This is a genomic window from Vibrio sp. 1-Bac 57 (assembly GCF_037546855.1).
In the GTDB taxonomy this organism is placed as follows: Bacteria; Pseudomonadota; Gammaproteobacteria; order Enterobacterales; family Psychromonadaceae; genus Psychromonas.
Genome location: NZ_JALAAC010000001.1, coordinates 1 through 230,686 on the forward strand (window position 1 = coordinate 1; position 230,686 = coordinate 230,686).

166 protein-coding genes, 8 tRNA genes, 4 pseudogenes and 1 riboswitch (1 of these 179 cut by a window edge) are annotated in these 230,686 nt (G+C 36.4%); of the genes and pseudogenes, 108 read left to right on the plus strand and 70 right to left on the minus strand.

Annotation, left to right across the window (positions count from 1 at the left end; all coding sequences use genetic code 11):
• Positions 1 to 64 precede the first annotated feature (64 nt).
• From MT391_RS00005 to pdsR, 3 genes are read right to left on the minus strand one after another with little or no spacing between them, the layout of a single operon-like run.
• Complete coding sequence (locus tag MT391_RS00005; protein WP_499496523.1) at positions 65 to 1,018, minus strand: coproporphyrinogen III oxidase; 954 nt, start codon at positions 1,016 to 1,018, stop codon at positions 65 to 67.
• Positions 1,019 to 1,074: 56 nt separating this feature from the next.
• A complete protein-coding gene (gene pdsS, locus MT391_RS00010; RefSeq protein WP_499496525.1) occupies positions 1,075 to 3,303 on the minus strand; it encodes a proteobacterial dedicated sortase system histidine kinase in 2,229 nt (742 codons plus the stop codon).
• Positions 3,294 to 4,031: a proteobacterial dedicated sortase system response regulator gene (pdsR, locus tag MT391_RS00015; protein ID WP_499496527.1), complete on the minus strand. Its 738-nt coding sequence runs from the start codon at positions 4,029 to 4,031 to the stop codon at positions 3,294 to 3,296. Before pdsR ends, pdsS begins: the two co-directional genes overlap by 10 nt.
• Positions 4,032 to 4,445: 414 nt before the next feature.
• On the opposite strand from pdsR, the gene MT391_RS00020 reads away from it, so the two are divergent.
• The 4 genes from MT391_RS00020 to MT391_RS00035 all read left to right on the plus strand — a co-directional run bounded on the left by MT391_RS00020 (position 4,446) and on the right by MT391_RS00035 (position 10,213).
• Positions 4,446 to 5,702, plus strand: a complete 1,257-nt coding sequence (locus tag MT391_RS00020; protein WP_499496529.1) for an OmpA family protein — start codon at positions 4,446 to 4,448, stop codon at positions 5,700 to 5,702.
• A 436-nt stretch (positions 5,703 to 6,138) separates the two neighbouring features.
• Entirely contained in the window at positions 6,139 to 7,101 is a 963-nt protein-coding gene (locus MT391_RS00025) for an HAD-IIB family hydrolase (RefSeq protein WP_499496531.1), read from the plus strand.
• A 16-nt stretch (positions 7,102 to 7,117) separates the two neighbouring features.
• Complete coding sequence (locus MT391_RS00030) at positions 7,118 to 8,341, plus strand: glycosyltransferase family protein (protein ID WP_499496533.1); 1,224 nt, start codon at positions 7,118 to 7,120, stop codon at positions 8,339 to 8,341.
• A 99-nt stretch (positions 8,342 to 8,440) separates the two neighbouring features.
• The gene (locus MT391_RS00035) at positions 8,441 to 10,213 is read left to right on the plus strand and encodes a sugar phosphorylase (protein ID WP_499496534.1); all 1,773 of its coding nucleotides are present in this window, start codon (positions 8,441 to 8,443) and stop codon (positions 10,211 to 10,213) included.
• A gap of 208 nt (positions 10,214 to 10,421) precedes the next feature.
• On the opposite strand, the gene MT391_RS00040 is transcribed toward MT391_RS00035, so the two are convergent.
• Positions 10,422 to 11,432 (minus strand): DUF3014 domain-containing protein, encoded by a 1,011-nt coding sequence (locus MT391_RS00040; RefSeq protein WP_499496535.1) that lies wholly within the window; start codon positions 11,430 to 11,432, stop codon positions 10,422 to 10,424.
• 512 nt (positions 11,433 to 11,944) lie between these two features.
• Here MT391_RS00040 and MT391_RS00045 point away from each other — a divergent pair.
• From MT391_RS00045 to MT391_RS00070, 6 genes are all read left to right on the plus strand, one after another.
• Positions 11,945 to 12,021: transfer RNA gene (locus MT391_RS00045), tRNA-Pro, on the plus strand.
• Positions 12,022 to 12,069: 48 nt separating this feature from the next.
• Positions 12,070 to 12,146, plus strand: a tRNA-Arg gene (locus tag MT391_RS00050).
• A gap of 19 nt (positions 12,147 to 12,165) precedes the next feature.
• A tRNA-His gene (locus tag MT391_RS00055) sits at positions 12,166 to 12,241 on the plus strand.
• A gap of 37 nt (positions 12,242 to 12,278) precedes the next feature.
• Positions 12,279 to 12,363, plus strand: a tRNA-Leu gene (locus tag MT391_RS00060).
• Between the two features lie 60 nt (positions 12,364 to 12,423).
• A tRNA-Pro gene (locus MT391_RS00065) sits at positions 12,424 to 12,500 on the plus strand.
• 302 nt (positions 12,501 to 12,802) lie between these two features.
• Entirely contained in the window at positions 12,803 to 13,096 is a 294-nt protein-coding gene (locus MT391_RS00070; RefSeq protein WP_499496536.1) for a hypothetical protein, read from the plus strand.
• A 474-nt stretch (positions 13,097 to 13,570) separates the two neighbouring features.
• Here the strand turns inward: MT391_RS00070 and MT391_RS00075 are convergent, their stop codons facing one another.
• A complete protein-coding gene (locus MT391_RS00075) occupies positions 13,571 to 13,891 on the minus strand; it encodes a hypothetical protein (RefSeq protein WP_499496537.1) in 321 nt (106 codons plus the stop codon).
• Between the two features lie 451 nt (positions 13,892 to 14,342).
• On the opposite strand from MT391_RS00075, the gene MT391_RS00080 reads away from it, so the two are divergent.
• The 6 genes from MT391_RS00080 (at position 14,343) to MT391_RS00105 (ending at position 25,766) form a co-directional block, all read left to right on the plus strand.
• The gene (locus MT391_RS00080) at positions 14,343 to 16,829 is read left to right on the plus strand and encodes a type I restriction-modification system subunit M (RefSeq protein ID WP_499496538.1); all 2,487 of its coding nucleotides are present in this window, start codon (positions 14,343 to 14,345) and stop codon (positions 16,827 to 16,829) included.
• A complete protein-coding gene (locus MT391_RS00085; protein ID WP_499496539.1) occupies positions 16,826 to 18,214 on the plus strand; it encodes a restriction endonuclease subunit S in 1,389 nt (462 codons plus the stop codon). Before MT391_RS00080 ends, MT391_RS00085 begins: the two co-directional genes overlap by 4 nt.
• A complete protein-coding gene (locus tag MT391_RS00090; RefSeq protein WP_499496540.1) occupies positions 18,207 to 19,664 on the plus strand; it encodes a DUF262 domain-containing protein in 1,458 nt (485 codons plus the stop codon). The genes MT391_RS00085 and MT391_RS00090 overlap by 8 nt, the downstream gene beginning before the upstream one ends.
• Complete coding sequence (locus tag MT391_RS00095) at positions 19,657 to 21,705, plus strand: GmrSD restriction endonuclease domain-containing protein (protein ID WP_499496541.1); 2,049 nt, start codon at positions 19,657 to 19,659, stop codon at positions 21,703 to 21,705. Before MT391_RS00090 ends, MT391_RS00095 begins: the two co-directional genes overlap by 8 nt.
• Before the next feature lie 171 nt (positions 21,706 to 21,876).
• The gene (locus MT391_RS00100) at positions 21,877 to 25,032 is read left to right on the plus strand and encodes a type I restriction endonuclease subunit R (protein WP_499496542.1); all 3,156 of its coding nucleotides are present in this window, start codon (positions 21,877 to 21,879) and stop codon (positions 25,030 to 25,032) included.
• The gene (locus MT391_RS00105; protein ID WP_499496543.1) at positions 25,032 to 25,766 is read left to right on the plus strand and encodes a M48 family metallopeptidase; all 735 of its coding nucleotides are present in this window, start codon (positions 25,032 to 25,034) and stop codon (positions 25,764 to 25,766) included. Before MT391_RS00100 ends, MT391_RS00105 begins: the two co-directional genes overlap by 1 nt.
• Before the next feature lie 121 nt (positions 25,767 to 25,887).
• Here MT391_RS00105 and ftsZ read toward each other — a convergent pair whose 3' ends face one another.
• The gene (gene ftsZ, locus MT391_RS00110; RefSeq protein WP_499496544.1) at positions 25,888 to 27,060 is read right to left on the minus strand and encodes a cell division protein FtsZ; all 1,173 of its coding nucleotides are present in this window, start codon (positions 27,058 to 27,060) and stop codon (positions 25,888 to 25,890) included.
• 131 nt (positions 27,061 to 27,191) lie between these two features.
• Here ftsZ and MT391_RS00115 point away from each other — a divergent pair, with 131 nt between their 5' ends.
• Positions 27,192 to 28,199 (plus strand): helix-turn-helix transcriptional regulator, encoded by a 1,008-nt coding sequence (locus MT391_RS00115; protein WP_499496545.1) that lies wholly within the window; start codon positions 27,192 to 27,194, stop codon positions 28,197 to 28,199.
• A 569-nt stretch (positions 28,200 to 28,768) separates the two neighbouring features.
• On the opposite strand, the gene MT391_RS00120 is transcribed toward MT391_RS00115, so the two are convergent.
• Positions 28,769 to 29,041: a helix-turn-helix domain-containing protein gene (locus MT391_RS00120; protein WP_499496546.1), complete on the minus strand. Its 273-nt coding sequence runs from the start codon at positions 29,039 to 29,041 to the stop codon at positions 28,769 to 28,771.
• Between the two features lie 77 nt (positions 29,042 to 29,118).
• Here MT391_RS00120 and MT391_RS00125 point away from each other — a divergent pair, with 77 nt between their 5' ends.
• The 6 genes from MT391_RS00125 to MT391_RS00150 all read left to right on the plus strand — a co-directional run bounded on the left by MT391_RS00125 (position 29,119) and on the right by MT391_RS00150 (position 38,695).
• Positions 29,119 to 29,334, plus strand: a complete 216-nt coding sequence (locus tag MT391_RS00125; RefSeq protein WP_499496547.1) for a hypothetical protein — start codon at positions 29,119 to 29,121, stop codon at positions 29,332 to 29,334.
• 9 nt (positions 29,335 to 29,343) lie between these two features.
• A complete protein-coding gene (locus tag MT391_RS00130) occupies positions 29,344 to 30,552 on the plus strand; it encodes an Arm DNA-binding domain-containing protein (RefSeq protein WP_499496548.1) in 1,209 nt (402 codons plus the stop codon).
• A 107-nt stretch (positions 30,553 to 30,659) separates the two neighbouring features.
• Positions 30,660 to 31,895, plus strand: a complete 1,236-nt coding sequence (locus MT391_RS00135) for a hypothetical protein (RefSeq protein ID WP_499496549.1) — start codon at positions 30,660 to 30,662, stop codon at positions 31,893 to 31,895.
• Between the two features lie 1,010 nt (positions 31,896 to 32,905).
• A complete protein-coding gene (locus MT391_RS00140; protein ID WP_499496550.1) occupies positions 32,906 to 33,496 on the plus strand; it encodes a hypothetical protein in 591 nt (196 codons plus the stop codon).
• Complete coding sequence (locus MT391_RS00145; RefSeq protein WP_499496551.1) at positions 33,486 to 35,699, plus strand: site-specific integrase; 2,214 nt, start codon at positions 33,486 to 33,488, stop codon at positions 35,697 to 35,699. The genes MT391_RS00140 and MT391_RS00145 overlap by 11 nt, the downstream gene beginning before the upstream one ends.
• A 2-nt stretch (positions 35,700 to 35,701) precedes the next feature.
• On the plus strand, positions 35,702 to 38,695 hold the full coding sequence (locus tag MT391_RS00150) for a tyrosine-type recombinase/integrase (protein ID WP_499496552.1): 2,994 nt from the start codon (positions 35,702 to 35,704) through the stop codon (positions 38,693 to 38,695).
• A 430-nt stretch (positions 38,696 to 39,125) separates the two neighbouring features.
• Here the strand turns inward: MT391_RS00150 and MT391_RS00155 are convergent, their stop codons facing one another.
• From MT391_RS00155 to MT391_RS00170, 4 genes are all read right to left on the minus strand, one after another.
• Positions 39,126 to 39,254, minus strand: coding sequence for a hypothetical protein (locus tag MT391_RS00155; protein ID WP_499496553.1), 129 nt, complete (start codon positions 39,252 to 39,254; stop codon positions 39,126 to 39,128).
• A gap of 158 nt (positions 39,255 to 39,412) precedes the next feature.
• Positions 39,413 to 39,550, minus strand: a complete 138-nt coding sequence (locus MT391_RS00160) for a PEP-CTERM sorting domain-containing protein (protein ID WP_499496692.1) — start codon at positions 39,548 to 39,550, stop codon at positions 39,413 to 39,415.
• Positions 39,551 to 40,440: 890 nt separating this feature from the next.
• Positions 40,441 to 41,130, minus strand: a complete 690-nt coding sequence (locus MT391_RS00165; RefSeq protein ID WP_499496554.1) for a pirin family protein — start codon at positions 41,128 to 41,130, stop codon at positions 40,441 to 40,443.
• A gap of 133 nt (positions 41,131 to 41,263) precedes the next feature.
• Positions 41,264 to 42,157, minus strand: coding sequence for a LysR family transcriptional regulator (locus MT391_RS00170; protein ID WP_499496555.1), 894 nt, complete (start codon positions 42,155 to 42,157; stop codon positions 41,264 to 41,266).
• A gap of 355 nt (positions 42,158 to 42,512) precedes the next feature.
• Between MT391_RS00170 and MT391_RS00175 the strand changes: the two genes are divergently transcribed.
• A complete protein-coding gene (locus MT391_RS00175) occupies positions 42,513 to 43,106 on the plus strand; it encodes an FMN-dependent NADH-azoreductase (protein ID WP_499496556.1) in 594 nt (197 codons plus the stop codon).
• Between the two features lie 40 nt (positions 43,107 to 43,146).
• Positions 43,147 to 43,499 (plus strand): annotated as a pseudogene (locus MT391_RS00180) (DoxX family protein); the annotation flags it as partial.
• Between the two features lie 134 nt (positions 43,500 to 43,633).
• On the opposite strand, the gene rnk (MT391_RS00185) reads toward MT391_RS00180, so the two are convergent.
• A complete protein-coding gene (gene rnk, locus MT391_RS00185; RefSeq protein ID WP_028870294.1) occupies positions 43,634 to 44,047 on the minus strand; it encodes a nucleoside diphosphate kinase regulator in 414 nt (137 codons plus the stop codon).
• A gap of 1,834 nt (positions 44,048 to 45,881) precedes the next feature.
• On the opposite strand from rnk (MT391_RS00185), the gene rnk (MT391_RS00190) reads away from it, so the two are divergent.
• The 5 genes from rnk (MT391_RS00190) (at position 45,882) to MT391_RS00210 (ending at position 51,224) form a co-directional block, all read left to right on the plus strand.
• On the plus strand, positions 45,882 to 46,295 hold the full coding sequence (gene rnk, locus MT391_RS00190) for a nucleoside diphosphate kinase regulator (RefSeq protein WP_499496557.1): 414 nt from the start codon (positions 45,882 to 45,884) through the stop codon (positions 46,293 to 46,295).
• Positions 46,296 to 46,541: 246 nt separating this feature from the next.
• The gene (locus MT391_RS00195) at positions 46,542 to 47,417 is read left to right on the plus strand and encodes an EamA family transporter (RefSeq protein ID WP_299662444.1); all 876 of its coding nucleotides are present in this window, start codon (positions 46,542 to 46,544) and stop codon (positions 47,415 to 47,417) included.
• A 120-nt stretch (positions 47,418 to 47,537) separates the two neighbouring features.
• Positions 47,538 to 48,329, plus strand: a complete 792-nt coding sequence (locus MT391_RS00200) for an aspartate dehydrogenase domain-containing protein (protein ID WP_499496558.1) — start codon at positions 47,538 to 47,540, stop codon at positions 48,327 to 48,329.
• Positions 48,330 to 48,615: 286 nt separating this feature from the next.
• Complete coding sequence (locus MT391_RS00205; RefSeq protein WP_499496559.1) at positions 48,616 to 50,076, plus strand: hypothetical protein; 1,461 nt, start codon at positions 48,616 to 48,618, stop codon at positions 50,074 to 50,076.
• 218 nt (positions 50,077 to 50,294) lie between these two features.
• On the plus strand, positions 50,295 to 51,224 hold the full coding sequence (locus MT391_RS00210; protein WP_299662435.1) for a DMT family transporter: 930 nt from the start codon (positions 50,295 to 50,297) through the stop codon (positions 51,222 to 51,224).
• Between the two features lie 296 nt (positions 51,225 to 51,520).
• Here the strand turns inward: MT391_RS00210 and gdhA are convergent, their stop codons facing one another.
• Positions 51,521 to 52,858, minus strand: coding sequence for an NADP-specific glutamate dehydrogenase (gene gdhA / locus MT391_RS00215; protein ID WP_299662432.1), 1,338 nt, complete (start codon positions 52,856 to 52,858; stop codon positions 51,521 to 51,523).
• Between the two features lie 688 nt (positions 52,859 to 53,546).
• Between gdhA and MT391_RS00220 the strand changes: the two genes are divergently transcribed.
• The 6 genes and pseudogenes from MT391_RS00220 to MT391_RS00245 all read left to right on the plus strand — a co-directional run bounded on the left by MT391_RS00220 (position 53,547) and on the right by MT391_RS00245 (position 57,130).
• Positions 53,547 to 54,023, plus strand: a complete 477-nt coding sequence (locus MT391_RS00220; protein ID WP_499496560.1) for an META domain-containing protein — start codon at positions 53,547 to 53,549, stop codon at positions 54,021 to 54,023.
• 698 nt (positions 54,024 to 54,721) lie between these two features.
• The gene (locus MT391_RS00225) at positions 54,722 to 54,970 is read left to right on the plus strand and encodes a helix-turn-helix transcriptional regulator (RefSeq protein ID WP_028870072.1); all 249 of its coding nucleotides are present in this window, start codon (positions 54,722 to 54,724) and stop codon (positions 54,968 to 54,970) included.
• Positions 54,963 to 56,180, plus strand: a pseudogene (locus MT391_RS00230) (type II toxin-antitoxin system HipA family toxin). The gene MT391_RS00225 and the pseudogene MT391_RS00230 overlap by 8 nt, the downstream one beginning before the upstream one ends.
• A 518-nt stretch (positions 56,181 to 56,698) precedes the next feature.
• Positions 56,699 to 56,774: transfer RNA gene (locus tag MT391_RS00235), tRNA-His, on the plus strand.
• Between the two features lie 37 nt (positions 56,775 to 56,811).
• Positions 56,812 to 56,896 (plus strand) — tRNA-Leu (locus MT391_RS00240).
• 157 nt (positions 56,897 to 57,053) lie between these two features.
• Positions 57,054 to 57,130, plus strand: a tRNA-Pro gene (locus tag MT391_RS00245).
• A 976-nt stretch (positions 57,131 to 58,106) separates the two neighbouring features.
• Here MT391_RS00245 and MT391_RS00250 read toward each other — a convergent pair.
• The 3 genes from MT391_RS00250 to MT391_RS00260 all read right to left on the minus strand — a co-directional run bounded on the left by MT391_RS00250 (position 58,107) and on the right by MT391_RS00260 (position 60,931).
• Positions 58,107 to 58,634 (minus strand): glucose PTS transporter subunit EIIB, encoded by a 528-nt coding sequence (locus MT391_RS00250; RefSeq protein ID WP_299662421.1) that lies wholly within the window; start codon positions 58,632 to 58,634, stop codon positions 58,107 to 58,109.
• A gap of 245 nt (positions 58,635 to 58,879) precedes the next feature.
• Complete coding sequence (locus tag MT391_RS00255; protein ID WP_499496561.1) at positions 58,880 to 59,860, minus strand: aldo/keto reductase; 981 nt, start codon at positions 59,858 to 59,860, stop codon at positions 58,880 to 58,882.
• 90 nt (positions 59,861 to 59,950) lie between these two features.
• A complete protein-coding gene (locus MT391_RS00260; protein ID WP_499496562.1) occupies positions 59,951 to 60,931 on the minus strand; it encodes a Gfo/Idh/MocA family protein in 981 nt (326 codons plus the stop codon).
• A gap of 171 nt (positions 60,932 to 61,102) precedes the next feature.
• On the opposite strand from MT391_RS00260, the gene MT391_RS00265 reads away from it, so the two are divergent.
• The 6 genes from MT391_RS00265 (at position 61,103) to MT391_RS00290 (ending at position 67,249) form a co-directional block, all read left to right on the plus strand.
• On the plus strand, positions 61,103 to 62,014 hold the full coding sequence (locus tag MT391_RS00265) for a LysR family transcriptional regulator (protein ID WP_499496563.1): 912 nt from the start codon (positions 61,103 to 61,105) through the stop codon (positions 62,012 to 62,014).
• Positions 62,015 to 62,801: 787 nt separating this feature from the next.
• Positions 62,802 to 63,233 (plus strand): FKBP-type peptidyl-prolyl cis-trans isomerase, encoded by a 432-nt coding sequence (locus MT391_RS00270; RefSeq protein WP_166371195.1) that lies wholly within the window; start codon positions 62,802 to 62,804, stop codon positions 63,231 to 63,233.
• 370 nt (positions 63,234 to 63,603) lie between these two features.
• On the plus strand, positions 63,604 to 64,266 hold the full coding sequence (locus MT391_RS00275; RefSeq protein ID WP_499496564.1) for a hypothetical protein: 663 nt from the start codon (positions 63,604 to 63,606) through the stop codon (positions 64,264 to 64,266).
• 150 nt (positions 64,267 to 64,416) lie between these two features.
• Positions 64,417 to 66,030, plus strand: coding sequence for a glycoside hydrolase family 43 protein (locus MT391_RS00280; RefSeq protein ID WP_499496565.1), 1,614 nt, complete (start codon positions 64,417 to 64,419; stop codon positions 66,028 to 66,030).
• A gap of 72 nt (positions 66,031 to 66,102) precedes the next feature.
• Positions 66,103 to 66,963: an NAD(P)-dependent oxidoreductase gene (locus MT391_RS00285; RefSeq protein ID WP_166371201.1), complete on the plus strand. Its 861-nt coding sequence runs from the start codon at positions 66,103 to 66,105 to the stop codon at positions 66,961 to 66,963.
• Positions 66,964 to 67,012: 49 nt separating this feature from the next.
• Positions 67,013 to 67,249: a hypothetical protein gene (locus tag MT391_RS00290; protein WP_499496566.1), complete on the plus strand. Its 237-nt coding sequence runs from the start codon at positions 67,013 to 67,015 to the stop codon at positions 67,247 to 67,249.
• A gap of 499 nt (positions 67,250 to 67,748) precedes the next feature.
• Here the strand turns inward: MT391_RS00290 and MT391_RS00295 are convergent, their stop codons facing one another.
• The 3 genes from MT391_RS00295 to MT391_RS00305 all read right to left on the minus strand — a co-directional run bounded on the left by MT391_RS00295 (position 67,749) and on the right by MT391_RS00305 (position 73,012).
• Positions 67,749 to 68,645 (minus strand): SMP-30/gluconolactonase/LRE family protein, encoded by an 897-nt coding sequence (locus MT391_RS00295; RefSeq protein WP_166371203.1) that lies wholly within the window; start codon positions 68,643 to 68,645, stop codon positions 67,749 to 67,751.
• Positions 68,646 to 68,957: 312 nt separating this feature from the next.
• Positions 68,958 to 70,307: an MATE family efflux transporter gene (locus MT391_RS00300; protein ID WP_499496567.1), complete on the minus strand. Its 1,350-nt coding sequence runs from the start codon at positions 70,305 to 70,307 to the stop codon at positions 68,958 to 68,960.
• Positions 70,308 to 70,894: 587 nt separating this feature from the next.
• Positions 70,895 to 73,012: an endo-1,4-beta-xylanase gene (locus tag MT391_RS00305; protein WP_499496568.1), complete on the minus strand. Its 2,118-nt coding sequence runs from the start codon at positions 73,010 to 73,012 to the stop codon at positions 70,895 to 70,897.
• Positions 73,013 to 73,646: 634 nt separating this feature from the next.
• Here MT391_RS00305 and MT391_RS00310 point away from each other — a divergent pair.
• The 6 genes from MT391_RS00310 to pyk all read left to right on the plus strand — a co-directional run bounded on the left by MT391_RS00310 (position 73,647) and on the right by pyk (position 81,945).
• Complete coding sequence (locus tag MT391_RS00310; RefSeq protein ID WP_166371209.1) at positions 73,647 to 73,826, plus strand: hypothetical protein; 180 nt, start codon at positions 73,647 to 73,649, stop codon at positions 73,824 to 73,826.
• A gap of 350 nt (positions 73,827 to 74,176) precedes the next feature.
• A complete protein-coding gene (locus tag MT391_RS00315) occupies positions 74,177 to 75,787 on the plus strand; it encodes a glycoside hydrolase family 43 protein (RefSeq protein ID WP_499496569.1) in 1,611 nt (536 codons plus the stop codon).
• Positions 75,788 to 76,131: 344 nt separating this feature from the next.
• Positions 76,132 to 77,196, plus strand: coding sequence for a glycoside hydrolase family 43 protein (locus MT391_RS00320; RefSeq protein ID WP_499439720.1), 1,065 nt, complete (start codon positions 76,132 to 76,134; stop codon positions 77,194 to 77,196).
• A 392-nt stretch (positions 77,197 to 77,588) separates the two neighbouring features.
• Entirely contained in the window at positions 77,589 to 79,079 is a 1,491-nt protein-coding gene (locus tag MT391_RS00325) for an L-fucose/L-arabinose isomerase family protein (RefSeq protein WP_499496570.1), read from the plus strand.
• A gap of 77 nt (positions 79,080 to 79,156) precedes the next feature.
• A complete protein-coding gene (locus MT391_RS00330) occupies positions 79,157 to 80,179 on the plus strand; it encodes an aldose epimerase family protein (protein ID WP_166371218.1) in 1,023 nt (340 codons plus the stop codon).
• Between the two features lie 335 nt (positions 80,180 to 80,514).
• Positions 80,515 to 81,945, plus strand: coding sequence for a pyruvate kinase (gene pyk / locus MT391_RS00335; RefSeq protein WP_499439716.1), 1,431 nt, complete (start codon positions 80,515 to 80,517; stop codon positions 81,943 to 81,945).
• A gap of 105 nt (positions 81,946 to 82,050) precedes the next feature.
• Here the strand turns inward: pyk and MT391_RS00340 are convergent, their stop codons facing one another.
• The gene (locus MT391_RS00340; RefSeq protein WP_166371222.1) at positions 82,051 to 83,262 is read right to left on the minus strand and encodes a DNA-binding transcriptional regulator; all 1,212 of its coding nucleotides are present in this window, start codon (positions 83,260 to 83,262) and stop codon (positions 82,051 to 82,053) included.
• Between the two features lie 557 nt (positions 83,263 to 83,819).
• On the opposite strand from MT391_RS00340, the gene xylB reads away from it, so the two are divergent.
• The 14 genes and pseudogenes from xylB (at position 83,820) to xylA (ending at position 106,620) form a co-directional block, all read left to right on the plus strand.
• Positions 83,820 to 85,271: a xylulokinase gene (gene xylB, locus MT391_RS00345; RefSeq protein WP_499496571.1), complete on the plus strand. Its 1,452-nt coding sequence runs from the start codon at positions 83,820 to 83,822 to the stop codon at positions 85,269 to 85,271.
• Positions 85,272 to 85,348: 77 nt separating this feature from the next.
• The gene (gene tal / locus MT391_RS00350; RefSeq protein ID WP_166371226.1) at positions 85,349 to 86,302 is read left to right on the plus strand and encodes a transaldolase; all 954 of its coding nucleotides are present in this window, start codon (positions 85,349 to 85,351) and stop codon (positions 86,300 to 86,302) included.
• Between the two features lie 68 nt (positions 86,303 to 86,370).
• Positions 86,371 to 88,365, plus strand: coding sequence for a transketolase (gene tkt / locus MT391_RS00355; RefSeq protein WP_499496572.1), 1,995 nt, complete (start codon positions 86,371 to 86,373; stop codon positions 88,363 to 88,365).
• 485 nt (positions 88,366 to 88,850) lie between these two features.
• A pseudogene (locus MT391_RS00360) lies at positions 88,851 to 90,242 on the plus strand (glycoside-pentoside-hexuronide (GPH):cation symporter).
• 213 nt (positions 90,243 to 90,455) lie between these two features.
• Positions 90,456 to 91,544, plus strand: a complete 1,089-nt coding sequence (locus tag MT391_RS00365; RefSeq protein ID WP_166371232.1) for an ABC transporter ATP-binding protein — start codon at positions 90,456 to 90,458, stop codon at positions 91,542 to 91,544.
• Positions 91,545 to 91,742: 198 nt separating this feature from the next.
• Positions 91,743 to 92,840, plus strand: coding sequence for a helix-turn-helix domain-containing protein (locus MT391_RS00370; protein WP_499496573.1), 1,098 nt, complete (start codon positions 91,743 to 91,745; stop codon positions 92,838 to 92,840).
• A gap of 170 nt (positions 92,841 to 93,010) precedes the next feature.
• A complete protein-coding gene (locus MT391_RS00375; RefSeq protein WP_166371236.1) occupies positions 93,011 to 95,377 on the plus strand; it encodes a glycoside hydrolase family 3 N-terminal domain-containing protein in 2,367 nt (788 codons plus the stop codon).
• 511 nt (positions 95,378 to 95,888) lie between these two features.
• On the plus strand, positions 95,889 to 96,935 hold the full coding sequence (locus tag MT391_RS00380; RefSeq protein WP_499496574.1) for an ABC transporter ATP-binding protein: 1,047 nt from the start codon (positions 95,889 to 95,891) through the stop codon (positions 96,933 to 96,935).
• A gap of 9 nt (positions 96,936 to 96,944) precedes the next feature.
• Positions 96,945 to 98,201, plus strand: a complete 1,257-nt coding sequence (locus MT391_RS00385; RefSeq protein WP_166371240.1) for an ABC transporter substrate-binding protein — start codon at positions 96,945 to 96,947, stop codon at positions 98,199 to 98,201.
• 83 nt (positions 98,202 to 98,284) lie between these two features.
• Positions 98,285 to 99,283, plus strand: a complete 999-nt coding sequence (locus MT391_RS00390) for a carbohydrate ABC transporter permease (protein WP_166371242.1) — start codon at positions 98,285 to 98,287, stop codon at positions 99,281 to 99,283.
• Positions 99,280 to 100,113: a carbohydrate ABC transporter permease gene (locus tag MT391_RS00395; protein WP_166371244.1), complete on the plus strand. Its 834-nt coding sequence runs from the start codon at positions 99,280 to 99,282 to the stop codon at positions 100,111 to 100,113. The genes MT391_RS00390 and MT391_RS00395 overlap by 4 nt, the downstream gene beginning before the upstream one ends.
• Positions 100,114 to 100,508: 395 nt before the next feature.
• Positions 100,509 to 101,759, plus strand: coding sequence for a carbohydrate porin (locus MT391_RS00400; RefSeq protein WP_166371246.1), 1,251 nt, complete (start codon positions 100,509 to 100,511; stop codon positions 101,757 to 101,759).
• Positions 101,760 to 102,469: 710 nt separating this feature from the next.
• Positions 102,470 to 104,704, plus strand: coding sequence for an endo-1,4-beta-xylanase (locus MT391_RS00405; RefSeq protein ID WP_499496575.1), 2,235 nt, complete (start codon positions 102,470 to 102,472; stop codon positions 104,702 to 104,704).
• A 596-nt stretch (positions 104,705 to 105,300) separates the two neighbouring features.
• On the plus strand, positions 105,301 to 106,620 hold the full coding sequence (gene xylA / locus MT391_RS00410; protein WP_166371251.1) for a xylose isomerase: 1,320 nt from the start codon (positions 105,301 to 105,303) through the stop codon (positions 106,618 to 106,620).
• 294 nt (positions 106,621 to 106,914) lie between these two features.
• Here the strand turns inward: xylA and MT391_RS00415 are convergent, their stop codons facing one another.
• The gene (locus tag MT391_RS00415) at positions 106,915 to 107,634 is read right to left on the minus strand and encodes a PHP-associated domain-containing protein (RefSeq protein ID WP_499439708.1); all 720 of its coding nucleotides are present in this window, start codon (positions 107,632 to 107,634) and stop codon (positions 106,915 to 106,917) included.
• Between the two features lie 588 nt (positions 107,635 to 108,222).
• Between MT391_RS00415 and MT391_RS00420 the strand changes: the two genes are divergently transcribed.
• On the plus strand, positions 108,223 to 108,399 hold the full coding sequence (locus MT391_RS00420) for a hypothetical protein (protein WP_166371255.1): 177 nt from the start codon (positions 108,223 to 108,225) through the stop codon (positions 108,397 to 108,399).
• 193 nt (positions 108,400 to 108,592) lie between these two features.
• Here MT391_RS00420 and MT391_RS00425 read toward each other — a convergent pair whose 3' ends face one another.
• Positions 108,593 to 109,483, minus strand: a complete 891-nt coding sequence (locus MT391_RS00425; RefSeq protein WP_166371257.1) for a LysR family transcriptional regulator — start codon at positions 109,481 to 109,483, stop codon at positions 108,593 to 108,595.
• A gap of 84 nt (positions 109,484 to 109,567) precedes the next feature.
• Here MT391_RS00425 and MT391_RS00430 point away from each other — a divergent pair, with 84 nt between their 5' ends.
• The 3 genes from MT391_RS00430 (at position 109,568) to MT391_RS00440 (ending at position 111,674) form a co-directional block, all read left to right on the plus strand.
• Complete coding sequence (locus MT391_RS00430) at positions 109,568 to 110,494, plus strand: DMT family transporter (RefSeq protein WP_166371259.1); 927 nt, start codon at positions 109,568 to 109,570, stop codon at positions 110,492 to 110,494.
• A gap of 652 nt (positions 110,495 to 111,146) precedes the next feature.
• Complete coding sequence (locus tag MT391_RS00435) at positions 111,147 to 111,437, plus strand: helix-turn-helix transcriptional regulator (RefSeq protein WP_499439705.1); 291 nt, start codon at positions 111,147 to 111,149, stop codon at positions 111,435 to 111,437.
• A 9-nt stretch (positions 111,438 to 111,446) separates the two neighbouring features.
• Positions 111,447 to 111,674: a HipA N-terminal domain-containing protein gene (locus tag MT391_RS00440; protein ID WP_499439703.1), complete on the plus strand. Its 228-nt coding sequence runs from the start codon at positions 111,447 to 111,449 to the stop codon at positions 111,672 to 111,674.
• 180 nt (positions 111,675 to 111,854) lie between these two features.
• Here the strand turns inward: MT391_RS00440 and MT391_RS00445 are convergent, their stop codons facing one another.
• The 8 genes from MT391_RS00445 to iscR form a co-directional block, all read right to left on the minus strand.
• Positions 111,855 to 112,265 carry a SufE family protein gene (locus MT391_RS00445; RefSeq protein WP_166371261.1) on the minus strand — a complete coding sequence of 137 codons (411 nt, stop codon included), beginning with the start codon at positions 112,263 to 112,265 and terminating at the stop codon, positions 111,855 to 111,857.
• 127 nt (positions 112,266 to 112,392) lie between these two features.
• Positions 112,393 to 112,926: a putative Fe-S cluster assembly protein SufT gene (gene sufT / locus MT391_RS00450; protein WP_166371263.1), complete on the minus strand. Its 534-nt coding sequence runs from the start codon at positions 112,924 to 112,926 to the stop codon at positions 112,393 to 112,395.
• 3 nt (positions 112,927 to 112,929) lie between these two features.
• Complete coding sequence (locus MT391_RS00455) at positions 112,930 to 113,280, minus strand: HesB/IscA family protein (RefSeq protein WP_166371265.1); 351 nt, start codon at positions 113,278 to 113,280, stop codon at positions 112,930 to 112,932.
• Between the two features lie 9 nt (positions 113,281 to 113,289).
• Positions 113,290 to 114,507, minus strand: coding sequence for an aminotransferase class V-fold PLP-dependent enzyme (locus MT391_RS00460; RefSeq protein ID WP_299662403.1), 1,218 nt, complete (start codon positions 114,505 to 114,507; stop codon positions 113,290 to 113,292).
• Positions 114,507 to 115,769: a Fe-S cluster assembly protein SufD gene (sufD, locus tag MT391_RS00465; RefSeq protein ID WP_499439698.1), complete on the minus strand. Its 1,263-nt coding sequence runs from the start codon at positions 115,767 to 115,769 to the stop codon at positions 114,507 to 114,509. The genes MT391_RS00460 and sufD overlap by 1 nt, the downstream gene beginning before the upstream one ends.
• Before the next feature lie 3 nt (positions 115,770 to 115,772).
• The gene (gene sufC / locus MT391_RS00470) at positions 115,773 to 116,558 is read right to left on the minus strand and encodes a Fe-S cluster assembly ATPase SufC (RefSeq protein WP_499439697.1); all 786 of its coding nucleotides are present in this window, start codon (positions 116,556 to 116,558) and stop codon (positions 115,773 to 115,775) included.
• 12 nt (positions 116,559 to 116,570) lie between these two features.
• The gene (gene sufB / locus MT391_RS00475) at positions 116,571 to 118,013 is read right to left on the minus strand and encodes a Fe-S cluster assembly protein SufB (RefSeq protein WP_166371273.1); all 1,443 of its coding nucleotides are present in this window, start codon (positions 118,011 to 118,013) and stop codon (positions 116,571 to 116,573) included.
• A 71-nt stretch (positions 118,014 to 118,084) separates the two neighbouring features.
• Positions 118,085 to 118,534 carry a Fe-S cluster assembly transcriptional regulator IscR gene (gene iscR / locus MT391_RS00480; RefSeq protein ID WP_166371275.1) on the minus strand — a complete coding sequence of 150 codons (450 nt, stop codon included), beginning with the start codon at positions 118,532 to 118,534 and terminating at the stop codon, positions 118,085 to 118,087.
• 573 nt (positions 118,535 to 119,107) lie between these two features.
• Between iscR and MT391_RS00485 the strand changes: the two genes are divergently transcribed.
• Positions 119,108 to 120,067, plus strand: a complete 960-nt coding sequence (locus MT391_RS00485) for a TAXI family TRAP transporter solute-binding subunit (RefSeq protein ID WP_166371277.1) — start codon at positions 119,108 to 119,110, stop codon at positions 120,065 to 120,067.
• Positions 120,068 to 120,143: 76 nt separating this feature from the next.
• Positions 120,144 to 121,925, plus strand: a complete 1,782-nt coding sequence (locus MT391_RS00490; protein ID WP_499496693.1) for a TRAP transporter permease — start codon at positions 120,144 to 120,146, stop codon at positions 121,923 to 121,925.
• A gap of 381 nt (positions 121,926 to 122,306) precedes the next feature.
• Here the strand turns inward: MT391_RS00490 and MT391_RS00495 are convergent, their stop codons facing one another.
• From MT391_RS00495 to MT391_RS00510, 4 genes are all read right to left on the minus strand, one after another.
• Positions 122,307 to 122,915, minus strand: coding sequence for a copper homeostasis protein CutC (locus tag MT391_RS00495; protein ID WP_499496576.1), 609 nt, complete (start codon positions 122,913 to 122,915; stop codon positions 122,307 to 122,309).
• Between the two features lie 226 nt (positions 122,916 to 123,141).
• Positions 123,142 to 124,089: a LysR family transcriptional regulator gene (locus MT391_RS00500; RefSeq protein ID WP_299662385.1), complete on the minus strand. Its 948-nt coding sequence runs from the start codon at positions 124,087 to 124,089 to the stop codon at positions 123,142 to 123,144.
• Positions 124,090 to 124,184: 95 nt separating this feature from the next.
• The gene (locus tag MT391_RS00505) at positions 124,185 to 124,844 is read right to left on the minus strand and encodes a nitroreductase family protein (protein WP_499496577.1); all 660 of its coding nucleotides are present in this window, start codon (positions 124,842 to 124,844) and stop codon (positions 124,185 to 124,187) included.
• A gap of 43 nt (positions 124,845 to 124,887) precedes the next feature.
• Positions 124,888 to 125,865, minus strand: a complete 978-nt coding sequence (locus MT391_RS00510) for an alpha/beta fold hydrolase (protein ID WP_499496578.1) — start codon at positions 125,863 to 125,865, stop codon at positions 124,888 to 124,890.
• A 220-nt stretch (positions 125,866 to 126,085) separates the two neighbouring features.
• Here MT391_RS00510 and MT391_RS00515 point away from each other — a divergent pair, with 220 nt between their 5' ends.
• The 5 genes and pseudogenes from MT391_RS00515 to MT391_RS00535 all read left to right on the plus strand — a co-directional run bounded on the left by MT391_RS00515 (position 126,086) and on the right by MT391_RS00535 (position 129,920).
• On the plus strand, positions 126,086 to 126,943 hold the full coding sequence (locus MT391_RS00515) for an SMP-30/gluconolactonase/LRE family protein (RefSeq protein ID WP_499496579.1): 858 nt from the start codon (positions 126,086 to 126,088) through the stop codon (positions 126,941 to 126,943).
• Positions 126,944 to 127,088: 145 nt separating this feature from the next.
• Entirely contained in the window at positions 127,089 to 127,943 is an 855-nt protein-coding gene (locus tag MT391_RS00520; protein ID WP_499439687.1) for a hypothetical protein, read from the plus strand.
• Between the two features lie 113 nt (positions 127,944 to 128,056).
• Positions 128,057 to 128,692, plus strand: coding sequence for a DsbA family oxidoreductase (locus MT391_RS00525; RefSeq protein WP_499496580.1), 636 nt, complete (start codon positions 128,057 to 128,059; stop codon positions 128,690 to 128,692).
• Positions 128,693 to 129,204: 512 nt separating this feature from the next.
• Positions 129,205 to 129,333, plus strand: a pseudogene (locus MT391_RS00530) (IS982 family transposase); the annotation flags it as partial.
• 206 nt (positions 129,334 to 129,539) lie between these two features.
• Complete coding sequence (locus MT391_RS00535; RefSeq protein WP_166371296.1) at positions 129,540 to 129,920, plus strand: VOC family protein; 381 nt, start codon at positions 129,540 to 129,542, stop codon at positions 129,918 to 129,920.
• 221 nt (positions 129,921 to 130,141) lie between these two features.
• On the opposite strand, the gene MT391_RS00540 is transcribed toward MT391_RS00535, so the two are convergent.
• Complete coding sequence (locus tag MT391_RS00540; RefSeq protein WP_166371298.1) at positions 130,142 to 130,465, minus strand: hypothetical protein; 324 nt, start codon at positions 130,463 to 130,465, stop codon at positions 130,142 to 130,144.
• A 276-nt stretch (positions 130,466 to 130,741) separates the two neighbouring features.
• Here MT391_RS00540 and MT391_RS00545 point away from each other — a divergent pair, with 276 nt between their 5' ends.
• Together MT391_RS00545 and MT391_RS00550 are read left to right on the plus strand one after the other, a co-directional pair.
• On the plus strand, positions 130,742 to 131,329 hold the full coding sequence (locus MT391_RS00545; RefSeq protein WP_499496581.1) for a uracil-DNA glycosylase family protein: 588 nt from the start codon (positions 130,742 to 130,744) through the stop codon (positions 131,327 to 131,329).
• A 405-nt stretch (positions 131,330 to 131,734) separates the two neighbouring features.
• Positions 131,735 to 133,144, plus strand: coding sequence for an amidohydrolase (locus tag MT391_RS00550; protein ID WP_499496582.1), 1,410 nt, complete (start codon positions 131,735 to 131,737; stop codon positions 133,142 to 133,144).
• A 306-nt stretch (positions 133,145 to 133,450) separates the two neighbouring features.
• Here the strand turns inward: MT391_RS00550 and MT391_RS00555 are convergent, their stop codons facing one another.
• Positions 133,451 to 134,275, minus strand: coding sequence for a Cof-type HAD-IIB family hydrolase (locus tag MT391_RS00555; RefSeq protein ID WP_499496583.1), 825 nt, complete (start codon positions 134,273 to 134,275; stop codon positions 133,451 to 133,453).
• Positions 134,276 to 134,766: 491 nt separating this feature from the next.
• Between MT391_RS00555 and MT391_RS00560 the strand changes: the two genes are divergently transcribed.
• Together MT391_RS00560 and MT391_RS00565 are read left to right on the plus strand one after the other, a co-directional pair.
• A complete protein-coding gene (locus MT391_RS00560) occupies positions 134,767 to 135,531 on the plus strand; it encodes a glycoside hydrolase family protein (protein ID WP_205963011.1) in 765 nt (254 codons plus the stop codon).
• The gene (locus MT391_RS00565) at positions 135,525 to 135,986 is read left to right on the plus strand and encodes a lysozyme inhibitor LprI family protein (RefSeq protein ID WP_166371306.1); all 462 of its coding nucleotides are present in this window, start codon (positions 135,525 to 135,527) and stop codon (positions 135,984 to 135,986) included. Before MT391_RS00560 ends, MT391_RS00565 begins: the two co-directional genes overlap by 7 nt.
• A 204-nt stretch (positions 135,987 to 136,190) precedes the next feature.
• Here MT391_RS00565 and cdd read toward each other — a convergent pair whose 3' ends face one another.
• The 10 genes from cdd to torS form a co-directional block, all read right to left on the minus strand.
• Positions 136,191 to 137,078 carry a cytidine deaminase gene (gene cdd, locus MT391_RS00570; protein ID WP_499496584.1) on the minus strand — a complete coding sequence of 296 codons (888 nt, stop codon included), beginning with the start codon at positions 137,076 to 137,078 and terminating at the stop codon, positions 136,191 to 136,193.
• 27 nt (positions 137,079 to 137,105) lie between these two features.
• A complete protein-coding gene (locus tag MT391_RS00575; protein WP_499496585.1) occupies positions 137,106 to 137,636 on the minus strand; it encodes a DUF1097 domain-containing protein in 531 nt (176 codons plus the stop codon).
• Between the two features lie 319 nt (positions 137,637 to 137,955).
• Positions 137,956 to 139,287 carry a thymidine phosphorylase gene (deoA, locus tag MT391_RS00580; protein ID WP_499496586.1) on the minus strand — a complete coding sequence of 444 codons (1,332 nt, stop codon included), beginning with the start codon at positions 139,285 to 139,287 and terminating at the stop codon, positions 137,956 to 137,958.
• Positions 139,288 to 139,378: 91 nt separating this feature from the next.
• A complete protein-coding gene (gene deoC, locus MT391_RS00585; protein WP_499496587.1) occupies positions 139,379 to 140,155 on the minus strand; it encodes a deoxyribose-phosphate aldolase in 777 nt (258 codons plus the stop codon).
• Between the two features lie 356 nt (positions 140,156 to 140,511).
• Complete coding sequence (locus tag MT391_RS00590; protein WP_499496588.1) at positions 140,512 to 141,450, minus strand: LysR family transcriptional regulator; 939 nt, start codon at positions 141,448 to 141,450, stop codon at positions 140,512 to 140,514.
• Between the two features lie 300 nt (positions 141,451 to 141,750).
• A complete protein-coding gene (locus MT391_RS00595) occupies positions 141,751 to 143,067 on the minus strand; it encodes an FAD-binding oxidoreductase (protein WP_499496589.1) in 1,317 nt (438 codons plus the stop codon).
• Positions 143,064 to 143,552: a DUF4405 domain-containing protein gene (locus MT391_RS00600; protein ID WP_499496590.1), complete on the minus strand. Its 489-nt coding sequence runs from the start codon at positions 143,550 to 143,552 to the stop codon at positions 143,064 to 143,066. Before MT391_RS00600 ends, MT391_RS00595 begins: the two co-directional genes overlap by 4 nt.
• A gap of 68 nt (positions 143,553 to 143,620) precedes the next feature.
• Entirely contained in the window at positions 143,621 to 143,935 is a 315-nt protein-coding gene (locus MT391_RS00605; RefSeq protein WP_499496591.1) for a DUF3861 domain-containing protein, read from the minus strand.
• A gap of 119 nt (positions 143,936 to 144,054) precedes the next feature.
• Complete coding sequence (locus MT391_RS00610; protein WP_499496592.1) at positions 144,055 to 145,209, minus strand: BCCT family transporter; 1,155 nt, start codon at positions 145,207 to 145,209, stop codon at positions 144,055 to 144,057.
• 300 nt (positions 145,210 to 145,509) lie between these two features.
• On the minus strand, positions 145,510 to 148,440 hold the full coding sequence (torS, locus tag MT391_RS00615; RefSeq protein WP_499496593.1) for a TMAO reductase system sensor histidine kinase/response regulator TorS: 2,931 nt from the start codon (positions 148,438 to 148,440) through the stop codon (positions 145,510 to 145,512).
• A gap of 46 nt (positions 148,441 to 148,486) precedes the next feature.
• Here torS and torT point away from each other — a divergent pair, with 46 nt between their 5' ends.
• Complete coding sequence (torT, locus tag MT391_RS00620) at positions 148,487 to 149,506, plus strand: TMAO reductase system periplasmic protein TorT (RefSeq protein ID WP_499496594.1); 1,020 nt, start codon at positions 148,487 to 148,489, stop codon at positions 149,504 to 149,506.
• A 50-nt stretch (positions 149,507 to 149,556) separates the two neighbouring features.
• Here the strand turns inward: torT and torR are convergent, their stop codons facing one another.
• Positions 149,557 to 150,273 carry a two-component system response regulator TorR gene (gene torR / locus MT391_RS00625; RefSeq protein ID WP_499496595.1) on the minus strand — a complete coding sequence of 239 codons (717 nt, stop codon included), beginning with the start codon at positions 150,271 to 150,273 and terminating at the stop codon, positions 149,557 to 149,559.
• Positions 150,274 to 150,784: 511 nt separating this feature from the next.
• On the opposite strand from torR, the gene torE reads away from it, so the two are divergent.
• The 4 genes from torE to torD are packed head-to-tail and all read left to right on the plus strand — an operon-like array spanning position 150,785 to position 155,344.
• Positions 150,785 to 150,958, plus strand: a complete 174-nt coding sequence (torE, locus tag MT391_RS00630) for a trimethylamine N-oxide reductase system protein TorE (protein WP_028870298.1) — start codon at positions 150,785 to 150,787, stop codon at positions 150,956 to 150,958.
• 34 nt (positions 150,959 to 150,992) lie between these two features.
• Positions 150,993 to 152,171: a pentaheme c-type cytochrome TorC gene (torC, locus tag MT391_RS00635; protein ID WP_028870297.1), complete on the plus strand. Its 1,179-nt coding sequence runs from the start codon at positions 150,993 to 150,995 to the stop codon at positions 152,169 to 152,171.
• A 15-nt stretch (positions 152,172 to 152,186) separates the two neighbouring features.
• On the plus strand, positions 152,187 to 154,679 hold the full coding sequence (gene torA, locus MT391_RS00640; RefSeq protein ID WP_499496596.1) for a trimethylamine-N-oxide reductase TorA: 2,493 nt from the start codon (positions 152,187 to 152,189) through the stop codon (positions 154,677 to 154,679).
• On the plus strand, positions 154,676 to 155,344 hold the full coding sequence (gene torD / locus MT391_RS00645) for a molecular chaperone TorD (protein WP_499496597.1): 669 nt from the start codon (positions 154,676 to 154,678) through the stop codon (positions 155,342 to 155,344). Before torA ends, torD begins: the two co-directional genes overlap by 4 nt.
• 194 nt (positions 155,345 to 155,538) lie before the next feature.
• Here the strand turns inward: torD and malT are convergent, their stop codons facing one another.
• Positions 155,539 to 158,247 carry an HTH-type transcriptional regulator MalT gene (gene malT, locus MT391_RS00650; RefSeq protein WP_499496598.1) on the minus strand — a complete coding sequence of 903 codons (2,709 nt, stop codon included), beginning with the start codon at positions 158,245 to 158,247 and terminating at the stop codon, positions 155,539 to 155,541.
• 606 nt (positions 158,248 to 158,853) lie between these two features.
• Here malT and MT391_RS00655 point away from each other — a divergent pair.
• Both MT391_RS00655 and malQ read left to right on the plus strand, forming a co-directional pair.
• Entirely contained in the window at positions 158,854 to 161,307 is a 2,454-nt protein-coding gene (locus tag MT391_RS00655; protein ID WP_499496599.1) for a glycogen/starch/alpha-glucan phosphorylase, read from the plus strand.
• 390 nt (positions 161,308 to 161,697) lie between these two features.
• Positions 161,698 to 163,875 (plus strand): 4-alpha-glucanotransferase, encoded by a 2,178-nt coding sequence (malQ, locus tag MT391_RS00660; protein WP_499496600.1) that lies wholly within the window; start codon positions 161,698 to 161,700, stop codon positions 163,873 to 163,875.
• A 696-nt stretch (positions 163,876 to 164,571) separates the two neighbouring features.
• Here the strand turns inward: malQ and malK are convergent.
• Complete coding sequence (gene malK, locus MT391_RS00665; RefSeq protein WP_499496601.1) at positions 164,572 to 165,708, minus strand: maltose/maltodextrin ABC transporter ATP-binding protein MalK; 1,137 nt, start codon at positions 165,706 to 165,708, stop codon at positions 164,572 to 164,574.
• A gap of 681 nt (positions 165,709 to 166,389) precedes the next feature.
• Here malK and malE point away from each other — a divergent pair.
• The 3 genes from malE to malG all read left to right on the plus strand — a co-directional run bounded on the left by malE (position 166,390) and on the right by malG (position 170,206).
• Entirely contained in the window at positions 166,390 to 167,571 is a 1,182-nt protein-coding gene (gene malE / locus MT391_RS00670; protein WP_499439654.1) for a maltose/maltodextrin ABC transporter substrate-binding protein MalE, read from the plus strand.
• 164 nt (positions 167,572 to 167,735) lie between these two features.
• Positions 167,736 to 169,304, plus strand: a complete 1,569-nt coding sequence (gene malF, locus MT391_RS00675; protein WP_499496602.1) for a maltose ABC transporter permease MalF — start codon at positions 167,736 to 167,738, stop codon at positions 169,302 to 169,304.
• 11 nt (positions 169,305 to 169,315) lie between these two features.
• Entirely contained in the window at positions 169,316 to 170,206 is an 891-nt protein-coding gene (gene malG, locus MT391_RS00680) for a maltose ABC transporter permease MalG (RefSeq protein ID WP_166371348.1), read from the plus strand.
• A 994-nt stretch (positions 170,207 to 171,200) separates the two neighbouring features.
• Here malG and MT391_RS00685 read toward each other — a convergent pair.
• Positions 171,201 to 173,261, minus strand: a complete 2,061-nt coding sequence (locus MT391_RS00685; protein WP_499496603.1) for an alpha-amylase — start codon at positions 173,259 to 173,261, stop codon at positions 171,201 to 171,203.
• Between the two features lie 243 nt (positions 173,262 to 173,504).
• Between MT391_RS00685 and MT391_RS00690 the strand changes: the two genes are divergently transcribed.
• Positions 173,505 to 174,077 (plus strand): hypothetical protein, encoded by a 573-nt coding sequence (locus MT391_RS00690; RefSeq protein WP_499496604.1) that lies wholly within the window; start codon positions 173,505 to 173,507, stop codon positions 174,075 to 174,077.
• Positions 174,078 to 174,222: 145 nt separating this feature from the next.
• On the opposite strand, the gene MT391_RS00695 is transcribed toward MT391_RS00690, so the two are convergent.
• The 6 genes from MT391_RS00695 to MT391_RS00720 form a co-directional block, all read right to left on the minus strand.
• Positions 174,223 to 175,182, minus strand: a complete 960-nt coding sequence (locus tag MT391_RS00695; RefSeq protein WP_499496605.1) for a glucokinase — start codon at positions 175,180 to 175,182, stop codon at positions 174,223 to 174,225.
• Positions 175,183 to 175,246: 64 nt separating this feature from the next.
• Positions 175,247 to 176,059, minus strand: coding sequence for a MalM family protein (locus tag MT391_RS00700; RefSeq protein WP_499496606.1), 813 nt, complete (start codon positions 176,057 to 176,059; stop codon positions 175,247 to 175,249).
• 329 nt (positions 176,060 to 176,388) lie between these two features.
• Positions 176,389 to 177,669 carry a maltoporin gene (locus MT391_RS00705; protein ID WP_499496607.1) on the minus strand — a complete coding sequence of 427 codons (1,281 nt, stop codon included), beginning with the start codon at positions 177,667 to 177,669 and terminating at the stop codon, positions 176,389 to 176,391.
• 658 nt (positions 177,670 to 178,327) lie between these two features.
• Positions 178,328 to 179,752 carry an alpha-amylase family glycosyl hydrolase gene (locus tag MT391_RS00710; RefSeq protein WP_499496694.1) on the minus strand — a complete coding sequence of 475 codons (1,425 nt, stop codon included), beginning with the start codon at positions 179,750 to 179,752 and terminating at the stop codon, positions 178,328 to 178,330.
• 577 nt (positions 179,753 to 180,329) lie between these two features.
• Positions 180,330 to 183,539, minus strand: a complete 3,210-nt coding sequence (gene pulA / locus MT391_RS00715; RefSeq protein ID WP_499496608.1) for a pullulanase-type alpha-1,6-glucosidase — start codon at positions 183,537 to 183,539, stop codon at positions 180,330 to 180,332.
• Positions 183,540 to 184,233: 694 nt separating this feature from the next.
• Entirely contained in the window at positions 184,234 to 186,285 is a 2,052-nt protein-coding gene (locus MT391_RS00720) for a bifunctional 2',3'-cyclic-nucleotide 2'-phosphodiesterase/3'-nucleotidase (protein WP_499496609.1), read from the minus strand.
• A gap of 859 nt (positions 186,286 to 187,144) precedes the next feature.
• On the opposite strand from MT391_RS00720, the gene MT391_RS00725 reads away from it, so the two are divergent.
• Together MT391_RS00725 and MT391_RS00730 are read left to right on the plus strand one after the other, a co-directional pair.
• Positions 187,145 to 188,728 (plus strand): polysaccharide lyase family 7 protein, encoded by a 1,584-nt coding sequence (locus MT391_RS00725; protein ID WP_499496610.1) that lies wholly within the window; start codon positions 187,145 to 187,147, stop codon positions 188,726 to 188,728.
• Between the two features lie 547 nt (positions 188,729 to 189,275).
• A complete protein-coding gene (locus tag MT391_RS00730; RefSeq protein ID WP_499496695.1) occupies positions 189,276 to 190,769 on the plus strand; it encodes an MATE family efflux transporter in 1,494 nt (497 codons plus the stop codon).
• A 144-nt stretch (positions 190,770 to 190,913) separates the two neighbouring features.
• Here MT391_RS00730 and MT391_RS00735 read toward each other — a convergent pair whose 3' ends face one another.
• Positions 190,914 to 191,702 (minus strand): LEA/WHy family protein, encoded by a 789-nt coding sequence (locus tag MT391_RS00735; RefSeq protein WP_499496611.1) that lies wholly within the window; start codon positions 191,700 to 191,702, stop codon positions 190,914 to 190,916.
• A 547-nt stretch (positions 191,703 to 192,249) separates the two neighbouring features.
• Between MT391_RS00735 and MT391_RS00740 the strand changes: the two genes are divergently transcribed.
• A complete protein-coding gene (locus MT391_RS00740; RefSeq protein WP_166371369.1) occupies positions 192,250 to 192,717 on the plus strand; it encodes a hypothetical protein in 468 nt (155 codons plus the stop codon).
• Between the two features lie 258 nt (positions 192,718 to 192,975).
• Here MT391_RS00740 and MT391_RS00745 read toward each other — a convergent pair whose 3' ends face one another.
• Positions 192,976 to 193,560: a hypothetical protein gene (locus MT391_RS00745; protein WP_166371371.1), complete on the minus strand. Its 585-nt coding sequence runs from the start codon at positions 193,558 to 193,560 to the stop codon at positions 192,976 to 192,978.
• A gap of 379 nt (positions 193,561 to 193,939) precedes the next feature.
• On the opposite strand from MT391_RS00745, the gene MT391_RS00750 reads away from it, so the two are divergent.
• The 5 genes from MT391_RS00750 to MT391_RS00770 all read left to right on the plus strand — a co-directional run bounded on the left by MT391_RS00750 (position 193,940) and on the right by MT391_RS00770 (position 199,568).
• Positions 193,940 to 194,809: an MYG1 family protein gene (locus tag MT391_RS00750; RefSeq protein WP_499496612.1), complete on the plus strand. Its 870-nt coding sequence runs from the start codon at positions 193,940 to 193,942 to the stop codon at positions 194,807 to 194,809.
• Between the two features lie 405 nt (positions 194,810 to 195,214).
• Positions 195,215 to 195,303: riboswitch (cyclic di-GMP riboswitch) on the plus strand.
• An 83-nt stretch (positions 195,304 to 195,386) separates the two neighbouring features.
• Positions 195,387 to 196,856, plus strand: coding sequence for a fibronectin type III domain-containing protein (locus MT391_RS00755; protein ID WP_499496613.1), 1,470 nt, complete (start codon positions 195,387 to 195,389; stop codon positions 196,854 to 196,856).
• 619 nt (positions 196,857 to 197,475) lie between these two features.
• Positions 197,476 to 198,861, plus strand: coding sequence for a class II fumarate hydratase (locus MT391_RS00760; protein ID WP_499496614.1), 1,386 nt, complete (start codon positions 197,476 to 197,478; stop codon positions 198,859 to 198,861).
• 248 nt (positions 198,862 to 199,109) lie between these two features.
• Positions 199,110 to 199,376, plus strand: a complete 267-nt coding sequence (locus MT391_RS00765) for a hypothetical protein (protein WP_499496615.1) — start codon at positions 199,110 to 199,112, stop codon at positions 199,374 to 199,376.
• 36 nt (positions 199,377 to 199,412) lie between these two features.
• Positions 199,413 to 199,568 (plus strand): hypothetical protein, encoded by a 156-nt coding sequence (locus MT391_RS00770; RefSeq protein ID WP_499496616.1) that lies wholly within the window; start codon positions 199,413 to 199,415, stop codon positions 199,566 to 199,568.
• A 234-nt stretch (positions 199,569 to 199,802) separates the two neighbouring features.
• Here MT391_RS00770 and MT391_RS00775 read toward each other — a convergent pair whose 3' ends face one another.
• The 3 genes from MT391_RS00775 to MT391_RS00785 all read right to left on the minus strand — a co-directional run bounded on the left by MT391_RS00775 (position 199,803) and on the right by MT391_RS00785 (position 204,519).
• Positions 199,803 to 201,671, minus strand: coding sequence for a methyl-accepting chemotaxis protein (locus MT391_RS00775; RefSeq protein WP_499496617.1), 1,869 nt, complete (start codon positions 201,669 to 201,671; stop codon positions 199,803 to 199,805).
• Positions 201,672 to 202,443: 772 nt separating this feature from the next.
• A complete protein-coding gene (locus MT391_RS00780) occupies positions 202,444 to 203,787 on the minus strand; it encodes a DEAD/DEAH box helicase (RefSeq protein WP_499496618.1) in 1,344 nt (447 codons plus the stop codon).
• Positions 203,788 to 203,910: 123 nt separating this feature from the next.
• The gene (locus tag MT391_RS00785; RefSeq protein WP_499496619.1) at positions 203,911 to 204,519 is read right to left on the minus strand and encodes a 3'-5' exonuclease; all 609 of its coding nucleotides are present in this window, start codon (positions 204,517 to 204,519) and stop codon (positions 203,911 to 203,913) included.
• Positions 204,520 to 205,443: 924 nt separating this feature from the next.
• Between MT391_RS00785 and MT391_RS00790 the strand changes: the two genes are divergently transcribed.
• The gene (locus MT391_RS00790; protein ID WP_499496620.1) at positions 205,444 to 207,609 is read left to right on the plus strand and encodes a sensor domain-containing protein; all 2,166 of its coding nucleotides are present in this window, start codon (positions 205,444 to 205,446) and stop codon (positions 207,607 to 207,609) included.
• A 390-nt stretch (positions 207,610 to 207,999) separates the two neighbouring features.
• Here the strand turns inward: MT391_RS00790 and MT391_RS00795 are convergent, their stop codons facing one another.
• A complete protein-coding gene (locus tag MT391_RS00795; RefSeq protein WP_166371389.1) occupies positions 208,000 to 208,812 on the minus strand; it encodes a mechanosensitive ion channel family protein in 813 nt (270 codons plus the stop codon).
• Between the two features lie 516 nt (positions 208,813 to 209,328).
• Complete coding sequence (locus MT391_RS00800; protein ID WP_205963013.1) at positions 209,329 to 210,279, minus strand: DMT family transporter; 951 nt, start codon at positions 210,277 to 210,279, stop codon at positions 209,329 to 209,331.
• 854 nt (positions 210,280 to 211,133) lie between these two features.
• On the opposite strand from MT391_RS00800, the gene MT391_RS00805 reads away from it, so the two are divergent.
• From MT391_RS00805 to MT391_RS00815, 3 genes are all read left to right on the plus strand, one after another.
• A complete protein-coding gene (locus tag MT391_RS00805; protein ID WP_299662176.1) occupies positions 211,134 to 212,117 on the plus strand; it encodes a TRAP transporter substrate-binding protein in 984 nt (327 codons plus the stop codon).
• A 290-nt stretch (positions 212,118 to 212,407) separates the two neighbouring features.
• Complete coding sequence (locus MT391_RS00810; RefSeq protein ID WP_499496621.1) at positions 212,408 to 213,706, plus strand: TRAP transporter large permease; 1,299 nt, start codon at positions 212,408 to 212,410, stop codon at positions 213,704 to 213,706.
• On the plus strand, positions 213,706 to 214,278 hold the full coding sequence (locus MT391_RS00815) for a TRAP transporter small permease (RefSeq protein ID WP_299662173.1): 573 nt from the start codon (positions 213,706 to 213,708) through the stop codon (positions 214,276 to 214,278). The genes MT391_RS00810 and MT391_RS00815 overlap by 1 nt, the downstream gene beginning before the upstream one ends.
• A gap of 282 nt (positions 214,279 to 214,560) precedes the next feature.
• Here the strand turns inward: MT391_RS00815 and MT391_RS00820 are convergent, their stop codons facing one another.
• Positions 214,561 to 214,962 carry a hypothetical protein gene (locus tag MT391_RS00820; RefSeq protein WP_499496622.1) on the minus strand — a complete coding sequence of 134 codons (402 nt, stop codon included), beginning with the start codon at positions 214,960 to 214,962 and terminating at the stop codon, positions 214,561 to 214,563.
• A 461-nt stretch (positions 214,963 to 215,423) separates the two neighbouring features.
• On the opposite strand from MT391_RS00820, the gene MT391_RS00825 reads away from it, so the two are divergent.
• Positions 215,424 to 215,900 (plus strand): hypothetical protein, encoded by a 477-nt coding sequence (locus MT391_RS00825; protein ID WP_499496623.1) that lies wholly within the window; start codon positions 215,424 to 215,426, stop codon positions 215,898 to 215,900.
• A 138-nt stretch (positions 215,901 to 216,038) separates the two neighbouring features.
• Positions 216,039 to 216,317: a hypothetical protein gene (locus MT391_RS00830; RefSeq protein WP_499496624.1), complete on the plus strand. Its 279-nt coding sequence runs from the start codon at positions 216,039 to 216,041 to the stop codon at positions 216,315 to 216,317.
• Between the two features lie 535 nt (positions 216,318 to 216,852).
• Here MT391_RS00830 and MT391_RS00835 read toward each other — a convergent pair.
• The 3 genes from MT391_RS00835 to MT391_RS00845 form a co-directional block, all read right to left on the minus strand.
• Positions 216,853 to 217,044, minus strand: a complete 192-nt coding sequence (locus MT391_RS00835; RefSeq protein WP_499496625.1) for a hypothetical protein — start codon at positions 217,042 to 217,044, stop codon at positions 216,853 to 216,855.
• A gap of 428 nt (positions 217,045 to 217,472) precedes the next feature.
• The gene (locus MT391_RS00840; protein WP_166371400.1) at positions 217,473 to 218,117 is read right to left on the minus strand and encodes a pyrimidine 5'-nucleotidase; all 645 of its coding nucleotides are present in this window, start codon (positions 218,115 to 218,117) and stop codon (positions 217,473 to 217,475) included.
• A gap of 422 nt (positions 218,118 to 218,539) precedes the next feature.
• Positions 218,540 to 218,758 (minus strand): alternative ribosome-rescue factor A, encoded by a 219-nt coding sequence (locus tag MT391_RS00845; RefSeq protein ID WP_166371401.1) that lies wholly within the window; start codon positions 218,756 to 218,758, stop codon positions 218,540 to 218,542.
• A gap of 670 nt (positions 218,759 to 219,428) precedes the next feature.
• Here MT391_RS00845 and MT391_RS00850 point away from each other — a divergent pair.
• The 5 genes from MT391_RS00850 to MT391_RS00870 all read left to right on the plus strand — a co-directional run bounded on the left by MT391_RS00850 (position 219,429) and on the right by MT391_RS00870 (position 226,509).
• Positions 219,429 to 220,910: a carboxypeptidase M32 gene (locus MT391_RS00850; protein WP_499496626.1), complete on the plus strand. Its 1,482-nt coding sequence runs from the start codon at positions 219,429 to 219,431 to the stop codon at positions 220,908 to 220,910.
• A gap of 279 nt (positions 220,911 to 221,189) precedes the next feature.
• The gene (locus MT391_RS00855) at positions 221,190 to 221,642 is read left to right on the plus strand and encodes a FecR family protein (protein WP_499439624.1); all 453 of its coding nucleotides are present in this window, start codon (positions 221,190 to 221,192) and stop codon (positions 221,640 to 221,642) included.
• 4 nt (positions 221,643 to 221,646) lie between these two features.
• A complete protein-coding gene (locus MT391_RS00860) occupies positions 221,647 to 222,234 on the plus strand; it encodes an OmpA family protein (protein WP_499439623.1) in 588 nt (195 codons plus the stop codon).
• A gap of 13 nt (positions 222,235 to 222,247) precedes the next feature.
• Positions 222,248 to 224,254, plus strand: coding sequence for a CHASE2 domain-containing protein (locus MT391_RS00865; RefSeq protein WP_499496627.1), 2,007 nt, complete (start codon positions 222,248 to 222,250; stop codon positions 224,252 to 224,254).
• A gap of 353 nt (positions 224,255 to 224,607) precedes the next feature.
• Positions 224,608 to 226,509: an RCC1 domain-containing protein gene (locus tag MT391_RS00870; protein ID WP_499496628.1), complete on the plus strand. Its 1,902-nt coding sequence runs from the start codon at positions 224,608 to 224,610 to the stop codon at positions 226,507 to 226,509.
• A gap of 239 nt (positions 226,510 to 226,748) precedes the next feature.
• On the opposite strand, the gene MT391_RS00875 is transcribed toward MT391_RS00870, so the two are convergent.
• The 3 genes from MT391_RS00875 to dgcN form a co-directional block, all read right to left on the minus strand.
• On the minus strand, positions 226,749 to 227,606 hold the full coding sequence (locus MT391_RS00875; RefSeq protein ID WP_499496629.1) for a D-amino-acid transaminase: 858 nt from the start codon (positions 227,604 to 227,606) through the stop codon (positions 226,749 to 226,751).
• 124 nt (positions 227,607 to 227,730) lie between these two features.
• Positions 227,731 to 228,708 carry an N-acetyl-D-Glu racemase DgcA gene (dgcA, locus tag MT391_RS00880; RefSeq protein ID WP_499496630.1) on the minus strand — a complete coding sequence of 326 codons (978 nt, stop codon included), beginning with the start codon at positions 228,706 to 228,708 and terminating at the stop codon, positions 227,731 to 227,733.
• Positions 228,709 to 228,718: 10 nt separating this feature from the next.
• The gene (gene dgcN / locus MT391_RS00885) at positions 228,719 to 229,723 is read right to left on the minus strand and encodes an N-acetyltransferase DgcN (protein WP_499496631.1); all 1,005 of its coding nucleotides are present in this window, start codon (positions 229,721 to 229,723) and stop codon (positions 228,719 to 228,721) included.
• 668 nt (positions 229,724 to 230,391) lie between these two features.
• Between dgcN and MT391_RS00890 the strand changes: the two genes are divergently transcribed.
• Positions 230,392 to 230,686: the 5' portion of a paraquat-inducible protein A gene (locus tag MT391_RS00890; RefSeq protein ID WP_499496632.1), read on the plus strand. Its footprint extends 257 nt past the window's final position; only the first 295 of its 552 coding nucleotides appear in the window; it begins with the start codon at positions 230,392 to 230,394; the stop codon falls past the right edge of the window.

Here is a 230,686-nt window from a genome sequence, read left to right on the forward strand (position 1 = left end):
CTATACACAATGGCTATCAAAACATTTATAGATATCTGTTAGCTATTACTGTTAGTGTTCAAAATCAAGCTGTATAATGTTGTCGTATAGCCTGCGCAATATTCGCTTTAATATTAGCGTCAACGTGTACACTTTTTTGTGGCGGTAACAGATCCACCAAGGATTGTACTAAAGGCTGTTTTTCTGATGGCGAGTGAGCTACCCAGCTCGCTAACAAATCTCGATTAATAAAAGCAGGTAAAGAGCCTAATGTGCCGACATCATTTTGGCTATGAATTAACAGCCCTGCAGTTGTGCCTTTATCCAAGGTCAGTACTTGGTAAAAATAGAGCGTGTGATAATCTAATTGTTGCTGCAATTCTTGATCTGAAGGTGGCGGTAAGCGACTGAATTTATCGTTTAAGATAGCGATATAACAGTCGATAGCCTGAGTGGCAAAATCAATTCCAAAATGTTCAGATGTGTGCTCATTACCGGTAAAACCTTCTAAGTAAAAATGACTAACTCCACGGTGTTTATTTAATGCAGGAATGAAGAAATATGCTTCACCTTGTGCAATACCACTTTCAAAATACTCTCCACTGGCTTGTTGTAACATATTGTTAAAGAGTAAATTATCCGAAGCATCAGCAATGGCAGGATTCAAATCCGCCATTAAACGCCAGTATTGTTGTCCATTTTTAAGTTCCGTCCAGCTCACGTGAATATGGATTGAAGGAGCAAGCGGATGTTGAGGATGAATAATGGTAGATAAAGCGGTTGCCGATAAAAAAGCTTTATCAGGCTTATCCTCATATTGTACTTGCGATACGTTAACAGAAGCGCGATTAAATACCATATTAGTGGTTGCTTCGTAACGTTGACCTCCACCGTGGGTGCCATTATCTCTTAACCATTCAACACTTTTAAATTCAGTGCCAGTAGAAAGCTTCTGTAGTTTTTGTACAAAATATTGTTGAACTTGACTAAGTTCTGTTAAAGCAAACTGAGCTTTCTTTGAAGTGGCCAATACGCGCATAAAGATTCCTGTATTAATATAAGTGGTCAGTTTCAATTATTGTTGAGTGATAACAATTAAGAGTGAATAAGGGGCAAGGTAATGGTTACGGTGACGCCCGTCAAGTCGCTATTGTTTTTGATAGTTAAAGTCGCTTGATGGTGTTCACAAATCATTTTGGCAATATAAAGACCTAAACCTAGGTGAGTATCATGTTGTTGAGAAGCAGGGCGCACAGATACCATTGATTGAAATAAATCCTGATTATTGTCTGAACTTAACAATACACCTTGATTAGTAATGCTTAGACTGATGTGATCAGTTTGTTGTGTGCTACCTAATGTTTTACTACTCACTGTTTTACTGCCAACGTACGATAAATTACTCGTCACTTTCTCTAAGCTGATAACAATCGCTTGTTTAGAAATAGAAAATTCAACCGCATTACTAATGATTTTGTCTAACATCTGCACTAAAAAATCAGGATCTGCATTAATCAAGGCAGGGGCCTCACCAAGGTGTTTTTCAAATGTGGATTGTGGATACACCATTTCATATCCTTGCAAACAACTGTCTAATAATGTGCGCAGGTCTATTTGTTGTTTTTCCGCTTGTTGTAAACTTTGCTCAATGCGACTGGCTTCACTCATGCTAGTAAGTATTTTGCTGAGTCGTTGAATACCTTGTTGAGAACGTTCGATGTATTTTTGTTGTTGATCGTTGCAGGGTAATAAAGATAAGTTCTCCAATGAAGAGCGCACTACCGCGACAGGCGTTCTTAACTCATGAGATAATCGAGAAGATAGCTGCTCAACATAGTGATGATATTGACCCAAGCGTTCAACCATACCTGCCATGCTGCGTGATAGGTCGCCAATTTCATCGCTGTGTTTACTGGCAACGAATGTACCCTTCAGACGCCCATTTTTATCTAGTATTTGTTCACTTTGGTCACGCAAAGCACGAACTCGGTTGATAACAGTGGAGAGGAATAAAAATAGCAGAACACCTGCGACAAAAATAACAGCTAATAATACGCTGAACATCTTTTGTAAGGCTTGGTTACGTAATGTAATGATGCCGTTATTAGTTTCCTCTGCTATCACTACACCGACTACTTTATCATGAACAAATATTGGGTGAGTTGCACTGAGAATAGATACTTTTTTATCACTACTTAAACGCCATTGGGTGGCCGCTTTTCCTGCTAATGCTTGTTTTACGAGGTTATTATTAAGTTGTGTGGTGTGTTGGTTTTTATCTATAAAATGATTTTCTGGTTGTTCTAATAACAGTGAATAGAGTGGAGATAAAAATCTTGTTTCAATCTTGGTCCAGAAGCTGGCCTCTTGAACATTAGTTGATTCTGCAGGCCAAATCCCTGTTGCTTGATGAATATCTCCAGCTTGTGCGATAACACGTTGGTGCCTATCAACCACCCAAAGCCTTGCACGTGTATGACGCATTGCTAAGAGTATTTGCTCTATCTCTGGAGAAGGGATCAATACGCTGCCGAGTTTACTGATATCTAATAAATTAGATGTGCTGATTGCATTGTTTATCTGCTTTGAATTCAATGTCGAGGCTGTGTTGAGTTGAAAACCAAGCTTATCACCTAATAATGTAAGTGGTATGCGTAACTCAATATTGTAACCCTGTTTCGTAGATTGCCAGATACCTTGAATGGACTTTTCTCGCGTTAGGTTTGTTGCATAAATACTATGTTGCGGATACCGGTAAGCATTAAACCAGCCGTCATTCGCGACCGAAATAATATAACGTTGCAGCAAGCCTTCGGGCGAACTCATGGCAATAATTAAATGGTCATTATCGGTAACTTGAGTTGACCTTTTTCCTCGTGTAATTGGATGTTGATTAGAGACTTCAAAATGCGCGTATAAGAAACCGTCTCGCTTACCTAATAATTGATTAAAGTGTACATTATTTGTGTTCGTTTTTTCTTTTTGTACTTCAAGTTGATCATTTTGATAACTATTTATAAACCCTCGATTTACTCCCCAATCCTCATTATTCGCATCTAAGCGAATGGCTTGCTCAAGATTATGAACATATAAATCTTGGCCTTTAGTGACATTAGGCAAAAAACTGGCGTGCTCATTAAATAGACTCGGCCTTTCATGTAAAGCAGTAGCAATTGCGCTGCTGGTACCGAGTAGCGTTTGTTGTTGCCCTTCACGTAAAAAGTTCTCCATTTCAACCACAAACTGATAGGCAAATAATGGCAACAGCAATAATAAACTACTGAGTGCTAATACTTTGCCACGTAATCCCCACTTTAATTGCATAATGAAGGTTGCGCTGTATGTAGTGTTCCTGTTTCAGAGCTTACATCCCAACGATAACCCATGCCATAAATGGCGGTTATCTCGTCAAATAATGGGTCTATTTGCATGAATTTTTTACGGATCCTTTTAATATGAGAAGTAATAGTATTGTCATCGACCACCATGTTGGCATCGGTCATTAATTGTTGGCGACTTTTTACTACGCCTGATTTGTGGGCGAGCGCGTGAATAATCCAAAATTCTGTGATCGTGACTTCTAAATTATTGCCCTGCCAGCTAATCTGCATTTTGTCATTATCAATGGTTAATGCACCACGCTGTAAAATATTATGCTGCGATTGTGCATTGCTCTCACTTAATCCGATACGTCTAAATAAAGCGCTAATACGCACCATTAAATGCTCTAAACCAATTTCTTTACTTAAATAATCATCGGCCCCTAATCGTAATCCGGAAATGCTATCAAAATCATTATCACGGGCAGTTAAAAAGATAATCGGTAAACTCGCCGATAATTGTCTTAGCTGCTGACATAGCAAAAAACCACCATCGTATTCGTGCCCTAAACCCACATCAATCACTGCTAAGTCTGGCAAGCGGCTACTGAAGGCTTGCATCGCTTGCTCTCTACCTGAGTAACCCTCTACTTGATAACCATAGCGTTGCATTAGGTCCATATAGTTTTCACGAATAGCATGGTCATCTTCAATTATTGCAATACGTTTCATATTGAGTGTTATTCCTTTATTGCTGGTGGAAGGTTAAGTAACCTCAGTTCTGGATAAGCAAAGCGATACAATACCGTTATTTCCGCGGATTTCTTCGTTAAATTATCTCTCAATAACCCGTTATTGCTTCAATAATTCGCCTTGAACTACGCATAACTAACTGCACTGTATAGCTAAAAAATATAATTTTATGATTTTAACTAACCTAAATTCCGCTTTCATTAACCAGAATTGAGGTTAAGTATACAAAAATCTTATCAGTAGGTTTGGCTAAATATAGCATTGCCACTTTTTGAACATTATTGATCAGTAGTTTGCCACTTTTTGTCCCTAATCTTGCCATTTAAGTTTGTTGTAATACTGACATCTAAACAGCAACCTAAGTTGCAATATTTAATGTTAAAGGAGTCTGGCATGTCAAAACAAACATCAACGTCATTATCACACCTTAAAAAATCATTGTTAGGTGTGGCCGTACTTTCGGCTGTTACGGGAGGCCTAGTTTTGTTAGAAGAATATAGAAGCACTAAACAGGCTTCAGCTTATTCTACTTATTTAAGCAGTTATAAAGTACCTGCACATAATAACGATCAAGGATCACAACAAGTGATCTTTTTTAAACGAGCAACAGATAATAGTTTATTAACCACCGATGCCAATGAACTGGCTGCTATCGCCGAACAAAACTTGCTAGAAGAGGCATATACAGTAGCCCAACATAATGCTGCAGATAATTTTAAAGCGCAGAACCAATCAAAAGATCAGTTTCAAGCTAAAGCTAAATCAGAGCCAAGTCCAACAGCCATGGTTATTGAACCTACGACAGTAAAGACAGAAACCACTAACGTTTTATTTGCTTTATCATCATCGAAGATTGCGCCTGAGTATAAATTAGCCTTATTAGATACAGTGGACCTGATAAAGCAACAACCTAAATTGAAAAAGTGGCAGGTTATAGGCCATACAGATAAGTCTGGAAGGGCATCTTATAATTTAAGTCTTGCACATAAAAGAGCTGAAAATGTGGCTAATTATTTGATTGAGCATGGGGTCGAAAAACAACAGCTTGTTTTGGTGACATTAGGTGAGTATGAAGCCATGAAGTTAAAGGAAAGCACTTATAATAAAGGTTTGAGAAAAGTACAAGTCAGCCCCTATGCGCCTGGACTAGATAAATTAGCAGTCAACGTTAAAAGACAAACAGATAAAGTTGAACAACGCTTAGCATTAATAAAATTAGCCAAGATAAAAAAAGCACAGGCGAGAGAAACTCAACAGGCCATTATTCATGAAACTGAAGCAGCTGTTCCTGCTGTTAATTATGCTAACACTAAAGTGACTGCTCATTCCCAAGTGCTCATTCCTTCGAAAGTAAAACAGAATAACGAAGTCGTACAGGTAAATACTGAATTAGTATTAAATGATTTTGTATCATTTAACAATGATCCTAACGAGCAGCAAAATATTAACGTTAATGCAAATAAAGAAGGCAGTATTCCAGCTGAAAATGAGGCACTTAATAGTCAAAGTGAACTATCTCAGCAAGCTTCATTTAATGACGTCATGATACCTTCACAAAGGGATATTAAAAATGTCACAAAGGATCAGCAAAATACACAAATAAAGGCTATTGAAGAGCCGTTAATTACTATGTTGAGCTATCAATTATAAGGGGTATACCATGTATCAATCAGATTCGAAAATAAATGCGATCAACGGATTGTTAAAAAAACATGAACTGATCAATGCGACGGTTATTTCAAGTGCCAGTTTGTTTTTTTTAATCTATTTTGTCATGTAGAATGATTGTATATTTGATGACTTAGATTTAACAAGAAATTGTCACAATTTAAGTCATTGTTTATGAATGCTATTTATGGGAGGGGTGAAAGTGGCTTGTAATAACCTGGTGTTATAATTATCACCTTGCATGGCGAAATAGTGAGTATAAATCATAACAATAGTGTCTTAATTTTCACTGTTGGCCCCATCAAAAGCAGAGGTTATTTGATTTTTTTGTTAGTTGGCCCTACCCAAGGCTATATAATTATAGTTAATTAAGAAGTAAGTTTTAGCAATCAGGTGCTGCTCAACAAATGGGGAATTAATGCTTAAAAAAATATTGGTTTTTACCGATTTAGATGGAACATTATTAGATCATTACACCTATCAAACTGACGATGCCACAGAAATGATAGCAACGTTGAAGTTAAACGCGATAGACATCATCCCTAATAGTAGTAAAACGCTACCTGAAATCTCCTTAATACGGAAACAGCTGGATTTATTCTCTCCTTTTATTATTGAAAATGGTGCTGCCGTTTTTATCCCTATTAATTATTTCAAACAACAACCTGCCGATACACTCGAGCAGGGGAAGTACTGGGTTAAATCTTTTTCTAAAGAGAAGTCATATTGGCTGCAACTGTTGAATAGTGAAGCAAGTGCATACCAACACCTGTTTCAAGGTTTCTCTGAAATGAGTAATGAACAGCTTGCTGAATTGACAGGACTAAGTATTGAAAATGCAGCAATGGCTAAGCAGCGTCAATATGGAGAGCCTTTAAATTGGTTGGGAGATGACCTACAAAAAACAGAATTTAACAACCTTATGCGTCACTTAGGCGCCAACGTATTAGAAGGCGGGCGTTTTCTACATATCAGTGGACATTGCGATAAAGGTCTGGCACAACAATGGTTAACTGAGCTATATTTACAACAAGATTTACAGGAACAAGATGCTCAAATGACAGTGTCAGCACCTCCTTCCACTTCATCTTTAGATAATGCTTCAACTACACTTCCAAATACATCCTCTTTATTGCCATTACAACAGGCTCTATTGCAAAACAATGAATCGAATAAGCAAGTCATCAGTATTGCGATGGGCGATGGTAAAAATGATATTGCGATGCTAGAGCAAGCAACTATTGCTGTGCAGGTACGCTCACCAGTGCATGATTTCCCACCCTTATCGCGTACAGAACATGTTTACCAAAGTCATTTATATGGCCCTGCAGGTTGGACTGAATGTTTAAATAAAATTTTATCATCGACACAAATTTATTAAATTAAGGAACTGAATAATGGCTGATTTTTATCAAAATGGCATTGTTACTACAATGCACAATTTAAGACAACGTAGTAATGAAGATCTTGAAGCTGAGCTAAAAACCTTTTCTTCAACACGCCCGATGGGGTTAATCTTACCTTCACTTTTCTCTGAATTAGAAGGGGATGCATTCCCTGATATTGTGGATCACCTTTGTGAGGTGCCTTACTTATCTGAAATCGTTGTCGGCTTAGACCGTGCAAGTGAAGATCAATACCGTCATGCACTCAAATTCTTTAAAAAATTGCCTCAACATCACCGTGTATTATGGAACGAGGGACCAAGGTTAAAAGCGCTAGATGCTAAATTACAAGCACTGGGGGTCGCACCTAAGGAGTTAGGTAAAGGGCGTAATGTTTGGTATTGCATGGGTTATACCTTAGCTTCTGGTAAAGCCGAATCAGTTGCATTACATGACTGTGACATTGTCACCTATGATCGTTCATTATTAGCAAGGTTAATTTACCCTGTTGCTAATCCTGGTTTTAATTACGAGTTCTGCAAAGGTTTTTACTCACGAGTAGCAGACGGTAAAATTAACGGCCGAGTGTCACGTTTATTAGTTACGCCTTTGGTCAAAGCCTTGAAGAAAACCATTGGTCATAATGAGTACTTAGAGTTCATTGATAGTTTTCTTTATCCATTAGCGGGTGAGTTCTCTTTCCGCAAAGATGTATTAAGCGATTTACGTATTCCAAGTGATTGGGGATTAGAGATAGGCGTATTATCAGAAATGCACCGTAACTACGCAAGTAATCGTACTTGTCAGGTGGATATTTCAGATGCCTATGATCATAAGCATCAAGATCTTTCTTTAGAAAGTGTCGAAGGCGGTTTATCAAAAATGTCCATTGATATCAGCAAAGCATTCATCCGTAAATTAGCGACACAGGGTGAAACATTCAGCACTGAAAGTATTCGTACGCTTAAAGCAACTTACTATCGTATTGCATTAGATTATTTAGAGATGTATCGCGGTGACGCAATGATGAATGGTTTAAGTTTGGATATTCATAATGAAGAAAAAGCGATTGAAATGTTTGCTGAAAACGTCATGACCGCAGGTCAAATATTTTTAGATAAACCAATGGATACGCCTTTTATTCCTTCTTGGAGTCGAGTGATCAGCGCCATGCCCGATGTATTAGAACAATTAAAAGAAGCAGTAGAGTTAGATCACCAAGAATTTAGTGAATAAATAGGGATTATTACAGATAGAGTTAGTTTAGGTTGAAGTACTTCAAAATAAATATTGTTTTTAAAATAAACATTGGGTCGCGTGCACAAGGAGAAATGAATGGATGAAATAAACGACATGGAAGCGCCGCTAACCATGTTAAAAAATAAATTAGTGCAACAACTTAACATTATTTATAAAGAAGTTGAGCTGAACATTAGTTGTGAAGAACTTAGTGAACAATTGGTTAAATTAATGCGTTTAGATGAAGCTTGCTCAACGCCCGTTGCTTACAAAAGTCATTGGTCACAACAAGATGTTGTGATGATCACCTATGGAGATTCATTATTAAAGCCAGATGAAAAACCGTTAGTGACATTAAAACACTTTATGGATAATTATTTAGGTGACACTGTTAATAGCGTTCATATTTTGCCGTTCTTTCCCTATAGCTCGGACGACGGATTTTCAGTTATTGATTACTCCAGCGTTAATGAGTCCTTAGGCGGCTGGGATGAGATACAAGCAATAGCAAAAGATCGCCGTTTAATGTCTGACCTAGTGATTAATCATTGTTCCAGTCGAAGTGCATGGTTTGATAACTTCATCAAAGGGGAGGGGATAGGCCATGATTTTTTCTATACGGCATCGCCGGAAGATGATTTATCAGCGGTGGTGAGGCCACGAACTTCTGATTTATTAAGAAAAACTGAAACAGGTAAAGGCACACAGCATGTATGGTGTACCTTTAGTCACGATCAAGTAGATTTCGATTTTAGAAATCCTGAAGTGTTAAAAAGTTTTGTCGACATTATCCGCTTATACCTTGATAGAGGCGTTAAAATATTTAGGTTTGATGCCGTCGCATTTTTATGGAAAAAATTGAACAGTAGTTCAATTAATTTACCTGAGACCCATGAAGTCATCCGTTTATTAAGAACATTATTAGAGCATGCAGAAGCCGATGCCGTTATTATTACTGAAACGAATATTCCTAATACTCAAAACCTCACCTATTTTGGTAATGCCAATGAAGCACACGCTATTTATAACTTTTCATTACCGCCTTTACTAATTAATAGCTTAGTCACCGGTAACTGTTTATATCTAAAGCGTTGGTTGATGAGTATGCCTCCTTCCCAAAATGGCACCGCTTATTTTAATTTCATTGCATCTCATGATGGTATTGGCTTACGTCCAGCGGAAGGATTACTAAACGACTATGAGCTCACTACCTTAGTTGAAACCATGCAATCATTCGGTGGCAAAGTCTCGTGGCGTAGCACAGCGTTAGGGCAGCAAAAAGCCTATGAAATTAACATCGCATTGTTCGATGCACTACAAGGCACAACAAAAGGAGCTGATAGCTACGGTTTACAGCGATTTATTTGCGCACACGCTGTCATGTTCGCATTAGAAGGGATTCCTGGCGTGTACATCCACAGCTTGCTAGGCACGCAGAATGATTATGAAAAAGTCGCTAATACTCAGCAAAATCGCTCCATTAATCGTCATCGTTGGGACTACCAAGAGCTTGAAGAAAACCTAGCGGATAAGAGCGACCATCATGCGATTGTATTAGCATCACTTAAAGAGTTACTTGATATTCGTATTAAGCAACCTGCATTCCACCCTAATGCAACTCAATTTACGCTACATTTAGGTTTGCAATTATTTGGATTTTGGAGACAAAGCCTAGACAGAAAACAGAGTATTTTTTGTATTAGCAATATTACTGACCACGACATGGAGTTATCAATTCAAGAGTTAAATTTGATTATGACTGATAACTGGATTGAATTGATTTCGGGTGAACCGCTAGATATGCAACAAGAATTGATAGTGTTAAGTCCCTATCAAACAGTATGGATTACTAATATCCATTATAAGTAATTAGCAGTTAATAATAGCCGTGTTATGAATCTTGGGTTATTAACCGTGGCGTTTTGAATAGTAGTTTCATGAAAAATCTAGCTTAATAAGATGAATTCATGCTGAGTTAAATAATGTGAGGTAACGTCTCAAAAAAGAGCCCCTTTCAAAACTGGTTTGAAAGGGGCTCTTTTAGTTGGTTTGGTTGGTTTAGTTAAAGTAGTTTGCTTTAATCTATTTCATTAGCAGGTGTGTTGAGTATATTCAATTCAACGGGGTCCGTTGACTGTGACATTAACTGTGCCTGAATCTCAATTAATTTGGCTTGTATGATGGTCAGATTTTTTCCACCTAATCTCAGCAATAGTTTTTGAGCATGATTTAATGCTTCTAATGTTGGATTATTATATAAGTACATAACAGAAGGGGACTTTAATGAGATAGGGCCATTGATCACAGGTACACTTAACGCCATTTCAATCGCATCATTTAACACGTCATCAAAGTCTGCGCCTGGTAACGAAATCTCTGCATAAGTTTGATCAATGAGTGGCTTCAACATATGGTAGGTTGCCACAATTTTTTCGCTGTCAATTGAGTTTACATATTTTGTGTAGTTATCATAGCGATGATAATTAAGGACAGATACATAAGTTTTACCGTTACTCTCTTTTTTACGAAATGGTATGTCAGTCGCCATCAATGGACTAAAGCTAGCAAGAAACTCACCACGGCTAAAGTTATCGATAAATACCACCGTGCTGCGTAATAGATCTTGCTCTAATAAATTATCAACAATTAATGTCTGTTCACTAAACTCTTCAATCGCTTCTAATACCACGGGATCAGACTCGTCGATCAAAGGTAAATTAGGGTCAATAACAATTTCAGTAGATTGTGCCGACGAATTTGATAATTCACCTAAAGCCGAAGCCACTAACAGATCTTCCTCTTTTTGAACTATTTCTGCCTGTTCAACGTCGAGCGTTTCTTCAATTACAACCGTTTCTTGTTTTGGTTGGGCCATCGCCTCCTGTTGCTGAGTTTGTTTTAACGCCGCTAATTTCTCCATCTTATCGTTGAAATAAGGTGTCAGTCCTAAACGTTGAATCAATTGCGGTGCAGTATCTGGATAAGCGAAAAAATAGGTGCTTGCGCCAAACATTGTGAGGCAAGTTAATATAAGCACAATATTAAGCCATGAATAGGCTTTCTCTTTTTTTGTATCGGGGTAAGCCATGCTTAGTGCGCTCCGTTGATGATAGATAGACTGAAGTTATAATAATTGAACAATATTGTACCAAGTTTGATTAAAATGATATTTAATTCATGAACATATTTTATGTAGCTTATCAAATCAGCTTAAATTAAGTTTAAAAAAATGACGTTACAAACTATTAAATGCTAAAAATGATACTAAGAACGAATTAATTGTAGACAATGCGTTTAATTATTCGGCAAGCGGAAAAATATATGCAAATAAAGTTTGACGATCACAAACCAACTCAGTAATATCTCGCCTCGTTGACAGGCATTAAGTTCTTACAAAGATTGGTTGCTCCAACAGTTCATTTAATAAAATGTGATAAGATATGCATTGATTAATAATGAACAGAGCGGATAGTGTTATCTACAATATATCCAATGCTCAAATACTCGGTGGTAAGTGTAGTTTTTAGCACATCTCCGGTATTTTGGAAAAGAGTTGAGCCAGAGGGTTTGACCCTATATTACAAAATACGAATAAATACTCGGTGATTAGCGCAGCTTGGTAGCGCATCTGGTTTGGGACCAGAGGGTCAGAGGTTCGAATCCTCTATCACCGACCACATTTTGAAAACAATGAGAAATCGTTGTAAGATATAAGTCCTGCTTTTGCGCCCTTAGCTCAGCCGGATAGAGCAACGGCCTTCTAAGCCGTAGGCCACAGGTTCGAATCCTGTAGGGCGTACCATTTTTAAAAAAGTTTAGTGGCGGATGTAGCTCAGTTGGTAGAGCCCCGGATTGTGATTCCGGTTGTCGCGGGTTCAAACCCCGTCATTCGCCCCATTTTTTAAATCTTAAGTTTAAAAATGTTTAAGTCGTTGCGGAATTGGCGGAATTGGTAGACGCGCTAGATTTAGGTTCTAGTATCGTAAGATGTGAGAGTTCAAGTCTCTCATTCCGCACCATTTAAACAATAATATCAATTAGTTAATTACAATCCCTGACTAATTAGATATTAAAAATTTCGGTGATTAGCGCAGCTTGGTAGCGCATCTGGTTTGGGACCAGAGGGTCAGAGGTTCGAATCCTCTATCACCGACCACATTAAGAAAACCGCTTTATGCTTAAACGCAAAAGCGGTTTTTTTTCGTCTTTAATTTGACAATATCAACCCAGTTTTAACTCTGTACTCTTCAAATTGTTCTCTTTTAAACGCTACTTTTAGCTGCTTAGAATAACTAAAAAAACGCTAAAATTTAGCTTTGTGCCCAAACCGTGCCCAAATGGTGCCCAATAAGTTTTTATAAGTGAATTAATAGCTTTCTGATGTGCGGTATGAATATAATTATTTCTACCAGTATAATTAATCATAAATAATTTAATGAAACTAATTTGGGGAATGCGATGAATGAATTAAATAAGGAAGATATTTTAAGTAAAGCATTTCAAAATGCATGGGCTATTTTAGTTCAAGACCCATCACAAAAAGAAATCCCAACAATATTTGAGTCACAGTCTATGCGTTTATATTTTGTTGAAATATATAAACAACTATATGCAAAATCGGGTGGAGATAAGGAGCTTATGACCCACTGGTTTAATGTCCAAAATAAAGCATTTAACAATACGCCACTAAATGCTTGCAGGACTGAGAAAGGGGTACTGACAGTAAAGAAATACTTTGAATCAAATCGATAAAAAATAAACAGTACTACGTTGTCTAATTTGTTCATATAATTTGGCAGTGTTAACTATGTTTTCATTGATTTGAGCTATATCCAGGCTTTAATAAGTAGGTGTTGAGTGAATAATTGAAAATACAGCTTTGATAGCAATGTTGATAGTACAAAAATTAGATAAATAATGGATAGAATGGTTACTATTCATTCCTCTGTATCGTTAGAGATAAAAGTTAGCTTTATCAGGGCTGCAACCAGTATGAAGCTATCACCACAATTGCGGTGCAAATTTATCTAGGTTAGAAGGTTACTTGATATTCGTTTACTTAACCGTGCAACAAGTAAAGCAAGTCTTTCTAAGCTGGCACACCTTTCTTATTACAGCCTCAATTAGTTGGCTTACAGCAAAGTTATTTATTGCCTCAAAGGTAACGGTTTAAGGAACAATAGCAGTAGCCTCTATTTAGACTACTGCAACATTAATCAATTGAGACTACTCGGGAGCAAAAGCATACCAGCTCATGCCGTTCCATCCACCGTTGTATTCAATCATTAAAGCACCATCGAACTCTAATCGGTTGGCTAGTTCGACAGGTGTTAAATCTTCATAGTCTGTTACACCTAATTTCTCTAGTTGTTCTTCAACTCGTTCAGATACGCCAGACCATCCGAACTCTTCAAAATACACAAATAAACATGTTGGGTCAGTTTCATGATCATATGCTTCTTCAATTTGTTGTTCACCATGAATGCAAATTCCAGAATATGGAGCAAACAAGTCAATATTTTCTTTTGTTATGTAAACTATTTTCATAAGCACCTTTTTCAATAAAATTAAGGTACTGAAATCTAACAAGAAATATTATTCATGAAAATCTATTAACAATAAAAAAAACAACAAATTAAATCATCATTAAATTATGCAGTAGTGTAGTGGTTAATGTTAGTGACGCTCTATAGATATCTGAACTTTTAATTAAACAAAAATTTTTATCATCATTTTAAGTCATTCCCCCCCCCTTAGGTAAATGACGCCGTAACCTTTATTTTTACATCTGTCCTAATTAAATCCATTTACGTGTACAACCATTGGTATAATGTAGATTTGTAATTATTTAAGGTGAGATAACCATTACTTTGTTAAAAATAAATAGGTTACGTAGTTAAATCTAAAAAAAATCATATTGTTATATAGGTATTTAGACCTAATCTGCAGTATCATAAATCTCATTATCTGAAACAGACCAAATCTAAGGAATTGCCCAATGGCGATCAAAAAGACCGAATTATATTCAAGCCTTTGGGCAAGTTGTGACGAACTACGTGGCGGCATGGATGCCAGTCAATATAAAGATTACGTACTCACAATGTTATTTATGAAATACGTCTCTGACAAATATAAAGGTGACCCATACGGTATGATCGTGGTGCCAGAAGGGGCAAGTTTTGATGATTTAGTTCTACTTAAAGGTAAAAAAGATATCGGAGAAGGCATTGATAAAGTGATTGCCGCATTAGCCGAAGAGAACGATTTAAAAGGGGTAATTGATATTGCCTACTTTAATGATGAAGACAAGTTAGGCAAAGGCAAAGAGATGGTGGACCGACTCACTAAGCTGGTAGGTATATTCCAAAAATTAGACTTAGCCGATAACCGTGCCGATGGTGACGATTTACTCGGTGATGCTTACGAATATTTAATGCGTCACTTTGCAACGGAGTCAGGTAAATCGAAGGGGCAATTCTATACACCTTCTGAAGTCTCGCAAATTCTAGCTAAAGTAGTAGGTATTAAAAAACAAACACCACAGGATGCGACAGTTTACGATCCGACTTGTGGTTCAGGTTCATTATTATTAAAAGCCAGTGATGAAGCGCCACGCGGTTTGTCTATCTACGGTCAAGAAAACGAAGGCCCAACTGCTGCACTCGCTAAAATGAATATGATTTTACATAACAATGCTACGGCTAAAATTTGGAAAGGTAATACACTGTCATCGCCACAGTGGAAAGGTGCTTCAGACAAATTAAAAACCTTTGACTTTGCCGTTGCCAATCCGCCATTCTCAAATAAAAATTGGACTAGTGGTTTAAACCCTAATGACGATATCTTTAATCGTTTTACATGGGGTATTCCTCCTGAAAAGAACGGTGATTACACTTTTCTATTACACATTATCACTAGTCTTAAAAGCACAGGTAAAGGGGCGGTCATTTTACCGCACGGTGTACTGTTCCGTGGTAATGCAGAAGCCAATATACGTCAGAACCTCATTAAACAAGGTTACATTAAAGGCATTATCGGTTTACCTGCTAACTTGTTTTACGGAACTGGCATCCCAGCTTGTATTATCGTGATAGATAAAGAACATGCTCAAAGAGCAGAAGTCATTGAGAGTAACGATGATACTGACAATAAAGACGCTAAAATCAAAGGTCGTTCAATTTTTATGATTGATGCCAGTAAAGGTTTTATTAAAGACGGCAATAAAAACCGTTTACGCAGCCAAGATATTCACAAAATTGTTGATGTGTTTAACAAAGAACAAACCATCGAACGCTTTAGTCGTTTAGTGACGATTGATGAAATTGCAGCAAATGATTACAACCTTAATATTCCTCGTTATATTGATTCTAGTGAACCTGAAGATTTGCATGATTTAAGCGCGCATTTACAGGGGGGTATTCCTAATGCTGATATTGATGCGCTACAGCATTTTTGGCAGGTATTCCCGAATATTAGAGCAACCTTATTTAAACCAACGCGCACAGGTTATAGCCAGTGCTTGGTAGATGCGAGCCAAGTTAAAAATAACATTTTAGCTCACAGTGAATTTAAAGACTTTGCCAGCCGTAGCTTATTGCCCTTTACTGCATGGTCAACGCAAGCTGGATTTGCAGACTTAGCCCTAGGTGGTAACCCAAAAGAATTTATTCACCGTATTTCAGAAATGCTATTAACCACTTACGCCACCAGCGAACTATTAAGTAAATACGACATTTATCAAATACTGATGGATTACTGGTCAACAACATTACAAGACGATGTGTATGTATTGATTCAAGATGGCTGGCAAGCAGGTAATCGTTTACGTGAATTAGTAGTAGCAAAAGGTGAAACTTCTAGTAACAAGAGTAAAGAGACACCCGACCTCATCATTAATAAAAAGAAATACAAAGCTGAATTGATCCCACCAAGCTTAATTGTGAAGCGTTACTTTGCTACTCAGCAACGTGAACTTGATAAATTGCAAACGTTACAAGACACGGCAACACAAACCTTAGAAAGCTACCTTGAAGAGCAAGGCGCAGAAGAGGGTTTATTAGTCGAGGCAATCAATGATAAAGATAAAATCAACAAAGCCAGTATTGCAGCACGGACTAAATTAGCGACTGACAAAGAAGAGCTAAAAGCACTTAAACACGCCACTAAGTTATTTAATGCCGATGCGACTGCCAAAAAAACAGTCAAAACCGCACAGGAAGCGCTTGATGTCGCGGTGTTTAATCATTACCCAACACTGACTATTGAAGAAGTGAAAAGTTTAATTGTTGATGATAAATGGTTAGCGACATTACAAGCTAATATTATTGCGGAAATCGAACGTGTAACCCAACAAATGGCAAACCGTGTTAAGGAATTGAGCGAACGTTACGACTCGCCACTACCTGATTTAACCCAATCCGTAGACAGTTTGAGCGATAAAGTAGCAAACCACCTTAAAGCCATGGGTTTGGAGTGGACGTTATGACTCAAGCTGTAAATAGCACTGGAATAAATTCCGTTCCTAAAGGATATAAATGGACTGAAGTAGGAGTACTTCCTGACGATTGGGTTGCATCACCTATATCAAAAAACATGAAGTTAATTAATGGATTTGGTTTTAAACCTCATCAATGGTCCTTACATGGAATACCAATAATTCGAATTCAAAATCTAAATAGTGAAGAGGCTATGTTCAATTATTTTGAAGGGAAGGTTGACGATAAATTTCATGTACATAAAGGTGATTTACTATTTGCTTGGTCAGGAAGTAAAGGGAGTTCGTTTGGTGCTAGAATATGGAAAGGTGTTCCTGCGATACTGAATCAACATATTTTTCGTGTTGTCCCAAACGCAAATGCTTTAACCCCTCTCTTTAGCTTTTATATCCTGCGCCAAGTTCAAGAACAGATTGAAAAAATGGCCCATGGATTTAAGTCTTCTTTTGTACATGTCAAAAAAGAAGACTTGAGCTCAACAATTTTGCCAATACCACCAATCAAAGAACAAACCGCTATCGCGAATGCTTTATCGGAGGTGGATTTATTACTCAGTGAATTAGAAAAACTGATGACCAAAAAACAAGCGATTAAAACCGCAACGATGCAACAACTGCTTACAGGTAAAACCCGACTACCACAATTTGCCTATTTTAATTCAGACGAGTTGCAAGAAGGAGAACTAGAGAGTAAGGCAATTCATCAAACCTCAAGTCTAACAAGCAGCCAAACAACAGGCACAACGGCAAGCCAAGGCCAGAAAAAAGGCACAAAACCCTGCGAACTAGGTGAAATACCAGAAGATTGGGAAGTTGATAAAATTGGCTCAGTACTATCAATAACTACAGGTAGTCGAAATACTCAAGATAAACTATCTAATGGACAATATCCATTTTTTGTAAGGTCACAAACTATAGAACACATTAATACTTATTCATTTGATGGTGAAGCCGTTCTAACCGCAGGAGATGGTGTCGGAACAGGTAAAATATTCCATTATATAAATGGTAAGTTTGACTACCACCAAAGAGTTTATTTAATGCATAACTTTGGTGAACGAATTGATGGATATTATTTCTATATTTACTTTAGCAACTTTTTCTATGATCGAATAATGTCGATGACAGCAAAGTCTTCTGTTGACTCAGTACGCAGAGAAATGATTGCCGATATGCTGATTAGTTTACCTTCAAAAAAAGAGCAAACCGCCATCGCCACCATCCTCTCCGATATGGATGAAGAGATCCAAGCCTTAAGCAAGCGTTTATCCAAAACACGCCAAATCAAACAAGGCATGATGCAAGAATTGCTGACAGGTAAAACCCGTTTACCCTTTGAAAAATCAGAAGTGAAAGGGGAAGTGATAAATGGCTGAAGCACTCGGTAAAAACATTCTTAGTGTGAGTAAATTATTAGCACAATCTAATTTAACCATTCCAGGGTATCAACGGCCCTATAAATGGACTGAACGTAACATAAGTCAATTGTTTCAAGATTTAGATACACATCAAGAACAATCTGCCTATCGATTGGGCACGGTTGTTTTTCATAAACATACTAATGAAAGTAAAGTACCAAAACGCGAGCATCTAAATATTGTTGATGGTCAGCAGCGTACTTTAACTTTATTTCTGGCGGTTCATGCCATTATTGAGCAACGATTTAATTCTGATAAACCCAAAGAGCGACAAGCTTTAGTTGATCAGCTAACACAATTAAAAGGTGTTGTTGATGGATTTATAGGAAGCCAGCAATTTGATAGCGTTATTACCCAAAAGAACTTAAAACAAAACTACTTAGTATTAAAGCGTTTGGTCAGTCGTCATGAGTTTACGGAAAAGCATATCGATTTTTTACTGAACAAATGCGAAGTCGTTACTTTTACGCTACACGATGTCTCTGAAGCCTTTCAGTTCTTTGATTCTCAAAATGCCAGAGGCAAAGATTTAGATCCTCACGATTTATTGAAGGCTTATCACCTACGCGAGTTTAGTGACACTGAAAACGATCTTAAAGGCGCTACCGTTGCGACTTGGGAATCTTTAGAGAATCGAGAGCTTTCAACATTATTTTCCAAGTATTTATATCGAATTCGCCAATGGGCATTAGGTAATTCAGCGCGTTACTTTGGCAAAAATGAAGTGGGATTATTTAAAGGTGTCAATATAGATAAGGTTGATCACTTTCCCTATGTGGAGTCATTACGTATTTCACACCATTACGTTGATCACTTCAATCAGCAATACCAGCGCAAAATAGATGGGCAATATAAAGCGTTTCCTTTTCATCTTGACCAGATGATCATCAATGGTCGTCGTTTTTTTGAAATGGCAGAACATTATCAAAAAAAAGTGAATTTGATAATAGATAAAGACAGCGATATTGCCGTAAATAATAAGTTAAACAAAGAAGCCTCAAAAATATTAGCAACCTTAAATTGTAATGACTTATATCCTAAAAGAGTGCGAACTGGAGACCGATATGTTCGTTCTATATTTGATTGTGCTCTGATTTTTTATATTGATAAGTTCGGGGATGTTTTACTTTCTGAAGCCATAGAGAAGTTATTTATTTGGGCTTATTCATTACGAATTAAGCAGCAAGTATTACAGTTAGCAACCATGGATAATTATGTTCTATCAAAAAATGTATTCGGCTTGATTAAAGATGCCATAAAACCTTCTGAGGTGTTAAATATGACGATGGATACGTTAACTATTACAGACAACAAAAATAATAGAAGTAACAAAAATAATAGCGCCGAAGAAGTTGCGAATAAAGACCCTTTAGTGAATCTGTTTAAAGAGATGAATTACTATGAGTAATCGCGCGAATAAAAATAAGATTAAAGAATACTCAATTAAATGCTTACTTAGCGATAACTCAAACTATATCGTGCCCATGTATCAAAGAAATTATGCTTGGGGTGAAGGTGAAATTAATCAGTTAATTCAAGATGTTCTTGATTATCAAGATCCTAAAAAAAGTAACGAACGCTATTATATCGGTACTTTGGTGGTATTTAAACGCACAGATGGGCGCTATGAAGTTATTGATGGGCAGCAACGTTTTACAACATTATCTCTTATTGCAATGTGCCTAAAAAATAATTACTCATCAAATGAAAAAATTGATATGAGCTGGTTTGAACGCCTTAATGTTAATTTTGAAAGTAGACCAAAATCGGAAGAAACCTTTACTGCCCTTTGGGGGTGTAAAGACGATAAATTACCTCGTGGAGAGGCTTATAACGAAGGTATATTGAACGGTTATTCGTTAATTCAAAAGGCTTTAGCGAAGTTGAAACAATTATCGGCGAACAATTTAAACGACTTTGTTAAATATCTTTTTGAAAGCGTGCAAATCATTCGAGTTAATGTGCCCGAAGATACTGATTTGAATCATTATTTTGAAGTAATGAATAATCGAGGTGAACAACTTGAAAAGCATGAGATTTTAAAAGCCAAAATGATGTCGGTACTTAATAATATCGAGGACAGTGTTGATAAAGAAAATAGCATTAACGTACTGCAAAAGGTATGGGAAGGCTGTGAAAATATGGAACGTTATATTCAATACGGTTTTGTGCCCGATGAACGACACGCTTTATTTGGTAAAAATTATTGGGATAAATTTACGCCGTTAAAGTTTAGCGATATCGTTGATTGTTTATCACAGACTCATGCTGAATTACCGACAAAAACTGAGAATACGCTTTCTATATCTCAGATATTAGAAAAGCCTTTACCCAATACGGATAAAACTAAAGCAGCAACAGAAGAATCTCCCGATAGGTTTAAGAGTGTTATTAACTTTTCTAATTTCTTATTACATGTATTAAGAGTTTATACGCAAGACGATATTGCATTAGATGATAAGCGGCTTATTCAGCAGTTTGATACGCATTTATTGGATAGTAAATCGGAAAATAAAACACTCATTGATAATGTAAAAACATTTATTTATTCCTTACTAAAATGTAAGTTTTTATTCGATCAATACATTATTAAACGAGAAGATTATCAAGGGAAAGATGCTTGGAGTTTGAAACGTTTAAAATGGCATTCTAAAGATAGCCAAAGTTTTACTGGGAGTTTTAACGCTAAAGAGACAGGAAATCAGGAAGTTCGAGATAAAGGCGTTAATCGTCAGTGCTTGATGTTAATTGCTGCTTTCCATGTATCTACGCCAACATTGGTTTATAAACACTGGCTAAATGCTGCCTTATATTATCTTTACCAACAAGATGTTGTTAAAGGATCTGATTATTTAATGTATTTGCATAAAATAGCTAAACGATTTGTATTCGAGCGTTTCTTATCTACAGGCGAGGGTAGTAATTATTTTCAGATGACTTATGAAAGCGCTGATTGTGATTACCCTAAGAACATTAAGTCGAATAAAATATCAGCTGATAAATTAAAATACGGTGAAATTGAAAATAACTTTGTTTTTAATTATCTCGATTTTCTAATCTGGCGTTCAGATCGATATTCAGACTCGGTTGTTAACCAGTTTGAATTTACAGCGCGTAGTTCTGTCGAGCATTTTTACCCACAACATCCGATGGATGGCTTTGAACCGTTAAAAAGTGAAGCGTTACATGAATTTGGAAATTTATGCTTAATTAGTCATAGCAAAAACTCTCGTTTAAGTAATTTTCCACCTAAAACAAAAATCGATCATTTTGAGAAAGAAATCCAAAAATCAAAAATTGATAGTTTAAAACTTTATAAAATGATTAAACAAATTGAATCAAAAGCGTTAACTGATAAAAAAGACTATTGGAATGAAGATGATATAAATCAGCATGGTAGTGAAATGATAGCCCTATTATGTGATGCGACGAATGTAGATAATGAATAATAAAATTTAGGAACACTAAATACCGATTGAACGAACTTTAACGTAATTATAGGCGTAGGTGACTAAGAATATTTAATTTCAATATAATATAAATACATTCACAGTGTATTGTTTAGTGTTTATTTTCTTGAGTGTTGTTGATAGCGACGTTCATTTGAAAGGGTTTAATTCATGAGTAAAGTAGGTCAAAGAGAACGTGTCACTCAAGATCGCGTAGTTCAGCTTTTCGAAAAACAGCTTGGTTACGATTATTTAGGTAACTGGGAATACCGTGAAAACAATAGAAATATTGAAGTCGATTTACTCAGTCAATGGCTAACTAAACGCGGTATTTCCGAGGGCTTAATTTCTCGTACTTTACGAAAACTGGATGCTGCTTCTGCATTAGGTGAGGGTAAAAAGCTTTTTGATGCCAATAAAGAACTATATCGTTTACTACGCTATGGCGTCAAAGAGAAGGAAGGTGCGGGTGAAGCGGTAAAAACGGTTTGGGTAATTGATTGGGAGAACCCAGAAGCTAACCATTTTGCGATTGCCGAAGAAGTGACAATAAAAGGGGAGTTAAAAAAGCGCCCTGATATTGTACTTTATGTAAATGGCATCGCTTTAGGTGTGATTGAGTTAAAGCGGTCTTCGGTTTCCGTTAGTGAAGGTATTCGTCAAAACTTAGATAATCAGAAAAAATCATTTATCCGTAACTTTTTCACTACGATGCAGTTAGTGATGGCTGGTAACGATACACAAGGCCTACGGTACGGCACGATAGAAACCACTGAAAAATATTACCTCGAATGGAAAGAGCCTGAAGGCAACGCATCGCTTTTAGCTTCAGGCATAAAAGCTGACACAATGCTTGACCAACATATTGCTCAGTTTTGTAATAAGACGCGATTTCTGCAAATTATCCATAACTTTATCGTATTTGATGCGGGTATTAAAAAGACCTGCCGTCATAATCAATTCTTTGGTGTTCAAGCCGCTAAAAAGCATATTGAAGCAAAACAGGGCGGTATTATCTGGCATACACAAGGCTCTGGTAAAAGTTTAACCATGGTGTGGTTAGCTAAGTGGATTAGAGAAAACATTGCCGATGCGCGTGTTTTAATTGTGACTGACCGTACTGAATTAGACCAGCAAATTGAAGGTGTATTTTCAGGTGTTGATGAAGATATTTATCGTACGACAAGCGGCAAGGATTTAATAACCACTTTAAATGAACCTAACCCATGGTTAATTTGTTCATTGGTCCATAAGTTTGGTCGAAACGGAGAAGTCATCACTGATGAAGATGATGAGAGTGCTACTTCTGAGTATATTGACTCCTTAGTAAGCAGTATTCCCTCTGACTTTTCTCCTAAAGGTAATTTATTTGTGTTCGTAGATGAATGTCATCGTACACAATCGGGCAAGTTACATACCGCAATGAAAGCTCTGCTTAGTGGTAGAGAAGGTCCTGATGCCATGTTTATTGGCTTTACAGGTACACCGCTGATGAAGAAAGATAAGAAAAAATCTTTAGAGGTATTTGGTTCTTATATTCACACCTATAAATTCAATGAGGCGGTTAGTGATGGCGTTGTGCTTGATTTACGTTATGAAGCACGAGATATAGATCAGCACTTAACATCGACTAAAAAAGTAGACCAATGGTTTGAAGTTAAAACCAAGGGGATCTCTAATCTAGCACGCATGCAGTTGAAGCAAAAATGGGGAACGATGCAAAAGGTGCTATCGAGTAAATCTCGTTTAGAGCAGATTGTCAGCGATATATTAATGGATATGGAAATAAAACCTGCCTTAATGTCTAGACGAGGCAATGCAATGCTTGTGTGCGCAAGTGTTCATCAAGCCTGTGTTGTTTATGACCTGTTTAATAAAACAGATTTATCAGGAAAGTGTGCGATTGTGACGAGCTATAAGCCAGCGGTAAGCACTATTAAAGGAGAGGAGACTGGAGAGGGACAAACCGAAAAGTTATTCAAATATGATACCTATCGTAAAATGTTAGCTGATTACTTTGAACAAAGTGAAGATGAAGCAACTAAACGCGTAGAAGAGTTTGAAAAGTCAGTGAAGAAACGTTTTGTTGAAGAGCCTGGGCAAATGCGCTTATTAATTGTAGTAGATAAACTCTTAACGGGCTTTGATGCACCTTCAGCAACTTATTTATACATTGATAAAAATATGGCTGATCACAATCTATTTCAGGCGATTTGTCGTGTGAACCGCTTAGATGGTGAAGATAAAGAGTACGGTTATATTGTCGATTATAAAGATCTATTTCGTTCGTTAGATAAAGCGATAAAAGATTATACGGCGGAAGCTTTTGATGGGTACGATGAAGCTGATGTTGCTGGTTTATTAAAAGATAGATTGGTACAAGCAAGAGAAGATCTCGATACAGCATTAGAAACTGTTCGTGCACTGTGTGAACCTGTTAAAGCGCCTCGTCATACGACAGACTTTATTCATTATTTCTGTGGTAAATCAGGTGTAGAACTGACAGAAGAAGAAGGGCGATCAGAGAAAGAAGCTTTACGTCTTACGTTGTATAAAGCGGTTGCTAAATTATTAAGATCTTACGCAAACCTTGCAAATGAAATGGAACAAGCTGGTTATTCTGTGGCGGAAGCAGAAAAAGTTAAGCAAGCTGTTATTTACTTCGAGAAAGTTCGTGATGAAGTAAAAGTTGCAAGTGGTGATCTGCTAGAAATGAAACGCTTCGAACCCGCTATGCGCGGTCTGCTTGATATGTATATTCGAGCAGATGACACTGAAATACTCATGGACTTTGAGGAGTTAGGTTTAATTGACCTTGTCGTAAACAATAATGGTGAAGGTCTTGATTCTTTACCTGAAGGAGTGAAAGGTGATGAAGAAGCAATGGCCGAAGCTATTGAAAATAATGTACGTAAAACCATTGTAGATGAAAACCCTGTTAACCCTAAGTATTATGACCAGATGTCAACATTGCTAGACGACATCATTAAGCTTCGACGTGAAAAAGCACTGGATTATCAAACATACCTAGAAGAGATTAAAGCATTAGCTAGAAAAGTAGTAAACCCAACTGGTTACAGTAAAGCAAACTACCCCGATACGGTTGATTCCGCTGCAAAACAAGCTTTATACGATAACCTAGGCAGTGATGAAGTATTAACTACTAAAATTGATTCTGCAGTACGTTATACCAAAAAAGCAGATTGGTTAGGAGATCGCTTCAAAGAGCGTGAAATAGCAAATGCGATCAGAGAAGAAACAGCTAGCTATAACGTTGATATTGTAGAAGTAATGGATCTGGTTAAAGCACAAAAGGATTATCATTAATGCCATTGGCTGATCAAAACAGTGAGCTGCTTATTGCCGGTATTAAAGTTCACCTTAATCATAAAACTATAAAGAATATCCATTTAAGCGTGCTTCCGCCTGATGGGCGAGTACGTTTGTCTGTTCCTCATGGGACAGGTGAGCAAGCAATTCGTCTTGCTGTTATTAATAAGCTTACCTGGATAAAAAAACAACAAGCTGATTTTGCTAATCAACCTCGTCAAACTACCCGTGAAATGGTCAGCGGTGAAAGTCATTATTTATGGGGCAAGCAATATCGCCTTTCAATTATTGAAACAACGGGAAAATTTCAGCTAAAAGTAAAAGGCGATGAGAAGATAGAGCTTTCTGTCGCTGAAAATACTACTGCAGATAAGAAGTTAAAATTATTGAATGATTTGTACCGGAAGGAAATAAAAACATCTTTGATTAAGTTACTGCCATTTTGGCAAAAAAAGTTAGATGTTGAATCCGAAGTGGTGGGTATTAGAAAAATGAAAACTAAATGGGGGAGCTGTAACATTGAAGCTAAACGAATTTGGTTGAATTTAGAACTCGCTAAAAAGCCACCTGAATGCATAGAGTTTGTTCTAGTGCATGAACTAGTACATTTGATGGAACGCTATCATAATGACCGTTTTAAGCGCCTTATGGATAAAAATATGCCTGACTGGCGAGAACGTAGAAACTTGCTCAATAGCTTACCGCTTGCGTATGAGGATTGGAGTTATTGATTGTTTTGCTCTATTTAAAAACTTCCACTTCCCAAATTATTAGTTTGAGAAGTTGTTAATTCTTTTTATTTAATGCCTTGTAAAGTAATCGCTTGAAAATAACTTTACCTATATCGCTAGTTTACTTATCAGCATTTTCACTTAGAAATTTAGCAATATCCAAGTATTTTTCTTTTCTTAAGTAAGCTGGCTGGTCAAGATTTTTATTATCTAACTTGGTTTGTTCTCTTGTCGTAGTCGGTGAAACATTGGCTTGTACTGATAGCTCAAAATTATCTTGTGCATTCATAGTCTCAATAAAACCAGTAGCAATAACAGTAATGTGAACTCCTATATCACTCTTTTCTCTTGTTGTAACACCGATAATAATTTCTGAATCTTCTGCTGTATATTGCTTTAAACAATCACCAGTTTGATTAAATTCGTCAAAGCTAAAATCGTCACCCGCTACAATGTGGACAAGCATTCTGCCAATATTAGTTAGTTCAATATCTTCGATTAATGGGCAGGACATTGCCATATCAACTGCCTTTTCGATTCGATTTTCACCTTTAGCTTCTCCAATGCCCATAACACATTTAACGCCTTCTCCAGTATTAATTGTTTTCAAGTCGGCAAAATCTAAGTTTATTAATCCCTCTTCTTCATTGATAATCGCGGTGAAGCCAGATATAGCATTATATAAAACATTATTTGAGGCTTTTAATGCATCTAAAAATGTTGTTCTAGGGGGTAATGATTTTTGAAGTTTATCATTAGGCAGTACAATCAATGAATCGATATGCTTTGTTAATAAATTTATGCCTTCTTCTGCATACCTCATTCTTTTTTTTCCTTCGAATAAAGAGGGTTTAGTGACAACTGCAATAGTTAAGGCTCCTTGCTCTTTAGCTACTTGAGCGACAATAGGCGAAGCGCCGGTTCCCGTTCCTCCTCCCATACCCACGGCAATAAATACTACATCTGCTCCGATTAATGCATTACGAATTTCTTCTATGCTTTCCACTGCAGATTCATAGCCAACTTCAGGATTTGCGCCTGCGCCTAAGCCTTTGGTTAACTCGGCGCCTAGTTGTATTTTAGTTTGAGTTGGTGATGAATTATTGGCTTGAACGTCTGTGTTCATCACTATAAATTCTACTCCCTCTAATCCTTCTTCAATCATATGTTTAATCGCATTTCCACCACCTCCTCCTACGCCTACTACCTTTATCACTGCAGTTTGCTGGTGGGCATCATTATGTAATACGGTATAGATCATAGAATTTAGTTCGTTGTTTTCATGTTTTGTCATCAATAAATACCTAAATTAAAGTTATGAGTTGTGGCTATTGGTTTACGATGATTATATTCTTTGTAAACAAGTATTTGTCATTCAGAATCATTGCTTGCGACATTTTTCGTCGCCTGTTTAAGGAAGGTATTATGAGTCAGTCTTTCAATCGAAAAATGCAAACATTAAAATCTATTGGCTTTAATACAAACAAAAAGGGCGTTAAGCAAATACACTCTGAGTTAGTTGGAGAAGGGTTTAATATAGATATAAGAACGTTACAAAGGGATATTAACTCACTGTCTAAAAGTTTTGATATTGATAACGATGGAAATAAAGATCAACCAGGTTGGTTTTGGAAAAAGAATGCGGATACGTTATCTTTTCCAGGCATGCAGCCAAGTGTTGCTGTCACATTCAAATTAGTTGAAGCGTATTTAAAGCAAACATTCCCTCCTGAAACCCTTAAAAATTTAAAAAGATATTTTGTTGAAGCCGACAGCTATCTACAAAATAACCCATCAAATAAATTAGCAAATTGGGAGAATAAGGTAAGTATTGTTTCTCGCTCTCAACCTTTTATTAACCCTGTGGTAAATGAAGACATATTAATAACGGTCTACGAGTCGTTGTTAGAAGAAAAACAAATAATCGCTCATTATAATTCCAAAGATGGTGGCCCTAGTAATTATGATATTAACCCTTTAGGTATTGTCATCGTTGATGGTGTCATTTATTTGTTATGTACGCTCTGGAATTACACCGACATAAGACAACTTGCATTACATCGATTTGTTACCGCTGATAAAAGCAAAGTAGATGTAATACCTAGTCAACATTTCAATTTGAAAGAGTACTCAAATAAAGGTGGATTTTTATTCCCGCTTGAAGAGGAAGAAGAGTTAATCAAATTAGTATTACTTGTACCGGATTGGGTTGCTGACCATCTCGAAGAAAGGGCGTTATCTGAAGATCAAATAATCACGGAACATGAAAATAATACTAATCGGCAGTTTAAAGTGACAGCGACTGTTTTAAATACTGCACAGTTAAGATGGTGGATTTCACATTACCATGCATTGGTTGAAGTATTAGAACCGCAGAGCTTACGTGAGCAGTTTAAAAAGCAAGCAAAAGCATTACATAACTTATACTCATGAACTGAGTTTATAGTTCGCTAGACAACTATCTTGAGCCTAAACAGACTCAACTACGCGTAAAGAATTGTCGAGCAGTATGATCAAAATTAAACGCTTCTTCATTAATTAGTTTTGTTGAATATTTAGAGTGTATTACTCAAACATACCGATATTTCATTTCTTTTGTGGATAAGGCGATAGCTTTTTTACTTTTTTTTTATTCATTCGTAACAGGCTGATTTATTTTTACACTTTATAAGTGTGTTCATACATCGGAGGCAACAGTTGAATTAACTAGAATATGTGTTTTTTGTACACAGTTGTTGTGTAAGCTTTAAGTTATGCTCAAAACAGATGCTGCGCCTCGAAGAAAGTGACCTAGTTAATGAGTTAATGAGTTAATACAGATGCTACAGACTTAAAATCAACGGTATAAGTTTGTATTGACGTTTCACATTCATTTCGATAATGGATATCATTGTTCATAATTAAAAGGGATTTTCATATTGATACGCATTATGTTTTGTCGCGTACCAATTGATTAGCTTTATACTATCCATTTCAGAATCGGTAATTAAATTATTTTTAATTTATATTTCTGGATCTATAGGATCTTCAACCAATTCAAATAAATCTCCTATTTGTATATCCAAATATCTGCATAAAACATCTATAACCTCAATATCAATTCGAGTAACACTTTCATTGTATAACCGATGAATTGTGTTTTTATTTATACCTGTATCTCTAGCGACTTCAGCTACTTTTAGCCTTTTTTCACCTAATATTCGCGATAGGTTACATCTGATCAAAATACTTCCCCTGAAAAATAAATACCCACAGAAGGTATTTAATGGTTGCAATAGTGATTAAACGAGTTATTATACCTTCAGTGGGTACAAAAGCTCATTTTTAATTATAAAATACCTAAGGGATAATTATGTCACATATATACCTGACTACGGAAGAGCTTGCGTCACAAATTAAATATGACGTAAGAACCATACGAGAATCTTTAAAGGATTCAGTGCTATTTGAAGGCATTCATTATATTCGCCCATTTGGAGGAAGAAAGATTTTGTATATTTGGGATCGTATTGAAGACGAAATGTTAAATGGTCCAAGTATGGACAATATCATGAAACAAGTAATGTAAGGGGACGTTATGGGAAGCATCAGAGAAATACGCGGGAAATTAGCTTTTGATTTTCGTTTTAATGGTCTCCGTTGTCGAGAGCTGTCAAAGCTTGACGATACAAAAGTTAACCGTAAGCGTTTGGAACAAATTTTAAAGCGAATTGAGTCTGAAATAACGTTAGGTCAGTTTGTTTATAAAAATTATTTCCCTAATAGTAAAAGAGTTGAAAAATTTACTGAGATAGAGGCTAAAAAAGTAGAGGTGAGATTAATTGAAGGGCTTGAAGAAATTGACCAGGCTAGCCCTTATTTTTGTGAATTCGCTTTGCTGTGGTTATCAGAGAAAAAAATAGAGTGGCGCGAATCCAATTATGCAACTGTTGAGGATGTGCTTAATTTACACCTTCTCCCTGTTTTTGGTGATAAGAAGCTCAGCGACATCAAAAAGGCAGATATTCTCAATTTTCGTTCAACACTCGCCAAAGTAACCGGACGAACAAATGGGAAGCTATCTGCTAGTCGCATTAACCACATAATGACTCCGTTAAGAGTGATTATGAATGAAGCCGCTGAGCGTTTTGAGTTTACCTCTCCTTGGAAAAATATCAAGGCATTACCTGTTCCGCGTACTGATATTAAGCCATTTACACTTGATCAAGTTCAATTATTTCTTACGAATGTTAGGCCTGATTTTCGTTGCTATTTTTTAACCCGTTTTTTTACTGGATTAAGAACGAGTGAAGTTGATGGCCTGTTATGGACAAAAGTAGATTTTAAGACAAGGGAAATACACATTCATCAAGCACTAGTAAAAGGGAAGTTAATACCAACAAAAACGGATGGTTCATATAGAACTATTCAGATGAGTGAATTTGTTTATAACGCATTGCTGGCACATAAAAAAGCAGTAGGGCACAGAAGTCTGTATGTGTTTTCTACTACCAATGGAACATATCTACAAAACCGTTATATATCCAGGCATGTGTGGTATCCGACTTTGGCTAAATGCTATTTAGAAAAGCGTAATCCATATCAGACACGACACACTGCAGCGACATTATGGTTAGCTGCTGGCGAAAGCCCCGAGTGGATTGCTTATCAAATGGGCCATAGCTCAACAACGATGTTATTCCGTGTCTATAGCAGATTTGTTCCTAATTTAACGCGTCAGGATGGTTCTGCATTTGAGCGGCTATTAACTAGTAAATTTCCTGAACTACCCATGGAAAGTAATTAGCTCTTTAGTGTGACGTTGTTGATGCTAGATAAGGTGTCATTCATTCCGCTTATCATTTAGTGGAATAAATTTAGTTTGAAATGTTTGAATAATATAAGGTAAATATCATGGAATTAAACAAGAGAGAGGCGATTGTTGGTTTACTTAAAGAAACAATACGCTTAGTTAATGATAATAAAATATGTAGTGGATCGTTGTTATCAAAGAATCGTTTTTCATATCGCAAATTATGCCGCATGCAATTGTATAAGCAATATATGGATATAAGTGTATCACGCAGTAGTGTTATTTCAGATCCTGTTACTTATGAATTATTTCGTGAGTTAAAATTTATTGTTGAGGGTATCCAGAGACCATCGTTAAGTCTTGCTGAAGTTCAAATAAAATACTCTGAAGAGATTAATCAAATACAAAATCTAAGCATCGATTTGAAATCAACTACCGATTTCAGCCTTGAATACCCTGAGCTTTATGGTCAATTTAATAAGTTATCTCATTGGCCATTAATCAAATATTTACTGTTTAAAGATAGCACAGGTGATTATTTTTATTGGATAGATAATGATCTTATTATTAAAGCTGGAGGCTATGATAATTTTACCGATTTAAAATACAGTGAGTGTAACCTTCATCGCAATATAATGGGAAGAGGTCTAAAGTCGGCCGTTGAATTACGCTTCCCACAATATCTAACATCTGCACGAGTTGGGTTAGGCAAAAAAGTTTACCGCTCTCTGGGTGAATTAGTATTTGGAAACATGGTTCATATTGCACAATTACAAGATGATGTTATATGGCAATATGATACAGGGCTGTGCAGGGAAAATAGTAATAAATCGATGACAAGTGATTTCTATATTAAATCACTTAATTTGTTAATAGAAGTCTCAATGTTTATTGAAAATGGTCGTGGTAGTCGTGGTAAAAATTATGATTTAAGGCGTAAAGAAAAAGTCGACATTTATAATAAAATGGATATTAAGTGCTTATTTATAGACTCATCTGAGTTTTACCAGCAAGGTTGTTTTTTGGCCTTAAAGTTTGCACTAGCCATTGTTGAAGAACTTAACAAATTGAGTTATTTTGCGTTAAATAAAACAGTGGAAGTTGATGAATCTAAATTAGGTTTTTTTGAATCACTGGATGCTAAACCAGAGCTTACTGCAGAAGAGTATTTAGTCTTTTTAGAAGAGAAGTTTGATTTAACGCATACTGCTCAACTGAGTCAAGATAAGTCCTTCTTGCGTCAAGTCATTAAGCTACGTTTCGATGCGAATACGGTTTTTAAACTTTTAACGGAAAAAGGAAAGGAGCGCCGCAAAATGCGCTGCAAGAACCGATAGTCTAAAATATTAAATTTGCCACTTAATTGTGTGATTAAGTGGCGACACTTTGTTTTTCGTGTGAAATGTACAAAAGATAGCATTATTTGATACTTTAATTCACTGATTATTATTAATAAATTACAATTATAATCATAATTTATTCTGCTTTATAATTAACAATTCACCCTGTTAAACAATATTTAACTAACTAAAATCATCTATATTCGTTTTCATCATTCACTTTAAAGTTACCTCTCATAACACGTAGATAAATTCAAAATTCAGTAATCTTAATAAGAAAATACAGTTGAACTGTCAATTTAAGAAGTCCAGATATGCTTTGCCTTAGTCAATATGTATATAACCCTACAAAAGCTAATCTATGGGATTTAACACTCTTAAGCACCATAAAATGTCGTGGTAGTTTGCTTGTGTCCCTATAAACCACCTTAGCTAGCAATGTTTTTAATCTAAGTGGAGTGACTAAATAAAGAAAGGGGAGTGGTGTTTTTCAAGACAGTTATCCTTATCTTGAATTTAGTTTAAAAAATACATGCAAACCTCTGATACAACATGAATTAATCAATTATGTTGAGTTAATACATACAATTAGAAGGTTTAAATTAGGGTCTTTATAGAGATCCGATGTCATTTTTTATAAAGTATTTGTGATTTTCATGTTCGTGTGAAAAATCATTTGATTAAAAAGGCTTTATATTCAAAATCTATTTTTACTTTTTCTTTTATTTTCCTATTAATCAATCTATTAAGTTTAATTTATAATTTTTTCGTCGATTTGTTATTTCGTCCTGCCATTTTTTACCTTTAAATTCACCATTCCAATATACTTAAATTAGACTTTTTTGGTTGTTTTTTGTTCCTTGTGTTGATTTTTTATAGTGGGATTAGGAGGTTTTTATTCTGGAGTTTTGGGACTTCATGGGAGATTAGTAGAGCAATAAAATTATTTATAAAGAGTTAGTTTTTGAGCTACTAGCATTCTACCAATAATCCCTGGAGGGATGAATATGAAACATATCGTAACTAGATCCTTAAGCAATAAAGAAAAAGTAGGTATAAAAGTAAAAATACATCCATTGCTTTTAAGTGCTTATGAATTTATTAATGGCTTACCGAAAAAATTTAATAAAGCAGAATTATCACAATCATTAATAGCAGATATGACTTTATCTTTACCAATATTTGTATGTAAAGACAAAAGAAGCATGTACATAATCTCAGGCTTTGAGTGCATTTTTTTTGACCTTACCAATTTAGATTATAAAAATCGTACCGTAATATTAGTGTCCAATTTGACAGAAGATGGAATAATTCATTTTTGTTGGTCACATATTTTAGACAAAATTTTATTTACACTTGATACACAACGATTGGCGGAGCTTTATTCGATAATGAAAAGCAAAATGCCAGATTATATCGCTCAATTACTTGTAAAGAAAAATTGTTTGTCTAAAAAAGATTTTTCAAACATTTTTGGTATTTCAATTGATACTTTGCATAAACAATATTCTAAGTTGAATAATAAACCTTACCATAAAACGGCTTCAATCTTTGATATGAGTAAACGCTTAATTGAGGAAAGTCGAAATGAGCAATGATATTAGAGAAGCAGAAATAAAAATATTTTTTGATGATCTTTACTGTTTTTCTAAAAAGTTCAACTCAATTTTAGCTAGCGAAGTACTACGTCTAAATTCATTACTCGGACATGAACTAAGTGATGACTTTCCCGAAGTACTAATGAGTCAAAAAGTATCTGAGAAGTATATTATTCCGATGTTTCATGGTGACACCAGAAGTGTATTAAAACATATAGAAACCGAAAATTTACTTTTACAATGCCCTGTACAAACCCTCATTTGTAGTACGTTTGATCCTTCACTAGTAAATTATGAAAAATATACATTGTATAAAGCGCTTTCTTTACAGGTCGTGATACGGCAAATTATTAATAAAGATGTAGCAAGTAAATCGAACAAATTATGTAATGAAATTCGCCAATTATCATTAGGCAGAAGGCTAAGGCTTGAAAGCTACTTACCGCTTATTAAGGGAGAACCTTTATCGGTTTTAGTTAATAATTTTAATTCCCTAAAGTCTAATGATGCACTTTTAAAGGATGATAAAACGAGAGCACAATTAGCAAACTATTCAATTGCATACACTGCTGCATTCGAACATTCTACGACCAATAAGCGTGTACACACTAATCATGATTTAAGCAGACATCTAGAGTTTAAACCATTGATAAATTTAGATGATAGTGCTGACTTTGATGCTTGTGATATATCAGAAGTATCAGATGCAATTCTTCAGAGTAAACCTTATGAGAGTGAAGATCTTTCTTCTGAATCAGATAAGAAATTAATACTTATATCGAGCATAAATGATAATTCAAATGCAGTTAATTCATTTATTTCACGTGAAATTGTATCAAAAATTAAGCGAAGAGACATGATGTTACCTTGTGACATCTATGCTCCAACTCAATTTGAAATATCGAAATTAATAGACCATTGTTTTAAAAGTTTAGAGACACCATCAGGCCACTGCGCAAAATTACTATTGTTATCTTTAATATTAGGTACTTCTACTGATGGTGTTAAACAACTTCGTGTGGTTAGAGATACTGATAACAATATTGTTGGGATAAAAAGAACGCATAAATTGCCATCACAAAAAACGTCAAAAAGTACCGAGCATATTACTTCCAAAGTGACGAAGGATATTACAATTATTCTGCCTGAATATATTATTAGTAATTTAAGCAATTTACGTTTCACCAAAGTAGATAAATCAAAAGTTAAAGCATCCTTACTTAGTATAAACAAAGAATATGGTACCCATTTAACAGAAATAAAGATTGCTAGTTATCTACAACAGAAATTCCATAATGAGAGTAAAAGTCCGGTAATACCCGCTATTATTAAGGGAGAACACTTAGATCGTTTGCCCGCTCTTTATTATAACCAAATAGATATCAATGAATTTAATAAAGCTTATTTACGTTACCTTAACTATTTAAATCACCACGGTGATTATGGCCCTTTATTCCACATAAACGAGTCAATACTTGAAAGTGATAAAAAAATTGGATCACCTTTATTTATTGGGATTGATGAGCTGAAAGTTATATTTAATGAATTACAGTCTCGCGTGAAAAACATATTGCGTTTAAAGAAAAAAAAGTTCAGTAAAAATGCTCACAATTACATTGTCATTTACACACAACAAATCATTGCCATGTCATCTGGCTATCGTCCAGTTACAGGTTGGCTTGGTAAATTGTCTGATATAGACTTAGCCAATAAGCAATATTGGATTTCAGATAAAGAAACACAATCAGTAGATTCAAGCAGATTGATAGTGTTGCCAACTATTTGTATTGAAGTAATCAAACAATACCTTACATATGTAAAACAATGTATTCGTTTTTATAAGAGAAGCGACCCTACGTTAGCAGATCGTTACCATAAAATATTAACAGGTGAAGAGCACCTGACTTTTTTTATGAAATCGATTGGTAACAAGGGAAAGACAATAACAGAAGAAGCATCTCCTAAAACTATCCAATATCATTTGAAGGATATCTTTCCTTTGCAATTGAATTGGTACCGACACCACATGTGTTCATATTTAAATTTTGTAGAAGAAGACCCAAGCCTTATTCGAGCATGGATGGGGCATTCTGATTTTGGAGGTAATACCTTTACAGCCTCTAGTAGTTGTTCTTTTAGAAGCATGGAAAGTATAGCTAATGCCATTGATAGATATTTATCGAAAATAGGTATTGAGGTTTAAACATGACAAAATTAATAGGTGTTGAAGGTCGAGCAGAAGCTCGAAAAACTGAAAAATCAGTAGCAATCCAAAAAGGACTGGTTTGTTTTAAGCAATATTTTGATTGTGATGCACAACCGCCAAGTAGCAAGGAATTTAATGAGAAGTGGTTACGGGTAATCTCTATAATTGGTGAGTATTGTAAATCAAAAAAAGTGTATAGAGCCGTTTATAATACGCTTCAGAATTTAGTAAAAAAATTATGTTCAACTAAAAATTGGAAAGTAGAAATTCCGACTGTGCTGGCTACACACAAGCAAACCCCTCCTTTAAAAAATAAAGTATGGGTACAAAATGCTTGGTCAATAGATAAGTCCTATTCGAACTGGTTTAGGGAGATCGGTAAGTCAAACCTCTTATCCTCTGCTGCTGAGTTATATCAAGCGACCATGCTATCTTTTATTTTACATTCCGGACATGCTTCATTAAGTAAAGTGAATGCCTTTAATCTTTTTTTAAATGATCCCAAAGAGGTGCTTAAAGGACTGAATGATATTGTTTATATACCATTAAATATAGAGGATAAATCGTTAAGCAGTAATGTGTATGTGAATGGAGAGGCAATTACCTTACTCAATTGTTATTTATCTGAGTTAACATATGCATTATTACAAAAGTGGCTGAGAATAAATAAAGTTTCCTGGAAGCACCCTGATAGCGATAGTGAAATTTATAATAAAATCATGTATATGGATTTTATGAATAAAAATGAAATGCCTAAAAATTTGGATAAATTTTGTTTGTCAGCTGTTTTTGTTACGGAAAAAATCACAAAAAAACCTCTTACTTCAGCGATGCTAGAGTTTGCTATAGATCATAATAAATCTTATTCACTTCCTCAAGCTAACTTATCGCGTTTAATGACGCCTACAGTTAATAGCGTTTTACCTGCAAAATTACAGGAATACTCTCAAAAGCATATCATCTCAAAAGCAGACAACACTGCATTTGGTTTTATTCCAACAACTGGATTTTGGAATAAGCTTTTGTTAATCATACGTGAAAAATCTAATTCACAACAAAAGTTGAAACTTGAGGGGTTACTGGCAGAACATCTTGCACTACAAGAATTTATGCTTATTTCATGGTATTTATTGAAAATAAAGACCTGTAAGCCAAGTACAATTAAAAGATACCATAATGTAATTTCTAGATGTTGGTTGAAAATAGCAAGTACCAAACATTTCTTTGATATGGAAATCGATGAAATAGAAGATTTATACTTAGAAGAGCTGAATAAAAAAAGAACGATTAAAACTCAACAGTATTTTACTGACAGATTACTCGATCTACACAATTATGCAGTGAGCAAAAAGATATTACCTGCAATCGAGCAGAACTCAGTTTTTTTCCATTCAGTTAAAAACCATGTAAGAGCAGGGTTTGTGGATGAAGTACTTTTCAGTGCTTTATTAACACAATGCTTGTCGGTAACAGACATTAGTGAACAGGATAAGTTAGCACTTCAGGTGATATTAATCCTTAGTTATAGAGCTGGTCTAAGACTAACTGAATGCCTTAAGTTACAGAAGAAAGATTTAGAGCCATCTACTGATGGTTGGCTATCTGTAAGACCAAATAAGCATGCGGATAACAAAACCTTAAGTAGTTTAAGGAAAGTACCTTTAAATCGGCTTTTATTAAGCCATGAAATGGATTTAATTAAACAATATTTACAAATTTCTCGTCTACAAAACAATAATGAATCAAGCTTAATCTTTACGTTTGGGAGTCAATTGGGGTCAATGTTGCCTGGCTCTACCATTTCAAGCTTTGTTACAAGAAGGTTACGGGCACTTTCAGGATGTGATCACTTTGTTTTTCACCATTTAAGACACAGTGCACTAACAAGATTACAAATGATGATTGAACTACCCATTGTTCGATCTGAGTTGAAGCATATTGTTCCTTATAGCCAAAAACAACGCGACTTTATTATTCGTAAAGTGTGTGGGGAAAATATAGCCAATAAATATGAAGCATTAGCTGCCGCTGCTGGGCATAGTGCTGTGCAAGTTACTTTTCAATATTACTTCCACTTATCTGATTATATTTTGGCAGAACATTGCTCTGAATTAGATATACCACTTTCTTCTAAACAAGCGTTCACTCTTGGATTAGGGTCAAAATCAGTATGCCAGTCATACTTTAATCAGTTTGATGAACTTAATCCACACCATTTCAAGTCCTATCTAAATAGAAAACATCAACCAAAATCATTACCTTCAAGTGCGACTAGCAATGGGGAGGTAAGGGCAGTCGTTCGCTCTAAAAATACACCTAGTATTCCGTTATGCTATTCAATATTACAAAAAATAGAAGATGGTGCTGATGTCGAAAGTACTGCATTTCAATATGGTATTAGCCCCGAGTTAATTGATAGGTGGATATCTAGGGCAGAGATGATAAGGGATAATTTTTATACTACACATAAAAACACACCCAGACACGTGTCTAGTGTCAGAGCAAATAATCTATTGCCTGGCTCTATCAGAAGGCAATCGGAACAAGCCTATTGTGATAAATTAGCCAAGAAGATAAGCACGCATTTTAGTACTAATAAATTACTGTTAAGGGAGATTATGACTTATGTATTAAATAATCGTTATATTGCGCATTCTGGGATTACATTCAATTCACCTGACAAATTGAACTGGTTTATCAACTCATTAAAGTCTGTTATCTCAGTATCACATTGGAGAGCTGTCACTTACAGAGTAGAAAATAGTATCAATGCAGAGCATTGGAAAATTGGGCTACAAGGGATTGAGCAAATTATAGGAGAAGTAGGGACGCCTAGTGGCCGAAAAGCGAAGGGCGCCGTAAGGTTAGAATTTATCAGCCCAGATGAGAAAGCCCTTATTAACGGCAATAATTTAACAAAATATTCATCACATGTATTCTTATATTTGATGCATATGTTAGGGATTATGATGGGTGGGGTTGTTAATAAATAATCGAAATATGATGCTGTGGTAACTGTAATAGGACAAAGCTCTAATGATATTGGATAATATTCACAATTTCTTTTAATGGCTCGTTTTAAGTGCTTTCTAATTTTGAGTAGCCTAAAAGTAGCTGTATTGCTCAAAGGTTTTTTATTTTTGTATAATTAGAGATGCTTTAGTTCATATAAGCAACTCCCTTTCCTGTATTCCATACTTTCATAATGCTCTTCTATTGGATGGTGTAGTAGCGTTATGTAATTCTGTTTTGAAAGCAAAATAATCTATTAATAGATAGGGCATAAAGCGAGATAGAATTTATGTGTGTTTTTTAAGCATCTAATGTCGGCTGCTCTTACATTGTAATCCTTAGGTATTATTCAAGCCTTAGCGCAACTACTAGCCTTAAGCAGAAGTAAAGCAATTATCAACAAAGTTCAGGTCATGCCACTTTGTGGGCATCAATAATTGAAGATTTATACTGTACGTTTTGCATTTTTTCATCTGCAGCGGAGATGGGTGAACAGTCAATTAATGATGCTTTTGCTTTTTGCTCTTTGTGTAACAGCATACCTTACTTATCTCTTGTGTATATAAACACAAGCGCATGTCGAATGGTTCATTTGCACAACCGGTTAGGTTGCTGGGTCGCGAATTGCGAGTAATAATAAAGCACTAGATGAAAGGTGCTTTATTTAATAGTGAACAGTTGAATTACTGCTTCTTAAATCAACGTGATGCTAAACCAATCATTCCTAATGCAAAAATAGCAAGGGTTGACGGCTCTGGGATAGCGTTGATAGTGCTCGTATCTGCATCAATGAACGTGATTTTATAATCGTATGGTTGGCTTGTAGCATTGATAATTGTTGCCTAACGTGTAAAAGCCTGTCAAACCGGTAACATCTAATAGGTCTGTTTTGTTCGCAGTGTTTAGAGCGATGTTGTCTATCATACTACCAGAGCCTAACCCTAAATATACTTGCCAATCGTTTGTTTTTTTAATCAGTTAAGATGCAGGGGCGTCGAGTGATATTTCTCACTGTATAGATACCCGACACTTACCTTACGGTGAACATTGTTGTTTTTTGTGCATTAGCAGAACCTGTCTAAAGCAACATTTTGAAGTTAAAAAAATTGATGGTTTAATTGGTATGATAACATGATTAATAATTAGCATATCTACAGTTAAAGTTAACTAAAGTGATTGTTATGGTAGTGTAATTGATTGAAATATTAGTCATGTTAATTATCATTAATTACTAATAGTTAAAATCCATATACGCCAAATAATTGAGTGACTGTACGCCTCCTAGCGGGCTAACTTGGTATACCTAATAATCATCAGTTTTAGGAGTATAAAGCTGACATCGCTTAGTACTATTTTTAGCTTCTGCATTGTGCACAGAAAAATCACAAAAACGAAATAGTAAAACTCCCACTTTCGTATCAAATTGGCTATTGGACTGAATGGTTAATCGTGTCAATGTAAGACCGCTTTAGGCTCAAAGCGGATTATTCAAAATAAGGAGTCATGATATTAATCTTATCTCGCAAATGGGTACATGACGAGATAATAAATGTTGTTAATGCATTTTAAAATAGTGGCCCCAATAAATTATCTGCAGCACCATAATGATCAGGTTATATCCTTCATTGAAGTGTCCGGCTAATTCAACCACAACACTTGATGTAAATTCAAATAACCGCTTGAGCTCAATGGTTGTTATACTGAAAAAGAGGAGACAAGGTGACTGTTATCTTGGTAAATCAAACCAAAGAGCTTCAATAGCTGTATTTGCTTTAATATCTAATTTTTGTTCAGGCTCTACGGAAAAGCCGTCACCTTGCTCAAATAACTGACCATTGATTGTTATCTTTCCTTTAATAAGGTGTAAATAACCAGTCCGTAATTCTGTTTGTAAGCAAACTGTTTCACCTTTTTTCAATATTAAGCGTGAAATACTAGCATCTTGATTGATTGATAAAGTACCGTTGCTACCATTTGGAGTTACTAGCTCTGTCAGCGGTCCTTTTTGTTGAATATTTTTTTGTTCATAGCTAGGCTTAATTCCTTTTACATTAGGCTTTATCCAAATTTGAAGAAATTTTACATTGTCGACTTCAGACGCATTAAACTCTGAGTGCATAACTCCTCGTCCAGCACTCATTCGCTGAACATCACCCGCTGGTACAACATAGTCATTGCCTGTACTATCTTCATGCTTCAATGCTCCTTCAGTCACATATGAAATTATTTCCATATCACGATGTCCATGCTCCTCAAAGCCCTTGCCGGGCATTACCATGTCATCATTAATGACGCGTAATACTGACACCCCCATATGTTTAGAGTCGTAATAGCTACCGAATGAAAAAGTGTGTTTACTTTGTAACCAACCTAAATTAGCCTCGCCTCTGTCTTTTTCTTTTCTGATATATTTCATAAATTAGTTTCTCCAGTTGAGTGTATGGAGTAAATACTAATGCTTATTAACAATTGTTAAAATTAGTTAATTTAGTACTTGTTATTCTAAAAAATAGAATGTTGTTTATTGTTTCTACGATTTGCAGAGCGTTTTATTTGTTTTTACAGAGAGCTCTAACTGAATTTATAAAATATTGCGCTACTGGGCCTACGCTATCAATATCTTTAAATGCCAAGTAGAGAAGTACAGAGCGTTCACTGTTTCCATCAAGTTGAAGTGGTACCAGGCTCCCGTCACTAAGCTGATCTTTAATTAAGCTAAGCGGTAACCATGCAAACCCCAACCCTTTTGTTATCATATCAATAGAGCTTTGCATGTGACTGACTGTCCATCGTTGATTTGCTTTTAGCCAGCCTTCACTTACTCTCTCTTTATTACTTAATTTAGATGAATCTCTGACAACGATTTGTCTATAGCTTTTTAAATCTTCCAACGTTAACTTTCTGTTCTTCTTGTTAAGAGGGTGAGTTGGACTAACAACTGCTCCAAATTTAATATTACAAAGGCTTTCAATCACTCCTGCATCTAGTGAACTGGGAGAAATGGCGATTTCAACATCATCATTATCAAGCATCTCATTTGCTCCACTCAATATGGATTCAACTAACTCAATCTGTACTAATGGAAATTTTTCTGATACTTGCTCTAGTGCTTGGTAAAGTAGAGGTCGTGGGAATATTTCATCTACGGCAATTTTCAGATGACTCTCAATACCTTGACTCAATTTTATTCCAATATTTTCTACCTTTTTTGCTTCTTCAAGTAAATAACTAGATCTCCTCAGTATCATTTGCCCAGCTTCAGTCAGGACCGTTTTTCTCCCTTCTATCAAGAATAATTTTAAACCAAGTGATTCTTCTATTTTACTGACTGCATTGTGAATACTAGATTGGCTTTTATGTACACCGTGTGAGGCATGATTGAAGCCTCCAAATTCAACAACAGCATGAAACATTCTCCATTGTTCTAAAGAGATTTTTAGCATTATCTTTCTCACTTTTTGTGATTATATATTGAATGGTTTTTCAAATTGTCATCAAACTTTGAATATATATTCCAGACTTTATTCATTAGCTAATAGATTTGTCTGGACTATTAATTATCGATTATTGGTTATTATGAATATTGTGTTGCTTCTAATTTTCTTACTAAACCCTATTCGACTTAAAGGACGAAAGTAAAATTAAACTTGATCGAAAGAGATTTCTAGCACTTAGTTCATTCGCTTTAATAGAATGATTTGTACTAAATTAACCAATTTTATTCCTTTTATTTTTACTAAATAATACACCCATAGTTTGAAACAAAAGCGTTTAATCTTTAATTTTTGAGGAGTTATTATGAACAATATTTTATTTATTAAGTCATCTTTAAATGGCAATCAAGGGCAGTCAAATATTCTTGGAAAAATGTTAGTGTCAAACTTACAGGATAACGCAAATGTAAGCGTTGTTGAGCGTGATTTAGCTAACGATAGTCTGCCACATCTTACACAACATGAAATGTTAGCGTGGATGATAGATGAAAAAGATAGAACGAAAGAACAAGTTGAATTAGCAGCGACTTCGGGTCGTCTAATTGAAGAATTAAATAATAGCGATACGATTGTGATAGCAATGCCAATGTATAACTTTGGTATACCTTCTACATTTAAAGCATGGGTTGATAGGGTAGCAAGGGCTGGCGTTACGTTCCGCTACACTGAGAATGGGCCTGTTGGATTATTAAAAAATAAAAAGGTAATTGTTGTTGCTGCAAGAGGCGGCGTCTACTCTGGAACAGAGCATGATTCACAAACGCAGTATTTAAAAGATTTTTTAGCGTTTATTGGTATTGAAGATGTCACCTTTGTTTATGCAGAAGGTCTTAATATGCCAGGTAATGAAACTCGATTATTAACCGCGCAAAACGAATTAACGAGAATAACACTTTAGCTTAAACAGATAACATTTTATTGGTTAGTTTTAATTCAGAGCAGAAAAACTATTTGGTTAATTTTGTGGATATGGATTAGAAGGGACAGGCCAGTCTATGAAATCAATTGTTTTAACACCAGGTTTTTTTGATAGCCCTATTTGCAGGTAGTGCAGAGTTTTTTGGTGGTTTATTTATTTTACTTGGATTATTAACTCGTCCCGTGGCGATTGTACTTGTCGTGGCAATGGCCGTAGCTATAATTGACGGTACATATAGCAAATGGACTATTTATGACAAATAATGGGTATGAATTTGGTCTGTTTTTATTTGCCTTGAGCCTTTCATTAGCTTGCTCGGGTGCAGGGAAATTTACTTTAGATAGTTTTATAACAAAAAAAATGATTAAGTAAAATGTGAAAGGGGGGCTATTTAATGAAATATTTAAACAATTTGAGTTATATAATTTATTAGTCATTAAATAGCTGCTAACACCCTCTACTCTTGAATCCGCTCTCCTTTACCAATTTATTGAGGTATTAAAGGGCTAGAGATGTAAATCACCCGCTCTTTCAGGTTGGTATGTGATATTTGATATTTTTACTTTAAGTGTACCACCACCGGGTTTTGGCCTCTCTATTTGTTCACCAATAGCGAGGCCAAGTAATGCACTACCAATAGGAGCTAAAATAGAAATTTTCTTTCCACTCAAATCAATATCTTTTGGATAAACTAACGTTAATTCTAAGTCTTCTTTTGTCGAGTCGACGATAAAGCGGACAGTAGAGTTCATTGTTACAACGTTTGTAGGTATTAGTTGAGGCTTAACAATGTTTGCCCTAGCAAGTTCTTTTCCAAGGTAGATTTTCCCTGGCAGCCTCTTGTTGGGTAACCTTTCAATTAGAGACTCTAATCTTGATGCATCTAAAGAAGAAATTGTTATTTCTGGTTTTGTATTCATTGATTTCTCGATGTACTACTTAATTTTAAATGTAACAGTAAAAACTGCGTATTAAAACGCAGTTGTGCAAAGGTATTGACAGGCGGGTACTTATCTAACCTTCTTCTTTCTTGGTTTAGTAACGCCTTTATCGGCAGATTCTTTTTTTAATTTTCGTTTTTCTTTCAACGTTAAGGTTGGTTGTTTTTTTTCATTCTTAGCCATTTAATTACCCATTGATAAATAAAAAATAATAATAATTCGTTTAATTAAAAAATTAGAAATTTAAACATTCAATAGACATCTTCCTCCATATTAATTTTATTAATAACCAAAGTTAGAAAGTTATAGATATAAAATACAAAAAGCCGTAAACACACCTCAACTTGAGAATGTAATGTTTAAAAAGACTTAGTTTATGAAATTAGTATTTGTATCGGTGGAGATACATGGACGCGAAAGCGTCCCTTTAAGAGGGGAATTTTAGGGCGAAGCTCCCTAAGAATAAAATATAATTTGATACTGCTATAATTTTTTTCATAAGGCCAATATAGCAGTTTGAATTATAACTTCAAGTCGATAAGTAACTTTAAAAGAAATTTAAATAAAGGCTAAGCCCTTTGTATTTAGGGCATTGTTCTACTGTTTTTATGGAGTATTTTAGAAGGTCGAAAAGTAGTGTTAAGATTAATTTGAATTTAATCATGTAGCTGTATCGCTATATGATGTATTTGTAATGATGTTTTATTATTAAACATATTAGATTAGCTTTTGGCCGTCGAACCTTCTTACTTCAAAATAGCATGTTTTATTATCAATATTAATTTATGAATTTTGTTGTGACGGAATAACATTGACCATAAACTCGTATGTTGCTAAGTCCTAATCTCAACTAGGATGGTAAGCGGCAGTGAAATGTTGTTGAGGCACTCTCGCAGCTATATAAGTTTTGGAATAAAAGCTAAGTTTTGATTCAGTAAATACTACACCGCTTAATCAGGAACTCAGTTAAATGAAAGTACTCTAATTATAATCTGGCTATTTAAAGGTAAAGGACTAAGTGTTTATTTTGATATAAAAATTTAAAGTTAATAACTCTAAACATTAAAACACTTCTTTTCTAAAATATTACTAGTTAAGCTTGAAGATATTATTTAAGTTGCTATATTGTCCCGATGAAAACTTTTATATCAGTACCATATATCATTAACTTCTTAAGGAGCTTCGTCCTTAAATTCCCCTCTTAAGGGGCATATCTCTATGCCCGTCTGTATTTACAGGTAACTATCCAATTGACTTATAAATAAAATCATCGGTGTATTCAAACATACACATATTTGGGGTTATTTTATCTTTTTTCATATGCACTGAGCATATGTAATAAACCTTTGTATTAGTAGATTAGGAGGCTATGTGAGTTGATTCAAAGTAAATTTTAGTTTGTTACAAGAGTACGTAATTAATCTGTTATTTATTATTTAGGTGGACATATGTCGAAGAATGAAATGAAAAAACCAATTTTATCGTTGAAAGAAAAGCGAAGAATGAAGAAAGAACTTAATACGGATAAAGTTATAAAACCTAGAAAAAGAAAAAATTAAATAATAATGGGGTCATCAATGGCCCCATCTAAAACTAAATGACTAGGTTTCAAACGATAAAAATTACCAGTGCATAAGTATTGTGTGTAAATAGGAAATTTTTTATCAAAAGTTATTTTTATTTCTAGATAAAACCTACTCTACCAGCTTGAACAAAGTTAAATAACCTTTCTTATCGATCGAGTAATGTATCTTATTGCTGCGGGTCCTGAGTTATAAGAACGAATATTATGTCAATATTATTGAGAACATAAATGAATAAAAAACCAGAAATCACAATTTCATCTTTAGATTTAGAGCGCTTATACAAAATAATTGATTTGATACCTAAAAGCAGTGTGGCAGGAGTTAGTGGGCTTGAAGAAGAACTTGCTCGTGCAAATATAGTTGACCCTGAACAAATACATCCAGATCTAGTCACTATGAACTCTACTGTTAAATTTGCTGTTGAATCATCAATGAAGGAATTTACACTAACACTTGTATACCCGAAAGATATAGATTCAAAAGGTGAAAGAATATCAATTTTAGCTCCTGTCGGAAGTGCTCTTCTTGGATTAACGATAGGGGATAAAATTGAATGGCCAAAACCAGGTGGAGGATTCATTAAAGTTACGATACAAGAAATACTTTATCAGCCAGAGAGAGGCGGTGAGCTGCATAGGTAAAATAACCATTAAACTCGGTACCTTTATTTAGGATCTTTTAGCCTCATAATGTTTTATAAGAAACGTTCACTTTATTGAATATAATAGGACCATACGAGTATATATGGGTTAATTGAAGGTTAATATTTAAATACTATCTATGTTTTGAGCTAGAGATTAGATTGTTTGTTTTTTATGAGGCTATTTAGCTTCACTCTATATATTTATACAATTTGTATTATTAAATTTTTTAAGGGATATATTGCTATGTGGATATTTTATGCATTACTCGCTACATTTTTTTTTGGTGCTAGGGGAGTATTGTATCAATGGACATCACAAAAAAGGCTTGATCGTAATTTATTGTTATTCGGTGTTTTTTTTGTTGGGTTCATAATCAGTATTTGTGGAGTTCTATTGTTAGAACAGCAGTGGTATCAGTGGGCCGATGTTGCTGTTGGGTTAGCATTAGGTTTTGGTTCTTTTGCGGCAAATGCGTTCTTGCATAAAGGTTTTTCTGTTGGAAAAGCTTCTCTTATTAGCATTCTGTCAGGCCTAACGCCTTTATTTGTATTGCTATTTGCTTATTTATTATGGCAAGAAACTTTAACAACATTTCAGTTAGTTGGCTTTTTTATCATTTTTGGTGGGCTTTATATTATTCGCTATTCCAATGATATTTCTATAAGTAATCTGCAAGGGGCACAGTGGGGTTTACTTGCGGCATTATTCTTTTCATTTAACGACTTACTAGGTAAACAATCTACTCTACTTGAAGCTGATACTTTTGCGACATTAACGTCAATGTTTGGTTTTGGTAGTTTTCTTTTTGCCATGAGTTGGTTAGCAAATCGTAAAAAAATGTTAATTCATCAAAATGATATTCGTCCTAGTTGGTCTGGTATAAGAACTTTTTCATGTGGGTTGCTTATAGGTTTGACTAATGTCGCTGGCATGGTTGCAATAATATCGGCTTTTGCAACGGGTAATACAGGATTAGTCTCAGCTATTTCTGGAATGAATATTTTGATTATTCTGCTGTATTCTCGCGTTATTTTAAAAGATTCTTTTACCAAGCAAGAGGTTTTAGGGCTAACGACTGCATTTTTAGGGGTTATTGTACTGAGATTGAGTGCAGTTTAATTGTCTTTACAGTAAGTAATAAGCATTAAAGCTTTCATAGCCTGAAATGTGGTTCTCAATTTTAATTTTGTGTGGATACTTATTAGTGTCGCAAATAGCTTATAAATAGGAATAGTAAAAATGAAAAAAAAATTAGCATTAATTGGTTGTGGCTATTTAAGTCAAACTGTTGCTATGGCTCTAAAAGATGGAAATTTCCCTGAATACGAGCTAGTTGCTGTGTTAGGAAGAAACTCGCTTAGAACTAAGAAATTTGCTGATTATTTCAATTGTAAACCTTGTACTGATATTAAAGCGTTTATGGATTCAGAGCCTGAATTTGTCGTAGAAGCTGCATCAGCTAATTCTGTTGTCGATTATAGTGAAATAATTTTAGAAGGTGGCTCTCATTTAATTGTGTTGTCTACGGCTGCATTTGCAGATGTTGCGTTATATCAAAGAGCCATAAAAATAGCGGCGAAGAAAAATACTAAAATATACATAGCTGGTGGTGCTACTGGAGGTTTTAACCTTCTTCAAACAGCTGCCTTAATGAGTACTACGCCGATCGATGTAACTATCACATCTAAAAAGTCCCCTGGTTTTGTCGCGCGCACTCCATTTTACAAAGATGGTTTGATGGATATAACTGAGCCAGAAAGAGTATTTACAGGGACCGCTAAAAAGATCATCGATATTTTTCCTTATGTTTTTAATGTGGTTTACGCAACGTCATTAGCTAGTGCGGGTCCTGAAGCAACTAAGTTTAATATTGATGCTACACCTAATTTTACTGGAGATGATTATAGGATAGAAGTTAAAGGGGAGAACGTTGCTTTAGATTTAACTATTAAATCTGATGATTATGCTATCGCAGCTTGGAGCGTCGTTTCGATCCTAAAGAATGCTGTGTCTCCAGTTGTGTTTATGTAGAAATATATAATTAACAATACTAAATGAAACCTATTAGTTGAAACATTCCCTATTAGATAGTTTCAACTAATAATCATGCTAACGTATCTGCATCAGAATGATTTTTAATAACTAATGGTACCAAAATTAAGTTTATCCAGTCCTTTAGATAAATAAACCTTGATCAAATAATTAAGACGAATCTCTATGTGGCGATGGCTAAAAACACTCTTAACTATGTTTAATGTTTTGTTTTTTTATATGTATTTTGTAATGCATATACTTGTGGGTTACTAAGGAGTTAGTGTTGTTTAAATTTACCCTAAAGCAAAATGACAAATTATCAATTCAATTAACTCACCACATGAAGAAAGGAGAGAATAGACGCGTTGATTTATATTTTTCATTACCTAAAGAAATGGGGATCAATAAAGATACGCTATCAGAAACTGAATATTTTAATGCAGGAATTGACGGGCGGAGAACATACCATACTAAAGGTTTACATTTAGCGTTATTACTTCAACACTTTTCTAATAATATGAGAGATTCTGTAGCTGACTATAAAAATAATTTAAACCAATTTGCCTACCAATATATCACCGCACTTGATACTGGTTTAAATGAAGTATTAGCAATGAATGATAATGATGACTTAGCAGAGTATTACAGTGCGGCTGTTGAATTGACTGAAGATTGTTTAGATATATTAAAAAAACATCGCAGCCAGAAACCTACAGGGGTAAAACTTCTTTCTGTTTATGAAAGTATCGATAATTACTTATCATGGTATACAGAGCAAAGTATTTTGCGAATATTAGTTAAACAGTCACGAACTAGTGAATTTTCTGAAACTCGCTCTTCTTTATTAAGTATCTGCGAAAAAGAAAGCCAATATCGAAGTAAAAAAAACTATAATTTGGCAGCAACAATTAGAGACTCTAACCGTATTGCTAATAAGATGAGGTTATTACGTCGCTTGATTGAATATGGCGTTATATTTAAGAGTAAAACAATCACTTTAGGTAACAATACCCGAAAAATAGTTTCTGGTGTTGCAACTGCTTTATTAATGAGTGTTGTTTTAGTTTTAATTTTAATGACTCAAGGGGCATTTAGCCATTTAAGTTCCCTCATGATTCTTATTTTATCTGCAATTTATGGAGCGCGAGAGATATTTAAAGAAGAGTTTATAAATATCTTATGGCGATGGGTTAGTCATGGAAAGCCCAAATGGTCACGTTCTTTATATGATGCGACTAGCAGAAAGGAAATAGCAAAACAAAAGGTATGGCTTGATTATCTTAAAATCAAGAAATTACCGAAAAAAAGTAAGTCATTATTAGCGGAGCGTCGTTCTCAAAACCAACAAAGTGCTGAAATATTACATTACCGCATTGAAACCTCTGTAAATAAAAAAGGTTTTCAAAGTGGTTACGATACGATTGAAGAAAGTATCGTATTTAATCTACGTCCATTAACTCGTTTTATTGAGGGGGGAATAGATAAAGTGTATGAGCGTGTTAAAAATTTGAATAATAAAGAGAAAATTCAAACAATATCTATAGAGCGACGCTATCAGATTAATATTATTATTGCTTTTGATCAGTGTGGGGATAAAGAACATTTTGAGCGTTATCGTATTACTCTAAATCGTTCAGGCATTGTTGAAATTGTTAAAGCGGGTGAAGTAAAAATAAAAGACACAAGCAATAAAGGCTTTAAATCAAGGTTACACTCATTATTGCGACTGAAAAGATGTGTCTAAACTAAAGTCAATTTTGACCGTTATTTTTTACATGTACCTTGATAGTTATAGTTGACAACAGATTGATAAATAGCAATCCAGATATCTTTTATATCACCTTAAGCACAACATACTTCATTTAGAAGTTTAAATGTTTTTTATCAGTCGCTTATGCTTTCTATATAAGTAAATATATGTTGTTATGATGTGCTAAACCTTAAAATAAGTGGCTAATAAAAATGAATTCATATAAAAAAATTGACAGTAAAGCGACTATGATAATCACTTTAATTTGCTTTGTTTGGGGTGTACAACAGGTATTATTAAAAATGGTTTCATCTGATATGTCACCTGTATTACAAATATCGTTAAGATCTGGTATTGCTGCATTTCTACTTATAATGGTCATGTTTTGGAGAAAAGATAAATTAATTAGTAAAGAGACTTGGAAGCCTGGTGTAGTTGCAGGTTTACTATTCGCTTTAGAGTTCTTTTTAGTTGGAGAGGGATTACGGTATACGACAGTATCACATATGGTTATCTTTCTTTACAGTGCCCCAATATTTGTTGCTTTAATACTTCATTTTAAAATAGTATCTGAGCGTCTTAATAGACTGCAATGGATTGGAATTGGGTCTGCATTTTCGGGGATCGCTCTTTCTTTTCTTTGGAAGTCAGAGGTTGCAGATGCCAAGGTGATAAATGATATGTTGTGGGGAGATGTGCTTGCTGTTTTAGCTGCCTTATCTTGGGCTGTGACAACTGTATTGGTAAGAACTTCTAACTTATCAAGTGCACCTGCAACACAGACATTATTATACCAATTAATGATTGGTTTTATAGTTATCCTTATTGCCGCAATAATGACAAACCAAACTCATTTTACATTGACGACGTCAACTGTTAGTAATCTTATTTTCCAAGGTGTAATAGTTTCTTTTGGGAGCTTGTTATTATGGTTTTGGTTATTACGTAACTATGCTACTTCTGAATTGGGTGTTTTTACATTTATGACACCAATGTTTGGGATATGCCTTGGGGTTATGATATTAAATGAGCCTTTAGAATTGAGTTTTATATTTGGAGCTATACTCGTTATATTTGGGATATTTCTTGTAAATAATCATCAATTAATACAAAAAAAATTGGCAATTATTTTAAAAAATTAAAAATTAAATATTAAATTATTTTTTTGTATTTTGAAAAAAGTTTCGAACTAACTTAGGGCCATTCAAAAGGCTCTAATTTTTTAAGGATAAAATAATTTTCTTCTTAACCTGGTTAATAGCGTACTTCTAAGACTTTTAGAGGGAGATCTGATTTAATAGCTTAACCTTAGTGATGAAGTGACTGGTAAAAGTTAAAAATGACTTATAAAGCAGAGTTAGATAGGAGTTTCAGCATTAATTAAAGTACAACATAAAACCCAATTAATAACTCTAAATGGGTTTTATGTTGTTTAATTTTAAACTAAACCTTGATCCAACATCGCATCTGCAACTTTAACAAAGCCAGCAATATTTGAACCTAAGACGTAATTTCCTTTATCACCATACTCAATCGAAGCTTGATAAGCCGTATCATGGATATCTTTCATTATTTTCTTTAATCGAGTATCAATCTCTTCACTAGACCAAGATAAACGCATTGAATTTTGTCCCATTTCTAAACCCGATGTTGCAACACCTCCAGCATTTGCAGCTTTTCCCGGACCAAACAGTATTTTTGCATCAAGAAACTTATCAACTCCTTTTTTACTTGTTGGCATATTGGCTCCCTCTGAGACAAGGTAACATCCGTTATCAAGTAATAATTGAGCATCATTTTCGTTTAGTTCATTTTGTGTCGCGCTTGGGAACGCTGCATCACATTTTATAGACCAAGGCTTTCTACTCGGATAAAATACTGCACCAAATTTATCTGCATATTCTTTGATACGTCCTTTTCGTACATTTTTTAATTCAAATATAAATGCAAGTTTTTCGTTAGAGATCCCATCAGCATCATAAATAAAACCTGATGAGTCAGATAATGTTACAACTTTAGCACCTAATTCATTTAACTTTTCTACTGTATATTGAGCAACATTACCTGAGCCAGAAACAACACACACTTTATCCTTTAAGGTTTCGTTTCGTGTTGCAAGCATCTCTTGTGCAAAATATACTGAACCATATCCAGTAGCTTCTTTACGAATTAACGAACCACCCCAGCCAAGTCCTTTACCAGTTAAAATGCCTGTAAATTCATTTTTAATTCTTTTATATTGACCGAACAAATAGCCTATTTCTTTAGAGCCTACTCCGATGTCACCAGCTGGGATATCAGTATTTGGACCTATATGGCGATAGAGTTCTGTCATGAAAGATTGACAAAAATGCATAATTTCATTATCAGATTTACCTTTTGGATCGAAATCAGCCCCTCCTTTTCCTCCTCCCATAGCAAGCGTGGTTAAAGAATTTTTTAGTACTTGCTCGATACCTAAAAATTTTAATATTCCTAAATTAACGGTAGGGTGAAAACGTAAACCGCCTTTGTATGGGCCAATAGCACTATTAAATTCAACTCTAAATCCTCTATTTATTTGTGGTATACCTTTATCATCAAGCCAAGGAACTCGAAAAATTATTACACGCTCAGGCTCAACAAATCGTTCCAAAATTTTTGCTTTTTGATATTCGGGATGACGCTCCATAACAGGGGTTAGAGATGTTAAAATTTCATCCACAGCTTGATGAAATTCAGATTCGCCTGGATTTTTATCTTTAACTAATTTTAATATTTCATTGGTATATGACATTTATATTCTCATTGAATTAAAAGGAGCGTGTACTTAACTAGCTAATAAAAAAGTATATTTTATCAGAAAAATAACTTGTTCAATAACACTTGAAGTTATCAGAGCAACATATCATTTTATTGCGCTGTTATAAATACTATAGGGAAATAAACGCACTATAATAGTGCAGGACTGTATAGGACAAGCTTAATAGCCCTTTCATTTACTTGATATTATTCAGGATGCAAAAATCAGTAAGCTGAAGAGTAAACAAATTCTAGGCATAAATGCATTGAAGGTGGTATTAATATTGGTTATCTTTGTTTTAAAAAGTGTTGTTTCCTGCATTAATCCACGAATATAAGTGTGTAGCAACGTTCAACCTCTATTGATAACGCGTTTATCCCATTGCCTATACCTTCAATGAGTACACCTAACGAGATTTGAGTGGTGATTGCTACGGCAAGCAAGATCAATATGGCATAAACGTTATAAGATGAAATTTGTGTTCATATAGTGGTAATGTCCGGAATCGAAGCCTCAATGTTGGTATGTTTGATAGTGTTAAGCATTAATGTCGATATTGGTGTAAATAACATACGTTTGTTTATAGTTAGTAGAATAACGTCAGCCACATATATAATGAAAGTTTTCATCTAAATAGTTATTCGTTATTAATCACTTGAACATTTACAATGGAGAAATGAGAATGAAAAACCTTCCCTTTATCACAATTTTTTTTGTAGCTCTAAGCGTTTTACTAAGCGCTTGTGTACCTAAAGAACAGTACAATAATGTTAGTGAAAATAATCAAGCAAGCTCAAGCCTGACGGAAACGTATTGGAAATTGGTTCAGCTTAATGGTGTACTAGCCCAAATGATTGTTGGCCAAGAGAGAGAGCAGTACTTTGTATTAGAGTCGCAAAATAAGCAAGTTAGGGGGTTTGCTGGCTGTAACAGTTTCTTTGGCCAATTTGAAACAACGCAAAGTAAAAATTCAGATTCGCTTCAATTCAAAACTTTGGGGGCGACAAAAATGGCCTGTCCCGATGCAGAAATCGATGAACAGGCCTATCTAACTGTATTCGGAGATACAGCTCATTATAAAATAGTGGGTGAAACACTCACTTTACTCGATCATGATCGTGTAGAACTTGCGACGTTCAACTCTGTATACTTACACTAATAAGTTGAATAAGCATAGGATGAGCTTGGTTGAGCTGTATCATTTGAAATGAAAGTGTTTAGTATGTGGCGACTATGTCAGTTAGTTGCCCTTCATATTAAAACGAGTAGTTACGGTAGTCTTCTTCGCATATCTACTAGTCGCATTAACCCCCTGAGTGAGCGCCTATATTTCATCTAAAGCCGCGATAAACCATATGAACTGTAATCTAATATTTGGTTTCGATATCTCCGATATTTAAATGGAAGTATTCTGTTTATTAATGATGGTGAGGTACAAACTCCAAATTAAATAGTGTGCCGTGCAATTGTTCTGAATACTGACGGCTAATTAGTGTCTTTATCACACTACGTTAACTATATTGCTGGTAATAACACTCTAGATGAGGGGGAGCCTTGCTATTTTAGTCAGGTAAATACTCGTTCAATATATTATATTCGACGTGGATCACATCAGTACATATAACAGAAACTTACTAATAAAAATTATTTCAAGATTTTGTCTTCAGAGCTGATCCAAGCGCTTATTTACCCAACAGCTTTATCTTCTGACAGGTGCATTAATAATAACTGATTTTATCCAATAAATTCTTTAGGGTTTAGATAAATACAAAGTTGAAGTAATGGTGGTTTTAGTCATCATTATTGATTTATTTTTTCATTTAGGTGAGTATAGTGAACAAACAATAGGTGCGACAAATGAATTCATTACTTAAAATATCTGAAACTATTTTATCTGAAAGAAAAAAACGAAAATGGAGCCAACAGTTATTAGCTGATTATGCAGGGCTTAACAGGACAACTATTGGCAAAATTGAGCGTGGAGATTACGATGATGTAGGGTTAAGGAAAATAGAGCGTATCCTTAATCTATTTAATAAATCATTAATGGTAACAGATTCAGGCTTACCTACTTTAGACCAATTGAAAGAGACTAATAATGGCTAACGTTGATGTTTACACTCATGGAAAGAGAGTCGGAAGGCTACAGAAAGAAAATGTGGCACACCATTATTCGTATGACTTAAATGCAAAATATGCATTATCCCTTACTATGCCTATACGATTAGAAACCTATACATACGAAGGATTACATCCATTTTTTCAGATGAATATGCCAGAAGGGGGCTTACGTTTAGCTATTGAGAAAGCAACCGCAAAACAGTATGGCAGTAATGATTTAACAGTATTAGCATTGTTAGGAAATAATCAAATTGGCTCTGTACGATATGCACTGGAAGATCAAGTGCTAGTTGATGAGAGTGAATTGGATTTAAGCTTAGAACATCTTATTAAAAGCGAAGATATTGACCTTTTCTCTGAACTATTATCAAGGTTTGCTCTGCGCTCTGGTGTTGCTGGAGTACAACCAAAAGTCTTGCTAGAGGTTAAACAGTCTAATCATGATCAAATTGAGTCTAAAACTACCTACCCAATTGATTCATATATAGTCAAAAGCTGGGGAGAAGAATATCCAGAATTAGCATGTAATGAGTTTATCTGCTTAAGCATGGCAAAAGCCGCAGGATTAACTGTTTCTCCTTTTTATTTGAGTGATAATGGGCAGTTACTGATAACTAAACGCTTTGATATTAACGATTAAAACAAGCCAATAGGATTCGAAGATTTTTGTGTTTTACAAGGTCGTTCGACTAAACAAAAGTATGATGCAAGCTTAGAGTCTTGTGCGAATACTATCAGTCAGTTTGTTTCACCAGAGTATCGTAAAATTGCTTTATATGACTTTTTTAAACTTACTGTTTTGAATATTATTTTACGAAATGGTGATGCGCATTTAAAAAATTATGGTGTTCTCTATGAAAGTCTATCTGATTACAAGCTGGGGGAAATACCAAAGACTTCTGTCGTATTTTCACCTGTATTCGATATTGTTAGCACAACGCCTTATATCAAAAATGATACGATGGCACTAAGTTTAACTGGTTCCAAACGCTGGCCAAAATGGAAAGTGCTGGTTAAATTTGGCAAGCAACATTGTTCACTATCAAATAAAGAAATTACCCAAATTATAGATGAAATTGAACTAGCTAAATTACATGTTTTACCCATCATTAAAGAGCTTAGTTTGAAGCATCAAGGCTTTAGTGATATTGCAAAGAAAATGCTTGAATTGCTTTATGAAAAAATAGCAGAATAAATGCGCTATGCAGCTGATAGTAAAAATACTGTTAGCTGTTTAGGTAAAATATTCCGTAAAAAATATCAAGATTTAATAGATGGTTGTAGGCGGGAATTAAATAAAATTTAATAGTGATTCGGCTAAAATTATAACTATGTGCAAAAAAGACAGTGATAGATAATAGGTCAATTAAATTTGAATCTGTTACAATCTTATGTTGTTTGAATTCAAAATACTCTCTTCAGTTTTACCTCGAAAATCTAAGTTAAAAAATTATTATTTAAAATAAATATCTTTAATCGGTATAATAAACCTAGAATTTATACAGTTTTAGTCGTGACCAAAAATCTACAGTGACCATCAAAAAAGTGTTAAATGGGCTTTAATTGGTGTGTGCCGAAATTGTGTTAACATGCTGATTAAAAAGGAAAACTATGCTTTTCAATAGTTTAAGTTAAGTAGGGTCTTAAGCCTTCTAAGCCGTAGGCCACAGGTTCGAATCCTGTAGGGCGTACCATTTTTAAAAAAGTTTAGTGGCGGATGTAGCTCAGTTGGTAGAGCCCCGGATTGTGATTCCGGTTGTCGCGGGTTCAAACCCCGTCATTCGCCCCATTTTTTAAATCTTAAGTTTAAAAATGTTTAAGTCGTTGCGGAATTGGCGGAATTGGTAGACGCGCTAGATTTAGGTTCTAGTATCGTAAGATGTGAGAGTTCAAGTCTCTCATTCCGCACCATTTAAACAGTAATATCAATTAGTTAATTACAATTCCTGACTAATTAGATATTAACAATATCGGTGATTAGCGCAATTTGGTAGCGCATATCCAGTGTTTTGGAAAAGAGTTGGACCAGAGGGTTTAATCTTTTATTACAAAATACAAATAAAATACTCGGTGATTAGCGCAGCTTGGTAGCGCATCTGGTTTGGGACCAGAGGGTCAGAGGTTCGAATCCTCTATCACCGACCACATTTGAAACCCGTATTACTTTTTAAAAGTAATACGGGTTTTTTCGTCTTAATCTATTAAAAAATCTAAATTAGTCAAAAAGATAGCTCAGGCACTAAGCTGTCGCTTATTCGCTCCATCTATCACCGACCACATTAAGAAAACCGCTTTATGCTTAAACGCAAAAGCGGTTTTTTTTCGTCTTTAATTTGACAATATCAACCCAGTTTTAAACCAGTATTATTCAAATTTCCCTCTTTTTTAACACTACTTTTAGTCGCTTTGAATAACTAAAAAAACACTAAAATTTAGCTCGGTGACCAAATGGTGTCCATTTTGGTGACCAAGTTTATTTAAAGCGGATTGATTACTGTTTTTTTTAGCCATCTACCCTGTAAATAATTCTGTGTAATTACCATTTTTACCAGATGATTCTTCAAGCGGTCTTCAAACTCTATTATAAACCAGCTCATCGTAGCTCTCCGCTGTTGAACAGTTTTGACCATTTATTTGATGCCGCTCTAATTACTAAACAAAGGCACTTGTTGTGACAAAAGGAACGTTTGCTGAGTTATATAGTGTCCAACAGATTGATTATATCGTTCATTGGAAGGTGTCTAAGTATTACCTACCAACAATGCCCTACACCATCATTTCAAGTGGTAGCTTGTCTTTATCAAGGTAATAGCATCTTGTTCTTTAAGGCATTGGGCAATTCAAACAGGAGAAAGGACTTCAGATAATGAATTGTAATGTTCAGGAGTGAAGGCTTCAATAGGGTGAAAGTCGTAATCTAAAGTCACAAAAATACCGACGTTGTTTGAACATCGGATTTTGATTACATATACCTAAAAATCAATACTTTTTATTAACTGATCAGCATTACATCTTAGGTTGCTATTTTTGTTGATTTTAGATCGTCACAATCGATTTATGGAGTGTCTTTTACAAATTAAGCAAGCCATGTAAGGATCAACTTTGTCTATACTTTGTAACATCAGATATTAGTTTTACCTGCTTTGTTAGAAATCCATTCTTGCATGTCGATTTTTAGTTGCTCAGCTTTTTTGCCAAAAATAGCTTGTATTTCATTCTTGACGATAATTACTTTTAAAGCGCCAAGTTTTTCTATTGTTTTTTGGTCAACAATTTTTACCTTATCTACTTTTACACGTAGACGAGTAAAACAGGCGTCAATGTCAGTGATATTGTCTTTGCCACCAAAAGCCATAACAAGATCACTAGCTAGTTTTGCATCTGCTTTATTAGAAATCCATTCTTGCATGTCGGTCTTTAGTTGCTCTGCTTTATTGCCAAAAATAGCTTGTACTTCATTCTTGACGATAATTACTTTTAAAGCGCCAAGTTTTTCTATTGTTTTTTGGTCAACAATTTTTACTTTATCTACTTTTACACGTAGACGAGTAAAACAGGCGTCAATGTCAGTGATATTGTCTTTGCTGCCAAAGGCTAAAACAAGTCTTTCAGCAGTATCTTCATAATTCGTTAATGGGGTATTTGACATATTTACTGCTCCTAAAACACAATTAAAGTATTGACTATTAACTGTGCATTTAAATTAAATGAGTTGTGTTGATTGATGTAAGTACGAGCATTCCCTTATAAGAAGTTAAAATTTATATTACACCAATCTGACTATTTTTGACCTAATATCAGATAGAGGAAACAAGTTAATTCAAAACAGGCTTTTATATAAACATCTGTTTATATTGAATAAATTATAATTAGATAACAGGTTTTATCGTGAAATTATATACCACCACGAATATGTTGTTTTACTTGAGATTGATAAAACATTTTTAATTTTTTATCAAGTTCTTCATCAAGGGGAGCCAAGTTACTTACCTGTGCATTTTTTATTACCTGTTGCGGGCTACTTGCTCCAGCAATAATGGTGCTGACCTGTGGTTGATCTAATAACCAACGTAACGAGGTCTCTAATAAGTTTAAATGGCTAGGCAGCATTGCTTTAAGCTGATCGACCAATTCAACCCCTTTATTAAACGGTAATCCATTAAACGTTTCGCCGACGTGAAATGCTGCACCGTCTTTATTATAATTACGATGGTCTTGCTCTGAAAACTTCTGATCTTTAGCCATTTTCCCGCTCAACAACCCACTCGCTAATGGTAAACGAACAATAACGCCGATATTATTTTCCGCCGCCTTTGGTAATAATGTTTCGATCGCCTTTTGTCTAAAAATATTGAAAATAATTTGTACCGTGGCAAGTTTGGGTACTTGGCAGCAAAATATGGCATCGTCAATCATTTCAACACTGGCACCAAAGTTTTTAATTAGTCCTTGTTGTTGAAAGTCTTCTAACCAATTAAATATTTCACCATTTCGTAATACTTCAGGCGGAATACAATGTAACTGCACTAAATCTAAAGCCTCAAGGCCTAAGCGCGTTATCGACCCTTGTATATTTTCTCTTACTTTATTTTTTGTGTAACTCGCAGGGAACAACGTTTCCCCTCGGCCCACCTTAGTGATAACAAATGGCTTTTCTTTACTTTTTTTCAGCCATCTTCCGATACGTTCTTCGCTGATTCCGCCACCATATACATCAGCGGTATCTAATAAATTGATACCTTCATCTGATGCTACCGATAATATTTCTTGTGCTTGTTTGTCTTCAAGAGGGCCAAAATCATTTCCCAATTGCCAGCAACCAAGGCCAATTTCAGAAACGTCAAAGCCCGTACTACCTAATATTCTTTTTTTCATTATTATTTACCTTGTAAATGGGAGGTATCCAATCATTGCTGAACGATTATTCATCGAACATAAATTAATTATTCAGCGTACTCAAATTGATTATTCGAAATGGTATTTTTGCCCAACTTGTTGTCGAATAGTATCCATAACCGTCATAGTGGCGAGCGTATCTTGGTGAGTGATGCCTGGGCTTTCTAATAGACCCCCACGAATGCAGGACATTGCTTCTTCAATTTCGTATTCAAAACCTGTCGAACGGAAAGGTTTATCTATTGTCAATGTTTCACTTTCGGTCACTAATGTGGCTTTATTTGTACACCAAAACATATCATGTATTTTAATTTGGCCTTTAGTACCATAAATACAAAAATCGTTACGGTGTTTTGCCATAAAACTACAAGTAAACTGTGAAAATCGACCATTGCTGTACTGCATATTTACAGAGGTATGCTCATCAACCTCTGTTTCAGTTAATAATGACGTCGCTTGAATAGATTCAGGGGTTTCCCCGTAAACCCACTGTGAGACAGTTATGTTATATATACCCATGTCTAACAAGGTACCTCCCGCCAAATCATGGTTATATAGTCGGTCGTCTAGATCTTTTGGTATACAAAAACCAAAGTTTGACTGTAACGATTTCACTTCACCGATAACACCCGCATCTAACCAATTTCTAACTTGCTTATAAATAGGCAGAAAGCGTGTCCAAACCGCTTCCATTAAAAATAGACCTTTAGATTTTGCCAGTAACATTAGCTCTTGCGATTGCGCGGCATTCACTGTTAATGGCTTCTCACAAAGCACCGCTTTACCGGCTTCTAAACATAATTTAATTTGTTCATAATGAAAACGATGTGGTGTGGCAATATAAACCGCATCAATTTTTCTATCGTTCACTAGTTCATTGTAATCTAGATAGATATTTTCAATTTTATATTTATTAGCAAAGTTTGAGGCTCTTTGTTCATTGCGACTAGCAATCGCATAAAGTACGGCATCATCTATCACGGTTAATGCTTGAGCAAAGTTTTCAGCAATGCGCCCAGGTCCAATAAGACCCCATCGAAAGTGTTCCATCTTTTTTCTCCCTATGGTCGATAGTAGTATTAGCAAATTCATCAATAAAAACATGAGCAATAATATTAGTTTACCTAATAAAATATTGTTTACATATACCTATGCTTTAAACTCATTGTTTAATAATGTTAAACAATCTATTCAAAAGTTAGCTCTATAAGGATATGAAATATGATCGATAAAAAAAATCTGCAAGGTATACCTGAATTTCTTAGGGTGGTTGATGATGGAAGTTTTAGTGCAGCGGCCAACATGTTAAACAGTTCGCGCTCAAGAGTGTCACAACTAATTACTCAACTAGAAAAAAACTTAGGCGTGCAGTTATTACATCGTTCAACACGATCTATTATGCTAACCGATATTGGAGAACAGTTTTATCGTCAATGCACACAGGGCTTATCCTATATAGAGCAAGCAATCGACCAAGCACAAGAAGATCAACAAACATTGGCAGGGGAAATAAGAATCAATGCGGTAGGTGGTATTTTTGGTGAGCAAATTTTAACACCGTTACTTTTTCTATTTATGGATCAACATCCTGATGTAATTATCACCTTAGATTTTAGCAGCGTGCATGTCGATTTAATTGCCCAACACTACGATATTGTAGTGCGTATGGGGCCTTTACCTGATTCAAATTTGATTGCTCGGCCGCTAACAAGTTTTAAAACACATGTTTGTGCTTCACCAGAATATTTACATAAACACAAAAAAATTAGTCATCCTAAAGATTTACTCGAACATAACATCATTTTAGGATCAGTTCATAAATGGCCATTTACTAAGCTGAATTTGTTAGGGAATAATGACAAAGAGCGTGACCATTATGAGTTAACCCTAAAAGGAAAATTTCACTGTGCGAATGGACATGTCAGCCGCCTTGCCGTATTAAATCATCAAGGTATCGCGCGTTTAACCGATTACCATATTAAAGATGACCTAGCGCAAGGACGTTTAGTAACGGTATTTGACGATTGGCAATTAAACGACAGTATAGTGTCGCTAGTTTACCCACAGGCGCGTTATAAAATTCTCCGCGTTCAAGCACTGATCGATTTTTTGCTACATAGCTTTGGAAGATAGTTATGAAGGGTAATATCTAGCTAACTGGGAAATTAAACTTTTTAACCTTAACTCTGGTAAATAAAAACGAAATTTATTTAATAATCAAATGGTTAAAATTTATCACTGTACAGTATTGATAGTTTTGTGTAGTTCCAGAAAAATCATCGTAGCAATAACTTGTTATTGGTAGCTAATTTAACGCAGAAACACACGAAAATGGCTGTGCAGTATCGATTGGCTTATTGAACTGAGATTATTTATAAAAAAGTAAATGACAAGCCTTGGAGTGTTTAGATGAATCTCAAAATATCGAAGATCAATTCCTACCTTAGAAATGGATGATCACCTTCGCTAAGTATTTTCCGAGACTTGTATGCTAATGCAATGTACGTTATTGGGGGGATGCTTTTGAAGCTAAGATTTACACTTAATGGTGCAGGTAATGCGAATAATAAAATTAAACTTGTAGTAGAACTGCTAGAGCATTCGGTTTCCGCATTGGCAACAATCAGTAATATATAAATACAAAAACCATATATTACAATTGTTTTTTTTCTTATTACTGATACTTTTAGGCAAACTGAAAGTATGAGCATTCACAATTTTTAAGATAAAAAATTTTACTTATAATTTAAAGCGTTGAATCTAGTTTTATGAGCGAAATTTACACAAGTTGTTTTAACAATAGTTAGAAAGAAGAAAATGTTAAATTTTTTGATTGAAATGCTTTTCCTATAAATATGGGAAGAGAGATAAGTCGTGATAAATTTAATTATTACAAATTTATTATTTCGGAATATAGATTATGGCACGTAAAAAAGATAAACAAAGTGGAAAGGGCTCTGCTGGTCAAAATCGCAAAAAAAGTGAAGATTTTTTACTGAAATACCAACAAAAAGATAGCGTCATATTTTCTCATTCAGGGTTAATGTACCGAGTTATTGAACAATCAGAAGGTCGCTATCCAACCATTGATGACAGTGTTGAAATTCACCAGCGAATTTTATTAACTGATGGTTCAGTTATCGCTGATACTTACCAAGTTAATAGCCCAGAAAAATTTAGCCTTGAAGAAGCCATTGACGGGTTGACTGAAGGTTTACAACATATGCCATTGGGATCGAGATACGAATTTGTAATACCTTCTGATTTAGCTTGGGGTAAAAAAGGCAATGGCGGTAAAATAGGTGCCCATGCAGTACTAGTTATTGATGTACGCTTAATAGATATATATTAATGATAAGGGTACTAAAAAAGTGACCGTTTTGCTGGTTAAGATAATCACTAACTTCGTGATGTGTTTGAACATGAGAAAACCTTCTTCAGAAAATCATGCCTTGTTATAAATAATTTACTCTGCGCAGTCTCAGATCACTATATTAATTTTATTGGTATTCGATAAAAGTTGTATCGACTTTTAATCGTTAGTATCAAGGAAAGTGTAATGTCATTTTAATTAACAAATTTATCTGATTTTAGGGAGCGTTACACAGTAACTTACACTACATTTTTTTATAAGAAGCCCCAAATTACTGGTTATTATTGAAAATAAAAGTTCAAGTAATTTGAAACCGTACTTAATTAATTTTTTACCAAGGTCTTTAAGCATGCAAACACTGAGTAAAAATGTTAAATCTGCATTGAAACAAAATTTAGTGCCAGGGGTAGTATTACAATTGTTTGCAGTGCTCACTGCATTGTGCTACTTCTATTATGAGCCAGCGGCTGTCGTCTTTACCTATTTGAGTGATTTAAAAAGTCAATATGGTTGGAAATATGCGATGTTATCAACTTCTCTTTTTGGTGGGTTTATCCCCTTTATTTACCTCGTTTTAACCAAACAAATTCATGAAAAAATTGCCGCTGTCGGTCTTTTTTATGTTCTATTTTGGGCTTATAAAGGTGTTGAAGTAGATTTTTTATATCAACTTCAAGAGAATTGGTTTGGCACTGGTAATGATGTAGGCACGCTAGCGAAAAAGACGATTATTGACCAATTTGTTTATGGCTCTCTATGGGCAGCACCGAGTATGGCGATTGCATACTTATGGAAAGATAAGCTTCTTAATTTTCGTCAAACATTTGCAAATATTGATAAGTCGTTTGTATTCGTGCAAATTCCCACAACATTGGTTACCAACTGGATAATTTGGATTCCGTCAGTCTTGATTATTTATTCAATGCCTTCTGATTTGCAAATTCCATTGTTTAATTTTGTGTTATGTTTCTTTGTATTGCTTCTTTCTAGTATCAGTAAAAAAAAGACATAAAAAATCTTGGTTACCCGCATTTGTTAGCCATAAGTTTACCTTAATGAATTGTCATGACGGATTCATTAAAACGGTCACTCTTTGGCCCTCCAAAGCGCGACATAAAATAGAAACTAAAAATAACTTATTTTGTATTAATCGGTGGATAGTATGATTAACAATCCAATATTAAAAGGCTTTCATCCTGACCCTTCTATTTGTCGCAATGGTGAAGATTATTATATTGCAACGTCTACTTTTGAGTGGTTTCCCGGTGTCAGAATATTCCATTCCAAAGATCTCAAAAACTGGCGTCTTGCTGCAACACCATTAGATTCAGTCGATATGTTAGATATGAAAGGAAACCCAGACTCAGGTGGGATTTGGGCGCCTGCTTTGAGCTATTCTGATGGTTTATTTTGGTTGTTATTTACGGATGTGAAAGTCATTGATGCCCCTTGGAAAAATGGCCGAAATTTCTTAGTCACTTCATCAAGTATCGAAGGGCCATGGAGTAAACCTATCCCGATGGGGAACGGCGGTTTTGATCCGTCATTGTTTCATAGCGATGATGGTCAAAAGTATTATGTGTATCGCCCTTGGGGGCCAAGAAATCATAGTGATCCATACAATAAAATAGTGATGCAAGCATTTGATGCTAAAACAAATAGATTGGATAAAAAACGAATTACCATATTTGAAGGGACTGACCTCAAATATACGGAAGCACCTAACATTTATAAGAAAGACGGTTATTATTATTTATTAACTGCTGAAGGTGGTACAAGCTTTGAGCACTCAGTAACGGTGGCTCGTTCGCAAGATCTCTTCGGTCCTTACGAACTAAGCCCTCATGGCGCATTAGTTACAACGTGGCATACACCTAGCAACGAGATACAAAAAGCAGGACACGGCGCACTTGTCGAAACCCAAAACGGTGAATGGTTTATTACCTATTTAGCGAGTCGTCCACTGCGCTTTCCTGATAAACCGCTGCTTGCAAAGCATGGTCGTGGAATGTGTCCTTTGGGTCGTGAAACTGCAATTGATAGAATCGAATGGCAACAAGGTTGGCCAATCGCCGTTGGTGGGTCACATGCTAAACTGCAAATTCCAGAAGCAAATTTACCCGCCTGTGATTGGGGGATCTCTGAACATTTTACTGATAACTTTGATAACTCTAAACTAGATAATAACTGGCAAACATTACGTATTCCCTTTACCGATAAACTAGGCAGTTTAACTGAAAAATCAGGCGTGTTAAGGCTTTATGGAAATGACAGTTTAGTCTCACTCTTTGAGCAATCAACGATTGCTACACGCTGGCGTCACCACCATTTTAGCGCACAAACTAAAATGACATTTTCACCTGAAAATTTCCAGCAATCAGCAGGAATTTGTTGTTATTACAACACGAGTAATTGGACTTACTGCCTTATTGATTTTGATGAAGAGTTAGGTAAACGTTGCTTGCGTCTGATTCAGATTGACCAACAGATTGCAACTTTTCACCATTATGATGGTAATGAAATTATTGTGCCTGATAATATTGCACATGTCTGGATGAAAGTTGATGTTGAAGGTCTCGATTATTACTACAGTTACTCCTTTGATGGTGATAACTGGATACAGTTTGAGAAAAATTTCGAATCTTGGAAGCTATCAGATGACTATATTAATGGCCGTGGTTTCTTTACCGGTGCATTTGTAGGTTTACACTGTGAGGACATAAGTGGTGATGGTTGTTTTGCTGACTTTGAATCATTTACTTATCAAGCCAAATAAGATGAACGATTTATACTCGTTACCAATCAAAATGGTGTGTTTTCACCTATTTAAATTAAGGAAAGTGTATTGATGAAAAAATTTGGATTTATAGGCTTAGGTATTATGGGTAATGCAATGGCATTAAACTTAGTTAAAGCAGGATTAGATGTAACGGTTTGGAATCGAAATAGTGATAAATGTGATGAGCTAGTTGCACTTGGTGCTCATCAAGGAAAATCACCAAAGCAAGTTGCTGAAACATGCGATATTACTTTTACTATCGTTTCTGACCCTGCCGCTGCGTTAGCTATTTGCGATGGACCTGATGGTGTATTAGCAGGCATTGGAGAAGGTCGCAGTTACATTGATATGTCTACTGTTGACGATGCGACTTCACAAACTATTTCAGCAGCAATCATAAAAGCGGGAGGGCGCTTTTTAGAAGCACCTGTTTCTGGGACGAAAAAGCCAGCGGAAGATGGCACCTTAATTATTTTAGCTGCAGGTGACAAGTCTCTTTATGATGATGCTTTACCTGCCTTTGAAATAATGGGGAAAATGTCGCCTTACCTCGGTGAGATTGGTCAGGGTGCTAAAATGAAACTTGTCGTTAATATGATTATGGGGGGGATGTTAAGTATTTTCAGTGAAGGAATGTCACTTGGCCTTAAAGCAAACCTTGATGGTCAACAGTTGTTAGATATTATTGATGCAGGTGCAATGGCAAACCCTATGTTTAAAGTGAAAGGACCCATGTTGTTAGATGAAAATTACACAACAAGCTTCCCACTTAAACATATGCAAAAAGATATGAGGTTAGCTGTCGACTTAGGTGATAAATTAAATTTAACGTTGCCTACAGCAGCGATTACAAACGAATCTTATAAACAGGCCCGCAAAGCCGGTTATGCAGAAGAAGATATAGCTGCGATTTATAAAACAGTGAAATAAAGTTTAATCATTAAATTATATCGATTATATATTCTTGTCTTGGAACATTATGAGTTTAGATATGTTATTCGTACCATTAATCGCATGGCCTTTATTTAAGCTAGCACCACCTTGCATATTTTTGCTTTCGTTGCCGATTACAGTCGCAGGGTTGATGTTATTGTCTATAGTAATGCCTGCCAATAATCAAGCAGTCAAATCTGGTTTATTTGCTCCGCTCTTGTGCTCGCAGTATATTTTAATTTTAACAGTCTTTATGCACAATGCATTTCGCCGTTTTCTTTAACTGATATTCAGTTAATCGTAACGGGATCATTGAGGTTTTTATTTCAGCTTATATGAAGCTTTACTTCGAACTGTCGGTGTTGATATTTGGCTATAGCTTGGAATGAGTCTATTAATCGCGACAAGTTTACATTACCTAATACAAGCCATCCGCCATTGGACATTAAATATGTCGTAACGGCAAATGCTTCCATTATTATTGTATTAGAAACTATTTGGAGGGGCAAACTGACTATTTGATAGAACGAAAAACTGACACATTCAATAAAAATATTGTTTTGTTTACTGATTTTTTTTCGTTATTAATTTGACGTCGAGGTGCATCAACAGGCTCTTTAATAATAATAAGTAAAAACATAATTGTTGGCAACCGGTGACCAATCGCATGAAATACGTTATCAATTACTAAGTAATAATTTATACGAATACAGTCCCTAATTTGTATAAAGATTTACACAAAAAATCCCTCAACCTTAAAAGAATTGAGGGATTTTTATCTTTTAGTTCGCTGATGGTTTGTAAGTATTTAGCTTAAAAGGAAGTGCACCTTTTTTACTAATATCTAATAGCAATACGCTACCCGCAAGAGGTTCTTTTTCTAAACTTTCTTTATTTAAGCCCTGTGCAGCACTTGTGACAATTAATTGATTAAGGTTTATTCCACCAAATGCAATCATCGTCGGTTGGCTAATAGGTAAATATATTTCATCAATTTTTTCTCCTTCAGGAGAAATAACACAAATTTTACCCGTGCCATACATTGCAATCCAATAGTTACCTTCAGCGTCTACAGCGGCACCATCAGGGTATTCATCTTCTTGGGTAAATTTATAAAAAAGTTGTGCTTTTCCTAGCTTTTTTGTTGTTGAATTATAAGGGTACTTTAAAATTTTTTGTTTCGGCGTATCAGTAATATATAACCATTTACCATCGGGAGAGAATGCTTGTCCATTTATAATTGTATAGCCTTCCATTATCGTTTCGCAGATAACACTATTTTTAGTAATGTCAAAATAATACAAGTTTCCAGTCGCAGTCGTTGCATCTCCAATTGTTCCAGCGAGTAGATTCCCATCCGGAGTCGGTACGCCATCATTAAACCTTTGCGTAGGTTGATCACTTTCAGGGTCCATTATAAATTGAACAGCAGAGGAGAAATTTTCAAGAAGAAATAGACCAGATGATGCAGTCAAAATAATCTGATTCGTTTTGGTAAAAGCAAAACAAGCAGGGTTGAAATCGAATATGCGTGAGAATAATTTTTTATTTAAAGTGTCATAGCGATAAAGTGCTTTACCTAAAATATCGACCCAATACCATGATTCCTCTTGTTCATTCCAACGAGGACATTCCCCTAATTGCATCTCTAATTGTGCAAGTGTTTTTATGGTTGACATATTAATTGGCTCTCTTGAATCATGTTCGTTATATTTTTTAGTATAGTGGAACGTAGTTTTATTATTCAGGGTGATAATCAATCTGTTATTAATACTTTATTAAGGCTACCTGTTTTATAATGATATAAGTCGCTGTCGGTTTGTGTAAAAAGTATTCTTTATATTGGATTTTTTAACAGTACTTATTTCAAAGCTTGCCGTGATTGCTATACTATTTGGCTAAACTCTTTCAACTACTCGTTTTAAATTTATATTTAGGTCTGTATTTAAAGTGTCCTATTGAGTTTTGTTTAAAAGTAATGATATATACCATTACTTTTGTATCAATGAAAAACGTACCCACGTTTTTGAACGCCAGCGTTTAAACATCACAATGCCACGAATCCATTCATCCATTCCGATAGCTAAACATGCGCCTAAAACACCATATCCCCAATATATGCCGAGCATATAACTTGAAAGAACTGCGATACCCCACATACTCAGGATCCCTATTTGAACTGGAAACTTAATGTCACCAGCCCCTTTGAGCGCAGAGATGAAGATTAGATTAAATACACGACCTAATTCAATGAAAATTGATGCAGCTATCAGTATTGCGACGAGTTCAACAATTTCTTTGTCTTGTGTAAATAAATCTATAATCGGATATCTAAAAGTAAAGATTAATAATATTGCTGAAGTAGATACAATTAAACCTACTAAAAAATATTTTTGTACTCGTATTAAGATATCATCGTGCCAGCCTTTACCAATAAAATAGCTTGTTTGTATTTGTGCTGCTTGTCCTAATGCGAGAGAAAAGGCAAATGATAGTCGCGTAATGTTTTGCATATAAGTTAAAGCGGCTAAGGATGATGTTCCCATTTGAACGACAAAATATACAATCGTCATTTGAGCCATATTGTAAGAAAGTATCTCACCAGCATTCATTGCTCCAATCTTTATTATTCTTTGGAAGATTGCATTAGGAATGTTTCTAAAGTCTTTAAATGGTAGCTCAATATCTTTGGAACGAATTAATTGGCACATTAGAAGGGTTGCGACAATCTGGCTTGAGACTGTCGCAATGGCTACACCGGCTACGCCATATACAGGCAATCCAAAAGGTTGATATAGTGCAATATAATTACCTACAATATTAACAATACCTGCGACAAGATTGATAAACATAGGTGATCTAGAATATCCGTGACTTCGCAATATCGTTGTCAATACGATACCAATGGTTATGTTGAAAGTGAATGAACCACTAATGATCAGGTAATCATAGCCAAATTGAGCTACTTGCTCCTCTAAGCCAAAAAGTGAAATAAACGATTTAGCGCCTAAAAATACAGTAATGCTAAGCGCTCCTCCAACAACAACTGCTAACAAAATACTGGCAACGCCTACTTGAGCTGATTCTAATGTACGTGATGCTCCATTGTATTGTGCTATAAGAATGCCTGTACCACTGCTGACCATCATAGAAATTATGATTAGAAAAAACGAAATTTGGGCTATAACGCCAACTGCTGAAACAGCAAGATCAGAGTAGCCACTGAGCATGAAAACATCGGTAGTATTCAGTGCTGTGCGTAATAACACTTCTATAAAAATGGGCCAAGTTAACGCTATAATATTCATGCGTTTATTGAGCGTTGAAGACGAACTAAGCATAATAACCTTGATTGATTATGAAGGAGGAGGGACTATTGTTTGCAACAAACACATAGGAGTCTAAACGTTTGCTGGAAGTTAAAGCCACTAATTATTTAAAAAAGTAAATTAAAGTAATAATTCTATATGAGCGACCCTACCTAAAACAATGCAAAATATGGTTTATGTATTATTGTTTTTTCCCTTCTTTTTATTATGTGAATTACTGCATGTATTAGGTTTCTAATGACTGATTTGGTGTAGATGTCTGTGCATCACTCATTACTCGCATTACAGACTCAGTTATTGAGCGGTCGTTGAATGATAATCTAGGCGATTAGGTAGTCTCTATCCCGTCGTTTGCCTTGATTGTATTGTGTTTAAAATTATCCAAAATAAGCACTTCATCAACAAAGCAATATATTCTTCATTAGGCATTGGTCAGAAATAGTTATTAGGGATGTGGATGTCAAAAATGGTGTATTGTTAGATGTAAAAAAAGAGCTAACAGATAAATCTGTTAGCTCTTCTCATTAATAGTATTTAACTGTCATTAAACATTAAAGTAGATATAAATCCTTAATGAATAATCAACGTTAATCTATATGTTATTCCGCTACTGTTATCGAAATATCATCAACATAAAAGTCAACTGTTGTTTCACTTGCTTCAACATACAGGTTAGCTTCATTTGCTTCGGTTGTTATCGTATGCGTGTAAGCACCTGTTAGTTCTACCCAATCACCCGCGGTAACTGTTTCTGCCATAGTAAGTTCAAGATAATCAACGGTATCTACACCGTATTTTATTTCTAGAGTTAGCTTCATATCAGGTGTAACTGTACTAGCATCATCAGACAACCTAACCCATGCAGAAACGTTATAAGTTTCATCCGCTGTGAATAAGCCTACAACATCTTTTGATATACCATTCCAAGTAGCCGTGCGTCCTGTAACTAAAGCACTATTGTTACCGGTGTGTGCCTGGGCAGTGTTTAATGTTACTGTTGCAGCTCCATCTCCACGCGCTACCCATGAATCAAGTCCCGTTTCAAAGGTTGTGTTAAAGAATGCCGTTTCAGGGACAACTACCTCAGGAACAATAGAAATATCATCAACATAAAAGTCAACTGATATCTCACTTGCTTCAACATAAAGGTTAGCTAAAGTTGCTTGTGTTGCTATCGTATGCATGTAAGTACCTTGTAGCTGTACCCAAGCACCTGCACTTACTGCTGTAGAAGGAGTTAGTTCAAGGTATTGATTTTCTCCTTCTCCGGTATTTATTTCTAGTGATAGCTTCATATTAGGTGTAACTGTACTAGCATTATCAGATAGCTTAACCCATGCAGAAACGTTATAAGTTTGACCCGCTCTGAATAAGCCAACAACATCTGTTGAGATACCTTGCCAAGTTGCCGTACGTCCTTCAACTAAAGCGCTATTGTTACCACTATGTACTTCAGTTGTTTCTAACGTTACTGTTGCAGCTCCATCTCCACGTGCTACCCATGGTTCAATGCCAGCTTCAAAATCACCATTAGTTAAGATATTTTTAGAATTAGTATTAGAATCAGTATCGGTTTTAGCATTTAATGCTTCAGCAAAACCTTTTAACGCAGGTTTTTGGTTTAGGTCAGCATCAAACATTAATGGCCAGTCAATATTGCCGTAAAGGCTGATAATCCAACTGTCTGGATCAGATATACCCCATACCGTAATACCACCACGCTGTGCAGCAGGAACGACGTCTAAATAAGCTGCGACGATTGATTTGTAGCGTTGTTTTTGCGTCTCAGCAATTGCTGCTGTTAATGAAGTTGCATTCGCATCTTTATTCATACGAACGTCTAGTTCAGTGATCTTAACCTGTAGACCCGTATTCGCGGCTTTTTTTAATGCAGCAGTAATATTTTCGATGGTTGGGAAGGTATGTGTTACATGCATTTGGAAGCCAATACCATCAATGAGATTGTCTTCTTGTAGTCCATCGATCATGGTAAGCGCAGCGGTAAGCTTCGTATCATTCATCTCAAGATTGTAATCGTTGTAGTAAAGCTTCGCGGCAGAGTCTGATGTATCTGCTGCACGTGCAGTTGTATAGGCAATATTAATGTAATCTTCACCTATTTTCTCAGCCCAAGATATGCCGCCAAAAGTCTCGTTACTACCGCGATATGACCCATCTTTATCATTGAAAGCTTCATTGACTACATCCCAACTAGCAATATTTTTTCCTGCAAAGTGCTGCACAACCTCGGTGATGTGTGTGTTCATCACGTCAGTACAATCTGCTACATCGGTACAATCTTTCATCCAAGCTGGAGATTGGCTATGCCACACAAGAGTGTGCGCATGTACGGCCATACCATTATCATCAGCATAATCTACCAATGCATCCGCTTTATCAAAAGTAAAATCACCTTCATTAGGCTGTAGACCTTCTGGTTTCATGATGTTTTCGGCGGTGACCTGATTAAAGTGCTGTATTACAATCGCACTAATATTAGTATCTGTGATATTGGATTCAGATACTGCTGCACCGATTGGAAAACCGTCTCCAATTCTACTTGCAATTTCAGATAGGTTGCTTATCGCTGGGGTTTCAATCACTGTTTGATTGTCTGTTTGAGCATTTTTTTGATCATCACTTAATTCGCCGGAAAGGCAACCTGTTAATGTTATTGTTGTGCCGAGCACTAATATTATATTTTTAACGTTATTCATTGTTAACCTCGTGTAATTATTGAGTATAGATGAGCTTGATTTCATTTCTCTCAAATTAATGGCTGAACAGTGTCGAGGTATTTTTAATCGGAAACAGTATAAAATATGGTTAATTTGTTGTTGTTTTTTCCCCAATGTTTGATTGTGTGAATTGACACACGTATTTGCTTTTGGCCCATATATAAATATCTTATCATTAAATAATATGGTCATTAATATATCTATTTTACCTCTTTCAGGAAGTAATGATGGTTATGCTCTTTATGCGGTTATTATTACACAGGTAATTAAGTCATTATTGTTCCAAAAGAAAAATGTTTAAATTTTCACTTGTTACGCTATAACCCGATGCACTCAAATACTTCTTGTTCTGTATGCTGTGATCCTGATAATGAATAGAGCATTAGGTGTCAAGCCGATGATTGCCGAGTAGCATGCCCTAGATAAACAGGCTGCCTAACATATAATTATTTATTTATTCTTGATGATAAAACTTCAATATTTTTGTGATATAGAGCACGTTAAACAAATAGGTGAGTTTTCATATCAAATTTCATAATTGAATGAATCTACTAAAAAGCCAAATATTATCCTGAACTATATGCACAATTAATTAAACTGGAAAATCATAGGCATGACGGGATTATTTAAAAAAGTAGGTAGAATCAATGACGAAGAAAAAGACTCAATTCGTCCTCTTTTATTTGAACGCCACAGTGCAGAATACCTTGGCAAGAAGATCCTTGCTGATTACTGCGGTCATGATGATTTACTCAAAGATATTGTTGATGATGAACCAATAGCAGTGAAATAATCAGTTTCCTAAGGGAATAAGGAAAATGTTGTGTTGATAAGTAATTATTATTTAAAACATTATTCCAAACTAGTGGTTATTAACCTTTTTCATTCAAATTTTGTTCAATCAAAAGCATTCTGAGCAAGGCCTTCGATTGAAAACAATGATGTTACCAGCAAGATTGATTAGGTACTTGCCTAGGTTACTATTAGTTCCAATCTGAGTATGTTCGATGAGAGACCTGCTCGTTTTTTTAATTTAATACCAGTATTCATTTATTATCAGATAGTTAGCGAATATGGTGTTTGCATGTGATCTATTAAACAACCAGTTCAGTAATACTGGTATAAGTATAATCGAGACTAATTATGACGCATAATATTTTAAATCCAATACTAAAAGGCTTCAATCCTGATCCATCTATTATTCGTGTCGGGGATGACTACTACATTGCAACTTCAACTTTTGAGTGGTTTCCTGGTATTCAGATTCATCATTCAAAGGATCTTGTTAATTGGCGACTAATTAGTCATGCCTTAACTAGAACATCTCAACTTGATATGAAAGGGATGGACAATTCTGAAGGTGTTTATGCTCCAGCACTTACATACTCTGATGGGAAATTTTGGCTGTGCTTTTCTAATGTGCATGCTTGTAGAGGCGGGAACTGGATGGCAACACCGAGCTTTGTCATCACAGCGGAGAATGTAGAAGGCCCATGGAGTGATCCGGTTTCAATTGGTAATTATGGGTTTGATCCTTCTTTATTCCATGATGAAGATGGCAAAAAATATATGTTGAACATGGTCTGGGATGGCAGAGCAAATAGAAACTTCTTCGGGGGGATCGTATTGCAAGAGTTTGACTCCATTGCTGGCAAACTGGTTGGTAATGCACATAATATTTTTGAAGGAACGGTATTAGGCTGCACCGAAGGGCCACAAATGCTGAAAAAAGATGGCTATTACTACTTAATAACTGCAGAAGGTGGAACCGCACAGGATCACGCGGTTACTGTTTGTCGCTCTAAAAGTATCTTGGGTCCTTATGAGGTTCATCCTGATAATCCAATTTTAACCAGTCGCTTTCAGGAAGAAGCCGAGCTTTCTCGTGCGGGTCACGGTTTCCTTGTCGAAACACAAAAGGGCGAATGGTATCTAAGTCACCTGTGTGGTCGTCAAATTCGTAATCCTGAAGGTTACCAATTTATGCCTAAATATAACGATGGATTTTCCATTTTAGGGCGTGAAACTGCACTACAAAAAGCACATTGGCAAGACGGTTGGCCATATGTCACCTCAGGAAAAACCCCCGTTGTTGAGGTGGATGCACCAGATCTGGCTTTATGCCCATGGCCAACCGTCGCTGCACGTGATGATTTTGACAGCAATATACTGCGCCTTGATTATCAAACACTGCGTGAACCTATAAATGAAGAGTGGGTTTCATTAACTGAGCGTCCAGGTTACCTGCGCTTAAAAGGGCGTCACTATCTTTCTTCGCGTTACGAGCAAAGTATGATTGCACGTCGCTTTCAGTCTCATCATGCGAGTGCCGAAACTAAAATGGAGTTTAGTCCAAATACACCTTATCAAATGGCGGGGTTATGTGCGTATTACGCTAGAAATGGACACTATTTTCTCAAGATGACTGCAACAGATGAAGGCAAGCGTGTTCTGCAAGTGGTGGGTAACATTAATGAAAACTACGGGGAATATTCAGAAGAGGTCGCCATTGGTGATGTCAGCGTTGTATATATGCGCTTAGTACTTGATAAACAATGGTATAAATTCAGTTATTCTCTCGATGGAAAAGCTTGGCACGCCATTGGTCCTGCATTAAATAGTACACCTTTATCTGATGAAGGTGGCCCCGATATTTTCCGCTTCACAGGTAGTTTTGTAGCATTATTTGCTGCAGATATTACCGGACTGAAAGCATCTGCTGATTTCGACTATCTTGAATACTTAGAGTCTTAACGCCATCAACCTCATTTTTAAATAGAGGCGTAAATTTTTCAATAAGGGGGGATAATAAGAATGTTTATTTTCCCCCCCCCCTTTTTTACGAGTCAATCTAAATCAAAGAGACTAAATAATATAATAGTAGTAAAAATCATAGGAATTTTAATCTTTCTTACCCTTTGGTTTATTTCTTTACCGTAATTTCAACCCAATCAAGCTAGCTTCGTCGATAAATTCAAATATAAGTCACAGAAACTAAAAAACATAAAAGAAGTGAAAGTTATCGGAAATTTAACCTTAGCTAGCCTTGGATATACTCCGTTATAAATCAATTTCAATAACTTTATGAGTAAAATGCAATGAATAAACAAGATATTAAAGAACAAAATCTAAGCGATGCAGAAGTCGTGACTAAACGAGATCTTGACCGTGCAAATTCGTTAAAACCGATCTCCTCGCCACTTGTTACACATATTTACACCGCGGATCCTTCTGCACATGTATTTAATGGCAAGATTTATATTTATCCATCTCATGACGTTGAAACAGGTAAACCATTAAATGATAACGGTGACCATTTCGATATGAAAGATTATCACGTGATTTCACTCGATCGTCCGTTTGGTAAGTCGACTGATCATGGTAATGCACTTGACGTAAAAGATGTGAAATGGGCTGAACGTCAAATGTGGGCGCCAGATGCAGCTGAAAAAAATGGTAAATACTACCTATACTTTCCGGCTAAAAATTATGATGGTGTATTTCATGTAGGTGTTGCTGTCGGTGATGCGCCAGAAGGGCCTTTTGTTGCACAAGACACACATATCGAAGGAACATTTAGTATTGATCCTGCAGTATTTCAAGATGATGACCAACAATACTATATTTATTTTGGCGGGCTATGGGGCGGTCAACTACAAAACTGGCGTGACGGAGAATTTGGTGAAGAAAAATATCCTGCAGATAATGAACCTGCTCTATTACCTCAAGTTGCTAAATTATCTGAGAATATGCTTGATCTTACTGAATCTGCTCGTAGTATCGAGATTTTGGATGAAAATGGCGAGTTAATTTTGACAGGTGATACGGATCGTCGCTATTTCGAAGGCCCTTGGTTACATAAACATAATGATACCTATTACTTCTCTTACTCAACGGGGGATACTCACAAAATTGTTTATGCTACTAGCAAGTCACCATATGGTCCATTTACTTATCAAGGCGTCATTTTAGCGCCTGTTTTAGGTTGGACAACCCACCACTCGGTTGCTCAGTTCGAAGGGAAATGGTATCTGTTCTACCATGACTGTTCGTTATCTGGTGGCCAAACACACCTGAGAAACATAAAAATGACAGAGTTAGTACATAATGAAGATGGTTCTATTCAAACTATTCTACCATATGATAATGAAGCTCAAATATAGCATTGTTAAAAACTCAGGTTCATTTTAACCTGAGTTTTTAAACTGGATTAGATGTATAAATTTTTTTGTTTTTTCAAATATTAATTTCCGATAGATAAAACTTAATTACTCCATAAAACCCTGATCAATATCATCTTTGTGTTCGTTTGCAGTGAACTCTTTATTGATGCCTGTGCGCTTTTAAGTTGTTGAAGCATAGGGTGTTTTTTCTTTTTCTGGCGCTTTTTATTTTATTTTTAAAAGCAATTTTATTTATATAATAAGTGTTTTTGTGATCTTGTTTGTTAAAACAAAATAACAGAATTAACTTGTTATTTTTCACAATTTTTTTTCTATTTTAAATCGTCATAGTGTCCTTATATTAATTAATCACAATTATTCGGAGCAACATTATGATCAATATTCCACAAGTAAAACTAGGTATCGTGGCTGTAAGCCGTGACTGTTTTCCTATCACTCTTTCTGATCAACGTCGTAAAGCAGTTGTTAAATCATGTGCTGAAAAAGAAATTAGCGTTATTGAGTTAAATACGATTATCGAAAATGAAAATGACATGCTAAAAGCATTAGCTGAAGCAAAAGAAGCTGGCATTAACTCATTAGTTATTTATCTTGGTAACTTTGGACCTGAAGGCCCTTTAACACAAATGGCGCAACGTTTTGATGGCCCTGTTATGTTTGTTTCTGCAGCAGAAGAGTCAACTGCATGCCTTGCTGATGAGCGAGGCGATGCGTATTGCGGTATGTTAAATGCCTCATATAGCGCAGGTTTGCGTAATATTCGCCCACATATTCCTGAGTATCCAGTGGGTACACCAACAGAAGTTGCAACAATGATTGGTGAGTTTGTACCTGTAGTGCGTACTATATTAGGCCTTAAAGGTCTTAAGATCTTTAGTTTTGGTCCACGTCCACAGGATTTCGTTGCTTGTAACGCACCTATCAAGGCGTTATTTGACCTTGGTGTTGAAATCATGGAAAACAGTGAACTTGACCTTTACGACCTATACCTTGAGGCTGCGGGTCATAAAGATATTCCTGCAATTATCGCCTCTATGGAAGCAGAACTTGGTGATAACAACCCATATCCTGATCTACTGCCTAAGCTTGCACAATATGAAGCCGCATTACTTGATTTCCATAAAGCGAATCTTGGAGCCTCAACGTTTGGTGTATTTGCTAATAAGTGTTGGCCTTCATTTGAAAAATTCTTCGGCTTTGTTCCATGCTTTGTAAATGCACGATTAGCTGAACGTGGTATTCCTGTTGCTTGTGAAGTGGATATTTATGGTGCGCTTTCTGAGTACATGATCACCTGTGCAACAAATTTGCCAGCAACGTTACTAGATATCAACAACTCAGTGCCAACGGATATGGTTGAAGCAAATGCTGAAGTGATGGGTAACTACACTGCAAAAGACCTATTCATGGGGTTCCATTGTGGTAACACTGCATCTAGCTGTATGAAAAATTCTCAATTGCGTTTCCAAAAAATCATGCACAGCCTGATGGAGCCAGGTAAAGCACCAGATATCACACGTGGGACACTTGAAGGTCAAATCAAGCCTGGAGAAGTAACATTGTTCCGTTTGCAGTCAACTGCAGATACCAAGCTCCGCGCTTATGTTGCTCAAGGTGACATTCTGGATATCGACCCACAATCATTTGGTTCTATCGCAGTCTTTGCTATTCCTGAAATGCAGCGTTTTTACCGCCATGTATTGATTCAAAAGCGTTATCCGCATCATGCCGGCGTTGCCTTCGCTAATGTTGGTAAAACAATGTACCAAGTACTGAATCTGCTGGGAGTAACAGATATTGATTACAATCAACCAGCAACAGAGCGTTACCCAAATGAAATTCCTTGTATGTTCTTAAACTAAGACCACAGTACTAAAAAATAATAAACCAAAGTGCATGGTATTAACCTCATGCACTTTTTTATGAAAAGGATCAAGTCATGACGCAAACAGTTAAAAAAGCATGGGGGGATTTTCATCTCTACTCCCTAAAAAACACGCAAGGTACTCAAGTTGATATTTCACAGCTTGGTGCCACCATTGTTAATTTTTTTGTCAATGATAAAAACAACCAGCGACAGAATATTGTTTTGGGGTTTAAGCAACCTCAAGATTACTTGGCTACCAAAGCTTATATTGGTAGCGTTGTCGGGCCATGGGCAAACCGAATTGCTAACGGTAAGTTTCCACTAAATGGTAAAACAATTGAGCTTGAATTAAATGAAGGTAACAATCATCTGCACGGCGCTTCAATCCAGCTAGACAAACAGCGTTGGACAGTTGAATCTTTTAACCAACAAGAGATTTGCCTAGCAATCAAAACGAAAGAGGGTGACGCGGGTTATCCTGCAAATATCAACTTTACCGTTAAGTATGCATTAAATGATGACAATGAGCTTTCTGTTGAATATGGCGCAACCACTGATAAAGGTGTACCGATTAATGTAACGCAACATACTTATTTTAATTTATCAGGTTGTCATGGGAAAATTGTCGACCACTCTGTCGTGATTGTTGCAGATCATTATTTGAAAATTAATGAACAATCTATTCCAATTAGCAAAGAATCTGTTAGCGAAACGGCAATGGATTTACGCACCAAAAAAGTCATCCAAGAAGGCATCACTGCGAATGAGCAACAAATAAAATTAGTGAATGGTTACGATCATTGTTGGTGTTTAAATCAAGAAGAATTTGCTTTAGCTGCTCAAGTTAATTGTGAATTTACAGGGTTACAATTGGAGGTCTACACCGATCAAAATGCCATTCAGTTTTATACCGGTAATTGGTTATCGGGAGAAATTGGGCGGGAAGGTAAAGCTTATGATGCTTATTATGGATTATGCCTTGAAACACAACACTACCCTGATCAAGTGAATATGCCGGAGATTGCACAAGCTTGTATTTATTCCCCACATCGTCCTTATTCGCACAAAACCGTTTTTAAAATAACACGAAGTTAATTGGTTCTAAATGGAGCAATGGTTTTTTCATCGCTTGGTTATAGATAAATACAATATCGATATTAAATTTCTTAGAGTAGGGAGGTATATCAAAAATGAAAATAGGCGGCTAAAAAACCGTTGAGTGATACTTGTTTAGATAAAAATATCATATCAATTGCTATCTCAACACACTAGCCCAAAGGAATGTGCAGAGTCTGATATTTTTAATGCAAAGGCTCAAATAATAATATGTAGAGAGTTTGGAAAATAGTTAAACCGTCAAGTTTCGAATTCAGAATAATTAAGCTTCTTAGTCTGATTAGAAATTAAAATTACTTTAACAGGAATATATTATGTTACGACGTACCAAAATTGTTACGACTTTAGGACCTTCTACAGACCGTGATAATAACCTTGAAAAAATTATCGTTGCGGGAGCAGATATGGTTCGCATGAATTTTTCACATGGTGAACCTGCAGATCATATAAAACGTGCTAAACAGGTACGAGAAATTGCTGCTCGTTTAGGAAAACAAGTGGCTATTATGGGGGATTTACAAGGCCCTAAAATTCGTATATCCACATTTAAAGATAAAAAAATTCAATTAGTTATTGGTGACCAATTTATTCTAGATAGTGACATCCAAAAAGGTCAGGGTGATCAGCAAGCTGTTGGTCTTGATTACAAAACATTACCGCAAGAGGTGATCTCAGGTGATGTTTTATTACTTGATGATGGCCGAGTTCAATTAGTTGTTGAAAAGGTTATCGGTAACCAAGTCCACACGACGGTATCGATTGGTGGATTCTTATCTAATAATAAAGGTATTAATAAAAAAGGGGGGGGATTATCAGCCGCCGCATTAACACCTAAAGATAAAAAAGACATCATCACTGCTGCTGAAATTGGTTGTGATTACCTTGCCGTGTCTTTCCCTCGTAATGGTGAAGATATTCATTATGCACGCCGGCTTGCAAAAGAGGCTGGCTGCCATGCCAAAATAGTCGCTAAAGTAGAACGTGCTGAAGCAGTAGAAACTCAGGAAGCGTTAGAAGATATTATCCTCGCTTCTGATGTTGTTATGGTCGCTCGTGGTGATTTGGGTGTAGAAATTGGTGATGCACGTTTGGTAGGCGTACAAAAAAATATGATCCGAACAGCACGTCGGTTAAATCGAGTCGTTATAACCGCAACACAGATGATGGAGTCGATGATCTCTGCTCCAATGCCAACAAGAGCAGAGGTAATGGATGTCGCAAATGCAGTATTAGATGGCACTGATGCAGTAATGTTATCAGGTGAAACAGCCGCAGGTGATTATCCTGTTGAAACGGTTAAAGCGATGAGTGAAGTTTGCCTCGGTGCAGAAAAGCATCCAAGTATTAATATTTCAAAGAACCGTATGAATTATATGTTTAATGATCCAACTGAAGCATTGGCGATGACTACAATGTTTGCAGCTAATCATACAATGGGTATCAAAGCGATTATTTCCTTAACAGCTTCGGGGACGACACCTTTATTAATGTCACGTCTTAGCTCTGGTTTGCCTATTTTTGCACTTTCAAGTAATACTCAAACGTTGAATTATTGTGCATTATACCGTGGAGTAATACCGATTAATTTTAATTCGACGACCACTAATAATGATGTGTTTACACGCAATGCAATTGAAATATTACAAGAAACGGGATACTTAAATAAAGGAGAGCTTGTATTAATTACTCATGGTAATGAACACTATGCAGGCTCAACCAATACCTGCAAAATAGTTGAAGTATAAGTTTCAACTGCCCTTAATAATATAAAAATGCTTCTAAGTAAGAAGCATTTTTTAAAATCATTCAGGAAATTTGGCTGCTTATTTTAATCATTATTATCAATACTGTTAGATTGAATAACTAACATGCTTAATTCGATAATCCTTTGGCGTAATACCGATATCTTTTTTAAAGACAGTATACATGTACTGTAATGATGGATAGCCACATAAAACTGGGACATCTGCAATCGAAATATCAGTAGAAGCTAGTAATTCACAAGCGCGTTTTAGTTTTGAGTTATGTATTTCTTGATGTACTGAATGTCCTCTTTCTTCTTTAAAACGTATTTCCAGATTAGATCTGGAAATTCTCAACGAATCTAAAACTTGATCAACTTTAATTCCGTTATAAGCATTATTACGAATATAGTGCATCGCTTTAATCACATAAGGGTCTTTAATAGCTTGAAAATCACTGCTTTGTCGTTCAAATACCTCCACTGCAGGAACCAGAATTCGAGGATACTTAACATCTTTTGTTTGGCCGGCTTCATTTACATCAGGTGACTCTAACTCGACCAAGTGTTTATGTAATAATTGCGCTGCAGAATACCCCATTGACTTACAGGCTTGTCCTACAGAACTTAATGAAACCCTTGTCAAATAACGTGTTAACTCCTCATTATCAATACCAATAATTGCGATTTGATCGGGTACCATCAGGTTAAGATGATCACACAATTGAAGTAAATGGCGAGCTCGCGCATCCGTCACCGCTATAATGCCGATAGGTGTTGGCAAACTTTGTAACCAGTCGGCTAATCGGTTCATATCATACTGCCATGTTTGTGGTGCAGTTCGGTGCCCCCGATATACTGAACTATAATACCCTTCACGATTTACAATATGGTTAAAAGCTTTTTCTCTTTCACTCGCCCAACGGGTTTTATTATCTTCAGGTAGTCCGTAGAAAGCAAAGTGCTCTAATCCTTTGTCCTTTAAATGATGAAATGCGGTATTAACCAAATTAACATTATCTGTCGCAATATAAGGCACGTCGGGATAGTTTTTTTCATTTTCATAAGAGCCTCCAATCCCAATAACCGGAATCGATAAATGAGATAATAGTGATTCAATTTCTGGGTTATCCAAATCTGCAATAATACCATCCCCAATCCAGTCATGAATATTTTCAAGGTTAGTACAAAAATCTTCTTCAAAGAAAATATCCCAATCACATTGAGTTGCTTGTAAGTATTCGCCAATCCCTTTAATTATTTGACGATCATATGCTTTATTAGCATTAAACAATAAAGTAATACGGTAATTATTTTTCATCAGGAAGACCCTTAATTAAATTGATTACAGCCACAGCATTTAAAAAACATGTGGAGGATAAAATACAAAGGTCTAGTCTTTAATTTACTAAAAATATAGTGACCTTTATTTTGTCAGCCTAGGTATTGTGAAAATATTTAGATAATAGGAAGTTAAGAATAAAATTAATAACGAAGCTGGCATTAATTTGATTAAATACAAACGATCATGAAGTCAATGGATTAGTTCATCGTTTGAACGAAAAATCTTACTACACTAAAATATGAAATTAACCCTTATTTAAAATCTAAAGGGGTGGTGTTGAGTAATATCGCTGCCCCCATCCTCTTGTTGGCAATATTAATGTTTTTAATATAGCAATACGAAGCCTAACTGATTATCGCCTGCTATCTTTGTGATCAAGGGCTCAATCATTAAATCAGTGAAAGACGGTATCAAAAAACGTAATTGTAGATATGTAAGGCATACGAGTATCTTTTCTAAAGAAACGCGTATTTCACATTGGGAGACTTGCTCTCTCTATTATGAAACATTTAATTAAAGAAAAGGAACGTTGTATGTTTATTGGTATTGACCTTGGAACCTCTGGAGTTAAGGCCATTCTACTTGATAAAAGTGGGCTTATTTTAGGAACAAAAACTGTTCCATTATCTGTTTCTCGACCTGCAGCATTATGGTCAGAGCAGGATCCTCAAGAATGGTGGAGTGCAACAGACCAAGCAGTTAAAGAGTTAGCTAAAGATATCGACCTATCTCATGTAATTGCAATTGGTTTGGCGGGGCAAATGCATGGTGCTACGCTATTAAATGATAACGGTGAAGTACTTCGTCCCGCTATTTTATGGAATGATGGCCGTTGTGCTGCCGAATGTCTTGAAATTGAACAGTTAGTGCCAAATAGTAGAGAGATTACCGGCAATATTATGATGCCGGGATTTACTGCTCCAAAGCTTAAATGGGTGCAAAAAAATGAGCCAGAGTGCTTTGCTAAGATAGCTAAGGTATTGTTACCAAAAGATTATATACGTTACCGCATGACCGGTGATTTTGCATCAGATATGTCAGACTCCGCCGGAACAATGTGGTTAGACGTAGCAAAACGTGATTGGAATGATGAGTTACTAGCTGCTACAGGACTAACTCGTGAACAGATGCCTAAATTGTATGAAGGTAGTAACGTTACTGGCGTTTTATCAAAAGAGATTGCTAAAGCATGGGGTATGGCTTGTGTGCCTGTTATTGCAGGTGCAGGTGATAATGCTGCTGGTGCAATTGGTGTTGGTATTACCCAACCAGGTCAAGCAATGCTTTCATTGGGTACATCGGGTGTCTATTTTGCAGTCACAGACGGCTTTGCTGCTAATCCTGAGTCAGCATTACACACTTTCTGTCATGCACTACCAGCTTCTTGGCACTCTATGTCAGTAATCTTAAGTGCGGCTTCTTGTTTAGATTGGGTGGCAAAACTAACAGGGGCAGCAAGTGTTCCTGAGATGCTTGCTGAAGTTGAAGCCGAAGCTGCTGCAGATTCAGATGTTATTTTCCTTCCATACTTATCGGGTGAGCGTACTCCACACAATAACCCGCACGCTAAAGGCGTGTTTTTTGGCATGACACATGAAACAAAGCGCCCAGAGTTAGCGAAAGCGGTATTAGAAGGTGTTGCATTTGCCTTTGCTGATGGTTTAGATGCGTTACATGCAACGGGTAATGAACCAGATGAGATTTCGTTGATTGGTGGTGGCGCACGTAGCCCTTATTGGCGTCAAATGCTCGCAGACGTGTTCAATAAAAAACTTGTTTACCGTGCTGGTGGGGATGTCGGTCCTGCACTAGGTGCTGCACGTCTTGCGCATTTAGGTGCAACGGAAAATGCAAAAATTGAAGAAGTATGTCCAGTACCAGGATTAATTCAAACGCATAGTCCTAACAGCGAAAGCCATGCTAGCTATTCAGTTAAGCGAGAAACATTCCAAAAACTTTATGTTCAAGTAAAAGATCTTTTTTAAATCCATATTCCTACTAATATTTGGCATTACTTTGTAATGACAAATTCGTAATATAAAAACTATAGAGAGCGAATAAAATGAGTAATCAATTAGAACAACTGCAAAAATTAACCACAGTCGTAGCAGATACTGGTGATATTGAAGATATTAGAAAGTATCAGCCAGAAGATGCAACAACTAATCCTTCTCTAATTCTTAAAGCCGCTCAGCTTAAAAGCTATGCACCGCTTATTGAGTCTTCAGTTGCTTATGCAAAAATGCAAAGTGAAGATCAAGCTCAACAAGTCATCGATACTAGTGACATGCTTGCCGTTAATATAGGTAAAGAAATTCTAAAAGCAGTGCCTGGACGCATTTCAACTGAAGTTGATGTTCGTCTTTCATACGATACAGAAAAAACAGTATTAAAAGCGCGAAAACTTATACAAATGTACAATGATGCCGGCGTTACTAACGATCGTATTTTGATTAAAATAGCATCGACTTGGCAAGGTATTCGAGCTGCTGAAATTTTAGAAAAAGAAGGTATCAACTGTAATTTAACACTTTTATTCTCATTTGCTCAAGCGCGTGCATGTGCTGAAGCAGGGGTTTACCTTATCTCGCCTTTTGTTGGTCGAATTATGGATTGGTATAAAGCAAAAGAAGGTCGTACTTTTGAAGCCGTAGAAGATCCAGGTGTTATTTCTGTAACTAATATTTTCAACTATTACAAAGACCATGGCTATAAAACCGTTGTGATGGGAGCAAGTTTCCGTAACCTTGGTGAAATTACTGAGCTAGCTGGATGTGATCGTCTAACAATTAGCCCTGCTTTATTACAAGATTTAAGCGAATGTAACGAGCCACTAGTTGCAAAACTTCTAGATAATGGCGCAACTAAAGCACAACCTCAAAAAATAACTCAATCAGAGTTCCTATGGGAACATCAACAAGATCAGATGGCATTTGATAAGTTAGCTGAAGGTATTCGTGGCTTTGCTGTCGACCAAGTGAAATTAGAAGATATGATTTTAGGCTATCTCGCCTAGACACTACAGCAATATAACGATTAAAAATAAATAGTATAAATAATTAAAATTTTTAAAATAGGAATATTATGAATCGCAAACCGTTAGCAAATGCCATCCGTGCATTAAGCATGGACAGTGTACAAAAAGCCAATTCAGGTCACCCTGGTGCACCGATGGGCATGGCAGATATTGCAGAAGTTTTATGGAGAGATCACTTAAACCATAATCCAACTAATCCAGATTGGTTAGACAGAGATAGATTTGTTTTGTCTAATGGTCACGGGTCTGTACTACTTTATTCATTATTACATCTAAGTGGTTATGACTTATCTATTGAAGATATGAAAAGTTTCCGTCAATTACATTCTAAAACGCCAGGTCATCCTGAATATGGTTATGCACCAGGTATTGAAACAACAACGGGTCCACTAGGACAAGGTATTGCTAATGCTGTTGGTATGGCAATGGCAGAACGTTCACTTGGTGAGCAGTTCAATAAAGAAGGTCACGAGATTGTAGATCATAACACTTACGCATTTATGGGTGACGGTTGTATGATGGAAGGTATCTCTCATGAAGTATGTTCACTAGCCGGTACATTAGGTCTTGGTAAACTAACGGCATTTTGGGATGACAACGGTATATCAATTGACGGTGAAGTTGAAGGTTGGTTCTCAGACGATACACCTAAACGTTTTGAATCATACGGTTGGCATGTTATTCCAGCTGTTGATGGCCATGATGCAGATGCAATCAATGCCGCTATTAAAGCAGCTAAAGCTGAAACAAGTAAGCCAACACTTATTTGCACTAAAACAATCATCGGCTTTGGTTCTCCAAATAAAGCAGGATCTCACGATTGCCACGGTGCACCACTAGGTGCAGAAGAAATTGCAGCAACACGTAAGCAACTTGGATGGGAGCATGGTCCTTTTGAAATTCCGTCGGAAATCTACGCTCAGTGGGATGCGAAACAAGCAGGCAAAATTAAGGAAGCAGCGTGGGATAAGAAATTTGCAGCTTATGAAGCGCAATATCCTGAGCTGGCAGCTGAATTCAAACGTCGCGTAAGTGGTGAACTTCCTGCTCAATGGGAAGAAAAATCAAGCGCTATTATCGCTGATCTTCAAGCAAAACCTGCAAATATTGCCTCACGAAAAGCATCTCAAAATGCACTTGAAGCATTTGGCGCAATGTTACCAGAATTCATGGGTGGGTCTGCAGATCTTGCTCCCTCAAATCTAACTATGTGGTCTGGTTCTAAATCATTAACGCAAGAAGATTTCTCAGGTAACTACATCCATTATGGTGTGCGTGAGTTTGGTATGACTGCCATTATGAACGGTATCGCGTTACATGGTGGTTTTGTTGCTTACGGCGCGACATTCTTAATGTTTATGGAATATGCGCGTAACGCAATGCGTATGGCCGCACTAATGAAGATCCAAAACATTCAAGTGTATACACATGATTCAATCGGTTTAGGTGAAGACGGTCCAACGCATCAACCCGTTGAGCAAGTTGCATCACTTCGTCTAACACCTAACATGAGCACATGGCGCCCATGTGACCAAGTTGAGTCTGCAGTTGCTTGGAAATATGCGATTGAACGTAAAGATGGTCCTACATCACTTATCTTCTCTCGTCAAAACCTTGAACAGCAGCCACGTGATACTGCACAGGTAGCAAACATTGCTAAAGGTGGTTATATCCTTTTAGATTGTGCTGGTAAACCTGACATTATCTTTATTGCAACGGGTTCTGAAATTGAGTTAGCTGTTGCTTCTGCTGCAAAATTAACGGCTGAAGGCAAAAAAGTACGTGTTGTTTCTATGCCTGCAACAGATCTGTTTGACAAGCAAGATGCTGCATACCGTGAATCTGTTTTACCTGCTGACGTAACTGCACGTGTTGCAATTGAAGCTGGTATTGCTGATTTTTGGTATAAATATGTTGGTTTGAATGGTCGTATCATTGGTATGACAACATTTGGTGAATCTGCACCTGCAGATGAACTATTCAAAATGTTTGGTTTCACCATTGAAAATGTTGTAAACAACGCAAAAGAGCTTTTAGTTTAAATTAGTTAATATTGATAGCTAAAATCGCTAATAAATAACCTTTTGTGAAATAAACTATTTTGCAGAAGGTATTTTTTTAACTACCCACAATAAAACATATCAATGAATAACTCACTCCGATGGGGCCTTTTTGTTTTCTTTCATTATCTTTTGATAAGAAAAAACTGATAATTCTTTTCTAATTTTCTATCATTTTAAATATGGTAACCGCAGTTATATCTCCATTTAACTCATGAATTGCTATTACGAAATATCGTATTAATGTTTATATTTTTATTGTTCCCCCTACCTTTTTAAATAACTTTGAAATACATCACACTTATATAACTTATTGATTTTAAATTATTATCTTGTTATTTGTGTACTTAGATCTCATATAATAAATATCGTAACGCTATTGTTATTTATCGCAAATTTATTATGTTAATTAATAAGACAGAATGGATTCAGTAAATAGAATTAGTCAAATTATCTTGGAGAATGAAATGAATATAATTCGGTTGTCAGTGAAAGAAAAGATTGCTTATGGTCTTGGTGATATGGGATGTAACTTTGTTTGGCAGACAGTTATGCTTTTTTTAGCCTACTTTTATACGGATATATATGGGTTATCACCTGCACACATGGGAACGATGTTCCTATTAGTTCGTTTTATAGATGCGGTCACGGATCCCATTATGGGTTCTATCGTTGATAGAACTAAATCAAAACACGGTCGCTATCGCCCTTATCTACTATGGATAGCTATCCCATTTGGCTTTGCTTGCATGCTTGCATTTTATACTCCTGATGTCGGAGAAACAGGAAAGATTTTTTATGCGTATGCTTCTTATATATTCTTAACGCTAATGTATACCGCGATTAATGTACCTTATTGTGCAATGGCTAATGCATTAACCAATGATTAACAAGAGCGTACTTCCTTACAATCATACCGCTTTGCATTGAGTACTGCAGGGGGATTAGTGGTTGCGATGGTAGCACTTCCTCTGGTTGATCTTATTGGAGAAGGTGATGTTCAGAAAGGTTATTTAGGTGCAATGGCAATAATGGGCGCTGGTGCAATTGCTCTCTTTTTTTACAGTTTCGCTAATGTAAAAGAACGTTTTGTCGCAGAGAATGAAGAACAATCATCGGTATTTAGTGATTTGAAATTGTTATTCAAAAATAATCAATGGCGCGTATTATTCATCCTGAATGTACTATTGTTGGCGGGCGTTGTCTTAAAAGGCGCCTCAACTATGTACTACGTCAACACTGTAATGGGACGCGCTGATCTTGCAACTACATTCATGGTTGCTGGGATGATTGCTAATATTATTGGTGCTATAGGTTCTGCTCCTTTATTGGGACGTTTTGAGAAAGCTGCTGTATATAAAGTACTTATAATTATTTCTGGCATATTATCTGCCGCTTTATACTTCGTTGAACCGACCAGTGTTTATATAATATTCATGCTTGTCATTGTGTTAGGCATTGTACAGATGAGTACTACTCCTATTTTATGGAGCATGATGTCAGATATCGTAGATTACGAGAAAACACGTAGTAACCGGTCTTTGAGTGGCATGGTATTTTCAACTAACCTATTCGCCATTAAGTTGGGTATTGCTCTAGGTGGTGCATCTGTTGGGTGGATCTTGGCGGGTGCTGGTTACGTTGGGGGAGCAGAGACTCAGTCATCAGCTGCAATTACTGCAATCAATTTACTCTATACCATTATTCCTGGGATTATTTTTGTGTCTCTTGCCGTCGTTATATCATTTTATAAGCTTGATAATAAAAAGTTAGCTCAGATTAAAGCTTTATTAAAGCTGGCTAAAGAAAAAAGTAGTGATGAATATGAGGGTGCCCGTGTCAGAGGACAAAGTTATTAAGCTTGTCAGTTAAACAAAATGTGAGCTGATTTATCCAATTGATTTATCGTTATTTGTCTACTAAAAACATAATCTAGTGGATAAAACGATAAATCAGGAGGAGCGAATACTGGTGATGTTAATCAGATATTTAAACGACAAGTTGGTCAGAAATACGCTTTTTAAAGCATTAAATATCAATGTATTAATCATAGAAATAAGGTAGAAATAATAATGGCTGCAGTAGAATTTAAAAATATAGACAAAATTTATTCAGGCAATACGCAAGTAGTTAAAAACTTTAATCTAAAAATAGAAGATGGTGAATTTATTGTATTTCTTGGTCCTTCAGGCTGTGGTAAATCTACTACATTACGTATGCTTGCAGGATTAGAGGAAATTTCTGCTGGTGAAATTATTATCGGCGATGATGTGATTAATAATATTGAGCCTAAGGATAGAAATATTGCGATGGTCTTTCAGAGCTATGCTTTATATCCACACATGACTGTATATGAAAATATTGCTTTTACATTAAAATTATCTGGATTAAGTAAACAACAGATTAGAGATAAGATAAGACCTATAACGGATATGTTACAACTCACGCCATTATTGGATCGTAAACCACGCGCATTGTCTGGTGGACAGAGACAGCGTGTTGCTATGGGAAGAGCGATGGTGCGTACTCCGGAAGTATTCTTATTTGATGAGCCTCTTTCAAATCTTGATGCAAAATTGCGTAATTCAATGCGTCGTGAAATTAAACGACTACATAACAAGTTACAAAAGACCACCATTTATGTTACGCATGATCAGGTTGAGGCGATGACATTAGCTGATCGAATTGTTATTTTACGCGATGGTTTCATTGAGCAAGTTGGTACCCCAGAAGAGATTTATCAAACGCCTGCAAATGAATTTGTTGCTGGTTTTATTGGCAGTCCAACGATGAATCTGATTCAAGGTAAAATCAAAAAATCTGGTGAAGGGTATATCGAACTTGAAGGGCAACGCCTTCCATTACCAGTGAAAGATATTACAGTATTAGAAGATCAAAATGTTTTAGTCGGCATTAGACCGTGTGATATACATTTAACCGCTGAACTACTTGAGTATCCCTTTACGATTAAAGTCAAAGTACAAACATGTGAATTATTGGGATCTAGCATACATATAGAAACAAAATTAGGTGAATATACTTTAACCGTAGAAACACCATCATCTGATTTAATAGAAGAAGGCCAAGTCATTGACCTTTATATTGATAAGTCAAAAATACACATTTTCGACTCAAAATCGGGTGATGCAATCGTGGCATAACTAAGATTATTATATCACTCTGATAAAGTGTGGTGTTGTAACCTTGTTATAAGCACTTAATTTTAAATGAATAGAGAAAAGAAAAGTAAGGTAATGTTTTATTAGATTGCTTTATTAATTCTGGTTGAATTATTGAATATCATATCAATTCATTTTCTAGTTACTATTAAACGCTCTAAACTTATGGATGAGATCTTTATGGCTAAATTGTTATTGTTAATTGATACGATGTTTTATTACGACAGAGAAGTATTGAAAGGTATTAAAGCTAAAGTAGATGAATGTCAGTTAAAATTATCTATTCATTTAGAGTCGATTGATAATGTGGCTGATATACTTTCTCAGCATTGGGACTATGTGATTGCAGATTTCGATAAACCGGATGTTCATCGAGTCATTCCTCGTTTAAAGAGTAATGTGCTTATTTACTCTAGTTATTCAATCGCACTCGCTCCTGAATCAGTGTCAACATTAGTGAACGATAATGAACAGTTCGCTAACTTGGCGTTGGGGCAATTTATCCAAAATGATATTTCGAATGTCACATTTTATATGGCCCCTAATGAAGTTAATGCAGGTTGGGCAAACGAAAGGCAACAATGCTTTGAAAAAAATGCAGCGTTATTGGAATTAAATTACTTCAATGACGTAAAAGAAGCTGTGTCCTTGCAACAATTTCCGTTAGGCGTTTATTGCTCTTCTGATCGTTCAGCAAGGAAGTTAGTTAACTTTTGTATGGGAAAAAATATTACAGTGCCCAATCAAGTATCAATTATCGGTACAGACTATGATGATGCAGAGCGAGCTATTTCCCCTTTACCTTTGAGCTCTGTAAATATTGATCCTTACCAACTTGGTCAACGTTGTGTTGAGGTTCTACTTAAAGCGAAGCGATTCAATAAGATAGTACATGAAAAGTATCAACCGATAAATTTAATTAATGAAAAGTCTACTGCGGTAGAAAAGAACCAAGATGACATTGTTAATAAGGCTCTTTACTACTTATATAATAATTTCCACCTTAATATAAAGGTACAGCAAGTTATTGATTTTTGTAGGGTTTATAGAAAGACATTAGATAATCGATTTATTGCTTGTAAAGGGGTAACTGTTCATTACTATCTATCTAGTTTACGCCTCAAAAAGTCAAAAAAATTACTTATAAATAGTAAAGATTCAATTGAATCTATTGCTTTGCAATGTGGTTACCCTAACCAAAGTTACCTATATCAAGTCTATAAAAAACAATTTGGCTACACGCCTTGTGAATATCGTAAAAGCTTTGGCCTCATTTAATGTAGTTGAATGGTTTTTAGTTAACCGATGATGAGTACCACCATATTATTGTGATATTTGGTTAGTGTATTTACTAATTTGGCAATTGTGCCGAAGGTCTACATTTAATTTTTTAAAATAATTCATATTAGCCTCTTTTATTGTAACTGTTTATTAATAAGAGGCATTATATGAGTATTTATAAAAACCCGAATTGTACGATTCAAGAAAGAGTTAATGATTTAATTAGCCAAATGACTCTAGCAGAAAAGATAGCGCAGTTAGGTGCACAGTGGTTAATCTTAGATCCCAATGGCGAACATCATGATCGCGAACTAGAAATGGCAGAAGCTGGTAATCGTAAATCAATTGATGAGCGACTAAAGCATGGCTTAGGACAAATCACTCGACCTCTTGGTACTCACCCTGTTTCTGCTGAAAAGGGAATTAAAGCGCTCAATCAACTTCAGAAATATTTATTAGAAAAAACACGTCTTGGTATTCCAGCAATGTCTCATGAAGAATGTTTAGTGGGATTGATGGTAAAAGGGGCAACGCTATTCCCTTCCTCACTAAATTATGGTCATACTTGGAACCCAGAACTTATTGAAAAAATGGCAGGGGTTATTGGTCAGGAACTTCGTCAAGTGGGGGCTCATCATGGGCTTGCACCTGTGCTGGATGTCTCTCGCGATGTACGCTGGGGAAGAACAGAGGAAACATTAGGCGAAGACCCATATCATGTGGGGGTTCTTGCCACTAGTTTTGTCAAAGGGCTACAGAGTGAAAAACGTGATGTATTGGCTACATTAAAACATTATGTGGGGCATTCATTTAGTGAAGGTGCTCGAAACCATGCACCGGTTCACCTCGGTTTTAAAGAACTAAACGATACATTTATGTTGCCCTTTGAAATGGCGGTTAAGTTAGGTAACGCAGGTTCAGTGATGCCGGCATACCATGATATTGATAATGAACCTTGCCACTCATCTGAATATTTACTGACTACTGTTTTACGAGATAAATGGGGTTTTGACGGTTTGATTGTCGCTGATTACGGTGGTCTGGAACTATTAGTTTCTCACCATGGAGTAGCTGCAGATCGAGCGGAAGCAGCAGCACTCGCTTTTAATGCAGGGTTAGATATCGAACTTCCAGATGATGCTTGTGGTAGTCATCTACAAGATGCTATTGAGCGAGGACTTATTTCAGTTAAAAAAATTGATGAAATTGTTGAACGTATATTAAAGGTTAAATTTGAGCTGGGTTTATTCGAAAACCCTTATTGTTCAGAAGAAAAATTTCAACTTAAAACACAAAAATCCAAAGAAATTGCTTACCAAGTTGCTTCCCAATCTCTCGTTTTATTGGAAAATGACGGAACACTTCCACTTACTACAGATAAAAAAATAGCGGTTGTGGGTCCGACTGCTGATGATCAACTTGCGTTGCTTGGTGGCTATAGTTTTCCTATTCATCTTATTATTAGCAATATGGAAGAAGATTCAAAAGTCTCAAAAACAATTCTAGAAGCTATTCAAGAGCAGTTTGCAAACGTTTCATATCATAAAGGATGTGACATATTGACAGAGCGTCATGCAAACGCCCCTGTTTTTCCTGGTGATGTTGACCTAGCTATGGGGCAAAAATCAGAATCGTCAGTATCGAAAGATACTAGTCAAATTTCTGCTGCAGCAGCTGTTATAGCGGATGCCGATATTGCATTAGTTTGTGTCGGAGACTTAGCTGGTTTATTCCAAACTGGCACAGTAGGAGAAGGTTCTGATACAGATAGTCTTGACTTGCCTGGTGTACAACAAGCATTAATTGATGCAGCCATTGCGACAGGAAAACCGGTTATCATTCTAGTGACAGGTGGGCGTCCCTATAATCTAAATGGGGCAGAAGAGAAAGCAGCAGCTGTTATTTTTGCTTGGGCTCCAGGGCAAGAAGGTGCTGATGCTATTGTTGATATTGTGACAGGTAAACAGTCACCCTCAGGTCGTTTGACATTATCTATTCCAAAAAATGTAGGCGCAGTTCCTTATTATTACAACCATAAATTAAAGAGTAGTGGTACTCCGATAGCCTACCATTTTGGTGCTAAATATAATTTTGGTTATGGTTTGACCTATACAAAATTTGACTATCAAAAAATCTCTATAAAAAAACACTCTGTAGATATCGATGGAGCGATCAACGTGGCGGCTTTGATAAAAAATACTGGCTTGGTAGATGGCTGTGAAATAGTACAGTTGTACGTCAAAGATAAACAATGCTCTTTGGTGAGACCTATTCGTGAATTAAAAGGTTTTAAAAGAGTAGATATAAAAGCAGGTGAATCTAAATTTATTAATATCACATTACCAGTTGACATGCTTAATTTTACTGACAATCTGCATCGTCGCATTGTAGAACCAGGTGAATTTGAAATTATGATCGGTCGTTCTGCAACTGACATCATCTTTAATGAAACCGTCAGAGTAACAGGAAATATCAAAGTGTTACCCAAATATTGGACAATGCTGTGTGACGTTGAAGTTAACACTCCCTCATAAATCATAAACTCAAAAATGTTGACGGCAATACATTAGAAAAAGCATTTTAGTCAATATCTTCTATTAAATCCTTCCTACAAAAACCGAATAAAGGCTTATTCGGTTTTTTTAAATACTAAGTTAATCAACCTATAAATTAATAACCGCTTATGCTATTTGTAAAATTATAGGGAGCGTTACTTGGCTGTAAAACTAGTTTTCGGGGAGTGATTCGTCATTTTTCTCTAGCCATAACTAGTTACTTATTTAATGCTTTGCTTACATAACATTTTATGAATATAAGTAATCAGCCATATTTACCTTAAGAGAATTCTCACCACTGTTTCAGAGCCTAGGTAGACGTAGATCACATGTCAGTTTAGGGGACTCAAGACTTAGATCACAAATCAATATTCGACAGTAAAATTACACAATTAACATACCAATTATAACAAAGCTATCTACCATTTTTCTATAGATAATGCCTCCAATGCTTATTTTGGGCAACTTAAGACTACTAAAGGTAATTGGTATGGCATCTGTACAATTTAGTAATTTAGAAAAAAATTATGGCACTACACCAGTAGTGAAAAAAATTAACCTGGAAATTGAACATGGAGAATTTATTGTTTTACTCGGGCCATCAGGTTGCGGTAAATCAACGACATTAAGAATGCTCGCGGGCTTGGAAAGTATTTCTGGAGGAGATATTTATATTGGTGATGAATTGGTCAATGACCTTCATCCAATAGAAAGAAATATTGCGATGGTATTCCAAAGTTATGCACTATATCCACATATGACCGTGGCACAAAATATCGGTTTTAGTCTTGAAAATTTAAAAGTAGAGAAAAGCCTAAGAGAGACAATGGTACGTGATGTTGCTGAAGTGCTTGAGCTAACCCCTTTGTTAGACAGAAAACCGAAAGATCTCTCTGGTGGTCAAAGACAGCGTGTTGCGATGGGCCGAGCGATGGTTCGTACTCCTGAAGTCTTTTTGTTTGATGAGCCGTTATCAAATCTCGATGCTAAATTGCGTGGTCAAATGCGTAAAGAAATTAAAGCATTACATCAAAAAGTTCAGACCACTGTTATTTATGTAACCCATGATCAGGTTGAAGCAATGACTTTAGCCGATAGAATTGTGATCCTTAACCAAGGAAAAATAGAACAAGTAGGCCGTCCTAAAGAGATCTTTGATGCGCCCAAAAATGTATTTGTTGCAAAATTTATCGGTGCACCTGAAATGAATATATTCGCTTTGTCTAATGAACAAATGTTTAGCGATTTCGATCTATCCAATATTAATCACAGCGGAATGTCGATAGGTATAAGACCACAAAATCTCTTTTTAAATAAAAAAGAAGTAAAAGGCGATCAAATATCATTTATTGATGCCGAGGTAACTGGTACTGAACTACTTGGATCAAGTTTGCACATTGAGTGTAAATATCAAGATAAGAAACTTGTTGTAGAGACTGCAACTATCGATACATCCATTAAAGGCGATATTCGGTTGTACTTTAACAAAACACAAACCCATCTATTTGACCAAAATAGTAACACTATCCCACGCTAAGGAATAAATATGATTACTTTTAAAAAAACGGTTGTTTTTTCCACATTATGTGCCGCTTTAATATCTAACGCTGCTAATGCAGAACAAGTAGAAATTACAGTAGCAAGTTTTCCAAACTTTAATCAGGTTGCTGAAGCTGCAGTTCCTTTGTTTGAAAAAATACATCCAGAGATTAAAGTGAAAATCGTTTCAACCGCTTACATGGATCACCATAATGCTATGACTACCGCATTGGCAACTGGGGCAAACCTTCCTGATGTGATGTCTATTGAAGCCAATTACATTGGTCGCTTGGCTCAGTCTGGTGGCTTAGAACCTTTAAATGTTGCCCCATATAACGCTAACGAATTTTATCAAAAAATCACGCCATTTACATTAGCTCAAGGTTCTGATTCAGACGGTAACCTAAGAGCAATGCCCGCAGATATTGGTCCTGGTTCATTATTTTATCGGAAAGATATCTTAGATAAATCTGGAGTTACTCAAGAAGAACTGATCAAAAATTGGGACTCATTTATCGATGCAGGGATTAAAGTTAAAGAGAAAACTGGAGATTATTTACTAGCAAATGCCGTTGATATTAAAGATATTTATATCCGTGCTAACTTAAAAGATGGGGAGGGTGTTTACTTCGATAAAGATCACAATATTTTAGTTAATAGCCCAAGATTCAAAGAAGCGTTTCGTTTATCAAAGAAAGCGCGTATGGCTGGTATTGATGCAAAGGTTTCACCATGGACAAACGAATGGACTGAAGGTTTAAAACGAGGAACTATTTCAGTGCAGATGATGGGAGCGTGGTTAGGTGGTCATTTACAGGATTGGATTGCACCTGATGCAACTGGATTGTGGCGTTCTACGCAATTGCCAAACGGTGCGTTAGCAAGTTGGGGGGGCTCATTTTATGCCATTCCAGTTAAAGCTAAACATAAGCCTGAAGCTTGGGAGTTTATTAAATTCATGTCGACTACTAAAGAAATACAGTTATTAGGAATGAAAGAGATCAATGCATTTCCAGCATTGATTGAAGCACAAGACGATCCGTTCTTTGAAGAAAAATTACCTTATTTAGGTAATCAACAAGCACGTCTTGCATGGAAAGAAACAGCGATGAAAATTCCATCTGTTTCGATGGACCGTTATGACGAAGTTGCTCGTCAAATTGTCAGTGATGCATTAGAAAAAGTATTAGAGCATGATGCTGACATTGATACCGTATTAGCGGATGCAGTGAAACAGATCAAACGTAAAGCACGTCGTCGTTAATTAACAGCGTTCTCATTTGATTATTTTTAGTTAAGAGGCGGACACCGTTTGCCTCTATTAAAGGGTTTTACTAGGCGAAAATTATGAATACTACTACTTCACATAAAGTATCCTCGACTCTACATAAGGTACCCCCGAAAAAAGGTAGTTTATGGTTACGCAAGGGTAATAAAATAGCGCCATATTTTTTTATTAGTCCATTTTTTATTATTTTTGGTGTGTTTGGGTTATTTCCGCTCCTTTTTTCATTGTACCTTTCATTTCATTATTGGGAGCCAGCCGCTGGATTAAGTGCTATGGAATGGGTCGGGCTAGAAAATTACGTATTTGCGTTACAAGATGAATGGTTTCAAAAATCAATCTACAACACGGTTGTGATCGCTTTAAAGTCAGGCATTCCACAGCATGTAGTGGCAATTCCGTTAGCCTTTTTTATCCATACTAGTTTTACAAGGTGGCGCAATACTGTTATCGGTGTGTATTTCGTTCCTTATATTACTTCTACCGTTGCGATTTCTCTGGTATTTACGACACTTTTTTCACGTGACTTTGGCATGGTTAATCAAGTATTGACATCTCTTGGTAACTTCACCGTAGCGGACATACACGTACTTAGTTGGATATTCCCCGTTAATAACGTGGATTGGGCTCGTCCTGAATATACTAAAGACATGATTTCATTCGTTGTATTTTGGCGTTATGTTGGTTGGAATACTGTTCTGTATTTATCTGCCTTACAAACTATTCCTAAAGATTTATATGAAGCTGCCATTATTGATGGGGCGAACCGCTATCAACAGTTTTGGTATGTAACCTTACCATTGCTTAAACCAATGGCATTTTTTGCGGTGACTTTGACCATTATCGGTAACCTACAGTTATTTGAAGAACCTTTTATTATAACCGGTGGAACAGGTGGTATTGACCAAGCAGGTAAAACAGCAGCAATGCATATGTATTTAACCGCTTTCGTAGAAAGTGATTTTGGAACAGCATCAGCGATATCTTGGATATTATTTATGATGATAGCAGGGCTAACTTGGATGAATCATAAACTATTAGGTGGGAGTAACGAGGAATGAGTAATCTAATCAAAAAAGACAAAGTTATCGCTTATGTTGTCGTTTCTTTAGGGGCGGTAATAATGCTCGCGCCATTTTATTTCATGTTTGTTTTTGCTTCTCACTCAAACTCTGGAATATTATCGGTTCCCCCGCCAATATTTTTTGGTGATTATATTGTAGAAAACTTTAATACACTGATCGATTTTCTACCTTATTTTTGGCACAACATTGGTTTAAGTTTATTCGTTGCGGTCGTAACAACAATACTTAATTTGTTATTTTGTTCTCTGGCAGGTTATGCGTTTGCCATGTTCGATTTTAAATTTAAAAACTTTTTATTCGTTGGCATCATGGCCACTATGTTGTTACCTCCTTTCTTAGGAATGATCCCAACGGCAATGATCATGTCACAAATAGGATGGATGAATGATCCTAAGGCTTTGATCATTCCTGCAGCTTGCGGGGCAATGGGTATATTCATGATGCGTCAGTTTATCGCAAGTGCTATTCCAAAGGAGTTGGTTGAAGCTGCTCGTATGGATGGCTGCCGTGAATTTAAAATCTATTATCGTGTAGTGATACCGCTTATTACGCCTGCTTTTGGAACATTAGGGTTAATCACCTTTATAGGGTCATGGAATAATTTCATGGGCCCATTGGTTGTGATGAACGATATGAAGATGTTCACTATTCCATTGGCGTTGCGAGCCTTACAGGGGACAGGACAAATACCGTGGGGAGCCGTTGCAATAGGGGCTGCCATTGCTGTTTTACCGCTTCTATTCTTATTTGTCATTGCCTCAAGACGGTTGATCGATGGCTTAACAGCAGGAGCAGTGAAAGGGTAGTGTTAATCATCAATAGTTACTAAGCCATCATTTTCGTTAAAGGCATATTAACTAGAAATGGATGATATTTGAGGTTTACTTTTAAAATCTACGTATGTTCTCAAATAAAAAACAAGACTTTTAAGAGGAGGTTTTTATAAAAATCTCCCTTTTTAAAAGCGCTATTACTTAGATATGTTAATAACCTTACTTAACCGCAATATGAACATTTAGCTTTGCGGTAGATTTTTGCGTTCAAAATTCGATGTTTTGACGTAATTTGGCCTTTTTTGTTGTTTTTATGAGCATTTTAGGCCAGCACTTGGGGAACTATTACAAGATGTTTTATGACCCAAAATAATTTTTAAATAGCAACTTAATCAACTTTCTAATTCATGTTTAATAAAGGAATAAAAATGAACTTATCGAAATTTAAGCTACTACCGTTAACCGTTTCGGTTGCCGCCATTTTATCACCGATGACTGCCGCGGCAGTTGATGCGCCCGAAGACTTTAAGTTTTCTGGTTATGCTCGCTATGGTTTGCATGCTTCTGATGATGCGTATACGCATGATTATGGTAATTATACTGGATCAGATAGTCTTATCAAATTAGATAGAGCACTGACTGGTAACTCGGCAGGACGTCTAGGCAATGAAGGAAATGGAGGAGAGATTCAATTTACTAAAGGCTTGCTAGGTCCTAATGATACAGTTTGGAAGATTGGTTTCATGGTCGATCACTGGAGTGATAACGTTCATTTTAAAAAGATATTTGCCAGTGTAACAAATGTATTTGAATCGCAACCCAATGCCACATTATGGGCCGGCCGTGATTTCCATCAACGCCCGCAAACACAACTTGCTGATTTTTTCATTATGACACATGACGGACAAGGTGCTGGTGTAAAAGACCTGGACTTAGGTTGGGCTAAATTAGATCTAGGTGCAGTAGGAGCAGTTGCAGATGGCGTAACAGGTGCTACTGATGACACCTATCTGTATGGTAATTCAACAAATGACAGCGGTAATTATGCAATTACTTCGAAGTTACATGATATTGCCCTGGGTGACTCTATTTCACTGAGTGTTCTTGCAAACTATGGTTTTAGTACTGATGACAAAACCGATCCTGGTTCAGCGCGTAATGATGGAACCAAAGCTTATCAAATAGCTACTATCTTTGATAGCAATTGGTCAAAAGGCTCAAATCAACTCGCTATTCGTTATTCTGATAATGCTTATAATTCAGTATTTACTAAGACAGAAGATATGACGGATCTTTATGCTGGTTTAGAGGGAAGTTATTATGCGACTCAGAATTTTGGTTTAATGTATGCTATTGCTTATGCTGATCATACTGAAGCGAATGATAGTGAAGATCGTAGTGAATATAGTGCAATTATTCGACCTATGTATAGCTGGAATGATATTCATTCAACATGGTTTGAGTTTGGTACTTCACTTGCTGATTATGATAATGGTGGTAAGAATACAGCTTGGAAAGCAACTATATCACAAAATATAAGTATTGATGCATTTGGGTTTGGACGACCAATGCTACGTTTTTATGCCAATATAGGCCAGTCAGATAATAAAGCAACTCAACCAACTCAAGGTGAGGTTGATGTATTTGCGGTGGGGGCAATGTTTGAAGCTTGGTGGTAAAAAAGCCTATTTATAAATCTTAATCATAAATAGGCTTGTACCAGAAAGCTGATGGGTTTCGTTTGGCGACAGAACCATCAGCAGTCAACTATACTTTAAGTTAAAAATTAACATACTTAAATAAAAATATACTGATATTCAATCTAACTAACATTTTATGCCAAGTTAGATTGAATATTTTGACTTAGATGTTTTGTCACTTTATTCAGAGCATCTGTATATCGATGACTACAGTGTAAACAATCGACATATTATCAATTTCATTTACCTCTTTGACTATTCATCTCATATAAACATTTCAATGTAACTTCAACTTAAATACTTGATAGTTATTTAGATTATTTATTCTTCTATTTAGCTGCTTCTTATATTAAATAACCTTAATTTTTTTATTAAAAATTTATTTTCCTATAAAAATCAGCGTTATAGATTATTAATATGGTGCTCTTTTATTTGCGATTAATCACATTTATTCGTTATGAGGCTAAATTCATAACCTAGTTTATTAAATATAGTAAAGATGAAAATAAAGCATTCCTTCATAGTCAGTTACTAATCAAGGTAAGGAAAGTGAAAAAGAGTAGTTAGCAACACAAATTGCTGACGTCTGTCATTTCCCATTTTATCGATAAGTGTACTTAACAGAATAATTTGTACTGAAGTAAACACTACTTTGTCTATATCACTACTCATGAGAAGAAGGAATAATAATGAAAAAAGTACTAATACCAACGTTGCTCGCGGTTACATTACTTGGCTGTACTAATGGTCAAAATGCAAAGTTATCAAACCAAGAAATGAGTCCAGAAAATGCGGGAATGCCATTAAAATATTTAGCATCTCAAATTAATTTGGGCATTGGTGCTGCAGTTGAAACCGGACATTTAAAGGACCCACAGTTTAGAGCTAAACTTATTAGTGAATTTTCACAGATAACGCCAGAAAATGAAATGAAGTTCCAGTACGTACATCCAGAAAAAGATCGGTTTGATTTCAGCAAGGGCGATGAACTGGTAGCTTTTGCGCTTGAAAATAATATGGTTGTAAAAGGTCACGCACTTGTTTGGCATATTCAGAATCCATCGTGGTTGGAAGATGGTAATTGGTCTAAAGCTGAGTTGATGGCTATTCTTGAAAATCATATAAAAACAGTTGTATCACATTACCGTGGTAAAGTCACTTATTGGGATGTCGTTAATGAAGCATTTGATGATAATGGTGGTTTCAGAGATACAATTTGGTACCGCACAATAGGTGAAGAGTATATCGAATTAGCATTCCGCTGGGCGCATGAAGCTGATCCTGATGCTGTTCTGTTTTATAACGATTACTCGACAGAGGGAATGACGTCAAAATCTAATGCTGTTTACCGCTACATTAAAACATTAATTGAAAAAGGAGTGCCAGTGCAAGGTGTGGGCACTCAATTACATTTAACAGCTGAAAACCCGGTAAGTGACTCATCGGTTGCGCGTAATATAGAACGACTAGATGATTTGGGTTTAAGAATCCATTTTACAGAAGTTGATGTGAGAGTTCGGGATCAAGATGGAGCTGCAGGCTTAGATAATCAAGCTAAGCGTTATGAATCATTAGCAAAATTAGCAGCGTACTATCCTGAAGTCGATTTGTTTACTACTTGGGGGCTAAGTGATAAATATTCTTGGATACCTGGTTGGTTTGAAGGTTATGGTAGAGCATTAATGTTTGATAAAAACTACCAACAAAAGCCTGCTTACAAGGCTGTACAACGTGTATTAACTGATGCCGTAAAGGGCGCTTCTACTTATAAACCGGTTACTGATTTAAGTAACGCTAAACGGTTTATACAACCATTCAATGCGAAAGAGTTAACATCAGACAAATTTGATTCAGCTAAAGTTGTGTATTATCCATTTGCTTTTAACCAGTTAAATCAAAAAAATCAAACTTTGTCGTCTGAACAACGCACCTCAATAGATGGTAAATGGGGTGTCGCCTATCATAAGAACAAATTGATTGGACAGGTGATACGTAAAGATGACGTAACGGTGACCAACAATGCTCAAGCACATGAAAACGATAATGTTGAAATATTTGTTCGTCTTGGGGATAAATTTTGGCAATTTAGATCGATTGTAGGTCAAGATTTTGAACCTATTGACTTTCCAGGTAAAGCGACAGGTAAGTGGAACAAAGACGGGAGTACTTTTGATTTCACCGTTGAGTTTAACGATTACCAAGACTTAGTTGGTGAAACGTTTGGTTTTAATATTGCTTTGGCTGATAACGACGGTGCCGGCCGTGACACGCAACTTTATCCTTTAACGGGTAATAATATCGGTTGGCAAGGTGAGGAGTTTGGTGAACTCTTTATGAATGGTCAAAATGCCGTTGTTTCTTCAGAGCCTGTTTCTATACCTCCAGCCTTCAAAGCGATCAAATTACCGACGGCTATTAAGTCTGCTGAAGAAATGACGACTGGTGGCTACCAATATCCATTTGCATTTAATCAGCTTAATCAGAATGATATGACAGTCAAAAATGGGGATGACATCTCAGGAAACTGGAAGGTTGGCTATCACGATAATTGGTTGTACGGCGTTGTCAATCGAGTTGATGATGTAACCGTTACCTCTAGGGAAGCACCTTATGAAAATGATAATATTGAGGTCTTTGTTCAGCAGGGAGATAAACCGATGAATCAGTTCCGTAGTGTCGTTGGGCAAGACTTTGAACAAACCGGGTATTCTGGTCGTTATGAAGCACATTGGAATAAAGAAGGCACACAATTATTCTTTGCAATCGAATTAGACTCTTCTATTAAATCTGGAGAAAGCATATCTTGGAATATTGCACTGGCTGATAATGATGATGGTAAACAGAGAAAGTATCAACTTTACCCTGTAGCGGGTAGTAATATTTCTTACTTAGGTGAGGAATTAACTAAGCTAATAGCTGAATAATTTTTATAATAAGAGGGTAGTTCTAGGGCTACCTTTTACTTTGTTAGTTCATTGTATTTTACAAACGCAAGCTTCATCGTTGCCTACAATGAAGTCACAATATTTATTGATTTTTACAATAATTTTCTCATCGAATTTATACATTGAAATTGCTTAGGTAAGAATATTTTTGCCTAATTCAGTGATACCAGAGGTCCTCAGTGCTAAAGTATGAATGCCATTAAGTGAAAAGTACTTCTACTTCTATACTTCTTCCATTTCACCGCGTAAAACTATTTCTTAATTTATATGTTAATGAAGTGGAGTATTTGTTTTGAGTATCTCGATTTAACTTCCCATCGTTGTATTGCATAGTTTCTTACACTATCAAAATTTGAATGAACTTTATTCGGTTTGATTTTTGTTCTTTTAGAGTCAATTCAGTAAAAATATGAGAAAAAACATTAAATATAAATTTAAAAAATGATAACTAGAGAGGATTAATTAAATCCATTAATAGCACTGTTAAATTTCGTAATTGAATACTTTGTCAAAAAAGAAAATGATGTAAGCCGGCTGATAAATAAACTTTTACCAACAACTATTGGATATTAATTATGACTGAATTTTTTAAAGATGTAGCGCCGATTAAATTTGAAGGCACTGAATCAACAAACCCTTTAGCATTTCATCATTACGATGCAGATCGCATGATTTTAGGTAAATCAATGAAAGATCATCTTCGTTTTGCAGCCTGTTATTGGCATAACTTTTGTTGGCAGGGATCTGATGTCTTTGGTGGAGGTACATTCGACCGTCCTTGGCAAAAACCAGGAAATGCTATGGACATGGCAAAAATGAAAGCGGATGCTGCATTTGAATTTTTTAAAAAATTGAATGTGCCTTATTATTGCTTCCACGATACTGATGTCGCACCAGAAGGTAATTCAATCAAAGAATATCAAAATAACTTTGCTGAAATGGTTGATGTACTTGAAGCGAAACAGGCTGAAACAGGGCTTAAGCTTCTTTGGGGGACTGCAAATGCATTTTCTAACCCTCGTTATATGAATGGTGCCGCAACTAACCCTAATCCAGAAGTGTTTTCTTATGCTGCAACTCAAATTTTTAATGCCATGGGAGCAACAAAACGTTTAGGTGGCGATAACTATGTATTATGGGGAGGTCGTGAAGGTTATGAAACACTACTTAATACTGATCTGCGCCAAGAACGAGAGCAACTTGGACGTATGATGCAAATGGTTGTTGAACATAAACACAAAATTGGCTTTAAAGGGGCTATTTTAATAGAGCCAAAACCTCAAGAACCTACCAAGCACCAATATGATTACGATACTGCAACTGTTTATGGATTCTTGAAACAGTACGGTTTAGAAAATGAAATAAAAGTGAATATCGAAGCCAACCATGCAACGTTAGCTGGACATAGTTTCCAACATGAGATTGCAACTGCAACTTCATTAGGTTTATTTGGTTCAGTTGATGCTAACCGAGGTGACCCACAACTAGGATGGGATACAGACCAATTCCCAAATAGCGTTGAAGAAAATACATTAGTTATGTATGAAATTCTTAAAGCGGGTGGTTTTACAACGGGCGGTTTTAATTTTGACTCTCGTGTTCGTCGTCCTTCAATCGATGGTGCAGACCTTTTCCACGGACACATCGGTGGTATGGATGTGATGGCTAAGTCGCTAGAGCGTGCAGCAGCTATGATTGAAAATGATGTGCTTGGTAAAAATATTTCTGATCGTTATGCTGGTTGGAATAGTAAACTTGGCAAGAATATTTTAAGTGGTGAAATTTCTCTTGAATCACTAGCTAAACAAGCACTAGAAAATAATATTCAGCCAGTACCTGCTTCTGGACGTCAAGAATACTTAGAAAATGTTGTTAATAGCTTTATTTTTAAGTAATTTGATATTCATTAAACATAACTAATATAAAACCGATAGTTGGATTGATTGTAATATCTTCCAATTATCGGTTTTTTATTGCTTAGATTAAAATAATAAGTGCATAACGTAGCATCTGAGCAAACTAGTACTTTCAGCTTATTGTGTCCCCTTTAAATAACATCACGCGCTACACCGTACATGATATTTAAGTTCAATATTATGAATAAATGGATATATCTTTAACAATAGATGAAGTCTTTTACTCTCAGCGTTAATATATTGTTCAATTATTATTGCATCAGATTTCGGAAATTAATCTTCAGGGATTGATATATAAGACTTACCGTTTTTAACATATTTAATAAATTCATTAATAGATTTTAATCTTTCGGGGAAATATGTACCTTGCCCTGCTAAATTTTCTACATTATGGGTATCAGAGCCAGCGGTTTGGGGTAAACCGAACTCTTGGGCGTAAGCCAACGCTCTTTCATTAAAGATCTGCTTATCGTTTCCAGAATTGAATACTTCAATTGCATCAATCTTTTTACCGAATAATCTTATTTTCTTAATATAAGAGCGCTCTCTAAAGGGATGTGCATGTGTTAAAAATCCATTCGCTTCATGTACTTTATCAAAATAGAGTTCAAGCGGCCATTCTAGTAAATCAGGATTATCTAGTAGAAATTTTTTATCTAGACCATAAGTTAGAAACTCTGTTCCTTTATAGTTGTACTCCCAGCCGAAAAAAATGTCTATATTTAATCTATCTCCTACTTTTTTGGCATTTTCATATCCTATGCAGAATAAATCTACTTTATCTTTCCAAGGTAAAGCAGCATCAATGTTGCAGTTTCCATTAAAAAAATGATCTGTGATGATTACTCCACTATAACCGGCTTTAGCGTAGCTCTTTACAATCTCCTCAGCTGTATTGGAGGCGCATGCACTTACTTCCGATGTATGACAGTGAGTTTCATATTTATATGGGAAAGCAGAGTACATTATGGTTTCTCCAAGTATTTCAGGCATTATGCAGTGAGTTTTCATTTTAAATTTATTTTAGTGATTTATACACCTACGCATTGATAAATTATTAGATATAAATCAATTTCTTTCTTATATTTGAATCCGATTAGTTAAATAGTGGGTAGAATAGAATAATATTTATTAGTTAAGCGATCATTGGAAATTTTTTTAATCACATAATATTGCAAGGTGTTGTCAATTTCTAAATTTATTTACGTTAACAGTATTGTTGTGACTTATGAAAATATTCGACAGTAGAGTGAAAAATAACAGGAATATTTAATATAGTCAGATCAAAAAAATTGCGACCGACTCGATGATACTTGGTATCACGATGTGGTCTTTATAAAAGTTAAAACTGTATTTAAATTATGTCTGACGAACGGTAGATTAAATTGAAGATGAAATAGATATTTTAGTTCAGAAACGAAAAGACAAATAAGCTACTATGAGGCTCTTTAAGCTATTTTTAAAGGGACAAGGAATAAAAGTGTTACAGAACTGACAGTGAAATTGACAAGTTATTCAGCAGCTAAAATGTATTAATACCAAGTGTTAAACACTCAACTAGTGAGTATAAAAGTAACGGATGTGAGCTTTAACATCGAACTACTGGTGGCAAGAAAAGTAGATGAGCGAATTGAAATAACTGGTCAACCTGAACGGCTTTTAAGTTGCAACAGTTTCTCACGTAATCTGTTTCATTTTGGTCGTCATTTAATGCAAGCTAAACATTATCCAGCACTCAGTTATCGTTCTTTCTATTAATCGATTCAGTTAGTAGCATCCGAAATTCACTTTAAACCTGAAATTACTGACTTTATTCATCTCTAGTCGATAAGTTAACAACATCCCTCAAATAGCTGGATGAAAACAATTGTCCAGTTTCTGAGCCTCCAATCTCAAAGTAACCGTCTTGCAATTAGTAGCTTATAAAACAGGCAGTCGTCCTATTCCTCTTTTAATTCGACCGGTTTCTCTTTTTTAATATTTGTACTGCCATTTTGATAAATGCCTGTGTGGCAGGAGAGGCTTGTCGGGTACTGTGCAGTGCTAAACCAATTGTTCGCTTGTACTGCGGCGATAGGTGTCGAACCACATAGCCATCGGTTTGCAAAGCTTGTGGGAGTGCTAATTCAGCAACGAGGGCAACGCCTTCGCCTTTTGCAACCAATGCAATTGTAGTCATCAGTTGTGTAGTTCTATAGCGAATGTCAGGGATAAGATCCTCGGCTGCAAATAGCTTTGAAATGAGTTGCGCTGATCCGGCTTCCGTAAGAATAAAAGGAACACGGGATAAATCCTTAAGTAGAATTTTATCTTTATCCGCCAATGAATGTGATTTAGGAATAAGGGCAACCATTTGATCTTCAATCAATGCAAAGGTATCAAAACGCTCATCAGGAAGCACCACAAAGCCAACATCGACACGGCGCTCTTGTAACCATTGTACGACCTGTTGGTCATTTCCTTCATCAATTCGCACCTCAATATTGGGAAATTGCTTACGGTAACCATCTAGGATCATAGGGAGTAAGCGCAAGGAGGAAGTTGGACCGAAAGAGCCAATACGAAGGCTCCCTAGTTGCAATCCCTTAATATCTGCCGACTCTTGGCGTATGGTCTCAGACAATCCCAGTATTTCTCGAGCGCGGGGAAGTAATCGAACGCCAGCAACAGTCAGTTCTGCTTGTGACTTATTACGCTCGATAAGGCTTACCCCTAAATCCTCTTCGAGTTTTTTCAGCGCGTGCGAAACAGCTGACTGACTGATACCTAACTGTTGGGCTGCCAAGGTAAATCCACACAGCTCTGCAACGACTACAAATATTTCAAGTTGGCTAAACGTCATGATCTATTGCTCATTTTACTATGATTTAACATTAGTGAAATACTATATCACATATCAAGTTACCTTTTTATATCGAGCGACATCATGCAACCAATTAACAATACATCTAACGACTTGGCTTTATCCTCCATCTGGCCAACCTATTTCAAACTTATCTTAGTCGCCTTACTGTGGGGGGGGACTTTTATCGCCGGACGCTTACTTGCGGAGTCGCTTTCACCGTTAATGTCGGCGATAGGCCGTTTTGGGCTGGCGGTATTTATACTCATTTTACTCACTATAAAATTTGAAGGTCGGCTACCAACACTATCACTCAGACAGGTTGCTATCACTTTCGCTCTCGGTCTTACTGGCATATTTACCTATAATTTATGTTTTTTTACTGCGCTCTCTGAAATGCCTGCTTCCCGTACGGCTCTATTTGTTGCGTTTAATCCTATCGCTACTGCGTTACTGGTTTCCCTCTTATACCGAGAAAAATTTTCATTTCAGAAGTTACTTGGGATTTTTGTGGCAGTATTAGGTGCACTGACCGTGATCAGTAATGGTCATCTACTGACCGTGATCCAAAATATTAGTCAGACTTTTGGACGTGGAGAATTGTCAATGCTGTGCGCAGTACTCAGTTGGGCTATCTATACCGTTGTGGGGCGAAAAGCACTGCTTGGTTTATCACCATTAGCATCAACGACTTATGCTGCTATTTGGGGATTGATATTGTTGTTAATGGTATGGTTTTTCAACCCAAACGTGCAGGTACTGCCTGAGTTAAATTGGCAAATTGGTGCCGCTATTGGTTATTTGGCGGTATTTGGGACCGTCATTCCTTTTATTTGGTATTACCAAGGAATAAAAACAATTGGTGCCGCGCAAACCTCCGTTTTTACTAACTTTGTCCCTTTATTTGGTGTGTTGCTCGGGGCTTTAATATTAAATGAGCAGATTTCCTCTTCGATGTTACTCGGTGGTGCGCTGGTGATCATGGGAGTTATTTTGACAAATCGACGTTAATAGTGAACTAAGAAAAACTCTAAAAGTTGAGATATCCAGCTTTAGCTAAATAATATTGACTGCTTATTTTAGTTTCTGAGGCGTATATGAAACATTTTATCCTTAGCATTTCTAGCCCAATTATGCGCACATCACAAGATAATAAATGTTGTTAACCGTTAATGTATTTTAAAGTGGACCGCCATTGCCCGAAATCAATTATCCACAACACTTCAATGATGAGTTTATAATTTTTTATTGAAGTGTCCGGGTAACTCAACTACAAAGACTAAACTGAGCAATCTTACTCATAAATAGTTGCTAATACCTCTGGTCTTAATTCATTGTCACCCTAATATAATATGAGTTGCCTATAAATATAGTTAATACTGTTACCCAGACATGCACTTATTTTGTACGAATACTCTTGATAAAGTATTAACTTTATAAAATGCCTTATTTTCTGATTTTTTATGCATACTTACGTCACTAGGTAACTATCTAACTAACTCGAATGACTTAATTAATGGCCTATTTTTATGGAAATTTATTTTTCCTAATAAGTTCGTCCAGATATTTTGAATAAAAATCCTTTTCATGGTGATCTTAATCACCATTATTGATTCTTTGTTTTATTTAGGTGACTATAGTGAACAAAAATTAGGTGCGACATGTGAATTCATTACTTAAAATATCTGAAACTATTTTATCTGAAAGAAAAAAACGAAAATGGAGCCAACAGTTATTAGCCGATTATGCAGGGCTTAATAGGACAACTATTGGCAAAATTGAGCGTGGGGATTACGATGATGTAGGATTAAGGAAAATAGAGCGTATCCTTAATCTATTTAATAAATCGTTAATGGTAACAGATTCAGGCTTACCTACTTTAGACCAATTGAAAGAGACTAATAATTCTAACGTTGATGTATACACTCATGACAAGAGAGTAGGCAGGCTGTAGAAAGAAAATGTGGTCCACAATTATTCGTATGACTTAAATGCAAAAACTGCATTATCCCTTACTATGCCTATACGATTAGAAACCTATACATACGAAGGATTACATCCATTCTTTCAGATGAATATGCCAGAAGGTGGGTTACGTTTAGCTATTGAGAAAGCAACCGCAAAACATTATGGCAGTAATGATTTAACAGTATTAGCGTTTCTATATTTCAGCTTGGAAGATGAGGCTTAAATCGTTGTATTATCAACACAGTATGAATGTAGTACAAAAACTAAATCAACAGCGCAGTAACGTTAGGGCTTGTGAAAGGTAACGATAAAAAAGAGCTTGAGGCCTAGTGAAGGTTTCAAGCTCTTAACTATTAATGATAACGACTAGAAGTTGTCGTAATAAATTATTTTAGTGGTTTAATTAAAGTGACGCTTGAGCGATATTTTTAATACGATCAACGATAGAGCGTAAACCATTACCACGTGTAGGGCTCAGGTGTTTTTCAAGATCTAAGGCTTCAAAATAAGCGTTGATATCAAATTCAATTATTTCGCTTGCTGTTTTATTATTGAAAGCTGCAAGCACTATCCCAAGTAGACCTCTTACTATAATTGCATCGCTATCTACTGAAAAAATAAGTAATTTACCGTCAACATCGGGTTGAATCCAAACATTACTCTGGCAACCTTTTACAAGCCGCTCTGCCGTATGCCATTTATCATCAAAAGCGGGGAGTAATTTTCCTAAATCGATAATATATTTATATTTTTCTTCCCAGTCGTCAAAGAATGATAAGTCGTCAATGATTTCTTCAGTAGTTGGTAATAACATTGTATCCCTTATGTGCTGTATAGATAAAAATCGCATTTAATTAACTAGTCTAACTAATGAACTAGCGAAATAGCATAGTTAAATACGATTTTGTATTATATTTTATTATCTGAATTGACGAAAGTGATTAGAAGAAAAGCCCTGATTCTAATTGTGCTTCTTCACTCATCATTTCTCTTGACCAAGGAGGATCAAACAGTAGCTCAACTTCAACTGTTTCTACATTAGGTACTTTAGCAACACGATATTTAACATCGCTGACTAGGACTGGACCCATACCACATCCTGGTGCAGTTAACGTCATGTCGATTAATACCTTTTTATTTTCTTGATCTACAGTGACTTTATAGATTAAACCTAATGATACTAAGCTGATCGGGATCTCTGGATCATAAATACCATCTAATGCTTGCCATACTTGGCTATCATCAATGTCGCCTCTACCGTGGTCTTCAAAATCTAATACTTCTGACTTCTGGCCAATAGCGGACGCATCGGTACCATCTATACGCAACATGTTGCCCATCCATGTAACCGTATAATTACCACCAAGACTCTGATTAATTGAAATAAACTCACCTTCAGGGATAATTGAAGGTTCGCCTGTTGGGACTCTACGTGCAGCACAAGCACGCTGTGTTACTACCATTTTTTGTTGCATTACTTAACTCACATTAAAGCTTTCGCCACAGCCACATTCAGCTGCAACATTTGGATTATTATATTTAACTACCTGATTAACACCTTCTTTGACTAAGTCAATTTCAATGCCTGAAAGCATCGCCATCGATTCAGAAGCGACTGCAAAATTGATATTATCAAAGTTAACAATAGTGTCATTTTCTAAAGGGCTATCAGTGATATCTAATACGTAGGCGAATCCAGTACAGCCACTCACTTTAGTACTTAAGCGAATGAAGTGATCTGGTTTTTTTGCCACTTTTTCAGAAAAATATTTTTGTGCCGAATCTGTTAAAGAGACGATTGCACTAGGGTCGAATACTGATACTGTCATTTAAAACTCCTAAGATAACATTACTTTTACTTTTTTTAGTGCGGTAAATAATGCATCAATTTCGTCGAATGTATTATAGAGAGCAAAGGAAACACGGGCTGTCCCTGGCACATTAAACCTTGCCATTAAGGGTTGTGCACAATGATCGCCAGTACGAATAGCAATCCCTTGTTTATCTAATAAAAAACCTATATCAGCAGGGTGGCCAACATCGAGAACAAAACTTAACACGGATATTTTATGCTCGGCATTACCTATAATAGTTAAGCCTTCAAACTCGTTGGCTAGTTTTGTCGCGTAGGCTAATAAGGCCATTTCATGTTTTATAACGGCTTTATGATCTAAATTAGTAAACCACTCAACCGCTTTACCAAGCGCGATGGCAGCACCTACATTTGGCGTTCCTGCTTCAAAGCGATAAGGCAGTACGTTCCATGTTGACTCTTGAAGCGTAACGGTAGAAATCATTTCTCCACCGGTGCGCCATACAGGCCAGTTTTCAAGAAGAGAAGAGCGGCCCCACAGTATGCCTGTTCCCATTGGGCCATAAACTTTATGTCCGGAAAATACATAAAAATCACAGCCAATTTCTTGTACATCAGCCCAACCATGTGCTGCGCCTTGTGCGCCATCCACTAAGACCCAAGCATTAAAACGCTTTGCTTTAGCCGTCATAGACTTAACAGGGTTAATGGTACCTAGTGCATTTGAAACATGTGGAAAAGCAACAAACTTGGTTTTCTCTGATAGTAAACTATCGAACGCATCTTGATCTAATTCACCTGCATCTGTCACTGGAATTATCTTTAATGTTGCACCTGATTTTCTACATGCCTCTTGCCAAGTAACGAGGTTAGCATGATGATCCATTTCAGTTGCTATCACTTCATCATCCGCAGATAACAAGGTGCTCAAACCATTGGCAACAATATTGATGCTTTCTGTCGTTCCGGTTGTCCAAATAACTTCTTCGCGTTTAGGTGCGTTAATAAATTTCTGGATAGTATCGCGTGCGTGTTCAAAGTGTTGTGTTGCTTCATCTGCAAGAAAATGTGCGCCACGATGAACATTTGAATTACTATTTGAATAATAATCAACTAATGCATCAATCACACATTGTGGTTTTTGTGTGGTTGCTGCATTGTCTAGATAGATTAAAGGTTTTCCATTTACAATGCGTTTTAAAATTGGAAATTGTTCTCGAATCGCGTCTACATCAAAACTCATTAAACTCTCACTTCCATTTCAGAAAATCGTTGACGGATAATAGGGCGTATCCATTCTGATAATACTGCGTTTGGCATTAAATCAATCAGTTCATTAATAAAACCAAAATTTAACATGACATTTGCTTTAGCGCGATCAATGCCACGAGTTTGTAAATAATACAACGCCTTATCATCTACTTGAGCTGAAGTTGCACCATGTGCACAACGAACATCATCCGCATAAATTTCTAATTCAGGTTTAGTATTAATTTCAGCTGTCTTTGACATCAATAAATTACGATTGTTTAATTCAGCTAATGTTTTTTGCGCGTCGCGGTGTATATGAATTCGCCCATTAAATACCGCTTTAGCACGACCTGCAACGATACAACGTACATTTTCTTCTGTTGTACCGTTTGGTACTGCATGTTCAACCGTTGCGTGAAGATCAAATAATTCATTACCATCAAGCAGGTAAATAGCATTTAATTTTGCATCAACGAACTGACCAGAATGAATAATATCGGTATCTAAACGTGATAAATCACTACCAAAAGCAACAATCGTACTGTGCATTGAAGAATGATCTAACAAATTGAAATGACAACCACCAACCGCGACATTACTGCCCGTTTGAAGCGCGAAACGATAATGATCTAAATGTGCTTTTGCAGATACTTGATATTCAACAAATGCAGTACATAGGCTATCACCTTCAGCTTGTACGTCTTCAATAACGGCTAAGTGAGATTCTTTTCCTAATGTCACTTGTACACGTGTATGAGATTCAGCACCTAAACTCAATAGCGAACTAATGCGTAGTGGCTGCTTAATATTAAATCCATCTTCAACGTTCACAATCACTACATCTTGCGCTAGTGCATCATTCACTAAACCAAATAAGTGACGTTTAGGTTTGATGTCTGAAAAGTTAGCTAAAGCTTGCGATTGCTGTTCTTTATTTAAATCAGAGCCTAGAGAAATTGATAGACCTTTTGGTAAAACATCAGGTAATTGTGTTTTATCCCATTGTCCATTTATAAACACTAATTCTATTGCTGATAAATCAGTAATATTTTGTGGTAATAAATTAGCACTTGTCTCAATGTTTTTTGCTTTTGAGTTTTGAATCGCACGTAGCGACGTATAACGCCATGCTTCTGTTTTACGTGTTGGCCATGGTGTTGTTGATAATAAGTCAATGGCCTGAATCCGTTTAGGAGCCAGCCAATCATCTATTTGGTGCCCTCTACTGATGGCACTTTCTAACCATTCGCTCATGAGTTACTCCTCAATCTTAGCTTCAACATTACCATTCTCTAACCAGGCATAACCTTGAGATTCTAACTCTAGAGCAAGGGAAGCATCACCACTTTTTACTATTTTTCCATCGGCTAGAACATGTACAAAATCAGGCTTAATATAATCAAGTAAACGTTGGTAATGGGTAACAATGATAAAACTACGATCTTCTGAACGCTGGCTATTTACACCTTTAGCTACTAATTGCAAAGCATCAATATCTAATCCTGAATCGGTCTCATCAAGAATACATAGTTTTGGTTTCAGCAATAACATCTGCATTAATTCATTACGTTTCTTTTCACCACCAGAAAAACCTTCGTTTACACCACGCTTTAAAAAGGCCAATGGTAAATCAACTTGCTTACAAGCCGCTTTTGCTTGCTTCAATAACTCAGAAGAGCTTATTGCTTCTTCTCCGTTTGCTGCACGTACTGCATCAACAGATGCTTTTAAAAATTCTAAATTACTAACACCTGGGATTTCTACAGGGTATTGGAAAGCTAAAAATAGGCCTGCATTGGCACGTTCTTCTATTTCCATTTCAAGTAAATTTTGACCGTTGAATGTTACACTGCCACTTTCAACTTCATAACCGTCACGACCCGATAGGACATAACCCATCGTACTTTTTCCAGCGCCGTTCGGGCCCATAATTGCGTGAACTTCACCTGGCTTAATATCTAAATTAAAACCTTTAATGATTTGTTTTTCTTCTATACCCGCATATAAATCTTTTATTGTTAATAAACTTTTAGTGTTCGACATTTTAATAATTCCTTAACCTACAGAGCCTTCAAGGCTAATTTCTAATAATTTACTTGCTTCAACGGCAAATTCCATTGGCAGCTCTTTAAATACTTCTTTACAGAAACCGTTCACAATCATAGAAACCGCTTTTTCAGGATCAAGTCCGCGTTGACGACATAAGAACAGTTGTTCGTCACTTACTTTTGATGTGGTTGCTTCATGTTCAACAATGGCAGAAGGGTTGCGACTTTCTATATAAGGGAAAGTATGTGCACCACATTTGTCACCAATTAATAATGAATCACATTCAGTGAAGTTACGCGCACCATCAGCACTCGCCATCATTTTAACGAGGCCTCGATAACTATTGTTACTGCGACCAGCAGAAATACCTTTGGTAATGATCGTAGACTTGGTATTTTTGCCTATGTGAATCATTTTAGTGCCGGTATCGGCTTGTTGGCGGCCACGAGTAAGTGCAACAGAGTAAAACTCTCCAACACTGTTATCACCTTTTAAAATACAACTCGGATATTTCCAAGTAACAGCTGAACCAGTTTCAACTTGTGTCCAAGATATTTTTGCACTGGTATGGCATATACCACGTTTAGTCACGAAGTTGTAAATACCGCCTTTGCCATTTTCATCACCCGGATACCAATTTTGTACTGTTGAGTATTTAATCTCAGCGTTATCCATTGCAATTAATTCAACAACGGCTGCATGTAATTGGTTTTCATCACGTTGTGGTGCAGTACAACCTTCAAGGTAACTAACATGGCTGCCTTCATCAGCAATAATGAGAGTACGTTCAAACTGACCTGTGTTCTGTTCATTGATACGGAAGTAAGTTGATAATTCCATTGGGCAGCGTACACCTTTAGGAATATACACAAAAGAACCATCAGTAAAAACAGCACAGTTTAATGCTGAGTAGTAGTTATCTTTACGACCAACAACACTACCAAGATATTTTTTCACAAGTTCTGGGTATTCAACAATCGCCTCTGATATAGGACAGAAAATAACACCTGCTTCATATAACTTTTCACGAAAAGTAGTCACAACAGAAACAGAGTCGAATACAGCATCAACCGCAATACCCGCTAACATTTGTTGCTCTATAAGCGGGATACCTAGTTTTTCATAAGTACGTATTAATTCAGGATCAACCTCATCTAAAGATTTAGGTTTGTCCTTCATACTTTTAGGCGCGGAATAGTAGGCAATCGCTTGGAAATCAATTTTAGGGTAATCAACCAGTGCCCAATCTGGTTCTTCCATTTTTAACCATTCTCTAAATGCACCTAAACGCCATTCCAGCATCCATTCTGGTTCATTTTTCATTTTAGAAATGCGCTCGATAACACTTTCATCCAAACCCGGTTCAAACGTTTCTGATTCAATATCAGAAATAAAACCAGCTTCGTATTCTCTTCCTAGTGCTTCATTAATTTCTACTTGCACTGTCATATAAAACTCACTTTTAAATAGGGGGGAACGACACTAGTAGTCGTGTATATTGTATTTAATATGTGTATCAATTAAAACTTCAATATTTTTAATAACTTTTCGTCTATATCTTGTTGCACGTTATTTTGGTCCATTAAATCACCTAAACTGATTTGACTCAAAAATTCATGGATCTGATCGCTTAAGTCACACCATAAATAATGGGTTAGGCAAGTAATACCATTTTGACAGTTTGCTGTTTTTTTACATCCAGTTGCATCAATTACTTCATTAACAGCATCCATTATTTGCGCAACAAAAATCTCTTCACTTGCTCGGCCTAATTGATAACCACCACCAGGCCCTCTTACACTTTTCACTAAAGACTTCCTGCGAAGTTTAGAGAATAACTGCTCAAGATAAGATAAAGAGATACCTTGTCGACTCGAAATTTCGGCTAAAGACATTGGCCCTTGTTTAGGGTTTAATGCAAGATCAAGCATTGCAGTTACTGCATAACGGCCTTTTGTTGTTAAACGCATAAGAGCTCCGATAAAGTTATTCTTTAAGGAGGGCATGATATAGAAAGTTGACTAAATTAGTCAAGTATTTACTTGACTGTTTTCATGGGGTATTTGTTTTCATACAAAAGAGTATTACAAATTGAATTTATGAATAATTAGTTTGCGTATCAAGTGTCACTAATGACAGAGGGAGTATTAAATTATGGTTACTAATGCACTTGATGAATAGACCTTGTAAATAATTATGAATATTTCATTTATTACAAGATTTAGGGGGGTAGTGCCCAACTAATATTAGCCACAATTTTGAATAGGGGCCCAAATAAATTACCCAAAACACTACAATGGTGGGGTTATAATCCTTTATTGAAGTGTCTAGCTAATTCAACCACAACACTTGCTCCTGTTGAAAGTAAAGTCTTTGACTGGCGTTGGCGTCCATAAAACGGTGAAAAGAACTTCGTACCTCATAAACATAGAACAATTGTGTTTTTCGCTAGCCGATCCCTGTTTGATCTTTTATAGTCGCTTAGTTAAATCAGAAAATCCTTTGTAATAAGCGCGTAAGCTTTAGAAAAAGAGAGAGAATACATGTTAAAACGAGCCCTAGTTGTTATCGCTACCTTAAGTCTTTCCATGGCCAATACTGCCATCGCTGAGACCCGTGTAACATATAAAAGTGCCAAATCAACCACTTCATATTATCAAATGGCCGTTCAGGTTGCAGAGGGTGTGAAGTATGCCTCAGATAGTAATATGATCCTCACCGTTGAGGAGAGCCAAGGTTCTGTACAAAACGTAAAAGAAGCGGGTAAAAATCGTGCAAACTATGTATTTACCACTCCTCCATCTCTTATCGTTAAAGCGCGAGGTGGTGTAAAGCCATTTAAAAAGGCTAAGCAAGCGTATCAAGATATCCGTGCTTTATATCCAATTCCATCGCTTGTAATGCACTGGGTTGTTCGAGAAGACTCTAAAATTGCAAACTTTCAAGAACTTGATGGTAAAGATTTTATTGTAGGTCGTGGTAACTTTTCGGCTCGTCAAACTATCGAACTTTTCAAAGTTCTTGGCCTTGAAGGTAAGGTTAATGCGATTGATGTTGAAGTGAGTGGCGCTGTCTCTGCACTTAAGAATCGACAGGTTCAAGGTTTTGCGACTTCTTCATCTTTCCCCGCACCAAATGTGCTTGAGGCCGCGTCTTCTACGCCAATCCAGCTCCTTAGTCTTTCTGAAGAAGATTACGGTAAAGTTAAAGGGACTCCAATTACAATTCCTGCAGGAACCTATCCTGGCGTTGATACTGATACCCAAACAATTTCTCTTCCTGTTGGCGCTTACACCATGAAGAGTCTTGATGAAGAGACTGCATATCAGCTGACCAAGGCTTTTTGGGATGCTAAAAAACGTATGGCTAAAGTTGCTCCATGGTGGGGATCTGTAACAGTTGATCTTTTAGGTGAGCTTGCAGGACCACTTCATCCAGGCGCAATCCGTTATTATAAAGAAGAAGGTATCACTCTCCCTGCCCACTTGGTTGCAGTTCAGTAGTTTTCTTCAGAAATAAAGTTATTTGCAGGGGAAGGTTGAGAAGCTTTTCCCCTTTTTAGGTTGTAGTACGATGTCTATGAAACAAAAAATCTCCCGTTCGATCTTACTCACTTTAGCGGTAAGCTCCGTCTTCTTTCACCTCTGGCTTGTGTTTGCTGGTCTTCTGCCAAATCTTGTTACACGTCCTATCCACTTGGCGCTTGCTTTGCCGTGGGTATTTTTGGTTGGACAAAAAAGCACATTTCAGAATATAACAGGCTGGATACTTGCCTCTACAGGTATTGGTATCTGTATGTGGGTTGCTTTTAATCGTGTTGATTTAATGGATCAATATGGTTCACTTGAAACAACTGATCAGTATGTTTGGAGTGTTGCTCTTGTTCTTATTGTTCTTGAAATGGCTCGTCGCCACGTAAAGCTATCGCTTCCGCTAGTCGCGCTCATTGCTCTTAGTTACGGTGTTTTCGGGCAATATTTACCCGGTGAATTTGGTCACCCTGGTATTCCTGCAGATGCCTTTTGGGGAACATTAGTACTTACCGAAGGTGGAGTTTGGGGACCACTTACTGGTATATCGCTTAATGTGATTGCTGTATTTATTATTCTTGGTGCGTTTGTCAGTGCTGGAGAAGGGGGTAATGCTTTTATGAGCCTTGCAACTCGTATTGCAGGTAAACATAGAGCAGGACCAGCAAAGGTTTCTGTTTTAGCTTCGGCATTTTTTGGTTCAATTTCGGGGTCAGCTTCAGCAAATGTTGCATCAACTGGCGCGTTTACTATGCCAACGATGAAACGACTTGGGTACCCCGCATCTTTTGCAGGAGCAGTTGAGGCCGTGGCATCTACGGGTGGGCAAATTATGCCTCCTCTTATGGGCGCCGGCGCTTTCATGATGGTAGAGCTACTTCGTATTAATTATAGCGAGGTTATGGCCGCTGCGATTTTGCCAGCACTGCTCTTTTTCTTTTGTGTTTGGGTAAGTGTAGATCACTTTGCAAAGCGTAATAATCTAAAAGGTCTTTCTGAAGAAGAGTTGCCACGTTGGGGTGAGGTAGGGCGCCTGGCTATATTCTTCATTTTGCCTTTTGGTGTGCTCTTACTCATGCTTTTTTGTACTGACTATACCGCTCAGTATGGCGCGGCTGTTGCGACTATAATGACTGCGATTATGCTTATCGCAGATAGAAAAGGAGTTTCGAAGCTTCCTGCGATTCTTGCTCGTTTAGAACAGGCATTTCTTGGTGCTGCTAAGCAGATGAGTACAGTAGCTGCTATTGTGATTTGTGCTGGTGTTATTATTGGTGTACTTAATATGACAGGCCTTGGAATAAAGGTTACTTCTGCTATTTTAGGGTTTTCTGGTGGTAATCTTTATATTGCTCTTTGTCTTACCGCTATTGCCTGTTTGATACTTGGAATGGAAGTACCTACAACAGCTGCCTATGCTATTTGTATATCTGTTGCAGGGCCTGCTCTTGAGCAACTTGGTCTTCCCGCTCTTTATGCTCACCTTTTTGTTTTTTGGTATGCTTTACTTTCAACAATAACTCCGCCAGTGTGTGGAACTGTGTTTATTGCAGCAGGTATGTGTGGTGCTCCGTGGCTCTCTGTTGCCAACAGAGCGATGCGTATTGGGGTTGGACTTTATATTGTGCCTCTTGCCCTGGTTGCTAATCCTGCTTTAATTCAGCTCATTGCCAATCCGGTAATGGCTCTGCTTGCAGCTGTAAAGATTGGTAGTGGTTTATGGCTTGTGAGTTACGCAGTAACAGGCCAATCTAAAAATTACTGGCAGCCAGCCATAGCACTTGTTGCAGGTTTTGTTGTTATTTTTGCATTTGGCTTTGGTCAGTTTTAGTAAACAGTTTTACTTTGTAATAGAACTGTAAATTTGGTCAGTATTTAGAAGTATTAGTATAATTAATCTGAAGTGTTATGAACTCAAAAGTGATTCAACTGGTAATAATATTTAAGCTCGAAAATTACCGCAAACTAGCATAACAGTGTGTATAGATAATTAGCTTTATAAGTCGTAATGGAGGCATTTACGGCTTAGCTTTCTACTTGGCTTTCGAACTTGCAATGGGTAACAAATCTACATAAGCCTGTTGCTGTTTTATTCTAGGATAGCGGGAAGAACTCCGGCACTAAGACAATGGACTTTTTTGGCATGTTTTGAGCTCTTGCATTAGTTGGTTAGCAACTACACTAGCTTAAAATAGGCTTGTGGCAATTATGCTTATACTATTTTACTTCCATGCACTTCCTTTGCACCTGTCTCTTTTATAACGTGCACTAAGTTATCTTTATTTACACCACCACCCGGAATGATGATGATTTTATCTTGTGCATAGGCAACTAGTTTTTGTAAACATTGTAGGTTCTCTAAAGCGCTATTTTTCCCTCCTTTGGTAAGTATGCTATCTACCTTTAATGAGACTAAAAGATCTATCGCTTCTTTCTTGTTTTCTATCTCATCAAATGCCATATGAAATGTTTGTTTCAGATCGCTTGCTGCCGCCATTATTATTTTTAATTTTTCCACATCTATTTTATTTTCATTATTTAATACCCCATATACGATCCCGTTCACCTTCAGATCTTTACATATTTTTATATCATCTAACATTATTTCAATTTCTTCATCTGAGTATATAAAGTTACCGCCTCTAGGCCTTATAATCACATTAATAGGTATTGATATGTTAGAAACAGCATTTTTTATTGTCCCATAACTTGGTGTTGTTCCTCCTTCTAACAAGTTATCACATAGCTCTATCCTATCAGCTCCATTTTCATAAGCTTGTTTAGCCTCCATGTAACTTCCTACACAACACTCTTTGACCATGTTCTACTCCTTTTAAAAAATTTATTAGCAATTTCCTTTGACGAGAAAATGGCGAACTATAACAGTTGACCATCCAATCTAAGACATTGCACTTATTATATGAATCTAGGGGTTAATAAGTTAATAGGTTAATAAGATAAATTACGGTTCATCTTTGCTATGTTGTGGCTGAATTATTTGGGGCATATCTTTATAAGTGTTTAAGACGCTTGGGGGCTATTTCGCCTCACTCAACATACATAGAAGAATAATTCTCTACATAGTCTTCCCACACTGGAGGTGTACCAATCACATCTTGTACTGTTTCGATAAATTTTTTGACCAGTGGCGTTTGATTTCTGTGCGGGTAAACTGCATATAACGCACCAAAATCACTTGGAAACCGGTAGTTTTGCAGTATAGGAACGAGTCCGAGGTCTTTAAGGTTTGACTTAAGCACAGACAAATCGGCAATTGAATAGCCCAATCCTGCCTGTGTGGCACTAATAAGCGAATCCACGCTGTTTGCTTTAAATCTTCCGTTTATGCTGTACTTCTCCATTTTACTCTGACCTGAAGCTGCCATTTCCAGTTTGTCAAAAGTAAAAGAGCTATTTGAGTAGGTAATCGCAGGTAAGGATACAAGCTCTTTAAGCGTTTGAGGATTACCGTGCTCTTGAATAAAGTTTTCTGAGGCGAGAATAACCAACTTAGTTGGCGCTAGTTTCTTCGCTATATTGGTTGAGTCTTTGGGGGAGTTCAAGCGAAAAGCAATATCGAATTTTTCACCTATAATATCCGTCAGTCTATCGTCTAATGAAAGCTCGATATAGGTTTCTGGGTATTTTTTCATAAAAATATTGATGGCGTTCTGTAGATATGGATGACCAAAAGAAACGTAGCTGGTTATCCGTAATAATCCCCTGGGTTCAGTATGAAAAGTCTCCGCCAAGTGTTGAGTTTTATTGATCTCATTGCGGATAACCTTGGCTTGCTCCAGAATCTCTCGTCCGGCATCCGTTAGGGATAAAGAACGAGTAGTGCGGTTGAGCAACCTGACGCCTAGTGTTTCTTCCAGTATTTTAAATTGCTTAGTGACGACCGCTCGATCCATGTGCCTGAGCTCAGCGGCTTTAGCAAAGGAACCCTGATAAACAATATCTAGGAACAGGTCAAGGCGAGTCGCTATATCCATATTATATCCGCTAGTTAATTAAAAAAATGAATCTGAAACTCAATTCTAATGTATTGAAAGCGATAAGTAACTTAAATCGAATGCGCCTAAGTAAACTAAACGACGGTGAAAACATCTTCGGTAGCAAGTCGAGATTTTGGCAGTCCGTAATTGAAATCTTCAGCATCTGAATGATAGCCCATTGCTAAGGCAACGTGGCAGACGTAGCCGTTTAATTCATGTGCAAAAAACTCACTGATGAGTTCTGAATCAATACCTTCCATCGGCGTTGAATCAATACCTAATCGAGCCATAACATGTAGTGCATTACCCAGCGCTATATAAGTTTGTGCTTTAGTCCAGCTCTCGTTAGATCCATGTTCGTCTCTGAGAAGGTCTGCAAAATGAAACCCGCCATTTAAAGACGCATCATACTTTTCTTCTTTTAAGCGACCTAATGCAACATTGATATTCAGCACTTTTTTGTAATCCTCTTTCTGGTAATTTGGATTATGTGCAAAAAGGATAATATGCGATGCTTCTTTAGCATGGTGACGATTAGGCTGATACTTATTAGCAAAGGTAGCGTCGAGACGATTTTTTGCTTCATCACTTTCTATTAAAATAAATTTCCAGGGCTGTGAATTAATCGATGAAGCCGACAATCGAATAGCTTCTTTAATTATTTCAATATTTTCCTCTGAAATACGTTTGCTGGCATCGTATTTTTTTGTTGTATAGCGATTGCTTAAGTCTTTTATAATCGAGTGAGTCATAGGTTTCTCTTTCGTTAATTATTTAAGGATTGTGAAACAATTCCTAAATTACATTTTTTAGCATTTTTCTGAGTGCAATACTAAAGCTCTCTGGGCTATCTTCCTGAACAAAATGGCAGGCGTCAGGTACAAGTTGTACGCCAGCATTGGGAAAGTGAGAGCGCCATTTTGCAATGGCTTCAGGCGTGCCATGATTGAAGTCCTTTTGCCCAAAAATAAATTCTACTGGTTTATTCGCAAGTGTTGTTAGCCTTGCTTCAATTTTCTCCAGCCATGCTCCCGCAAGGGTTATCTGCTGAGGAAAAATAGCGGTTGCTCTTCTTGACTCTGGTGTCGGGAATGCCATGGTGTAAGCATCAACGATGGCTTTATTACTGCGGGATTCTTCATTGATATTTGCCAGCATTAGTTTAGTCACAAAGAAGTTCTCGTCCAGTACTCGCTGTTCCATCTTCGGTGTTCTGAACAACATGGAAAACGCTTCAATACCACCATCCACTTCCCATGCCCAGGTATTAGATATCACCACACCAAGTACGTTATCCGGATGATTAGTTGCCACGTTTAGTCCGGTCGGTCCACCCCAGTCCTGAACAACCATGATGAATTTGTCTAACTTAAGATGTTCAAAAATCAGAGATTCAATCCACTGTGAATGCTCTTGTGGCGTAAAACCGAAATCAGAAGGGGTATCTGAAAAGCCAAACCCGGGTAAATCATAGGCAACTACTCGAGCTTCCTTTGACATGTCTTTGATTATATTGCGATTTAAAAAAGACCAATCAGGGTTGCCGTGCGTGAGCACAATGGGAATGCCTTCACCTTCATCGACGTAATGCATCGATGCACCATTACGTTCATACCAGTGGCTCTTAAACGGATATTCTTCTTTATCGACTATAAAAGGACGTTGCTTTTGATTGGTCACATCCGCGTTGTTGATTATTGGATCTGGTTCTACTTGATAGCTGATTGGTTGTGAAGGTTTAGCAGCAAGTTTTTTTAATGCTTCTACAGACATGTATTCCTCCTAAAAGGGTAAAACGTTCATCGGACTAACCGCTGAATTAGTTGACTAATAAACCACAAAACGAACAATATCACTATATAACCACTTTATTATTTCTTAATAATCAATAATAAATTGACTATATGCCTCTATATCATTGCTTCGAGTCGCGCGATAATCCAATGCAATCGACCACCTTGATTAAGTATTTACACTGACGGAGTTAACAACATTGAAATCTACCATTGCATCGGCCTTTATCGGTCTGTCTTTATTGTTTGTCAGCGCGACTCAAGCCGCCTCATTAGCACCACAATGGGAACTAACAGGGTTTTCGCAACCAGAATCTATTTATGTTTCACCTGAACATCAATGGATCTATGTTTCTAATGTAAACGGTAATGAACCTGGTTTTATCAGCAAGCTTTCTAAAGGGGGGGTTATCGAAAAATTGAAATGGGTTGATGGATTAGGCATGCCAACCGGTATGGGCATGTTTGGCAGTGTTCTCTATGTTGTAGATAGAAATCAGGTCCATATCATTAACACCGAAACCGGAAATATGACTAAAAGCATAAAGGCTAATGGTGCTGTCATGCTTAATGACCTGACGATTACTGATAAAGGACAAGTATTTGTTGGAGATATCGCGGCAGGAAAAATCTACACCCTGATCAATAATGAATTAGTTGTTTGGTTGGAAGATACAAACCTCCCACATCCAAACGGCTTGTTGGCACAAGGTAATACACTTGTTGTCGCCAATATGGCGAGTAAGTTAGCTCAGCAATTTGAGCCTGAAGAGTATGGCTCAATTTATAAAATTAATATCGCTGACAAATCGCTACAAATGATCAATTCAAGCTACAGACTTGGTGGTTTGGATGGTCTAACTGAATTGAATAATTCACTGGTTGTCAGTCACTTCCCTGCGGGTGAAATTTATCAGATCACAGACAAAGAACGAACGCTGTTAGGCACGTTAGATATTAGTACTGCGGATATTAGTGTTGATGACAGTACTGATACGCTGTTTGTTCCATTCTTACTAAAGAGCAAAGTGGCTGCTTACAAGATCATCAACGATTAAGGATCGGCTTCAAAATTACTTGCGGTTTTGTTTTCAAAATAGTCAGTCATTTGGGACTTTTTGGAAACAATTTAGCGCAAGTTATTGTGTAACGATTCCTAAAGCCGACAGAAATAATAAAAATTCTAGGAAAAGGAACTGAAAAATGAAGAGAGTATTAACAATCGCAGTAAGTCTATTCGTATTGTCAGCATGCTCAGCTATTGATACCAATAAGCTGACTAGCTATACGCCAGAAAAGAGTATTTCCGGCTCTGGTTATGAGTCATTAAGAGGCGCCGTGATCAATTACGGTTACGATGGTTTTGATGATTTTAACCTAGCTATTTATAACAATAAAATCAAATGGCTTGGTCAAAAAGGATACTTTCAGGGCGTTGCTACTGAGGTTGTGCCACAGATATCAAAGGTTGCTGACAATATTTATTTCTTTTCCTGGTCTACAGGGAGTAGCGGAGACAATGTCGTTCATAATTATAACACTATGAGGGTAAATGCTCACTTGTCGGAGTCCCAAGTAAAAGATGCTTTGTGGCAGATTCACGGTGATGTTTACAATATAAACAGCCCGGAAAGTGTTTTCCCACATTCACAACTTACCCCTATTAAAGATATTGGCAAAATATTAAAGAAAAACATCGCTGAGAAGAATCTACCACCGTTTGCCTTCACAGCCAAAATATCGAATTTCCCTGAAGATATAGCGGGCAGAAAGGAGCTAACAGGGCTTTCTATAAAATATGATACGCCTGATGGCGTGATAGAAATCGAAGTAGATGGTGATCGCACCTACGTCAGTAAAAATAATCAGGATATAAAAGATGTTTTTACCGCAGCCACTAAGATTGCGGATGGTATCTACTTTATCTCATGGGAAAAAGGGGCAGAGAGCGACCATATCGTCGTTAACCGAAATAGTATGACCGTTTTTGATCATGTATCCCCAACAGGTGAACGTAAAGAAGCTATTTATGACATTACCTATTTTGGTGCCAAGTAATACAAAGCAAATAGGCTATTGTTTTTTATCAGCCCAACGGGCAATAGAGCCAGCAACTCGAAATACTTTTAAACTAATTATGCGCACTTTATGTGCTCAAAAGGAAAAATACGATGAAAATTGAAATGTGGGCAGATTATACCTGTCCTTACTGTTACATGGGACAAGCCAGCCTTGATCAAGCGCTTGACGGACTTGCATTGAATGAAGAGATAGAAATTGTACATAAGAGTTTTCAGCTGGAGCCAAATGAAGCTTGTCACGCTGGCGAAGATCTCAATGATCTTGTGGCAAAAAGATACGGTAAATCATACGAATGGGGCAAAGCCCATAACGAACAACACACTCAAATGGCCGCTGGTTTTGGTTTACAGTTGAACCTGGCTGCTCAAACTATCAATAATACTATTCTTGCACATCAGGCCACTAAATTTGCTGATGCAGAAGGTAAAAAAGAGCTGATGATTGAGCGTATATATCAAGCTACCTTTGAAGAAGGCAAGGATATCGGCGATAAACAAACGTTATTAGATCTTGCTGGCGAGATTGGTTTGGATGCGTATAAACTCGCAAAAGCATTTGAAGAAAAAACATACCTCAATGCGGCTCATTCAGACATTACAGAGGCGATGACAAAAGGGATAAACGGTATTCCATTTTATCTGATCAATGGCAATATACCAGTGTACGGTTTACACAAGGTAGATGCATTAAAAGCAATTCTACAGCAAGCGAGTGAGCAATCTTAATCTTCAAGATTATGAGGGAATTAATAAAACTAGAACTCTGACAATAAGGTATTAATATTCAGTCGTACTGCGGCAGTACGACTGACGAGCAAAGATTGAGGATCCATTTCAATAAAAATAGAATAATAAAAAAAACCTTTGGCTGTTTCCTACCTCCTTTCGTATTAGAAAGGGCAATACTGTTTATTATTGAGCGTTTTCATGCCTTGTCATCTAAGAACCGTAACATAACAGTTTGATCTAAGTTTTTACCAAAATCTATTAGGTTCAGATAGTTGAGATGGGTAATTTAGCTATCCAACTGTATTTTGTTATATTCCAATCTAAATGAGGTGACGCACCGAAATTTCCGTAAGAAAGCATTATTCTAGTCATTTATTTTTACTTCTGTAAGTCGAAATTTGGGCATATTTTCCTTAGTATTTTTAGCTTGGTTTTGGCCATACCAAGAGATAATAAATGTTGTTAATGTATTTCAAAGTAGTGGTTGAAATCAATTAGCCACCCATAACAAAACGTTCAATGACCAGCTTAAAAATATTTCTCAAATTGAGCTCTGTAGGCATAGAAATTTAAATGATTTAATGCTCAATTTTATATCAGGTTTAGTCGTATATTGTTTAAAAAAGCTAAAAAGCTAAAAAGCTAAAAAGCTAAAAAGCTAAAAAGCTAAAAAAGTATCAGATTATTAAGCCTAGTAAATACTTTTACAACTATTGAATTTAATCAATAATTTATTGAAAATTCAATAATCTATTTGAATTTCGGGTAAATATAAAATACTGTATTTTTATAAATAAAATTCGGGCTGAGAATGAATAAATTCTACAGCCTCGTTAGGGGACTTATGCATATCGATCATTTTAATATCAGTGCACCAGCAAAAATACTGACAGAAGATAAAAAATTTCTGTGTGAAGTTTTTGATTTAGTTGAAGGGTGGAGACCTAAATTATCCCAAAATGGCTACTGGTTATATTATAAAGATAAAGTACTCATTCATTTGATTGAAAGTAATGAGCATTATAGAAATGAAAAGCAAGGTTACTTAGATCATATTGCCTTTCGACTTAGTGGTCTTAATAAACTAATAAAAACTTTAAAAATACTTTCAACGGAATACTCTATTAAATATTCTGCTGAAAGAGATATGACCCAAGTTTTTTTTAAAACACCATCTGGTGTAGGCTTAGAGGCGATTTTTTTAAAAGAGAATATAGATGAATAGCAACCTAAAATAGGGGGAGGTGTTTCACAACCGACACATTATCTGAGTGTTGCACTAGGACGAGAGCTCGACTTATGACAGTAAATAGTGGAATTGATTTTAGGAAGTTATGGTGGTTGTTTCATAAAACTAAGTAGGCTTAAAATAAGCTATTCTAATACTTCGTTATAAAACACCCATCATTAAGACAGGTGCTTGCTGGAGTACGTATCAAAACGCAGTTATACAGGAAGAGTCTGTTTGTCGAGATCATATCTAACTGAAGGGCGTTCATGCTCGCTAGCGCCTTGCTCCCCATCAACTGCTTCCAATTGAATGTAGTTATAATTAGCCGTGAAATTTAAAGACACATCTGTTCCTCCTGGAACAACCGTCAAAACATGTTTAACTTTAAAGGTTGCTTCATCAGCACCTAGTACGTAAACCTTTATAGAACCGCCACTATCACTATGATGTAAATTCAGATTAATATCTCTACCTTGATTTATATCTGAAATAGCTATTGTTTTGGTTATTTGACCACTGTAAAGTTGACCTTGAATCATTTTGTTTTCCTCATTATTGTAGATTATTACATTTAATAAATTTGTTATATGTACATAATGCTTCATCACATAACGTTTTATTTATAATCCCAATTTAGATCACCACAATTCATAAATTTAATTCACAAAAAAGACGCAATCATAATCACTAAGCAGCATATCATTTATAAAATATAAATATAAAAATAAGGTAAATTATATTTTATTAATAGATCTGTAGTGATTGATAACCATCTAATCGAATAAATTACAGTTATTAAACAAATCTAGGAAACTATGAAAACAAGGTCTTTCAATCAATTATTAACAGAGGTTCGTTCTTGCAAAATTTGTGAACCTATTTTAAAAGACGGTGTTCGCCCTGTTTTGCAAGTTAATAAGCACGCAAAAATTCTTATAGCAGGGCAAGCGCCTGGCTCAAAGGTTCATGCAACAGGTATTCCATTTGATGACCCGAGTGGGGATCGTTTAAGAGAATGGATGGGGATTGATAAAGAAACTTTTTATAACTCACAAAAAATTGCAATATTACCTATGGCGTTTTGTTACCCAGGAAAAGGGAAATCAGGTGATCTACCTCCACCACCAATATGTGCGAAGACATGGCGCAATCAATTATTGGAAGCGATGCCTGAGATTCAACTTACGCTTGTCATCGGGCAATATGCTTTGACATGGCATTTAAAAAATAGAGAAAAAAACCTTACTGAAACAGTCAGAAACTGGGCTGCTTATGGGGAACATGTTATGCCTCTTCCACACCCAAGTCCGCGCAATAATATCTGGTTAAAAAAGAATCCATGGTTTGAAGCAGAAGTTTTGACTGTGCTAAAAAGTAGAGTAGATAAAATACTGTTATCATAAATTTTTAATGGTTTGTTTGGTCTTGAGAAAGTTATTTCCTATTTAAAGCTATTATATTTTTCTTATTATGCGAATCTAGGGCTGATTAGATACTGGTAACTTAATTAAACATTGCTAAACCTCTACCTAAGCTGGGGGTGTGTAGGTTTGACAGTAACTACTGTGTTGTATCTTCTTTGCTCGTTCTAAAGAAAAGGGGAAATAACTTATGCCTGACTATAATAACTACTATCAAAAGTTACCAATAGAAATTGCTCCCTCAAGTGTCTTGTATTTACATTAAATCAATAGCTAATCTACTGCTTTTATTTTAATATTTGATTATAAATCAACTGCGTTCTATTCATATTAGTTACATCTTGCTTTACCGCATCGGCACTTTATTTTTCAAAAAAGGGATCTCCTATGGGTTTTAAAAAAAATTTAATCGCAGCTGCATTAACGACGACATCTTTATTCTCTACTTCAGCTTTTGCAGTAGAAAATATTGACATACTGATCACCGATGCAACTGTACTGACTATGAATGCAGAAAAAACTATTTATGAATCAGGCACTGTTGCCATTAAAGATAATAAAATTATTGCTGTCGGCGATAAAAATTTAGCAGAACAATACCAAGCAGATAAAATAATGAATGTTGCTGGCGACATCGTTATGCCAGGGCTTATTAATACGCATACACATGTTTCAATGACCGTCTTCCGTTCACTTGCCGATGATGTTCCAGATCGCTTACACCGTTATATCTTCCCGCTCGAATCAAAACTGGTTTCTCGTGATATGGTCCGTATCGGAGCTAACTTGGGTAACGTAGAGATGCTAAAGGGCGGTGTAACCACTTATGCAGATATGTACTATTTTGAAGATGAAGTGGCAAAAACCGTTGATAAAATCGGTATGCGTGCAGTATTAGGTGAAACAGTCATAAAATTCCCTGTGGCGGATGCAAAAAATGCACAGGAAGGCATTGCTTATGCGCTTAAATTTATCGACGAATATAAAGATCATCCTCGTATCACACCTGCATTTGCACCACATGCTCCTTACACTAATACAACAGAAGTATTGCAACAAGTTGCAAAATTATCCGAAGAAAAAGGTGTGCCAGTATTGATTCATTTAGCAGAATCCGCACGCGAAGAAGAAAAAATTGCAGAAATCAGCGGAGGTAAAAGTCCTGTTCAATATATGCATGATATCGGTGCATTAAATAGTCAACTTGTTGGTGCACATATGATCTTAGTTGACGACAAAGATATCGCTTTGGTTAAAGCAAGCGATATGGGCGTTGCACATAACATGAGTGCAAATATAAAATCAGCAAAAGGTGTCTCACCGGCACTCAAAATGTATGATCAAGGAGTTCGCATTGGCTTAGGAACTGATGGGCCAATGTCAGGTAACAACTTAAGTACCATTGCAGAATTTGGACAAGTAGCAAAAGTACACAAGTTAGTTAATCACGATCGCGCAGCAATGCCGCCAGTGAAAGTGATTGATATGTCCACCATGGGTGCGGCCAGAGCCTTACATATGGAAGATAAGATAGGATCATTAGAAGTAGGCAAACTTGCTGATATCATTGTTATCGATACTAAAGCGGTGAACATGGTTCCCATGTACAACCCATATTCAGCTTTAGTCTACTCTGCTTATCCGACCAATGTCCGTCATGCTATCGTTGACGGAAAATTACTCATGGAAGATAAAAAGATTTTGACAGTAGATGAAAATAAAATTCGTGAAGAAGCATTGAAATTTACCGATATTGTTAGAAAAACTATTATCGAAAGTGGGGAAATTGTGCAATAAAAAGTGAGAAATAACGGGCTAAATTATCCAGTTTGCCCGTTCTATTTATCTAGAACAGAGGCATACCTGTAGTTTTACTATCCAATTCCTCTTGTGATTTACGATCAAACCATTACACCTCAACTTTTAATCATTTTAGTTTATAAGCCCAAGGACTCATTTCTAGTTTAAAAGTGCTTAGTGATGAGCAAAAAGTACAATCTAATAAAACGCTAGGTATATGTGCAATGGATTAGTTTTACAGCCAAACATTAATTTAGGAACAGTAAAGCTTAAAGAGCCACATAATGGTATTTTACCGAAATTTTAATCAATCGGATCTGATAAATCGACAAGATCAAGATGATCTCTGATTACTTTCATCACACCATACTCAAGATTACTCGGCGCACTAAAACGGGCATATGTTTTTACTTTTTCATGTGCATTTTCTACTGCATAAGAATGAAAGCTTGCTTGTAACATTTCGATATCGTTAAAGTAATCACCAAAACTCATTGTTTGTTCGAAACTAAATTTTAATTTGTCTTGTAAATATTTGATGGCATCGCCTTTTGAAGCATTTATATTCATCACATCAAGCCAAATCTTGGCGCTTACCACTACTTTGTGGTCGACATCGAATTTTGCATTAATTGACGGATATATAAATTCTTGCGAGCCATCAAAATGGCAAATAGCCACCTTAATAAACTCATCTTCAACTTCGAGTAAATCTTTTACATAATCACAACGATGGTAGTATTTTTTTATTTCTTCGAGTGCTTTAGGTGCTTGTGTTTCAACGTATGCGGACTGTTTGCCGCATAAAACAATATGCGCCCCTTCAATTAATCGAGCCTCTTTGATAATACGATGAATTGAGTCGTTATCAATAGTACAACTGTAGAGTTCTTTGCCTTGATGCATGACTAAGGTGCCATTTTCCGCGATAAACATGATACGGTCTTTAACCGCAGAAAAGGTTTGTAATAAGCTATAATATTGGCGCCCAGAAGCAGCTGCAAACATAATATCTCTTTGTTCTAATTGTTGGAATACATCAAAAAAATCAGGCGGTAAACGACCATCTTTATCTAACAAAGTGCCATCCATATCGGTAGCAATGAATTTAATATTATGTTGTGCCATTGATGAATGCTCGCATATTTTGTAAGGGATTGATAATAGAATGATTATATGATTTTTAGTTATGCTTTAGCAAATGGATAAAAACCATGTGACTATTATTAAAAGAAACAATTTAGAAAGTGACGTTTCATGCTCTGTTAAAAATCATCTAGATCGCGTTTTTGGTCTCATCCTAAATAAAGTATTACTTCTTGGTTTGATTTTTAGCCAGCTATTGTACTGAATAATAAATTCCTTTTAAAAACGCCCATCACTCAATTTATTCAATCGATGATAGAAAAGAGAATAACTAGTTGAGCATCAATTAAATATGAATTAATGTGGTTAAATGTTGAGCAATAAAAATGGCCGTTAGTTTAACTTTTGAAATAGTTAGATGTTCATGCATCACCAGCAGTCATTAGTAAATTATAACAATCGTTCCAGAAATTTATTCTTTTTTGTCCTTCTCGGTGTCAAGAAGGGCGCTCCATAAAGGAAGGAGAATTACCATGAAAATAATAACTGCATCAGTGGGAGATAAAGGCGAAAACAACGTTGAAGATGTTAAAATAGTGCAAGGCTTGCTCAATCAACATAAGTTAGCTGCCTTTGCAAAGCCTTTGAAAATAGATGGGCAATCAGGGCCTTTTACGATTAAACGAATAAACGCTTTCCAAGAAGTAATGATGAATATGCTTCAACCAGACGGTTTGGTCGAAGTTAATGGTGAAACCTTGAAGCGTTTGCAGGTAACTAAAGAAATAGTTACATCGAGTAGTTCGTTATTTTTTGGTGATAAAGGAATCAACCTTTTGAAAGAGATCGAAGGGTTGGCGATAACTCCCTATGACGATCAAACTGGCAAAGCTATTAAGGTTTGGGTAGAAGGTGCAACGATTGGTTATGGTCATTTGATAGCTAAATCAGATTGGTCTAAATACCAAGCCGGTTTGAACGAGGATCAAGCGATTAGATTATTACAAGCAGATCTCAATCCTTTTATTAACACAGTAAAAAGTAAAGTGAGGGGTGATGTGATGCAACATGAATTCGATGCAATGGTAATATTCGCTTTTAATATCGGTCAAGCAGGTTTCTCTCAGTCATCTGTGTTAAAAATGATCAATGATCCTGAAGTTATTACTTCTTATCCTACGCTGGAAAAAGCTTGGAAAGCTTGGAATAAATCACAAGGTAAAGTTAACCGTGGTTTAGAAAATAGAAGACAGGCTGAGTGGAATATCTATCAGAAAGGAGTTTATGAAAAATGGTAAAAAGTTGGCTTAATTATGCCTGTCAGTTTGTTCTTAGTTGTTTGCTATCTATTAGCGTTATTTTTGCAGCGTCTGCAATTGACAACCCTGATGCTGCAGATCTGATTGGCGAATTTGAAAAACGAGAAGTTGTTTATGTGATAGCAATTGATGACCCCAACAATAACAGCAGAGAGTATTTAGTTGCCTATGATAACTATCTGCTATTTTTAGACAAAGAATTGAATAACGCTTTTACAAGTATTAAGTCGAAATTACCCAAGGCAAGGTATTCAGATTTGATAGCCGCGCAGCGATTCTGGTTAAAGTACCGTGATGCAGAATTTGAGTTAATTAAAAGTACTTGGACTCGTGACGATTTTGGCACTTCAGCGGGAATATCTCGTGGTGATTATCGAACGCGGATAGTTAAAGATCGTATTATTCAGTTGTTACATTATGCAAAAAGTCTTTAACGGCGAATTATACAAATAGTCTTCAACGTTGAATTATTTAAAAAGCATTTAGCGTTAGACTATGACACTAGCTTCTAATACCAAAATATATTGCTACTTGAGATGTTTAGCTTTATTTAAATGATTAAAACAAAAAAAAGCTCACAGCACGTATTTCTGGACCCTGTAAATAATGCTGTGTTTTTTATTTAACTGCTCATCGTTTTAAATAGCGAGATAATTAAGCTGAATACCAAGTTCCAAGGTATCTAAAACAGATTGTGTTGTTGATTTATGACTTATTTTACCGGCTTCAAGTTCGACCAATACTACGGTTGAAATTTGTGCAAAGTCTTTACCCGCTAAAAGTATTTGTATTAACGCAACTTGAAGTGGTGGCAAACTTGGGTTAAAAGCTGCATTTTCAGCATAAGCACCTATATAGATTGATTGATCATCAAGTTGAACAGCGATGGCACAATAGTTTTCTGAATAGGGGGCATGACTGATATTTAAAGCAGCAACGGCATTAGTGAGCAATAAATCATCATTAGAAATAGCATATTTTTGTGGTTTATCTTCCATTAACAAGGTCGTTATATTGAGATCTTTAGGACCAAATGATTCTGGTAGATATTCTTGTAACGTTTTTGCTTGTCGATTTGGCAGTTGTACCATCATTATATCCGCACTACTTAGTTCATTCATAAACTGCCGGCAATGTCCGCAGGGACTGTAGTTTATGGTGATATCTTGAATGCCTTTTTCTCCTTTCATCCAAGCATGGGAAATGGCAGATTGTTCTGCATGTACCGCTTGTGCCAGTGGTGAACCTGGTAGTTCAATATTAGCCCCAAAGTATAATATTCCTGAAAGGCCGCGCGCAATCGCTCCGACACAGAAATTGGAGATAGGAGAATAGGAGTAACTTGCAGCAAGTGGAAGCAGTGCAATACGTAACTCACTGTCGCTTAATGCTGTTAAAGTCATTAACTCATTAAATTGGGCTACTGAAATAGTGGCAGAAAAGTTTTTATCTTCAACGATAGGTTTTAAGTAATCGGCTAAAATTATAGGTAGTTCATTTAATGCGTTTACTAACAATTTATTCATTATTTTATTCCCATTATTTAATTTCTATTATTTTATTCCTAGGCTTTCTGAACAACTGGCTTCTGATCTAATGCTTTCTGAATGTAGGGATTTTTTATCGCTTGAGCGACGCTCGCTCCATTTATGCAATTGTTCTCCGGTATAAGTCATCAGAAAGCCAACAATAGCACCAACAAATAAGGCAATAATCGTAACCATCCATTCTCCATTGGCAGAAAAAATGGCGGCGGCACCGATGAATGTGCCAGGGATAAACTTAAGCACATTAAATTTAGCTTGAAAACACATAACAAAGGCGAAGATAGCCGTTGTAGCATACGAAGCAAAATCAGCTGCAAGGTAAGTGGAGAGAACAATAATTAAAATTGCCCAGATTGCACCACTGAAATTAGTCAACCAGACTTGAACTAATCCTTTCATGCCTTTATCAGTAGAAGCGAAATAACTGGTTGCCCCTAAGAAAACTAACCAACTTGCAATATCAAAAAAATTAGTAAACCAAACTAACAAGCCGGATAAAATGCCCGTGCTGATTGACAACGCTAACAGTAAACTCATTGAATATCCCTAACCTTTGTAAATTAAAATGGTATAAAAACATGAAAAGAAAGCACATGCTTTGAGTAAAACATGCGCTTATCTTTATAGAAAAGAGAGGTAATAATTGATTGGTTGCGTTACATAACAGTTTGTTAAACGTTAACCGATATTAGCGCACCTCTTTTGTTCAATGCTATCTGATAATAAACTAACAAATGAATAGATTAATCATCATATTCAAAGGCAATATCATTATTTCTTACATTAAGCTATGAGCATCAAATACTGCTTCAATAACTCTTACTCTCGTTTCTTGTTCCTTTTTACAGGCTTTGCTTTAAATATCTTCCGCGCGTATTTGTCCGTAAACATTTGGTGTTGGTTGATAAGCTTGGTCGCCTACTTTAATAGCCTGAAGTAGTGCTGTTGCAGCTTCTTGCCATTGTTCTTCACTGCGTGCATGAATCACAGCGAGTGGTTTTTGATCGTTTGCAGTTTCACCTAAACAAATAAAGTTATCAAAACCAACTGCATAGTCAATTGTATCGGTAGAAACGCGACGTCCACCACCCATACTTACTACGGCCATACCAATTGCTCTGGTATCCATCGCCGAAACAATGCCACTTTTTTCTGCGTAAACAGGTTTGCTAATTTGTGCTTTTTCTAGGTATTTGTCGTAGTGTTCAACAAAGTCTTTAGGTCCACCTAAACCGGCAACCATCTTACTGAAACAAGCAGCGGCAGTGCCGTTGTCGAGTACGGTTTGCAACTGTTGGTGTGCTTGCTCGCTGTCTTTGGCTAATTTACCCAATACTAGCATTTCTGCACAAAGTGCCATGGTGATTTCATAGAGGCGAGGATTACGGTATTCACCGGTTAAGAATTGGACCGCTTCACGTACTTCGAGTGCATTACCTGCTGACGAGGCTAAGACCTGATTCATATCAGTTAAAATAGCCGTTGTTTTTGTGCCAGCACCATTTGCTACAGCAACAATAGATTTAGCCAGTTCTTCAGATGCTTGATAGGTTGGCATAAATGCGCCGGAACCTACTTTTACATCCATCACTAATGAATCCAGACCAGCTGCTAGTTTTTTAGATAAAATAGAGGCCGTGATCAAACTAATATTATCTACCGTTGCAGTGATATCTCGAATGGCGTAAACACGTTTATCGGCTGGTGCAAGGTTGCCAGTTTGGCCAATTATCGCCACACCTGCTTGTTTGGTTACTTCACCAAAAACATCATTACTTGGAGTAATGTTGTAACCAGGAATTGATTCTAATTTATCTAGTGTGCCACCTGTATGGCCAAGGCCACGGCCGGAGATCATTGGTACAAAACCGCCACAGGCTGCAACCATTGGACCTAACATAAGCGAGGTAACATCACCAACGCCACCCGTTGAATGTTTATCAACAATAGGGCCACCAAAATTCATGTGATCCCAATTCATAACCATACCTGAATCACGCATTGCACAGGTAAGGGCAATTCGCTCTGACATATCCATTTCATTAAAGAAAATAGTCATAGCAAATGCGCCAATTTGGCTTTCTGAAATAGTATCGTCTGCCACACCTTGAATGAAAAAATTGATTTCTTCAGTGCTTAGCACTTGTCCATCACGTTTTTTACGGATAATTTCTTGAGGTAAAAACATTAATCTCTCCATACTCTTTAACGAGTTTTAGTTAATTATTTGTCTGCCCCTCTGTAATAAATAGAAGGGCTAGCTGTATCGAAAACGATGCCTAGTATGCTGTTGCATCGGCTGTTTGATTCGTCACTTCTAATGTATTCAATAAATTAGTCAGTAGGCTTGATGCACCAAAACGGTAATGCATGTTATCGGCCCATTGCTCACCTAAAATTTCATCTGCCATTGCTAGATATTGCGCCGCATCTTGTGCTGTTTTTACGCCACCTGCCGGCTTGAAACCAACGCGCTGAGCAACACCCATATCGCGGATCACTTTAAGCATAATTTCAGCTGATTCTGGTGTGGCATTAACTGCAACTTTACCAGTAGAGGTTTTGATGAAATTTGCACCAGCTTCAATGCTTAACTCTGACGCACGCTTAATTAATGCTTCAGTTTTAAGTTCTCCAGTTTCAATTATCACTTTAAGTAAAGTGTCACCACATGCTGCTTTACATTGTTTTACTAACTCATAACCAACATTTTCATTACCGGCGATCAGCGCGCGGTATGGAAAAACCACATCAACTTCATCGGCTCCATAAGCAATCGCAGCTTTAGTTTCTGCAACTGCTATCTCAATATCATCGTTGCCGTGTGGAAAATTAGTCACGGTTGCGATACGCACTTCAGGCGTACCTTGTTCAAGTAGGGTTTTCTTAGCAATAGGAATAAAACGAGGATAAATACAAATTGCAGCTGTATTACCAACGGCCGTTTTAGCATTATGACAAAGATCGATTACTTTTTGATCAGTATCATCGTCATTTAATGTAGTTAAATCCATTAGCTTAAGTGCACGTAAAGCAGCTTTTTTAATATCAGACATAGGGATGGCTCCAGTTTTATCGTAAGTTGAAAGAAGTTTATGTGTTTGAGATTACATCTAATAAAAGCATTGATATATACGATATAGGCAAAGCACTTTTTACGTATGGAAAAAGTGAGGGGTTGATTAAAGTCCTTGAAGGTTTTTTAACATCTAGGTTATGCAGTAAAGTTATACAACTAGACTATACAACTAGACTATACAAGTAATTTTATAAAATTAGGTTTATACAAATTGGATATAAAAGACATAACAGAGCATAGACGAAGCTCTGTTATTAGGATGCATTTTAAGCGAACCGTCATAATAAAAAACACTGGCGGTCAAAAATTAAAAGATAGGTATATTTAGTACGGTTAGATGTTCTTAACCCAAGGAGCTAATGCAAGATCCCAATAGGGTGGCGTACCAATATGCTCCTTCAAAAACGTGATCACTGCATTGAGTCTTTTTGGAAGGTGCTTTTTTCGTGGGTAGACGGCATAAACGGGCATATCTAAATTTGCTTTCCAGTCCGGAAGGAGTTGGATAAGTTTACCTGTTTCAAATTCATTGGATAATAAATAGGTCGCAATATAACCAACGCCGTGGTCTCCGATAACTGCGTCTCTTACCGCTTCAGAAAGGTTGACACGATAGTTGCCCGTCACATGGTTACAGCACAATTGCTCACCTTTACTAAATGGCCAATAACTATAGTCACGGGTATTACTATGATAAGTAACGCAGTTATGATGCAATAAATCATCTGGGTGAATAGGTTTCGGGTTTCTTTCTAGGTATCCCGGTGAAGCGGCAAGCACAAAATTACCATCGGCGACTCTTTGGGCTATATAACCCTCATTAATATCTGCATGGGTTGTTATCCATAAATGAATACCTTCATTTAGCATGTCGATCTTTTGATCTGAGAAAGTGATGTCAAAATTGATCTCTGGATACTGTTTTTGCATTTTATCTAATACTGGAATGACGTGCAGTGCGCCAAAACTTCGTGATAGTGCCAAACGGATGGTGCCTGACATTTGTTCCGTTGCATCCATCATTGCTGCTTCTGCATTTTGAATATTGGCATAGAGTTGAGCACAATGTTCAGCAAACTCAATACCAGCATCGGTTAAGGTTAAATTGCGCGTGGTTCTTTGCACAAGTTGCACATTGAGTTCTGACTCTAATTGAGTTAATTGTTTACTAACATAGGAAATTGATACATCCAATCGTTCAGCCGCTTTAGTAAAGCTGCCACTCATTTTCAATATATGTAATAAATACATTTGATTAGCACGGTTTTTCATTTCAATTTCCAAGTTTTAAAAAAGCATCTTACAAAGATAGTAAAAGCAATGCCAGTAAAAGAGCCGAATGGTAGATAAGTGAAGTGAATAATTTAAATTAACCTGTTATTGATCAATATCTATTGTCGCGATGCGAGGGTAATCCCTCATTCTTAAAGGCATTCACTAGTAGGCTGAGTAATTTTTTAGAAACTCGAAATAAGTGCAATTCACGTCCAGCTTATTACTTCGCGTGAATTACGTTTTTTGATTATCTATTTTTCAGTGAATGAAAATTAATTTGAAGCTTTATTCGGAGGCTCAAACCAATGATATCTCAACATCACTTTTGAGGTGCGTACTACACGCTAATACATAACCTTGACCCACATCGTCATCACTGAGACCAACTTGGCTGCTACTTTCTACGTTACCCTTGGTGATTTGGCATTTGCAAGAGCCGCAAACACCGGAACGACAATCTTGAATGATGGGTAAATTCATTTCCTCAATGGCATCAAGTAGTGTCGCAGCACCGCTCATTTCAATAGAAGTGTTTGAAGCTGGTACACTGATGGTGAATAAATTTTGGTTGGTAGTGTTAATTGAATAAGGTGACCGTTCACCAAAACTCTCTTTATAGAAACGTTGCATGTCAAAACTTTGCTGTATTAAGTATGCTTCAAGAATGTTCATGAAAGGGGCCGGACCACATGTATATACCGCAAGATTCGACAGTTTAGGAATCAATTCATTTAACAACGACTCTCTAATTAATCCGGTTTTATATCCTTTGGCAGGAATGTCTGAAAGTATGATATCTACATTGATATTTGCATGTTGCTCATTTAACTTTTTGAGTTCGTCAGCGAATATAATGTCATCGACACTACGTGTAAAATAGATGAAGTGAATTTGTGAAGGAGATTGAGTATCTACCAAATAACGCGTCATCGCTATCATTGGTGTGATACCACTACCGGCACTAATAAATACATAATCGTCACTTTGGGTTGCATCTATGAGATTGAATTGTCCACGCGGAGAGGTACCTTGCAATTGCATACCTGGTTGTAGGTTGTCATGCAAGTAATTGGAAACCTTACCTTCTTGAACTCGTTTAACCGTTAGCATCCAGTTTTCTGGCCTTGTTGGACTGGAAGATAGAGTATAAGCACGACGAGTGATAATACCATTCACATTCACTTGTATAGAAATATATTGGCCTGAATGGTACTCCAGAGCAGGTGATTTAAAACAAAAGGTGACAGTATCATGGGTTTCTTGAATACGTTGTTCGCAAATAAGTGCAATGTTGGATGTGTCGATCGGGTTATTGGAGGTCGATTCTGCGTTGTTAGACCGGCCATTAATCAGTTTGCCAATGAATTTAATAAGCCAAAGTATTCGCAAACACAAAAAAGCGGGGACGATAATAAATACTGCGACTTTTACAAACGGTATGATGATCATTACCCACATCGGGTTCTCGTTAGTGTCATTAAGCGGTAATGGAACAGCATTAATTTCTGTCGCCCAATCAGTCAAAGTTAATAACCATAATGCAGCACAAACTAAGCTAGAGATGGTTAAAATGATGGCACTACGTTTTTTCCATTGATGAGTCAGGTACTTCATTTTACTTCCTTGACTGAAGCGGCTTTGTTTTTCATTTTTACAGTCATTGTCTTGATCCAGTCCCAATGAAGCGCTAAGTGTATCCCGAGCATTGGTATTAATAAGTTACTTGAAGTGTCGTGGATCATAAACCAGAAAGGGGATAGCGGTAACCCAAGTCCTAACAAAGGTAATACAACTTCGGAAACAATAACGCCACTCAGTATTACTACCATCATGGTCAGGTAAATAATCAGATCCCATATTGCATTAAAGCGAGCTTGTCCTTTCAGATTATGGATTAATAATTTAGGGAAATTTTTAATCCAATCCCAATGCAATAGCAAGTGGATCATGAAAGGGATCAAGAAGAAGAAGCTTAACCATTCGTGTATTGCAACGCCTGTGAATTTAGGAGCACAAACTAGAATAAACGAAATAAACAGAAAAATATCCATGACATAACGCATTTTTAAAAAATCATTTTTCCACGTGCTTTGGGGCATGTTATCTCACCATTTATATAAATAATTAATGACCATTTTGTGCTTAAGATGGTCATTCTATTTCTGTATTATTTGTTTTGTATTGTGTCTTTTACTGTGTTTTTAAGGTGCTGCATAAAGGCCTTAAAGTGGGGCATAAAATCAGCAAATAATGCATGTTTGCGTTGCTGCATCATAACCGGACCTAATAAGCGCAGCGCAACGGCCACTTTAGGGACATCTGATGCTTCCAAACCGCTGCCTTTTTTCAGATTTTCTACAAGATTAAACAAATCTTCTCTATCTTCAAACTCAAACTGTAATTTTTGACACTCATCTGTTTCCGAATCAATTTCTTCAACAGTGATCTTATAGCTATTACCTTTTTTGCTTTTAGGGATCATGATTATTTCTCCAATATGGTCTTTAATTTTAAAAACAAGTCTGATTAGTTGTTAGGGAGAGTTTACTAGATGAATAGGGCCATCAATAGTGTTGACCCTATTAAGTTAATTAAACGATGTTAAACAGCAGTGGTCGATTTATGTAATGACTGTGCCATTTCTGGTTTTGTAGTCAGTTTTTCCTCAACTTTGTGCATATCAATTATTTCAGTCGCGCTAAGATGGCCGTAATCTTCACGCATATATTTGAACGTTTTCATCAACATATAACTTATCAGTATTAACAGTGGTGCGGCAAATATTAAGATAGCAGACTGCATTGACCCGACTGGTGCATTAACGATGATAAACACAGCAGGGATAGCGATAATGACCAAACACCAAAAGATCTTAAATAAGGTTGCTGGGTTCTTGTCTCTATCTAAAACGCGTTGAGTTTGACAAGCAACGGTGAATACCGAACCGTCTAAGGTGGTAACTAATAACAAAAAGGTTGCAACAATAAATACAGCCAAAGTAACTGAAGAAAAGGGAAGTGTGTTTAATGCTGCCACGATAGATTGACTTGCTTGTCCATCAGAAACCATTTTACTGATATCTATTTTTCCATCCAGTTGGGTTTTCATCATAAAAGAGCCAGCAACGGAGAATAGTATTGCTGTTCCTGCTGTCCCGCCGCCTAGCATACAAGCGATAACCTCACGAAGTGTGCGTCCTTTAGATACTTTGGTAACAAAAATACACATCATTGGAATGAAAATCATCCAGTAAGCCCAGAAATAAGCGGTCCAGTTTTGTGGAAATTTATCTTGGTTAATTGCGTCGGTGTATAGGCTCATATGAATGAAGTTAGAAGCCCACATGCTGATTGATGTACTGGTATTTTCTAAAATAAATAGCGTTGGACCAAAAACAAGAATATAAGCAACCAGTGCGATTAGAGAATAAGTACCGTAACTGGATATATTTTTCATTCCTTTTTCAAGGCCGACAAAAGAACTAATAATAAGTATTGCTGCAACCACCCCTAACATTAATAGTTTAAGTAATAGGGTATCAGTCAAACCAAATAATTGAGCAACAGAGGCAGAAACAATAGGGACACCAAGCGCAAGTACAATGATCAGTCCAAATACGATAGCAATAGGGTATGTGATATCGATGGTACGTCCAACAACTTTACCAATGGCTTTATTTTTTATCATTACCTTTATTATATCGCTGAGTTTCAACGATGGATTTTTACGAACATAATAAGAGTACATGATTGGCACAGCGCTTATTGCGGCTTCTCATCGCCTAAACAACTATCTCACCGATATGGCTTATAGAGTGATCGGGTCAAGATAGATAATTATATCCATGACTACTCTTATGGATTACTACGTCATTAACTCGAACACTAATACAAGGTGTTGAGTTAATGATCTTACTTACGACTTATACCTTAATAGCCTGTTTCCTATTGTCTATTACCTATTGGTACCTATAAGAATAAAAAATACCTCTTTATTCTAGATAGTAAACGATTAGAAGCTCTTTGCATCTTGCATCATCTCGGTTATAAACGATTTTTATTTTAAGTATTCTTTGATAAATCGCTCCAACTCTACACAGGATCTTTCCATTAATTCATCTAATAGCTGTAATTGCTCTGCTTGTAGTGGTTTATTCTGACAATAAGATTCTAATGTCTCACATATATGATGTAATTTAATGAGTCCCAATGAAATCGCAGCACCTTTTAATTTATGTAACTTTTGTTGCTGGTGTTTGGCTGATAACTGATGAAAATCGTTATATTCACTGTTGACCTGGTGGTAAAATAGCTCAGCCAATTGAGTTATTTTTTCACGGCCTAGGTAGTGAATATCTTCTTGTAATGTATTGCTATTAAAGAGTGGTTTATCATCACTACTGTTTAAAGAAGTATTATTATTTTCATTGCCGATATTAGTTAAAGGTAAAGTTTTATCGTGCTCACTATTTTCCATGACTTTATGTAGTGTGGGCTTAAGTTTTTTCATTTGCATAGGTTTTGCAATAAACCCATCAAAACCTGATTCAATGTAGGTGGCAATATCTTCAGTAAATACATGGGCGGAAACCGCAATGGTTTTAAAGGGAATGTTTTTTTCTTGTGCGATGCTTTTTAGTCGTTTTGAAAGTGTTACGCCATCAATATCAGGTAAATTGATGTCCAATAATGCTAAATGATAATCTCCACTATGCATTTGCTTTAATGCTTCTGATCCAGTTGTTGCGCTAGATACCTGATGGCCAAGTTTACTCATTAATGCACAGGCTACATCAAGGTTAATTGCATTATCTTCTACTATTAACACGTTATATTTTTGCGATGGGAGATGTAATGAAGTCGAGTTGAGACTCTGTAATAGGCTGTTCATCATTGGCCCTTTATCTAACTCTATTTTGAAAGAGAAACAACTGCCTTTATGCTCTTCACTTATTATTGATAACTCTCCCTGCATCGCTGCGACTAAACGCTGGCATATGGCTAAACCTAAGCCAGTGCCGGTTGCTGTTTGCATATTTTCTATTTGAGTAAACGCTTGAAATACAGCGGCTTGTTTATTTTTGGCGATACCACATCCTGTGTCTGTTACTGAGAATGTAATTTCTGATGATTCAGCGCTTTCATTACCCTTTGATGATATTGCTAAAACGATACTACCTTGCTGCGTATATTTAATGGCGTTACTCATTAAATTTATGAGTATTTGTCGTAATTTACCTAGGTCTGCATAGTACTGGATGTTGCTATCAAAATTAATATCAAAATCCAATGATAATGATTTTTTCATGGCCCTTGCTTGCATTAACTCAATTACATCTTGTCCCAGTTTTACTAAATCTATGGCACGAAGAGAAAGCTCAATATGGCCCGCTTCTATTTTAGAATAATCAAGAATATCATTAAGAATTTCCAGTAAACGTTCACCAGAATAAAGTATGGTTTGAACATACTTTTGTTGTTGTGCTGTAAGAGTTGTGTCTGCTAGTAATTCTAGAGTGCCAATCATACCGCTCATTGGGGTACGTATTTCATGGCTCATACTGGCTAAAAAAACAGACTTTGCTCGATTTGCTTGCTCGGCTTGCTGTTTAGCGACTGCGTGTGCTTTAGATTCTTCATTTAATTTATTATTGGTGAGGAGTAATTCGTTGGTTCGAACGCGGATAAGTTGTTCAAGGTTGTCTTTATGTAAGCGTAGCTCTTTCTCTATTTGTTGTTGTTTAAATTCAAGAGCTTGTTTTTTAATGGCTTGTTCACGGAACACATCCAAGGCATAAGCCATATGCTTAAACTCTTCATCCTTCGAGGGTTCAACGGTTATTTCAAGATTACCAGCAGCCAACTTTTCAATGGCATCAGTGTGCTTTCTTAATTTAAAGATAATGCCTTGATAAACAACTCTCCACATCACCAATATAATTACAATGAGAGATAACAACGCGCTTATTAAAAAAATATTCTTTGACCAATATACTAAATGTTTATGCTGGGAACTGGTTTGTTTAGCTAACTCACCTTGTTGTTGGACTAAGTTTAATATCTCTTGATTCAAATGTTTGAGCTGATTAGAAATATGATAGTGGAGTTTATTCTGTTCATTATTGAGGTGAATGAAACGTTGTTGTTGCAGGATAAAGTTATCAAACTGTGTCATTTTACTTAACGCTGCTTGCGCTAAATTAAGTCGGTAGGGGTCTGATATCTTTTCTACGAGAGCCATGATAAATGATAAATGTATATTTTTTTGTTTAATAAGCTTATTTAATGGTTGATATTCCGATGTGGTTTTTATTAGATTGGCTATTTGTTCGAGTTCTAAAGAGTGGCGCTCTAAGGCGGACATTTTATCGAGTAAATCTAGATCTTCTTCAATGATTAAATCGATTTCTTGTTGTGCTTGTGACCGTTTATTTTTTTGTTCTATCAAATCATAAAGTCCTGACAGATGGACTATCGCAAAGGTACTTGCGTTCGCTACTTGTGAACGAGATAAAGTGGCAATATCATGAACGGAGGCTTTTACTGTATTGAAGTTTTGGTTCAAGTGTTGGGTATTGTCAATCTTGTCTTGTGCAAATTTATCGAGCAGAACAATATTGTCACTAATTTCATTTTTAAGAGCTTGTAACTGTATCAACTTTTTATTATTGATCTGAAGTGATTCAAGTTCGATAAATTCGTTTTCAATGGATAAATTAAGTCGCTCAAGTTGTTGACTATAAAGTTGACGTTGCTCTTCATCGACGGTGTTTTTTAATAAAGTCGCAGTATGGGTGATCTGTAAACTAATATTCGCTAACTCACGAGCACTAGATAGTATGGGCAAGGTTTGTTGTGTTATGGTATTACCCGTATTTGCAATAAGGGTAAGGCCATTCCAAGCCACTACACTGATAAAAAGTAATAAGCCCGCTACAAAACTAAAAGCAAATAGCAGTTTGTTACCTATGCTGTGTCTAAAGTGCACGCTTGCGTCCTTATACGATGACTAATTAATTAAGATTGAGTTAATTTTGAAAATACTACCCGTTCTGCTAACAACAATGTTTACTGCTTTATTTTATTTTTCACCTTTTATTCATGCTGAGCAGCAGATAACGAATGAAGATGATAACACGCAGAGTCAATTTAAAGTTTGTACCATCTATCCGCATCTCAAAGATTCTTATTGGTTAAGTATTAATTTTGGCATGACCGAGCAAGCAAAACAAAGAGGAATTCGATTAAAAGTACTTGAAGCGGGTGGTTATGGAAATATAGAGGTGCAATTAAAACAAATTGAACAATGTATTACTTGGAAAGCTGATGCTATCCTGATTGGCTCTGTTAATTTTGATCGCTTAAATGAACGTATTGAACAGGTAAATAAGCAGATACCTGTATTTTCACTGGTGAATGAAATTGCCACTAAAAAAATTACAGGCTCTACTGGCGTAGCTTGGTATCAAATGGGGTATCTATTAGGTCAATATTTGGCTGAATATCATCAACAGCACAATCCACAAAAAATAGGACAGCTAGCCTGGTTTCCTGGGCCTAATAATGCTGGTGGTAGTCCAAACTTAACTGCTGGATTAGAAGATGCATTAACAAATAGCAATGTCAAAATTTCCACTATTCAAGCAGGACTTAACGACAAAATAATTCAATTTACTTTATTAAAAAACACATTAATTAATTATCCCAATATTGACTATTTAGCTGGCAGCGCAGTAATGGCTGAAATCGCGGTCAGTGAAGTTGCTCAGTTACCTGAAAATAAACGACCTAAAATTCTAAGTCATTATTTCAGCCATGGCGTTTACAGAGGCATTAAGCGTAAAAAAATATTAATGGCAAACTCTGATCAAATGGTTTTACAAGGTCAAATGGCGATTAATCAAGTGGCTGATTTTTTACAAACAGGTCATTTTAACGCGCAGCAAGCACCAAATATTATTTATATTGATCAACATAATATTAACGAGTTTGATGCTGATTTGTCATTATCGCCAAATCATTTTAAACCTGTTTATGAAGTGGGTATTGAATAGGTTATAGTCATTAATAACTCTAACTTTTTGACCATGATTATAAACTGTACTTATGAAACAAAAAAATAACCTTCGCCATGCACAGTAATGAAAATTTGCGGGTCTTTAGCGTTGTTTTCAATTTTATTTCGAAGCCTACGAACGAGCACATCAATGGTCCTATCATTTGGTGTCTCAACGCGGTGATCAATAAGGTTAAGTAGCCGTGCACGTGTCATTACTCGGCTTGGGTTGGCAACAAAAGCCACTAACATATCGTATTCAGCTTTGGTTAATTTTATTGGAATATTATTTTTAAGTAACTTACGCTTACCAATATCAAAACTACATTCCCCGAACCGAAACAGTTCATCATCAGACTCAACACTGCTTTCTGGTAATGTTTCTTGTTGTTCCGTTAAGGATATTCTCCACAAAATATTTTTGACTCTAGCCAACAGTTCTCTTAATTCAAATGGTTTCGTTACATAATCATCTGCACCCATTTCTAAACCAATAATCTTATCAATTGAATCACAGCGACCGGTCACTAATATGATCCCGATAGTAGATTGACTACGTAAACAGCGAGTTATCATTAAGCCATCTTCACCTGGCAGATTAATATCCAACATAACGAGATCAATGTGGTGTTTTTCGAGTATTTCATTCATTTGAGTTTTATTTTCAGCTTCACTAACTTGGTAGCCGGAGTGTTGAAAATACCCAACTAATTTTGCGCGTGTTATTGCTTCATCTTCAACGACTAAAATGTGCTTATTATACAAGCCATACTCCATCTAAATTTTTTATTGAGCTGAATATTAATCATATGTTTAGCTAACATATGCCTTAACAAGTAATAATGAACAGCACATTGGTTGTTGTAGGGCACATCATGGGACGTTCATTAATGATGGTTATGATAATGCATGCAGTAAAAATGATGCTGATTAATATCAATAATGTTAGCTAATGTTATTTAAAACTATCTAAAACTATCTAAAATTATCTAAAAGCATCTAAAAGCATCTAAAAGCATCTAAAAATATTACCTTTAAGTGATTTGCTTTTTCACTCTTGATTGAGTGTAAATGTTTTTTGATATAAGGATTGAATGCTTATTATCCTAATAAAATACAACTTACTCTGCTCTTCACCACTCAACTCATTTCATTTCTGTTCATATTTTTTCACATTCTTAAATAAGTTGTCTTTTTTACCGCCAATGTCATTCACATCTTCTCTTTACACTAGTGCAATAGAGATAATTTTTTAATTAATGAAAGGTGTTTCACTATGACAACGAAACAGATAGAAGAATCAGATAGTAAAAAAGGCAAACACGAGGAACTAAAAGCACTCGGTTTTATCATTGTTTTTTTATTTCCAATATTAAGTATTTTCGCTATCGGGGGCTATGGTCTGATTATTTGGTTAATTCAAATATTTGGCGGCGTAGTTCCTCATTAATTTGCGATAAGAAATAACATATAAGGAATAGAAAATGAAATGGTTAATCAACATTTGGAAGACACTGAATAAACCTGCCAAATACCTAACATTGGGTTCAATCAGTCTTACCGCTTTTGTGATGGGAATACTTTTTTGGGGAGGATTTAACACCGCGTTAGAAGCAACTAATACCGAAGAGTTCTGTATCAGTTGTCATAGTATGGAAAGTAAACCTTACCAAGAATTACAACAAACAGTTCATTGGTCTAATCATGCGGGTGTCCGTGCTACTTGCCCTGATTGTCATGTGCCACATGATTGGAGCCGTAAAATAGCGCGTAAAATGGAAGCATCAAGTGATGTTTGGGGGTGGATTTTTAATACCGTCAACACTAGTGAAAAATTTGAAGATAAACGTTTAGAAATGGCTTCTCGTGAGTGGGCTCGTTTCGATCGAGATGACTCTCTAGCCTGTAAGAATTGTCACGAGTATGACTCAATGAAGTGGGATGAAATGTCCACTTTAGCCCAAAAACAGATGAAAAGAGCGGCGGAAAAAGATCAAAGTTGTGTTGATTGCCATAAAGGTATTGCGCATAAATTGCCTGATATGGGCGATGCAAGAGCACCGCAATTGATTGCTGAAGTAGGAAGCGGAGAAAGTCAGTTTAGTAATGATGAGTACTATTTTAGTGCGTTAACAAAACCACTTTTCTTTAGTCCAACGGGCGATGTTGAAGCAGGTACGTTAAATGTCGCGACCAAAGTTAAAGTATTAGAAACCAATGGTAATCGAGTGAAAGTGACGATTGCAGGTTGGCGTAAAAAAATTGGTGCAAGCCGCGTTATATACTTTGATTTTGGTATTAATATGTTGACGGCTCAGTTATCAATAGAAGCGGCTAAAACGGAAGGTGTGATCACTCCCTTTGAAGAAAAAGAAGATGAGTTAACCGGTCTAAAATGGCAACGTGTAGAAACAACTTTATGGACAGAGAAAGAATACTTGCTTACGGAGCAACAACCCCTTTGGGATTATGCGCGTACTACGTTTAGAAAAAGTTGTAGTGTATGTCATACGCAACCAGATGAAGCACATTTTGATGCGAATACATGGCCAGGCATGTTCCAAGGCATGATAGCGTTTGTCAATATGGATGATGATACCCAAGCTTTAGTACAAAAATATTTACAAACACATTCATCTACTTTTGTTAAAAAAGAACATTAATCGGAGTTAAAGATCATGAAAAGAAGAAGCTTTTTAAAGGGTATATTAGCCGCCTCTTACACTATTGCTACTGCCACTTCAGTATTAACACCTTTAAGTGCTTTAGCAAAAACAGGTGCAGCAAAACGTGATGATTGGTTAACGACAGGTTCTCATTTTGGCGCTTTCAAAATTAAGCGAAAAAATGGTGTCATCGACCAAGTCAAACCTTTTGATTTAGATAAATATCCAACGGATATGATCAATGGTATTAAAGGGATGGTTTATAACCCATCACGAGTTCGTTACCCAATGGTTCGCTTAGACTTTTTATTAAAAGGTCATAAAAGTGATACCACTCAGCGTGGGGATTACCGTTTTGTTCGTGTGACATGGGATCAAGCATTAACTTTATTTAAAAACTCATTGGATAATATACAAACCAATTACGGTCCATCGGGTTTACATGCAGGGCAAACGGGTTGGCGAGCAACGGGACAATTACATTCTAGTATCAACCATATGCAGCGAGCTGTTGGGATGCATGGTAATTTTGTTAAAAAAATTGGTGATTACTCAACAGGTGCCGGTCAAACAATTTTGCCTTATGTGTTAGGGTCGACCGAAGTGTATGCTCAGGGGACTTCTTGGCCGCTTATTTTAGATAATGCAAACACCATTATTCTTTGGGCAAATGATCCCTATAAAAATTTACAAGTTGGATGGAATGCAGAAACTCATGAAAGTTTCGAGTACCTAGCTCAATTAAAAGAAAAAATTAAACAAGGCAAGATACGTGTGATCAGTATTGATCCAGTGGCGTCAAAAACACAGAATTATTTAGGTTGTGAAAAAATATACGTTAATCCACAAACCGACGTCGCGTTAATGTTGGCTATTGCCTACGAGATTTATACTAATGATTTACATGATAAAGCATTTATTGAAGGTTACAGTTTAGGATTTGATCGTTTTGTTCCTTACCTTACAGGGGAAGAGGATGGAATTCCTAAAACAGTACAATGGGCTGAAAAAATAACAGCAGTACCTGCTGACGTTATTAAACAACTCGCTAAAACGATGGTTGCGGGTCGCACTCAAATATTAATGGGTTGGTGTATTCAGCGTCAACAACACGGTGAACAACCTTATTGGATGGGGGCTGTGTTAGCCACTATGATCGGACAAATTGGTTTGCCTGGTGGTGGTATTAGTTACGGTCATCATTACTCAAGTATTGGTGTGCCTGCAACAAAAGCTTCTGCGCCTGGTGCTTTTCCGCGTAACTTAGATGAAGGTCAAAAACCAATTTTTGATAGTACGGATTTTAAAGGTGCAAGTAGCACGATACCCGTTGCACGTTGGATTGATGCCATTTTATCTCCGGGTAAAGTGATCGATGCAAATGGTAGTAAGGTTACTTACCCTGACATTAAAATGATGGTGTTTTCTGGGAACAACCCTTGGAGTCATCATCAAAATCGTAATCAAATGAAAAAAGCATTCCATAAGTTGGAGTGTGTTGTGTCGATCGATATTAATTGGACTGCGACTTGTCGTTTTTCAGATATTGTATTACCAGCCTGTACCACCTATGAACGTAATGATATTGATATCTATGGTAGTTACGCTAAGCGTGGTGTGCTTGCTATGCAAAAAATGGTCGATCCTTTGTACAACAGCTTATCTGATTACGAAATATTTACGCGCTTTGCAAAATTGTTAGGTAAAGAGCAAGAATATACACGTGGCATGACCGAATTTGACTGGTTGAAGAAGCTTTATAACGATTGTAAAGATGCGAATAGCGGTCAATTCGAGATGCCAGAGTTTGATCAATTTTGGCAAGATGGTTATGTCCACTTTGGTGAGGGTGAATTATGGACTCGACACGCAGATTTTAGAGCTGATCCGGAAATAAATCCGCTTGGAACACCGTCTGGTATGATTGAAATTCACAGCAGAAAAATTGAACGTTATCAATATGATGATTGTAAAGGTCATCCTACGTGGATGGAAAAAAGTGAGCGAAGCCATGGTGGCCCAGGTTCAGATAAACACCCAATTTGGATGCAATCTTGTCACCCTGATAAACGTTTGCATTCACAAATGTGTGAATCAAAATCCTATCGAGAAACCTATTCTGTTCAAGACAGAGAGCCTGTTTATCTGAATCCTGAAGACGCTAAACATCGCGGTATTAAAGATGGTGACGTAGTCAGAGTATTTAATGATCGTGGGCAACTACTTGCTGGTGCAGTTATCAGTGATAATTTCCCGAAAGGGGTTATTCGTATCCATGAAGGTGCATGGTACGGTCCCGTTGGTGATGATGGTAGTACTGCCGCAGGTGCTGAAGTTGGTGCAATATGTAGTTATGGCGATCCAAATACGTTAACTCAAGACATAGGTTCTTCTAAGCTAGCACAAGCTTGTTCTGCCTATACTTGTTCGGTGGACTATGAGAAATTTGTAGGGCACTTACCACCAGTGACGTCATTTAATGGACCGACAGAGATTGCAGTATGAGCCAATTAACAAAACAAAAAGTCACCGAAATTGCGATTGAAAATCAGGCGAGGGCGGTTATCTATGAGTTTCTTTCATCACTTTTTGCAACAGAGCTAGATGAAAGTTTGATCAATCAATTGACCTCTGTACAGGGACGAGAGTTTTTAAGCTCTGTTGCCCTTGAGCCGACATTAGCAGCAAGTATTAACACCATTGTTAATAAGTTAATGGCGCTTAATACAGAGCAAGCTCGACTTGAGTTAGCCGCTGATTTTTGTGGATTATTTTTAATTGATAGCAAAACCTGTGCTTCCCCCTATGCAGGGCAGTATATAAAAGATGATTTGAGTAAAGTAGATACTGGCGAAAATATTAAAAAATCTGATAGAGCATTAGTATTTGGCGAATTACACCAGTTAATGATGACCTATTTAGAAAAAAGTAATATACAAATCAGTAGTGATTTTCCTGAGCCTGCTGATCATATTGCGGTAATACTCGCCTATCTTGCACGTCTTAGCTTACATGCAAGCCACGTTAATCAAGTAAACTTTATTAATGTTTATGTATTAAGTTGGTTAGGTGACTTTACTGAGCAAGTGAAACTGCATGACCCAAGCGGTTTTTACACTGCGGTGGCAGAATTAACACTGCAGTGGGTAACGTTAGATATTGAGCAATAGATATTAAGCAATCTATTAAGTAATGAATGTTAAGTAATAAATATTAAGAAAGAGATATTGAATAATAGACAGCTTAATTTATTTCACTTTTAGCCAATAAAAAACCAGTGACCCGTTAATGTTTGTTTGAAACGTTAACGTGTCACTGGCTTTTTCAGTACCAATAATATTGTTCGCCTTTAGTGAGATTGGTATTAATAACCAATAAGCCTTAGCAAATTCTCTGCTGTTTTTATCGCTTCTTTACGGTTTGCAATATTAAGTTTTTGGTACAAGTTCCGAATGTGTGTTTTTATCGTTGTACCTGCCACATCCAACTCCAGTGCAACTTGCTCATTGCTTAATCCAGAATAAATCAAACCTAATACTTGCCACTCTCTTTGCGTTAGCGGACTCGTTCGTACGAGCTCTGGTATATCAGGATGATTCACTAATTGATCTACAAAATTTTCATCAAAATGGGTAGATCGGCTCTTTTGCTTGATAGAAATATCTTTTAACAATTGTAATGTACGGTGTTTTTCAAGCTCGTTTAAGCTAGCGGAGCTACTAAGTTTTTGCAGTAAATGTTCAATATGCACACCATCGACCAAGAAGTTGCTGACCATGCCTGTTTGGTTAGTTAAGCTTAGTGCTTGTTTTAATGTTTCTAATGCCAATACTTCATTACCTATTTTTGTCGCTATAATCGCTTCAATAATCAGATTACGATTATTATCCGTAATTAAATGTGAGGCTTTGGCTTCTAACTGTAAAAAATTTATTGTTATTGTTGCTTGCTCATATTGTTCAAGGGCTATTTCAGCTCTGGCAATGTTACGAACTTGCAGTTGCAAAAAGTGGTTATTTGCTTGCTTCGGGCGAATCGCGGTATCTAACCAGTTTTTTATTGCGTCTAAGTCATTACGAGCTTGCCAGTATAAAAGCAATGATTGTGACGCATGTGCCGACCAATCATCATGATAAGTTGACTGTTGTACAAGGTGTTGTATTTTTTCAATAAAGCGCATAGCTTTATCTAGCTCTCCGCGACTTATTGCTATCATTGCAAGCATTGAATAACAGTGCAGGTGTTTACTAGGCTCTATGTTTCCAAGTACGTTGATCCCTTTATAAGCACATTCTTCAGCTTCATCTAAGCGATTCCAGCACCATAATATTTGCGCTCTGTTACGCAATAAAAATTCATGTAGCGGTAATTGCTGCAATTTTTGTTCTGCAATAAGTTTAAAAGCACTATCTTGTAACTCAAATGCTGCTTGCACAAAACCTTGTGCCAAGAGTATTTCACCCTGCTGTAATATTGCCCATAATGCTTGGTGAAAGAGCTTATGTTGTCTCGCTAATTTCTCTGTTTGTTGCATTAAAGGCAGGGCTCTGTCTAACTGTCCCAATACATGATTTACTTCACCTACTATAGAAGTTGTGATAATTCGATTTCGATAAGCATTAGAATCTAACTGGGTTAATGCGAGCTCAGCAAGTTCAAAGGCTTTTTCAGGCTCACTTCTATTGATAGCAACTTGTGCAAGGAGTGCATTAACTTGACCTTGATCGTTTGTTGTTAACGTAATATTTCGCTTGTCTATCTCTTGCTTAGCCTCAGCAAGCATATTCTCCACTGCGCTATAGCTATGTTGGCTTTGTGCAAGCCAAGCTCTTATCAATGGTAGTTTGATATTTTCGTATAACTTGTCAGGGGACAAACTGTTAATGGCACTTTCTAACTTAGTTAATTCACCGTGATTAAACATTCTCCAACCATGTGCAGAAATGATTTTTGTCAGTAGTTCACCATCATTAACTTTCTGTGCATGGAACATAGCTTGGTGGGGAATATCTAGTTTTAACCATGCTTTTGCCGCTTTGTGATGAAGCGAATTTTCTTCCTGTGGGATCCGCGCTTGACGTTCATGCGCTAGAAACTCAGCAAATAAATTATGAAACCTGAACCAGTTTTGCTCGCCTTCTAAGGGATAAATAAATAAGCCATAGCGATTTAGGTATTCAAGCATACTCAGTGCATCATCTCTTTCTGTTAATTCACTAATCAGTGTATCGTTGAAAGTGCTCAATACAGAACATTGCATTAAAAAGTGACGAGTATCATTATCTAAAAAGTCAAAAACTTCCTCGACAAGGTATTCCCAAAGGTGGCCATTACTAAAACTTGAAACTGATTCAACTGATTGCGCTAATGTTTTTTTGTTATGTTGGGCTTGTAACGCGATAAGTTGTAATGCTGAAGGCCAACCTTCGACATAAGTTCGTAGGTTATCTACAGTAGTATCATCTACGCCCTCGGAAAAACGTTGATTGAAAAAACGGGCTGTTTCATCTGCATCAAAAGCGAGTAGATCATTGTCTATTTCGATCATTAAGTCTCGCACTCTCAGGTTAGCAGTGCCAATAGGGGGGGCAGAACGACTGGTTACAATCAATGTTATATTATCTGGCATATGTTTAAGGAAAAAACGTATCCCTTCATGAATTTCATTTTCTTTAATCAAATGATAGTCATCCAACACTACATAACATTCTTGGTGATAGTTGGATAGTTCACTAAATACCTCTCCAAATAATGATTGTAGCGATGAAAATTGACGTTTCTCAACTAATGTTTGCGCATTGGGGCAGGATTCGTTGGTTGCCTTGTTGATCGCTTGAATAAAATAGTTGATAAAATGAAAAATATCATTGTCATTTTTATCAATACTGTACCAACCAACGTAGGGCTTATCCGTTAACCATTGTGCGGTCATGGTGGTTTTTCCATAACCAGCTGGCGAGCGAAATAGAACCAGCTTATAAAATGGCGCTTGTTGTAATAACTCTAGCACTCGAGGTCTAAGGATTGCGTTATGCAATCTGCCTGGTCTTGTTAGTTTTGATGGGAGCCACATTTGCTTTCTCGTGTTATTAGTTATTTTTATTATAAGGAGCGAGGGTACGCTATAGTGACTAGAATTGACTACTGTGAGGCTTTACATTGCATGACATTACACACATTTTTTAGTGTTTGGTGTAATAGCGATGTGACTCCAATCACGTACTGTATTGAATGCCTAATGCTCGGCCATAGTACTGCTTCCAAAACATCAATCATAAATTATCTAATATAAAGTATATCTAAAGGCATTTTAAAAAATGATGACGTACGTCAGTATTTACACCTAATGATATGAATAATAAAGCTTATTTTCATTTTTAAAGTGACTGTTTGTATTTTGAACAGTATTGAGATTAATTTATTAGTTATCAATATCTCGAGAGCTACTTGGTTATCGTTACTTAATAAAGCGACTTGGCACTCATTATCACGCTAGTGCTATCCATTCCTTTTATTATAAAAGGTAATCACTTCTGCATTGATCGGCCTAAGCATTAACTTAGCTTTCTACGCCCTTAATACTCCTCCTTATTTAACCCTAAATTGGGAGGATGTTTTGCATTTAATATGAATCCAGAATATGCCTCAGTTAAATAAAACTTAATAAAGGGGCTTTGCCATGAAACCTGTTCAACAAAGAGAATTTGATAAAAAGTTATTTAAAGCTGATCTGTTAAATCACTTAAATACAACTTATGCAAAAACCGAAGAGACTGCGACAACGCGTGACTGGTATCTTGCCTTAGGACGTGCATTAGCAGGGCTAACCACGTTTGATTTATTAGCGACTGAGCAAGATCCTAAAATAAAAAATGCAAAAAGTGTTAATTACTTATCTTTAGAGTTTTTGATTGGCCGACTGACAGGTAATAACCTAATTAGCATGGGTATTTACGATCAAATTAACGATGCGATGCAAGAAATGGGGCATAGCCTATCGGATTTACTTGAAGAAGAGCGTGACCCTTCATTAGGAAATGGTGGTCTTGGTCGTTTAGCAGCTTGTTTTATGGATTCATGTGCTGCCCAAGAATTTCCTGCAATTGGCTATGGGCTACATTACGAGTATGGGCTTTTCAAACAATCCTTTGAGCACTGCCATCAAAAAGAAGCACCAGATGCATGGCGAGGAGTAGAAGGTTACCCATGGGAAGTTGCACGCCCAGAATATGCACAGGAAATAGGGTTTTACGGGCATGTACAGCCTGTCGTTGAAAATGGCAAAGAAAAGCGCCGTTGGGTACCAGGTATGTTCGTAAAAGGTATGCCATGGGATCTCCCGATTGTTGGTTATCAAAGTAATACTGTTTATCCGTTACGTTTATGGGAATGTCAGGCGATTGCACCATTCTCATTAGAAAGTTTTAATAACGGACATTATTTTGAAGCCCAACATGCACTCATCGATGCTGGTAATATCACTAAAATTCTATATCCAAATGATAATCACGAAAAAGGTAAAACACTGCGTTTAATGCAGCAATACTTCCATAGTTCCGCGTCAATCAAAGACATTTTACGTCGTCACGATGAATCTGGGCTTAAACTTCAAGACCTTGCTCAATATGAATCCATACAGCTCAACGATACTCATCCAACCATCGCTATTCCAGAATTAATGCGTATTTTGATTGATGAAAGAGACATGAGTTGGGACGATGCTTGGGCTATCTGTAGCAAAACATTTGCCTATACCAATCATACGCTACTGCCTGAAGCGCTAGAAACTTGGTCTGAATCATTGATTCAAAGCTTATTACCTCGACATATGGAAATTATATTCCATATCAATCACTTATTTATGCAAGAAGTACGAGAAAAATGGCCGGGTGATGTTGAGAAACAACGTAAATTATCCATTATTCAAGATGGTTTTCATCGTAATGTTCGTATGGCAAATCTATGTGTAGTCGGTTCTTATGCGGTTAATGGTGTTGCCGCTTTACATTCAGCCTTAGTCAAACGTGATTTATTTCCTGAGTTTGATGAGTTGTATCCTAACCGTTTACAAAATATCACTAATGGCATTACCCCTCGTCGTTGGTTGAAGTTCTGTAATCCTGCATTGTCTAATTTAATCACCGATAAAATAGGTGATCAATGGCCTGCGGACTTAAGTCAACTTAACCAAATCGCTGAGTTTGCTGAAGATAGTCAATTCCAAAATGATTATATGAATGTAAAAAAATTGAATAAACAACGTTTAGCTAGTTGGGTTAAGCAACATATGGATATTGAGCTAGATAGTGATGCTATTTTCGATGTGCAAATTAAACGTTTACATGAATATAAGCGCCAGCATTTAAACTTATTACATATTTTGTCGCTTTATTATCGTTTATTAAACGAGCCTACCTTTGACATGGTACCTCGCGTTGTATTCTTTGCTGCAAAAGCAGCACCGGGTTACCACCTTGCAAAAGAGATCATATTTGCAATAAATAAAATTGCTGAAACTATTAATAATGATCAGCGCATCGACGGTAAGTTGAAAGTGGTATTTATCCCTGATTATCGTGTCAGCATCGCAGAAATCATTATTCCGGCGGCAGATGTTTCTGAGCAAATATCAACGGCAGGTAAAGAAGCATCAGGCACCGGGAACATGAAAATGGCATTAAATGGTGCACTCACTATCGGCACAATGGATGGTGCAAATGTAGAAATTCGTGAAGAAGTAGGCGACGATAATATTTATATTTTTGGGCTCGATGTTGATGGCGTTGAAGCGGTATTAAGACGAGGTTATAACCCCTTCGATTACTATCATACTAACCCGTTATTAAAAGCGTCATTGGACTTGTTACTTGGAGATATATTTACACCTAAAGAGCCAGGAAGATTGCGTACTATTTATGATGCGTTGTTGGATGGCGGTGATCCTTACCTGTGTTTAGCGGACTTTGCATCTTATATTCATGCGCATGAAGCGATGGATAAACAATACCGAGATAAAAAAGGCTGGGCGCGTAAAGCGATTATGAATACTGCATTGGTAGGTAAGTTTAGCTCAGACCGTTCTATTCGTGACTATGCTAATAATATTTGGAAGTTATCAGCAGTGCATCGTTAGTCCCATTGAGTGAAGTATGTTGTCACGCTTCACTTTTATTTTTTATTAATTTATATGCCCATTTCATAATAGTCGCCATTATAAATGCTTAATTCATTTATAAAAAAGGATCAAAAAGTAATGGGCTCACATTAAACAGTGATATTGATTAGCTGACATGCATTGATATTACGCATCAAGATTGAGTAGGGTTGATAGGCTTTTAGTCAATAAATTGGCCATGGTTTTGCAATTAGTTTTTACAATCGGTTTTTACAATCGATTTTTGCAGAGTATTTTTACATTTGGATAGAGAAAATACCCTTCAATATCCTTATTAACAGTAACGAGCTAATTGTTGGTCATGATCTTTTATTAACGAGTCTTGATATTATGCCCACGGAGAGAGCAATGAACGAACAATCAGTATTAAAAAAAGTAGCCAAAATGGCTAAAATCTCAGACCACTATATTAGTGCTTGGGGAAATGAGGCTTATGTTAAAGATGAAACCATCGAACAACTGTTAAGTGCGTTAGGCTACGATACGACTGATGATAAAACGTTGTTGAAATCTGCACAGAAAAGGCATAAAAGCAAAATATTAGCCCCGGTCAAAGTGATTAAGGATCTACAACAACCTATTGAAATTGAATTAAACCTTGGTTTAACTGTTCGAGAAAGCGAATTTAGTTGGCAAGTTATTACCGAGAATGGCGATGTTCTAGAAGGCTATTTACAATCACAGGTGATCAAAGATGATCGCATAAATGGTGGAGCGCTTATTTTTCAATTGCCTAAATTACCTTTAGGGTATCACCAGTTAACGGTTACTCGTAAACGCCGTAAAAACCCGTATCAAATGACTATCATCATTACGCCCGAATCTTGTTACAAGCAGTCGAGTTTACATAAAGGTGAAAAATTATGGGGACCAAGCATTCAACTTTATACTGTTCGTACTGCGTATAACTGGGGAATAGGAGATTTTGGCGATCTCAAACAACTAATAACAGAAGTCGCTTCCCGTGGTGGAGATTTTATTGGCCTAAACCCGATTCATGCACTTTTTCCTGCCAATCCAGAGGGAGCCAGTCCATATAGTCCTTCTTCTCGTCATTGGTTGAACATTATGTATATTGATGTGACAGCCATTCCCGAGTTTGTATTGAGTAGTGCGGCGCAGCAGAAAGTGGGTTGTATCGAATTTCAGCAACGTCTCAAAAGTGTGCGTAAAGATGAATGGGTTAACTACAGCGAAGTAGCGGCATTAAAATTAAGTGTATTGCCCCTTTTATTTAAAGAATTTGAAATTAGACATCTTGCTAAAGAAACAGAACGTGCGGAGGCTTTTAATGATTTTGTCGCGCAGGGGGGAGAAAGCTTACAGCATCAAGCGGTATTTGATGCGCTACATGCTCACTTGTATCAACAGGATCCTTCTATTTGGGGTTGCCCAGTATTTCCAAATAAATATAGTAAGTTCAATAATATCGAAGTACATCAGTTTATTACACAAAATAGATCACTGGTTGAGTCTTATTTATACTATCAATGGATTGCTGATACACAGATTAATGAAGCTCAACAATTTGCAGAAGAATGTGGAATGTCGGTCGGCTTATACCGTGATTTAGCAGTGGGCGAAGCAAGTTCAGGTTCGGCGAGTTGGGCGGACAATGGATCATTAGTGCTTGATGCAAGCATTGGTGCGCCACCGGATGTGTTTGGGCCATTAGGGCAAAATTGGGGGCTACCACCTCTGAATCCTCAAGTACTTAAGGATTCAGGTTATGCTCCTTTCATTGCGTTATTAAGGGCTAATATGAAACATTGTGGAGCCTTAAGAATTGATCATGTTTTGGGTTTATTACGCTTATGGTGGGTGCCTAAAAATAAAACTGCGGCAGATGGGGCATATATTTATTATCCCGTTGAAGATTTATTAGCTATTTTAGCGCTTGAGTCGCATCGTCATCAATGTGCTGTCATTGGTGAGGATTTAGGTACAGTGCCAGACGAAATTGTCGATATACTGGCAAGCGCAGGTATCCACTCTTATAAATTGTTTTTTTTCGAAGTCGCTGAAGACGGCGGTTTTTTCTCGCCTACTCATTATACAGAACAATCAATGTCAGCACTTTGCACGCACGATATGCCAACGGTTAGAGGGTTCTGGCATTGTGAAGACCTACGTATGGGTAAAGAACTTGGCTTGTATCCAGATCCTGTACAATTAAAAGCTTTATATGATGAACGACTACGGTCTAAACAAGAAATATTAAATAGTCTTGCCTGGCATGGATTTCTACCTGAGGGTGTGGGCAGAGACGCTGCCTTTGTTCCAATGGACAGCTACTTGAGTGAAGCACTACATTTGCACCTCGCTGCCGGTTCATCTGCGTTGTTTAGTGTGCAACTTGAAGATTTGTTAGAAATGGATATGCCTGTCAATATACCTGGAACGGTCAATGAATATCCTAATTGGCGACGTAAATTATCAGTTAACATCGATGATATTTTTCAAAAACAGTCGGTAAATCGCTTAGCTAAACAAATGACCCAATTGCGCTTAAAAGCTAGCCATTAATTGTTTGTGCTGGAGAGCATATTCTGTCTAGCTGTCATCGCAGATCAATATAATCGGTAATAAAGCCTTGCTTAGCAAAGCTTTATTACCCGTTTAAAATTGCTATTCGTTTGGGATTTTCCTATCAATTTAAGCCCTTATTTAAATATTCACTTAACTATCAACTTAACTATCAACTTAACTATCAACTTAGTTATCAATTTAACTATCAATTCAATTTTCAACATTAATCATTCAACTCCTTCATTTCCTTCATTTCCTTCATTTTACATTATCATTAAGCTGGTTCAGTATTCAGCCACTTAAATACTTAATTAATACAGCAGCTTAAGTACAATTACTTAAGTGCAGCCTAGATTCGTATAATAAGTGGCTTCATAAAATAATTTGATGTCGTCATTCTATCTAGTCATTTCCTACAGAATAAATAACATAAGCGTTGTAAATAGAGTCTGTTGTAATAAAGGTAATTGTTGAGTTATAAGCGATATCGAGTTTCTGATTGTTTATAGAGTGTGTCGGTTATGGGTTATTGGCTTTTGTGTGCGGGAAGGGTGAAATCATCAGTTGTAAGTTATTAATATATATTGAATTGCCAATGTTGGAACAAAAGGTGTTGGAATAGTAAATGCTGCACTATTTGCTCAGTATCTGTGAGCATTTACTATTGAATTTATATTATTGTTAATCTTGTCTTTATTTTTCAGCGATCATCGCATCATAATCAACACCGCTTTCACGGTGCAGACGGCGACAGGCTATGCCATCTCTATGGAATAAATGACAGCGATGTGCAGTTAAACCAACATTGTATTTTTGGCCTACTTCCACATCCAGTGTATCTGCTGCTCTATATATGACATCGGCATCTGCACTGGCAAGGTTCATGTAAATTTGGGTTTCATTACCTAACTTTTCTACAATCTGTACTTTACCCTCGATAGTGGCATCGGCTTGTTCTGCATTGAGTAAATGTTCAGGGCGAATACCCAGTGACATTCGATCGCCTATATTCACGGTTTTACCTTCGACAGATATCCAAAAGCTTTCATTATTTGCTAGTTTGACTTTGACTCGTTCATCCTCTGCATCTTCAATCGATACGCTCATGAAGTTCATTTTAGGCGACCCAATAAAGCCGGCTACAAAACGATTGATTGGATAGTGATATAGTTCAAGAGGGCGACCCACTTGTGATACTGAACCCGCATCTAATACTACGATTTTATCGGCCATTGTCATTGCTTCTACTTGATCATGAGTCACGTAGATCATTGTGCAGCCAAGTTTACGTTGCAGTTTAGTAATTTCACTGCGCATATTGACACGCAATGCGGCATCCAAATTAGACAGCGGTTCATCAAGCAAAAAGACGTTTGGCTGTGATACCAGTGTTCTGCCAATGGCAACACGTTGTCGTTGCCCACCTGAAAGTGCTTTAGGTTGACGTTCAAGTAAGTGAGTTAATTGTAAAATATCCGCCACATGATGAACACGTGTATCTATTTCAGATTTTTTAGCTTTAGCTAACTTTAAACCAAAGGACATGTTGTCGTAGAGGTTGAGATGCGGATAGAGTGCGTAGGATTGAAATACCATACCAACACCACGTTTTGATGGTTCAACATCATTCATACGTTCTTCACCGATGTATAAATCACCAGAAGTAATTTCTTCAAGGCCTGCTATACATCGTAAAAGTGTGGATTTACCACAACCCGATGGACCAACAAAGACGACCAGTTCGCCTTCTTTTATTTCAAGATCGACATTTTTAGAGATAAGTAGCTTGTCGTAAGCTTTACATACATTTTTTAAGGTGACACTGGTCATGTAGTTTGTCCTCGATTAATTTTTATGTTTACGCTCATGATTTCTGTTGTTTATTCCTGAACTCTTATTTCGGAATTTTTTATTTCTGAAATTTGAAATCATTAATTGTGTTTTATATTAATAAATAATTGCTGCCGTTGATGTATCCTTATTACAACATTTCTTTTTATTAACAACGAACTAACTAAATACACTTTATAAATACCTAGGTTGCATAATTTGTTATGTAAATGGTAGTAAAAAAGTCTAAATATTAGCGATAAATAGATTTTATTGGCTATTTATGACCGCTGTTAGGAATCGTTAAAACAAAAATGTAAATAACACGATCACAATCTATTACTAGTGGTTGATAGTTTGCTTATTTTAGATCACCTACACATCATCCTAGTGCAATAATTTATAGGAGGAGGAGGGAGGAGGGGGCTGACAAATCTTGTTCAACAAAATACAGATGTCATTCCAATAAATTGTATTAATTATGATGATTGCTATCACATAAACATGGAATTTGAGATCTTGATCGTGGTTATAGGTGGAGCTGTGTCACGAAAATAGAGTCGAACCCATGGGGCGTAGTGGATAGGAGGATGATTAAGCGTTTTAACTTCTAGATAATAAAGTTCGAAATATGGCTTACCCAACGGCTAGCCCTTCATCACAACTAAAAAGGATATTAACATGAAAAAAAATCTAAGTATCGTTGCGCTTTGCACCATGGCTGCATTGGGTTCTTTTAATGCCAACGCGGCGATTGAAGAGGGGCAGCTTACTATCTGGATCAACGGTGACAAAGGGTACAATGGACTTGCTGAAGTCGGCCAACGTTTTGAAGAAGATACTGGTATTAAAGTTACTGTTGCTCACCCTGATGCACTACAAGAAAAATTTCCACAAACGGCATCAACGGGCGATGGTCCTGATATCGTTTTTTGGGCTCATGACCGTTTTGGTGGATACGCAGAAGCAGGTTTGCTAGTTGAAGTTACCCCTTCTAAAGAAGTGAAAAACGGTATTGTCGATTTTGCATGGGATGCTGTGCAGTATAAAGGTAAATTCATTGGTTACCCTGTGGCTATTGAAGCGTTATCACTTATTTATAATAAAGATTTAATTGCTACACCTCCAGAGAATTGGGAAGACATCACCGCGCTGAATACTAAACTTCAAAAAGATGGTAAATCGGCGATTATGTGGAACTTAAAAGAACCTTACTTTACTTGGCCTTTAATGGCAGCTGATGGGGGCTATGCTTTTAAGCCAACGTCTACCGGTTATGATATTAAAAACGCTGGTATTAATAATGCGGGTGTAAAAGGAGCAATGACGTTTGTTAAAAAATTGATCGATAACAAGGTTATTTCTCCTGATATGGATTATTCCGTGTCTGAATCTGAATTTACCAAAGGCAATGTAGCAATGACCATTAACGGTCCTTGGTCTTGGGGAAATATTGAGAAAGCCGGCATTAATTATGGTGTGACTACGTTACCTAAATTTAATGGTAAAGATTCTAAACCATTTGTTGGTGTATTGACCGCGGGTATTAGTACTGCGTCACCTAATAAAGACCTTGCTGTTGAGTTTATAGAAAACTACCTACTTACTAACGAGGGTTTACGTAATATTAATAATGATAAACCGCTTGGTGCTGTTGCATTGAATTCATTTCAAAAAGAGTTAGCTACAGATGCTCGCATTGCGGCAACCATGAATAATGCAAAAAATGGTGAAATAATGCCAAATATTCCACAAATGGGTGCTTTCTGGGAAAGTGCAAAAAATGCAATTATCAATATCGTTGATGGTCGTCAAGCAGTAGATGCAGCGCTTGCAGATGCAGAAAAACGAATGGTCAAATAATGACGTTGTTAAGGAGTGAACATCAAGTTTATTCCTTAACACTGGAGAAAGCATTGCTTTCTCCTCATTTTAATTTTTTATCGACACCATCAATAATGCATCACTAATGAATAATGATGAAAAATAGTTAGTGATGGAGTTGATTTTAGTTAACAGGGTTCTATATGCAGTCAGTTCAAGGTTCTGGTGCCATTGCACCATCTCCACTTCCTATCAGTTGGGGAGTGATAATAAAATGGGCCATTCTAGTTTCAGTTGCTATCGTAAACGGTTATGCGTCGATTGTAATGTACTCTCGTGGAGAGCTTGCATTTGCATTACTTACGGTCATATTAACGTCATTGGCACTGTATATTTTTGGTAGTAAAAAAACCTATGCTCATCGCTATATATATCCTGGTATTGCGGGCATGATCCTATTTATTTTGTTTCCATTGGTTTATACCACTAGCCTCGCATTTACTAACTACAGTGCAAAAAACCAATTAACTATAGAGCGGGCACAAAGTGTCTTGTTGGATAGAACATTTCAGAGCGGTCAAAGTTATCCATTTAATCTCTATCAGACAGAGCAAGGTTTCCGTATAGCGGTCATTGTTAATGGCGAAACACTGGCGACAGATGATTTTTCAATGGATGTTGCTGCCGGACAAAATGTTGATCTTAAGGCTGTACAAAAAGTTGATGGTAAAAAACAAAAAATAAAATCGATCATCAAGAATAGGGCGAAGCTCAACAACATCAATTTAACTATGCCAGACGGCAAAGTGGTGGGCATGAGTGGGCTACGAAAATTTGCCGCGATACAACCTCTTTATAGTATGCAATCCGATGGCGAAACATTATTAAACAATGAAACAGAGCAGCGACTTAAAGCGAATATGGAAATAGGATTCTATCAAGTCGTTAATGAAAATAATGCGTTTATAGGTGACCCTATTTCACCTGGTTTTGTAGTTAATGTCAGTACTGCAAATTTTGAGAAGGTATGGAAAGATGAAGGGATTAAAGAACCTTTTATAGGGATCTTTATTTGGACCGTTGTATTTTCAGCATTGTCAGTTTTTTTGACCTTAATTATCGGTTTGGTGTTAGCGAGTGTAGTGCAATGGGAAGCACTAAAAGGGCGTGCAGTATATCGAGTATTATTGATATTGCCTTATGCAGTTCCTGCCTTTATCTCTATTCTTATTTTTAAAGGGTTATTTAACCAAAGTTTTGGTGAAATAAATATGGTATTAGAAGCCTTATTCGGCATCAGTCCAGCTTGGTTTTCAGACCCAATAACCGCAAGAACCATGGTAGTAATTGTTAATACTTGGCTTGGTTTCCCTTATATGATGATCCTGTGTATGGGGCTTTTAAAAGCTATACCGCAAGATCTTTATGAGGCGTCTGCAATCGATGGTGCTGGACCATTAAAAAACTTTACTAAGATTACTTTCCCTCTAATGATTAAACCATTAACACCGTTATTAATTGCAAGTTTTGCTTTTAACTTTAATAACTTTGTAATGATTTACCTATTAACGGGTGGTGGACCGAATATGATTGGCACTACTGAGCCAGCAGGTTATACAGACTTATTAGTGAGCTATACCTACCGTATTGCATTTGAAGGAACTGGCGGACAAGACTTTGGTTTAGCAAGTGCCATTGCAACAATTATTTTCCTACTAGTGGGCGGCTTGGCATTGCTAAATCTTCGCTTCACAAAACTCGAACAAGATTAAGGGGACTTTCGATGGCTATAGTACAAGGCAAAAATTTAAAATACAGAGTATGGGCAACACATATAGGACTTTGGGTTTTTCTATCATTTATTATCTTCCCATTATTAATGGTAGTCGCGATCTCATTACGTGAAGGCAACTTTGCAACAGGCAGCTTGATCCCTGAAAACCCATCTCTAGAACATTGGAAGCTGGCGTTAGGTTTTTCTGTTACTAATGCCGATGGTAGTATCACGCCGCCTCCGTTTCCAGTATTAACTTGGTTGTGGAATTCAATTAAAATTGCGAGTATCTCTTCAATTTTAATTGTCGCTCTTTCAACAACTTCTGCTTATGCTTTTGCGCGTATGAAGTTTGGTGGTAAAAGTGCCATTTTGAAAGCGATGATGATTTTCCAAATGTTTCCCGCAGTATTGGCATTAGTTGCTCTGTATGCCTTATTCGATAAATTAGGACAATACATTCCATTTCTTGGATTAAATACCCATGGTGGATTGATTTTTGCTTATTTAGGCGGGATTGCTCTGCATGTTTGGACCATCAAAGGATACTTTGAGACCATCGATAACTCACTTGAAGAAGCGGCCGCTTTAGATGGTGCTACACCTTGGCAAGCGTTCCGCTTAGTGTTGTTGCCTTTATCGGTTCCGATATTAGCAGTTGTGTTTATCCTTTCGTTTATTGCTGTAGTTGGTGAGGTGCCTGTAGCTTCACTCTTATTATCCGATGTTGATAACTATACGTTAGCAGTCGGCATGCAACAGTACTTATATCCTCAAAACTATTTATGGGGTGATTTTGCAGCAGCAGCGGTACTCTCGGCATTACCTATTACTGGTGTGTTTTTACTAGCACAGCGTTGGTTAGTGGGCGGATTAACGGCTGGAGGTGTTAAAGGGTAGTATTCTTAACTTTTAGAACGATTTAATAAACGCAATTTATCCCACCTTGTAAATTGCGTTTTTTTTAACTATTTTAAGCCTACTTTAATCATCATTGATTGACTCACTTACTAATTGATTTTATAAATGGCGGTACTGCCTCTTAATTTTTAATTGTACGAGCTTATTAACCTTATAATTGCTTTTCTGCGCAGCTATAAACTAAACAGTTGTATATTTCCCTTCTTTTTTATCTATACAATTTATTTTATTGGTAGTGTGAATGAATGCTTTTTTAAGAAAAAAAACGTAAATAGCCTCGTTCAGAGTAGTTCTGACTGTATATACCCGTTACCATTCAATATGCAAAGTTCAGCAAGTTGTGAGGTGAGTAGCTTCTAGGCAGAAAGTTGAAGCTCTAACTAGTTCAATCAATACTTTCTAACAACGAAGATGCTTGCCTGACAACTTGCCCTGTGGGTCGTTAGCTCGAAAAGCAATTCAGTGTTGCAACATTCGATAAGGACTAGCCATTGTCATCATGTTGCGCCTTGCCTTGCTGTCCAAGCTAACGACTGAATAAAGCATCTCGATTGATAACGGGTATATATACATATCGCTGTACTAAAGTTGCTAAAAGAAAATACTATTGAAAGTGAAGATTTCTTCGTCATGTTATTTAAAGGTTTGGTATGTTGAGATAGGTTTTTGATTGGTTTAGGACTGGTGTTAAGGCTATTGATAGAATTAGATTCAAGGTTGGCTTTTATTAATCTCTAAATGAACTAGAACAGTTCGATTTTACACACTTATACTATCTTGATGGCGTTATTGCAGTGGCTTTAGCATCATGAGGGCATTAATAGGCCTTGATTTATGACTATTAATTATAGAGGGCTCTTTGTTAAATGTTTTTTATAAGCAGTTGCTTATAAATAGTTGCTTATAAACAAAGAAGTGAATTGTCTCAATATTGTCAGTCTTTTTACTTCATTGAGACAATTGATGTAATCGGTTAATGGCCGAAAAAAGCAACCACAACGGTATCGTCTTTCAAAATTCTACTAAATACGTAAGCATTGTCATGTTTGATTACGTTATGTTTTCCTGCTCCTATTGCAGAATGATCCTTTCTGAATTTAGCAATAGTTTTCCAATGAGTTAGCAAGGATTGACGGTCTTTATCTAAATCCCACACCATGTCAGAGCGTGTGCCTTGATGAAAATCATCAGCATATGGACCAATTTTTCTCGCCACTTCATCTCCATAATAAATTTGTATCGCGCCGGGAGTCAGCAGCAATGCGTTTGCAGCATTTCTTTGCATATCTAGAGAGTTAAAGCGACTGAAAAATAGCTCAGTATCATGTGACGACATATAACTGACAGGATTGAAGTCTTTGTTTTCTTGTATAGTATTAGCATAGTTTTGATAGGTAGCATTCATTTGGCTGAAACAAGCTGCGCCTTTATCCATTTTCTTTTGCAAATCGAAATTAATCAAAGCATCAAATCCATCATCAAAGTAAGGACTACGATAAGCTGTATGTCCCCACACTTCACCCATCATAAAAAAGGGTAAACCAGATTCATCATTATTGTTACGCCAAGTTTCTAGGCTGTTAATACTTTCTGATTTCAACTTTTTCCAGACACTAGGTTGAACATGCTTGACGGTGTCGATCCTAAATCCATCGATACCAAATCGTTTCACCCAATCGGTTTGCCATTCGATTAAATAATCTGAAACAGTAAAATTAGCGCGTTCAGCAACACGCGTACCTGGGTTATTGAGTAGCCATTCAGGAGGTGTTACCGCTTTGGTGGACTCTGTTATCATATCGGGTAATCCTGCTAAAGAGGATGTGATGTCACTATTCCCTGGTGACTGATAACCGGGAAATGTTGCTCTTATCCAATCTTTTCCCCACCAATGTTGCCATTGTGAACTTTTATAATTTATTTGCTGGTGAAAGCTATGCCAGTTTTGTCCTGACATGGGCTTCCAAGAAGACCATTGAGGCGGCCAATTGGGCAGAGGTGTCACAACATCGATTTTATCGAATTGAAGATCGGCTAAGGTAGCATAACCGGCATGGTTAATGACTACGTCTAGTAGTATTTTCATTCCGCGTTGATGCGCCTGTTCGACTAACTCATTTAAGTCTTCGTCATCTCCAAAATTTTGGTCAATTTTAGTAAAGTCCCGTGTCCAGTAACCATGGTATGCATAAAAGGGAAAACTGCCTTTCTCTCCACCGCCTACAAAACCATGTACCTGCTCAACAATCGGAGATAGCCAAATAGCGTCAGTGCCTAAACTTTTGATGTAATCCAGTTTTTGAGTGACACCTTTAATATCGCCACCATGAAATGTACCTACTTCATCTAGGCCATCCTTATCACGTCCATAGGATTGATCATTACTGGTATCTGCATTATTAAAGCGGTCAATCATTACAAAGTAAATATTTGCGTTTTTCCAATTTAATGGAGCTTGCTGTTGAGTCGCGCCTGCTGCGGGTAACTTTTCAAGTAAAACTAATCCACCGCTATCGGGTGAAGGTGTAAGTGTTACCTTATTATTCTTAACCTCGACAACACGGCCTGAGTAAGCATCTCGTAATTTTGTGGATTCTTTGTATAGATTGTTCAGATTAATAGTAACTTCGCCACCTGAATAGGCTTCGCATTGCACATTGGGAAGAGGGCGTTTAAACGTAGTCTTTTGAGCCGTTTTAGGTTGCCGATTAATTCTTAAAGAAGGGGGGCTTTCATTAAATGTGAATGCATAATCCCCGCTAAAACGGATCTGTAAATCAAGTTCTGTCGGTGAACCACAATTTAATGCTAAGGGTTTATTAAATTTTACTTTTTTCATGCTGTCAGGAGCACATTTACCATCAATCTCAGAGATAGTTATGGTGTAATTATCTTTAGAAAGCTGGACAATCAAGGGGCGCTCATCATCGAGTGCAAACTGTCGACTATTTGTCGTGGTAGAAATTGCAATATTGGCCGCAAAAACGTTCGGAGCACCAATTAATAATGTGAGAAAAAGAGTATTGAGTTTCATTATTTTACCTTCTTTTAATTACCTTCAGACATCATATAAAATAGTTTCCCTCGATACATCAACCGTACATCTACGCCCCTTGCTTTCAACGTAGGCCTCTATTGTCAATTTTTTAAGGATGATACTTCTGTTTATGTAAACAGGTAAACAGGTAAACTAATATCATCTTGATCATTTAGTTATACAGCTATTCAATTATTCAGCTATTAACTTATCCAACAATAAAGGACGCACGAGTCATTTATGAAAAAAAATGTTTTTACTTCGCTAATCTGTAGCCTATTTTGTTCTACGTTAATAGCTTATCCGAACGCTTTAAGCTTGCCTTGGTTATCGCCTATGTTAGATGACGATATTCCAGCATGGTCTGTTGATCTATTAAACAAAAGTCAGGAGCTATTTGATTGCGGCGAAAAAGAAGAAGGGAAAGAATTTTGCTCTGAAGTTGTTAATTACTATACAACGCCTGTACAGGGCTATTTAGGGTTAGCAAAGCAAAATGTAAACAAAATACAATTAAACGCGCCATTTACGGCCAGCAATTATTCCCAACTTCAACTCAATATTCGTAAGGATGGCTATGTTTTAGTTTGGGTTGAAATAGCAGGCAAGCATATTGATATCACAGAGCAACTTAAGACAAAGCCGTTTCATATCGTTGATAGAGAGGTGATGATGTTTATGAACAAGGGCAGAATCTCTTCGCCTAGGAGGTTGCTATGGTACCCTGAGACGCAACAACAGGCCAACCCAAGCCGATACGTTGAGTTTGTAAGTGATGGTGTAGTAATAAATGTTAACTTTTTTAAGCTTTAAGGTTGATGACAGGAGCAAACCATAACTAATGATCGATAAGCATCAACTGATCTATCAAATGTAAGGCAGATGCTATTGCTATCAACGTCAGCAAAAATATCCGCTGACGTTGATTTTGTTCTAGAACTAGCATATTTTTGAGTGATTAGTGAATGTATTTTAACTCTTGGCGTAGGTAAGTTGCAGCACCTAGTAAACCTGGGTTCTTGTGAGTAATAACAAAAGTAGGTATTTTAGTTAAATAGGCTTTTAAACGTCCTTTCTCTTCAAAATATTGTCTGAATTCACTCGCTTCAAAAAAATCAAGAAAACGCGGCACGATGCCACCAGCAATATAAACACCACCAGTACAGTTCAAACTCATCGCGAGATTACCGGCAAAGCTGCCCATTATTTGACAAAAGATATCTAAAGTTTGTCGTGCTATAACACATTCATTATTCAGTGCTGCTTGTGTTATTTGTTTAGGCTGAATAAATTGAGGGGCTTGTTGCGATAAATTGCAGAGACTTTGATATAAATTAACGATACCTTGTCCTGACATCACTTGCTCTGCAGAAACATGCTCAAACTTAGCTTGTAATTGAAATAAAATATCTGCTTGTAGGCGTGTGTTTGCAGTAAAGCTAACATGACCCGCTTCACCTTCTAGGCTGATCCACTTATCAATTACTTTTATGATATGTGATACACCTAATCCGGTACCAGGTCCAAAAACAGCAGTGTTAGCATTTTCCTGAACAGTACCTGTACCGATTTGAAACTTATCTGATGCAGCTAAGAAAGGCACTGCCAAAGAGATCGCAGTATAATCATTTATTACATACAAAGTGTTTAAGTTTAATTGTTCTTTAAGTGCTTTTTGTGAAAATGACCAACTTAAGTTGGTCATGGTTACTTGATCATTTTCCACGGGGCAGGCAATACCGATACAAAGATCATTAACTGCACTGTCCAATGTTGAAAAATAAGCTAACAAAGCTTGTTCTATAGAGTCAAAGTCCGCACAAACATACTCGACCAGTTTGCTCAATTTACCCGTTTCAAGATCACAAACTGAAAATCTAATATTTGTGCCGCCAAGGTCGATTACAACAGCTGACATTTTTTCTCCTAAATAATTGTTAACTTTCAACTTCAATTTACGTTTATCTTTTCTTTATAATTTGTTATTTATAACTATTGATAGCATCAACAAAAATTGTTTGTGCGCCTTCTACTTGCAGATTTTTAGCTTCTTCCAAAAGCTTTAATGCTTTTGGGATATCTTCGTTTGCAACGGCATTTTGGATTGATTTTTTATAGAAACTTTCAAGGTCAGTTCCTGCAGGAATATTATCAGTGGTGTTAATGATGCGTGTAGTCACAACTTGATTGCTAGTAAGCGTTAAGCTGAAATTACCGTAGGCAACATGTTTAGCAAGCGGATCGTCGATAATAGGTTGTACTGTATGCTTAGCAATAGCAAAGGCTTTTGCAGGGTGTAAAATTGGTGTTGAACCAACTAAATCTTTTGCAGTGGTATATACCAATAATTTAAGGTTATCACCACTCATATCAGGCATGACATTAAACGCGATGGTAAATTTATCGTTATCTAACAATTTTGCTGGCTCGTAGGTAAAGTCACTGAAGGACTTTTGGTCAATAAGGTCACCGGCTTTATTTAGGATCACAACAGTAGGTGCATAAAAAGTATTTTTGCTATCGACAAAACTTTCAATTTCTATATCTAATGAACCTTTATTGCCGGGTAACGTGAAGCTGGCAATAGGACCTGCACTTTCTCCGTTTAGTAATAATTGGTTTGATTTATCAATAGAAAATTTAATGTTAGTAGGGATATCCAGGGCTGACCATGTGATCTCTGATATATTCATGGCAACTTGATTTTCTTGAGGAACGTCGAGAGTTATTGTTTGTGTTTTTGCACAACCTACAATTAAAGTCGATAAAATAATTGGTGCGATCCATTTTTTCATAATTGATTATCCTAATTGTGAGTATCATTTCTGCCATTTTATATCTTTACTGATTAAAAATGAGAAAAATAACTGTTAATTATACCTGTATTTTAAAAGGTAATTTGTCTTTATTCTTGTATATTATTTTATTCTACAGCTTTGTTAACATTGATTATTATCAGTTTATATTATTTTTAAACCATCCATTTACTTGGATTGAAAATTGATAGCTGGATTGCAAAATTGGTTGGTTTAAAAATAATATTGCTTTAAAAAATAATGCTCAGTCAAGGAAGTCAACAACACAGCCAGACATCGACTGTGTTGTTGATTAAGAAGTTAGTGGCTTACCACCAAGCTTCAGCTTGTACACCAAACTGCATAGTACTGTCGTCACGACCACCGTTAAAGGCATTCGCACCACTATCTGCGTCTTGGTTAATGTAGCTTGCATAAACACGGATTTCAGGACGAGCCCAGATGCTTGAACCGGCTGTCCATGCTTGCGCAATAGTTACTTTACTATTTTTCGTTTTATCACCGTCTGTGTCATCAATGTTATAACCTAACTCAAGGATAGTCTTATGATTTTCATCCCATTTGTAAACTGGACGAATAACTGCGGACATGGTTTTTGTTTTATCTTGACCATCCCACATATCTTCACCAACGGCATAAACTAACTGATGTAATATCTCAATGTTTTCACCAAAACCAAGCACACCCCAGTTGATTACACGGTAGCCAGAAGCACCGTCATTTGCTTCAGCACCATACCAGTTACCACTACCGTAAAAGGCTAAAGATTTACTGTAGCCTTCAGTACCATATTGGAATACTGTTTTGTTGAAGCCATTATCTAAACCTTGTGTTAACTCAAAAGTAGTCATGACTCCGTCTTGAGGATCTCCAACGACATCATCGGTGTCATTGACCATCGCATAATCAAGACCAACTTCTAAGCTCGCTTTTTCCCATAATGAAATCCCAGCATAACGAACATCAAAAGTATTAACGTTTACTGATCCACCATTATTACCACTATCGACAATATCACTACGGTCATTACGTACCCAAGCCAAAGATAATTTACCTGGTCCTACTTGAATGTTTTCAACACCCGCACCCGCACCTGAAATATCCCAGTAGTAAAAATCCGTATGGTGCACATCATGGCGTTGGTAAAAACGCTTACCGGCCCATAACGTTGCTTCCGGAGCAGCAGAAATTAAACCTTTTGCTTGGACATTAAACTGACGTAAGGCAAATTGAGCATCATCTTTACATTTTACTGCGTCTTCAGGAGGGGTGCCTGAAGTGACAAGCTCACAAGAAGTACCAGTACTTTCCCAATCATTTGATCCGTTAGAGGTCATCGCAACCATTGAATCGAGATAAAAAGTTTTGCCATTATCATTATAAACTTCAGACCCTAGCTGAATTTCACCATAAACATCGTCCTCATTACCTAAACGACCAATTTTATTTTTCTCGTGAGCAATTTGTTGTCCGCCATCTGCGTTCATGCCAACACCTGCACGAGCATAACCGTGAAAATCTACTGCAAATGCTGAGCTAGAAAGCAATGCGGTGGATACTGCTGCTGCGATTAAACTTATTTTTTTCATGTTATCAACTCCATTTTTAACTCGCTAATTTTAAAACGATTGGTTATTTATTATTCCTCCGTTATTCCTTTAACTTGTTAGATAGACTGTAAAAAGTTTAAGCAACAACAGGGTAGTGTTTAGGAGTTTCCTCCCTTCAAGGTGACTCAACGTTGACTATGTTAGGTGAGATAAAGATGGCTGACTTCCTCCACCTTTATTTTATTTAGGGGGGGGGAGAAAGGAGTAGAGTTACGCCATTAAAATAAAAATGTAGAAGGGGTCACGGATTTAGGGAGGAGGCGGCTATAAAAGAGTGATCAAGGTAATGTTAATGTGCACCTTATGCTTAAATTTTAGCGAGATTTGTAACTAATTTATGACGATTTAGACGACTGAAAATTTGCTAATGACGATAATATTGCGTTAAATCAAAACAGATGAAATTGCTAACATTGGCTGAGTAAACTAGATTGAAATTAATCCTAAAATAGGAGTGTAAAATTAGAAAGTACAGACATGAAAATTTACGTTGCAAGCCTTCTAGGTAAAGACTTCTAATGGTTAGCGGTTAGCGGTTAGCGGTTAGCATGATAGTTAGTTGTTGGTTAAGTTGCTAAGTAGATAACCCCTTTAGCCTTGAAAGCTAACGGGGTTATCAAGATAACCTTTGATGGTATTAAATTAACATTAAATAAGAATTTGCTTCTAAGATTAAGTGTAGTTTTTCTGATTCAATTTTAAACTGCTGCTCAGTTAATATATCTTGCATTGTTCGATGCCATTGAAAATCGATACAGGTATCAGCATCGGATTTGTTTATGGCAACGATCCCTTTATCGCCTCGTGCAAAAATCAGCAGATCTTGATTAGATAAAATAGGGATCATTTTCTCCCCATGGACATAATTATGAAATTTAATCATTTGTTGCATGCGTTTATTTTTCCAAGCGTTTACCCAACGTGGTTGATGATTTTCACCTTCGATACCGCTGGTATTTAAATCAGCATAAATCAATGGCACGCCACCATCTCTACCTAATATATAGGCATAGGCTAAGTATTCGTTTTGTTCTGATAAAATCAAATCCTTGAAGCTATCGTTATTGGGAATATCATGGGTTATTACAAAGGTAATTGCTCTAAAGTTTACTAACGCTTGCCCAAAGCAATAGGGGTCGATCAGTGATTCGATATTGCCATTTTCCTGAAACACGTCAAAAATAGTGTTAAATAATGGAAAGTCGTAGGATCCTAAGCTTGTTTTTTCAAGATAGGGTTGCAGAAATAACTCATACTCTTCTTCCGTCGCACCTCCGTCGGTTATGATTTCACCAAATACATGCATATTTTCGGTGATATCTTTACTCCAAACGCGTTGCAAGTGTTCGAGTGTCATGTGTTTTGCTGCATCGATCCTAAAGCCTTTTACGCCTAACCCTTTAAGTGCTTTTAAGTATGACTGTTGTTGTTTAATCACATAGTCACATACTTTAAGTGTGGGTAATCCTGGGTCTTCTGCGCCGCCGGTTATTCTCCCATTTTGTACTTCCCAGCAATTTTTCCAGTCTGTAATGCCAAAACCATCAACAAAGTGTGTGCTGTTAAACAAGGGTTTACTTAAATCACCAAAAAGAAGCAAAGATTGATAGTAAGATTGATTGTCAGCATAGTCTTGAAGATCTTCCTGACTTGGATACTGAAGATCATTGCGAAGATAGGCTTCATTGGCCATGTGATTAAATACAATATCAGCATAAACATGAAGGTCATATTTAGCGAGTTTTTTGATCATATTAGAAAAATCGAGGGTATTACCAAGCTGATTATCGATAATACGGTAATCCTGTGGTTGATAGCGTTGCCACCATTCTGTTCCATTTTCATGTTTAAATGATTTTAGTGGTGGTGATACTAAGACTGAGTGATAACCCATTTGGCTGATAATTTTTGCCTGCTTAGCAACCTCTGCGTATGACCAATCAAAGGCATGTAAAATGACATTTTCATTGCCAAGCTGGTTACTTTTATTATTTACCTGTTTAGAACTGTCTGTATTGGTTGATACTTCGGGTGTTGATATATCCAGTTCAATAGTGTTCATGTTAGATTGATACATCATTTTAGTTCTCCTTGGCTATTGCAGTTAATTGCAATAAAACCTAAATAAAATTCAACTCTACCTAGACTCAATCACTTAATTTTTTTATTTTTATATAAACGAAAAATCTAATGTAGTTTATTTTACTCCCGTTCATCATAAATAATTTTTAGAACAACAGTACAATTATTTTTAAGTACATTCATTTATTAATAAAACAGTACATTTTTTTATTAGAATATGTCTTATTATAAACGCTGCACAATGGAAGCAATCCACCCGAGATTGATATTAGTAGGTTGAATAAGCGGGCGTAGAAGTAGATGGACTAGGATGTTAGGTAATTTTTAGTTGATATTTTAACTATTTTTAACCAGTGAAAAAGTACTTAATATTAAATAATCATTAACTCATCGTTAAGGTGGTGAAGGCTTAATTTATTTATTATCAATACTTTATAACCTACTCGCATAGGTTATAAAATATTATTATTTACTCCTTTTAATTTAATTAATATTTTCTGATCTAAGCGGCTATTTTTTAATAAAAGCTTAAATTCGTAATCGAAATAATGCGTTTTCTACTTTTGTTTAACAGAAAGTCCCAACCCTTGAGATTCGTCCTGTGGTTTAATAAATACCGCAGTCGATAAGGCCGGTACAGTAAATGTACCTTCTATAAATGATGCACTACTGTCGACTAAGCTAGGATGTAATGTAAAGTTATTAGCGTCTGAAATGGGAAATACCTGTTGTTCATTAGTCGCATTAATAATAGTCACGATGGCTTCTATATTAGGGTCTAAATCTATGCCTGCCGTTGTCCCATCATCAATACTCATTACTATTAATCCTGTTATTGAATCTGAACCTGTATTTTGGAAATCAACGCGTGCTTGTATTTCTTCTTCAGTGGGCAAGCTAAATAAAGGGGAACTAGTACGAATTTTCAAAAGTTCTTTAAATCGTGTATCGGTCCATTTTATATCAGCACTGGTAGGTTGAGCCTGAGGATCTTCAATGATTGTTTGAATTAAAGGCCAGTTATCACCATCTTTATCTTGTCTTGGTAAACCCACATTCCAATTATTATTACTCATATCGAAATTGACTGTATTAAACCAGTCGCCTGAATCATAACTATCGCGTTGCATTGATTTTGAGCGCAATAATTCAGACCCCATGTGTAGAAACGGAATTCCTTGACCCAACACATTGATACTGAGTGATAATATTTGCATTTGTGCTCGTTGCTCAGAAGTTACCTGTGATGCTACTTTGTACATATTATTATCCCAAAGTGTTTGGTTATCATGCTTTGAAACATAGGATATGTTTTCTTGCGGATCTAAGGTATAACCTGCTTGCTGGCCGTTGTAATCAATCTCTTTACCTTGTTTAACTGCGCCCGTTTGATCTATCAATTTAAAGTTAGCGAGGTTGCCTGCCATACCTAAACGGATCATATCTCCGTCTTTTCTAATCTTGAGTGAAGCTGCAGTAAGATCTTCTTGAAGTTCATTCCATAATCCTGCGGTGGTAAATCCCTGGTTTTTACGTAGATCATTTCCGCTATCGAAGGGGCCTCCTCCTCGAACTGCATCACGTAAGCGGTCTGAAAATGTGCCAATGCCGGTACCCGCCATATTTGACTGTGTAGCTTGTACGAATAAAGCATCATTAGCTACTTCCCCAAAGTTCCAACCTTCACCATAAAAGTAATTATCTTGATCAACGGCTTGAACAGCATTAAGTGAATCAATCATTAACTGTTTTGGTTGATGTCCCATTAAGTCGAAACGGAAACCATCAATTTTGTATTGCGTTGCCCAAGTAACTAATGAGTCAGTCATTAGCTTGCCCATCATGATATGTTCCGTGGCTGTATTCGAACAACAGGTTGAGGTTTCAATTGCGCCAGCTGCATTAAGGCGTTGATAATAGCCCGGTACTATTTTATCCAATACTGATTTATCATTAGTGCCTGCTGAGTTGGTATGATTGTAAACAACATCCATCACTACTCGATAACCCATTTCATGTAGTTGCATAATCAACGTACGATATTCTTTGACCCTTGTGATGCCGTTTGCATTCGTTGCATAACTGCCTTCAGGTGTTGTGTAATGAAAAGGATCATACCCCCAGTTAAAACTGTCATAAGCCCTTAAGTCGTTGAGTAAAGCTTGCGCATCTCCTGTCGAAGGATCATATCCTGCAAGCACATCCCGTATTGTTGAACCGCTTATTCCTTGATTACAAATCGCTGCAGAGTCATTTATTTCACATAATTTAGCGACTGTGTCATCTAATTGAACTTGCTGTGCCGGATCTTCATTGACCGTGGCGATATCGAACATATTCATCAAGTGAATAACGTTCATTCCATTATCAGCCAGTGATACTAATTGTTTATAACTCGCTCTATCTTGCTCTGTGATGGCAAGGTATTTACCGTCTAATGCATCAGTGCCGCCATCATCAACTGCTGAGGTTAAATCACGAAGGTGTGTTTCATAAATGAGTAACTGCTCTGGCTCTGCAACAGATGTAATAGATTGAGCATCCCAACCGCTAGGTTTACCTTGGTTTTCTAAATCAACTATCTGTGAATAGTGGCTGTTAGCCGATAAACTCAGTGAGTACGGGTCCGTCACTTGTAATGTTTCAATGCTATTTAACGCAGCATGATAAACACTGACTTGATAACGATAATAAAGGCCAAGGGTATTGGAGATGTCATCTGTATTCCATGTGCCATTGGCTTTTCGTGTCATTGATATAGCTTGTCCGACTTGAACGAAGTTTTGATCATAGAGGTAGAGTGATACTTCTTTTGCTGTTGGAGCCCATAGTTTAAATGTTGTGCTATCACCATTGACGATGGCACCTAATTGTTCGGTTTGTGCACCAGTATCGCCCGTGGCATAAATTGCATCTAATGCAGGTGCAAGTTGTACGCCTGTAACTTCAAGGATTGTGCCTTCGGTATTTTTAGCTACTAGCACTAATTGGCCAGACACTAATGTGTCAATGGACAAGGTTGTCTCATCTGGAATAGTAAATTCAAATGCACGATAATTCTTATACCGTTTACTTGCATTAGCAGGTAAACGCGCATTTTCTGTTAATGTCATGGAGATGGTTGATGGCTTTATTTCACCACTCGCGTTGTCGATGCTAAAGCCACCATCGGCGAGGTAATGCAATTCATAAGAAGCGGCGTCACCGACTTCCCATGCGATAGTGTTAGCATTAATCAATGCACCTTTTAGATCTTCTAATTTTGCGGTAATAGTATCGTTGGGATCATCTAAAATTGTGGTTAAATCCGCGCTTACAAAACCTTGACGATCTGCAATACTGGCAAAAGATAATGTTAAGTCAGCTGATTGGCTACCATTCGCTCTGACAATAAAATTAACACAATCTTGTGCGGTTTGTTTTGATAATGGCAAAACCCAATAGACACCGTTTTCATCTTCACCGGTTGCAGCAACACCTTGATCCCAAATTTCAAATCCTTGAATGTTCTCACCATCAAGGGCACTACAAGTCTCATTATTCCAGACGTGTAGCGTGGTATCTAAGCGATTTACTGTGTCCGACATGACATAGATTACCGCCTCATTTTCCTTTGCTTTAATTGCGTCTATAGACGTTTGATCAATTGGATCTTTTTCAATAGGTATTTTATCCGTGGAGTTACTACTCTCGATACATGCTGTCAGTGTTGAAGCTATTAATAAAGGCATTGTATAGCGTGCTAACGTACTGAGTTTAAATTTCATATAGATGTCCCATTGGCATAAATAAATATTGAATGAAGTAAAAATAACGACTTTTTTTGATCGTAAAGAAAGCGCTGATTAGCTCCCTTAGTGAAGTGGATCAAGTCATAAGTACTGTTACTTCATCTTCCTTGTATCAGGCATTATGTTATTGGGATTTTAATTGGTGGACCTCCTCCATTGTTAGCTAATATTGAGGAGGTGTAGAAGGGGGGATATATGATGCAAAAAATTGAAAATGTTGTTTGTATCACTTATTGAAGGCTTAGGAACAAGTAAATATGTGAGCTTTACTATTTTTTAAACATGTAAGTCATCTCCCATCGATAAACATTTATATGGTAGGTGGAATGACGAATAAAAGGGCGAAGGTGGTTTGTACTAATAATAGATCGCTATCTACAATAGATTATTACTTGAAATAGGTGATTGCTATTTATAATTGATTATTGCTTTTAATGAATTTATTGGAGTTAGACGCTGTGGAAAGGGCGCTATCAATTCACGAGTATCCAGATACAAATCAATTGAATTTGTACTCTGCAATGTTTACTCAGATACTTGATAGCAGATTTAATAGAATGAGTAACGGAAATGACTTTCCGTTACTCATCTAATGACTTATCAACCTAAAGCCATTACTCAGTTAGAGCATGATTTAGTACCTTAAATAGTAATTGCTATAGCTGATACTTTACTGCGCTTTTTTACTCAGTTGGATATTGTAGACCGCAAAACCTAGTTCGTCTTGCTTTGCTCTTTTAGTGAGTGAACGTTGAGCATAGGTTTTGATGAAGTGATCCGCCGTTTCACTGTCTTGAGTTTCAAAGCGAATATCAAGTTTTGTAGGCGTTATAATATCTACAAAATCCCAGTTATTGTCAGCTGAAGGATTAACCGCACCCTGAGTATTGGTTTGTGAAGTGATATAAGCGGCAAGCACATCGCGGTTGGTATCGGGTTGTTCCATTACAACATAGTTAGCACCTGTACCAGCAAATTTCCCACCAAAGGCTCTGTAGTTATTGGTACCGACAATAAACTGTTGTTTTTCTAATTGCTCACCCGTTATCTTTTGGCCTTGCTGATCCGTGTAAGTAAGTCCAACAATTCTTTCTGCCGTAGGGTCAATCACTGTACAATTACTGTCAAACTTACTGGCTTGGGTGACATCTATTTTGTAGGTGACACCATCGATCACGTCGAAGTTATAGGTACGGTGATCTTTCCAGTTAATTAAATATTGCGGCGAGCTACTGTGTTTGTCGATTTGATTAAATTGATTGGCGCTGCATTCTAACCAATCTTTTAATTGAGCCCCTGTAATTTTAAGTGCTACCACGGTATTAGGATACAGATATAAATCCGCTGCATTTTTATAGGTCAATGCTCCCTTTGGCACTTGTACAAAAGCATCACCATCTGAAGCAGCACTATGACGGCCACCGGCTTTAAATGGTGCCGCCGCAGATAATATAGGCAATCCTTTAAGCGAACTGTTATCTGATGCAGCGACTTGATCCTTAACATATTGTAGTTGCGCATTTGATACAATTTGCACTGTTGGATCATCTTGCACCAAGGTTAGAAAGCTATACATATCACTGGTGGCTTTACCAATGGGTGCATTTACAAAGGCTAAAGTACCTTTATGTTCATCAGCAACAGCATCATGGATAGCTTTATCAGCCTCTACAACTGCTACTTTACTCCCCGCTTCATTACGTTGATAGATTTGGCGTGATTCTGATTTAGCACTTTTAATTGACCAAGTTTGATTACTGTATTGTAGATCAAAATCAATCACCCCTAGGTTATCACCCCATCGACCAGGCATTACCGCAGGTACACCATTAATGAGGCCTTTAGCAATGTCTACGTTAGGTAAATCAGCAAATTGTTGACTTGGAAAAACAGAGTGACTATGCCCAAACATAATTGCATCAATGCCTTTTACGGTGGTTAATGCGTAGGTTGCATTTTCAGCATGAATATCACTTGGATTTTCGCTGGAACCAATACCTGAGTGAGGAATAGCGATAATAATGTCAGCACCTTGTGCTTTCATTTCGGGAATGAACTTTTCAGCCGATTCTACGATCCCTTTTACTGTTACTTTACCTTCAAGATTTTGTTTATCCCATTGTAATATTTGAGGTGGAACAAAGCCGATGTAACCGATGTTAATAGTTCTTTCAATATCTTGATCATCGATAATAGGAGTCTTTTTGATTATGAAAGGAGTAAAAAGGTTATCACCTGTTTTTTTACCCTCCCAACAATCGGATTCACAATAAACGTTAGCGTTAATGTAAGGGAAATTTGCTTTGTTAATTGCTTTGTTTAGAAAGTTGAGACCGTAGTTAAACTCATGATTACCAATATTACCGACCTCGTAATTCAATAAATTCATAGCTTTGTGAGTAGGGTGGGTGGAGAACTCATTACCTTTTTTAAATTCACTGGCAATATAGTCCCCCATCGGGCTGCCATGTAAAAGGTCTCCATTATCCACAAGCAAGGTATTTTCAGACTCTGCACGTGCGGCTTTGATTAGGCTTGCTGTGCGAGCTAAACCAATGGTGATATCTTGTTTGGTTTGATAGTAATCATAATCCATGACATTGGCATGAATATCGGAGGTTTCAAGTACACGTAATTGTGCAGAATAGGTATTATCTAAAGACTGACATCCTGACATTGCGAATGCTGATGAAATCATTACGGCAAGAAGTGTTTTGTTCAAAGTATATTCCTTTTTATTGAAAAATAAGGGTTGTTACTAAACGGTTATTAGTTCGTAGAAAGTCGAAGAATGGTCTCTTTATTAACGAGTCATTTTTAACTAAGTGATTGTTAATCGGTTACTTTTGATCGTTTATCGCTGCAGGTGATTGTTCACTAGCAAAACAAGATAAAACGTGAGGAAGTTTATATTAATGAATTTTGCTATCTTTTTAATTACAAAGCATAACAAAATATGTGGGTAAATTTTTCAACTCAATGTTCCTTGGTTGGTAAAGTCAGGGCATATATTTAATAATAATGTAATTCTCAATAGCCGTTAATGTACAACCAACCTCGTTTAATAACTTTATTACTTACCCTCATTAGTTAACCTTAGTACTTAACTTTAATACTTACCTTCAATAATTAATTACAAATAAAGTTTTTTTGATTTGCATTAGATGACAGTTGTATCAACTAAAGTATCATTTTATGGATTATCATATTAATTATTACTCCTTATTGAATGATAGATATTATCTATTTTTAATTCATAAATTGATTATAATTAATGTAATTTTAATGATCACTTTTCAAGTGATAATATTTGAAAATTTGTTTTTATCTTATGTGGAATGCTGTATTTATTGAGTTTTTGTGAGGTGCTAGTCTAACTTCTTTACCCTTTGAATCTCTAAATTGAGATCTAGTTAAGACTTTCTAACAAACAACAATGCTGTGTATAAAATCTTGCGGTACGCTAGTTGTTGAAAAATAAAATCCAATAGATTGATCAACTTTAAGTATGACAGAGTAAATACATAATCTAATTTAAAAGTATTATTTAATTATTAAAAGATAAGAAAATGAGGGATACAATGAAAAACGGAAAATTGAGTTTTGTACTAAGTACTTCTATTGCTATCGCATTGTCTGGTTGTGCGACAACGGATAATGCACTAACAGGTCCAATTAACCTTGCTGGTACACAGGCCCCGCTATCTGTGGTAGCAACTGAATCAAGTGTGCATGATGGCAACGGCCCAGATCGTTTAATTGATGGTGATATTTCAACGCGTTGGTCTGCTAGTGGTGATAATTCTTGGGCTGTGCTTGATTATGGTCAAGTGGCAGAATTTGATGCAGTGCGTATTGCTTTTTCTAAAGGCCATCAGCGTTCTAGTAACTTCGATATTTTGGTCAGTGAAGATGGGAGTACATGGAAAACGGTGCTAGAAGGTGTTAAATCATCGGGTAAAGTTACTTCGATAGAGCGTTTTCCATTTACAGCAGTAAAAGCCCGTTATGTTAAGTATGTTGGCCATGGTAATACTAAAAACATGTGGAACAGCGTTACTGAATTTTATGCGTTAAATTGTGCTGTGAATACATGTCTTGCTAATGAGTTTATTACACCTGATGTAATTGCTGCTAATGAAGCTGAAAACAAAATTTTAGATAAGGCTGCAAAAGCCAAAAAAGCGAAAGAAAAAGCAAAAATGAAAGCATTACGATTGGGAGATTTTGGTACGCACGTGCCATTAAAATGTGATTCAGCCATCTCTGATTGTAGTAAAAAAGTATGGTGGGATGTACCGTTAAAATCACCGACTATTCCAGCCGTGCCATTAGCGGGTAACAAACCTGGAGAAAACTTCGATTTAACCACTTGGTATTTATCACAACCCTTTGACCATGATAAAAATGGAAAACCTGACGACGTTAATGAGTGGTATTTAAACCAAGGTTATGAACAACCTGAACTTTTTTATACTGCGGATGATGGCGGTTTAGTGATTAAAACTTTTGTTAAAGGTACTCGTACGTCTAAAAATACTAAATACACTCGTACAGAGTTGCGCGAAATGTTACGCCGAGGAGATAAATCTATTTCTACCAAAGGTGTTAACAAAAACAACTGGGTATTTGGCAGTGCGCCAGAAGCTGATCTTAAAGCCGCTGGCGGTGTAGACGGTGTGTTAGATGTCACAATGAAAGTTGATAGTACCACTTCAACAGGTGAATTAGGCCAAGTAGGTCGTTTTATTATCGGTCAAATCCATGATCAAGATGATGAACCTATTCGTCTTTACTACCGTAAATTACCAAACAGAGATACTGGTTCTGTTTACTTTGCACATGAAAATACCTTGGAAGGTTCAGATAATTACTTTAGTTTAGTAGGTGATTTAAGTGGTGAAGTTGACGATGGTATTGCGTTAGGTGAAGTATTCTCGTACCAAATCAAAGTTCAAGGTAATACCATGACGGTGACAGTAAAACGTGATGGAAAAGAAGATGCAGTTCAAGTTGTTGATATGAGCAAAAGTGGTTATGACCAAGGTGGTCGTTACATGTACTTTAAAGTAGGGGCATATAACCAGAATAATAGTGGTGACCCAGAAGATTATGTTCAAGCAACATTCTACAAAATTAAAGCATCACATGATCAATATAAATAGTAACAATCGACTTTGTAAATAATGAATCTGTAAATAAGACCCTATTAATCATTACAGGGTCTTAATTTTTGATAACGTTTAACTATTGATTATTTAACTAATATTGAATATTTTACTAATAATGAACATAAAGCCAGTACCTTTACTGGCTTTATATTTTAAATTGCTTTGGACTAGCTACGATAATTTCTCATTCTTCATTTCACTCTTTATAGATGATTTAAATACTTGTTACTTATTATTTGAATCTAAGATTATAAATAAAAGTGTATTATAAGTTATATTAAATCCATTAAAGATCTTATCAATTTTGTTGCTTAAATTTATCACTTCTGCATTTATGTTTTTATATAAAAGATAAAAATCCTACACTGTTTATGCCTAGTATTTGCTCTAATATTTAATTAAATTGCGATAATTACCGTCTTTGTCTTCTATGCTCAGCACTTTAATTGTTATCTATTCATTCAAATACAACATTAAAAGTGCTGTAATAGCATTTCTTCAAATTGTTTTATTAAATTCATTCTTAAATGGTAGTGCGCAAATGGTAAAAGGTAAGTTTGTTACAGGTAATATTTTTAACCATATTATTGTTATGTCATCGACTAATGCAATTGGATTAACAGCATTATTTTTGGTCGATTTAGCGGACCTTTTCTTTATCAGTTTGTTAGGTGAAACCGAACTAGCTGCAGCGGTTGGTTATGCCGGCACGATTGCATTTTTCACAACTTCTATCAGTATTGGTTTATCAATTGCAATGTCGGCTTTGGTATCAAAAGCTATCGGGCAGCAAGATCGAGAAAAGGCACGACGATTAGTCATTAACATACTCGGTACAGGGTTCATTATCAGTGCATTAGTGGCAGCAGTAACTTGGTACTTCACGCCTGAATTAGTCAGTTTAATTGGCGCAAAGGGAGAAACACATCAACTAGCGGTTGAATATTTACGCATATTATTACCGTCACTGCCTATTTTATGTTTGGGCATGAATGCTGGTGCTGCTTTACGTTCGGTAGGAGATGCAAAACTTGCAATGTATACAACGTTAGCTGGTGGGGGTGTTAATGCACTGTTAGATCCGTTATTTATATTTACCTTTGATCTTGGCTTACACGGTGCGGCAATTGCTTCAGTTATCGCTCGCTTTGCTGTTGCTTTTGTTGCCATTTATGGGGTGACTAAAGTACATAAACTAATGGGCACATTTAATATTAAACATTGGTTAGCTGATCAAAAAGAAATTTTCAATGTTGCCATTCCTGCAATGAGTACCAATATTGCCACGCCTATTGGTAATGCTTATGTCACTATGATGATTGCTGGATTCGGAGATGGATTTGTTGCTGGATGGGCAGTAATAGGGCGTTTATTACCGGTTGCATTTGGAATGATCTTTTCCATTTCCGGTGCTGTTGGCCCGATTATCGGACAAAATTTTGGTGCCTTGTTATATGATAGAGTTCGCCTAACTAGCAAACGAGCTATCGAGTTTACAGCTGCATACGTAATTATTGTCGCCTTGATTATTTTTCTGATACAAAATCAAATAATCTCTATTTTTGGTGCGCAGGGCGATGCCGAAGAGATGATTCGTTTCTATTGTACATGGCTATCTATTGTGTTTGTTTTTAACGGCCTAATCTTTATTGCTAATGCAACATTTAATAATTTAGGCTTTCCTAGTACATCGACAATGATGAATATAGGCAAGGCAACAATAGGTACTATTCCATTTGTTTATTTTGGAGGACAATGGTTTGGTGCGTTAGGTGTTGTTGCTGGGCAGGCCGTTGGGTCTATATTGTTCGGTTTAATTGCATGGTGTTGGTCATTACGTATATTAAATAAATTAGGTGATGATCCGAAAATGCAATGTGAGCAAGAGGATGATATAAGTCTTAATTCTGTACTCCCTTTAACCCCATTTTCTTCTAGCCGTATCTATCTGTGTTCCGATACTGATGAATGCCTAACTGAACAGCAATTAAAGGATATCGAAGTTATTGAGGGAAAAGAAACAACTAAAAGCTGATTAAGATTAATTGGCTATTTGAAAATAAAATCCGTTAAAAATAATATTCATCGCAAGGATCTACGATGAATATTAATGATCAATACCTTTTTATAAGGTGTCATCAACGATGACCCCAATCTTCTAAATTAATTTAAAAGACTGCTACTTTAAAAGACTACTAAGATTGATTGTTTGATCATAAGATTTAGTAAACAACGGCGAGCTAATTTCAAAGTGTAACGGTAAATCTGGATTCGTCAGCATAGAAAATACATTGCTAAACATATCACTTGGTTTGATACTTAGTGGTAGTTGTAAGCTGCTTTTACCAGTACTAATTTTTTGACTCGTTAGTGCGCCTTTAAAGAGATCATTACCCTTTGAAGACACTGAATATGTTAGGTCATCAAGTGGTAAATTGAAATCATTTTGGTTGTCTACATCAACACTTAAAACAATGTCTAATTGTGAAAAGCTAGCGTTAACCACTTTCATATCTGCGATAGTTAATTCTGGTATATATAAAGTCGCAGATTTTTCAAATGGAATTGGTAGACCGAGAGTATTTACATTACCCTTCACTTGATAATCTAATTTTCTATTTTTAAATAATAACTGCTGTAAGGATGTTAGCGTTTCTTGAGTAAGTGCAATCGAAAGACTGACATCTTTATCACAATTTGCAGGTAAAGTGCCTATGGCATCGGTTTCACCATTCAACATTTTTTCATTATTCAGTGAAAGTTCATAGCTAATGGAATTCACAGGAATAGGATAACCATTCTCGTTGGTAATAGTAAATGTAGGGTTCAGTTCAATACGATCCATTGATACTTCACCTAGTGCAATTGATTTGTAACCTACTTGTGGTTGTTTAAAAAGACCTTCTGTTAATGTTGAACATCCTGATACCAAAGTTATCATGGCAACAACTATTAAATTTTTAATCATAATTTTTCCTGTTAATTTAAGTTCTAGTAAAGCAGTATTTACAACTCGTTGTTGAATAGCGCAATGTTGATACCCCATATCATGGGTTACAACTTATTATTTATAGTTTTCAACATTTATTATAACAGAATCAATAGTTAGTTCTTTGAATTGAAATAAGAACAAGATAAAAATATTGCATGAATTAAACAAGTCAAAAGCTCAACCTAGTTATAAACAATTGTTATGAAAAATAATAATTTCTTCATTACTTATATAGAATCTTTGTCCACTTAAGTGATTGACTTGCGATATAAGGTCAACTTTATATGCTCACTTGTGTCCGGGAAACCTATCGTTCTTTACAAATAAACCTGATGGTCAATAGAGCCTAACCAAGTATAAAAATAAAACTTCATTTATCTTATTACTTGAGTTCAGATCCTGTATTGACCATAAGTTTGTTTTTAATCAATGATACGTTACTTAGTCAATTGATTAAAAAGCAGTTTTTGTTATTGTTGCCTAAATAAAAACGATTATAACTTACAGCTTTTAGGAGATCGTCATGGAGTACAATAATTTTATCATTGCAAGAGCATTGCATATTGTTGCAATTGTAATGTGGATTGGTGGTGTTGCATTTGTTACTACGGTTTTGATTCCATCTATCCGTAGTGCAAAGTCTATCGATAATAAATTGCATCTATTTGAAATGCTTGAGGGTAAGTTTGGCTTTCAGGCTAAATTAACAACGGTTATAACAGGTATTTCCGGTTTTTACATGCTAGATGTGATGAATGCATGGTCAACAATGAACTGGTGGATTCATATTATGATTTTTGTCTGGTTTATTTTTACCTTAGTATTGTTTCTCTTGGAGCCGCTTATTTTACATCGGTGGTTTCATCAACAAGCTGAAAAGAATACTGAAAAAGCATTTTTCTATTTACAGTTGATGCATACTATATTGCTTTCAGTTAGTTTAATTGCTGTTTTTTGTGGTGTAGCTGGCGCACATGGTTTATTTTTTTAATTTATTGAATTCAAGTAATAACAACACATTTATTATTTAATAAAAGCAAATATTACAGTGCGTGCATTCCTAGTACTGTGGATATTCAGTATAAGGAAAAATGTAAGGTCTATATTGTGTCAATGCGATTTAATGCATTCATTACATTGACATGATCACTATTTTTAGCAAACTAATAACTGTTAAGGAACCGTGTTTAACGCGTTCCTATCTATATTAGGCATAGTAAAAATAGTAGGCGGACTATCAAGTTATGTACTAACGACCTAGTAGTTTTTTAAACATGCTTGAAATGATGGAGGCAAAACTAATTGTTTCAGCATTTGAGGCGCTATCTGCACTTTCAGCTTTAATGGCGGCTTTATTGTCTGGAATAGATTTTATCAATTTTGATAAACTGTCTTCGTCAAAAATGAACCCATTACTATCATTCTCTTGCTGATCATATTTATCGATTAATAAATCCAGTATATTGATGATAGTACTGGTTTTATTGAGTGAACCTATATTATCAAACACTGCACCATTACCTAATTCCACAATCCGCCTACGGGCACGGAAATCTTTTCTTTGCTGGCTGAGTTCTTTCCAACTTAATTGATTAACGGTGGTAAGTATTTTATGGTCATTGCGCCAATATATTGCATCTTTACCAATGATTAACCCCCTATGAAACTGAGTAAATGAGGTACGCATTGCGGCTAAGATATATTCTTGGTCAGGAATATCTAAAACAGCGCGTGCATAATGCTCGATTTCTTGTGGCACAAGAGGATTCATATTAAAATTATTTTCACCATGGTAATAGGTCAAAATATTTATTACTTCATCCAACATGTTCATTTGTAACTCCTTGATAAAATTAAGGTACCTATCTTACCTAGGTTTAACAGGTATATACAGGCTAAAAATATACTTCACTTCTCGTTTTTACTATATTTTGTATGACAAATGTAAGTAGCAGTTTTGATCGTGGTATTTTACTTATTAAAATCGATAACAATTTAATCTCATGGTTACAATTGCTTTTGGGAATCAAGGAACAGCAGATACCATCTGCGCAGGGTTAATAAAAAGATTTCAACCTATTTTTATGAGCGAGTTTAGTGTAGAATCCCGCCTTTATTTTTGAATAACTTGCAATAAAAATATCAGAATTTAAAGCGTTATTATTTGATGCTTTCTTATCCTTTTTCTTCTATAACAAATAATGAAAACAACTATGAAAAATATAACGATAGCAACGCACAATGGTAACTTTCATGCGGACGATGTGTTCAGTATCGCAGCCCTTAAATATATCTTTCCAACTTTTGAACTAGTAAGAACACGTAACTTAGATGTTATTCAAGAGGCTGATTTAGTGATTGATGTGGGTGGCGAATATGACTCAGAAGAAGGGCGCTTTGACCATCATCAACGCGGTGGAGCCGGGGAGCGTGAAAATGGTATTCCATATTCATCATTTGGCCTAATTTGGAAAAAGTATGGGCTAACGATTTGTAATAATGATCAAGATGTTGCAAATTCAGTGGATGCCGGTTTAGTTTCTACTATTGATGCAATAGATTGTGGACATGTAGAAGGGGTTGCTCAAGGCATTAGTTTAAGCCAAACTATTTCGATGTTTAACCCTACCTGGCAAGAAGATGGTGATTTTGATAGCTGTTTTGACCAAGCGGTAGAGTTTGCTCACGTCGTTCTATCTCGTTTTATTGCCTCTGCTAATGGTGGAATAAGCGCTAAAGCTATTGTTGCGAAAGCTATTACCGAAGCAGCAGATCCCCGCCTTATTGTACTGCAACAATATACGCCATGGAAAAGAACGGTGCTTAATTTGTCTAAAGAAGCATTGTTTATGGTTTATCCATCTCAATCGGGACATTGGAGAATTCAAACTGTTCCTGTTGAACTTGGTTCTTTTGAAGATAGGAAGTCGCTACCTAAGTCATGGGCTGGTTTATCGGATGAAGCATTACAACAAGAAACAGGCCTGACAGACGCTATGTTTTGCCATAATGGTTTATTCATTGCTGGTTGTGAATCTTTTGAAAACACCATGAAAATGGCATCAATGGCACTTTCTGAATAGTTTTTTAGCCATAAGTTAACAAGCTGAGTATTTGTCTCGCTTGTTAACTGCTTAAGATTTCAATTTAGCCCTTCAACACCTTCTTTAATTGTTCTATTCAACTCCATTCTTTGATCGAAGTTCCTTAAATGAAGCAAATATATATGCGCATCACGAAAAGTGAATTGGTTGCTCCAAGGCGGTAAATTGATTTGTATCATTTTATTTACTACATATTTGATTAGTTGATTTTTAATCCAAAAATAAATTAAATGTTAACATATTGATTTTGCGATAAATAAAATAAAAGTTGAAAATATTTGTCTATTCCTTTGGTATTATTTTTTTTCTGTTCTATATTTTCTGGGCGGTAAAGATTTACCGAATACTTATAAACTTTTCTCATTTAGATGTTTACATATTGTAGCTAGAAAAAGGCAAACTAAGGGAAACTTTAGGACGCAAAACCACCGGCCTGTGGACAATTAATTGTCTATGGCAGCGGGGTTACCGAGGCGGTAAATATTATCCCTCCACTTTTTTAAACATATAATACAATGTCACTGGACGCTGAATGATCACTTTTGTGGAGGCAAAAATGAATCAGCACCTTTTTAGCGTAAAAAAATCATCTCTTGTTTTATTTTCACTTTTAGCAGGTAGCTCAATTGCTTCTGCTGAAAACCTAAAAATAAATTGGACCGATAACTCTACTAATGAAGATGGCTTCATTATTGAAAAAAGAATTCAAGAAAGTGACCTATTTGAGATTGTTTCTACTCTTCCAGCTAACGCTAGCAATTTTACAGATTCTAACGTTATTGTTAATCAAACTTACTGCTACCGGATTGCTGCATTTAACCAAGCAGGACAAAGTACTTCTGATGAATCATGTTTAGAAGTCTATGAAGTTGCAAGCTCAGAAACGCCAGTAGAACCAACTACACCAGCAGATACTACAACTCCAATTGAAACAGATACTCCAGCAGATACAGGTATTATTTACACAGCGACTGACATTGCCATCTCACATGAGTTTACAAGTAAACCAAGTATCATTGAAGTGGGTGAAAAAGAGTTATATTCATTTAGAAGTGAAGCTGCTTATAACGAAGAATATAGCGACGATAGCATTGCAAATAGTCAATTTTCAGTTAATGAAGGAAAAGTTGGTTACTATGACCGTAATTACTTTAGTTTTCAGCAAGATGGAACTGAGTTGGCTAATGGTTATGCGTTAATGAAATTTAATACCGGTAATAAATTGTCATTTGATTTAGTAGGAAATGGTCAAGAACAAAATGCAACTTTATATATGCAAGCAGGTGTTTGGAGCAGCAATGTTTCAAGTGTAATTGTCACTGTTGGTAATGAAGTAGAAACGATTACTATACCAAGGGGCTTCGCTTGGCAGTACTTCTCTGTTTCTATTGCATATGACGGTTCTACACCCGTTACCATTAGTACAGATAGCGATCAAGGCGGATATAGTTCAGTAATGTTCGCAGGTATTGTATTAAACAACGCAATAACAGCTGTAGAAGAAGTTGAAGCTGTACAGGCTGTAAAATATGCGGCACTTCTTTCAGTTGATACCAAAGCCGGCTATACAATTGATGTTGCAGACGCAGAGTTTATGACACACGATATGCAATCAGGAAATCATGATCTTACAGATGCACAAGTTGAATCAATCTCATTTTCTGGCAAAACTTATGATGTTACAAAACGTTATAACTTCACTGACCAGAATGGTAATGACTTCGTAGGCTATAAAGGTATGAGCTGGAAGGAAGAGAATGGTGTTGCACTTAAACTTAAAAGTGGTGAGTCTCAAGTTAATGTAGCTTCTCTATACTTTTCAGCGGGTGCTTGGACTAGAGAAACTGCTGCTGTTGAAGTTGTGATTAACGGCGTAAGCGAGATTATCGAGTTGAGTTCAGGTTATTCTTGGAAATATATGCAGGTAGACGTTGAATTTGAAGGTGAGTTAGATATTGATATTCATCCAGTAGGTACGATAGGTGGTTACAGTGCCTTCAACTTTGCTGGTGTTACATTGAACTAGTCAAAGTTTAAAACCCAACATTAACAACCGAAGCTTAATAGCTTCGGTTTTTTTGTTTTATGAATTCATCGAGTATTCGAGAATTGATACAGCTCCTTAATTGCCCCTGTAATAAAAAGAGACTGCAATAAAAATGTGCGGGCGTGGTAAACCCTCTCTAGCAATATCTACTCTGATTGGTTAATTTGCCTTTAACGGTATAAAACTAATTTCACAATATTTATTCCGATCCACATAAACATCTGAACAATCTTGCTGGTTAAAATTGATGAAAACTTCGTTGTTCTCAATCAAAATAGCTAGCTATTACTTAATCAAACGCCTTGCCCTCATTAATTTCTCCTTCGAATTTTTTGACCATTTGATCAAGTGCAATGGAATTGCTGCAAAAACTAGTTATATGTAGTGATAAAAAATATTTAAACATATCGATATTTAATTGTGTACATCCTACTAACCATTCTAAAAATTGATGATAGTTCTGTGCTTTAATGTTGAATCAACCCCTTTTTTATAGCAGTAGGATTTTTGTTGTTACTCACTAACAGCATTATGATAGTGTTTAACTAGTTTTGATTGCTTATATAGATAACACAGTTAGCTAATAGGGGGAAAGAACATGAAAAAAACGCGCACAGAGCATGACAGTATGGGAGAGCTTGAAGTTGACATTAATGCTTTATATGGAGCGCAAACACAACGAGCAATTAATAACTTCCCTGTAAGTGGCCTTAAATTACCGGAATCATTTATTAGAGCTTTGTTATTAATTAAGTCAGCGGCCGCGACTGCAAATATGACGTTAGCACATTTATCTAAAGAGAAAGGGCAAGCGATTAATCTCGCTATTGATAAGTTATTAGTAGATGCAAATTTAATGGACCATTTTCCCGTTGATATTTATCAAACAGGGTCTGGTACTAGTACTAATATGAATGCTAATGAAGTCATTGCAAATGTAGCGAGTCAAATTTGTGGCGAAAAAATACATGCAAATGACCATGTTAATTTTGGCCAAAGTAGTAATGATGTGATACCAACAGCTATCCATGTTAGTGCATCAATTGCATTGCATAATAAACTTCTTCCTGCGTTAAAATCATTATCTAGTACTATTCATATTAAAGCGCAAGAACTTGATGCTTTCACTAAGAATGGACGCACGCATTTAATGGATGCAATGCCGATACGTTTTAGCCAAAGCTTAAATAGCTGGGCAACGCAAATAGAGCAAAACATAAACCATTTACAGTTGTTACAACCGAGTATTCAACGTTTAGCTCAAGGTGGAACGGCCGTCGGAACGGGTATCAATGCTGATCCTGCTTTTGCTAAAGTATTTAATACCGCTCTGTCAGATATAACTGGAATTACATTCAAACCTAGCAATGATTTTTTTGCTGCAATCGGTACTCAGGATACTGCCGTTGCATTATCAGGACAACTTAAAACAACTGCGGTATCTATTATTAAAATTTCCAATGATTTGCGCTGGATGAATTCGGGACCTTTAGCTGGATTGGGTGAAATTAAACTCGAAGCATTACAGCCTGGTTCTTCTATTATGCCCGGTAAAGTTAACCCAGTGATCCCTGAATCTGCATGCATGGTCGGTGCACAAGTGATCGGTCATGATGCAGCTATAACCATTGCAGGGCAATCAGGGAATTTTGAATTAAATGTAATGTTACCCCTAATTGCTCATAATCTAATGTCCAGTATCGACCTTTTATCCAATGTCAGTGTGTTATTAGCAGATAAAGCGATTAAAACCTTCACGGTTAATACACAAAAAATAAACGACACATTAGCTCGAAACCCAATATTGGTAACTGCGTTAAACTCGCTAATTGGTTACGAAAAAGCGGCGATGATTGCAAAAATAGCCTATCAAGAAGGGCGGCCAATTATTGATGTAGCAGAACAACACACCGATCTTACCAGAGATAAATTGGAGGTTTTACTTGATCCTATCAAGTTAACCGAAGGTGGTATCCCTCATTAAGCAATGATAAAAATTAATTGTTAATTGTTAATTGTTAAATAAAACCAAATCATATTTGAAGTGTATTTGTAATAACTCAACGTAAATATGCTAACCTCAATTTTGGTTATGCCGCATAAACGTATCGAGTAATGTCCTTTATACGTCATTTTTATGAATAGAACCTGTTCAACTCATGGTTTGCTGTTTTTTACATCTTGGGTTACAACGGGTATATGTAGCATTTTTTATAATTTTTAGAGGAACGAATGAACAGTTCAATTACATCTTTTATGAGAAACTTTTTCTCAAGAGCGTTAACCATCATCTTTTTTGGTTTAGCTATTATTCTTGTTATTTCACTATTTACGAACGCAGTACAAGGTTTGATAGCACAATCTGATTTAACTGAAATCCTGCTCAAAAGTATTAACACTGGGATCATTGCTTTGGCCGTATTTGAACTTGCGCTCATTATTAATAAAGAATACTCGGAGCCTGGTGAAGATGATAATAAAAATGCAATTGAAACTTAACGTGGTACCTTACCAAGGTTCATTGGTACTGTATGTGTGGCATTATCTTTAGAAGGTTTGATCATGGTTATTAAATATAGCCAACTAGATTTAGCTGGTAACTTGTATTATCCCGTAGCGATCATTACCAGCACTGCATTGCTTTTATCATCACTGGCCCTTTTCTTGTATTTAACTGATAAACAAAAATAAATGTTTAATTAGTTATTAAAATTTGGGGAACAAAGCTAGACAATACTCAACGACATAATAAAAAAGCCTTCAAAATTTAATAGGTCTGAAGGGACCCCATTAAGTTTTGAAGGCTTTTTGTTATCTACTGAAAATATAAAAAACACAGTAAATTGTAAGTGACTTATAGGTAAATACCACTATCAATGAACTGCGAGATAAGTACTATTGACCTCTGTTTATAATCTAGTACGTTTACGATTTAAAACGTTTTACTAAATCATCTAAACTTGACGCCATACATTTTAGTGAATCCGTTGATGATTCAATATTCTGAGAGGCTTGCGCACTTTGTTCTGTACTGTCACTGATATTCACCACATGGATATTAATTTCATTGATCACGGCAGATTGCTCTTCAGTAGCGGTCGCAATTTGCATATTAAGATCTGAAATATGTTGAACATTTATAACAATTTCACCCAAGACTTCATTTGTTTTATGTGTCGCTTTTAGTCCAAGAATTGCTTGCTCTCTACTTTTATGCACTGAATCCACTGCCATTTTCGAACCATCTTGTAATTCAGATATCATTTTATGAATTTCATCGGTTGATTCGTTCGTTTTCTTAGCAAGATTTCTGACTTCATCGGCTACTACAGAGAAACCTCGACCGTGTTCTCCTGCTCGTGCTGCTTCAATTGCGGCATTTAGTGCTAGTAGATTAGTTTGATCTGATAGACCACGTATCACATCAAGAATACCGCTGATCGAATCACTGCGTTTAGCTAAATTTTCAATACTAGAGGTTACACTTTCCATATCGTCAGCCATATGGCTTATGGTAGCTGTCGATTCATTAACAACTATCTGTGCTTGGGCTGTCATGTTAGTAGCTTCATTGGTTGTTTGCGCCGCTACACCTGCATTATTAGCTATCTCCGCGATAGTACTGCCCATTTCGTTAATAGCAACGGACACCTGATGTGCTTCATCACGTTGTTTGTCTAATGATACTTTAGAGGCGTTAGCATCTTGATAAACATTCTCAGAAGCATTCTTTATGTCAGTTGATGTTGACTTAACATCTTGAACAACAGTGCGGATATTAGCTACAAATGCATTAAAGCCTTTTGCCAATTCGGATATTTCGAAAGCGCCATTTTCGTTAATTTTATAGGTGAGATCTCCTTCTCCTTCACCTAATTCACGAAAGGTAACAGCCATTTCTTTAATTGGCAGTACTAAACGGTTGCCTATAACAATACTTATTAACACAAATAATATGGTCACGATAACAAACATCATTAGCATATAGTTTCGAGACTCATCCAAGCCTGCATACAGTTCAGATTTAGGTACTTCGGCTATTACATACCAACCTAAACTGTTTATATAACTGGTCGAAATAACAAAATCACCTACTTCTTGGAAAGCAAAATTTTGCTTGTTAAATAGTTTATCCTTGTCAATATTTGCATATATATCCTGGATATTTTTATTCTCAGCATAGTCTCTGTTTCTATGAACTTTAACTAAGCCATCTTGATCCGCTAAGTAGACAAAACCACTTTGTTCAATCTTGAAGTTTGTTAAGAATTTAGCGATTTCATCAAAGGATTTAGAAACACCTGAAGATCCACGGCCATTAACCTGCTGATAGTTAACAAAGATATCGATAGAACCGTCAGAGTTAGTATAACTACTTGCAGACTCTTCTATACCACTTTGCTTAAATTTGAAAAACCAACTGTCATGATCGTTATTTTGTAATTGACGTAAAAAACCTTCTTGATTCCAATATTTAGCTGTATTGAGGTCGATGTAAGAGGCATTACTTAATCCATTAGCTTTGGCTACGTCTCCTAAATACTTAACCAACATTTTTTCGCCTGCCGCATCTTCACCGTTATCTACCCAAGAGGCAATAAAAGCATTACTGGCAATTGCTTTGGTTAACGCTTTCATTTGGGATATTTCACCATTAACGGCTTCCTCAACTCGTTGTACTAAGTTAGGAAGTTCAGAGTTTTCCAAACGATTAAGCAATTGGTCTCGTGATTTCATTTGAGCAACAAATGCAATCACACTGGTCGATACAATGACGGCAAGTAAAATCGTCAATATTAATCTATTTTTGATAGAAAGTGAGCGCATAAAAACCTTAATTTATATAGATATTAGGACTTAAAAAGAGCAGGTAAAGTAACATTCGTAGCATTAAAATTACTATAAATATCAATAGAATTGCTCAATAGAGGTAGAAGTGTAGCACTTAGTAAATAGTTAACCATTAATTGAAGATATTTTTATTAATATTTTTTTTAAGAAAATTATAGGTATTTTATTCTGTATTATTTACATTAACTTAACTGATTATCAGCTCGGTTAAGTACATCTGAAAGTAAGATAAATTGACAATTTATAGCGTGTCTTTATCTCTAAATCTCACAAAATTGAGTATTAAAGATGAAGTGGATAAAGGTTAATAAAGTAAAGAAGAACACATTAAATAATGGATCAATGTTACCCATTTTAAAAAGGTTAATTGAGCGCGGAATGCTGCACTTGAGCTTGGCCTTAAATGTCGCTGCTTAGTCGCGCCACTAAGAGTTAAATTTTAGTGGTGCCACTAAATGGCGCCATTAAATAATAACTGGCAACTTTTCCTGAAGGGTATTACATCTAACTTATTGTATCAAAGAAAGAAATAATTTTTGAGTAAACTGAGGCCCATTATAAATTTAGAATAACAGAAAGCTTTTCGTTTGGAATTTAGTCATCGACACAATACAGCTTATTAGGTCGATGATTGAATGAAAGCAATCATAAATATTCGCAACGTATAAGCGCTAATAAATATGATCCTGTTGTCATTAATATAAATTCAAATTAATTAAACGTTACCTAACCATATATCTGCATTAATCTGCGGTTCTTTTTTACGTTTTTTCTTACCGGTGCCGGCGGGTTTAGCTTTCGGTTTTTCAGCGCTGCCAAATACATTGTTGATAAATTCAGTTGTTTCAAAACCTGCAACTTGCTCTCTATCCAAACGCAATTTGTTCTTTTTCTCGATGACATTAAAATGGTGGTAATCGTCATGGTCAATAATTGATAATGCTAATCCAATTTCTCCTGCTCGACCACTTCGACCAATACGATGCATATAATCAGATGGACTTCTTGGTAAGTCAAAATTAATCACTACTGGCAATTTTTCAATATCTAAGCCACGCGCGGCGATGTCAGTTGCAATTAACACTTGGATTTCACCGTCTTTAAAAGCTTTTAGTACTCGTGTTCGTGCACCTTGACCTTTGTCCCCGTGAAACACCTCTGCCTTGATACCTCGCTTAGCAAGTTTGTCTGCTAGGTGGTTACATGCATTCTTAGCATTAACAAAAATTAAAGATTGCTGCCATTGATGTTGTTTAATTAAATGTGCTAATAATGCTGTTTTTTGTCCCTTATCAACGGTAAATACACGTTGCACCAATGTACTGGCATCGGCACTTTGTAACTGTATTTCAGCGGGGTTGTTTAACAAGGTTTTAGTCAATGAGGTGACTTGATCAGGGAAGGTTGCTGAAAACAATAAGGTTTGTTTAGTTTTTGGAAGAAGAGCTAATATCTTTTCTAGTTCTTCAGTAAAACCTAAACTTAACATGCGGTCTGCTTCATCAAGAATTAAACATTGTACATTATCAAGTTTGAGCGCATTGCTTGAAATTAGGTCTAGTAGTCTACCTGGTGTAGCAACAAGAATGTCTGCACCACCTCTTAATGCAAGCATTTGTGTGTTAGCAGAGACGCCACCAAATACAGCAACAGTTTTAATTGCTCCGTTAAAATGCACTGCATAAGATTTAATACTATCTGCAACTTGTTTTGCAAGTTCACGTGTTGGCACTAAAATGAGCCCAGTAACATCATTACTTCGTACTTGGTTCGTATTTTTTGATACTTTTTTGTAAGCAGGTAATTGTTGTTGAAGTTGTAACTTATGAATCTTTTGTAGTAATGGCAATGCAAAAGCTGCCGTTTTACCGGATCCGGTATTGGCTCCTGCAATTAAATCCTGGCCATCTAATATGCTTGGAATGACTTGCGCTTGGATAGGTGTAGGATGCTCATAATTCAACTCTGTTAAGCGCCCTAACAAAGGTGAAATAAGACCAAGTTCAAGAAAGTTGGTTGCAGTATTGATCGTTATCACTGGGTTTGTATCATTGCTCATTAATATAAAAGACTCGTTGCTAAATAATAACCATCCATTTTAACGTATTTAGTACGTTAGAAGTGAATTAAATAGAATAAAAATAATCACACTACAATTTACATTAAACTTGTAGTTAATAGATCACCAACTAGCGAGTAGTCGGTGCACTGATTTTTTTGGGGTTCTACAAAGCAGCTGTATTTGTTGAAAACTTAAATCAAATAAATTGTATCTTTCACCTATATTATCAAGCATTGCTAACCAGAGGTGGCTAGTCATTTGAGCATCGTATAATGCGCGATGAAAGTCGCCAGTATTGGCTATATTAGCAAAGCGGATTAACTCGCCAAGTTTATGGCTAGGCGCTTCTTGAAAAATACGACGAGATAACAGTAGTGAACAGCCTATATCACCTAAATGTTGTCGGTTTATTTGCGCCAATTCTGATGATAAAAAACGTTTATCAAAAGAAGCGTTATGTGCAATCAAATTATCATTTCCAATATAATCAGAAAACTCTGTCATAACTTGGCGGCATGACGCTGCTTGAGATAACATATTATTAGTGATGCCTGTGTATTGCTCAACAAATGAATTAACTGCAAAACCTGGATTCATCAATGATTGGAATTGATCTTTTACTTCACCGTTCACGAGGCGGACTGCTCCAATCTCAATGGCTCTATCGCCTTCATTTGGCGATAACCCTGTTGTTTCAAAGTCAAAGATAACCACAGTATCTGCTCGCATATCTAAAAATCTTCCTTTTGCTGTATAAATAGAAATTGTGGATCGCCTTATTGATATATGGCACTTTCCTTAATTATAAAGGGAGTTAAATTAACATAAAACACATACTTAGTATAAATCCATAACAATTAGCAGCCGATAGTTTGAGTATTGAATAAAGGATATATAGTTTTTGTGCGGTTATAACAGATGAACAATCAGCTATGACCAAGAATATTGGGAATGTTTCTGTGAGCCTTTGGTCTTTTAACCCGGAGTGAACAAAAGTAAATAAGCTATTTAACCTGGTTTTATGCATTTCAGGGTGGGCAAGTGATATTTCATTCTGTATGATTTAGATGACTTTCATGGTGATGACTGATTTGTTTTTTTGTGGTGAAATTATTTGATCATAAATTGCCATGGAAGTAGATCTCCCCACATTCATTATTTCTTAATATTCGAGGGGATTCCTCAGGTTTTATTCTCTAAGGTTAAAGTTGTCATTTCATGTAATTACTGAAATTAATCAGAACTTGTTGACTTCTGCATATGCTTGGCTCAGTAGATATTCAGACTAAACGCAATGACAGCAATCATAAAAGGAATATCATATTCCCTTATCTTGACTTGTATCTGATACATTAGTTTTCTTCCAACTATAAATCATTTGATATAGGTTATGTGTAATGATTGGGATAATAACACTTATCATTCATACATTAATTAGTACACTTCTGAGTAATCCTTGATACTAAGTTACTCAGATCAAGGGTTACTGATATTAATTTATTAAAAATGAACTTTAAAAGTAGATTAACTCTAAACAATCATCTTAAATATACAGTTAAGGTTTAGCTAAGATGTTTTTAATGAGTTTATTCAACTCACATATTTATCGCTTGCTTGAATGATTAAGTAATATCTAACAAGGAATGTTTTAATATGACCCGAATAAGTAATAGTGATGACAATTCTGATTCAGATAAATCTGACAGCAAAGGCTCAGATAATGATGATTCAAGTAAACGCTTTGAAGAGTCCTTACACGATATTGAGGGATATCTTGATGCTGTTTTTAATAACATGGGCGATCCCATTTTTGTTAAAGACGAATCATGCCGATTATTATTAGTTAATGATGCTTTTTGTAACATGTTTAACTTACCCCGAGATCAAATTATTGGGAAAACATTAGCAGAAAGGGTTCCCACCAATGAGCGTGAGCATTTTTTATCGATAGACAAACAAGTATTGGAAAGTGGTCAAGAGGTATTAAGTGAAGAAACATTAACCATTGGCGGCTGTCTAACCAAAACCGTTCTTACTAAAAAAAATCGATTTGTAGATTCCAAAGGTAATTACTTTTTAGTAGGAATGACCCACGACATCAGCGAACGTAAAAAAATCGAAGAACATCTCAAACTTGCAGCCAGTGTTTTTTCTCATTCAGGTGAAGAAATATGCATAACCGATCACAATGCCAGAATAATAGAAGTTAATAATGCTTTTACACGGGTGACTGGGTTTAGCCGAAAAGAAGTGTTTGGCCAGCATTTAAGTTTTTTACAGTCAAAAAGACATTCGTCAGAATCTAACAAAGAAATGTGGGATCTATTGCACGAAGAAGGCGCCTGGCATGGTGAAGTGTGGCACCGACGTAAAAATGGCGAAACCTATGTGCTAATGAAAACAATTAGTGCAATTTATGACGATAACGGAGTAACCACACATTATGTTTCTTTAGGTAATGATATTACGCCGATCAAAACCCAGCAAGACCAGCTAGAGCATATTGCACATTACGATATGTTGACGAACTTGCCTAATCGTTCACTGTTAGCTGATCGATTAACGCAAGCCATGTTGCAATGCCATCGCCATAAACAATCATTGGCCGTCACCTTTATTGATTTAGATGGTTTCAAAGCTGTTAATGATGCCTACGGACATGATGTTGGTGATCAATTGTTGATCGCGCTATCGATGAGAATGAAGCAAGCATTACGCGAGGGAGATAGTTTAGCCCGTATCGGTGGTGATGAATTTGTTGCAGTATTAGCGGATTTGGTAAAACCGGAAGATTGTAAGGTCATTCTAGATCGATTACTTTTAGCTTCATCTGAAGCCGTTACTATTAATGATGTTATTTTCAAAGTATCGGCAAGTATTGGCGTGACTATCTACCCGCAAGATAATGTAGATGCCGATCAATTAATGCGTCATGCAGATCAAGCGATGTATGTAGCAAAAGGATCGGGTAAAAATTGTTATCACTTATTTGATACAACGCAAGATGATGCAGTAAAAGTACAAAGGGAAAGCTTAGAAGCAATTAGGATTGGCTTAGATGAGCAACAATTTGTACTATATTATCAGCCTAAAGTTAACATGCGTAGTGGCAAGGTTACGGGAGTAGAAGCACTGATCCGTTGGCAACATCCTACTCGTGGTTTACTCAATCCAATGGAATTTTTACCTGTTATTGAAAATAACCCCATGAGCATAGAAATGGGTGAGTGGGTTATTGACACTGCATTATCACAAATCAGTGAATGGCAAAAAATGGGGTTGAACTTACCGATTAGCACCAGTGTTAATATTGCAGCAGTGCAATTACAGCAATCAATGTTTACCACAAGATTAGCTGAGTTATTAGCGCGACACTCCGATGTTGATCCTAGTTATTTAGAACTTGAAGTATTAGAAACAAGCGCACTAGATGATGTGATGCATGTTTCGAAAATAATGAATGCCTGCATTAAGCTAGGTGTTAATTTTGCTTTAGATGATTTTGGTACGGGTTATTCTTCGTTAACCTATTTGAGACGATTACCCGTTAATTTAATCAAAATAGATCAAAGTTTTATTCGAGATATGCTTGATGATCCAGATGATTTGGCGATCGTAGAAGGTGTGATAGCTTTAGCAAAATCTTTTAAACGAGAAGTGATTGCCGAAGGCGTTGAATCTATTGAACATGGTACTGCATTGCTAAAATTAGGTTGTGAACTTGCACAAGGTTATGGCATAGCGAAACCGATGCCTGAGAGCGAAATACCTAAATGGGTAAATGAATGGAAACCTGACATTGCTTGGAAGCTTAAGTGAGGTTTATGTGATTTAGTGGTATCACTAGATTTTGTTTGTAGAGGCAATAGATAGTTGTAATGTGTTGCTCATTCCAGCAGCACTTGTTAGTGGCTTCCTCATCATTTCTGAGTGATTTCCATCACGACGGAGTGCATTACTTAAATGCCTTTATCTTCATTCAGATAAGTGGGAATAGAGCATAGTAAAAGATAGATTCAACAACCTATTTTCATAATAGAATCAATTACTCTCATAATAAAATCAATAAAGCTTTTCTCAATCCCAGCCAGCAATTATCAATGGGTAAATAGCAATGTTTTTACTACTCTTTATTTTAACCAAGATCTTTACATACAAAAAAGCCAGGCTTAAAAAACCTGGCTTTGACAAATAGATACACCACAAAAATTAATCTTTGTGTAGGTGAACATCCATTTGTGGGAAAGGAATATTTAATCCTTGTTTAGGGAATGTTTTGTATATATTTTCATTCATATCAAAGAATACTCCCCAATAATCTGCAGCATTAACCCATGCGCGAACCGTGAAGTTAACTGAGCTGTCTGCTAACTCTGCAACAGCAATAACGACAGGTGTATCTTGTAAGATACGAGTATCTGCATCGCAAAGTGCTTTAATTGCAGCACGAGCAACATCAAGGTCATCACCATAAGCAACACCAACAGTCCAATCTACGCGACGTTTTGCTTCAGTTGAAAAGTTAACCATTGAACCAGAAGACAATGCAGCATTAGGTAAAATGATTGTTTTGTTATCAGGTGTTTTTAAAATAGTATTAAAAATTTGGATTTCATTTACCGTACCAACATGACCTTGTGCATCAATGACTTGGCCAACTTTAAATGGTTTGAAGATTAATAACATTACACCACCAGCAAAGTTTTGTAATGTACCTGAAAGTGCCATACCAACAGCTAAGCCAGCAGCAGCTAAAATAGCAACAAACGATGTCATTTCAATGCTAAGCATACCTAATACAGATATAACTAACATAACCTTAAGTAATGTGCCCACTATACTGCATAGGAAAGGTTTGAGTGACACATCCATATTGCTTTTGTCTAAGATTTTACCGAAAGTCTTGACCAAAATTTTGATCAACCAGCTACCGATAATCCATACAACAATTGCACCGATTAATTTAGGGCCATATTCAAGCGCCATTGTTTGCGCCATCGTAATTACTTCTTCTGCCGTCATAATTTTATTCCTTTAGTTTTAAAATAGTATTAATTACTCGGTTTAACTAAACAAAGTTTAAATTTGTAAATAGTTATACCCGTACCAGTCCTTTGATTAATATTTGACCATTAAACAAGCTTCGATATTTTACATTAAATTTGTAACGGATTAATACTGAAAATTTGTATTTAATTAAGAAATGAGAAAAATAACACTTTTATAAGAAGTAGAAGTGCTTAGGAAAGCAACATAACAAAGACAGTTAGGGGAGATAATATAATCTATTACTTGGATTCAAGGATAGATAAGATTGGTTCAGTTCAATATCGTTATCAAAGGTTTAGATGAGATGACTAATGGCTTATATACAAAATGATGGTGTTTATTACAGTCTCTTTAACTATATTATTTGACAATAAAATGAGAAGCGGTTTATTTTTAAAGTTTATATTTTTAGTTTACTGCCGTTTTTAGATAGCAGTGCATTTAGATAACGGTTTATTCAGAGAGCTATTTTTTAATATTTCGTATCTATTAACTTCTGTTTACTTTAATCATCTTAGTTTTGTTCTGTGACTGTAAAAAAAGACAGGTAATAACTAGCACTATTCCAAACCATCCAACCAAAGAAATCGACTCTCCAACAATCAGAACAGCTAACAGAGCGGCCACAACGGGTTCAAACAATGTTAATAACGTTGCCTTACTGGCGTGAACGTAACGCAAACCAAAACCAAAGGCTAGATACCCTATAAACATTGGTATAACGGCCATATAACAAACCACCATAATATTGGTCATATTTGAAAATAAATGTTCCCCGGTAAATAATAAAGAAGGGAGTAATATTAAGGCACTAAGAGCAAATAAACTGCCCATTGCAGATTCAGACTGAATCCCTTTTTCAATCATAGATCTGGCTACCCAAGAATATACAGCATAGGTAACCCCAGCGAGAATCCCAAGTAAAACACCTGTGATTTTAACTGAATTCGATCCATCTTGTAGAGAGCCAGCATCCTCGGAGTAGGTTAGTAAAATGATGCCTATTAAACCAATGACAACACTTAAAAACCAACGTTTATCAAGTGTGGGGGTTTTGCTAAAAAGACGTTCAAGTAGCGCTGTTGCAAAGGGTGCTGAACCAATCGATACAACGGTTCCGATCGCCACACCAGCAAATTGCATCGAACTATAAAATGCAAGCGGATAAGTCGCGACAGCTAGAGCGCCAATTATTAATTCTTTTTTCAGGAAAGTTAATTTTCCTGCATCACTGAGCAGTTTCTTTCTCGCCATCGTCGCAAGTAACACTCCACCTATACCCATAGCAAAAGCACCTACTGCTAAAGAACTTAATTGAGATGCAAAACTAGCGACGGTACCTGTTGTTCCCCAGAGCAACGCTGCGAATAAAATAGCTGTTTGGCCTTTGGCTGCATTATTGTTTGATAATCGAAATCTTGAGATTGTATTCACTGGCATTTTATAACTCGTTCGTTAATAGCGTAGATAGGATAGCTTATATAAATAAAACAAAATGCTTACGTTGCACAAAAGACGCATAACTTGTTTAAGAGAGCGCACTTAGAATACTAGCCTGACGCTGAGAGAAGGCTAAAATATTAGCGTAGTAATAACAAGGAGGATTCGTCTTGAACTACGCAAAACTAACGATACTTTATAGCCAAAAAATTAATTAATAAAATAACTTTCTCGATAATTGCTATAAGCAAAAATACTTAAATTATTTTTCTTAGGAAACCGAACTGTTGTTTATTAATTGAGCCAGTTGAGTCATTAAATCAACTTAAACAAACGCTATATATTGACCTTATTTTATTATTGCAATGTCAATTTTTGATACATGTGTATTAATATTTAAGTTCAAAATGAGACATAACAGCATGCATTATAGGCGATATTTTTGTTATGTTATTGTAATACAAAAAGTGATTTTGAATTGAACTTTGTAAACACAATATTAAATTGTTGGCTCATCGTTAATTTAATCAATGCGCTTTTGTAGACTTCAACAATATATTACCTTTTAAGTTTTAGATGCTCGGCAGATTTATACATGGAAGTATATTTGAAGTGTTTTACCTAGTTCCAGTAAAAATGTTCAAGGTGAATGTTTTCCATTAAAAAACATTCAAAACAAGAAAACTTAAGCCAAAACAGTTAATCATTTGTTCAGTCGTGCAACGCAAATTAATAGATAACCTAGAGACATACTTTTTATATGAAAAGGGGTCTGACTTGGTCATTTATTTTAAGCCGTACAATTGAATGCCTGATAATTGAAATGGATTTTTATAATATATTAGGAGTTAACTATGCGTTCTAGTTTTAAAAAGAAGTTAGTATCAGCTTTGTGTCTTGTTTGGGCATCTTCAGCGTATTCAGCTGTAGAGTTCAAGCTTGGCCACTTCGGTTCTGAAAATCATCCTTCACACATTGCCGCGATGCAATTTGCTAAGCAAGTTGAGGATCGAACAAAAGGCGAAGTAACCGTTGAGCTTTATCCTAATAATGCATTAGGCAGCCCACCAGAAGTATTAGAGCAAGTAGTCATGGGAGTTGTTGATATGAGCCTGTCTGGGCAAGATCAATTAGCTAAACATGTACCATTGTTCGACACCGTAAGTATTCCTTTTTCTCTTAGTAACTCTGCTCATGCAGACCGTGTTTTAGATGGACCATTTAAAGAGTGGGCGGCACCAGAACTTGAAAAAGTAGGGCTTGTTTACTTATCTAGTTGGGATTGGGGCTTCCGCCAGTTGACTAACTCTGTTCGTCCTATTTTGACTCCTGCAGATGTTAAAGGGCTAAAAATTCGTACTCCACCTGCAATGACTTATCAAGCTGCAATGCAAGCAATTGGCGCAAATGTTCAAACTATTTCGTTTAGTGAACTTGTGATGGCAATGCGTCAAGGTGTTGTTGATGGACAAGAAAATCCCATTGGTGTTATTTACAATTTGAAACTGTATGAATCACAAAAATTTATTTCAATTATTAATTACTTGTACAGTTCAATGGTTCACGTTGTTTCTCAAGACGCTTGGGACCGTTTAACTGAGGAGCAGCAAGTTATTGTTCGTGAAGAGTCAGATTCAGCTCGTTTGTTAATGCGTAAATTAATGCGCGCTGAAGAGTTGAAACAAATTGAAGATATGCGTGCTAAAGGCATTGTAATTGACGAGCCTGATCTTGCACCTTTCCAAGCAATGATGGGACCTGCCTATGAGCAAATTAAAAAGAAAGTGGGTGCAGCTAATTTTGATAAATGGATTGAAATGACGAAGTCTGTTAAATAGGTCAGTTAGTTTAAAATCAGTCTGTTAAATAATCCAATGTTTAGATGTACTAACCTCTTTGATTTCGTCTTTTAAAGGCGAAATCTTTCTTTTTACAACAATTGAATTAATAATGCGGCCGAAGATAGAGTAGAATTTTGATTCGCTAAGAATCTGTCATATTCGCGGATTATTAGGATTTGAGAAAATTTATTACTCGGCTCTTAATTACAATGTGTTGAGTACAATACATTGTCATGGGCTTTGACCTAAAAGCATTAACTTTTATTCAGTTGTTTTATTGATAGGTAATGACAGGTATGTTGACCTTAGCGATATTCGGCGTTCTTATTTTCCTCCTCTTAATTAATGTGACAGTTGTTGTTGCAATTGGCCTAACATCAGTAGCTTTTTTTGTTGGCCTTGGTGATGCACGTTTACTCGCGATGCTTCCACATCGTATGTATTACGGAACAACTGGTTTTACACTACTGGCTATTCCATTTTTCATTTTAGCGGGGAATTTAATGAATACGGGCGGGATCACCGATCGTATATTCCGTTTTGCGCAATCAATGGTGGGGCATATTGCAGGAGGTATTGGTCAAGTTAATATCGTTGCGAGTGTTATTTTTTCAGGTATGTCTGGTTCTGCAGTTGCAGATGCGGCTGGACTTGGACAGATAGAACACAAAGCGATGGTTGACCAAGGTTATGATCCTGCTGACTCAGCAACTCTGGTTGCAGCTTCTTCCGTTATAGGGCCTGTTATACCTCCTAGTATTCCTTTTGTTTTATATGGATCCATTACTAGCGTATCTGTAGCTCGTTTATTCTTGGCGGGTTTTATTCCAGGCCTGTTGATGGCGATCGGCATGATGATTGCGTTGGGTATTTTAGCTAAACGCAGAAATTATCCTCGCGCCGAACATAAGGCTCCTTTTAAAGAACGCCTTGCTTCATTCAATGGTGCCTTTTGGCCTTTGATGGCACCTGTCATCATTGTTGGTGGGATTATGAGTGGTTTTTTTACGCCGACAGAAGCTTCAGTTGTTGTATGTGTTTATGCTGCTTTACTTGGTTTTTATTATAAAGATTTAAAACTAAAAGCAATACCAGGGATCGTTTATAAATCAATTACTCAATCGGTTAGCCTGTTATTTATTATTTCATCGGCAAATTTTTTCGGATGGTTAATTATCCATCAAAAAATTCCAGATAGTGTCATAGAAACACTAGTTGGTTACGGTGCAACGCAGTCAATTGTAATGTGGATTGTTATCGGTGTTGTATTAACCATGGGGCTATTTTTGGAAGGAAATGCGATCTTCTTGATCACGCTTCCATTGTTTATGCCGATAGCAACAATGTTTGATATAGACCTAGTTAACTTCGGTGTTGTAATGGTCTTATTGATCATGATTGGGAATTTAACGCCACCTGTGGGAATGTGTTTATTTGCCGTGGATAGCTTCGCAAAAGTAGGGATGCCTGCGTTAGCTAAACGGGTGTGGCCATATTTATTAATGATATTTTTAATTACAGTATTAATTGCATTTGTACCAAGTATTTCGCTGTTTTTACCTAATCTTATCATGGGAGAAATGTAATGATTAACTTAATAAAAACAGTTGATATCTGGGTTCAACGCATTCTTCGCTATATTGCGATGACTATGTTTACGGTACTCGCTGTTTTGTTGATTGCTAATATAGGGTTACGTTTGATCAACGATTTTGTTCAGTTTTTAATTGAGCATGGGATGGAAGGAGTCGCCAACGTAATTCAAAGTATAGTTACGATTAACTCTTTTTATTGGTTTGATGAAGTGATCGAGTTAAGTTTTGCTGCACTGGTATTTTATGGTGCTGCCGCACTGTGGTGTGCAAAACTGCACTTTTCTGTGGGTGATTGGATAAGTCCTAGAATCAAAAATGTTCGCTTGAAACACTTCTATACCTTATTGATCTTGTTAATTTCTGCCACTTTTATGGCAATATTGTTTTGGTATTCCCTGAAATTAACTTTAAAAACAAATCAAGTAACCACAGCATTTCAGATAAAGCAGTGGATACTTTATTCGTGTATACCAATTTCTTCAGCAATTATGCTCACTTACTCAATCGCTGACGTTATTATTGCCGCTAAAAGGTGGGTAAAAGGAACGGTTGAAGAAGCATAACTGTTTGTATCGCTATTTATGAATTAGTTCTGTATATGTAGAAAATGGCCTCGATTGTGTTTGAGCTATGCCAATTGTAACGAGAATTTAAGTAACAATTTAAGTAACAATTTAAGTAACAATTTAAGCAATAATTTAAACAGCAATTGAAGCCATTTTTCATAAAAGCATCTTATAAACAACAAATTAGTCTATAGCTAGCACTTTTGGGTGTCCTAATAGAACACTCTAAATACAACAACTACTTGTTCCACATTCACTTTCCATCACCGTTTATCTTGTTTATTTCTCGTTAACAATTACATCAACTTTATCACGGTAGTTTTCTTCATTAAGCGGGTACTTATTACCAAAATAGAGAGTGGTTTGTCCTTTTTTATGTGCTGTTAGCTTACAAACTTCACCGCCAAATATAATCCCCGGTTCCCGAAATGGAACTAAACTTCTAGATGCTTCACAACTTATACTGGCAACGTCTGGAGAAGACGACATTATCCAAGGGTAATATCCCCACCTGCCTGGAAATCCATCACCAATTGCTAGTACTTCTTTAACATCGCCCTGGTGTAACTTTATAACCCAAATGCCATTATCATTTTCAACTAAGTCTGTATAACTGTGTCTTTCTCCTGCACAGCCTTGCAGTAAAAAGGAGATAACAAATACGTAAATTAACTGTTTCATAAACTATCCTTGTTATGTTTTGATTATATTAAGAATGATTTAATACAAAAAGCTTAGCCTGATATTACATACTGCCAAGCAGTAAGTGTGTTACATGGCTCTAATCTAAACAGATTAAATCGATATTTATCAGATGGAATAAGTTGGGCCTAACTGAATTCAATTTTATAGTTAACCACACACATTATTAACCACAAACAGTATTAACTTTAAATGTCACTCAGTTAAAATATTATTTATCACTTTTAATATTCGCGTCATTTTTCAAATATCAGTCTAAAATGACAATCTTCATATTCTCTACAAATTTTCTGCACATTTTATCTTTATAGTTTAGTTATTCAAACCAAGTGGCATTCAAAGCAGAGTCAGCATATGGAATACATGAACAACACATAAGGGTAATACCACAACAATTCAAATTGTTAGAGTTTTTGTGCTTTATAAGCTAGGAGAATAATATGAAAAATAAAATAATGGGATTACTAAGTGCATTATTTGCTTTTAACTTTGCAGTCGCAGCGCCTGTTGTCGCAAACGAACAACGCAATGATAGTAAAAATCATAAAGGACAAAATATTCAAAGAATTGAACATAAACGAGAACAGGTTAATAATGTAATTTATCGTGGCGGTCACCAAAATATTAACCACCATCTCAACAACAGTAATTATAAAAAACCGCATCACAACAATAACCAGCAGCATGCAAAACTAAAGACGCAACATAAACCAGTCGTCAGCTTTATTGAAATTAATACAAGCTATATACCATTGTTGTCTATTATTGTTTCAAAGAATAATATTATTAAACGTCAAAATCATAGTGTTCAGCACCATAAAAACAGACATAAACAACAAAAAATTAACCAACATAAGAGAAAACAGGATGCCCATTACGGATCTGTCAATTATATATCATTTGACCTGCGCAGATAGTTGGTTATTATCAAGTTTTAATTACCTTTACGCTCAATGAGCATTAAAAGTTATTGATCATTAAAGCGCATTACAAATGTGAATAGAAAAGCTATAAAGTTTACTGTCTGGTTAGTTTTTAACAACGGAGGCTGGTTTATGGAAGAACCTAATAAGTACAATAGGGCAGTTATATTAAGTATTTTATTATTAGTGATTGGTGAAGCTTTATTTTATATAGGCGTAAATTTCACATTACCTGATAGTACTGCACGTTACGCGTACGTTGCTTCCGGAATATTAACTGTACCCTTATCTTTATTCTGGGCTGTTTTTGCTTTTATCAATGCGAAAACTAAGAACACTAAACGCTTATCATTGATCGCAATAGCTTTGTCTGGAACGATTCTATTGATTGGTTTATTGAAAATAATTTAATCTTATTAGAAAAACAATTAAAATATTTTGTCATCAAAGCTAGTAAATTGTGCTTGATATATTTATTAACTACTCTTGATATTGAAGTAAACATCGCTTTATTTAAGACCTGTGTTGATGCTTATTTTACAAACTACCCTGTGAGTCATCAACTCGAAAATCCTGTAAGAAATTTAACCTCAATTGTTAAAGAATATTAGGGCAACGTTTGATGACTATTTCTACTGCGTTTTCGCTTATTTATGGGAATAACCAAACGTCATAAGCTTAGCCTTGTATATAAAGCCAGCAACTCGTTGCAAAAAAAACTTGAAACTTGAAACATGAACAGCCCCTAATAAAAATGAACAAATCTTAGTTATATTTGTCACAGGGTTAACATAAATCAATGATGGTTATTTATCAGGTTCTAAATACTTCTGCACTTGTCATTGGTGTTACAATGAAAGATCAAAATCCAATTTTATCCATGACCAATACTATAAAACTCTAATATCAATAATAACTAAATAGAGTCATTTATGATGTTAATTACTTAAACAGAAATAGGTATAAAAATTAAAATATCGATAATAGCTTCGCTTGCAACATTAATTTTATTAACAGGATGTACATTAAGAGGCCCTTCAATAACAGTATCTGGCCCAGAAGTTATTGTTGATGATAGCTCAAAGGGGAAAGCTTCGGAGAAGAATAAAGGTTCTTTTTGTCCTCCAGGACAAGCCAAAAAAGGTAATTGCTAATAGATAATCGATTTAAAGATTAAATTCGAAAACGGGGGAGAAAATCTAACCTGTTTTTCTTATTTCCTTATGCCTATCCTTACATTGATATTAAGTCGCGTCTTACACTTAGTCGTTTATTCAATTATAGAAAGTATTTATGCCAAGCATAAAGTATCAAAACTTATGGCACAAATGTTAGCTGAGTCTGTGAATGTTTTTATTTTAAAGTTATTTGAAGTGAAAACCTATTAAATTAGATAATAGTAGAGGGAACTATTGTTAATAGTATGTTTAAGAGCTATTTATACCTCATAAATTAACTGAAAAATCTACTTTTTCACAACTTGATCGCGAAGGCTATACAACAAACAGGTGCAATCTAAAACTAAACGACACTGTCAAATCCCTAACATGTCGCTTAGTGTTGGAGTTATTTTACCAATGATGTAACAAAGCTTGGTAAATCTTCTGTTTTATAACAAGCATCGTGTTTATCAACATCGCTTCTGTTAACTAAAATGGTGCGCATACCTAAGGATTTTGCAGTAGTAATATTTGCAACTTGATCATCGTAAAAGGCTGCTTCATTGGCTTTGAAACCAAAGTGTTTACAAATAGTATTAAATGCATGCGGATCAGGCTTCATTTTATAACCAGTTAGCTCCACACTAAAAATTCCATCGAAACAGTCATACAAATCAATATGTTTTAAAACTCTTGTTGCATAAGATAATGGGGAGTTAGTAAATACATAGCGTGATTTTTTAAAGGCATGTAACGCATCTTTGAGCTTTGTTGCCTTTGCTACTTTATCCAAGTTTACTTGATGCGAGAACTCAGAAAATTTGTTCAGGTCGACTTTAGGGTAATGTAATTGAATTCCACGTATTGTTCCGCCATATTGTTGATAATAAAAATCACATAACGTATTAGACTCTTCAAGAGAAATACCTAACGCATCACTGATAAAATGACGCATTCTAGGTGCGATTTGCTCCAAAATACCGTTTTCAGGAGCATACAAGGTATTATCAAGGTCAAACAGATGGACATCTCGCTCTAATAATGGGGTCAAATTGGTACCTTTTTATTTATCTATAAATGGGGATACTATCACTATTTTTTAAAAGCAAAATGTAGTGCGATTAGCATCGTCGTTACGTGAAATAACCACTGCTGCTTGAGTTTGAAATGCTACAGTAACAAGCTATTTTCTTATGTAGCTGCTTTTAAATGTATTTTTTGATTGTCTTGCTTAGGTTTTCATATGGGTGATAACTAAGTAGATATATACGCAACTTATTAGCGAGTATTTAAATAATGCTGCTCTTATTGGGTCATTAAGAGCAACGCAACTTATTTAGGTAGTAGCTAGGTAGCTATGGTCGTACGTATTTATGTAGCTGTTTAGCTATGTTTAAGATTTAGCTGTTCATGTTACTGAGTTAAAGAATGCTATCAGATAAGAGCGAATGAGTTAATGTAAAAACTCGCAAATTAAGCCGCTATTTGATAACACTCTTTACCAGTATGTTTACCTTTACGGCTAAATGAACCTTTTCCCTTTTTCGCTTTTTCTACTCGCATGCTAAATACTTTACTTGTTACTAACGCACCCATTGCAGAATGATTGATAGTGCCTCGACCTAAGTCTGTTGATTTTTGAGCTGTCACTTTTTCTACAACAACCTTAGTCATTTTATTCTTTTTACCCATGATTTTGTCTCCTATGTAGGTGATCGCAGTCTATCATTGAAAATAAAATTTAATAGCTATTATTAACATTTTTTTAAAGATTGTTTATCTTATTAATTGCCTCTATTTCTTTAATCATTCATGGCGTCCATTAAGTCCTATTTGCTTTCTTGAAGAATAAAACAGCAACACCGTATCACCAAAACCATACCTAAGATCATACCTAAGATCATAGTTAAAATGATAGGTTCATCGAGTAAATACAAGGCTAATATAATCGTAAAAATAGGGCATAGTGCACCTATGATAAGGTTTCGCGTCGTGTCAATCCGGTTAATTATTTCTGACATCATAACGCTCAGGGTGGATTAAACAGACTATCTAGTTTGGCTAGTAACTTAAATAGCTTCAATAACCGCAACAAGTTAAAAAACATAAGTTAAAATATTTATGTTTTTTAACTTGTTTTGTTACATTCCAATAAAGTGTTCACTTAATGCTTTAACGTTGTACCGAGCTTAAAATATGGCTTTTAAACAGGCCGATTTTGGTTTAAGTTTAGGGCTATTGAATACTAGAACATAAGTACTTTATTTTTCATCGTATGCTTTTCAGCTCAATGTAATGGTGAGTTTAAATTCACTATCGTTGCAATACTGCGTCATGTAATAAATAGGAAGCGAATCAGACTATGTCAAACTACGACCAACTTACCGCTCATTATCAAACAATCAATCACTTCAATCATGCACAATCTATGTTGGGTTGGGATGCAGCCGCTAATATGCCATCGGGTGGCAATGATGCGCGCTCTAAAGCCATGGCTGAATTATCTGTGCATGTGCATCGTTTATCGACACAAGCTCAACTTGGAGAGTGGTTTGACAAAGCACAACAAGAATCCTTAAGCACCGAGCAACAATCAAGTTTACGTGAAATGAAGCGTCAATGGCAGCAAGCGACCATCGTGCCAGAAGGCTTAGTACAAGCACAATCTATCGCGGGTTCTAAATGTGAACATGCGTGGCGTTCACAACGACAAGAAAATGACTGGATAGGCTTTGAAAAAAATTGGAAAGAGGTCGTTAAGCTGTCTCGTGAAGAAGCACAAATCCGCGGTGAAGCGTTGGGGTTAACGCCCTACGATGCGATGTTAGATAAGTTCGAACCTGGTACAACAACTGCGTCTCTTGATACTTTATTTTCAGATGTAAAAACATGGTTACCAGCGTTAATTGAAAAAGCCTTACATAAGCAACAATCAGAAACGATTATTATGCCATCAGGCACTTTTTCAGTCGCCAATCAAAAAGCGCTTGGTTTAGAAACCATGAAGTTGTTGAAATTCGATTTCGACCATGGTCGCTTAGATCAAAGTGTGCACCCGTTTTGTGGTGGTGTACCGTCGGATGTTCGTATTACTACGCGCTATGACGAAAAAGACTTTGTGCAAGCTTTGATGGGAATAGTTCACGAAACAGGGCATGCACGTTACGAACAAGGTTTGCCACCTGCATTTTCTGGATTACCCGTTGGCGAAGCTCGCTCGATGGGCGTTCATGAATCACAGTCATTGTTCTTTGAAATGCAGATTGGACGTAGCAAACCCTTTATTTCTCATCTATCTCGCTTATCAGCAGATGCATTTAATGCACATAATGATCCGGTATTTGATGAACAAAACCTTTACAAAATTTATACGCAAGTTAAAAAAGGTTACATTCGCGTAGATGCAGATGAACTTACGTATCCAGCGCATGTGATCATGCGTTATGAAATTGAGCGTGACTTAATCAATGGCGTTATCGAACACACAGATGTACCTGCACTGTGGGATGAAAAAATGAAAGCTAGCCTTGGTTTATCAACTGAAGGTAATTATAAAAATGGCTGTATGCAAGATATTCACTGGACCGATGGCGCATTTGGTTATTTTCCTTCCTACACATTAGGTGCAATGTACGCGGCACAATACAAAGCGACCATGCAACAAACAGTCGGTATAGATGCGGCTATCCAAAGTGGTGACCTAAGTCCAATCTTCAAATGGTTAAGTGATAACATCTGGTCACAAGCCTCCCTTCACACTACCGATCAGTTGATTAAACGTGCAACAGGCGAAACACTCAACGCCGCACACTTTAGAAAACACTTGGAAACTCGCTACCTATAATCTTAGGTAGATTTTGATCTTAAGTAGATAAGCAGATAAATCAAGGCTAGGCAGACTTCTGTCTAGCTTTTCATACTTACCTATAGAAAATATCTATTTAGAGCTAAAAGCTTGTTATTTAAAGTTAATGCAAGAATGATAGTCAAAGCTTTAAACGCGCATAATAACGATAAATATGTGTAATAATAACTTCACATATAGTTAGCAATCTTGTTGTATTATCTAAAACTTCTGTTATCTTAAATTTATCTAATAAACATCATTTTAAAAGGTAATTATATGGTATCTATGATGTTATCTCGTACTATATTAACTTTTTCTTTATTTTCTCTATTTTGTTTTTCAACGTTAGCCAACACTACTTTTATTGGCACAGTAAAAACAGTGCAAGGAAAAGTAATCATTCAAGAAAGCTCAACAAAATTTGATGCTAAATTAAATGATAAAATTTACGAAGGGTATGTAATAGAGACTGAAAAGAACGGTAATATTGGACTTGTGTTCATTGATGGAACTCAACTGTCAATTGGCCCTAGTTCTCAGGTGATTATCAATCGTTATCTCTTTTCACCTAAAGAAAAAAGTTACGCTTTTGATGTCATGCTCAATAATGGTTCGGCTATTTATACATCAGGCAAACTAGGCGCGTTATCTCCAGAGTCAATTAAAGTACAAACACCTGAAGCTACTATTGGTGTTCGCGGAACAAAATTCTTAGTGGAGGTAGATTAACGCTATGGAACTATTTCTAATCATTTCAGTTGTATTTGTAGTGTTGTTGAATATCCCAACAACCACTAAAGTCACTTTATTGCCCGATGAAAAAGAAAACAGCCAAATTACCGTCTTTAATGAGTCAGGTACCCAGGTTGTAGATAAACCCGGGGATGCTGTAGCGGTAGCTTCACAATCGGCTCGTCCTACAGCACCTAAAGCTGTTGACCTTGAAAAAATAACATTACAGCATGCCTCTTTATTTGCAATACAACCCCAAAAATCTGAGACCTTCTTGCTTTATTTTGAAAACAATGGCGCTGATTTACTCAGTGAATCGAAGTTATTAATCGACAAAATTATAGCAACGGCTAATGACCGAAGCTCGCCGATTATCAATATTATTGGTCATTCTGATGCTGCTGGTAGTAGTGAATATAATTTAGCGCTTTCCTTGAAAAGAGCCACTGCTGTAGCAAACTTATTACAATCAGAGAATATCAAAGATGTTGAATACAGAATTGATTCCCATGGAGAAAACGACCCGCTAGTTAAATCAGGAAAAGAGATAGAGCCTAAAAATAGATGCGTTGAAGTAGAAATATGGTAATGGAACTTAAACAATGAAGATATTCTCTTTGTCTTATTTTAAAGAGTTATCAAAATTCTTACCATTATTAATGGGCTTTCTGATTTCTTTTTCATTTGCTTACTATGCAATCACAACCTCTCTCAATGAAAGAACAATCGATTGGAAAGTTTACGATTTATACAATCGTTATTACCCTCAAACAACCGCCGTAAAAAACATTATTATTATTGATGTTGATGATCAAAGTTTAGAAGCTCTAGGGCAGTGGCCATGGCCCCGGTACCGACTAGCTGAAGCATTACGTTTGATCCTTGATGGAAGACCATCTGCTGTCTTAGTTGATATATTACTTGCAGAAAAAGATCGTTCATCATTAGTTAATATCGAGGATTTATTTGCCACTGAGTTTGGCATACAACTCAATTTAAAAGAGATTCCGGAAGCGTTAAAAGATAACGATGTGTACTTTGCAAAGGTTATTAAAAATACTCCTGTAATCCTTCCATCAGTGTTAACACAACATAAAGTTTACAAAGAAGCGCTTTGTTATGACCGTTTCTTTAAACAAGAAAATCATAATCAGCACAACTATTACAAAAAGCTTAATGGCGACAAAAAACTTAACCTGGACAAAGCACAATACCAAGGGATTATTTGTCCATTAAATTCCTTTTCTGAAAATAGTGCTGGGATAGGTTTCATCAATGCAACGATAGACGCAGATGGCTTATTGAGACGTACATCAATTATAAAACAATACAAAGATAAACTATTACCGAGTTTATCTTTGGCGGGGTTAATGGTGCTTTTGGGGGCTGACTTTGAAATTGATCATGATAGCCTAGGCAATGTGGTTAAATTAAATAACTATCAAATTCCCGTTGATAACGAGGGTAATGCGCTGATCAACTTTAGGGGAAAAGGGCGACACTATCAGACTATTCCAATTTTAAAGTTACTCAGCGGGACAATCCCTTCACAATACTTCATGGGCAAAGTTGTTTTATTAGGTGCAACAGCATCAGCCTTGAATGATATTGTTAACACTCATTTAGACCCTGTTTTTCCTAATATCGAATCGCATGCAACGTTAATAGATAATGTGTTAAATAATGATGTTTTGAGAATACCAATTTGGTTTGAACTACTTGAAATGATGATCATCTTTGTATTTGGCACTTTACTTTCCATATTGATTTTTAAAAAAGGTGCCTCATTTTATAACTTTTTCATTATTTCATTACTTAGCTTTTTAATCATTTCACCAGCGATTTTACTGTATAACTTTCAGATATATTTTTCTCCATTCCTATCCGTTGTTAGCTTACTAACCGTTTATATTGTGGTTAGTGCTTTAAAATATTATACAACTGAAAAACATTTAGTATCTGTGCTTAATTCAATTTCTAAAGCAAATCTATCGATTATAGATAGCATGGCAACGGTCGCTGAATTACGAGATTCTGAAACTGGCGGGCATATAATTAGAACAAGATTATATGTTAAAGCCCTTATCGAGCACCTACAAACAAAACAACAATACAAAGATCAAATTAACGATGACTACATTAAATTTTTATGTGCAGCAGCGCCTCTGCATGATATTGGAAAAGTTGGAATTCCAGATCATATTCTACTTAAACCAGGAAAATTAACAGAAGATGAGTTTGTTATTATGCGCACTCACGCTGCATTGGGTGGTGATATCCTAAGGCAAACAATACAAAAAGTGGGTCCTAATCCATACCTAAAAATAGCAATTGAAATTGCAAATTATCATCATGAAAAGTGGGATGGTAAAGGTTACCCGTTAGGGTTGAAAGGTGAAGCGATACCTCTTTCAGCAAGAGTGATGGCAATAGCAGATGTTTTTGATGCGTTAATTAATAAGCGAATATATAAAAAGGCGGTAAGTCTTGATGATACATTTGACTATATTAAACAGGGGGCTGGTACCCACTTTGATCCTAATGTTGTCGAAGCATTTTTTGAAATAAAAAAAGATTTACTTTATATCGCAAAAACTATCGATGATTAATTCAACGTATTTATTGTTCTCGTAGCTTCCATTCACTCTACTCCCATTAACTTAGCTTTTAACTGTCTAAACGTTAGTCAAAAGTTAATACAATTATGTTCAGTTTTTGACCTTTTTCTACATCGCTAATAAAATAAAAAAACTTGATTGCATATTTTTATCTGCTTCAACTTCCCATTTTCCAAACTTCCTGAAACTATTTTTATCACCATATATGCACACGGCTTATTGTTAATGATTCTTATTCATTTATTGAGCTTAAAACTAGATTTAAATTATTCAATGACTTACAATGCGATTGATTATCATTAAGTTTACTTTGAATGTAAAAATATAGGGAAGGTATTATCAGTATGGACAAAAGATTAAAGCACGTTTTTATATTGGGTACAGCGGTTGCACTAACCACGGCTTGTGACGATAACTCTATTGAAAAAGTCGAAGTGCTAGCCCCTATTTCCTTAGGGCAGTTAGAAGTGCCTGTTTCAGGTCTAAAATATGAAACTGAAACTATATCAGGAACAACCGATGAAACCGGCTCATTTGAATATCGAAATGGAGAGACGATCACCTTTAGCTTAGGGCAATATAGCCTTAATGAAGTTGAGACAAGTGCCAATATTAAACTAGCTTCACTCGTCGGTGAGCAAAGATACCAAGAAACACAAAGTGTTAAATTATTAAAAGCAATGATCGCACTTGATGAAGACAACGATGTATACAATGGATTGGCTTTAGATATCTCGGATCTCAACGAAACAAGCACAACGTTTGCAGATATTACTGACGGTGAATATTCAGATATTATCGATACGCTAGGCGATGCTAAAGTTTATGCATATCTAAAATGGATGAATTTTGATCGTAATATCATCTTATCAGCCGGTAACCATCACACACTCGGTTTATCTCCAGCAGGCAAACCTTTCAGCTTTGGTGAAAACTATGCTGGGATTGTTTATGCCGAATCTCCAAGTCGATATTGCGGTAGTGAATTACGTCTCAAGTTAGGTCGTGAATCTGATATGGATTTAGAGCCAGGTACTGAACTAAATGAAGAGGGTAAAGACACCTTAACCGACGCTGAGAATGAATGTTATATCGAAGGCAATATTACGCGCCAATACGGGCTCTATAATGCCGACTCAGGTTGGATGTCATTAAGTGATCAATCATTAGATTTTAAAAGTGTTTCAACAGACCAAGTAGATGGTGCGCTAGTAACAGCCGAGGGTAGATTGTTTGTTTTCGGCCCCAATTTTAGTGGTGAACTAGGAACAGGCAACGAAAACCCTGTCACTACTCCTGTTGAAGTAACATTACCAAATGGAGAACTAGCTGTTTATGCAACATCGGGAAGTAATAGTAGCTTTGTGGTAACACGTTCTGGCAAGCTCTATTCAGCGGGAGATAATGGCAATTTGCAACTAGGACGACTTGATGACTCTTCTGATGATCAAAGTACTTTTGGTTTAGTGCTTATACCGGAAGATGAAGTGGTAGTTGATGTAGCAATACGTGATATCCATGTTTATGCGTTGACAGATAAAGGCGATGTATACTCTTGGGGTAATAACTCTAGTGGTGGTGAACTGGGAGACGGGTCTACTAGTGTTGACCGACCTACTCCTTTAAAAATTCTTGAAGGGAAAGATATTGTTGCTATTGAAGCAGGTGCTGACTTTGGCCTTGCCGTTAATAATGTGGGTATCGTTTATGGTTGGGGCAATAATAGCTATGGTGCTTTAGCGCAAGGTACGCCGACAAGTACAGGCTTTGTCTATAAAGTCTCGGATATTGCAAATATTTTGATACCCGAAGTCATCACTAATTTATCTACAGGATCAGCAACTATGGGTGATGATCGACTGATCAGTTTTCAAGGTGGCAGTCGTAATGCACAGGCTTTAAGTTTGAACGGTGACATTTATTCTTGGGGTGATATGGGAACGGGTTATATGGCGAATGGCTACGAAACTGATGTTAGTGGTATTGAACGCCAACTTGCAATTGAACCGGTTAAAGTAGCTGCTTTAGACGAGCTCTTTATTACCTCTTTTAGTGCCAATACTTCAAGTCACTTTGCTGTCACAGATCAGAATGTTGTTTATGCTTGGGGGTCGACCAGCGATGGCAGATTATCAGCTTCGCAGGATGTATGTGCGGCAACTAACGCGACATTATATGGTGAAGAAGCTTCTCCTTCGGTTTGTTACACTCCCGTTGAAGTCACAGTGACACCAAGTGTAAATTGATTCTTATTTTGTAGTATTAGTTTGTAGTATTAGATTATGTTGTTGTTTTCTAATATTATTTTGTATCTATATTTCATAGCTACATTTCAATAAGTTCCCACGGATCTTTCTTGGATCACCGTGGGAACTTGTGTTTAGTTTTTACTGAGTTGATAAATATTTCTGCGCGCAAATCAAGTTGTTCTACAGGAAAGCGCATCAATCATAATCAATAATGAATAATTAACAAGCAACAAACATTATTCCGCAGTTGCTTTTGCTAATTCAATGTAGATTTGACGTAACTTATTGGCAACTTGGCCAGGAGCTCCTGTCCCAATTGTTCTTCCATCAATTTCAACAACAGGCCAAACAAAAGTCGTAGCCGAACTCACAAAGGCTTCACTTGCTTGGTATGTTTCTGCAACGGTGAAAAGACGTTCTTCAATAGTAATTTTCTCTTTCTTTGCAAGCTCTAATAAAGCTTTACGCGTTATGCCGTGCAAAATATCATTACTTAATGGACGAGTTACCAATACACCTTCTTGAGTAACGATATAGGCATTGTTTGAACTACCTTCGGTTATATAACCATCTTCAACAAGCCATGCGTCGTCAACTTTTGCATCGATAGCTGCTTGTTTTGCCATACACGGTGCAAGTAGACCAACGGTTTTAATATCACGACGTTTCCAGCGAATATCTTCGATGGTGATCACTTTCATACCTTTAACCGCTTTTGGCGTATCAAGTAATGAGCGCGCTTGCGTGAATAAAACTAACGTTGGCTTAATACCCGAAGGGTAACCAAAGTCGCGGTCACCTGCAGAGCCTCGGCTTACTTGCAGATAAATACCACCTTCATTGAGATTGTTTTTTTCAATTAAACTTTTTTGAATTGTCGTTATTTCTTCAGTAGTAACGGGTAATGAAATTTGTAACTCGTTACATGAACGTTGTAAACGAACCATGTGACCCTCGTTTTCAACTAACTTACCATCAAGGACTGCAGTCACTTCATAAACTGCATCGCCAAATAAAAAACCACGATCGAAAATAGAAACTTTTGCTTCACTTTCGTTAATAAATTGACCATCTAAGTAGACGATACGTTCCATAATTTATACCTCGTTAGGTAACAACAGTTTTATTATTACTCTTGTTATAAAATAGTTACTGTTGCCACAAAATAATGACTCTTTTTATAAAGCTATTAGTATTGTCATAAAAAAAAGTGGGCGTTTACCCCCACAGCTCAGCATCACAAACGTGCATTAAACTTTCGGTGAAAGTAAAAGGCGACTCCCTATCTTCAGCTAGTAGCAAAGGCCCATCTAAATCGACAACATCAACACCTTGTGCAATAACAAATGCAGGTGCCATCGCTAAAGAAGTGGCAAGCATACAACCAACCATTATCTGTAGATTTGCTTGTTGCGCTGCTTTTTTAAGTTCGAGTGCTTCAGTTAAACCACCGGTTTTATCCAGTTTTATATTAATCATGTCATAACGACCGATTATTTTTGGCAAGCTGGTTCTGTCGTGGCAAGATTCATCGGCGCATAGCGTGATGGGTCTTGGTAGATGTTCCAATGCAGCATCATTATCAGCAGGGAAAGGTTGCTCAATCATTTCAACACCGAGTTTGACCAATTCTGGAACGATTTCTAAATACAAAGCTTCATCCCAACCTTCATTGGCATCTACAACAATACGTGCCTTTGGTGAACCTTCGCGAACCGCCGTTACTCGTGCAATATCACCTTCGCCCGCCAATTTAAGTTTCAATAGTGGACGATGCGCATTGTCGATTGCAGCTTTTTTCATGCGCTCTGGTGTATCAAGAGAAAGAGTAAAAGCAGTGGTCAATGATATTGGTTGCGCAACGGGTATACGCTCCCAAATACGTTGCCCTTGTTGTTTACAGGCTAGATCCCAATAAGCACAATCTAAAGCATTACGAGCAGCACCTGCTGGTAATAAAGATTGCATCTGCTCGCGGGTTAAACCAGATTCAATCTTAGCGACCAAGGTTTCAAGTTCAGCGAGTACCGATTCAATAGACTCACCATAGCGCGCGTAGGGAACACATTCCCCACGACCGATATATTCACCTTGCTGTAATTCAACGACAACTACGTTGGCATGGGTTCGACTACCTCGTGATATCGTAAAAGTACCGCGAATAAGGAAGCTCTCGCTAACAAGTTTAACCTTCATATTAAGACCCCTAAATAGCTTTCAGTTTTTCTACAATACGTGAAACACCTTCACGGAAAGGATCAACTGCTGGTAAATCAAATTTAGCTTCAATGTCTGTTAAATACTTTTCAGCTTCAGCTTCTGATAAATTGGATGTGTTAACAGAGATACCAACAAATTTCACATTCGGGTTGGTAAGTCGAGCAAAAGACAAATTAAGATCCATACAGGTTTTTAAATCTGGTAATGGATACGTCGGTAAACCGCGCATATGTTCACGCGTAGGTTCGTGACATAAAATCAATGCATCAGCTTGTGAACCGTGGATCAAACCTGCTGTAACACCTGAGAATGAAGCATGAAATAAAGAACCTTGACCTTCAATAACATCCCAATGATCCTCCGTATTATCTGGTGCAATAGTTTCTACCGCGCCAGAAATAAAATCAGCAACTACTGCATCAATACTCACGCCAGAGCCACTAATAAGAATACCCGTTTGTCCAGTTGCTCTAAAACTTGCATTCATATTTTGTGCAAGCATCTCTTTTTCAAGTGCTAAAGCGGTATACATTTTACCCACTGAACAGTCAGTGCCAACTTGAAGAACGCGTTTACCAGTGCGTTTTAAACCACTTGCCACAGGGAATGTTTGTGTAGGAAAGCGCACATCAAACAATTCACGTCCTAAGCTGTCTGCTAATGTTTTAAGTTCAGGAATATCATTCAATTTATTGTGCAGGCCTGCTGCAAGGTCAAAACCCGCTTCAAGTGCTTGCGTTAGAATAGATATCCATTGATCAGAGATAATACCGCCACGGTTAGCAACGCCAATCACTAAGGTTTTAACGCCCGCTGTTTTTGCTTGTGCAATATCCATATCAGTTAAACCACAATCAGCAACACATGATTCCATGCGAAATTGACCAGCACAATACTCTGGATGCCATTGGCTAATACCCTGAGCAACTTTTGCTGCAAGAGGATCTTGTGCATCACCTAAAAATAATAAATAAGGTTTTTTAATTTCCATTTTTCTGATTCCTATTAGTAGTAAAACTAACCTCATTGGTTAACGTTTAGTTGCTCATTGAAATGACTAAATACGGAACTTATCATCAGTCAGTTAAATTTAATACAGCACCTTTTGTGCCAAAAATAAATATTAGTTAACTTATCCTCTATAAAAATAAATGTGAATTTTTTGTAGATAAATCAACTGAATAAATACAACAGAACAAAAAACTGTTATGCATAAATATAATTACTTCGGTAGTTTTTAATTTCGTTTTGTTCGACATTTTTAGTGTTTTATACTGAAGCGTATTTTTACTATCTGTAGCTTCAAAAAGGTAAGATGGTTTATTATTTGAATCTAAGTTATTGTTTATTAATTTGAATAATTTTTAAAAAAGTGATGGCGCGCACCATTTTGGATCTTCAATTTAATTTTAGTGCTGTTTTGGTGCGTTAGCGCAGTGTGTAATGTTTTGAGATATTGATACTTTTAAGACGACTTTACTTACGGAGTTTAGTGCTGCGTTTAGTATTTTCATCTAAAGCATCCATCTAGTTTATAAAGCATATGTGATAATGTTTACGGCAATAGCCCCGTCGTTAAAAAATATCCAGATTCTTTAGTCGAAACATAACGAGTCCAAATCATTGGAAGTAGGGGATAAGAGAAAATAGGATTTATAAATGTTACAAAATTATACTTACCGAGTTAATGCCGTTTTATCGAGTGTAACGGCATTACGCTGGCTTTTAATGGTGGCGACTTTGTTCTTTTTACTCGGTTTGTTTCTCCCGATGATCACTATTTCTAAGTTTATGGTGATAAACAACTCCATTTCCATTATCTCTGGTTTGGCCGAGCTTATTAATGAGGGACAAATATTAATTTTCATGATCGTTGGAATTTTCAGTGTGGTATTGCCCATCTTTAAAATTGGATTTTTGTTTTTGTTATTACAATCAACCATAACCACCACCA

What these genes read in the sequence shown, in the direction of transcription:
- MT391_RS00005 (WP_499496523.1), bottom strand. Translation starts at nt 1,018, where the DNA reads ATGCGCGTATTGGCCACTTCAAAGAAAGCTCAGTTTGCTTTAACAGAA.
- pdsS (WP_499496525.1), bottom strand. Translation starts at nt 3,303, where the DNA reads ATGCAATTAAAGTGGGGATTACGTGGCAAAGTATTAGCACTCAGTAGT.
- pdsR (WP_499496527.1), bottom strand. Translation starts at nt 4,031, where the DNA reads ATGAAACGTATTGCAATAATTGAAGATGACCATGCTATTCGTGAAAAC.
- MT391_RS00020 (WP_499496529.1), top strand. Translation starts at nt 4,446, where the DNA reads ATGTCAAAACAAACATCAACGTCATTATCACACCTTAAAAAATCATTG.
- MT391_RS00025 (WP_499496531.1), top strand. Translation starts at nt 6,139, where the DNA reads ATGCTTAAAAAAATATTGGTTTTTACCGATTTAGATGGAACATTATTA.
- MT391_RS00030 (WP_499496533.1), top strand. Translation starts at nt 7,118, where the DNA reads ATGGCTGATTTTTATCAAAATGGCATTGTTACTACAATGCACAATTTA.
- MT391_RS00035 (WP_499496534.1), top strand. Translation starts at nt 8,441, where the DNA reads ATGGATGAAATAAACGACATGGAAGCGCCGCTAACCATGTTAAAAAAT.
- MT391_RS00040 (WP_499496535.1), bottom strand. Translation starts at nt 11,432, where the DNA reads ATGGCTTACCCCGATACAAAAAAAGAGAAAGCCTATTCATGGCTTAAT.
- MT391_RS00070 (WP_499496536.1), top strand. Translation starts at nt 12,803, where the DNA reads ATGAATGAATTAAATAAGGAAGATATTTTAAGTAAAGCATTTCAAAAT.
- MT391_RS00075 (WP_499496537.1), bottom strand. Translation starts at nt 13,891, where the DNA reads ATGAAAATAGTTTACATAACAAAAGAAAATATTGACTTGTTTGCTCCA.
- MT391_RS00080 (WP_499496538.1), top strand. Translation starts at nt 14,343, where the DNA reads ATGGCGATCAAAAAGACCGAATTATATTCAAGCCTTTGGGCAAGTTGT.
- MT391_RS00085 (WP_499496539.1), top strand. Translation starts at nt 16,826, where the DNA reads ATGACTCAAGCTGTAAATAGCACTGGAATAAATTCCGTTCCTAAAGGA.
- MT391_RS00090 (WP_499496540.1), top strand. Translation starts at nt 18,207, where the DNA reads ATGGCTGAAGCACTCGGTAAAAACATTCTTAGTGTGAGTAAATTATTA.
- MT391_RS00095 (WP_499496541.1), top strand. Translation starts at nt 19,657, where the DNA reads ATGAGTAATCGCGCGAATAAAAATAAGATTAAAGAATACTCAATTAAA.
- MT391_RS00100 (WP_499496542.1), top strand. Translation starts at nt 21,877, where the DNA reads ATGAGTAAAGTAGGTCAAAGAGAACGTGTCACTCAAGATCGCGTAGTT.
- MT391_RS00105 (WP_499496543.1), top strand. Translation starts at nt 25,032, where the DNA reads ATGCCATTGGCTGATCAAAACAGTGAGCTGCTTATTGCCGGTATTAAA.
- ftsZ (WP_499496544.1), bottom strand. Translation starts at nt 27,060, where the DNA reads ATGACAAAACATGAAAACAACGAACTAAATTCTATGATCTATACCGTA.
- MT391_RS00115 (WP_499496545.1), top strand. Translation starts at nt 27,192, where the DNA reads ATGAGTCAGTCTTTCAATCGAAAAATGCAAACATTAAAATCTATTGGC.
- MT391_RS00125 (WP_499496547.1), top strand. Translation starts at nt 29,119, where the DNA reads ATGTCACATATATACCTGACTACGGAAGAGCTTGCGTCACAAATTAAA.
- MT391_RS00130 (WP_499496548.1), top strand. Translation starts at nt 29,344, where the DNA reads ATGGGAAGCATCAGAGAAATACGCGGGAAATTAGCTTTTGATTTTCGT.
- MT391_RS00135 (WP_499496549.1), top strand. Translation starts at nt 30,660, where the DNA reads ATGGAATTAAACAAGAGAGAGGCGATTGTTGGTTTACTTAAAGAAACA.
- MT391_RS00140 (WP_499496550.1), top strand. Translation starts at nt 32,906, where the DNA reads ATGAAACATATCGTAACTAGATCCTTAAGCAATAAAGAAAAAGTAGGT.
- MT391_RS00145 (WP_499496551.1), top strand. Translation starts at nt 33,486, where the DNA reads ATGAGCAATGATATTAGAGAAGCAGAAATAAAAATATTTTTTGATGAT.
- MT391_RS00150 (WP_499496552.1), top strand. Translation starts at nt 35,702, where the DNA reads ATGACAAAATTAATAGGTGTTGAAGGTCGAGCAGAAGCTCGAAAAACT.
- MT391_RS00155 (WP_499496553.1), bottom strand. Translation starts at nt 39,254, where the DNA reads ATGCTGTTACACAAAGAGCAAAAAGCAAAAGCATCATTAATTGACTGT.
- MT391_RS00165 (WP_499496554.1), bottom strand. Translation starts at nt 41,130, where the DNA reads ATGAAATATATCAGAAAAGAAAAAGACAGAGGCGAGGCTAATTTAGGT.
- MT391_RS00170 (WP_499496555.1), bottom strand. Translation starts at nt 42,157, where the DNA reads ATGCTAAAAATCTCTTTAGAACAATGGAGAATGTTTCATGCTGTTGTT.
- MT391_RS00175 (WP_499496556.1), top strand. Translation starts at nt 42,513, where the DNA reads ATGAACAATATTTTATTTATTAAGTCATCTTTAAATGGCAATCAAGGG.
- rnk (WP_028870294.1), bottom strand. Translation starts at nt 44,047, where the DNA reads ATGAATACAAAACCAGAAATAACAATTTCTTCTTTAGATGCATCAAGA.
- rnk (WP_499496557.1), top strand. Translation starts at nt 45,882, where the DNA reads ATGAATAAAAAACCAGAAATCACAATTTCATCTTTAGATTTAGAGCGC.
- MT391_RS00195 (WP_299662444.1), top strand. Translation starts at nt 46,542, where the DNA reads ATGTGGATATTTTATGCATTACTCGCTACATTTTTTTTTGGTGCTAGG.
- MT391_RS00200 (WP_499496558.1), top strand. Translation starts at nt 47,538, where the DNA reads ATGAAAAAAAAATTAGCATTAATTGGTTGTGGCTATTTAAGTCAAACT.
- MT391_RS00210 (WP_299662435.1), top strand. Translation starts at nt 50,295, where the DNA reads ATGAATTCATATAAAAAAATTGACAGTAAAGCGACTATGATAATCACT.
- gdhA (WP_299662432.1), bottom strand. Translation starts at nt 52,858, where the DNA reads ATGTCATATACCAATGAAATATTAAAATTAGTTAAAGATAAAAATCCA.
- MT391_RS00220 (WP_499496560.1), top strand. Translation starts at nt 53,547, where the DNA reads ATGAAAAACCTTCCCTTTATCACAATTTTTTTTGTAGCTCTAAGCGTT.
- MT391_RS00225 (WP_028870072.1), top strand. Translation starts at nt 54,722, where the DNA reads ATGAATTCATTACTTAAAATATCTGAAACTATTTTATCTGAAAGAAAA.
- MT391_RS00250 (WP_299662421.1), bottom strand. Translation starts at nt 58,634, where the DNA reads ATGTCAAATACCCCATTAACGAATTATGAAGATACTGCTGAAAGACTT.
- MT391_RS00255 (WP_499496561.1), bottom strand. Translation starts at nt 59,860, where the DNA reads ATGAAAAAAAGAATATTAGGTAGTACGGGCTTTGACGTTTCTGAAATT.
- MT391_RS00260 (WP_499496562.1), bottom strand. Translation starts at nt 60,931, where the DNA reads ATGGAACACTTTCGATGGGGTCTTATTGGACCTGGGCGCATTGCTGAA.
- MT391_RS00265 (WP_499496563.1), top strand. Translation starts at nt 61,103, where the DNA reads ATGATCGATAAAAAAAATCTGCAAGGTATACCTGAATTTCTTAGGGTG.
- MT391_RS00270 (WP_166371195.1), top strand. Translation starts at nt 62,802, where the DNA reads ATGGCACGTAAAAAAGATAAACAAAGTGGAAAGGGCTCTGCTGGTCAA.
- MT391_RS00275 (WP_499496564.1), top strand. Translation starts at nt 63,604, where the DNA reads ATGCAAACACTGAGTAAAAATGTTAAATCTGCATTGAAACAAAATTTA.
- MT391_RS00280 (WP_499496565.1), top strand. Translation starts at nt 64,417, where the DNA reads ATGATTAACAATCCAATATTAAAAGGCTTTCATCCTGACCCTTCTATT.
- MT391_RS00285 (WP_166371201.1), top strand. Translation starts at nt 66,103, where the DNA reads ATGAAAAAATTTGGATTTATAGGCTTAGGTATTATGGGTAATGCAATG.
- MT391_RS00290 (WP_499496566.1), top strand. Translation starts at nt 67,013, where the DNA reads ATGAGTTTAGATATGTTATTCGTACCATTAATCGCATGGCCTTTATTT.
- MT391_RS00295 (WP_166371203.1), bottom strand. Translation starts at nt 68,645, where the DNA reads ATGTCAACCATAAAAACACTTGCACAATTAGAGATGCAATTAGGGGAA.
- MT391_RS00300 (WP_499496567.1), bottom strand. Translation starts at nt 70,307, where the DNA reads ATGCTTAGTTCGTCTTCAACGCTCAATAAACGCATGAATATTATAGCG.
- MT391_RS00305 (WP_499496568.1), bottom strand. Translation starts at nt 73,012, where the DNA reads ATGAATAACGTTAAAAATATAATATTAGTGCTCGGCACAACAATAACA.
- MT391_RS00310 (WP_166371209.1), top strand. Translation starts at nt 73,647, where the DNA reads ATGACGGGATTATTTAAAAAAGTAGGTAGAATCAATGACGAAGAAAAA.
- MT391_RS00315 (WP_499496569.1), top strand. Translation starts at nt 74,177, where the DNA reads ATGACGCATAATATTTTAAATCCAATACTAAAAGGCTTCAATCCTGAT.
- MT391_RS00320 (WP_499439720.1), top strand. Translation starts at nt 76,132, where the DNA reads ATGAATAAACAAGATATTAAAGAACAAAATCTAAGCGATGCAGAAGTC.
- MT391_RS00325 (WP_499496570.1), top strand. Translation starts at nt 77,589, where the DNA reads ATGATCAATATTCCACAAGTAAAACTAGGTATCGTGGCTGTAAGCCGT.
- MT391_RS00330 (WP_166371218.1), top strand. Translation starts at nt 79,157, where the DNA reads ATGACGCAAACAGTTAAAAAAGCATGGGGGGATTTTCATCTCTACTCC.
- pyk (WP_499439716.1), top strand. Translation starts at nt 80,515, where the DNA reads ATGTTACGACGTACCAAAATTGTTACGACTTTAGGACCTTCTACAGAC.
- MT391_RS00340 (WP_166371222.1), bottom strand. Translation starts at nt 83,262, where the DNA reads ATGAAAAATAATTACCGTATTACTTTATTGTTTAATGCTAATAAAGCA.
- xylB (WP_499496571.1), top strand. Translation starts at nt 83,820, where the DNA reads ATGTTTATTGGTATTGACCTTGGAACCTCTGGAGTTAAGGCCATTCTA.
- tal (WP_166371226.1), top strand. Translation starts at nt 85,349, where the DNA reads ATGAGTAATCAATTAGAACAACTGCAAAAATTAACCACAGTCGTAGCA.
- tkt (WP_499496572.1), top strand. Translation starts at nt 86,371, where the DNA reads ATGAATCGCAAACCGTTAGCAAATGCCATCCGTGCATTAAGCATGGAC.
- MT391_RS00365 (WP_166371232.1), top strand. Translation starts at nt 90,456, where the DNA reads ATGGCTGCAGTAGAATTTAAAAATATAGACAAAATTTATTCAGGCAAT.
- MT391_RS00370 (WP_499496573.1), top strand. Translation starts at nt 91,743, where the DNA reads ATGGCTAAATTGTTATTGTTAATTGATACGATGTTTTATTACGACAGA.
- MT391_RS00375 (WP_166371236.1), top strand. Translation starts at nt 93,011, where the DNA reads ATGAGTATTTATAAAAACCCGAATTGTACGATTCAAGAAAGAGTTAAT.
- MT391_RS00380 (WP_499496574.1), top strand. Translation starts at nt 95,889, where the DNA reads ATGGCATCTGTACAATTTAGTAATTTAGAAAAAAATTATGGCACTACA.
- MT391_RS00385 (WP_166371240.1), top strand. Translation starts at nt 96,945, where the DNA reads ATGATTACTTTTAAAAAAACGGTTGTTTTTTCCACATTATGTGCCGCT.
- MT391_RS00390 (WP_166371242.1), top strand. Translation starts at nt 98,285, where the DNA reads ATGAATACTACTACTTCACATAAAGTATCCTCGACTCTACATAAGGTA.
- MT391_RS00395 (WP_166371244.1), top strand. Translation starts at nt 99,280, where the DNA reads ATGAGTAATCTAATCAAAAAAGACAAAGTTATCGCTTATGTTGTCGTT.
- MT391_RS00400 (WP_166371246.1), top strand. Translation starts at nt 100,509, where the DNA reads ATGAACTTATCGAAATTTAAGCTACTACCGTTAACCGTTTCGGTTGCC.
- MT391_RS00405 (WP_499496575.1), top strand. Translation starts at nt 102,470, where the DNA reads ATGAAAAAAGTACTAATACCAACGTTGCTCGCGGTTACATTACTTGGC.
- xylA (WP_166371251.1), top strand. Translation starts at nt 105,301, where the DNA reads ATGACTGAATTTTTTAAAGATGTAGCGCCGATTAAATTTGAAGGCACT.
- MT391_RS00415 (WP_499439708.1), bottom strand. Translation starts at nt 107,634, where the DNA reads ATGCCTGAAATACTTGGAGAAACCATAATGTACTCTGCTTTCCCATAT.
- MT391_RS00425 (WP_166371257.1), bottom strand. Translation starts at nt 109,483, where the DNA reads ATGACGTTTAGCCAACTTGAAATATTTGTAGTCGTTGCAGAGCTGTGT.
- MT391_RS00430 (WP_166371259.1), top strand. Translation starts at nt 109,568, where the DNA reads ATGCAACCAATTAACAATACATCTAACGACTTGGCTTTATCCTCCATC.
- MT391_RS00445 (WP_166371261.1), bottom strand. Translation starts at nt 112,265, where the DNA reads ATGTTATTACCAACTACTGAAGAAATCATTGACGACTTATCATTCTTT.
- sufT (WP_166371263.1), bottom strand. Translation starts at nt 112,926, where the DNA reads ATGCAACAAAAAATGGTAGTAACACAGCGTGCTTGTGCTGCACGTAGA.
- MT391_RS00455 (WP_166371265.1), bottom strand. Translation starts at nt 113,280, where the DNA reads ATGACAGTATCAGTATTCGACCCTAGTGCAATCGTCTCTTTAACAGAT.
- MT391_RS00460 (WP_299662403.1), bottom strand. Translation starts at nt 114,507, where the DNA reads ATGAGTTTTGATGTAGACGCGATTCGAGAACAATTTCCAATTTTAAAA.
- sufD (WP_499439698.1), bottom strand. Translation starts at nt 115,769, where the DNA reads ATGAGCGAATGGTTAGAAAGTGCCATCAGTAGAGGGCACCAAATAGAT.
- sufC (WP_499439697.1), bottom strand. Translation starts at nt 116,558, where the DNA reads ATGTCGAACACTAAAAGTTTATTAACAATAAAAGATTTATATGCGGGT.
- sufB (WP_166371273.1), bottom strand. Translation starts at nt 118,013, where the DNA reads ATGACAGTGCAAGTAGAAATTAATGAAGCACTAGGAAGAGAATACGAA.
- iscR (WP_166371275.1), bottom strand. Translation starts at nt 118,534, where the DNA reads ATGCGTTTAACAACAAAAGGCCGTTATGCAGTAACTGCAATGCTTGAT.
- MT391_RS00485 (WP_166371277.1), top strand. Translation starts at nt 119,108, where the DNA reads ATGTTAAAACGAGCCCTAGTTGTTATCGCTACCTTAAGTCTTTCCATG.
- MT391_RS00490 (WP_499496693.1), top strand. Translation starts at nt 120,144, where the DNA reads ATGAAACAAAAAATCTCCCGTTCGATCTTACTCACTTTAGCGGTAAGC.
- MT391_RS00495 (WP_499496576.1), bottom strand. Translation starts at nt 122,915, where the DNA reads ATGGTCAAAGAGTGTTGTGTAGGAAGTTACATGGAGGCTAAACAAGCT.
- MT391_RS00500 (WP_299662385.1), bottom strand. Translation starts at nt 124,089, where the DNA reads ATGGATATAGCGACTCGCCTTGACCTGTTCCTAGATATTGTTTATCAG.
- MT391_RS00505 (WP_499496577.1), bottom strand. Translation starts at nt 124,844, where the DNA reads ATGACTCACTCGATTATAAAAGACTTAAGCAATCGCTATACAACAAAA.
- MT391_RS00510 (WP_499496578.1), bottom strand. Translation starts at nt 125,865, where the DNA reads ATGTCTGTAGAAGCATTAAAAAAACTTGCTGCTAAACCTTCACAACCA.
- MT391_RS00520 (WP_499439687.1), top strand. Translation starts at nt 127,089, where the DNA reads ATGAAGAGAGTATTAACAATCGCAGTAAGTCTATTCGTATTGTCAGCA.
- MT391_RS00525 (WP_499496580.1), top strand. Translation starts at nt 128,057, where the DNA reads ATGAAAATTGAAATGTGGGCAGATTATACCTGTCCTTACTGTTACATG.
- MT391_RS00535 (WP_166371296.1), top strand. Translation starts at nt 129,540, where the DNA reads ATGCATATCGATCATTTTAATATCAGTGCACCAGCAAAAATACTGACA.
- MT391_RS00540 (WP_166371298.1), bottom strand. Translation starts at nt 130,465, where the DNA reads ATGATTCAAGGTCAACTTTACAGTGGTCAAATAACCAAAACAATAGCT.
- MT391_RS00545 (WP_499496581.1), top strand. Translation starts at nt 130,742, where the DNA reads ATGAAAACAAGGTCTTTCAATCAATTATTAACAGAGGTTCGTTCTTGC.
- MT391_RS00550 (WP_499496582.1), top strand. Translation starts at nt 131,735, where the DNA reads ATGGGTTTTAAAAAAAATTTAATCGCAGCTGCATTAACGACGACATCT.
- MT391_RS00555 (WP_499496583.1), bottom strand. Translation starts at nt 134,275, where the DNA reads ATGGCACAACATAATATTAAATTCATTGCTACCGATATGGATGGCACT.
- MT391_RS00560 (WP_205963011.1), top strand. Translation starts at nt 134,767, where the DNA reads ATGAAAATAATAACTGCATCAGTGGGAGATAAAGGCGAAAACAACGTT.
- MT391_RS00565 (WP_166371306.1), top strand. Translation starts at nt 135,525, where the DNA reads ATGGTAAAAAGTTGGCTTAATTATGCCTGTCAGTTTGTTCTTAGTTGT.
- cdd (WP_499496584.1), bottom strand. Translation starts at nt 137,078, where the DNA reads ATGAATAAATTGTTAGTAAACGCATTAAATGAACTACCTATAATTTTA.
- MT391_RS00575 (WP_499496585.1), bottom strand. Translation starts at nt 137,636, where the DNA reads ATGAGTTTACTGTTAGCGTTGTCAATCAGCACGGGCATTTTATCCGGC.
- deoA (WP_499496586.1), bottom strand. Translation starts at nt 139,287, where the DNA reads ATGTTTTTACCTCAAGAAATTATCCGTAAAAAACGTGATGGACAAGTG.
- deoC (WP_499496587.1), bottom strand. Translation starts at nt 140,155, where the DNA reads ATGTCTGATATTAAAAAAGCTGCTTTACGTGCACTTAAGCTAATGGAT.
- MT391_RS00590 (WP_499496588.1), bottom strand. Translation starts at nt 141,450, where the DNA reads ATGAAAAACCGTGCTAATCAAATGTATTTATTACATATATTGAAAATG.
- MT391_RS00595 (WP_499496589.1), bottom strand. Translation starts at nt 143,067, where the DNA reads ATGAAGTACCTGACTCATCAATGGAAAAAACGTAGTGCCATCATTTTA.
- MT391_RS00600 (WP_499496590.1), bottom strand. Translation starts at nt 143,552, where the DNA reads ATGCCCCAAAGCACGTGGAAAAATGATTTTTTAAAAATGCGTTATGTC.
- MT391_RS00605 (WP_499496591.1), bottom strand. Translation starts at nt 143,935, where the DNA reads ATGATCCCTAAAAGCAAAAAAGGTAATAGCTATAAGATCACTGTTGAA.
- torE (WP_028870298.1), top strand. Translation starts at nt 150,785, where the DNA reads ATGACAACGAAACAGATAGAAGAATCAGATAGTAAAAAAGGCAAACAC.
- torC (WP_028870297.1), top strand. Translation starts at nt 150,993, where the DNA reads ATGAAATGGTTAATCAACATTTGGAAGACACTGAATAAACCTGCCAAA.
- torA (WP_499496596.1), top strand. Translation starts at nt 152,187, where the DNA reads ATGAAAAGAAGAAGCTTTTTAAAGGGTATATTAGCCGCCTCTTACACT.
- torD (WP_499496597.1), top strand. Translation starts at nt 154,676, where the DNA reads ATGAGCCAATTAACAAAACAAAAAGTCACCGAAATTGCGATTGAAAAT.
- malT (WP_499496598.1), bottom strand. Translation starts at nt 158,247, where the DNA reads ATGTGGCTCCCATCAAAACTAACAAGACCAGGCAGATTGCATAACGCA.
- MT391_RS00655 (WP_499496599.1), top strand. Translation starts at nt 158,854, where the DNA reads ATGAAACCTGTTCAACAAAGAGAATTTGATAAAAAGTTATTTAAAGCT.
- malQ (WP_499496600.1), top strand. Translation starts at nt 161,698, where the DNA reads ATGAACGAACAATCAGTATTAAAAAAAGTAGCCAAAATGGCTAAAATC.
- malK (WP_499496601.1), bottom strand. Translation starts at nt 165,708, where the DNA reads ATGACCAGTGTCACCTTAAAAAATGTATGTAAAGCTTACGACAAGCTA.
- malE (WP_499439654.1), top strand. Translation starts at nt 166,390, where the DNA reads ATGAAAAAAAATCTAAGTATCGTTGCGCTTTGCACCATGGCTGCATTG.
- malF (WP_499496602.1), top strand. Translation starts at nt 167,736, where the DNA reads ATGCAGTCAGTTCAAGGTTCTGGTGCCATTGCACCATCTCCACTTCCT.
- malG (WP_166371348.1), top strand. Translation starts at nt 169,316, where the DNA reads ATGGCTATAGTACAAGGCAAAAATTTAAAATACAGAGTATGGGCAACA.
- MT391_RS00685 (WP_499496603.1), bottom strand. Translation starts at nt 173,261, where the DNA reads ATGAAACTCAATACTCTTTTTCTCACATTATTAATTGGTGCTCCGAAC.
- MT391_RS00690 (WP_499496604.1), top strand. Translation starts at nt 173,505, where the DNA reads ATGAAAAAAAATGTTTTTACTTCGCTAATCTGTAGCCTATTTTGTTCT.
- MT391_RS00695 (WP_499496605.1), bottom strand. Translation starts at nt 175,182, where the DNA reads ATGTCAGCTGTTGTAATCGACCTTGGCGGCACAAATATTAGATTTTCA.
- MT391_RS00700 (WP_499496606.1), bottom strand. Translation starts at nt 176,059, where the DNA reads ATGAAAAAATGGATCGCACCAATTATTTTATCGACTTTAATTGTAGGT.
- MT391_RS00705 (WP_499496607.1), bottom strand. Translation starts at nt 177,669, where the DNA reads ATGAAAAAAATAAGTTTAATCGCAGCAGCAGTATCCACCGCATTGCTT.
- MT391_RS00710 (WP_499496694.1), bottom strand. Translation starts at nt 179,752, where the DNA reads ATGAACACTATTGAACTGGATATATCAACACCCGAAGTATCAACCAAT.
- pulA (WP_499496608.1), bottom strand. Translation starts at nt 183,539, where the DNA reads ATGAAATTTAAACTCAGTACGTTAGCACGCTATACAATGCCTTTATTA.
- MT391_RS00725 (WP_499496610.1), top strand. Translation starts at nt 187,145, where the DNA reads ATGAAAAACGGAAAATTGAGTTTTGTACTAAGTACTTCTATTGCTATC.
- MT391_RS00730 (WP_499496695.1), top strand. Translation starts at nt 189,276, where the DNA reads ATGGTAAAAGGTAAGTTTGTTACAGGTAATATTTTTAACCATATTATT.
- MT391_RS00735 (WP_499496611.1), bottom strand. Translation starts at nt 191,702, where the DNA reads ATGATTAAAAATTTAATAGTTGTTGCCATGATAACTTTGGTATCAGGA.
- MT391_RS00740 (WP_166371369.1), top strand. Translation starts at nt 192,250, where the DNA reads ATGGAGTACAATAATTTTATCATTGCAAGAGCATTGCATATTGTTGCA.
- MT391_RS00745 (WP_166371371.1), bottom strand. Translation starts at nt 193,560, where the DNA reads ATGAACATGTTGGATGAAGTAATAAATATTTTGACCTATTACCATGGT.
- MT391_RS00750 (WP_499496612.1), top strand. Translation starts at nt 193,940, where the DNA reads ATGAAAAATATAACGATAGCAACGCACAATGGTAACTTTCATGCGGAC.
- MT391_RS00755 (WP_499496613.1), top strand. Translation starts at nt 195,387, where the DNA reads ATGAATCAGCACCTTTTTAGCGTAAAAAAATCATCTCTTGTTTTATTT.
- MT391_RS00760 (WP_499496614.1), top strand. Translation starts at nt 197,476, where the DNA reads ATGAAAAAAACGCGCACAGAGCATGACAGTATGGGAGAGCTTGAAGTT.
- MT391_RS00765 (WP_499496615.1), top strand. Translation starts at nt 199,110, where the DNA reads ATGAACAGTTCAATTACATCTTTTATGAGAAACTTTTTCTCAAGAGCG.
- MT391_RS00780 (WP_499496618.1), bottom strand. Translation starts at nt 203,787, where the DNA reads ATGAGCAATGATACAAACCCAGTGATAACGATCAATACTGCAACCAAC.
- MT391_RS00785 (WP_499496619.1), bottom strand. Translation starts at nt 204,519, where the DNA reads ATGCGAGCAGATACTGTGGTTATCTTTGACTTTGAAACAACAGGGTTA.
- MT391_RS00790 (WP_499496620.1), top strand. Translation starts at nt 205,444, where the DNA reads ATGACCCGAATAAGTAATAGTGATGACAATTCTGATTCAGATAAATCT.
- MT391_RS00795 (WP_166371389.1), bottom strand. Translation starts at nt 208,812, where the DNA reads ATGACGGCAGAAGAAGTAATTACGATGGCGCAAACAATGGCGCTTGAA.
- MT391_RS00800 (WP_205963013.1), bottom strand. Translation starts at nt 210,279, where the DNA reads ATGCCAGTGAATACAATCTCAAGATTTCGATTATCAAACAATAATGCA.
- MT391_RS00805 (WP_299662176.1), top strand. Translation starts at nt 211,134, where the DNA reads ATGCGTTCTAGTTTTAAAAAGAAGTTAGTATCAGCTTTGTGTCTTGTT.
- MT391_RS00810 (WP_499496621.1), top strand. Translation starts at nt 212,408, where the DNA reads ATGACAGGTATGTTGACCTTAGCGATATTCGGCGTTCTTATTTTCCTC.
- MT391_RS00815 (WP_299662173.1), top strand. Translation starts at nt 213,706, where the DNA reads ATGATTAACTTAATAAAAACAGTTGATATCTGGGTTCAACGCATTCTT.
- MT391_RS00820 (WP_499496622.1), bottom strand. Translation starts at nt 214,962, where the DNA reads ATGAAACAGTTAATTTACGTATTTGTTATCTCCTTTTTACTGCAAGGC.
- MT391_RS00825 (WP_499496623.1), top strand. Translation starts at nt 215,424, where the DNA reads ATGAAAAATAAAATAATGGGATTACTAAGTGCATTATTTGCTTTTAAC.
- MT391_RS00830 (WP_499496624.1), top strand. Translation starts at nt 216,039, where the DNA reads ATGGAAGAACCTAATAAGTACAATAGGGCAGTTATATTAAGTATTTTA.
- MT391_RS00845 (WP_166371401.1), bottom strand. Translation starts at nt 218,758, where the DNA reads ATGGGTAAAAAGAATAAAATGACTAAGGTTGTTGTAGAAAAAGTGACA.
- MT391_RS00850 (WP_499496626.1), top strand. Translation starts at nt 219,429, where the DNA reads ATGTCAAACTACGACCAACTTACCGCTCATTATCAAACAATCAATCAC.
- MT391_RS00855 (WP_499439624.1), top strand. Translation starts at nt 221,190, where the DNA reads ATGGTATCTATGATGTTATCTCGTACTATATTAACTTTTTCTTTATTT.
- MT391_RS00860 (WP_499439623.1), top strand. Translation starts at nt 221,647, where the DNA reads ATGGAACTATTTCTAATCATTTCAGTTGTATTTGTAGTGTTGTTGAAT.
- MT391_RS00865 (WP_499496627.1), top strand. Translation starts at nt 222,248, where the DNA reads ATGAAGATATTCTCTTTGTCTTATTTTAAAGAGTTATCAAAATTCTTA.
- MT391_RS00870 (WP_499496628.1), top strand. Translation starts at nt 224,608, where the DNA reads ATGGACAAAAGATTAAAGCACGTTTTTATATTGGGTACAGCGGTTGCA.
- MT391_RS00875 (WP_499496629.1), bottom strand. Translation starts at nt 227,606, where the DNA reads ATGGAACGTATCGTCTACTTAGATGGTCAATTTATTAACGAAAGTGAA.
- dgcA (WP_499496630.1), bottom strand. Translation starts at nt 228,708, where the DNA reads ATGAAGGTTAAACTTGTTAGCGAGAGCTTCCTTATTCGCGGTACTTTT.
- dgcN (WP_499496631.1), bottom strand. Translation starts at nt 229,723, where the DNA reads ATGGAAATTAAAAAACCTTATTTATTATTTTTAGGTGATGCACAAGAT.